Annotated in this window: 143 protein-coding genes, 22 tRNA genes, 21 rRNA genes, 7 pseudogenes and 2 riboswitches; of the genes and pseudogenes, 51 read left to right on the forward strand and 142 right to left on the reverse strand. The window is 45.9% G+C overall.

From position 1 onward, the window contains the following. Positions 1–454 precede the first annotated feature (454 nt). The 18 genes and pseudogenes from P4S59_RS14810 to zntR all read right to left on the reverse strand — a co-directional run bounded on the left by P4S59_RS14810 (position 455) and on the right by zntR (position 23,704). A tRNA-Asp gene (locus P4S59_RS14810) sits at positions 455–531 on the reverse strand. Between the two features lie 46 nt (positions 532–577). After that, positions 578–694, reverse strand: a 5S ribosomal RNA gene (gene rrf, locus P4S59_RS14815). Between the two features lie 93 nt (positions 695–787). Further along, positions 788–3,676, reverse strand: a 23S ribosomal RNA gene (locus P4S59_RS14820). A gap of 265 nt (positions 3,677–3,941) precedes the next feature. Then, a tRNA-Ala gene (locus tag P4S59_RS14825) sits at positions 3,942–4,017 on the reverse strand. Between the two features lie 45 nt (positions 4,018–4,062). After that, a tRNA-Ile gene (locus P4S59_RS14830) sits at positions 4,063–4,139 on the reverse strand. 66 nt (positions 4,140–4,205) lie between these two features. After that, a 16S ribosomal RNA gene (locus P4S59_RS14835) occupies positions 4,206–5,758 on the reverse strand. Between the two features lie 315 nt (positions 5,759–6,073). Beyond that, positions 6,074–6,190, reverse strand: a 5S ribosomal RNA gene (rrf, locus tag P4S59_RS14840). A gap of 93 nt (positions 6,191–6,283) precedes the next feature. Then, a 23S ribosomal RNA gene (locus tag P4S59_RS14845) occupies positions 6,284–9,172 on the reverse strand. 265 nt (positions 9,173–9,437) lie between these two features. Continuing rightward, positions 9,438–9,513 (reverse strand) — tRNA-Ala (locus P4S59_RS14850). Between the two features lie 45 nt (positions 9,514–9,558). Further along, positions 9,559–9,635, reverse strand: a tRNA-Ile gene (locus P4S59_RS14855). 66 nt (positions 9,636–9,701) lie between these two features. Continuing rightward, a 16S ribosomal RNA gene (locus P4S59_RS14860) occupies positions 9,702–11,254 on the reverse strand. Between the two features lie 315 nt (positions 11,255–11,569). Further along, positions 11,570–11,686 (reverse strand): 5S ribosomal RNA (rrf, locus tag P4S59_RS14865). Between the two features lie 93 nt (positions 11,687–11,779). Further along, a 23S ribosomal RNA gene (locus P4S59_RS14870) occupies positions 11,780–14,668 on the reverse strand. 279 nt (positions 14,669–14,947) lie between these two features. Beyond that, positions 14,948–16,500: ribosomal RNA gene (locus tag P4S59_RS14875) — 16S ribosomal RNA — on the reverse strand. Together the 16S, 23S and 5S rRNA genes with 5 tRNA genes alongside form the textbook arrangement of a ribosomal RNA operon. 818 nt (positions 16,501–17,318) lie before the next feature. Beyond that, positions 17,319–19,454: a lysine decarboxylase CadA gene (locus P4S59_RS14880; RefSeq protein ID WP_025502247.1), complete on the reverse strand. Its 2,136-nt coding sequence runs from the start codon at positions 19,452–19,454 to the stop codon at positions 17,319–17,321. A gap of 117 nt (positions 19,455–19,571) precedes the next feature. Then, on the reverse strand, positions 19,572–20,918 hold the full coding sequence (gene cadB / locus P4S59_RS14885) for a cadaverine/lysine antiporter (protein ID WP_010444364.1): 1,347 nt from the start codon (positions 20,916–20,918) through the stop codon (positions 19,572–19,574). Positions 20,919–21,574: 656 nt separating this feature from the next. Next, a pseudogene (gene cadC, locus P4S59_RS14890) lies at positions 21,575–23,142 on the reverse strand (lysine decarboxylation/transport transcriptional activator CadC). Positions 23,143–23,305: 163 nt separating this feature from the next. Further along, on the reverse strand, positions 23,306–23,704 hold the full coding sequence (zntR, locus tag P4S59_RS14895; protein WP_005397290.1) for a Zn(2+)-responsive transcriptional regulator: 399 nt from the start codon (positions 23,702–23,704) through the stop codon (positions 23,306–23,308). A gap of 265 nt (positions 23,705–23,969) precedes the next feature. Here zntR and purH point away from each other — a divergent pair, with 265 nt between their 5' ends. Beyond that, complete coding sequence (gene purH, locus P4S59_RS14900) at positions 23,970–25,562, forward strand: bifunctional phosphoribosylaminoimidazolecarboxamide formyltransferase/IMP cyclohydrolase (protein ID WP_085344624.1); 1,593 nt, start codon at positions 23,970–23,972, stop codon at positions 25,560–25,562. Between the two features lie 154 nt (positions 25,563–25,716). Next, on the forward strand, positions 25,717–27,006 hold the full coding sequence (gene purD / locus P4S59_RS14905) for a phosphoribosylamine--glycine ligase (RefSeq protein ID WP_053808510.1): 1,290 nt from the start codon (positions 25,717–25,719) through the stop codon (positions 27,004–27,006). 82 nt (positions 27,007–27,088) lie between these two features. Here the strand turns inward: purD and P4S59_RS14910 are convergent, their stop codons facing one another. Together P4S59_RS14910 and hupA are read right to left on the reverse strand one after the other, a co-directional pair. Further along, positions 27,089–27,787 carry a DUF1481 domain-containing protein gene (locus P4S59_RS14910; protein ID WP_186437774.1) on the reverse strand — a complete coding sequence of 233 codons (699 nt, stop codon included), beginning with the start codon at positions 27,785–27,787 and terminating at the stop codon, positions 27,089–27,091. A gap of 39 nt (positions 27,788–27,826) precedes the next feature. Continuing rightward, positions 27,827–28,099, reverse strand: a complete 273-nt coding sequence (gene hupA / locus P4S59_RS14915; protein WP_005382524.1) for a nucleoid-associated protein HU-alpha — start codon at positions 28,097–28,099, stop codon at positions 27,827–27,829. A 253-nt stretch (positions 28,100–28,352) separates the two neighbouring features. On the opposite strand from hupA, the gene P4S59_RS14920 reads away from it, so the two are divergent. Continuing rightward, positions 28,353–29,486: a hemolysin family protein gene (locus tag P4S59_RS14920; protein WP_005397285.1), complete on the forward strand. Its 1,134-nt coding sequence runs from the start codon at positions 28,353–28,355 to the stop codon at positions 29,484–29,486. An 80-nt stretch (positions 29,487–29,566) separates the two neighbouring features. On the opposite strand, the gene P4S59_RS14925 is transcribed toward P4S59_RS14920, so the two are convergent. After that, positions 29,567–30,154: a YjaG family protein gene (locus P4S59_RS14925; protein WP_005382520.1), complete on the reverse strand. Its 588-nt coding sequence runs from the start codon at positions 30,152–30,154 to the stop codon at positions 29,567–29,569. Between the two features lie 65 nt (positions 30,155–30,219). Between P4S59_RS14925 and P4S59_RS14930 the strand changes: the two genes are divergently transcribed. Further along, the gene (locus tag P4S59_RS14930) at positions 30,220–31,143 is read left to right on the forward strand and encodes a D-2-hydroxyacid dehydrogenase (RefSeq protein WP_258662124.1); all 924 of its coding nucleotides are present in this window, start codon (positions 30,220–30,222) and stop codon (positions 31,141–31,143) included. Between the two features lie 2 nt (positions 31,144–31,145). Then, positions 31,146–31,718: a uracil-DNA glycosylase family protein gene (locus P4S59_RS14935; protein WP_301948608.1), complete on the forward strand. Its 573-nt coding sequence runs from the start codon at positions 31,146–31,148 to the stop codon at positions 31,716–31,718. A 238-nt stretch (positions 31,719–31,956) separates the two neighbouring features. Here the strand turns inward: P4S59_RS14935 and hemE are convergent, their stop codons facing one another. Together hemE and nudC are read right to left on the reverse strand one after the other, a co-directional pair. Continuing rightward, complete coding sequence (gene hemE, locus P4S59_RS14940) at positions 31,957–33,024, reverse strand: uroporphyrinogen decarboxylase (RefSeq protein WP_005397282.1); 1,068 nt, start codon at positions 33,022–33,024, stop codon at positions 31,957–31,959. Between the two features lie 246 nt (positions 33,025–33,270). After that, the gene (gene nudC / locus P4S59_RS14945; protein ID WP_104971045.1) at positions 33,271–34,068 is read right to left on the reverse strand and encodes an NAD(+) diphosphatase; all 798 of its coding nucleotides are present in this window, start codon (positions 34,066–34,068) and stop codon (positions 33,271–33,273) included. A gap of 177 nt (positions 34,069–34,245) precedes the next feature. Between nudC and P4S59_RS14950 the strand changes: the two genes are divergently transcribed. Next, entirely contained in the window at positions 34,246–34,737 is a 492-nt protein-coding gene (locus P4S59_RS14950; RefSeq protein WP_031780615.1) for an Rsd/AlgQ family anti-sigma factor, read from the forward strand. A 187-nt stretch (positions 34,738–34,924) separates the two neighbouring features. On the opposite strand, the gene rpoC is transcribed toward P4S59_RS14950, so the two are convergent. The 13 genes from rpoC to P4S59_RS15015 form a co-directional block, all read right to left on the reverse strand. Further along, the gene (gene rpoC / locus P4S59_RS14955; RefSeq protein ID WP_005397277.1) at positions 34,925–39,127 is read right to left on the reverse strand and encodes a DNA-directed RNA polymerase subunit beta'; all 4,203 of its coding nucleotides are present in this window, start codon (positions 39,125–39,127) and stop codon (positions 34,925–34,927) included. A gap of 103 nt (positions 39,128–39,230) precedes the next feature. After that, entirely contained in the window at positions 39,231–43,259 is a 4,029-nt protein-coding gene (gene rpoB / locus P4S59_RS14960) for a DNA-directed RNA polymerase subunit beta (protein WP_005397275.1), read from the reverse strand. 251 nt (positions 43,260–43,510) lie between these two features. Beyond that, on the reverse strand, positions 43,511–43,879 hold the full coding sequence (rplL, locus tag P4S59_RS14965; RefSeq protein ID WP_005397273.1) for a 50S ribosomal protein L7/L12: 369 nt from the start codon (positions 43,877–43,879) through the stop codon (positions 43,511–43,513). A 57-nt stretch (positions 43,880–43,936) separates the two neighbouring features. Next, positions 43,937–44,431 carry a 50S ribosomal protein L10 gene (gene rplJ, locus P4S59_RS14970; RefSeq protein WP_005397270.1) on the reverse strand — a complete coding sequence of 165 codons (495 nt, stop codon included), beginning with the start codon at positions 44,429–44,431 and terminating at the stop codon, positions 43,937–43,939. Positions 44,432–44,724: 293 nt separating this feature from the next. Continuing rightward, positions 44,725–45,426, reverse strand: a complete 702-nt coding sequence (gene rplA / locus P4S59_RS14975) for a 50S ribosomal protein L1 (RefSeq protein WP_005384683.1) — start codon at positions 45,424–45,426, stop codon at positions 44,725–44,727. 4 nt (positions 45,427–45,430) lie between these two features. Continuing rightward, positions 45,431–45,859: a 50S ribosomal protein L11 gene (rplK, locus tag P4S59_RS14980; protein ID WP_005384682.1), complete on the reverse strand. Its 429-nt coding sequence runs from the start codon at positions 45,857–45,859 to the stop codon at positions 45,431–45,433. A 164-nt stretch (positions 45,860–46,023) separates the two neighbouring features. Continuing rightward, positions 46,024–46,572 (reverse strand): transcription termination/antitermination protein NusG, encoded by a 549-nt coding sequence (nusG, locus tag P4S59_RS14985; protein ID WP_005384681.1) that lies wholly within the window; start codon positions 46,570–46,572, stop codon positions 46,024–46,026. Positions 46,573–46,585: 13 nt separating this feature from the next. Continuing rightward, positions 46,586–46,966 carry a preprotein translocase subunit SecE gene (secE, locus tag P4S59_RS14990; RefSeq protein WP_005397258.1) on the reverse strand — a complete coding sequence of 127 codons (381 nt, stop codon included), beginning with the start codon at positions 46,964–46,966 and terminating at the stop codon, positions 46,586–46,588. 266 nt (positions 46,967–47,232) lie between these two features. Next, positions 47,233–48,417, reverse strand: coding sequence for an elongation factor Tu (gene tuf, locus P4S59_RS14995; protein WP_012841343.1), 1,185 nt, complete (start codon positions 48,415–48,417; stop codon positions 47,233–47,235). 101 nt (positions 48,418–48,518) lie between these two features. Next, positions 48,519–48,594, reverse strand: a tRNA-Thr gene (locus P4S59_RS15000). Positions 48,595–48,607: 13 nt separating this feature from the next. Continuing rightward, a tRNA-Gly gene (locus tag P4S59_RS15005) sits at positions 48,608–48,682 on the reverse strand. Positions 48,683–48,717: 35 nt separating this feature from the next. Further along, positions 48,718–48,802, reverse strand: a tRNA-Tyr gene (locus P4S59_RS15010). Positions 48,803–48,838: 36 nt separating this feature from the next. Next, positions 48,839–48,914, reverse strand: a tRNA-Thr gene (locus tag P4S59_RS15015). Positions 48,915–49,119: 205 nt separating this feature from the next. Between P4S59_RS15015 and coaA the strand changes: the two genes are divergently transcribed. Next, positions 49,120–50,043 carry a type I pantothenate kinase gene (gene coaA, locus P4S59_RS15020; protein WP_005398335.1) on the forward strand — a complete coding sequence of 308 codons (924 nt, stop codon included), beginning with the start codon at positions 49,120–49,122 and terminating at the stop codon, positions 50,041–50,043. A 7-nt stretch (positions 50,044–50,050) separates the two neighbouring features. Here the strand turns inward: coaA and birA are convergent, their stop codons facing one another. Together birA and murB are read right to left on the reverse strand one after the other, a co-directional pair. Continuing rightward, positions 50,051–51,016, reverse strand: coding sequence for a bifunctional biotin--[acetyl-CoA-carboxylase] ligase/biotin operon repressor BirA (birA, locus tag P4S59_RS15025; protein WP_053809528.1), 966 nt, complete (start codon positions 51,014–51,016; stop codon positions 50,051–50,053). Continuing rightward, positions 51,013–52,056, reverse strand: a complete 1,044-nt coding sequence (murB, locus tag P4S59_RS15030) for a UDP-N-acetylmuramate dehydrogenase (protein WP_006742763.1) — start codon at positions 52,054–52,056, stop codon at positions 51,013–51,015. The genes birA and murB overlap by 4 nt, the downstream gene beginning before the upstream one ends. Positions 52,057–52,157: 101 nt before the next feature. Between murB and P4S59_RS15035 the strand changes: the two genes are divergently transcribed. After that, positions 52,158–52,589: a GNAT family N-acetyltransferase gene (locus P4S59_RS15035; protein WP_191907337.1), complete on the forward strand. Its 432-nt coding sequence runs from the start codon at positions 52,158–52,160 to the stop codon at positions 52,587–52,589. Positions 52,590–52,660: 71 nt separating this feature from the next. Then, positions 52,661–54,001, forward strand: coding sequence for a CDP-diacylglycerol--serine O-phosphatidyltransferase (gene pssA, locus P4S59_RS15040; RefSeq protein ID WP_337168580.1), 1,341 nt, complete (start codon positions 52,661–52,663; stop codon positions 53,999–54,001). A 494-nt stretch (positions 54,002–54,495) separates the two neighbouring features. Here pssA and P4S59_RS15045 read toward each other — a convergent pair. The 11 genes from P4S59_RS15045 to P4S59_RS15095 all read right to left on the reverse strand — a co-directional run bounded on the left by P4S59_RS15045 (position 54,496) and on the right by P4S59_RS15095 (position 65,339). After that, positions 54,496–54,572, reverse strand: a tRNA-Asp gene (locus P4S59_RS15045). 46 nt (positions 54,573–54,618) lie between these two features. Beyond that, positions 54,619–54,735: ribosomal RNA gene (gene rrf, locus P4S59_RS15050) — 5S ribosomal RNA — on the reverse strand. 93 nt (positions 54,736–54,828) lie between these two features. After that, positions 54,829–57,717 (reverse strand): 23S ribosomal RNA (locus tag P4S59_RS15055). A gap of 324 nt (positions 57,718–58,041) precedes the next feature. Continuing rightward, positions 58,042–58,117, reverse strand: a tRNA-Val gene (locus P4S59_RS15060). A 28-nt stretch (positions 58,118–58,145) separates the two neighbouring features. Then, positions 58,146–58,221, reverse strand: a tRNA-Lys gene (locus P4S59_RS15065). Positions 58,222–58,223: 2 nt separating this feature from the next. After that, a tRNA-Glu gene (locus tag P4S59_RS15070) sits at positions 58,224–58,299 on the reverse strand. A gap of 90 nt (positions 58,300–58,389) precedes the next feature. Then, positions 58,390–59,941, reverse strand: a 16S ribosomal RNA gene (locus tag P4S59_RS15075). Positions 59,942–60,256: 315 nt separating this feature from the next. Further along, positions 60,257–60,373 (reverse strand): 5S ribosomal RNA (gene rrf, locus P4S59_RS15080). 93 nt (positions 60,374–60,466) lie between these two features. Continuing rightward, positions 60,467–63,355, reverse strand: a 23S ribosomal RNA gene (locus P4S59_RS15085). A gap of 264 nt (positions 63,356–63,619) precedes the next feature. Beyond that, a tRNA-Glu gene (locus P4S59_RS15090) sits at positions 63,620–63,695 on the reverse strand. Positions 63,696–63,786: 91 nt separating this feature from the next. Then, positions 63,787–65,339, reverse strand: a 16S ribosomal RNA gene (locus tag P4S59_RS15095). Between the two features lie 561 nt (positions 65,340–65,900). On the opposite strand from P4S59_RS15095, the gene P4S59_RS15100 reads away from it, so the two are divergent. Then, complete coding sequence (locus tag P4S59_RS15100; protein ID WP_337168652.1) at positions 65,901–66,338, forward strand: RNA-binding protein; 438 nt, start codon at positions 65,901–65,903, stop codon at positions 66,336–66,338. On the opposite strand, the gene murI is transcribed toward P4S59_RS15100, so the two are convergent. From murI to btuB, 3 genes are read right to left on the reverse strand one after another with little or no spacing between them, the layout of a single operon-like run. Continuing rightward, complete coding sequence (gene murI / locus P4S59_RS15105; RefSeq protein WP_046874611.1) at positions 66,301–67,104, reverse strand: glutamate racemase; 804 nt, start codon at positions 67,102–67,104, stop codon at positions 66,301–66,303. The genes P4S59_RS15100 and murI overlap by 38 nt on opposite strands. 40 nt (positions 67,105–67,144) lie before the next feature. Next, positions 67,145–67,828, reverse strand: coding sequence for an ATPase (locus tag P4S59_RS15110; protein WP_337168581.1), 684 nt, complete (start codon positions 67,826–67,828; stop codon positions 67,145–67,147). Between the two features lie 60 nt (positions 67,829–67,888). Then, positions 67,889–69,724, reverse strand: coding sequence for a TonB-dependent vitamin B12 receptor (gene btuB / locus P4S59_RS15115; protein ID WP_337168582.1), 1,836 nt, complete (start codon positions 69,722–69,724; stop codon positions 67,889–67,891). Between the two features lie 56 nt (positions 69,725–69,780). Beyond that, positions 69,781–69,978, reverse strand: a riboswitch (cobalamin riboswitch). 186 nt (positions 69,979–70,164) lie between these two features. On the opposite strand from btuB, the gene trmA reads away from it, so the two are divergent. After that, on the forward strand, positions 70,165–71,274 hold the full coding sequence (gene trmA / locus P4S59_RS15120; protein WP_337168583.1) for a tRNA (uridine(54)-C5)-methyltransferase TrmA: 1,110 nt from the start codon (positions 70,165–70,167) through the stop codon (positions 71,272–71,274). Positions 71,275–71,495: 221 nt separating this feature from the next. Here the strand turns inward: trmA and P4S59_RS15125 are convergent, their stop codons facing one another. The 4 genes and pseudogenes from P4S59_RS15125 to P4S59_RS15140 form a co-directional block, all read right to left on the reverse strand. Then, positions 71,496–73,502, reverse strand: coding sequence for an ATP-binding protein (locus P4S59_RS15125; protein ID WP_337168584.1), 2,007 nt, complete (start codon positions 73,500–73,502; stop codon positions 71,496–71,498). Positions 73,503–73,629: 127 nt separating this feature from the next. Further along, complete coding sequence (darG, locus tag P4S59_RS15130; RefSeq protein ID WP_337168585.1) at positions 73,630–74,670, reverse strand: type II toxin-antitoxin system antitoxin DNA ADP-ribosyl glycohydrolase DarG; 1,041 nt, start codon at positions 74,668–74,670, stop codon at positions 73,630–73,632. Between the two features lie 13 nt (positions 74,671–74,683). Further along, positions 74,684–75,324: pseudogene (gene darT / locus P4S59_RS15135) on the reverse strand (type II toxin-antitoxin system toxin DNA ADP-ribosyl transferase DarT). Between the two features lie 3 nt (positions 75,325–75,327). Further along, positions 75,328–75,585 carry a helix-turn-helix domain-containing protein gene (locus P4S59_RS15140; RefSeq protein ID WP_019282082.1) on the reverse strand — a complete coding sequence of 86 codons (258 nt, stop codon included), beginning with the start codon at positions 75,583–75,585 and terminating at the stop codon, positions 75,328–75,330. 383 nt (positions 75,586–75,968) lie between these two features. Here P4S59_RS15140 and istA point away from each other — a divergent pair, with 383 nt between their 5' ends. The 3 genes and pseudogenes from istA to P4S59_RS15155 form a co-directional block, all read left to right on the forward strand. Continuing rightward, entirely contained in the window at positions 75,969–77,501 is a 1,533-nt protein-coding gene (gene istA / locus P4S59_RS15145) for an IS21 family transposase (RefSeq protein ID WP_337167981.1), read from the forward strand. Between the two features lie 10 nt (positions 77,502–77,511). Then, positions 77,512–78,252, forward strand: a complete 741-nt coding sequence (gene istB / locus P4S59_RS15150; protein WP_238131037.1) for an IS21-like element ISVch3 family helper ATPase IstB — start codon at positions 77,512–77,514, stop codon at positions 78,250–78,252. Between the two features lie 98 nt (positions 78,253–78,350). Then, positions 78,351–78,691, forward strand: a pseudogene (locus P4S59_RS15155) (integrase); the annotation flags it as partial. A gap of 424 nt (positions 78,692–79,115) precedes the next feature. On the opposite strand, the gene P4S59_RS15160 reads toward P4S59_RS15155, so the two are convergent. From P4S59_RS15160 to P4S59_RS15175, 4 genes are all read right to left on the reverse strand, one after another. After that, entirely contained in the window at positions 79,116–80,411 is a 1,296-nt protein-coding gene (locus tag P4S59_RS15160; RefSeq protein WP_337168587.1) for a hypothetical protein, read from the reverse strand. Positions 80,412–80,416: 5 nt separating this feature from the next. Continuing rightward, positions 80,417–81,508, reverse strand: coding sequence for a nucleoid-associated protein (locus P4S59_RS15165; protein ID WP_337168588.1), 1,092 nt, complete (start codon positions 81,506–81,508; stop codon positions 80,417–80,419). Positions 81,509–81,889: 381 nt separating this feature from the next. Next, complete coding sequence (locus tag P4S59_RS15170) at positions 81,890–82,075, reverse strand: helix-turn-helix transcriptional regulator (RefSeq protein WP_337168589.1); 186 nt, start codon at positions 82,073–82,075, stop codon at positions 81,890–81,892. A 161-nt stretch (positions 82,076–82,236) separates the two neighbouring features. Further along, positions 82,237–82,674 (reverse strand): RNase H family protein, encoded by a 438-nt coding sequence (locus P4S59_RS15175; protein ID WP_337168590.1) that lies wholly within the window; start codon positions 82,672–82,674, stop codon positions 82,237–82,239. A gap of 791 nt (positions 82,675–83,465) precedes the next feature. On the opposite strand from P4S59_RS15175, the gene P4S59_RS15180 reads away from it, so the two are divergent. After that, a complete protein-coding gene (locus P4S59_RS15180; RefSeq protein WP_337168591.1) occupies positions 83,466–84,152 on the forward strand; it encodes an EAL domain-containing protein in 687 nt (228 codons plus the stop codon). Positions 84,153–84,160: 8 nt separating this feature from the next. Further along, the gene (locus tag P4S59_RS15185; protein WP_337168592.1) at positions 84,161–84,853 is read left to right on the forward strand and encodes a helix-turn-helix transcriptional regulator; all 693 of its coding nucleotides are present in this window, start codon (positions 84,161–84,163) and stop codon (positions 84,851–84,853) included. 35 nt (positions 84,854–84,888) lie between these two features. Here the strand turns inward: P4S59_RS15185 and P4S59_RS15190 are convergent, their stop codons facing one another. The 4 genes from P4S59_RS15190 to P4S59_RS15205 form a co-directional block, all read right to left on the reverse strand. Then, positions 84,889–85,332 (reverse strand): GGDEF domain-containing protein, encoded by a 444-nt coding sequence (locus P4S59_RS15190; protein WP_337168593.1) that lies wholly within the window; start codon positions 85,330–85,332, stop codon positions 84,889–84,891. Next, complete coding sequence (locus P4S59_RS15195; RefSeq protein WP_337168594.1) at positions 85,304–85,750, reverse strand: hypothetical protein; 447 nt, start codon at positions 85,748–85,750, stop codon at positions 85,304–85,306. The genes P4S59_RS15190 and P4S59_RS15195 overlap by 29 nt, the downstream gene beginning before the upstream one ends. 668 nt (positions 85,751–86,418) lie before the next feature. Continuing rightward, entirely contained in the window at positions 86,419–87,897 is a 1,479-nt protein-coding gene (locus tag P4S59_RS15200) for a BCCT family transporter (protein ID WP_337168653.1), read from the reverse strand. After that, entirely contained in the window at positions 87,780–88,079 is a 300-nt protein-coding gene (locus P4S59_RS15205) for a hypothetical protein (RefSeq protein ID WP_337168595.1), read from the reverse strand. The genes P4S59_RS15200 and P4S59_RS15205 overlap by 118 nt, the downstream gene beginning before the upstream one ends. A 506-nt stretch (positions 88,080–88,585) precedes the next feature. Between P4S59_RS15205 and radC the strand changes: the two genes are divergently transcribed. The 5 genes from radC to P4S59_RS15230 all read left to right on the forward strand — a co-directional run bounded on the left by radC (position 88,586) and on the right by P4S59_RS15230 (position 91,308). Continuing rightward, the gene (radC, locus tag P4S59_RS15210) at positions 88,586–89,062 is read left to right on the forward strand and encodes a RadC family protein (protein ID WP_337168596.1); all 477 of its coding nucleotides are present in this window, start codon (positions 88,586–88,588) and stop codon (positions 89,060–89,062) included. After that, positions 89,059–89,484 (forward strand): DUF2787 family protein, encoded by a 426-nt coding sequence (locus P4S59_RS15215; protein ID WP_268853814.1) that lies wholly within the window; start codon positions 89,059–89,061, stop codon positions 89,482–89,484. Before radC ends, P4S59_RS15215 begins: the two co-directional genes overlap by 4 nt. Before the next feature lie 26 nt (positions 89,485–89,510). Next, positions 89,511–89,939 (forward strand): DUF2787 family protein, encoded by a 429-nt coding sequence (locus tag P4S59_RS15220; RefSeq protein ID WP_337168597.1) that lies wholly within the window; start codon positions 89,511–89,513, stop codon positions 89,937–89,939. 206 nt (positions 89,940–90,145) lie between these two features. Continuing rightward, a complete protein-coding gene (locus tag P4S59_RS15225; protein WP_301661367.1) occupies positions 90,146–90,706 on the forward strand; it encodes a tyrosine-type recombinase/integrase in 561 nt (186 codons plus the stop codon). Positions 90,707–90,807: 101 nt separating this feature from the next. Beyond that, positions 90,808–91,308 carry a lecithin retinol acyltransferase family protein gene (locus P4S59_RS15230; protein ID WP_337168598.1) on the forward strand — a complete coding sequence of 167 codons (501 nt, stop codon included), beginning with the start codon at positions 90,808–90,810 and terminating at the stop codon, positions 91,306–91,308. Positions 91,309–91,438: 130 nt separating this feature from the next. Here P4S59_RS15230 and P4S59_RS15235 read toward each other — a convergent pair whose 3' ends face one another. The 4 genes from P4S59_RS15235 to P4S59_RS15250 form a co-directional block, all read right to left on the reverse strand. Further along, complete coding sequence (locus P4S59_RS15235) at positions 91,439–91,624, reverse strand: AlpA family transcriptional regulator (RefSeq protein ID WP_337168599.1); 186 nt, start codon at positions 91,622–91,624, stop codon at positions 91,439–91,441. A 162-nt stretch (positions 91,625–91,786) separates the two neighbouring features. After that, positions 91,787–92,017 carry a YagK/YfjJ domain-containing protein gene (locus P4S59_RS15240; protein ID WP_337168600.1) on the reverse strand — a complete coding sequence of 77 codons (231 nt, stop codon included), beginning with the start codon at positions 92,015–92,017 and terminating at the stop codon, positions 91,787–91,789. Between the two features lie 5 nt (positions 92,018–92,022). Further along, positions 92,023–92,145 (reverse strand): YagK/YfjJ domain-containing protein, encoded by a 123-nt coding sequence (locus P4S59_RS15245; protein ID WP_337168654.1) that lies wholly within the window; start codon positions 92,143–92,145, stop codon positions 92,023–92,025. Continuing rightward, positions 92,088–92,477 (reverse strand): YagK/YfjJ domain-containing protein, encoded by a 390-nt coding sequence (locus P4S59_RS15250; protein ID WP_337168601.1) that lies wholly within the window; start codon positions 92,475–92,477, stop codon positions 92,088–92,090. The genes P4S59_RS15245 and P4S59_RS15250 overlap by 58 nt, the downstream gene beginning before the upstream one ends. A 451-nt stretch (positions 92,478–92,928) precedes the next feature. Here P4S59_RS15250 and P4S59_RS15255 point away from each other — a divergent pair, with 451 nt between their 5' ends. Next, positions 92,929–93,822 carry a hypothetical protein gene (locus P4S59_RS15255; protein WP_337168602.1) on the forward strand — a complete coding sequence of 298 codons (894 nt, stop codon included), beginning with the start codon at positions 92,929–92,931 and terminating at the stop codon, positions 93,820–93,822. Positions 93,823–93,906: 84 nt separating this feature from the next. Here P4S59_RS15255 and P4S59_RS15260 read toward each other — a convergent pair whose 3' ends face one another. From P4S59_RS15260 to fabR, 3 genes are all read right to left on the reverse strand, one after another. Continuing rightward, complete coding sequence (locus P4S59_RS15260) at positions 93,907–95,166, reverse strand: tyrosine-type recombinase/integrase (protein ID WP_337168603.1); 1,260 nt, start codon at positions 95,164–95,166, stop codon at positions 93,907–93,909. A 283-nt stretch (positions 95,167–95,449) separates the two neighbouring features. Further along, complete coding sequence (locus tag P4S59_RS15265) at positions 95,450–95,815, reverse strand: YijD family membrane protein (protein ID WP_005378634.1); 366 nt, start codon at positions 95,813–95,815, stop codon at positions 95,450–95,452. Then, entirely contained in the window at positions 95,815–96,456 is a 642-nt protein-coding gene (gene fabR, locus P4S59_RS15270; protein WP_005378632.1) for an HTH-type transcriptional repressor FabR, read from the reverse strand. The genes P4S59_RS15265 and fabR overlap by 1 nt, the downstream gene beginning before the upstream one ends. Positions 96,457–96,719: 263 nt before the next feature. Here fabR and sthA point away from each other — a divergent pair, with 263 nt between their 5' ends. Further along, positions 96,720–98,150: a Si-specific NAD(P)(+) transhydrogenase gene (gene sthA / locus P4S59_RS15275; RefSeq protein WP_005389689.1), complete on the forward strand. Its 1,431-nt coding sequence runs from the start codon at positions 96,720–96,722 to the stop codon at positions 98,148–98,150. A 63-nt stretch (positions 98,151–98,213) separates the two neighbouring features. Here sthA and dinF read toward each other — a convergent pair whose 3' ends face one another. The 3 genes from dinF to lexA form a co-directional block, all read right to left on the reverse strand. Continuing rightward, on the reverse strand, positions 98,214–99,557 hold the full coding sequence (gene dinF, locus P4S59_RS15280) for an MATE family efflux transporter DinF (protein WP_337168604.1): 1,344 nt from the start codon (positions 99,555–99,557) through the stop codon (positions 98,214–98,216). Between the two features lie 55 nt (positions 99,558–99,612). Beyond that, positions 99,613–100,407, reverse strand: coding sequence for a class I SAM-dependent methyltransferase (locus P4S59_RS15285; RefSeq protein WP_005378679.1), 795 nt, complete (start codon positions 100,405–100,407; stop codon positions 99,613–99,615). Between the two features lie 190 nt (positions 100,408–100,597). After that, positions 100,598–101,221: a transcriptional repressor LexA gene (lexA, locus tag P4S59_RS15290; RefSeq protein WP_005393778.1), complete on the reverse strand. Its 624-nt coding sequence runs from the start codon at positions 101,219–101,221 to the stop codon at positions 100,598–100,600. Between the two features lie 368 nt (positions 101,222–101,589). On the opposite strand from lexA, the gene plsB reads away from it, so the two are divergent. Beyond that, the gene (gene plsB / locus P4S59_RS15295; protein WP_047010238.1) at positions 101,590–104,016 is read left to right on the forward strand and encodes a glycerol-3-phosphate 1-O-acyltransferase PlsB; all 2,427 of its coding nucleotides are present in this window, start codon (positions 101,590–101,592) and stop codon (positions 104,014–104,016) included. Between the two features lie 68 nt (positions 104,017–104,084). Here the strand turns inward: plsB and ubiA are convergent, their stop codons facing one another. Then, positions 104,085–104,939 carry a 4-hydroxybenzoate octaprenyltransferase gene (gene ubiA / locus P4S59_RS15300; RefSeq protein WP_005393780.1) on the reverse strand — a complete coding sequence of 285 codons (855 nt, stop codon included), beginning with the start codon at positions 104,937–104,939 and terminating at the stop codon, positions 104,085–104,087. Then, positions 104,940–105,479, reverse strand: a complete 540-nt coding sequence (locus P4S59_RS15305) for a chorismate lyase (protein WP_005393781.1) — start codon at positions 105,477–105,479, stop codon at positions 104,940–104,942. 161 nt (positions 105,480–105,640) lie between these two features. Between P4S59_RS15305 and P4S59_RS15310 the strand changes: the two genes are divergently transcribed. Then, on the forward strand, positions 105,641–106,051 hold the full coding sequence (locus P4S59_RS15310) for a flagellar basal body-associated protein FliL (RefSeq protein ID WP_046874381.1): 411 nt from the start codon (positions 105,641–105,643) through the stop codon (positions 106,049–106,051). 58 nt (positions 106,052–106,109) lie between these two features. Here the strand turns inward: P4S59_RS15310 and glpG are convergent, their stop codons facing one another. From glpG to ftsY, 6 genes and pseudogenes are all read right to left on the reverse strand, one after another. Continuing rightward, a complete protein-coding gene (gene glpG, locus P4S59_RS15315; RefSeq protein ID WP_005393785.1) occupies positions 106,110–106,952 on the reverse strand; it encodes a rhomboid family intramembrane serine protease GlpG in 843 nt (280 codons plus the stop codon). Further along, entirely contained in the window at positions 106,952–107,272 is a 321-nt protein-coding gene (glpE, locus tag P4S59_RS15320) for a thiosulfate sulfurtransferase GlpE (protein WP_005378691.1), read from the reverse strand. The genes glpG and glpE overlap by 1 nt, the downstream gene beginning before the upstream one ends. A 493-nt stretch (positions 107,273–107,765) precedes the next feature. Then, positions 107,766–108,622, reverse strand: a pseudogene (gene rpoH, locus P4S59_RS15325) (RNA polymerase sigma factor RpoH). A gap of 177 nt (positions 108,623–108,799) precedes the next feature. Next, positions 108,800–109,768 (reverse strand): permease-like cell division protein FtsX, encoded by a 969-nt coding sequence (gene ftsX, locus P4S59_RS15330; RefSeq protein ID WP_005378695.1) that lies wholly within the window; start codon positions 109,766–109,768, stop codon positions 108,800–108,802. Beyond that, positions 109,758–110,432, reverse strand: coding sequence for a cell division ATP-binding protein FtsE (gene ftsE, locus P4S59_RS15335; RefSeq protein WP_005393800.1), 675 nt, complete (start codon positions 110,430–110,432; stop codon positions 109,758–109,760). The genes ftsX and ftsE overlap by 11 nt, the downstream gene beginning before the upstream one ends. Before the next feature lie 22 nt (positions 110,433–110,454). Continuing rightward, positions 110,455–111,666 carry a signal recognition particle-docking protein FtsY gene (ftsY, locus tag P4S59_RS15340; RefSeq protein WP_337168605.1) on the reverse strand — a complete coding sequence of 404 codons (1,212 nt, stop codon included), beginning with the start codon at positions 111,664–111,666 and terminating at the stop codon, positions 110,455–110,457. Between the two features lie 230 nt (positions 111,667–111,896). Between ftsY and rsmD the strand changes: the two are divergent. Together rsmD and P4S59_RS15350 are read left to right on the forward strand one after the other, a co-directional pair. After that, a pseudogene (rsmD, locus tag P4S59_RS15345) lies at positions 111,897–112,495 on the forward strand (16S rRNA (guanine(966)-N(2))-methyltransferase RsmD). A gap of 25 nt (positions 112,496–112,520) precedes the next feature. Beyond that, a complete protein-coding gene (locus P4S59_RS15350) occupies positions 112,521–112,787 on the forward strand; it encodes a DUF1145 domain-containing protein (protein WP_005378704.1) in 267 nt (88 codons plus the stop codon). 57 nt (positions 112,788–112,844) lie between these two features. Here P4S59_RS15350 and P4S59_RS15355 read toward each other — a convergent pair whose 3' ends face one another. The 4 genes from P4S59_RS15355 to P4S59_RS15370 form a co-directional block, all read right to left on the reverse strand. Continuing rightward, positions 112,845–113,429, reverse strand: a complete 585-nt coding sequence (locus P4S59_RS15355; RefSeq protein ID WP_005393807.1) for a YhgN family NAAT transporter — start codon at positions 113,427–113,429, stop codon at positions 112,845–112,847. Between the two features lie 107 nt (positions 113,430–113,536). Then, positions 113,537–113,758: a YecH family metal-binding protein gene (locus tag P4S59_RS15360; RefSeq protein WP_005393809.1), complete on the reverse strand. Its 222-nt coding sequence runs from the start codon at positions 113,756–113,758 to the stop codon at positions 113,537–113,539. Positions 113,759–113,827: 69 nt separating this feature from the next. After that, complete coding sequence (locus tag P4S59_RS15365; RefSeq protein ID WP_005393811.1) at positions 113,828–114,448, reverse strand: lysoplasmalogenase; 621 nt, start codon at positions 114,446–114,448, stop codon at positions 113,828–113,830. 1,082 nt (positions 114,449–115,530) lie between these two features. Next, entirely contained in the window at positions 115,531–115,899 is a 369-nt protein-coding gene (locus P4S59_RS15370) for a hypothetical protein (RefSeq protein WP_005393815.1), read from the reverse strand. A 328-nt stretch (positions 115,900–116,227) separates the two neighbouring features. Here P4S59_RS15370 and P4S59_RS15375 point away from each other — a divergent pair, with 328 nt between their 5' ends. After that, positions 116,228–116,557 (forward strand): DUF2500 domain-containing protein, encoded by a 330-nt coding sequence (locus tag P4S59_RS15375; protein WP_012841295.1) that lies wholly within the window; start codon positions 116,228–116,230, stop codon positions 116,555–116,557. On the opposite strand, the gene P4S59_RS15380 is transcribed toward P4S59_RS15375, so the two are convergent. From P4S59_RS15380 to rhtB, 7 genes and pseudogenes are all read right to left on the reverse strand, one after another. Next, positions 116,554–117,567, reverse strand: a complete 1,014-nt coding sequence (locus tag P4S59_RS15380; RefSeq protein ID WP_337168606.1) for an acyltransferase — start codon at positions 117,565–117,567, stop codon at positions 116,554–116,556. The two genes, P4S59_RS15375 and P4S59_RS15380, sit on opposite strands and share 4 nt — an antisense overlap. A gap of 285 nt (positions 117,568–117,852) precedes the next feature. Next, positions 117,853–119,070, reverse strand: coding sequence for an organoarsenical effux MFS transporter ArsJ (arsJ, locus tag P4S59_RS15385; protein WP_337168607.1), 1,218 nt, complete (start codon positions 119,068–119,070; stop codon positions 117,853–117,855). A gap of 256 nt (positions 119,071–119,326) precedes the next feature. Further along, entirely contained in the window at positions 119,327–119,821 is a 495-nt protein-coding gene (locus P4S59_RS15390; RefSeq protein ID WP_202600835.1) for a cyclin-dependent kinase inhibitor 3 family protein, read from the reverse strand. A gap of 12 nt (positions 119,822–119,833) precedes the next feature. Then, positions 119,834–120,835 carry an ArsJ-associated glyceraldehyde-3-phosphate dehydrogenase gene (locus P4S59_RS15395; protein WP_005393824.1) on the reverse strand — a complete coding sequence of 334 codons (1,002 nt, stop codon included), beginning with the start codon at positions 120,833–120,835 and terminating at the stop codon, positions 119,834–119,836. Positions 120,836–120,877: 42 nt separating this feature from the next. Next, on the reverse strand, positions 120,878–121,213 hold the full coding sequence (locus P4S59_RS15400; RefSeq protein ID WP_005393826.1) for a metalloregulator ArsR/SmtB family transcription factor: 336 nt from the start codon (positions 121,211–121,213) through the stop codon (positions 120,878–120,880). A 155-nt stretch (positions 121,214–121,368) separates the two neighbouring features. Continuing rightward, positions 121,369–122,591: pseudogene (locus P4S59_RS15405) on the reverse strand (EAL and HDOD domain-containing protein). 24 nt (positions 122,592–122,615) lie between these two features. Continuing rightward, positions 122,616–123,233, reverse strand: coding sequence for a homoserine/homoserine lactone efflux protein (rhtB, locus tag P4S59_RS15410; RefSeq protein WP_005393828.1), 618 nt, complete (start codon positions 123,231–123,233; stop codon positions 122,616–122,618). 65 nt (positions 123,234–123,298) lie between these two features. Here rhtB and P4S59_RS15415 point away from each other — a divergent pair, with 65 nt between their 5' ends. Continuing rightward, a complete protein-coding gene (locus P4S59_RS15415) occupies positions 123,299–124,306 on the forward strand; it encodes an alpha/beta fold hydrolase (RefSeq protein ID WP_046874389.1) in 1,008 nt (335 codons plus the stop codon). 236 nt (positions 124,307–124,542) lie between these two features. Continuing rightward, complete coding sequence (locus P4S59_RS15420; protein WP_005393831.1) at positions 124,543–125,367, forward strand: Cof-type HAD-IIB family hydrolase; 825 nt, start codon at positions 124,543–124,545, stop codon at positions 125,365–125,367. A 53-nt stretch (positions 125,368–125,420) separates the two neighbouring features. Here the strand turns inward: P4S59_RS15420 and P4S59_RS15425 are convergent, their stop codons facing one another. Continuing rightward, on the reverse strand, positions 125,421–125,891 hold the full coding sequence (locus P4S59_RS15425; RefSeq protein ID WP_337168608.1) for an EVE domain-containing protein: 471 nt from the start codon (positions 125,889–125,891) through the stop codon (positions 125,421–125,423). A 47-nt stretch (positions 125,892–125,938) separates the two neighbouring features. On the opposite strand from P4S59_RS15425, the gene P4S59_RS15430 reads away from it, so the two are divergent. Continuing rightward, on the forward strand, positions 125,939–127,489 hold the full coding sequence (locus P4S59_RS15430; RefSeq protein ID WP_337168609.1) for a COG3650 family protein: 1,551 nt from the start codon (positions 125,939–125,941) through the stop codon (positions 127,487–127,489). Next, on the forward strand, positions 127,489–128,094 hold the full coding sequence (locus P4S59_RS15435) for a tRNA-uridine aminocarboxypropyltransferase (RefSeq protein WP_337168610.1): 606 nt from the start codon (positions 127,489–127,491) through the stop codon (positions 128,092–128,094). The genes P4S59_RS15430 and P4S59_RS15435 overlap by 1 nt, the downstream gene beginning before the upstream one ends. 84 nt (positions 128,095–128,178) lie before the next feature. On the opposite strand, the gene P4S59_RS15440 is transcribed toward P4S59_RS15435, so the two are convergent. The 7 genes from P4S59_RS15440 to lptM form a co-directional block, all read right to left on the reverse strand. Next, positions 128,179–130,665: an EAL domain-containing protein gene (locus P4S59_RS15440; protein ID WP_337168611.1), complete on the reverse strand. Its 2,487-nt coding sequence runs from the start codon at positions 130,663–130,665 to the stop codon at positions 128,179–128,181. Positions 130,666–130,803: 138 nt separating this feature from the next. Beyond that, complete coding sequence (gene yigB / locus P4S59_RS15445; RefSeq protein WP_104969949.1) at positions 130,804–131,520, reverse strand: 5-amino-6-(5-phospho-D-ribitylamino)uracil phosphatase YigB; 717 nt, start codon at positions 131,518–131,520, stop codon at positions 130,804–130,806. A gap of 8 nt (positions 131,521–131,528) precedes the next feature. After that, entirely contained in the window at positions 131,529–132,461 is a 933-nt protein-coding gene (gene xerC, locus P4S59_RS15450) for a tyrosine recombinase XerC (protein ID WP_012841287.1), read from the reverse strand. Next, entirely contained in the window at positions 132,427–133,158 is a 732-nt protein-coding gene (locus tag P4S59_RS15455; RefSeq protein ID WP_006743009.1) for a DUF484 family protein, read from the reverse strand. Before P4S59_RS15455 ends, xerC begins: the two co-directional genes overlap by 35 nt. Further along, positions 133,152–133,982, reverse strand: coding sequence for a diaminopimelate epimerase (dapF, locus tag P4S59_RS15460; RefSeq protein WP_006743008.1), 831 nt, complete (start codon positions 133,980–133,982; stop codon positions 133,152–133,154). Before dapF ends, P4S59_RS15455 begins: the two co-directional genes overlap by 7 nt. 10 nt (positions 133,983–133,992) lie before the next feature. Continuing rightward, positions 133,993–135,246 carry a diaminopimelate decarboxylase gene (lysA, locus tag P4S59_RS15465; protein WP_006743007.1) on the reverse strand — a complete coding sequence of 418 codons (1,254 nt, stop codon included), beginning with the start codon at positions 135,244–135,246 and terminating at the stop codon, positions 133,993–133,995. A gap of 61 nt (positions 135,247–135,307) precedes the next feature. Beyond that, a complete protein-coding gene (gene lptM / locus P4S59_RS24425) occupies positions 135,308–135,424 on the reverse strand; it encodes an LPS translocon maturation chaperone LptM (protein ID WP_005378746.1) in 117 nt (38 codons plus the stop codon). A gap of 74 nt (positions 135,425–135,498) precedes the next feature. On the opposite strand from lptM, the gene cyaY reads away from it, so the two are divergent. After that, positions 135,499–135,813, forward strand: coding sequence for an iron donor protein CyaY (gene cyaY, locus P4S59_RS15475; RefSeq protein ID WP_012841286.1), 315 nt, complete (start codon positions 135,499–135,501; stop codon positions 135,811–135,813). A 66-nt stretch (positions 135,814–135,879) separates the two neighbouring features. On the opposite strand, the gene P4S59_RS15480 is transcribed toward cyaY, so the two are convergent. After that, positions 135,880–138,408, reverse strand: a complete 2,529-nt coding sequence (locus P4S59_RS15480; protein ID WP_337168612.1) for a class I adenylate cyclase — start codon at positions 138,406–138,408, stop codon at positions 135,880–135,882. Positions 138,409–138,754: 346 nt separating this feature from the next. On the opposite strand from P4S59_RS15480, the gene hemC reads away from it, so the two are divergent. Genes hemC through P4S59_RS15500 form a run of 4 tightly spaced genes read left to right on the forward strand, consistent with a single transcriptional unit; the run spans position 138,755 to position 142,834 of the window. After that, a complete protein-coding gene (hemC, locus tag P4S59_RS15485) occupies positions 138,755–139,693 on the forward strand; it encodes a hydroxymethylbilane synthase (RefSeq protein WP_258692728.1) in 939 nt (312 codons plus the stop codon). Between the two features lie 2 nt (positions 139,694–139,695). After that, positions 139,696–140,424 (forward strand): uroporphyrinogen-III synthase, encoded by a 729-nt coding sequence (locus P4S59_RS15490; protein ID WP_053807593.1) that lies wholly within the window; start codon positions 139,696–139,698, stop codon positions 140,422–140,424. 17 nt (positions 140,425–140,441) lie between these two features. Next, on the forward strand, positions 140,442–141,653 hold the full coding sequence (locus tag P4S59_RS15495; protein ID WP_337168613.1) for a uroporphyrinogen-III C-methyltransferase: 1,212 nt from the start codon (positions 140,442–140,444) through the stop codon (positions 141,651–141,653). Then, complete coding sequence (locus P4S59_RS15500; protein ID WP_226422153.1) at positions 141,653–142,834, forward strand: heme biosynthesis protein HemY; 1,182 nt, start codon at positions 141,653–141,655, stop codon at positions 142,832–142,834. The genes P4S59_RS15495 and P4S59_RS15500 overlap by 1 nt, the downstream gene beginning before the upstream one ends. 732 nt (positions 142,835–143,566) lie before the next feature. On the opposite strand, the gene P4S59_RS15505 is transcribed toward P4S59_RS15500, so the two are convergent. The 12 genes from P4S59_RS15505 to trxA (P4S59_RS15560) form a co-directional block, all read right to left on the reverse strand. Next, a tRNA-Ser gene (locus P4S59_RS15505) sits at positions 143,567–143,657 on the reverse strand. Positions 143,658–143,727: 70 nt separating this feature from the next. Further along, a 5S ribosomal RNA gene (gene rrf / locus P4S59_RS15510) occupies positions 143,728–143,844 on the reverse strand. 93 nt (positions 143,845–143,937) lie between these two features. Then, positions 143,938–146,826: ribosomal RNA gene (locus tag P4S59_RS15515) — 23S ribosomal RNA — on the reverse strand. Positions 146,827–147,091: 265 nt separating this feature from the next. After that, positions 147,092–147,167 (reverse strand) — tRNA-Ala (locus P4S59_RS15520). A 45-nt stretch (positions 147,168–147,212) separates the two neighbouring features. After that, positions 147,213–147,289: transfer RNA gene (locus P4S59_RS15525), tRNA-Ile, on the reverse strand. Between the two features lie 66 nt (positions 147,290–147,355). Beyond that, a 16S ribosomal RNA gene (locus P4S59_RS15530) occupies positions 147,356–148,908 on the reverse strand. A 472-nt stretch (positions 148,909–149,380) separates the two neighbouring features. Further along, the gene (gene fre, locus P4S59_RS15535; protein ID WP_005398442.1) at positions 149,381–150,094 is read right to left on the reverse strand and encodes an NAD(P)H-flavin reductase; all 714 of its coding nucleotides are present in this window, start codon (positions 150,092–150,094) and stop codon (positions 149,381–149,383) included. 14 nt (positions 150,095–150,108) lie between these two features. Then, on the reverse strand, positions 150,109–150,378 hold the full coding sequence (locus P4S59_RS15540; RefSeq protein ID WP_012841284.1) for a 2Fe-2S iron-sulfur cluster-binding protein: 270 nt from the start codon (positions 150,376–150,378) through the stop codon (positions 150,109–150,111). Beyond that, on the reverse strand, positions 150,375–152,228 hold the full coding sequence (ubiD, locus tag P4S59_RS15545; protein ID WP_268980005.1) for a 4-hydroxy-3-polyprenylbenzoate decarboxylase: 1,854 nt from the start codon (positions 152,226–152,228) through the stop codon (positions 150,375–150,377). The genes P4S59_RS15540 and ubiD (P4S59_RS15545) overlap by 4 nt, the downstream gene beginning before the upstream one ends. 92 nt (positions 152,229–152,320) lie before the next feature. Further along, positions 152,321–153,313, reverse strand: a complete 993-nt coding sequence (locus P4S59_RS15550; RefSeq protein ID WP_005398448.1) for a hypothetical protein — start codon at positions 153,311–153,313, stop codon at positions 152,321–152,323. Between the two features lie 105 nt (positions 153,314–153,418). Continuing rightward, positions 153,419–154,678, reverse strand: coding sequence for a transcription termination factor Rho (rho, locus tag P4S59_RS15555; RefSeq protein WP_005378757.1), 1,260 nt, complete (start codon positions 154,676–154,678; stop codon positions 153,419–153,421). A gap of 196 nt (positions 154,679–154,874) precedes the next feature. Next, the gene (gene trxA, locus P4S59_RS15560) at positions 154,875–155,201 is read right to left on the reverse strand and encodes a thioredoxin TrxA (protein WP_004745500.1); all 327 of its coding nucleotides are present in this window, start codon (positions 155,199–155,201) and stop codon (positions 154,875–154,877) included. A 111-nt stretch (positions 155,202–155,312) separates the two neighbouring features. Here trxA (P4S59_RS15560) and rhlB (P4S59_RS15565) point away from each other — a divergent pair, with 111 nt between their 5' ends. Both rhlB (P4S59_RS15565) and gppA (P4S59_RS15570) read left to right on the forward strand, forming a co-directional pair. Further along, positions 155,313–156,632 (forward strand): ATP-dependent RNA helicase RhlB, encoded by a 1,320-nt coding sequence (rhlB, locus tag P4S59_RS15565; RefSeq protein ID WP_005397003.1) that lies wholly within the window; start codon positions 155,313–155,315, stop codon positions 156,630–156,632. 19 nt (positions 156,633–156,651) lie between these two features. Continuing rightward, complete coding sequence (gene gppA / locus P4S59_RS15570) at positions 156,652–158,145, forward strand: guanosine-5'-triphosphate,3'-diphosphate diphosphatase (protein ID WP_046874560.1); 1,494 nt, start codon at positions 156,652–156,654, stop codon at positions 158,143–158,145. A gap of 180 nt (positions 158,146–158,325) precedes the next feature. Here gppA (P4S59_RS15570) and P4S59_RS15575 read toward each other — a convergent pair whose 3' ends face one another. The 3 genes from P4S59_RS15575 to recQ all read right to left on the reverse strand — a co-directional run bounded on the left by P4S59_RS15575 (position 158,326) and on the right by recQ (position 161,427). Continuing rightward, positions 158,326–158,994, reverse strand: a complete 669-nt coding sequence (locus tag P4S59_RS15575) for a 7-cyano-7-deazaguanine/7-aminomethyl-7-deazaguanine transporter (RefSeq protein ID WP_005397008.1) — start codon at positions 158,992–158,994, stop codon at positions 158,326–158,328. A gap of 282 nt (positions 158,995–159,276) precedes the next feature. Then, complete coding sequence (locus tag P4S59_RS15580; protein WP_047010220.1) at positions 159,277–159,582, reverse strand: DUF3630 family protein; 306 nt, start codon at positions 159,580–159,582, stop codon at positions 159,277–159,279. Positions 159,583–159,591: 9 nt separating this feature from the next. Continuing rightward, on the reverse strand, positions 159,592–161,427 hold the full coding sequence (recQ, locus tag P4S59_RS15585) for an ATP-dependent DNA helicase RecQ (protein WP_005397012.1): 1,836 nt from the start codon (positions 161,425–161,427) through the stop codon (positions 159,592–159,594). 174 nt (positions 161,428–161,601) lie between these two features. On the opposite strand from recQ, the gene rarD reads away from it, so the two are divergent. The 4 genes and pseudogenes from rarD to ggt all read left to right on the forward strand — a co-directional run bounded on the left by rarD (position 161,602) and on the right by ggt (position 166,027). Then, on the forward strand, positions 161,602–162,519 hold the full coding sequence (rarD, locus tag P4S59_RS15590) for an EamA family transporter RarD (protein ID WP_005397014.1): 918 nt from the start codon (positions 161,602–161,604) through the stop codon (positions 162,517–162,519). Between the two features lie 73 nt (positions 162,520–162,592). After that, entirely contained in the window at positions 162,593–163,390 is a 798-nt protein-coding gene (locus tag P4S59_RS15595; protein WP_006743074.1) for an AraC family transcriptional regulator, read from the forward strand. Between the two features lie 101 nt (positions 163,391–163,491). After that, positions 163,492–164,163 (forward strand): LysE family translocator, encoded by a 672-nt coding sequence (locus P4S59_RS15600; protein WP_337168614.1) that lies wholly within the window; start codon positions 163,492–163,494, stop codon positions 164,161–164,163. A 98-nt stretch (positions 164,164–164,261) separates the two neighbouring features. Further along, a pseudogene (gene ggt, locus P4S59_RS15605) lies at positions 164,262–166,027 on the forward strand (gamma-glutamyltransferase). Between the two features lie 759 nt (positions 166,028–166,786). On the opposite strand, the gene uvrD reads toward ggt, so the two are convergent. Further along, the gene (gene uvrD, locus P4S59_RS15610; protein ID WP_337168615.1) at positions 166,787–168,961 is read right to left on the reverse strand and encodes a DNA helicase II; all 2,175 of its coding nucleotides are present in this window, start codon (positions 168,959–168,961) and stop codon (positions 166,787–166,789) included. Positions 168,962–169,241: 280 nt separating this feature from the next. Between uvrD and P4S59_RS15615 the strand changes: the two genes are divergently transcribed. From P4S59_RS15615 to P4S59_RS15630, 4 genes are all read left to right on the forward strand, one after another. Next, entirely contained in the window at positions 169,242–169,502 is a 261-nt protein-coding gene (locus tag P4S59_RS15615) for a BufA1 family periplasmic bufferin-type metallophore (RefSeq protein WP_031780600.1), read from the forward strand. A gap of 82 nt (positions 169,503–169,584) precedes the next feature. Further along, positions 169,585–170,454: an MNIO family bufferin maturase gene (bufB, locus tag P4S59_RS15620; RefSeq protein ID WP_337168616.1), complete on the forward strand. Its 870-nt coding sequence runs from the start codon at positions 169,585–169,587 to the stop codon at positions 170,452–170,454. Next, the gene (locus P4S59_RS15625) at positions 170,451–171,209 is read left to right on the forward strand and encodes an HvfC/BufC N-terminal domain-containing protein (protein ID WP_337168617.1); all 759 of its coding nucleotides are present in this window, start codon (positions 170,451–170,453) and stop codon (positions 171,207–171,209) included. Before bufB ends, P4S59_RS15625 begins: the two co-directional genes overlap by 4 nt. Before the next feature lie 10 nt (positions 171,210–171,219). After that, positions 171,220–171,675 (forward strand): DoxX family protein, encoded by a 456-nt coding sequence (locus tag P4S59_RS15630; protein WP_012841278.1) that lies wholly within the window; start codon positions 171,220–171,222, stop codon positions 171,673–171,675. Between the two features lie 27 nt (positions 171,676–171,702). On the opposite strand, the gene tsrA is transcribed toward P4S59_RS15630, so the two are convergent. After that, entirely contained in the window at positions 171,703–171,987 is a 285-nt protein-coding gene (gene tsrA / locus P4S59_RS15635) for an H-NS-like global regulator TsrA (RefSeq protein WP_005397034.1), read from the reverse strand. Between the two features lie 91 nt (positions 171,988–172,078). Beyond that, on the reverse strand, positions 172,079–173,239 hold the full coding sequence (locus tag P4S59_RS15640; RefSeq protein ID WP_031780601.1) for a multidrug effflux MFS transporter: 1,161 nt from the start codon (positions 173,237–173,239) through the stop codon (positions 172,079–172,081). A 140-nt stretch (positions 173,240–173,379) separates the two neighbouring features. On the opposite strand from P4S59_RS15640, the gene P4S59_RS15645 reads away from it, so the two are divergent. Next, entirely contained in the window at positions 173,380–174,321 is a 942-nt protein-coding gene (locus P4S59_RS15645; protein ID WP_005397044.1) for a LysR family transcriptional regulator, read from the forward strand. 202 nt (positions 174,322–174,523) lie between these two features. Then, entirely contained in the window at positions 174,524–176,314 is a 1,791-nt protein-coding gene (locus P4S59_RS15650; protein ID WP_337168618.1) for an aminopeptidase P family protein, read from the forward strand. Between the two features lie 105 nt (positions 176,315–176,419). Here P4S59_RS15650 and thiH read toward each other — a convergent pair whose 3' ends face one another. From thiH to trxA (P4S59_RS15760), 22 genes are all read right to left on the reverse strand, one after another. Beyond that, positions 176,420–177,532 carry a 2-iminoacetate synthase ThiH gene (gene thiH, locus P4S59_RS15655; RefSeq protein WP_337168619.1) on the reverse strand — a complete coding sequence of 371 codons (1,113 nt, stop codon included), beginning with the start codon at positions 177,530–177,532 and terminating at the stop codon, positions 176,420–176,422. Between the two features lie 34 nt (positions 177,533–177,566). Then, complete coding sequence (locus P4S59_RS15660) at positions 177,567–178,334, reverse strand: thiazole synthase (protein ID WP_104974679.1); 768 nt, start codon at positions 178,332–178,334, stop codon at positions 177,567–177,569. Positions 178,335–178,339: 5 nt separating this feature from the next. After that, positions 178,340–178,594, reverse strand: a complete 255-nt coding sequence (gene thiS / locus P4S59_RS15665) for a sulfur carrier protein ThiS (protein ID WP_038877425.1) — start codon at positions 178,592–178,594, stop codon at positions 178,340–178,342. 38 nt (positions 178,595–178,632) lie between these two features. Next, positions 178,633–179,406 carry a thiazole biosynthesis adenylyltransferase ThiF gene (thiF, locus tag P4S59_RS15670; RefSeq protein WP_337168620.1) on the reverse strand — a complete coding sequence of 258 codons (774 nt, stop codon included), beginning with the start codon at positions 179,404–179,406 and terminating at the stop codon, positions 178,633–178,635. Continuing rightward, complete coding sequence (locus tag P4S59_RS15675; protein WP_337168621.1) at positions 179,393–180,808, reverse strand: thiamine phosphate synthase; 1,416 nt, start codon at positions 180,806–180,808, stop codon at positions 179,393–179,395. The genes thiF and P4S59_RS15675 overlap by 14 nt, the downstream gene beginning before the upstream one ends. Next, positions 180,808–182,748, reverse strand: coding sequence for a phosphomethylpyrimidine synthase ThiC (thiC, locus tag P4S59_RS15680; RefSeq protein ID WP_337168622.1), 1,941 nt, complete (start codon positions 182,746–182,748; stop codon positions 180,808–180,810). The genes P4S59_RS15675 and thiC overlap by 1 nt, the downstream gene beginning before the upstream one ends. A gap of 164 nt (positions 182,749–182,912) precedes the next feature. Then, positions 182,913–183,011: riboswitch (TPP riboswitch) on the reverse strand. Between the two features lie 60 nt (positions 183,012–183,071). Continuing rightward, positions 183,072–183,455 (reverse strand): fluoride efflux transporter CrcB, encoded by a 384-nt coding sequence (gene crcB, locus P4S59_RS15685; RefSeq protein ID WP_005397071.1) that lies wholly within the window; start codon positions 183,453–183,455, stop codon positions 183,072–183,074. Between the two features lie 123 nt (positions 183,456–183,578). Beyond that, the gene (locus P4S59_RS15690; protein WP_337168623.1) at positions 183,579–184,958 is read right to left on the reverse strand and encodes a multicopper oxidase family protein; all 1,380 of its coding nucleotides are present in this window, start codon (positions 184,956–184,958) and stop codon (positions 183,579–183,581) included. Positions 184,959–185,206: 248 nt separating this feature from the next. After that, positions 185,207–185,283, reverse strand: a tRNA-Trp gene (locus P4S59_RS15695). 61 nt (positions 185,284–185,344) lie between these two features. Next, positions 185,345–185,421: transfer RNA gene (locus P4S59_RS15700), tRNA-Asp, on the reverse strand. A 46-nt stretch (positions 185,422–185,467) separates the two neighbouring features. Beyond that, positions 185,468–185,584: ribosomal RNA gene (gene rrf, locus P4S59_RS15705) — 5S ribosomal RNA — on the reverse strand. Between the two features lie 93 nt (positions 185,585–185,677). Next, positions 185,678–188,567, reverse strand: a 23S ribosomal RNA gene (locus tag P4S59_RS15710). A 322-nt stretch (positions 188,568–188,889) separates the two neighbouring features. Further along, a tRNA-Val gene (locus tag P4S59_RS15715) sits at positions 188,890–188,965 on the reverse strand. A 28-nt stretch (positions 188,966–188,993) separates the two neighbouring features. Further along, a tRNA-Lys gene (locus P4S59_RS15720) sits at positions 188,994–189,069 on the reverse strand. Positions 189,070–189,071: 2 nt separating this feature from the next. Beyond that, positions 189,072–189,147 (reverse strand) — tRNA-Glu (locus P4S59_RS15725). A gap of 90 nt (positions 189,148–189,237) precedes the next feature. Then, positions 189,238–190,789 (reverse strand): 16S ribosomal RNA (locus tag P4S59_RS15730). 472 nt (positions 190,790–191,261) lie between these two features. Next, positions 191,262–191,975: an NAD(P)H-flavin reductase gene (gene fre, locus P4S59_RS15735; protein WP_005398442.1), complete on the reverse strand. Its 714-nt coding sequence runs from the start codon at positions 191,973–191,975 to the stop codon at positions 191,262–191,264. Between the two features lie 14 nt (positions 191,976–191,989). Beyond that, positions 191,990–192,259, reverse strand: coding sequence for a 2Fe-2S iron-sulfur cluster-binding protein (locus P4S59_RS15740; protein ID WP_012841284.1), 270 nt, complete (start codon positions 192,257–192,259; stop codon positions 191,990–191,992). Further along, positions 192,256–194,109: a 4-hydroxy-3-polyprenylbenzoate decarboxylase gene (gene ubiD / locus P4S59_RS15745; protein ID WP_268980005.1), complete on the reverse strand. Its 1,854-nt coding sequence runs from the start codon at positions 194,107–194,109 to the stop codon at positions 192,256–192,258. Before ubiD (P4S59_RS15745) ends, P4S59_RS15740 begins: the two co-directional genes overlap by 4 nt. Positions 194,110–194,201: 92 nt before the next feature. Then, positions 194,202–195,194, reverse strand: a complete 993-nt coding sequence (locus P4S59_RS15750; protein WP_005398448.1) for a hypothetical protein — start codon at positions 195,192–195,194, stop codon at positions 194,202–194,204. Between the two features lie 105 nt (positions 195,195–195,299). After that, on the reverse strand, positions 195,300–196,559 hold the full coding sequence (gene rho / locus P4S59_RS15755; protein ID WP_005378757.1) for a transcription termination factor Rho: 1,260 nt from the start codon (positions 196,557–196,559) through the stop codon (positions 195,300–195,302). Between the two features lie 196 nt (positions 196,560–196,755). Beyond that, a complete protein-coding gene (gene trxA, locus P4S59_RS15760; protein ID WP_004745500.1) occupies positions 196,756–197,082 on the reverse strand; it encodes a thioredoxin TrxA in 327 nt (108 codons plus the stop codon). 111 nt (positions 197,083–197,193) lie between these two features. Between trxA (P4S59_RS15760) and rhlB (P4S59_RS15765) the strand changes: the two genes are divergently transcribed. Together rhlB (P4S59_RS15765) and gppA (P4S59_RS15770) are read left to right on the forward strand one after the other, a co-directional pair. Further along, entirely contained in the window at positions 197,194–198,513 is a 1,320-nt protein-coding gene (gene rhlB / locus P4S59_RS15765) for an ATP-dependent RNA helicase RhlB (protein ID WP_005397003.1), read from the forward strand. A 19-nt stretch (positions 198,514–198,532) separates the two neighbouring features. Next, positions 198,533–200,026 (forward strand): guanosine-5'-triphosphate,3'-diphosphate diphosphatase, encoded by a 1,494-nt coding sequence (gene gppA / locus P4S59_RS15770; protein ID WP_046874560.1) that lies wholly within the window; start codon positions 198,533–198,535, stop codon positions 200,024–200,026. Positions 200,027–200,179: the final 153 nt, after the last annotated feature.

Here is a 200,179-nt window from a genome sequence, read left to right on the forward strand (position 1 = left end):
ACATTCGATGTGAAGCGTACACCTTTAGAATAAAAAGTACCAGGTAATTATTAAAAACTATCGTGACTTAGACGAAGATCCACTGAAAGAAGACCTTTCCTCAGTCAATGTGCTAGGTGAACGACTTACTCAGCAAGCACAGCTATGAGAGCAGCTATACCGCTCACGTTATACGAACGTAGTGGTGGCTTTGTAGGTTGGATAGGGTTAGAGGGAAGAAGTAGCGAATTTGGTAAGTAAGCACAAGGGCTCAAAACTAGCGCTCGAGACTGGGACCCGGTTCAGTAGAAACCGCACAGAGTTGCGCATCAACTCGTCATGGCAGGGCTTAGAAAGTATCGCGAGAGAAGAGCCTGCCTCTCGATGCAAGGTTTCAATATGGAAATGGGGTTAAGGTAAGTCGGGTAACCAAAACGAAAAAAGCCCCAGTCTTTCGACTGAGGCTTAATATAAGTGGCGGAGTGGACGGGACTCGAACCCGCGACCCCCGGCGTGACAGGCCGGTATTCTAACCAACTGAACTACCACTCCGCAGTGGTATCACTCGCTTGTAATCAGCAAGTGTCCAAAATTTAAAGCCTGGCGATGTCCTACTCTCACATGGGGAAGCCCCACACTACCATCGGCGCTATTTCGTTTCACTTCTGAGTTCGGCATGGAAGTCAGGTGGGTCCAAAACGCTATGGTCGCCAAGCAAATTCTTTAATCTGGAAAGCTGTTTCTTAATTCTCGTTCTTACACATTCAATGTTCTTTCATTGAGTCCATCAAAACCCCTTGGGTGTTGTATGGTTAAGCCTCACGGGCAATTAGTACAGGTTAGCTCAACGCCTCACAACGCTTACACACCCTGCCTATCAACGTCGTAGTCTACGACAACCCTTTAGGATACTTAAAGTATCAGGGAGAACTCATCTCAAGGCTCGCTTCCCGCTTAGATGCTTTCAGCGGTTATCGATCCCGAACTTAGCTACCGGGCAATGCGTCTGGCGACACAACCCGAACACCAGAGGTTCGTCCACTCCGGTCCTCTCGTACTAGGAGCAGCCCCTTTCAATTCTCCAACGCCCACGGCAGATAGGGACCGAACTGTCTCACGACGTTCTAAACCCAGCTCGCGTACCACTTTAAATGGCGAACAGCCATACCCTTGGGACCGACTTCAGCCCCAGGATGTGATGAGCCGACATCGAGGTGCCAAACACCGCCGTCGATATGAACTCTTGGGCGGTATCAGCCTGTTATCCCCGGAGTACCTTTTATCCGTTGAGCGATGGCCCTTCCATTCAGAACCACCGGATCACTATGACCTGCTTTCGCACCTGCTCGAATTGTCATTCTCGCAGTCAAGCGGGCTTATGCCATTGCACTAACCTCACGATGTCCAACCGTGATTAGCCCACCTTCGTGCTCCTCCGTTACGCTTTGGGAGGAGACCGCCCCAGTCAAACTACCCACCAGGCACTGTCCGCAACCCCGATAAGGGGTCGACGTTAGAACATCAACACTACAAGGGTGGTATTTCAAGGACGGCTCCACGCAATCTAGCGACTGCGCTTCAAAGCCTCCCACCTATCCTACACATGTAGGGTCAATGTTCAGTGCCAAGCTGTAGTAAAGGTTCACGGGGTCTTTCCGTCTAGCCGCGGGTACACTGCATCTTCACAGCGATTTCAATTTCACTGAGTCTCGGGTGGAGACAGCGTGGCCATCATTACGCCATTCGTGCAGGTCGGAACTTACCCGACAAGGAATTTCGCTACCTTAGGACCGTTATAGTTACGGCCGCCGTTTACCGGGGCTTCGATCAAGAGCTTCGACCGAAGTCTAACCCCATCAATTAACCTTCCGGCACCGGGCAGGCGTCACACCGTATACGTCATCTTACGATTTTGCACAGTGCTGTGTTTTTAATAAACAGTTGCAGCCACCTGGTATCTGCGACTCTCAATAGCTCCATCCGCGAGGGACTTCACCGTCGAGAGCGTACCTTCTCCCGAAGTTACGGTACCATTTTGCCTAGTTCCTTCACCCGAGTTCTCTCAAGCGCCTTGGTATTCTCTACCCGACCACCTGTGTCGGTTTGGGGTACGATTCCTTACAATCTGAAGCTTAGAGGCTTTTCCTGGAAGCATGGCATCAATGACTTCACATCCGTAGATGCTCGACGTCGTGTCTCAGCCTTAAAGAGAGCCGGATTTACCTAACTCTCAAGCCTACGCACTTGAACCTGGACAACCGTCGCCAGGCCCACCTAGCCTTCTCCGTCCCCCCATCGCAATTGTAAGAAGTACGGGAATATTAACCCGTTTCCCATCGACTACGCCTTTCGGCCTCGCCTTAGGGGTCGACTTACCCTGCCCCGATTAACGTTGGACAGGAACCCTTGGTCTTCCGGCGAGGAGGTTTTTCACCCCCTTTATCGTTACTCATGTCAGCATTCGCACTTCTGATACGTCCAGCATGCGTTACCACACACCTTCAACCGCTTACAGAACGCTCCCCTACCCAATACTCAAAGAGTATTGCCGCAGCTTCGGTTTACTACTTAGCCCCGTTACATCTTCCGCGCAGGCCGACTCGACCAGTGAGCTATTACGCTTTCTTTAAATGATGGCTGCTTCTAAGCCAACATCCTGGCTGTCTGAGCCTTCCCACATCGTTTCCCACTTAGTAGTAATTTGGGACCTTAGCTGGCGGTCTGGGTTGTTTCCCTCTCCACGACGGACGTTAGCACCCGCCGTGTGTCTCCCGGATAGTACTTACTGGTATTCGGAGTTTGCAAAGGGTTGGTAAGTCGGGATGACCCCCTAGCCTTAACAGTGCTCTACCCCCAGTAGTATTCGTCCGAGGCGCTACCTAAATAGCTTTCGGGGAGAACCAGCTATCTCCAGGTTTGATTGGCCTTTCACCCCTAGCCACAAGTCATCCGCTAATTTTTCAACATTAGTCGGTTCGGTCCTCCAGTTGATGTTACTCAACCTTCAACCTGCCCATGGCTAGATCACCTGGTTTCGGGTCTATATCCAGAGACTGAACGCCCAGTTAAGACTCGGTTTCCCTACGGCTCCCCTAGATGGTTAACCTTGCCACTGAATATAAGTCGCTGACCCATTATACAAAAGGTACGCAGTCACAGGACAAGCCTGCTCCTACTGCTTGTACGTACACGGTTTCAGGTTCTATTTCACTCCCCTCACAGGGGTTCTTTTCGCCTTTCCCTCACGGTACTGGTTCACTATCGGTCAGTCAGTAGTATTTAGCCTTGGAGGATGGTCCCCCCATATTCAGACAGGATATCACGTGTCCCGCCCTACTCGATTTCACTGAATATGCGTCGTCAGTTACGGGGCTATCACCCTGTATCGCCAAGCTTTCCAGCTTGTTCACCTAACGCCTATAAAGCTTAAGGGCTAGTCCAATTTCGCTCGCCGCTACTTTCGGAATCTCGGTTGATTTCTTTTCCTCGGGGTACTTAGATGTTTCAGTTCCCCCGGTTCGCCTCGTTATGCTATGTATTCACATAACGATACTTACTTATGTAAGTGGGTTTCCCCATTCGGAAATCCCAGACTCAAATGGTTTTTACTACCTAATCTGGGCTTATCGCAAGTTAATACGTCCTTCATCGCCTCTGACTGCCAAGGCATCCACCGTGTACGCTTAGTCACTTAACCATACAACCCGAAGGAGTTTCGAATTGATGTTAAACAACCAAAGTTGTCTCTCATTATTTGAATGAGCGAGAGACATATCGATTTTGCCGGACTCAAATTCCAAGAACACTTGAATGTGTTTTTAGTTGTATTCAAATACATGAATACTTTGAGAACTTTACAAACAACAATAAATTGTTGTTTTGTCAGCTTTCCAAATTGTTAAAGAGCTAGATTTTCTGATGAAAACCATTTTTAAAGATTCTTTTTCAAGAACACTTAAAGATGGTGGAGCTATGCGGGATCGAACCGCAGACCTCCTGCGTGCAAGGCAGGCGCTCTCCCAGCTGAGCTATAGCCCCATCAAGGTGTGTCGATACTGTATGCCAATTTCTTGGGAAGGAAATTGGTGGGTCTGAGTGGACTCGAACCACCGACCTCTCGCTTATCAGGCGAACGCTCTAACCACCTGAGCTACAGACCCAGTATCGTCTCTTTACTTTATAAACCGTATCAATCTGTGTGAACACTCATCGCAATAATCATCGTTTAAGGAGGTGATCCAGCGCCAGGTTCCCCTAGCGCTACCTTGTTACGACTTCACCCCAGTCATGAACCACAAAGTGGTAAGCGTCCCCCCGAAGGTTAAACTACCTACTTCTTTTGCAGCCCACTCCCATGGTGTGACGGGCGGTGTGTACAAGGCCCGGGAACGTATTCACCGTGGCATTCTGATCCACGATTACTAGCGATTCCGACTTCATGGAGTCGAGTTGCAGACTCCAATCCGGACTACGACGCACTTTTTGGGATTCGCTCACTTTCGCAAGTTGGCTGCCCTCTGTATGCGCCATTGTAGCACGTGTGTAGCCCTACTCGTAAGGGCCATGATGACTTGACGTCGTCCCCACCTTCCTCCGGTTTATCACCGGCAGTCTCCCTGGAGTTCCCGACATTACTCGCTGGCAAACAAGGATAAGGGTTGCGCTCGTTGCGGGACTTAACCCAACATTTCACAACACGAGCTGACGACAGCCATGCAGCACCTGTCTCAGAGTTCCCGAAGGCACCAATCCATCTCTGGAAAGTTCTCTGGATGTCAAGAGTAGGTAAGGTTCTTCGCGTTGCATCGAATTAAACCACATGCTCCACCGCTTGTGCGGGCCCCCGTCAATTCATTTGAGTTTTAATCTTGCGACCGTACTCCCCAGGCGGTCTACTTAACGCGTTAGCTCCGAAAGCCACGGCTCAAGGCCACAACCTCCAAGTAGACATCGTTTACGGCGTGGACTACCAGGGTATCTAATCCTGTTTGCTCCCCACGCTTTCGCATCTGAGTGTCAGTATCTGTCCAGGGGGCCGCCTTCGCCACCGGTATTCCTTCAGATCTCTACGCATTTCACCGCTACACCTGAAATTCTACCCCCCTCTACAGTACTCTAGTCTGCCAGTTTCAAATGCTATTCCGAGGTTGAGCCCCGGGCTTTCACATCTGACTTAACAAACCACCTGCATGCGCTTTACGCCCAGTAATTCCGATTAACGCTCGCACCCTCCGTATTACCGCGGCTGCTGGCACGGAGTTAGCCGGTGCTTCTTCTGTCGCTAACGTCAAACAACGCCGCTATTAACGACGCCGCCTTCCTCACGACTGAAAGTACTTTACAACCCGAAGGCCTTCTTCATACACGCGGCATGGCTGCATCAGGCTTGCGCCCATTGTGCAATATTCCCCACTGCTGCCTCCCGTAGGAGTCTGGACCGTGTCTCAGTTCCAGTGTGGCTGATCATCCTCTCAGACCAGCTAGGGATCGTCGCCTTGGTGAGCCCTTACCTCACCAACTAGCTAATCCCACCTAGGCATATCCTGACGCGAGAGGCCCGAAGGTCCCCCTCTTTGGCCCGTAGGCATCATGCGGTATTAGCCATCGTTTCCAATGGTTATCCCCCACATCAGGGCAATTTCCTAGGCATTACTCACCCGTCCGCCGCTCGACGCCGTTATCGTCCCCCGAAGGTTCAGATAACTCGTTTCCGCTCGACTTGCATGTGTTAGGCCTGCCGCCAGCGTTCAATCTGAGCCATGATCAAACTCTTCAATTTAAGATTTTGTTCGGCTCAATGAATACTGAACATTACATAAGTAATGTTTGAATTGACTGTGCTGAATCCGAAGATTCAATGGTCACTTCGTTTCATTGAAACCTAATTTGATACCGAGGTATCTAATTGGATTATCATCAACGAGTGCCCACACAGATTGATAGGTCTATATTGTTAAAGAGCTTGGCTTTCAGTGCCTTAGCACTTAAGCGAGGTGCGTATAATACGCTTTCCACTTTGAAAGTCAACATAAAACTCTAAAAAGATTAGAACTTTATGGTGACTTGCTTAAATCTTAAGCAAGTGCAAAATAAAGCCTGGCGATGTCCTACTCTCACATGGGGAAGCCCCACACTACCATCGGCGCTATTTCGTTTCACTTCTGAGTTCGGCATGGAAGTCAGGTGGGTCCAAAACGCTATGGTCGCCAAGCAAATTCTTTAATCTGGAAAGCTGTTTCTTAATTCTCGTTCTTACACATTCAATGTTCTTTCATTGAGTCCATCAAAACCCCTTGGGTGTTGTATGGTTAAGCCTCACGGGCAATTAGTACAGGTTAGCTCAACGCCTCACAACGCTTACACACCCTGCCTATCAACGTCGTAGTCTACGACAACCCTTTAGGATACTTAAAGTATCAGGGAGAACTCATCTCAAGGCTCGCTTCCCGCTTAGATGCTTTCAGCGGTTATCGATCCCGAACTTAGCTACCGGGCAATGCGTCTGGCGACACAACCCGAACACCAGAGGTTCGTCCACTCCGGTCCTCTCGTACTAGGAGCAGCCCCTTTCAATTCTCCAACGCCCACGGCAGATAGGGACCGAACTGTCTCACGACGTTCTAAACCCAGCTCGCGTACCACTTTAAATGGCGAACAGCCATACCCTTGGGACCGACTTCAGCCCCAGGATGTGATGAGCCGACATCGAGGTGCCAAACACCGCCGTCGATATGAACTCTTGGGCGGTATCAGCCTGTTATCCCCGGAGTACCTTTTATCCGTTGAGCGATGGCCCTTCCATTCAGAACCACCGGATCACTATGACCTGCTTTCGCACCTGCTCGAATTGTCATTCTCGCAGTCAAGCGGGCTTATGCCATTGCACTAACCTCACGATGTCCAACCGTGATTAGCCCACCTTCGTGCTCCTCCGTTACGCTTTGGGAGGAGACCGCCCCAGTCAAACTACCCACCAGGCACTGTCCGCAACCCCGATAAGGGGTCGACGTTAGAACATCAACACTACAAGGGTGGTATTTCAAGGACGGCTCCACGCAATCTAGCGACTGCGCTTCAAAGCCTCCCACCTATCCTACACATGTAGGGTCAATGTTCAGTGCCAAGCTGTAGTAAAGGTTCACGGGGTCTTTCCGTCTAGCCGCGGGTACACTGCATCTTCACAGCGATTTCAATTTCACTGAGTCTCGGGTGGAGACAGCGTGGCCATCATTACGCCATTCGTGCAGGTCGGAACTTACCCGACAAGGAATTTCGCTACCTTAGGACCGTTATAGTTACGGCCGCCGTTTACCGGGGCTTCGATCAAGAGCTTCGACCGAAGTCTAACCCCATCAATTAACCTTCCGGCACCGGGCAGGCGTCACACCGTATACGTCATCTTACGATTTTGCACAGTGCTGTGTTTTTAATAAACAGTTGCAGCCACCTGGTATCTGCGACTCTCAATAGCTCCATCCGCGAGGGACTTCACCGTCGAGAGCGTACCTTCTCCCGAAGTTACGGTACCATTTTGCCTAGTTCCTTCACCCGAGTTCTCTCAAGCGCCTTGGTATTCTCTACCCGACCACCTGTGTCGGTTTGGGGTACGATTCCTTACAATCTGAAGCTTAGAGGCTTTTCCTGGAAGCATGGCATCAATGACTTCACATCCGTAGATGCTCGACGTCGTGTCTCAGCCTTAAAGAGAGCCGGATTTACCTAACTCTCAAGCCTACGCACTTGAACCTGGACAACCGTCGCCAGGCCCACCTAGCCTTCTCCGTCCCCCCATCGCAATTGTAAGAAGTACGGGAATATTAACCCGTTTCCCATCGACTACGCCTTTCGGCCTCGCCTTAGGGGTCGACTTACCCTGCCCCGATTAACGTTGGACAGGAACCCTTGGTCTTCCGGCGAGGAGGTTTTTCACCCCCTTTATCGTTACTCATGTCAGCATTCGCACTTCTGATACGTCCAGCATGCGTTACCACACACCTTCAACCGCTTACAGAACGCTCCCCTACCCAATACTCAAAGAGTATTGCCGCAGCTTCGGTTTACTACTTAGCCCCGTTACATCTTCCGCGCAGGCCGACTCGACCAGTGAGCTATTACGCTTTCTTTAAATGATGGCTGCTTCTAAGCCAACATCCTGGCTGTCTGAGCCTTCCCACATCGTTTCCCACTTAGTAGTAATTTGGGACCTTAGCTGGCGGTCTGGGTTGTTTCCCTCTCCACGACGGACGTTAGCACCCGCCGTGTGTCTCCCGGATAGTACTTACTGGTATTCGGAGTTTGCAAAGGGTTGGTAAGTCGGGATGACCCCCTAGCCTTAACAGTGCTCTACCCCCAGTAGTATTCGTCCGAGGCGCTACCTAAATAGCTTTCGGGGAGAACCAGCTATCTCCAGGTTTGATTGGCCTTTCACCCCTAGCCACAAGTCATCCGCTAATTTTTCAACATTAGTCGGTTCGGTCCTCCAGTTGATGTTACTCAACCTTCAACCTGCCCATGGCTAGATCACCTGGTTTCGGGTCTATATCCAGAGACTGAACGCCCAGTTAAGACTCGGTTTCCCTACGGCTCCCCTAGATGGTTAACCTTGCCACTGAATATAAGTCGCTGACCCATTATACAAAAGGTACGCAGTCACAGGACAAGCCTGCTCCTACTGCTTGTACGTACACGGTTTCAGGTTCTATTTCACTCCCCTCACAGGGGTTCTTTTCGCCTTTCCCTCACGGTACTGGTTCACTATCGGTCAGTCAGTAGTATTTAGCCTTGGAGGATGGTCCCCCCATATTCAGACAGGATATCACGTGTCCCGCCCTACTCGATTTCACTGAATATGCGTCGTCAGTTACGGGGCTATCACCCTGTATCGCCAAGCTTTCCAGCTTGTTCACCTAACGCCTATAAAGCTTAAGGGCTAGTCCAATTTCGCTCGCCGCTACTTTCGGAATCTCGGTTGATTTCTTTTCCTCGGGGTACTTAGATGTTTCAGTTCCCCCGGTTCGCCTCGTTATGCTATGTATTCACATAACGATACTTACTTATGTAAGTGGGTTTCCCCATTCGGAAATCCCAGACTCAAATGGTTTTTACTACCTAATCTGGGCTTATCGCAAGTTAATACGTCCTTCATCGCCTCTGACTGCCAAGGCATCCACCGTGTACGCTTAGTCACTTAACCATACAACCCGAAGGAGTTTCGAATTGATGTTAAACAACCAAAGTTGTCTCTCATTATTTGAATGAGCGAGAGACATATCGATTTTGCCGGACTCAAATTCCAAGAACACTTGAATGTGTTTTTAGTTGTATTCAAATACATGAATACTTTGAGAACTTTACAAACAACAATAAATTGTTGTTTTGTCAGCTTTCCAAATTGTTAAAGAGCTAGATTTTCTGATGAAAACCATTTTTAAAGATTCTTTTTCAAGAACACTTAAAGATGGTGGAGCTATGCGGGATCGAACCGCAGACCTCCTGCGTGCAAGGCAGGCGCTCTCCCAGCTGAGCTATAGCCCCATCAAGGTGTGTCGATACTGTATGCCAATTTCTTGGGAAGGAAATTGGTGGGTCTGAGTGGACTCGAACCACCGACCTCTCGCTTATCAGGCGAACGCTCTAACCACCTGAGCTACAGACCCAGTATCGTCTCTTTACTTTATAAACCGTATCAATCTGTGTGAACACTCATCGCAATAATCATCGTTTAAGGAGGTGATCCAGCGCCAGGTTCCCCTAGCGCTACCTTGTTACGACTTCACCCCAGTCATGAACCACAAAGTGGTAAGCGTCCCCCCGAAGGTTAAACTACCTACTTCTTTTGCAGCCCACTCCCATGGTGTGACGGGCGGTGTGTACAAGGCCCGGGAACGTATTCACCGTGGCATTCTGATCCACGATTACTAGCGATTCCGACTTCATGGAGTCGAGTTGCAGACTCCAATCCGGACTACGACGCACTTTTTGGGATTCGCTCACTTTCGCAAGTTGGCTGCCCTCTGTATGCGCCATTGTAGCACGTGTGTAGCCCTACTCGTAAGGGCCATGATGACTTGACGTCGTCCCCACCTTCCTCCGGTTTATCACCGGCAGTCTCCCTGGAGTTCCCGACATTACTCGCTGGCAAACAAGGATAAGGGTTGCGCTCGTTGCGGGACTTAACCCAACATTTCACAACACGAGCTGACGACAGCCATGCAGCACCTGTCTCAGAGTTCCCGAAGGCACCAATCCATCTCTGGAAAGTTCTCTGGATGTCAAGAGTAGGTAAGGTTCTTCGCGTTGCATCGAATTAAACCACATGCTCCACCGCTTGTGCGGGCCCCCGTCAATTCATTTGAGTTTTAATCTTGCGACCGTACTCCCCAGGCGGTCTACTTAACGCGTTAGCTCCGAAAGCCACGGCTCAAGGCCACAACCTCCAAGTAGACATCGTTTACGGCGTGGACTACCAGGGTATCTAATCCTGTTTGCTCCCCACGCTTTCGCATCTGAGTGTCAGTATCTGTCCAGGGGGCCGCCTTCGCCACCGGTATTCCTTCAGATCTCTACGCATTTCACCGCTACACCTGAAATTCTACCCCCCTCTACAGTACTCTAGTCTGCCAGTTTCAAATGCTATTCCGAGGTTGAGCCCCGGGCTTTCACATCTGACTTAACAAACCACCTGCATGCGCTTTACGCCCAGTAATTCCGATTAACGCTCGCACCCTCCGTATTACCGCGGCTGCTGGCACGGAGTTAGCCGGTGCTTCTTCTGTCGCTAACGTCAAACAACGCCGCTATTAACGACGCCGCCTTCCTCACGACTGAAAGTACTTTACAACCCGAAGGCCTTCTTCATACACGCGGCATGGCTGCATCAGGCTTGCGCCCATTGTGCAATATTCCCCACTGCTGCCTCCCGTAGGAGTCTGGACCGTGTCTCAGTTCCAGTGTGGCTGATCATCCTCTCAGACCAGCTAGGGATCGTCGCCTTGGTGAGCCCTTACCTCACCAACTAGCTAATCCCACCTAGGCATATCCTGACGCGAGAGGCCCGAAGGTCCCCCTCTTTGGCCCGTAGGCATCATGCGGTATTAGCCATCGTTTCCAATGGTTATCCCCCACATCAGGGCAATTTCCTAGGCATTACTCACCCGTCCGCCGCTCGACGCCGTTATCGTCCCCCGAAGGTTCAGATAACTCGTTTCCGCTCGACTTGCATGTGTTAGGCCTGCCGCCAGCGTTCAATCTGAGCCATGATCAAACTCTTCAATTTAAGATTTTGTTCGGCTCAATGAATACTGAACATTACATAAGTAATGTTTGAATTGACTGTGCTGAATCCGAAGATTCAATGGTCACTTCGTTTCATTGAAACCTAATTTGATACCGAGGTATCTAATTGGATTATCATCAACGAGTGCCCACACAGATTGATAGGTCTATATTGTTAAAGAGCTTGGCTTTCAGTGCCTTAGCACTTAAGCGAGGTGCGTATAATACGCTTTCCACTTTGAAAGTCAACATAAAACTCTAAAAAGATTAGAACTTTATGGTGACTTGCTTAAATCTTAAGCAAGTGCAAAATAAAGCCTGGCGATGTCCTACTCTCACATGGGGAAGCCCCACACTACCATCGGCGCTATTTCGTTTCACTTCTGAGTTCGGCATGGAAGTCAGGTGGGTCCAAAACGCTATGGTCGCCAAGCAAATTCTTTAATCTGGAAAGCTGTTTCTTAATTCTCGTTCTTACACATTCAATGTTCTTTCATTGAGTCCATCAAAACCCCTTGGGTGTTGTATGGTTAAGCCTCACGGGCAATTAGTACAGGTTAGCTCAACGCCTCACAACGCTTACACACCCTGCCTATCAACGTCGTAGTCTACGACAACCCTTTAGGATACTTAAAGTATCAGGGAGAACTCATCTCAAGGCTCGCTTCCCGCTTAGATGCTTTCAGCGGTTATCGATCCCGAACTTAGCTACCGGGCAATGCGTCTGGCGACACAACCCGAACACCAGAGGTTCGTCCACTCCGGTCCTCTCGTACTAGGAGCAGCCCCTTTCAATTCTCCAACGCCCACGGCAGATAGGGACCGAACTGTCTCACGACGTTCTAAACCCAGCTCGCGTACCACTTTAAATGGCGAACAGCCATACCCTTGGGACCGACTTCAGCCCCAGGATGTGATGAGCCGACATCGAGGTGCCAAACACCGCCGTCGATATGAACTCTTGGGCGGTATCAGCCTGTTATCCCCGGAGTACCTTTTATCCGTTGAGCGATGGCCCTTCCATTCAGAACCACCGGATCACTATGACCTGCTTTCGCACCTGCTCGAATTGTCATTCTCGCAGTCAAGCGGGCTTATGCCATTGCACTAACCTCACGATGTCCAACCGTGATTAGCCCACCTTCGTGCTCCTCCGTTACGCTTTGGGAGGAGACCGCCCCAGTCAAACTACCCACCAGGCACTGTCCGCAACCCCGATAAGGGGTCGACGTTAGAACATCAACACTACAAGGGTGGTATTTCAAGGACGGCTCCACGCAATCTAGCGACTGCGCTTCAAAGCCTCCCACCTATCCTACACATGTAGGGTCAATGTTCAGTGCCAAGCTGTAGTAAAGGTTCACGGGGTCTTTCCGTCTAGCCGCGGGTACACTGCATCTTCACAGCGATTTCAATTTCACTGAGTCTCGGGTGGAGACAGCGTGGCCATCATTACGCCATTCGTGCAGGTCGGAACTTACCCGACAAGGAATTTCGCTACCTTAGGACCGTTATAGTTACGGCCGCCGTTTACCGGGGCTTCGATCAAGAGCTTCGACCGAAGTCTAACCCCATCAATTAACCTTCCGGCACCGGGCAGGCGTCACACCGTATACGTCATCTTACGATTTTGCACAGTGCTGTGTTTTTAATAAACAGTTGCAGCCACCTGGTATCTGCGACTCTCAATAGCTCCATCCGCGAGGGACTTCACCGTCGAGAGCGTACCTTCTCCCGAAGTTACGGTACCATTTTGCCTAGTTCCTTCACCCGAGTTCTCTCAAGCGCCTTGGTATTCTCTACCCGACCACCTGTGTCGGTTTGGGGTACGATTCCTTACAATCTGAAGCTTAGAGGCTTTTCCTGGAAGCATGGCATCAATGACTTCACATCCGTAGATGCTCGACGTCGTGTCTCAGCCTTAAAGAGAGCCGGATTTACCTAACTCTCAAGCCTACGCACTTGAACCTGGACAACCGTCGCCAGGCCCACCTAGCCTTCTCCGTCCCCCCATCGCAATTGTAAGAAGTACGGGAATATTAACCCGTTTCCCATCGACTACGCCTTTCGGCCTCGCCTTAGGGGTCGACTTACCCTGCCCCGATTAACGTTGGACAGGAACCCTTGGTCTTCCGGCGAGGAGGTTTTTCACCCCCTTTATCGTTACTCATGTCAGCATTCGCACTTCTGATACGTCCAGCATGCGTTACCACACACCTTCAACCGCTTACAGAACGCTCCCCTACCCAATACTCAAAGAGTATTGCCGCAGCTTCGGTTTACTACTTAGCCCCGTTACATCTTCCGCGCAGGCCGACTCGACCAGTGAGCTATTACGCTTTCTTTAAATGATGGCTGCTTCTAAGCCAACATCCTGGCTGTCTGAGCCTTCCCACATCGTTTCCCACTTAGTAGTAATTTGGGACCTTAGCTGGCGGTCTGGGTTGTTTCCCTCTCCACGACGGACGTTAGCACCCGCCGTGTGTCTCCCGGATAGTACTTACTGGTATTCGGAGTTTGCAAAGGGTTGGTAAGTCGGGATGACCCCCTAGCCTTAACAGTGCTCTACCCCCAGTAGTATTCGTCCGAGGCGCTACCTAAATAGCTTTCGGGGAGAACCAGCTATCTCCAGGTTTGATTGGCCTTTCACCCCTAGCCACAAGTCATCCGCTAATTTTTCAACATTAGTCGGTTCGGTCCTCCAGTTGATGTTACTCAACCTTCAACCTGCCCATGGCTAGATCACCTGGTTTCGGGTCTATATCCAGAGACTGAACGCCCAGTTAAGACTCGGTTTCCCTACGGCTCCCCTAGATGGTTAACCTTGCCACTGAATATAAGTCGCTGACCCATTATACAAAAGGTACGCAGTCACAGGACAAGCCTGCTCCTACTGCTTGTACGTACACGGTTTCAGGTTCTATTTCACTCCCCTCACAGGGGTTCTTTTCGCCTTTCCCTCACGGTACTGGTTCACTATCGGTCAGTCAGTAGTATTTAGCCTTGGAGGATGGTCCCCCCATATTCAGACAGGATATCACGTGTCCCGCCCTACTCGATTTCACTGAATATGCGTCGTCAGTTACGGGGCTATCACCCTGTATCGCCAAGCTTTCCAGCTTGTTCACCTAACGCCTATAAAGCTTAAGGGCTAGTCCAATTTCGCTCGCCGCTACTTTCGGAATCTCGGTTGATTTCTTTTCCTCGGGGTACTTAGATGTTTCAGTTCCCCCGGTTCGCCTCGTTATGCTATGTATTCACATAACGATACTTACTTATGTAAGTGGGTTTCCCCATTCGGAAATCCCAGACTCAAATGGTTTTTACTACCTAATCTGGGCTTATCGCAAGTTAATACGTCCTTCATCGCCTCTGACTGCCAAGGCATCCACCGTGTACGCTTAGTCACTTAACCATACAACCCGAAGGAGTTTCGAATTGATGTTAAACAACCAAAGTTGTCTCTCATTATTTGAATGAGCGAGAGACATATCGATTTTGCCGGACTCAAATTCCAAGAACACTTGAATGTGTTTTTAGTTGTATTCAAATACATGAATACTTTGAGAACTTTACAAACAACAATAAATTGTTGTTTTGTCAGCTTTCCAAATTGTTAAAGAGCAATAATAGCTCGAAGCTTTCGCTTCAAAACCATCAATCTGTGTGAACACTCATCGCAATAATCATCGTTTAAGGAGGTGATCCAGCGCCAGGTTCCCCTAGCGCTACCTTGTTACGACTTCACCCCAGTCATGAACCACAAAGTGGTAAGCGTCCCCCCGAAGGTTAAACTACCTACTTCTTTTGCAGCCCACTCCCATGGTGTGACGGGCGGTGTGTACAAGGCCCGGGAACGTATTCACCGTGGCATTCTGATCCACGATTACTAGCGATTCCGACTTCATGGAGTCGAGTTGCAGACTCCAATCCGGACTACGACGCACTTTTTGGGATTCGCTCACTTTCGCAAGTTGGCCGCCCTCTGTATGCGCCATTGTAGCACGTGTGTAGCCCTACTCGTAAGGGCCATGATGACTTGACGTCGTCCCCACCTTCCTCCGGTTTATCACCGGCAGTCTCCCTGGAGTTCCCGACATTACTCGCTGGCAAACAAGGATAAGGGTTGCGCTCGTTGCGGGACTTAACCCAACATTTCACAACACGAGCTGACGACAGCCATGCAGCACCTGTCTCAGAGTTCCCGAAGGCACCAATCCATCTCTGGAAAGTTCTCTGGATGTCAAGAGTAGGTAAGGTTCTTCGCGTTGCATCGAATTAAACCACATGCTCCACCGCTTGTGCGGGCCCCCGTCAATTCATTTGAGTTTTAATCTTGCGACCGTACTCCCCAGGCGGTCTACTTAACGCGTTAGCTCCGAAAGCCACGGCTCAAGGCCACAACCTCCAAGTAGACATCGTTTACGGCGTGGACTACCAGGGTATCTAATCCTGTTTGCTCCCCACGCTTTCGCATCTGAGTGTCAGTATCTGTCCAGGGGGCCGCCTTCGCCACCGGTATTCCTTCAGATCTCTACGCATTTCACCGCTACACCTGAAATTCTACCCCCCTCTACAGTACTCTAGTCTGCCAGTTTCAAATGCTATTCCGAGGTTGAGCCCCGGGCTTTCACATCTGACTTAACAAACCACCTGCATGCGCTTTACGCCCAGTAATTCCGATTAACGCTCGCACCCTCCGTATTACCGCGGCTGCTGGCACGGAGTTAGCCGGTGCTTCTTCTGTCGCTAACGTCAAATAATGCAGCTATTAACTACACTACCTTCCTCACGACTGAAAGTACTTTACAACCCGAAGGCCTTCTTCATACACGCGGCATGGCTGCATCAGGCTTGCGCCCATTGTGCAATATTCCCCACTGCTGCCTCCCGTAGGAGTCTGGACCGTGTCTCAGTTCCAGTGTGGCTGATCATCCTCTCAGACCAGCTAGGGATCGTTGCCTTGGTGAGCCCTTACCTCACCAACTAGCTAATCCCACCTAGGCATATCCTGACGCGAGAGGCCCGAAGGTCCCCCTCTTTGGCCCGTAGGCATCATGCGGTATTAGCCATCGTTTCCAATGGTTATCCCCCACATCAGGGCAATTTCCTAGGCATTACTCACCCGTCCGCCGCTCGACGCCGTTATCGTCCCCCGAAGGTTCAGATAACTCGTTTCCGCTCGACTTGCATGTGTTAGGCCTGCCGCCAGCGTTCAATCTGAGCCATGATCAAACTCTTCAATTTAAGATTTTGTTCGGCTCAATGAATACTGAACATTACATAAAGTAATGTTTGAATTGACTGTGCTGAATCTTTCGATTCAATGGTCACTTCGTTTCATTGAAACCTAATTTGAAACCGAAGTTTCTAATTGGATTATCATCAACGAGTGCCCACACAGATTGATAGGTTTATATTTTTAAAGAGCTTTTCTAACTTATCCAGCAACTTAGTTGCTCGTCGTTAGGGGTGCGTATCTTACTCCGCACCGTGAGAGAGTCAAGCATTTTTTCAAATTTCTTTTTCTCTCACTTCCGACTCGCTGTGTGACTTTCGTCTCACTCCGTGTCGGTGGATGCGCAGTATAGGGGGTTGAGAAATTAGCACAAGCGTTTTTTGCAAAAAAACCTTCAACCGCACAAATAACGAGCATTCTGCATAGATACTCAACGATCTTGTCTAATATTTCGGGTTGCAGAGGATCTTTTCATGAAGAAACACCTGACTTCCGCATTAAAAGATCGCCGATTTCTTTGCTATTTCGGTTGCTGATCTGATCTCTCTTGGTTCTTTTTTCTCTTTCTACCTATATAAAGACGAAAAAAAGAGCAGAACGATGACGAACTGCTCTTTTGGTCTTTGCTTTTTATTTGGGGTACTTCAGGTGAAGTCTTGGAAAAGTGTTTCTTCTATATAGAAGAAAAGATCAGAGCATCCTTGCCCTTCTTTTTACGACAGATTAGTTAGGGGTATATCTAAATGTCGTTATTGTTCGATGACGCATTGAGCTCGTAAGAGTGGAGCATGCTTGCATTCCCAATGGCGTCATCTTCGAGAGGAACTTAGTTCTTCAATACTTTTACGGTGTAGCTACCATCTTTTTGTTGGTATAGACCGTGGATGTCGGTTTCGAAACCTGGGTAATGCGCACCGATCTCACAAAGCATCTCTAGGAAGTCCAGCACAGGGCGAGACTCTTGAGTCACCATTTCACCAGGAAGTACTAGTGGCACACCTGGAGGGTAAGGAAGGATCATGTTCGCACTTACGCGGCCAACCATTTCTTCCAGTTTGATTTCTTCTACGTTACCGCGAAGCTCTTCTTGCCATGCTGCGTGCGGTGTTACTTTCATTTCTGGAAGTACATCGAACGCTTTGTACATTAGCTCTGGTAGGTTGTATTTCTTAGTTAGGTCATGGATTGCTTGTGCTAGTTCTTGAACGCGCATGCCTTCATAGAAGCTTGGGTCTTCGTTGTATAGCGAAGGTAGGAAGCTCTTGATGGTTAGGTTCAAGTCGTAGCCACGTTTAAATTCAGTTAGGCCGCGTAGCAATTGCATTGCTTTTGATTTGTCGATACCGATTGAGAATAGGAACAACAAGTTGTATGGACCTGTTTTCTCTACCACGATGCCGCGCTCGTCTAGGAATTTAGCCACCAGCGAAGCAGGAATACCTGATTCTTCTAGTTCGCCTTCTTTATTCATCCCTGGAGTCAGTAGCGTTACTTTGATTGGATCAAGATACATGTGGTTGTCATCCATGTTCTTGAAGCCGTGCCATGTGTCGCTAGGGTCTAGTTTCCAACATTCAGTGCTATCGATGTTTTCTGGTTGCCATACATCGAAGAACCAGCTGTCACTTTCTGCTTCTAGGCGTTTGATCTCTTTACGGAAGCGGATTGCGCGATCGATAGAGTCTTGCATCAACTTCTTACCAGTGTTGCCGCGCATCATTGCCGCTGCTGTTTCAGTAGAAGCAACAATGCCGTACTGAGGTGAAGTTGAAGTGTGCATCATGAATGCTTCGTTGAAAGACTCTTTATCAAAGTCACCTTTCACGTGAATCATTGAAGCTTGTGAGAACGCTGCCAACAGTTTGTGTGTTGATTGTGTCTCGTAGAACACTTTGCCTGGCATCGCTTCACCACTCATACCGCATTTACCTTCGTAAATTGGGTTGAAGTTAGTGTAAGGCACCCAAGCACTGTCGAAGTGGATGTGTTTACAATCTAGCGACTCTTTGATGAATTGCGTGTTGTACAGCAGGCCATCGTAAGTTGAGTTAGTCACTACTGCGTAACTTGGCGCTGTTGCACCTGGTGTTTTCGCCACTTTCTCTGCAATGACATCACGGCTGAATTCACTTTGTGGAATACCACCAAGAATGCCGTATGCGTTACGAGTTGGGCGGAAGTAGATTGGTGTCACGTCGCTCATCATCATTAGGTGAGTCAGAGACTTGTGACAGTTACGGTCAATCAGTACTGTGCTGCCTGCAGGCGCTGAGTACATACCAACGATTTTGTTCGATGTAGACGTACCGTTAGTTACGATGTAAGAGCTATCCGCATTGAATGTACGTGCAATGTATTCTTCTGCATCTTTATGTGGACCTGAGTGGTCTAGTAGAGAACCTAGCTCAGGCATTGAGATTGATACGTCCGCTTTGAATGTGTTTGGACCGTAAAAATCGTAGAAGATGCTACCAGCAGGACTTTTCTGGAATGCAGTACCACCCATGTGACCTGGAGTACAGAAGGTGTATTTACCTTCTTCTACGTATTTGAATAGCGCTTTAGTGAATGGAGGCATGATTGCATCTTTGTATGCCTCAGTCGCTTGGTTGATTTTGATAGCGATGTCGTCAGCCATACCTAAAGCATACTCAAAGAAGCTCACGTTTAGACGTAGGTCTGTTAGTGAAATGTCTAGAGTAGACTGTTCGTTAGCAAATGCGTGAACAGGTAGTTTTTCGTTGATTTGGCTAATACGTTCACATAGCTCTAGTGAGTATTTATCCCAGTCGAACAGCACACCGCAAATGCGTGGGTTCATCTCAATCATTTTGATCAAGTCTTTATCATCTACTGGGTAAACCACTTCGTAGCCCGCTTTCTCAAGAGCAGCGTGAAGTTGACGAACTGGCTCTTCTTTAAAGAACACACCCATGTGGTTCAAGATAGCGAATATATTCATTTGGACATCTCCAAGGCGAATGAGGGCGCTCTTTGCCATTTACAGGCAATGAGTAAGGTGAGCGCCGCGTGAATTTGAGTTTTATGGGTTGGCACCGTAGTGCCAGCGTTTTGGGGATTAGTTGCTTGCTTGAGCAGCTACGTCTTCGTCAGCATGAAGCTTCATGTACTGAGCTAGACCTGCTTTTTTGCTGTAGAACATCAAGATAACAAGAGACACGATGAAGGTTGCTGTTAGCGTACCGCCCTCTGCACCTGCTAGTGCAATGAAGCAGAACAGACAAGCCACACCAGAGAACAGCATTACGAAGCCGTTGCGTGTTGTCATACCTTCGAAGCGAATCAAGTTAATGCTTGAGTAGAAGTAAGGCAGCATAGTTAGTAGAACTGCGTCAGTTGTTAGCTGGTTGAATAGGTCTGATGCGTGCGCTGTTTTAGAGCTGAAGAACATCAGTACAACCATCAGTGCAGTCATCTTGATTGACGCAAGGATTAGACCTTTCTTAGGCACACCGTTTTTGTCAGTTTCGCCGTAGATTTTAGGGAAGTTGCCGTCGTTTGCTGCGCGTTTACCTGCTTCACCTACAAGCATCATCCAAGAACCTAGCGAAGTGAAACATGCTAGCGCTGTGAATGCTGATACGAATGGTGCTGTCCAGCTACCGAATAGCTCAGTGGTTGCTAGTGCAAATGGCGCACCTGATGCCGCAACTTCTGACGCTGGGAACATGCCGCTGATCATTTGAGTTGATAGGATGTAAATCACACCTGCGATACCAGTACCCAACATAGTTGCTAGTGGTACAGTACGTTTAGGGTTTTCTACCATACCAGTCGATACCGCTGCTGATTCCACACCTACGAATGACCATAGACAGATAAGAACCGCTGTTACTACCGCATGGCTGTCAGTGCCTGCTGATACGTTCCAGTTTTGGCTGTAAAGCGCAGTATCGAAGTGCGTCCAACCAAATGCAGCTGTACCAACAACTGGGATAAGGATAAGAACTAGACCAAGCGTACATAGACGGCTTACCCAGCTACCACCAAGTAGGTTGACGAAAGTGAAGATCCATACCGATGCAATCGTCGCAATACCTGCTGGGATTGGGTTATTAAGCACAGGGAAGAATACTGAAAGGTAAGAAACACCTGTAATGGCAATAGCCAGGTTACCAATCCAGTTCGCGTGGTAATAAAGAACGCCCGTTTGGAAACCAAAGACAGGTGAAACTTCGCCAGCGTAAGCGATAGGACCACCTTCTTGAGGGTTTTTGGTTGCCAGACGAGCGTAAACAAACGCAAGGCTCAGTGCACCGATCAAACAGATCAGCCAACTGAAAATTGAAACAGAGCCTACTGAAGCTAGGCTAGAAGGTAACAGTGCAATACCACTACCCATCATGTTACCGGCTACTACACCCGTACAGGCAATTAGGCCGATTTTTTTCGTATTCGATGACATAACATCTCCAAATCTATTCTACTCAAGTCAACGTGACTCAAACTGAACGGTTATTAGCGAGATGCTATGAAGTAGATACCTGCTCGACCTCGCTAAATTTCGAAGTGAAGACTACGCCCAAAAATCGGGAAAAAAATAAACTTGGCGTTATCAATAAAATGATTAGTTAATCAACATCAAGTTGAGATAAACATGATAAACACAAAAACATAAAACTATATTATTCATGTGGTTATAAGAAAAACATCAAGCCTTCTACCGATAGATAAACTCTCATCAACTCGTTGGTAATCGCGGCAAAAGTTATCAACCTCTATCAACTTCCCCGCCCCGAAGGGTTGATTCCCTGAACCTGTTGATTCCATAAACCTCTCCCTGATCGCGCTTTTTGACCCACATCAATATTCATCTCGCCTCCAAGAAAGCATCAGAATCATTCTCGCCACATAACTCAGCCAGACACTCCATACAATCAATAGAGATAGAGATAGAGATAGAGAAGAAAACCGGATATGTCTTCCCGTTGCAGGCTTGCGTTACTGGCTCCTTCGTAAGTCATTACCCCACCACCCACCCTTTTCACTTTTCGACAGCTACAAAAAAGCCCCTCACCGAAATGAGGGGCTAGTATTAAACTGACGTAGAGTGAGAGAGAATTAAAGCATTCGAACGACAGAAGGATGAACAGCGCGATACATGGCGTAATCAATCGCCTTCATGTTACTTGGGAAGACCAAGTTTTCGCACAGCAGGTACGTCTCAACCGACGTATCAATATAGAAAGCTTCGCTGTAAGGCTCACTGGCCAAATCCAGATCACCATCCAATTCAGCGTGCTTACCACGAATCACATAAGAAAGCACCGAATCACGTAACCTCAAAGCCTGCCCAAGATGCTGCTTGGCTGAAGCCATGTCACCAATAATGGTTTCGTGCAAGGCTAAAGCTTCATAAATTCGCGGTTGAATTGGCCCAACCATCATTTTTACGTTAGTTTCTAGTTCGTCACTCAACTGCTGCACTCGCCCTTTCTTCAACTCCTGTGAAAAATCGAGCACCTTCTGCACGTGGTAAGCAATTAATAACTCTGCCTGAACGTAAGCGTTATCTGGCTCAATTTCTAAAATGTTTTCCATCAAGTTGACGCCTTGGCGAAACTGCTTGGCATCCGAGACATTGAGATAATGGTTAGCTTGAACAAACAGCTCCAAAGCATCTGGGTTAATTGGCATTCCCGCCACCAGCATCGTGGATTTCAGCTTGGCATCCGGTACTTTCAGGACTTGCATCAAGTCTAACGACGCTTGTTGAAGCACTGTCTTTAAATGGCTGCTGGTTAACGCGTATTGACGACTAAACAACACCTTTTCAGATGAGTTATTGCGATATTCCACCTCTAAAAAGCTGCCACCGTCATTTTCACGAACCCGCACCACAACCGATTTGCCCGGCACAATGCCAGAAGTAAACGACGCCTTCTTTAGCATGACTCGGTAATCGCTCACTTGAGCAATGTCAGACATCAACTTTTGGGCAAACCCGTCTGCCAAGTCATAGCTTAACCCTTCGCTCGTGAAGTTATCTTGAAACTTGAATTCGATAAGGTGAGTATCGATGGCTTGAGTAATACGCACTTCCGATTGCTTGTAGGTAAACACGCCCATCACCACAACCAAGACACTGATCCAGATGAAGTTCATGATCCCCAGGCGCCACGGACTGATTTTATTTTTTTCTGAGGGGCCTTTTTCTCTTTAGACATCTCACAGACCGCGCGAGTCAGAGGGCCTGCAGGAAAGGTGACGGCAGGTGCGATAGGTAGAGTATCTTCTTCTGGTTCTTCAACAATAGGAGGAAGAGTTTCTGAATCACAATGACGACTTGCGAGGAATTCCTCGAGTGTCATTGGGGTCACATTCGCCACCAGCTTGTAACCACGTTTCGGCACTGTAATGACGTAGCTGGTATTTTCTTCCCGACCGTCCCGCAGTAATTTACGCAACTCAAAAATGGACTGAGTCACCACTTGATCGGTCACAACCGCCCCCGCCCAAACGTATTGGATCAATTCCTCACGATTGAACACCTCATTCGCATGCTCCGCTAGGAAATGCAGAAGATTAATTAAGCGTGGCTCAACAGTAACTTCCCTATCTTGTCGATACAGCTTATTTTCATCAACGCTTAAAACCCAGTCATTGATTTGAAAATAGACTCCAACCATGTATGAAAACTCTCGTATCTACAGACAGCGCTACGGCAGGAATCAAACAATGGTCAATTCCTACAGGTAACTAAAGGCGAGATTATAGGTGGGAAAACGGCGTGCACCTAGAAAAGCAAGCCGCCAAAAATGCAAACTTAAGTTAAGTGATGCAGAAATGAGACTACTCAAGTGCTGCAAGGATAGAACAATGAGTAGCATCATCGTCCGTATGACCACAGCAAGCATCATTAATCTTCTTCAAAGCTCGGCGAATTTTCGTTAGCTCGTTAATTTTTCCATCAATCAGCTCTAACTTAGCAGAAGTAATAGCTTTAACCTCTGCACAGCTGTGTTCTGTCGCTTCTAGTTTGATTTCTAGTAGCTCTTTAATCTCATCCAAGCTCAGGCCCAGCTCTTTACCTTTAAGGATGAAGTGTACCTGCTTTTGATTCTCTTCATTATAGAGACGATAACCTGATTCACTTCGACCTGCGGGCTTTATCAGCGCGTTTTTCTCATAAAAACGCAGCGTATCTGCCGTCACACCACAACGTTTTGCCAGTTCACCTATCTGAAACATAACTTTCCCTATTAACTATCTCGTTACTTTTAAAGCTAAAGAACCTCTTTTTCACAATTATTTTTGAGATGCCAAACGATTGCGCGAGCTTTTTTGTAATAAATTGGTTAGAATACGCGCCATCAAATGTGGAGACTGTTTTCTAACCAGAAAACATCCGACAAAGGTCTTTACCAAAACTGGCCAATATTTTACCCCAAGAGGTAAAAACAAGTTCATTTTTGGCAAACATCTTTAACTCCGTGAATTTGAGGAAAATGGAAGCATGAATAACGCTCGTCCTATTCGCCGTGCGCTTATCAGCGTATCAGACAAAACAGGTATTGTTGAGTTTGCACAAGCTCTTGCTGAGCGCGGTGTCGATATCCTATCTACTGGTGGTACAGCACGCCTACTTGCCGAACAAGGCATCGCAGTAACAGAAGTCTCTGACTACACAGGTTTCCCAGAAATGATGGACGGCCGCGTTAAAACGCTTCACCCGAAAGTTCACGGTGGTGTGCTTGGTCGTCGTGGTCAAGATGACGACGTGATGGCAAAACATGGCATCAATCCAATCGACATGGTCGTTGTTAACCTATACCCATTCGCAGAAACCGTTGCAAAAGAAGGCTGTACACTAGCTGACGCGGTTGAAAACATCGATATCGGCGGCCCAACGATGGTTCGCTCTGCAGCGAAAAATCACAAAGACGTGACTATCGTTGTGAACGCTCATGATTACGATCGCGTTATCGCTGAAATGGACGCGAACGAGAAATCTCTAACACTAGAGACTCGTTTCGACCTTGCTATCGCAGCATTCGAGCACACTGCTGCTTACGATGGCATGATCGCAAACTACTTCGGCACTATGGTTCCATCTTACGGTGAGAACAAAGAAGGTGATGAAGAGTCTAAATTCCCACGTACTTTCAACCAGCAATTCGAGAAGAAGCAAGACATGCGCTACGGTGAGAACAGCCACCAAGCAGCCGCATTCTACGTTGAAGCCAATCCACAAGAAGCATCTGTTTCTACTGCTCGCCAAATCCAAGGTAAAGCCCTCTCTTACAACAACATTGCAGACACTGATGCAGCACTTGAGTGTGTGAAAGAGTTCAACGAGCCTGCATGTGTAATCGTAAAACACGCCAACCCATGTGGCGTTGCGCTAGGTAAAGACATCCTCGAAGCGTACAACCGCGCTTACCAAACTGACCCAACGTCAGCGTTCGGCGGCATCATTGCATTCAACCAAGAGCTAGATGCAAAAACGGCTAGCGCTATCGTTGAGCGTCAATTCGTTGAAGTGATTATCGCACCTTCTGTTTCTGCTGAAGCGATTGAAATCGTTGCAGCGAAGAAGAACGTACGTCTACTAGAGTGTGGCGAGTGGTCAACGAAGACAACGGGCTTTGACGTAAAACGCGTCAACGGTGGTCTACTGGTTCAAGACCGCGACCAAGGCATGGTAAGCCTAGACGATCTTAAAGTCGTGTCTAAACGTCAGCCGACAGAAGAAGAGCTAAAAGACGCCCTATTCTGCTGGAAAGTAGCGAAATACGTGAAATCTAACGCGATCGTTTACGCGAAAGGCGACATGACTATCGGTGTAGGCGCAGGCCAAATGAGCCGCGTTTACTCAGCGAAAATTGCCGGCATCAAAGCCGCAGATGAAGGCTTAGAAGTTGCCGGTAGCGTAATGGCATCTGACGCTTTCTTCCCATTCCGCGACGGTATCGATGCCGCAGCAGAAGCCGGCATTAAGTGCGTAATTCAGCCAGGTGGCTCTATGCGTGACGACGAAGTTATCGCAGCAGCCGATGAGCACGGCATGGCGATGATCTTCACGGGTATGCGTCACTTCCGCCACTAATTTCCTCATCGTATTTGGCACTGTGGCATTGTTAACTGCTTTCGGCCACCCCGGTTACGTAGCTGGCTATGTTTCCGGGATGGGCTCAATTGTTGCCTAGCCACATCATCAAATACTTTGAGTAAACAGTATTTATAAGATTAAGGATTTTCATATGCGAGTTTTAATCATTGGTTCAGGCGGTCGTGAACATGCGCTAGGCTGGAAAGCAGCGCAAAACCCAAATGTTGAGACTATTTTCATTGCTCCAGGCAACGCAGGTACGGCACTAGAGCCAAAACTAGAGAACGTAAACATCGATGTAGAAGACATCGCTGGCCTTGTTGCTTTCGCCAAAGAGAAGGTAATTGAACTGACTATCGTTGGCCCAGAAGCACCATTGGTTATTGGTGTGGTGGATGCGTTCCGCGAAGCGGGCTTACCAATCTTTGGCCCTACCCAAGCCGCAGCGCAGCTTGAAGGCTCTAAAGCGTTTACTAAAGACTTCCTTGCTCGTCACCAAATCCCAACCGGTGCTTACGCAAACTTCACAGAAATTGAACCAGCGCTTGCTTACGTGCGTGAGCAAGGTGCGCCGATTGTGGTGAAAGCCGACGGCCTTGCGGCTGGTAAAGGCGTGATTGTGGCAATGACTCTAGAAGAAGCCGAAGACGCAATCAAAGACATGCTAGCAGGCAACGCATTTGGTGACGCAGGCAGCCGCGTGGTTATCGAAGAGTTCCTCGATGGTGAAGAAGCAAGCTTCATCGTGATGGTGGATGGTGAGAACGTTCTGCCAATGGCCACCAGCCAAGATCACAAACGCGTAGGTGACAAAGATACAGGTCCTAACACTGGTGGCATGGGCGCGTACTCGCCAGCTCCTGTGGTCACACCAGAAATTCACAACCGCATCATGGAAGAAGTCATTTACCCAACGGTACGTGGCATGGCGTCTGAAGGTAACCCATACACAGGTTTCCTATACGCGGGTCTGATGATCGACAAAGATGGTACGCCTAAAGTGATCGAGTACAACTGCCGCTTCGGTGATCCAGAGACACAACCAATCATGATGCGTATGGAATCGGATCTGGTTGATCTTTGCTTGGCTGCGATTGACCAAAAACTGGATCAAGTGGAATCAAAATGGGATCCACGTGCGTCGATTGGTATCGTACTCGCAGCCGGTGGTTACCCAGCAGCGTACAACAAAGGCGATGTGATCTCTGGTCTGCCACAAGTTGAAATTGAAGGCGAGAAAGTCTTCCACGCGGGTACAGACAATAAAGATGGCAACATCGTAACAAACGGCGGTCGTGTTCTTTGTGCAACCGCACTTGGCAATAGCGTATCAGAAGCGCAGCAACGCGCTTACGAGCTTGCAAAACAGATCAGTTGGGACGGCATGTTCCATCGCAGTGACATCGGCTACCGTGCGATTGCACGTGAGCAAGAAAAATAAAAACAACTTAAGTTGGCTAAAAAACAAAAGGCGCATTCAGCGCCTTTTTTATTACTCTGTCAGTTAGTAAGTCTCACCAAGCTTACTCAGCGAGTAATGCTGGTCGTGCTACACAATCAAAGTCATCATCATTGAGCATCAACAGTTCATCAACCGTTGCTTTATTTCGTGACTGCTTGCCGACAAAAGCCACGTAACTGTCTACAGATGAGAGACGCTCGATAATAAATTTTGGCAACGTCTGATTAAACTCGAGTGTCGAGAACGCTTTACCTTTGCAGGTTTCAAACGATTGGCCATTCCAATAACCTTGAATGAGGCTCTGACTGTTACGAGACTGCGCCTTAACCGACGCCACTACATCATTCGCTTCTGTCTTGTAACGTTCTAATTGTTCATGCTGAAGTGGTAAGACTTTACGATTAACGCGATATTGTTGGTAAACCGCTTCGCCATCTTTATTAAAACGGATGTGGATTTGAAAAGGCACCAACTCTTGCTTGGTATCAACTTGCTCACCTTTTCGAATCAACTCTCGAAGCTCACCTTCATCCCAACGGTAGTCACTTTGAAACCAGCCATTATCCCCCATCGTTACGTAATCAGCAGCCGTACTCACGCGAGTGAGTTTCTCGGTCATCCAGTACAAGCTACTTGCGTCTCCAGCAACTTTGCCGCCAGAGAAGTGAGTGAATTGTTCTAAATTAGGAGTTTCAACCGACGAACAGCCAAAAAGGGTAAAGCTAGATAAGAGAAGTGAAGCGAGTAGATGTTTTTTCATGAAGTTGCACCGAGGCAGGATACCTCGGTGCATTCTAACTTAGTTTACTGATTCTTTCAGCGCTTTACCTGCTACGAATGCAGGTACGTTAGCTGCTGCGATTTGAATCTCGTCACCAGTCTTAGGGTTACGACCAGTACGTGCAGCGCGGTGGTTTACTTTGAATGTACCAAAACCAATTAGTTGAACTTGGTCACCCTCTTTAAGTGCACCAGTTACACCATCAAGAGTCGCTTCAAGAGCAGCTTTTGCTTGTGCTTTTGATAGGTCTGCTTTCTCTGCGATAAAGTCGATTAATTGGGTCTTGTTCATTAGGTTTCCCTTCTCATAGGTTATCGAATTCGTCTCACTCTAAAACATAAATGCCCCATCTGGCAAAGGTTTGTAAGCGATCTTTCGATTTTCTGACGTACTTTTAGCCATAATATGAGTAATAACTCACAATTTGTTACCACATACCCCCTGAAAACCCTTGCTTTCCAAGGTATTTGGACCAATTTATAAGGCACTTTTGCGGTTATAATAGCTGCAAATAACCACTATCAAACTACATTCAAGGGCAACTATGCTGCTGTTATCCATTTATATCTCTATTGCAATCGGCATTTCGTTTATCTGTTCGGTGCTGGAGGCGGTACTGCTGAGTATCAGTCCGAGCTACATTGCGCAGCTCAATCAACAGGGGCATCCCGCAGCTGGGCAACTGGCTAAGCTAAAATCAGATATCGACCGGCCATTGGCATCCATTCTAACTCTAAATACCATCGCTCATACCATCGGCGCGGCCACTGCTGGTGCACAAGCTGCGGTGGTATTTGGTAGCGAAGCATTAGGTATCTTTTCGGCAGTGCTCACACTGGCGATCTTGGTGCTTTCAGAAATCGTACCGAAAACAATTGGCGCAACTTACTGGCGTCAATTGGCGCCAACCGCGGCAGTCGCATTACGTTGGATGGTATGGGCGCTAACGCCATTCGTATGGTTTTCAGAGCAAATCACCAAGCGTCTTGCTCGTAACCACGAAGCTCCGAAAATGCGTGATGAACTGTCTGCAATGGCGATTCTGGCACGTGAAAGCGGTGAATTTGCCGAGGGTGAATCAAAAATCTTAAGCAACCTGCTGGGCATCCAAGATGTACCTGTAACGCAGGTTATGACGCCACGTCCTGTGGTATTCCGTATCGATGCCACGATGACCATCAATGAGTTCCTAGAAAAACACAAGGATACGCCTTTCTCACGCCCATTGGTTTATAGCGAGCAGAAAGACAACATCATTGGTTTTGTGCACCGCCTTGAGTTGTTCAAACTCCAACAATCAGGTTGTGGACAGAAACAACTGGGAGCAATCATGCGCCCGATTCAAGTGGTGCTAAACAACACGACTTTACCGAAAGTGTTTGACCAAATGATGACTCATCGCCTACAGCTAGCCCTTGTCGTTGACGAATACGGTACTGTGCAAGGCTTGGTGACGTTGGAGGATATTTTTGAACACCTCGTGGGTGAAGAAATCATCGATGAAGCGGATAAAAGTACCGACATGCAGGAGCTGGCTTACCAACGTTGGGAAAGTTGGAAAGAGATGCACGGCGTAATCGAAAGCCGCGATGACGATGAAGAAGAGGAAGAACTGGAGAAGCATCACAAGGAGCCAGAAACTCAAGAAGCGACAAAACCAGGCTCTAAAGAATCGTAATCAGCATTGGGCATAACAGCTCAAACGCCGCAAACAAAAAGGCATCCATTTAGGATGCCTTTTTTCTATCTATTCAACGATTAAAGTGCGATACCGATATTGCTCACGCCTTCTTCACGTAACTCTTCACGTAAATCTTTAATCAAGCTGATGTCACGCTCTACCGCTTCACGCAGTGGACGGAAAATAGCCCACTGCACGTCCCATTCTTCACATACGGCTTCATTTTCTTTCTGGTTGTCGTTGGTTATTGGCTCTGCACCTTGCGCTTGCTCTAGATCAGCAACGGTTTGTACCGACTGTTGGCTCACTTTAAGCATTGAATCGAAAAGGTAGTCGCGGTCCAATAGACCATGCAGTAACGTAGACAAACCCTGACACGCGTCCATCGCTGGGTAAACGCCGTAAAAATCGAACTCATCCGCACTTGGGAACAACTCTTCTAACTTCTCTAATTGACGTTCGAAGTTAATTTTCGCGTTCTTAACTGTCAAAATTTCCCATACACTATCAAGAATCGCTCGGTAAGCACGCGGGTCAGCAAATTCTGTGTTCTCACAAAACATCGCATAGTTTGGATACATGCGTTCACATAGACACGCCATAAAGGTAATTTGTTGCCAAGGTTCTAGTTTTTCTAAACGAACCTGAAGAGGATTCTTAAGCATAGTCACTCAATCATTGAAGAAAAAAACAGCGAAAGTGTACTTGATTCATCACAGGGAAAAAGTTAATGCCGCATTCAAATCAGATTTTCCTGCTCTCAGAGCATCGTGACACCTACGAAACGTTATTGACGGAGAGAAAGCTACCAGATCTGAGCATCACTGATAAGCCAGAGGAAGCTCAAATAGTTCTTGCCGATCCGCCATTACTATCCAATAGATTAGACGAGTTTTCACAGCTTGGGTGGGTACAATCGACATTCGCCGGCGTCAATGCACTAATGCTACCTAACCTTCGTCAGGACTACACCCTGACCAATGTTCGAGGCATCTTTGGCCCACTGATTGCCGAATATGTGCTGGGGTACAGTATTGCCCATTACCGCCACTTCAACCGATACCACCAGCAACAACAAAACAAACGATGGCAGCCTCACCTCTATACATCATTACAAAGTAAAACCATGGTGATTCTCGGTACTGGTAGCATTGGGTGTTATTTGGGCAATGCCGCTAAAGCAATGGGAATAAAAACCATCGGTATGAACCGCACAGGTATTCCGACCTCAGGTGGTGAATTTAATCAGACCTTTCATATCAGTGAACTAAGTAAGGCATTTGAACAAGCCGACATTGTTGTGAATACCCTACCAAGTACACCGGAGACGCAACAGTTACTTAATCGTCAAACGCTCAGCCAACTAAATCAGGCGTTATTGTTTAACGTAGGTCGTGGCGACGTACTGGATGAGGCAGGGTTGCTCTTCGCTCTGAAAAACCGTTGGGTAGAACACGCCTTCTTAGATGTATTTGAGCAAGAACCGTTATCGGTAGAACATCCGTTTTGGAAACTACCGCAAGTCACCATCACTCCACACATTGCTGCGCTGAGTTTTCCCGAGCAAGTCATCGAGATTTTTGCTGACAACTATCTACGCTGGCGTGATGGGTTTTCATTAAATTATCAAGTGGACTTCGAAAAGGGTTACTAAGAATGTCGTTAGACGAGCTATTGCAGCAAGTGAGGGCCTGCCAGATCTGCGCGGATAATTTACCTTTGGGCGCAAACCCTGTCGTACAAGCAGCAAAAGGGGCACGCATCCTAATCATCGGTCAGGCCCCAGGCACACGTGTACACAAAACTTCGATACCTTGGAATGACCCAAGTGGTGATCGATTACGCCAATGGCTCGATATCGACAAAGACGTTTTCTACGACCCAAATAAAATTGCCATTGTCCCAATGGGATTCTGTTATCCAGGCAAAGGGAACTCTGGTGATTTACCGCCTCGTAAAGAATGTGCGCCCACTTGGCATAGAAAGATTCTTGAGCAGCTGCCCAATATAGAGCTCACTCTATTAATTGGTCAGTACTCGCAGCAGTACTATCTCACCAACAAACCAAAGACGCTCACGCAAACCGTTCAGCAATGGCAAGATTGGGAACCGGACTTTATCCCGCTCCCTCACCCATCTCCACGCAATACATTGTGGTTAAAGAAGAATCCTTGGTTTGAATCAGACGTCGTGCCGTACCTTAAAAAACGCGTTCACTCGATGCTTTAGGTTACCCATGATCTAATTGCTTTTTTATCTGTACAAGAAAATGAGCACACAAACACAAACCGCTAAGATATTGTTTATAATAAAATTAAAAAATAAGCGTACAGACTAAATAGCAATTAGATCATAGTAGGCCAAATACTACTAGAGCTGTACAGCCTTGAGTCTCAGATAGAAAACTGAATTTTAGGTAAAAAAATACCGGCACTGAATGCCGGCATTTGATTTCAAAAAATCTAACTTACTTGTGGTATGGCTTAGATAACTCGTGTACCGCATCCACAAACACGCCTGCGTTTTCTGGCGGTACATCCAAGTGGATACCGTGACCCAGGTTGAACACATGACCAGTCCCCGTATCACCAAATCCTTCTAGGATATCCGCTACTTCTTCACGGATGCGCTCTGGCGAAGCGTAAAGCATGGATGGGTCCATGTTACCTTGCAGCGCCACTTTATCACCGATACGTGCTTTCGCGTCTGCAATGTTGATTGTCCAGTCTAGACCAACTGCATCACAGCCCGTTGCTGCGATTTGCTCAAGCCACATGCCGCCATTCTTAGTGAATAATGTTACTGGTACACGACGACCATCGTTTTCACGAATCAGACCATCAACGATCTTGTGCATGTATTGTAGCGAGAACAGATTGTAGTCACGAGGCGTCAGTACGCCACCCCATGTGTCAAATACCATTACCGACTGCGCGCCTGCTTTAATTTGCGCGTTTAGGTACTCGATAACGCTGTCTGCCAGCTTATCTAGAAGTAAGTGCAGAGTTTGTGGTTCCGCGTACATCATTTTCTTGATCTTGGTGAAGGCTTTAGAACTGCCACCTTCGATCATGTACGTAGCAAGAGTCCACGGGCTACCAGAGAAGCCAATTAACGGCACTTCACCCTTAAGGTCTTTACGGATCTGACGTACTGCGTTCATTACATATTGCAGTTCACCTTCTGGATCTGGCAAACCAATTTTTTCCACGTCAGCTTTGCATGTAATTGGGTTATCAAAAACAGGTCCTTCACCCGCAGCAAAACGCAAACCAAGCCCCATGGCATCTGGAATCGTTAAGATGTCCGAGAATAAGATCGCAGCATCAAGAGGAAAACGGCGTAATGGTTGAAGTGTCACTTCGGATGCTAATTCTGCATTTCGACACAAAGACATGAAATCACCCGCTTCTGCACGAGTCGCTTTGTATTCTGGTAGGTAACGACCTGCCTGGCGCATCATCCATACTGGCGTGTAATCTACCGGCTCTTTTAAAAGCGCACGCAGATAACGATCATTTTTTAATTCAGTCATTCCGTAATTCCAACTGTTAGGCTTTCTGTGAAAGGGGGTATTCTATCACTGATTTAAGTCCAATAGCTGTGTGCTTTGCAACCTGGATCAAGTTATTAACTTTTAAATCAATGCTTAATTTGCACCCAATCGGTATCAGTGTTAAAAATTTGTTCGCTAGCGAAAACTACAATTATAAACTGAGTACTTAGTACTCAGCATCTCATAACGACATCTTACTTACCCCCTCCCTCTCGGAGGGTTTTTTTATCTATTTATCAGATAATTAGAGTCTATATCTTTCAGCGTTTGTTCGATAAGTGCTCTTGCAATCGTTCCTTTAGGCGCAACAGGCGGCATCTCATCGATACCAAACCATTGTGCATCAGACAACTCAGTGTAGTCTGGACTTAACTCTCCCGATTCATAGTCAGCTAAAAACCCCATCATCATGCTCGATGGGAAAGCCCAAGGCTGGCTGCCAAAGTAACGAATATTTTTAACGAGAATTCCTGTTTCTTCATGAATTTCTCGAGCCACACACTCTTCTAATGTCTCACCAACTTCTAAGAAGCCAGCAATAACGGTATACATACCATTTCGATGCCTTGGATGTTGAGCCAATAAGATCTGGTTCTCTTTACGCACAGCAACGATAATACACGGAAATATTCGAGGATAATGGAGAGTACGGCATTCGCCACACTGCATAGCTAACTGGTTATTATTAAGAAAGTTTCTTCCACCGCACTGTGGGCAAAAACGCAGACTTTGCGTCATGTGCCCATACTGGACCGCTTTACTTAACAACATAAATAATGGCTCAGGAAAATGCAGGCAGTCGCGCAGTGAGACTAATGGTAGATCATGCTCCAGATCAGACAAATTAAGCCACATGACGGGCGAACCTGAATACTCACCAATGGGCCTTGCACTCACTTCAGGCAGTGATAACTGCTCTGCAGACCCGAAAGGCACAGCACCATCCACCAGCCAAATTTCACTTCCTGCAACAACACACCAGTATGCATTTATCGCGCGGTTAACATCACCTTTTCTTAACATTACACCATCCCTTTGCTTGAAGTTCGTTCATTTTACTGGCAATCTAATTTCATACTAGAGTTTGTCGTTAAGTAAATTCGCACTCTAAATTCTAGTAAGGACAAGAGTTTGTAATAACTTTACTAACTTTGCTTTGCAAAGGATACGTTCGCCAACAGGCGATCAGATCATGAGGGCATGGTCATGCTAAAAAAATTCAAACAAACACAAGACCAGTGGGGTGGCTCAAGTGATGTCATTGATCACTGGTTAGAGACAAGACAATCCCTGATTGTTGAATATTGTAAGCTTGCAGCACTGCAACCTTGTTCGAAAACCAATGTTATTGAACTCCCATCTCCTTCCGAATTGCAGGATTTCTGTCAGCATCTCGTTGATTACATCTCCGAGGGCCATTTTAAAATCTATGACATGGTTATGGATCGCTGGAAAGCGACTGGCTTTGTCGTGACCAATGAAATCAATCAAACTTATGGTCAAATAGTCCTGACAACTGAACCACTATTGAACTTTAACGATAAGTACTCAGAAGTTACTGAAGATGATGAATTAGATGATTTCGATTCTGATATGTGTCTCATTGGCGAAATTCTTGAGACTCGATTTGAAGTCGAGGACTATCTGATACAGCAGATCGCAGAAAGTCTGTCTATGCCCCCAGGGGCTTAGTGTTTGCGAACATTCAGAGACTGAAGGATAGAAAAGACTGACGATCATCGTCGGTCTTTTTTGTTTCTAGCCTTAGCACTATTACCTTCTCTAAGAACCCTCTCGAAGAAAAAGGCAGGATAAAAACTAAAAAGGCACCCGAAGGTGCCTTTTTTCTTAAGCTTCTAACGATTACTCGTTAAATGGCTTACTCTTCAGAAGAGAAACCAGCGTTTAGAAGTGCCGCTAGGTTGTCCGTTGCTTGCTCAGCAGAAGGACCATCTTGCGCTTCAGAACGTTTAGCTTGACGCTCTTGGTGGTATGCGAAACCAGTACCAGCTGGGATCAGACGACCAACAATTACGTTCTCTTTCAGACCACGTAGGTCGTCACGCTTACCAGAAACTGCTGCTTCTGTTAGTACGCGAGTTGTCTCCTGGAACGATGCCGCAGAGATGAACGACTCAGTCGCTAGAGATGCTTTAGTGATACCTAGTAGTTCACGTTCGAAACGTGCAGGCTCTTTGCCTTCAGCTTCTAGGTTACGGTTAGCAATCTTAACTTGTGAGTACTCAATCTGCTCACCAGGTAGGAACTCAGAGTCACCAGAGTGAGTAATAGTACACTTACGTAGCATCTGACGAACGATAGTTTCAATGTGCTTATCGTTAATCTTAACGCCTTGTAGACGGTAAACTTCCTGTACTTCGTTAGCAATGTACTGCGTTACCGCGTGTACGCCACGTAGACGTAGGATGTCGTGTGGAGACTCTGGACCATCTGCGATCACGTCACCACGTTCAACTTTTTCACCTTCGAATACGTTCAACTGACGATGCTTAGGAATCATCTCTTCGTAAGCTTCACCGCTTTCACGTGTGATCACTAAGCGACGTTTACCTTTGGTCTCTTTACCGAAGCTCACAGTACCTGTGTGCTCAGCAAGGATTGCAGGCTCTTTCGGCTTACGTGCTTCAAATAGGTCAGCAACTCGTGGAAGACCACCGGTGATATCTTTGTTACCGCCAGACTTCTGAGGAATACGTGCTAGTGTCGCACCAACACCTACTGCTGCGCCATCTTCGATGTTTACAATCGCTTTACCAGGTAGGAAGTAGTGAGCTGGCATATCAGTACCAGGGATCATTACATCGTTACCTTGCTCGTCAACAAGTTTGATAGCTGGACGCATATCTTTACCTGCTGAAGGGCGAGCTGCTGGGTCAGTTACTTCGCTTGAAGATAGACCAGTTAGGTCATCAGTTTGACGAGATACTGTTACGCCGTCGATCATATCTACGAACTGGATGCGACCTGCTACCTCAGTAATGATAGGTAGTGTGTGCGCTTCCCAGTTTGCAACTGTTTCGCCAGCTTGAACTGTATCGCCATCGCCTTTGCTTAGTAGCGTACCGTAAGGCAGTTTGTGTTTCTCTTTCGTACGACCAAACTCATCAATAATAGTTAACTCTGTCGCACGAGAAGTGATAACGATCTTACCGTCATCTGCCAGTACAGATTTAGCGTTGTGTAGCTTGATAGAACCGTTGTTCTTAACTTGAACACTGTTCTCTGCCGCTGCTGTCGATGCCGCACCACCGATGTGGAACGTACGCATGGTAAGCTGTGTACCTGGTTCACCGATAGACTGAGCAGCGATAACACCTACTGCTTCACCTTGGTTCACTAGGTGACCACGTGCTAGGTCACGACCGTAACACTGTGCACAACAACCGAAGTCAGAATCACACGTTACTACAGAGCGCACTTTCATGCTGTCTACTGAGTTCTCTTCCATGATTTGACACCACTTCTCATCGATCAGGGTGTTACGTGGAATAAGAACGTCTTCAGTGCCAGGTTTTAGTACGTCTTCAGCAACAACGCGACCAAGAGCAAGCTCAGAAAGTGCAACTTTAACATCACCACCCTCGATGTGAGGCATCATGTCAACACCCTCGTGAGTGCCACAGTCATGTTCAGTTACAACAACGTCTTGAGCAACGTCTACTAGACGACGAGTTAGGTAACCCGAGTTCGCTGTTTTCAGTGCCGTATCCGCAAGACCCTTACGAGCACCGTGCGTTGAGATAAAGTACTGAAGTACGTTTAGACCTTCTTTAAAGTTCGCTGTGATCGGCGTTTCGATGATTGAACCATCTGGACGCGCCATCAGACCACGCATACCCGCAAGCTGACGAATCTGTGCTGCAGAACCACGAGCGCCCGAGTCCGCCATCATGTAGATGCTGTTGAATGACTCTTGCTGTTCCTCTTCACCATCACGGTTAACTACCGTTTCAGATGAAAGGTTTTCCATCATTGCTTTCGCAACACGGTCGTTGGTCGATGCCCAGATATCGATAACTTTGTTGTAGCGTTCGCCCGCAGTAACAAGACCTGATTGGTACTGTTCCTGGATTTCACGTACTTCTTCTTCCGCTTCAGCGATTTCAGTGTACTTAGCTGCTGGTACAACCATATCGTCGATACCAACAGATACACCAGAAAGTGCCGCGTATGCGAAACCTGTGTACATGATTTGGTCAGCGAAGATTACCGTGTCTTTCAGACCTAGTTTACGGTACGCCTCGTTAAGTAGGTTAGAGATTTGCTTCTTACCTAGCTTTTGGTTAACGATGCTGTACGGTAGACCAGCTGGCACGATTTGCCATAGCATTGCACGACCAACAGTGGTATCTACCATCTTAGTTTCAGTAGTGCTGTTGCCGTCTTCGTCTACAACGGTTTCTGTAATACGTACTTTAACGCGTGCATGAAGCTCAGCTTGTTTAGTGCGGTATGCTTTCTCAGCCTCTTCTGGGCCAGAAAGGTACATGCCTTCACCTTTCACGTTGATCTTTTCACGAGTCATGTAGTACAGACCCAATACAACGTCCTGAGAAGGTACGATGATCGGATCACCTGACGCTGGCGACAGAATGTTGTTTGTCGACATCATCAGAGTACGAGCTTCAAGCTGTGCCTCTAGAGTTAGAGGTACGTGAACCGCCATTTGGTCACCATCGAAGTCCGCGTTGTACGCCGCACATACAAGTGGGTGTAGCTGAATCGCTTTACCTTCGATTAGTACTGGTTCGAACGCCTGGATACCGAGACGGTGAAGTGTCGGTGCACGGTTCAATAGTACTGGGTGTTCACGGATTACTTCGTCTAGGATATCCCAAACGACCGCTTCTTCACGCTCTACCATTTTCTTAGCAGCTTTGATTGTAGTCGCAAGACCACGAGTCTCTAGCTTGCTGTAGATGAATGGTTTGAATAGCTCAAGTGCCATCTTCTTAGGAAGACCACACTGGTGCAGACGAAGGTATGGACCTACTGTGATTACAGAACGGCCAGAGTAGTCTACACGTTTACCTAGAAGGTTCTGACGGAAACGACCTTGTTTACCCTTGATCATATCAGCAAGAGATTTCAGAGGACGCTTGTTAGAACCTGTGATCGCACGACCACGACGACCGTTATCTAGTAGCGCATCAACAGACTCTTGCAGCATACGTTTTTCGTTACGTACGATGATGTCCGGAGCAGCTAGCTCTAGAAGACGCTTCAAACGGTTGTTACGGTTGATCACACGACGGTATAGATCGTTAAGATCAGAAGTCGCAAAGCGACCGCCATCTAGAGGTACTAGAGGACGTAGATCTGGCGGAAGTACTGGAAGTACTGTTAGGATCATCCACTCTGGGTTGTTACCCGATGCGATGAACGCTTCTACCAGCTTAAGACGCTTAGTTACTTTCTTACGCTTAGTTTCAGAGTTTGTTGTCTCTAACTCTTCACGCATTTGTTCTGCTTCAGCGTGCATATCCATAGAACCTAGTAGGTCCTTGATAGCTTCCGCACCCATCTTAGCAGTGAACTCGTCGCCCCACTCTTCTAGACGATCTAGATACTCTTCTTCCGTAAGCATCTGACCTTTTTCTAGATCAGTCATACCTGGTTCTGTTACTACGTACATTTCGAAGTAAAGAACACGTTCGATATCACGTAGAGGGATATCCATCAGTAGACCGATACGAGACGGTAGCGATTTTAGGAACCAGATGTGAGCTACTGGTGAAGCCAGTTCAATGTGGCCCATACGGTCACGACGAACTTTAGTTTGTGTAACTTCTACACCACACTTCTCACAGATAACACCACGGTGCTTCAGGCGCTTGTACTTACCACAAAGACATTCGTAGTCTTTAACTGGACCAAAGATACGCGCACAGAACAGACCATCGCGTTCAGGTTTGAACGTACGATAGTTGATCGTTTCAGGTTTTTTAACTTCACCAAAAGACCATGAACGGATCATGTCTGGTGAAGATAGACCGATTTTGATTGCATCAAATTCTTCGGTCTTATGCTGTGCTTTTAGAAAGTTTAATAAGTCTTTCACAATCAGCTCCTGTAAGGAGTTAAAAGGAGCTCACTCGCTAAAGTGAGCACCTTCTTCCAAATAATCGCTTTGATTCTCTCGACTTTCATCAAGAGAGAAAGGATTACTCTTCGTCTTCTAGCTCGATGTTGATACCTAGCGAGCGGATCTCTTTCAACAGTACGTTGAACGATTCTGGCATGCCAGGTTCCATGCTGTGGTTACCGTCTACGATGTTTTTGTACATCTTAGTACGGCCGTTAACGTCATCCGACTTAACCGTTAGCATTTCTTGTAGCGTGTAAGCAGCACCGTATGCTTCTAGTGCCCATACTTCCATCTCACCGAAACGCTGACCACCGAACTGAGCTTTACCACCTAGTGGCTGCTGAGTTACTAGGCTGTACGAACCAGTTGAACGAGCGTGCATCTTGTCATCAACAAGGTGGTTCAGTTTCAGCATGTACATGTAACCAACAGTTACAGGACGCTCAAACGCATCACCTGTGCGACCATCAAATAGCGTTAGCTGACCTGATGTTGGTAGATCTGCTAGCTCAAGAAGTGCTTTGATTGACTCTTCTGGAGCACCATCAAATACAGGAGTCGCGATTGGTAGACCGCCACGCAAGTTCTTGATCAGAGTACGTACTTCATCATCAGATAGAGAAGCAATGTCTACTTTCTGGCGAGTGTCGCCTAGGTCGTAAACTTTTTGTAGGAACTCACGGAATTTCGCTAGTTCTTGCTGCTCTTTAACCATCTGGTTGATCTTGTCACCGATACCTTTCGCTGCCAGACCTAAGTGCACTTCTAGGATCTGACCGATGTTCATACGCGAAGGTACACCCAGTGGGTTAAGTACGATGTCTACAGGCTGACCTTTTTCATCGTATGGCATGTCTTCAACAGGGTTGATCTTAGAGATTACACCCTTGTTACCGTGACGACCCGCCATCTTATCACCAGGCTGAATGCGACGTTTAACCGCTAGGTAAACCTTAACGATCTTCAGTACGCCAGGTGCTAAATCATCACCTTGAGTGATCTTACGACGTTTAGTTTCGAACTTCTTATCGAAGTCAGCTTTTAGCTCGTCCCACTGCTCAGCAAGTTGCTCAAGCTGAGTTTGTAGTGCGTCATCTTCTAGCGTTAGCTCTAGCCACTTCTTACGATCAGTCGTGTCTAATTTCGCTTCAGAGTAACCGCCTTCAATCAATACAGCTTTAACACGGTTTAGAAGGCCACCCTCAAGAATCTGGAATTCTTCAGTTAGGTCTTTCTTCGCTTCTTTAAGCTGCATCTGTTCGATTTCAAGCGCACGCTTGTCTTTCTCTACGCCATCGCGAGTGAAGACTTGAACGTCGATGATCGTACCTGATACAGAGTTAGGTACACGTAGTGAAGTATCTTTAACATCAGATGCTTTTTCACCGAAGATAGCACGTAGTAGCTTCTCTTCAGGCGTTAGCTGAGTTTCACCTTTAGGTGTTACTTTACCAACTAGGATGTCGCCACCCTTAACTTCAGCACCGATGTAAACGATACCTGACTCGTCTAGTTTAGACAGAGCAGATTCACCTACGTTTGGAATATCAGCTGTAATCTCTTCAGAGCCCAGCTTAGTATCACGCGCCACACAAGTAAGTTCTTGAATGTGGATTGTCGTGAAGCGGTCTTCTTGAACTACGCGCTCAGATACTAAGATCGAGTCTTCGAAGTTGTAACCGTTCCAAGGCATGAACGCGATACGCATGTTTTGACCAAGCGCTAGCTCACCTAGGTCTGTCGAAGGACCATCAGCAAGCACGTCACCGCGTGATACAGGTTCACCTGGCATCACACATGGGCGTTGGTTAATACATGTGTTCTGGTTAGAACGTGTGTATTTAGTCAGGTTGTAGATATCGATACCAGCTTCACCTGGTACTAGCTCTTCTTCGTTTACTTTAACAACGATACGAGAAGCATCTACTGACTGGATTACACCACCACGTTTCGCAACTGCAGTTACACCTGAGTCAACGGCTACGTTACGTTCAATACCAGTACCAACAAGCGGTTTGTCAGCTTTCAGTGTCGGAACTGCCTGACGTTGCATGTTCGCACCCATCAATGCACGGTTCGCATCATCGTGTTCTAGGAACGGGATAAGCGATGCAGCGATAGATACAACCTGGTTTGTCGCAACGTCCATGTACTGAGCGTGCTCACGAGGGTGTAGACCAGATTCACCTTTCTGACGAGCTGTGATCAGCTCATCTGCAAAAGTACCATCTTCGTTTAGCTTAGCGTTCGCCTGAGCGATAACAAATTGGCCTTCTTCGATTGCAGACAGGTAATCTACTTCGTCTGTTACTACGCCATCTACAACGCGACGGTATGGTGTCTCTAGGAAACCGTACTCGTTACAACGCGCAAACGCAGATAGAGAGTTGATCAGACCGATGTTTGGACCTTCAGGCGTTTCGATAGGACATAGACGACCGTAGTGCGTTACGTGTACGTCACGTACTTCGAAGCCAGCACGTTCACGAGTTAGACCGCCAGGACCCAATGCAGAAATACGACGCTTGTGCGTTACTTCTGATAGCGGGTTGTTTTGGTCCATGAACTGTGAAAGCTGTGAAGAGCCAAAGAATTCTTTAACTGCCGCAGAAATTGGCTTCGCGTTGATCAAGTCTTGAGGCATGATTGCGTCAAGATCGCCTAGGCTTAGACGCTCTTTAACTGCACGCTCAACACGTACTAGACCTACACGGAACTGGTTCTCAGCCATTTCGCCTACAGAACGGATACGACGGTTGCCTAGGTGGTCGATATCGTCCACTTCGCCCTTACCGTTACGGATCGCGATCAGCTTCTTCATCACTTCGATGATATCAGTTTCATCAAGTGTGCCTTGCTCTTGAGCATCTTCACGACCGATAGAGCTGTTGAACTTCATACGACCAACAGTCGATAGATCGTAACGCTCTTCAGAGAAGAATAGGCTTTCGAATAGAGCTTCTGCAGCTTCTTTTGTTGGCGGCTCACCAGGGCGCATCATGCGGTAGATTTCTACCAATGCAGAAATACGATCAACCGTGCTGTCGATACGTAGTGTTTCTGACATGAATGGACCGTGGTCTAGATCGTTCGTAAATAGAACTTCTAGCGCTTTGTGGCCAGCCTGAGATAGGTTCGCTAGTGCTTCCAGGCTGATTTCCTGGTTAGCGTTAACAATGATCTCGCCAGTTGCTTCATTGATGTAATCTTTTGATGCAACTTTACCTACGATGTACTCAACTGGTACTTCGATGTGATCAACACCATCTTTTTCTAGTTGGCGGATATGACGAGCTGTTACGCGACGACCTTGCTCAACGTAAACTTTACCATTCGCTTCGATGTCGAACGACGCAGTTTCACCACGTAGACGATCTGGAACCAACTCCATCAATAGAGTTTGGTCTTTCACTTCGAAGTTCACTTTCTCGAAGAAGAGATCTAGGATTTCTTCTGTCGACTTACCTAGTGCACGAAGGATGATCGATGCTGGTAGCTTACGACGGCGGTCGATACGAACGTACAAGTTATCCTTAGGATCAAACTCGAAATCAAGCCATGAACCACGGTAAGGAATAACACGTGCGTTGTATAAAACTTTACCTGAAGAGTGGGTCTTACCCTTATCGCTGTCGAAGAACACGCCTGGGCTTCGGTGCAGCTGGGATACGATAACCCTCTCGGTACCGTTAATTACGAAGGTACCATTGTCTGTCATGAGTGGAATTTCACCCATGTAGACTTCTTGTTCTTTAATGTCTTTTACAGTACCTGCTGGCGCGTCTTTATCAAAGATAACTAGGCGTAGTTTTACACGTAGTGGCTTTGAGTAAGTTACACCGCGGATTTGACATTCTTTAACGTCAAAAACTGGCTCACCAAGACGGTAGCTAACGTATTGCAGCTCAGAATTGCCGTTGTAGCTCTGAATCGGGAATACAGAACGGAAAGCGGCTTCAAGACCGTATTGACCTTCAGGATCCTGTTCGATGAATTTGTCGAACGAATCGAGCTGGATCGATAGCAGGTATGGAATGTCCAAAACTTGTGGACGAGTACCAAAGTCCTTACGGATGCGCTTTTTCTCGGTATAAGAGTAAACCATGGGGTTCCTCAGCTCGCTGATAAGTGACCCAAACTGTCCGCCCGCTCCTAGTTACTTAAGGGGGTAAGGGACAGTGACTAATATAGCTGTTTACTGTAGTGACATTTCATTTCGTAAGAATGAAATGTTTTTTGCATGGATATCAGGCGCTTAAACAGCGGGAAAATTCGCCTATACCCTACAGCGCAAAAAGGCCGGTGGTTAAAAAACCACCAGCCAATTAGCCGTTAGGCTAAGAAACTATGCAATAATTACTTAACAGCAACAGTTGCACCAGCTTCTTCTAGCTGAGCTTTAAGAGCTTCAGCTTCTGCTTTCTCAACACCTTCTTTAAGAGGTGCTGGAGCGCCGTCTACAAGAGCTTTAGCTTCTTTAAGACCTAGGCCAGTTGCGCCACGTACTGCTTTGATTACAGCAACTTTGTTACCGCCAGCAGCTTCTAGGATTACGTCGAATTCAGTTTGCTCAGCAGCAGCTTCGCCGCCAGCAGCGCCGCCAGCTACAACAGCAGCAGCAGCAGAAACACCGAATTTCTCTTCCATTGCTTCGATTAGTTCAACAACTTGCATTACAGACATTTCTGCAACTGCGTCTAGGATTTGCTCGTTAGTAATAGACATAACAATTCTCTTTTAAGTCAACAATAAGTTTATTAAGCAACCAGTAAAAAGCAAGGCTTATGCCGCTGCTTCTTGTTTTTGATCGCGGATAGCTGCGATAGTACGCGCCAGCTTGCCAGCCGAAGCTTCTTTCATGCACATCATTAGGCGTGCAATTGCTTCGTCGTAAGTTGGTAGTGTTGCTAGTACTTCAGCGTCAGTTAAAGCGCCTTCATAAGCAGCAGCTTTGATCTCGAAATCTTTGTTCTCTTTAGCGAAGTCTTTGAAAAGACGCGCTGCAGCACCTGGGTGCTCATTAGAGAATGCGATTAGTGTAGGACCAGTGAAAGTGTCAGTTAGACACTCGTACTCAGTACCTTCAACCGCACGACGAGCAAGAGTGTTACGAACAACTCTCATGTAAACGCCAGCTTCACGAGCTTGTTTACGTAGAGAAGTCATCGCGCCAACTTGAACGCCACGAGAATCAGCTACAACTGCAGAAAGTGCACCACTGGCAGCTTCGTTGACTTCAGCAACAATTGCTTTTTTGTCTTGAAGGTTTAAAGCCATCTTGGATTTACTCCTGGTTGTCGTTACACCACTCACTATCATCACGACAGTGAGAGCTATTGAGGTGCTTCCCCAGAAGAAAGTTAACTATATTACATAGAGCTTTCTGTCAGTTCGGGCACCATCTACGTAGGATAATTAAGTTTGCTTTTACACAAACACCTACGGTCTTGGACGGAGACTGGGTCTTAATTCATTTCGAACTAGGAGACAGTTCAAAGAACCAAAGTTCAGCCCCAACCACAAATATTAGGCGCAAAATTATACACTAATTTTGCGCCTAAGCAAATAAATTATGCTTGAGTGTTCAGGCTAGCCTGATCAACAGCAACACCAGCACCCATAGTAGTAGAGATGCTTACTTTCTTCAGGAAAGTACCTTTCGCTGAAGATGGCTTAGCTTTCTTCAGAGCAACTAGAAGTGCTTCTAGGTTCTCTTTGATCTGCTCAGCAGAGAAGTTTGCTTTACCGATAGTAGTGTGGATGATGCCGTTTTTGTCGTTACGGTAACGAACCTGACCAGCTTTAGCGTTTTTAACCGCTTCAGCAACGTTAGGAGTTACAGTACCAACTTTAGGGTTTGGCATAAGACCGCGAGGACCTAGGATAGTACCTAGTTGACCTACAACGCGCATTGCATCTGGAGAAGCAACAACTACGTCAAAGTTCATTTCGCCTTTCTTAACTTGCTCAGCAAGATCTTCCATACCTACGATGTCTGCGCCAGCTTCTTTAGCTGCTTCAGCGTTAGCACCTTGAGTGAACACTGCAACGCGGATTTCGCGGCCAGTACCGTGAGGTAGTACAGTTGCACCACGTACGTTCTGGTCAGATTTACGAGCATCAATGCCTAGGTTAACAGCAACGTCTACAGACTCAACGAATTTCGCAGTCGCTAGTTCTTGAAGAAGAGCTACAGCTTCGTTGATTTCGTATTCTTTAGTTACGTCAACTTTTTCGCGGATTACGCGCATGCGCTTAGTTAGTTTTGCCATCTTATTAACCCTCTACCACTAGGCCCATTGAACGAGCAGTACCAGCGATAGAACGCTTCATCGCTTCGATGTCAGCACCAGTCATATCAGCAGCTTTAGTTTCTGCGATTTCTTGGATTTGAGCGTCAGTTACAGTACCAACTTTTTCAGTGTTTGGACGACCTGAACCAGACTTAACGCCAGCAGCTTTCTTAAGAAGAACAGCAGCAGGTGGAGTCTTAGTTACGAACGTGAAAGAACGGTCGCTGTATACTGTGATAACTACTGGAGTTGGTAGACCTTTCTCAATAGATTCTGTTTTTGCGTTGAACGCTTTACAGAATTCCATGATGTTCACACCGTGTTGACCTAGTGCAGGACCTACTGGTGGACTAGGGTTAGCCATACCAGCAGCAACTTGTAGCTTGATGTAAGCTTCAACTTTCTTAGCCATGATAATTCCTAAGTTTGGGTACAAACGCTAATCGCGGATCAGCTCCCCGTTTGTGTAAGAAACTTTTTACTTCACTTGAAGTAAAAAGGCGCGAAATTATAGTCATAATCCGCGCCTTATACAACCCTAAAAAGGTGATTTTTTATACTCTTTAACGAAGAGTCTTAGTCCAGCTTTTCAACCTGACCAAATTCAAGCTCAACTGGTGTCGCACGACCAAAGATCGAGACAGACACTTTCAGGCGGCTCTTCTCGTAATCCACTTCTTCAACAGTACCGTTGAAGTCAGCAAATGGACCTTCGTTAACACGTACCACTTCACCCGCTTCGTACATTGTACGTGGACGAGGCGCTTCACTCGCTTTCTCAAGACGATTAAGAATCGCGTCAGCCTCTTTATCCGTGATAGGTGCCGGACGGTCTGAGGTACCACCAATGAAGCCCATGACACGCGGCACACTGCGTACTAGGTGCCATGATTCATCGTTCATAATCATCTGAACAAGGACGTAACCTGGGAAGAACTTACGCTCAGATTTGCGACGCTGACCCGCGCGCATTTCTACTACTTCTTCAGTAGGAACCAGTACTTCACCGAATAGCTCTTCCATGCCGTGCATTTTGATATGCTCGCGCAGAGATTGAGCTACACGACCTTCAAATCCAGAGAAGGCTTGAACCACATACCAGCGTTTTTTTGGAGCTTCACTCATGAATAAAAACCCTCTATACCCCAGTTGCTAGAGCTACTAGACGAACCATAATTCCGTCAATACCCCATAGCACTAGAGCCATTACAATACTTACAGCTAAAACGATCAGTGTTGTTTGCATGGTTTCTTGGCGAGTAGGCCAAACAACTTTACGTACTTCCATACGCGATTCTTTTGCAAAACTGATCGCTGCTTTACCTTTAGTCGTTGTTGCTGCAACGCCTAAGGCAGCTGCAATAAGAACAACAACGCCTGCAGCACGAACCACTACAGACATTTCACCATACAGGTAATTACCCACAACAGCGGCAGCTGCCAATACGAAAGCGGCTAACCACTTAAACGTATCTGCTGCGTTTGAGCTATCAGGAGTTTCAGCATTATTTGCTTTCATAAAACCAACCTGTTACAAGTCTTAATATAGACGACAACAACCCCGCTGTTGCAGGGCAAACTCCATATCGCTGAAAAAATCAGCGTACTCTTCTTAAGATTAAGCATCTTTGCTTAATCTTGCTCTGCGCCCAACCCACTTCTGAACAAGAAAACAGCAAAAATAATGTTGAGTGCAGAAAAAGGGCATCAAATGATGCCCTTTTTGCTACTGGTTCGTCAAATCTAATTCAAGATTTTCCGAAAGCATCGCTAATTCGCTATGAATTAGTCGAAGATCTTAGCAACAACACCAGCACCTACTGTACGGCCACCTTCACGGATCGCGAAACGTAGACCTTCGTCCATTGCGATTGGTGCGATTAGCTCAACAGTCATCTGTACGTTGTCACCTGGCATTACCATTTCTACGCCTTCTGGTAGCTGGATGTCACCAGTTACGTCAGTTGTACGGAAGTAGAACTGTGGACGGTAGCCTTTGAAGAATGGAGTGTGACGACCACCTTCATCTTTAGACAGTACGTATACTTCTGATTCGAACTTAGTGTGTGGAGTGATTGAACCAGGCTTCGCTAGTACTTGACCACGTTCAACTTCGTCACGCTTAGTACCACGTAGAAGTGCACCAACGTTCTCACCTGCACGGCCTTCGTCTAGAAGCTTACGGAACATCTCAACACCAGTACATGTAGTAGTAGTAGTGTCTTTGATACCTACGATAGCAACTTCGTCACCTACAGTTAGGATACCACGCTCGATACGGCCAGTTACTACTGTACCACGACCTTGGATTGAGAATACGTCTTCGATAGGCATTAGGAATGGCTGATCTACCGCACGCTCTGGCTCAGGGATGTAAGTATCTAGAGCTTCAGCTAGTTCAACGATTTTCGCTTCCCACTGCTCTTCGCCGTTTAGTGCGCCTAGTGCAGAACCTTGGATAACTGGTAGGTCATCACCTGGGAAATCGTATTCAGATAGAAGTTCACGAACTTCCATTTCTACTAGTTCTAGTAGCTCTTCATCGTCAACCATGTCACATTTGTTCATGAATACGATGATGTATGGGATACCAACCTGACGGCCTAGTAGGATGTGCTCACGAGTTTGTGGCATTGGGCCATCTGTCGCAGCAACAACTAGGATACCACCGTCCATCTGTGCAGCACCAGTGATCATGTTTTTAACGTAGTCCGCGTGTCCTGGACAGTCAACGTGTGCGTAGTGACGAGTTGGAGTGTCGTACTCAACGTGAGAAGTTGCGATTGTGATACCGCGCTCACGCTCTTCTGGAGCGTTATCGATAGATGCGAAGTCTTTAGCTACACCGCCGTAAACTTTAGCAAGAGTAGTACAGATAGCTGCAGTTAGAGTTGTTTTACCGTGGTCAACGTGGCCGATAGTACCAACGTTAACGTGCGGTTTCGTACGTTCAAATTTTTCTTTAGACATGAGTGGTCCCTCTAGGTACGGATTTAGGTGGCCCAAATTGACCACGCAACCAAAAAAGATAATTGGTAAATCTAATATCAAAAGGAAATAAACTTGAGAGCTGGTGCTGATAGGCAGACTCGAACTGCCGACCTCATCCTTACCAAGGATGCGCTCTACCACCTGAGCTATATCAGCACTCAAATTAGAGTGGAGCGGGCAGCGGGAATCGAACCCGCATCATCAGCTTGGAAGGCTGAGGTAATAGCCATTATACGATGCCCGCAACACGTAACTCTGAGAGCTATTTCCTAAAGAATATGGTGGAGGGGGACGGATTCGAACCATCGAAGGCAGTGCCGGCAGATTTACAGTCTGCTCCCTTTGGCCACTCGGGAACCCCTCCAAATTTTCAAGCCATTCAGACTACTAAAGGAAAGAATGGTGCCGACTACCGGAATCGAACTGGTGACCTACTGATTACAAGTCAGTTGCTCTACCTACTGAGCTAAGTCGGCATAAGTGGTGCGCATTTTATTGAATGATTTTCAAGGTTGCAATAGTAATTTTAAAAAAAATCATAAAATTCGATTTTTTAGATTCGTTTGCTGTAAATTCGTACAAACTTGGCTTTTTTAAAGTAAACTTCGACCTTTGTCGTTTGCTTTGAAGTTCGCTTGATGTATGTTCTTGCTTCTACTAAACCAAGGATAAAAGAGACCCATGAGTCCATTTTTGTCATTTGACCGTGCAAACTGGGCCGAGTTAAGAAACTCTGTACCGATGACACTTTCTGAAGACGACTTGACTGCGCTTCAGGGCATTAATGAAAACCTAACCATGGAGGAAGCGGTAGAAATCTACCTTCCTTTGTCTCGTCTTTTGAATCTGTACGTCCAAGCCCGTCAAAGCCGCAACTCTGTATTACAACAATTCTTGAATACGGAAGAACATGCCCCTCCTTTTGTGATTGGTATCGCCGGCAGTGTCGCTGTAGGCAAAAGTACGACAGCTCGTATTCTGACCGCATTGCTTTCTCGTTGGGAGAATCATCCCAAAGTGTCCTTGGTCACTACAGATGGCTTTCTATATCCGAAAAAGGTACTAGAAGAACGCGGTATCATGCATCGTAAAGGGTTTCCTGAGTCCTATGATATCAAACGTTTAGTTGAGTTTATGTCTGACGTTAAAGCGGGTAAGCCGGATCTTGAAGTACCTATTTACTCCCACATCACGTATGACATTACGGACGAACTAAGAAAAGTTGATAGACCGGATGTTCTTATCATTGAAGGTTTAAACGTTCTACAAAGTGGAATGGATTATCCGCATGATCCACATCGCGTCTTTGTCTCTGATTTTTTGGATTTTTCGATCTATGTCGATGCTGAAACAGAGACAATTGAACAGTGGTATGTGGAACGATTTTTAAAGTTTCGCCAAGGGGCTTTTACTAAACCCGGTTCTTATTTTAGTCACTACACGCAACTGTCAGTCGATGAAGCAAAGCAAAAAGCGAAACAAATTTGGCATGATATTAATGGGCTCAACTTGGAGCTAAATATTCTTCCCACCCGAGAAAGAGCCCATTTGATTCTACACAAAGGCGTCAACCACTTGGTTGATAAGGTGTCTTTACGAAAGTAATTGAACGTCAATCGCTTTTACGCAACGAGATTTCCCCACCAATGTAAGTCTCTAGCCCTTGCGAGGTTTCGAGTAATATCCCGCCTTGATGATCGATGCCGCGTACGACGCCGTGCACCTCTCTAGGTCCGATGAGCAGCTTGACTTGACGATTGAGAAAGTTATCTAATCGATTCCAACGTTCGACAAAGCTGGTAAGCCCTTTTAGTTCATACTCGATAAGTGCGGAATTCCAATGCTTGATAAGCGTCGTCGCTAGGACATTTCTATCGATCACGAGACTCTCGTTTACCTGATTCAATGTTGTCCATGGTTGATCAATCTCAGGTTGCTCATCAGGCATTCCAATATTGAGCCCCATCCCAATCACAAGATGAGCAGCACCACCGGCCTGCCCTGACATCTCCACTAAGATTCCTGCCAGTTTTTTATCTTGATAATACAGGTCATTTGGCCACTTGAGTTTAACGCCTTGTATGCCCATTTCTTCTAGTGCTTCCACTGCGGCAATACCAATAACAAGGCTTAAGCCCATTGCCGCGGCCATTCCCGCATCTAATCGCCAGTACATGGATAGGTATAAGTTAGAGCCAAATGGAGAGATCCATTGTCTACCGCGGCGACCACGTCCTTGTGCTTGATACTCAGCTATACAAACACGGCCCTTTTCTGACTCTGCAACTCTATCAAGCAAATACTGGTTGGTTGAGTTAATCACAGGAACAAGCTCAACAAGTGACTCCGCACTAGCAGTAAGGAGAGCTTCATCTAGCAACTGCAATGGTGATGCCAACTGGTAACCGCGCCCTTGCACTCGATAAATATCAATGCCCCACTCACTAAGACCTTTAATATGCTTAGCTATTGCCGCTCTGGATACATTCAGGGCTTCGCCCAGCGCCTCTCCAGAATGAAACTCGCCGTTACTTAATGACTTTAAGATATGAAGTTTCGTAGAGTGATCTTTTCTCATCTTAACGCCTCGATCTGAGCCAGGTTGGTTTCCCCGGTACGGTTCAGAAATCGAACTTCATGCTCAAGTTCTATTTGGTATTTATCCCACACTGCCTGCTTCACTAGGGAAGCAAGTGCGACAACATCATCGGCACTGCAGTTGTCCATGTTGGTCAAAACCAAGGCTTGCATAGGGTTGACCTGTGCACCATGCACAGACTTCCCCTTTAATCCGCACTGATCAATCAGCCAACCAGCCGCGACTTTCATTCCGCCAGGAGTTGGATAGGCCACGATATTAGTATGTTGCTTCATGAGCCGATCATAATGATCTTGAGTGATCACTGGGTTTTTAAAGAAACTTCCTGCGTTACCTACCTTAACTGGATCCGGCAGTTTCTCCGTTCGCACTTGGCAAACTCGCTCGAAGATTGTTGCTGGGCTAAGTTGTTCTTCCGGAATATCTTTTAAAGGACCATATTGATTAATCGGTTGCCATTGCTTAGCCAACTTAAGCCCTAGTGCAGTAATAAAGCACTTTTCATGCAAAGCGTGTTTAAAAATGGAGTCTCGGTAGCCAAAGTTACAGTCTCTGGCGCTCATTCTTCTATTTTCAAATGTAGTTAGATCAAGAACATCCACGTAGTCACAAATGTCTTTTAGCTCTAGTCCATAGGCTCCAATGTTTTGAATAGGAGCCGAGCCTGCACAGCCAGGGATCAGGGCTAGGTTTTCTAACCCACCAATTCCCTGACTCACACACCAGGAAACCAAATCAGGCCAGTCTTCACCACCTGCAATATGCAATAGGTATTGGTCATCCGTTTCCGTCACATTTTTACCCATGAGTCGATTAACGATCACTAACCCGTCAAAATGCTCAGTGAAAAGAACATTACTTCCTTTACCTAAAAAAAGTTTCGGTAAATGGGTGAATCTCGGGTCTTGAAATAGTTGGATAACCTCCTCGAGCGACTCGATGGTCGCTAAATAGGAACACGACTGTTCAATCCCAAAAGTATGGTAAGCCTTAAGGCTTGCATTTGTTTTAATTTGCATAGTAGGTTTGCAACGTCAGATAAGATTCTCTTAAACTGTCGACATTCTACATTAGTTATCTTTTAACCGCAGTGACAATACCTGACTCATTAATCATAGAAGTGTTAAATCCTATCAAGCTCCCTCTCATTAAGAGGTTGTACAAAGCGCATTACCCTTCGGGTCGAGCCAAAAAGGATGAACTGATCATTACAGCGAGCCATAAAGGTGAAATCGTTGCGTTACTACGCTTAAAAACCGTAGATAGATCTCGATTGCTGACGGGAATGCTGGTCATTCCAACACTTAGGGGAACTGGCATTGGAAAAGAACTACTAACTCATTGTAAAAATAATGTTTTCACTGATGGCGATTATTGCTTCGCGTTTACACATCTCGAATCCTATTATTCCAAGCATGGATTCAAAACCATTGATTGCTCTGAGCTACCACACCCGCTAAAAATGGCATTTCAACGCTATGTAGATAGCGGTAAAGATCTCATTCCAATGCAATTCATCTCTTCAATGACATCAAAACGCGCGCTTTTGTAGCCAGGTAAATCATATCTTTGATAAAATGGCAGGTTCGCAATATTGCACTAAACTAAGGTACTCATACCGATATGATAGTAAGTAGGAATCCATTCGAACAGTTGCCAAGTCTCGCTGTCAATCCGGAAGACTTTGATGTTCTGTATTCAGCAGAATCATTCAGGACTCATCTTTTGGATGCAATCAGCAAAGCAACGTCGCGAATTTACCTAGTCGCTCTATATCTGGAAGATGATGAAGCTGGACGTGAAATTCTCACTGCGCTTTATGAAGCGAAACAGCGCAATCCTGGGTTGGACATCAATATCTGTGTCGACTGGCATCGAGCGCAGCGTGGCCTGATTGGTGCGGAAACATCTGAGGGTAATTCTGCGCTTTACAAAGCGTATGCCAATAAGTACCAACACCCGATCCCTGTCTATGGTATACCTGTGCGTGGCAGAGAGGTTTTTGGGGTACTGCATTTAAAAGGCTTCATTGTCGATGATACTGTCATCTACAGTGGAGCAAGCTTAAATAATGTTTATCTGCACTATCACGAACGCTATCGCTTTGATCGTTACCATGTGATTCGACATGAGTCTCTAGCTAATTCAATGGTGCAATTCATTCAGGAAGAGATGATTGATCACCCTGCTGTCAATGATCTTGCTGGAAAAGATAAGCCAGAAACCAAAGAAATTAAGTCGGCGATTCGTCAACTGAGAGCTTCACTTGCTCAAGCTAATTATAAGTTTGAAGACCAACCACCAACAGAGGAAAGTGTAAAAATCACCCCACTAGTTGGTCTAGGCAAACGCCGCAATCTGCTCAATCAACAGATTGTAAAGTTACTAGCGGCCGCCCAAAACGAAATCTTTATCTGTACGCCTTACTTTAACTTCCCTAAAGCGCTGCATCGTGAAGTGAAGCGAGCCATGAAACGCGGTGTGAAAGTAACTATTGTTGTGGGCGACAAGACAGCAAACGACTTTTATATTGCCCCTGAGGAAGACTTTAAAACCATTGGCGGACTTCCATATCTGTATGAAGTAAACCTACGCCGCTTTGCGAAAGCAAATGAAGCGAATATCGCTGCGCGTAAACTGTCAATTCACCTCTGGAAGCATGACAATAATAGCTTCCATCTCAAAGGGATTTGGGTTGATAAACGCTATATGCTACTGACGGGGAATAACTTAAATCCTCGGGCTTGGTCACTTGATCTAGAAAATGGGCTTCTCATCCAAGACAATTATGCGAAACTCACTGATAAGTTCGAAGATGAGGTTTCGCGTATCCTTGAGCATACCCATCTTATCTGTACTTATAAACAGTTAGAAAAAGTGGAAGATTATCCGATAGGGGTGCAGCGGTTAGTAAGAAAAATAACCCGCCTAAAAGCAGATGGGGTTTTAAAACGCATCCTGTAAGCATAATTAACTTCAAAGCTCAGCATTTTCCTGCTGGGCTTTTTTATTATTCCTAGCTCCAACAGCTTAATACTCTATTAGACCTCTATATTAGTAGACTTCAGTAAATAAGCTTGCGAGACGCAACGTAACCCCAAACGCAACAACCTAGAATCTAGAAAGGCAATACATGCGTAAGTGGCTAGTGCTTAATAACTCAGTCTTCCGATCTTACTCTTTCTTACACTACGCTAGTGAATAAGCTTTCTAACACGTAATAAAGGGGAGCTTTAATGAGTCAGCACAGGGGCTCAAAACTAGCGCTCGAGACTGGGACCCTGTTCAGCAGAAACCGCAGTAACTACGCACCACCTCACTCATGACAGGGCTTAGAAAGCATAGCGAGAGGGAAACCTGCCTCTCGATGCAAGGTTTCAATATGGAAATGAGGTTAAGGTAAGTCGGGTAACCAAAACGAAAAAAGCCCCAGTCGAAAGACTGGGGCTTAATATAAGTGGCGGAGTGGACGGGACTCGAACCCGCGACCCCCGGCGTGACAGGCCGGTATTCTAACCAACTGAACTACCACTCCGCAGTGGTATCACTCGCTTGTAATCAGCAAGTGTCCAAAATTTAAAGCCTGGCGATGTCCTACTCTCACATGGGGAAGCCCCACACTACCATCGGCGCTATTTCGTTTCACTTCTGAGTTCGGCATGGAAGTCAGGTGGGTCCAAAACGCTATGGTCGCCAAGCAAATTCTTTAATCTGGAAAGCTGTTTCTTAATTCTCGTTCTTACACATTCAATGTTCTTTCATTGAGTCCATCAAAACCCCTTGGGTGTTGTATGGTTAAGCCTCACGGGCAATTAGTACAGGTTAGCTCAACGCCTCACAACGCTTACACACCCTGCCTATCAACGTCGTAGTCTACGACAACCCTTTAGGATACTTAAAGTATCAGGGAGAACTCATCTCAAGGCTCGCTTCCCGCTTAGATGCTTTCAGCGGTTATCGATCCCGAACTTAGCTACCGGGCAATGCGTCTGGCGACACAACCCGAACACCAGAGGTTCGTCCACTCCGGTCCTCTCGTACTAGGAGCAGCCCCTTTCAATTCTCCAACGCCCACGGCAGATAGGGACCGAACTGTCTCACGACGTTCTAAACCCAGCTCGCGTACCACTTTAAATGGCGAACAGCCATACCCTTGGGACCGACTTCAGCCCCAGGATGTGATGAGCCGACATCGAGGTGCCAAACACCGCCGTCGATATGAACTCTTGGGCGGTATCAGCCTGTTATCCCCGGAGTACCTTTTATCCGTTGAGCGATGGCCCTTCCATTCAGAACCACCGGATCACTATGACCTGCTTTCGCACCTGCTCGAATTGTCATTCTCGCAGTCAAGCGGGCTTATGCCATTGCACTAACCTCACGATGTCCAACCGTGATTAGCCCACCTTCGTGCTCCTCCGTTACGCTTTGGGAGGAGACCGCCCCAGTCAAACTACCCACCAGGCACTGTCCGCAACCCCGATAAGGGGTCGACGTTAGAACATCAACACTACAAGGGTGGTATTTCAAGGACGGCTCCACGCAATCTAGCGACTGCGCTTCAAAGCCTCCCACCTATCCTACACATGTAGGGTCAATGTTCAGTGCCAAGCTGTAGTAAAGGTTCACGGGGTCTTTCCGTCTAGCCGCGGGTACACTGCATCTTCACAGCGATTTCAATTTCACTGAGTCTCGGGTGGAGACAGCGTGGCCATCATTACGCCATTCGTGCAGGTCGGAACTTACCCGACAAGGAATTTCGCTACCTTAGGACCGTTATAGTTACGGCCGCCGTTTACCGGGGCTTCGATCAAGAGCTTCGACCGAAGTCTAACCCCATCAATTAACCTTCCGGCACCGGGCAGGCGTCACACCGTATACGTCATCTTACGATTTTGCACAGTGCTGTGTTTTTAATAAACAGTTGCAGCCACCTGGTATCTGCGACTCTCAATAGCTCCATCCGCGAGGGACTTCACCGTCGAGAGCGTACCTTCTCCCGAAGTTACGGTACCATTTTGCCTAGTTCCTTCACCCGAGTTCTCTCAAGCGCCTTGGTATTCTCTACCCGACCACCTGTGTCGGTTTGGGGTACGATTCCTTACAATCTGAAGCTTAGAGGCTTTTCCTGGAAGCATGGCATCAATGACTTCACATCCGTAGATGCTCGACGTCGTGTCTCAGCCTTAAAGAGAGCCGGATTTACCTAACTCTCAAGCCTACGCACTTGAACCTGGACAACCGTCGCCAGGCCCACCTAGCCTTCTCCGTCCCCCCATCGCAATTGTAAGAAGTACGGGAATATTAACCCGTTTCCCATCGACTACGCCTTTCGGCCTCGCCTTAGGGGTCGACTTACCCTGCCCCGATTAACGTTGGACAGGAACCCTTGGTCTTCCGGCGAGGAGGTTTTTCACCCCCTTTATCGTTACTCATGTCAGCATTCGCACTTCTGATACGTCCAGCATGCGTTACCACACACCTTCAACCGCTTACAGAACGCTCCCCTACCCAATACTCAAAGAGTATTGCCGCAGCTTCGGTTTACTACTTAGCCCCGTTACATCTTCCGCGCAGGCCGACTCGACCAGTGAGCTATTACGCTTTCTTTAAATGATGGCTGCTTCTAAGCCAACATCCTGGCTGTCTGAGCCTTCCCACATCGTTTCCCACTTAGTAGTAATTTGGGACCTTAGCTGGCGGTCTGGGTTGTTTCCCTCTCCACGACGGACGTTAGCACCCGCCGTGTGTCTCCCGGATAGTACTTACTGGTATTCGGAGTTTGCAAAGGGTTGGTAAGTCGGGATGACCCCCTAGCCTTAACAGTGCTCTACCCCCAGTAGTATTCGTCCGAGGCGCTACCTAAATAGCTTTCGGGGAGAACCAGCTATCTCCAGGTTTGATTGGCCTTTCACCCCTAGCCACAAGTCATCCGCTAATTTTTCAACATTAGTCGGTTCGGTCCTCCAGTTGATGTTACTCAACCTTCAACCTGCCCATGGCTAGATCACCTGGTTTCGGGTCTATATCCAGAGACTGAACGCCCAGTTAAGACTCGGTTTCCCTACGGCTCCCCTAGATGGTTAACCTTGCCACTGAATATAAGTCGCTGACCCATTATACAAAAGGTACGCAGTCACAGGACAAGCCTGCTCCTACTGCTTGTACGTACACGGTTTCAGGTTCTATTTCACTCCCCTCACAGGGGTTCTTTTCGCCTTTCCCTCACGGTACTGGTTCACTATCGGTCAGTCAGTAGTATTTAGCCTTGGAGGATGGTCCCCCCATATTCAGACAGGATATCACGTGTCCCGCCCTACTCGATTTCACTGAATATGCGTCGTCAGTTACGGGGCTATCACCCTGTATCGCCAAGCTTTCCAGCTTGTTCACCTAACGCCTATAAAGCTTAAGGGCTAGTCCAATTTCGCTCGCCGCTACTTTCGGAATCTCGGTTGATTTCTTTTCCTCGGGGTACTTAGATGTTTCAGTTCCCCCGGTTCGCCTCGTTATGCTATGTATTCACATAACGATACTTACTTATGTAAGTGGGTTTCCCCATTCGGAAATCCCAGACTCAAATGGTTTTTACTACCTAATCTGGGCTTATCGCAAGTTAATACGTCCTTCATCGCCTCTGACTGCCAAGGCATCCACCGTGTACGCTTAGTCACTTAACCATACAACCCGAAGGAGTTTCGAATTGATGTTAAACAACCAAAGTTGTCTCTCATTATTTGAATGAGCGAGAGACATATCGATTTTGCCGGACTCAAATTCCAAGAACACTTGAATGTGTTTTTAGTTGTATTCAAATACATGAATACTTTGAGAACTTTACAAACAACAATAAATTGTTGTTTTGTCAGCTTTCCAAATTGTTAAAGAGCTATGTTTCTTCACAAGGAAGTTACATTTTCTAAAGACTTTCAGAGTCAAAAATGCCAACCAGTATCAATTGCTTGTTCTGGTTTGGACGTTTTATTCCAAAAATACTTAGAGAATGGTGGGCGATACCGGGCTCGAACCAGTGACCCCCTGCTTGTAAGGCAGGTGCTCTCCCAACTGAGCTAATCGCCCACATTATTTTGATTTCCGTGGAAGGAAATGGTGGGTCGTGCAGGATTCGAACCTGCGACCAATTGATTAAAAGTCAACTGCTCTACCAACTGAGCTAACGACCCAATGGTATCCCGTAGGGGAGTCGAACCCCTGTTACCGCCGTGAAAGGGCGGTGTCCTAGGCCTCTAGACGAACGGGACACTAAGTTGAACATCTTGGGGGATGTTCTATCTCTTAAACTTCATAAACCGTATCAATCTGTGTGAACACTCATCGCAATAATCATCGTTTAAGGAGGTGATCCAGCGCCAGGTTCCCCTAGCGCTACCTTGTTACGACTTCACCCCAGTCATGAACCACAAAGTGGTAAGCGTCCCCCCGAAGGTTAAACTACCTACTTCTTTTGCAGCCCACTCCCATGGTGTGACGGGCGGTGTGTACAAGGCCCGGGAACGTATTCACCGTGGCATTCTGATCCACGATTACTAGCGATTCCGACTTCATGGAGTCGAGTTGCAGACTCCAATCCGGACTACGACGCACTTTTTGGGATTCGCTCACTTTCGCAAGTTGGCTGCCCTCTGTATGCGCCATTGTAGCACGTGTGTAGCCCTACTCGTAAGGGCCATGATGACTTGACGTCGTCCCCACCTTCCTCCGGTTTATCACCGGCAGTCTCCCTGGAGTTCCCGACATTACTCGCTGGCAAACAAGGATAAGGGTTGCGCTCGTTGCGGGACTTAACCCAACATTTCACAACACGAGCTGACGACAGCCATGCAGCACCTGTCTCAGAGTTCCCGAAGGCACCAATCCATCTCTGGAAAGTTCTCTGGATGTCAAGAGTAGGTAAGGTTCTTCGCGTTGCATCGAATTAAACCACATGCTCCACCGCTTGTGCGGGCCCCCGTCAATTCATTTGAGTTTTAATCTTGCGACCGTACTCCCCAGGCGGTCTACTTAACGCGTTAGCTCCGAAAGCCACGGCTCAAGGCCACAACCTCCAAGTAGACATCGTTTACGGCGTGGACTACCAGGGTATCTAATCCTGTTTGCTCCCCACGCTTTCGCATCTGAGTGTCAGTATCTGTCCAGGGGGCCGCCTTCGCCACCGGTATTCCTTCAGATCTCTACGCATTTCACCGCTACACCTGAAATTCTACCCCCTCTACAGTACTCTAGTCTGCCAGTTTCAAATGCTATTCCGAGGTTGAGCCCCGGGCTTTCACATCTGACTTAACAAACCACCTGCATGCGCTTTACGCCCAGTAATTCCGATTAACGCTCGCACCCTCCGTATTACCGCGGCTGCTGGCACGGAGTTAGCCGGTGCTTCTTCTGTCGCTAACGTCAAACAACGCCGCTATTAACGACGCCGCCTTCCTCACGACTGAAAGTACTTTACAACCCGAAGGCCTTCTTCATACACGCGGCATGGCTGCATCAGGCTTGCGCCCATTGTGCAATATTCCCCACTGCTGCCTCCCGTAGGAGTCTGGACCGTGTCTCAGTTCCAGTGTGGCTGATCATCCTCTCAGACCAGCTAGGGATCGTCGCCTTGGTGAGCCCTTACCTCACCAACTAGCTAATCCCACCTAGGCATATCCTGACGCGAGAGGCCCGAAGGTCCCCCTCTTTGGCCCGTAGGCATCATGCGGTATTAGCCATCGTTTCCAATGGTTATCCCCCACATCAGGGCAATTTCCTAGGCATTACTCACCCGTCCGCCGCTCGACGCCGTTATCGTCCCCCGAAGGTTCAGATAACTCGTTTCCGCTCGACTTGCATGTGTTAGGCCTGCCGCCAGCGTTCAATCTGAGCCATGATCAAACTCTTCAATTTAAGATTTTGTTCGGCTCAATGAATACTGAACATTACATAAGTAATGTTTGAATTGACTGTGCTGAATCCGAAGATTCAATGGTCACTTCGTTTCATTGAAACCTAATTTGATACCGAGGTATCTAATTGGATTATCATCAACGAGTGCCCACACAGATTGATAGGTCTATATTGTTAAAGAGCTTGGCTTTCAGTGCCTTAGCACTTAAGCGAGGTGCGTATAATACGCTTTCCACTTTGAAAGTCAACATAAAACTCTAAAAAGATTAGAACTTTATGGTGACTTGCTTAAATCTTAAGCAAGTGCAAAATAAAGCCTGGCGATGTCCTACTCTCACATGGGGAAGCCCCACACTACCATCGGCGCTATTTCGTTTCACTTCTGAGTTCGGCATGGAAGTCAGGTGGGTCCAAAACGCTATGGTCGCCAAGCAAATTCTTTAATCTGGAAAGCTGTTTCTTAATTCTCGTTCTTACACATTCAATGTTCTTTCATTGAGTCCATCAAAACCCCTTGGGTGTTGTATGGTTAAGCCTCACGGGCAATTAGTACAGGTTAGCTCAACGCCTCACAACGCTTACACACCCTGCCTATCAACGTCGTAGTCTACGACAACCCTTTAGGATACTTAAAGTATCAGGGAGAACTCATCTCAAGGCTCGCTTCCCGCTTAGATGCTTTCAGCGGTTATCGATCCCGAACTTAGCTACCGGGCAATGCGTCTGGCGACACAACCCGAACACCAGAGGTTCGTCCACTCCGGTCCTCTCGTACTAGGAGCAGCCCCTTTCAATTCTCCAACGCCCACGGCAGATAGGGACCGAACTGTCTCACGACGTTCTAAACCCAGCTCGCGTACCACTTTAAATGGCGAACAGCCATACCCTTGGGACCGACTTCAGCCCCAGGATGTGATGAGCCGACATCGAGGTGCCAAACACCGCCGTCGATATGAACTCTTGGGCGGTATCAGCCTGTTATCCCCGGAGTACCTTTTATCCGTTGAGCGATGGCCCTTCCATTCAGAACCACCGGATCACTATGACCTGCTTTCGCACCTGCTCGAATTGTCATTCTCGCAGTCAAGCGGGCTTATGCCATTGCACTAACCTCACGATGTCCAACCGTGATTAGCCCACCTTCGTGCTCCTCCGTTACGCTTTGGGAGGAGACCGCCCCAGTCAAACTACCCACCAGGCACTGTCCGCAACCCCGATAAGGGGTCGACGTTAGAACATCAACACTACAAGGGTGGTATTTCAAGGACGGCTCCACGCAATCTAGCGACTGCGCTTCAAAGCCTCCCACCTATCCTACACATGTAGGGTCAATGTTCAGTGCCAAGCTGTAGTAAAGGTTCACGGGGTCTTTCCGTCTAGCCGCGGGTACACTGCATCTTCACAGCGATTTCAATTTCACTGAGTCTCGGGTGGAGACAGCGTGGCCATCATTACGCCATTCGTGCAGGTCGGAACTTACCCGACAAGGAATTTCGCTACCTTAGGACCGTTATAGTTACGGCCGCCGTTTACCGGGGCTTCGATCAAGAGCTTCGACCGAAGTCTAACCCCATCAATTAACCTTCCGGCACCGGGCAGGCGTCACACCGTATACGTCATCTTACGATTTTGCACAGTGCTGTGTTTTTAATAAACAGTTGCAGCCACCTGGTATCTGCGACTCTCAATAGCTCCATCCGCGAGGGACTTCACCGTCGAGAGCGTACCTTCTCCCGAAGTTACGGTACCATTTTGCCTAGTTCCTTCACCCGAGTTCTCTCAAGCGCCTTGGTATTCTCTACCCGACCACCTGTGTCGGTTTGGGGTACGATTCCTTACAATCTGAAGCTTAGAGGCTTTTCCTGGAAGCATGGCATCAATGACTTCACATCCGTAGATGCTCGACGTCGTGTCTCAGCCTTAAAGAGAGCCGGATTTACCTAACTCTCAAGCCTACGCACTTGAACCTGGACAACCGTCGCCAGGCCCACCTAGCCTTCTCCGTCCCCCCATCGCAATTGTAAGAAGTACGGGAATATTAACCCGTTTCCCATCGACTACGCCTTTCGGCCTCGCCTTAGGGGTCGACTTACCCTGCCCCGATTAACGTTGGACAGGAACCCTTGGTCTTCCGGCGAGGAGGTTTTTCACCCCCTTTATCGTTACTCATGTCAGCATTCGCACTTCTGATACGTCCAGCATGCGTTACCACACACCTTCAACCGCTTACAGAACGCTCCCCTACCCAATACTCAAAGAGTATTGCCGCAGCTTCGGTTTACTACTTAGCCCCGTTACATCTTCCGCGCAGGCCGACTCGACCAGTGAGCTATTACGCTTTCTTTAAATGATGGCTGCTTCTAAGCCAACATCCTGGCTGTCTGAGCCTTCCCACATCGTTTCCCACTTAGTAGTAATTTGGGACCTTAGCTGGCGGTCTGGGTTGTTTCCCTCTCCACGACGGACGTTAGCACCCGCCGTGTGTCTCCCGGATAGTACTTACTGGTATTCGGAGTTTGCAAAGGGTTGGTAAGTCGGGATGACCCCCTAGCCTTAACAGTGCTCTACCCCCAGTAGTATTCGTCCGAGGCGCTACCTAAATAGCTTTCGGGGAGAACCAGCTATCTCCAGGTTTGATTGGCCTTTCACCCCTAGCCACAAGTCATCCGCTAATTTTTCAACATTAGTCGGTTCGGTCCTCCAGTTGATGTTACTCAACCTTCAACCTGCCCATGGCTAGATCACCTGGTTTCGGGTCTATATCCAGAGACTGAACGCCCAGTTAAGACTCGGTTTCCCTACGGCTCCCCTAGATGGTTAACCTTGCCACTGAATATAAGTCGCTGACCCATTATACAAAAGGTACGCAGTCACAGGACAAGCCTGCTCCTACTGCTTGTACGTACACGGTTTCAGGTTCTATTTCACTCCCCTCACAGGGGTTCTTTTCGCCTTTCCCTCACGGTACTGGTTCACTATCGGTCAGTCAGTAGTATTTAGCCTTGGAGGATGGTCCCCCCATATTCAGACAGGATATCACGTGTCCCGCCCTACTCGATTTCACTGAATATGCGTCGTCAGTTACGGGGCTATCACCCTGTATCGCCAAGCTTTCCAGCTTGTTCACCTAACGCCTATAAAGCTTAAGGGCTAGTCCAATTTCGCTCGCCGCTACTTTCGGAATCTCGGTTGATTTCTTTTCCTCGGGGTACTTAGATGTTTCAGTTCCCCCGGTTCGCCTCGTTATGCTATGTATTCACATAACGATACTTACTTATGTAAGTGGGTTTCCCCATTCGGAAATCCCAGACTCAAATGGTTTTTACTACCTAATCTGGGCTTATCGCAAGTTAATACGTCCTTCATCGCCTCTGACTGCCAAGGCATCCACCGTGTACGCTTAGTCACTTAACCATACAACCCGAAGGAGTTTCGAATTGATGTTAAACAACCAAAGTTGTCTCTCATTATTTGAATGAGCGAGAGACATTCGATTTTGCCGGACTCAAATTCCAAGAACACTTGAATGTGTTTTTAGTTGTATTCATAAATGAATACTTTGAGAACTTTACAAACAACAATAAATTGTTGTTTTGTCAGCTTTCCAAATTGTTAAAGAGCTAATCACTTCAAAGAAGTAACCATTTTTAAGAACACTTAATTAAATGCGCTTAAAGATGGTATCCCGTAGGGGAGTCGAACCCCTGTTACCGCCGTGAAAGGGCGGTGTCCTAGGCCTCTAGACGAACGGGACACTAAGTTGAACATCTTGGGGGATGTTCTTATCTCTTAAACTTCATAAACCGTATCAATCTGTGTGAACACTCATCGCAATAATCATCGTATAAGGAGGTGATCCAGCGCCAGGTTCCCCTAGCGCTACCTTGTTACGACTTCACCCCAGTCATGAACCACAAAGTGGTAAGCGTCCCCCCGAAGGTTAAACTACCTACTTCTTTTGCAGCCCACTCCCATGGTGTGACGGGCGGTGTGTACAAGGCCCGGGAACGTATTCACCGTGGCATTCTGATCCACGATTACTAGCGATTCCGACTTCATGGAGTCGAGTTGCAGACTCCAATCCGGACTACGACGCACTTTTTGGGATTCGCTCACTCTCGCAAGTTGGCCGCCCTCTGTATGCGCCATTGTAGCACGTGTGTAGCCCTACTCGTAAGGGCCATGATGACTTGACGTCGTCCCCACCTTCCTCCGGTTTATCACCGGCAGTCTCCCTGGAGTTCCCGACATTACTCGCTGGCAAACAAGGATAAGGGTTGCGCTCGTTGCGGGACTTAACCCAACATTTCACAACACGAGCTGACGACAGCCATGCAGCACCTGTCTCAGAGTTCCCGAAGGCACCAATCCATCTCTGGAAAGTTCTCTGGATGTCAAGAGTAGGTAAGGTTCTTCGCGTTGCATCGAATTAAACCACATGCTCCACCGCTTGTGCGGGCCCCCGTCAATTCATTTGAGTTTTAATCTTGCGACCGTACTCCCCAGGCGGTCTACTTAACGCGTTAGCTCCGAAAGCCACGGCTCAAGGCCACAACCTCCAAGTAGACATCGTTTACGGCGTGGACTACCAGGGTATCTAATCCTGTTTGCTCCCCACGCTTTCGCATCTGAGTGTCAGTATCTGTCCAGGGGGCCGCCTTCGCCACCGGTATTCCTTCAGATCTCTACGCATTTCACCGCTACACCTGAAATTCTACCCCCCTCTACAGTACTCTAGTCTGCCAGTTTCAAATGCTATTCCGAGGTTGAGCCCCGGGCTTTCACATCTGACTTAACAAACCACCTGCATGCGCTTTACGCCCAGTAATTCCGATTAACGCTCGCACCCTCCGTATTACCGCGGCTGCTGGCACGGAGTTAGCCGGTGCTTCTTCTGCAGCTAACGTCAAACGAGGCCGCTATTAACGACGCCGCCTTCCTCACTGCTGAAAATACTTTACAACCCGAAGGCCTTCTTCATACACGCGGCATGGCTGCATCAGGCTTGCGCCCATTGTGCAATATTCCCCACTGCTGCCTCCCGTAGGAGTCTGGACCGTGTCTCAGTTCCAGTGTGGCTGATCATCCTCTCAGACCAGCTAGGGATCGTCGCCTTGGTGAGCCCTTACCTCACCAACTAGCTAATCCCACCTAGGCATATCCTGACGCGAGAGGCCCGAAGGTCCCCCTCTTTGGCCCGTAGGCATCATGCGGTATTAGCCATCGTTTCCAATGGTTATCCCCCACATCAGGGCAATTTCCTAGGCATTACTCACCCGTCCGCCGCTCGACGCCGTTATCGTTCCCCGAAGGTTCAGATAACTCGTTTCCGCTCGACTTGCATGTGTTAGGCCTGCCGCCAGCGTTCAATCTGAGCCATGATCAAACTCTTCAATTTAAGATTTTGTTCGGCTCAATGAATACTGAACATTACATAACGTAATGTTTGAATTGACTGTGCTGAATCCGAAGATTCAATGGTCACTTCGTTTCATTGAAACCTAATTTGAAGCCGAAGCTTCTAATTGGATTATCATCAACGAGTGCCCACACAGATTGATAGGTTTATATTTTTAAAGAGCTTTTCTAACTTATCTAGCAACTTAGTTGCTCGTCGTTAGGGGTGCGTATCTTACTCCGCACCGTGAGAGAGTCAAGCATTTTTTCAAATTTCTTTTTCTCTTCGCTGTGTGACTTTCGTCTCACTCCGTGTCGGTGGATGCGCAGTATAGGGAGTTGAGAAATTAGTACAAGCGTTTTTTGCAAAAAAACTTTCAACAGGTCATTAGTTAGCCAAAAGCGTGATATTTGCATATTTCTTCGTCACATTTGAGACATATCACAGCAATTGGTTGGAAAAACACCAACCATATACGTAAGATTCATGTGTCTATTCTGTTAATGGACAATCGATCTCTTTATCACTATGTGTAGTAATTAAAATGACGTCTAAAAAAATCTGATTTTATGTGCTGGGCTGGCCGTCGTTGGGGGAATCGTCTTCTCTCAAGTCACCATCCCACCAGCCTTGAGTTTTCTCATTGGTGTTATCGCTACTGCTTTTTTATTTTCATTTTCTAGCCAGACACCTTCTATTCAATCAACGGACTCGGATCCATCGACTAAAACTCTGTATGTCGGCAACCTTCCTTATAAGGCCAATGAGAGTCACGTTCGCGATTTGTTTGCTGAATATGGACAGGTCTATGCAGTACGCTTAATGAAAGATAAGCGCACTGGAAAAAGAAGAGGGTTTGGTTTTGTCGTGATGGCAGCGGCAGATGCCAAGCCAGCTATCGCTAAACTTAATGAAAAGGAATATATGGAGAGAACGCTAAAAGTGAGAATTGCGAACGATCCTAAACACCCGGATGGTGGTAAACCAGAACAGGATTAAAACCTAGCTTCTTTAAACAAATGTTCAGTGCATCTTCCTGCCAAGGAGTTGCACTGGCATAAATCGACTTACTTCCCTCTTCCGTATCCTCAATTTCATCACTTAATAGTAATGCTTTTACTCGACGTGCAATGGCTGCACCCGAATCAATTAAAGTAACGTCCCCACCCAAAGCTTGATGAATTTCCTCTTTGATTAAAGGGAAGTGAGTACAACCGAGCACCGCAACGTCTACTTTATCGCGAAGCGGAAGCAGGATTTTTGTCAGTTCGTCTAGAGAAACGCTGTTGCCTCGCAACTTCTCTTCGGCCATATCCACCAAGCGAGTTGATCCCAACAGCTCAACCGGTTTGCCTTGCGCAAAGTCTCGTATTAACTCGTGAGTATATTGGCGTGTTACTGTCGCCGGAGTGGCGATCAGCCCTACCCCTTTTGATGCCAAAAGCGATGCGGGTTTAATCGCAGGGACAACACCAACAACGGGAATCGATAGATTTTCACGTAAGGAAGGAAGCACTATGGTGCTTGCCGTATTACAAGCAATGACAACAATGTCGACTTGGTGTTCTTCGACTAATGAAGAGACCAGTTGGTTAACTCGTGAAATGAGTACCGCCTGATCGAGTTCACCATAAGGGTAAGCCTGATTATCGAATAAGTATAAGTAGTCAAGATGCGGCAATAGGCGATGTATCTCTTGGAATACAGAAAGACCACCAACACCGGAGTCAAAAACTAGGACTTTTTTCTTACTTGCTACTCGCACGAGCCTTACCTAAAGAACAGAAACGTTGCGATCATACTGCTTAGATTTGTTTTGGCAATGCTTTAGCATGGTATCTTTGATGGCTGAATCTATCTCCAGATTCTACATCTCGCTTCGTCAGCTCGATATGCCCTTGAAAAGACGGCGAAGACGTGACCAGTGTGTGAAATTCACCATTTTCCCCACAGGGATCAATTTGACTTGGTAATGACTCTATTAGGACTTTGTCATACCAGAGACCACACCATTCTGGAGGGAGAACACTTCCGTCGATGGTGATCAACATCGTTTGAATACCACGCTCTATGATTTCCATCGCTAGTTTTTCGCTGCTCTCCCCTAATAGAGGAAAGACGCATTCCCAGCCAGCAGGTTCAATATAGCTGCGTCGGTACTCGGCAATGCCATTGCAAAACATATCGCCAAATGCGACAGCTTCTATATTCAGACCACTACTTTGTAATGCATTAACGATGGTCGATTGATAAATGTCGTTACTCGGAAAAACTTCAGGCAGTTCGATAGTAATGAGCGGAAGCGCAAGTAAGTCGGCTTGCATTTTTACAACCTCAAGCGGAGTTGCTTGGAAAGGGACTTCTTTCCCTACGTAAGTCGTGTACAAACCGACAACTTGATAATTTGGATTCTCGTTAAGGCGCTCAAGCGTTAATGTCGAATCTTTGCCACTGGACCAACTGATCACCACTTGCTTAGGTTTCGTCATTCGATTTTCCATCACAAAAATATTAAAAACCGCCCGAAGGCGGTTTGTGTTCATTCACGATTAGAATTCGTAGCCAACGTTTAGATAGTACGCTCGCTCCGCAGCAGGGTAACCTTTTGCCATCTCATACTCTTCATCAAATAGATTATCGATACGAGCGCTAATAGAGGTCGACTCACTCGGATAGTAAGTCACAGCCGTATCAACCAACGAGTAAGAAGAAAGCGTGATATCTTGTGAAGGCCAAGTGCTGTAATCCACATCTGGACGCTTACCGACGTACTGATAGCTAACCGACCAGTCCACTTTATCGAAGCTCACTAAAGCGTTCCACTTATACATTTCTTTAGCGCGGCGCTGCAACTGATGCCCTTTATCGTCTTCAGCATCTTTGTAATCTGCACTCAACTGGTGCTGCACAATCCCTGTATCAAACTCAGCAACAAGCTCCACACCTTGGATATGTGTTTCACCATCGACATTCAAATATTTGTATGTGGTTGGATGGTAATCGATAAGATTCGTGATTTTATAGTCATAACCCGTAACGGACCAAAAAACGCCTTGGACATCACCGCTGAATGCTAGCTCCCAAGCATCTGACTCTTCCGGCTTCAGATCTTTCTCACCGTATGTTGGGTCATACTGTTGATATAGGTTTGGAGCCTTAAACGCAGTACCAAAAGAAGCTTTAACCCCAAACTCTGGCACAAACTGGTAACCAGCCGCTAAGCTGTAAGTGAACTCACTACCGTATTCTTCGTTATCATCCAAGCGAGCACTGCCCTCAAGCATTGCTTTATCAATACTAGTGGTTGCCATACCAAACAGAGCGCCATTGGTACGATCAAACGTTTTATTCGCACTCTTGTCTTTGTAAGATTCGTTGCGCCAATCAATACCACCAGCAAACGTCGTATTGTTGTTTAACAAGTAACTGTTGGTCCACTGGACATTTTGCTGTTCAAGTTCATCTTCAGTACCTGAGTGTTTGCCTTTTGCTTGCTCATAGTTCCAAGACTTCTGTTTCTGTGCCGTTGCTTGTAGTTCTGACATCACGTTACCAGACTGATACTTACCGCCCAGAGTGGCAGAAAGGTCGTCTTTTTCTGCTTCGTAATAACCGCGACTGCCGTAGCTGCTGTCATATTGATAAACATTTTCGTAAGCACGTAGGTTACCAAATACAGACCACTGGTCATTGAAGTTATGCACGTAACCTAGCAGACCATTCTTTGTATCAAAGCCATGGCGATCGCCGTCATTAACTCCCGGTACAGGACGAACGTTATAGCCATCATCACTTTCACTACCAAGCGCGATATTCAGTTGGCCGCTCGCTGTGACTTTAATGCCAGATGCCACACTCAATTCTTGGTAATCTAAGCTACCTAAACCAGCGCTTAACTTCGTTCCTTCTTCGTCAGCACGCGCAATGGTGATGATATTGATCACGCCACCAATCGCTTCTGAACCATAAAGTGACGCACGCGCACCACGCACGTACTCAATCCGTTGAACGTAAGTAAGTGGGATTTGGTTAAAGTCCACAGCGCCCTTCGCTGCACGCGCAAAACGTACGCCATCAACCAGTACTAGAACTTGGTCGGAACTGGTACCACGAACAAATAAAGACGCTAACTGACCACGACCACCATTTTGTGAAACTTGAATCCCCGTAAGACGGCGCAACACATCTGGTAGGGTTTTCGCTTGAATGCGATCAATGTCTTGTCGAGTAACCACTTCGACATCTGCCAACGTACGGCTTTCGGCTTGCTCAAAACGGTTTGCAGTCACAACGATGGTTTCGTCAGTGGAGGTTTCTTGGGCCTGTAGATAAGAGACAGGTGAAAGCAGCGATGCCAAAGTGATCGCCAGTGCGGATTTTCTCATTGTATTGTCCTAAATCGCGTAATTCCTTCCGAGCCCTGTCATCATGACAGTCCAGTGCTGTGGCTCAGTTGTTGGCAGGTATTCGGACTCAAGAGCAAGGGTGTACCGCCTACTTGCTCGACTTCCCACATAAACTAATGCAGTGTCTGATGAGCGTTCGTTCTCTTTTACCGCTGCGCGTCAGTTCTGGATTCACACCAGATTCCCATTTCAGCCATCTAGATTGCTAGATAACACCAACTTGAGGCAAATATTATTCAGCTATTGATTATTTGTCCAGCCAATATTGCCCTTATAAGTTGTAACGTTTTGATTGATTTTGCTTTCTACTCTGTCTGTACGCACTATCTTTAAATCAATTCCAGTACAAAACTGGACATCCTATTGAGATTGAATAAAATCTGCGCTCTTAAATTGAATGCACCATAAAAGGTAAGATCATGGCTACTCTTGATGTAAATCCACAACGCTACCAAGAACAACTGGCTGAAAAAGTCGAACGTCTCACGGATATGTTCGCGCCATACAACATGCCAGAACTGGAAGTGTTTGAATCACCAGAGCAGCACTACCGCATGCGTGCTGAGTTCCGTGTTTGGCATGAAGGCGAAGATCTTTACTACATCATGTTCAACCAAGAAACTCGTGAGAAATACCGTGTTGACCAATTTCCTGCAGCAAGCCGTCTGATCAACGACCTGATGCCGCTATTGGTTGAAGCGATGAAAGACAATGACTCGCTACGTCGTAAACTGTTCCAGGTGGATTTCCTATCGACGCTAAGCGGTGAGATTCTGGTTTCACTCCTTTACCATCGCCAACTTGATGAAGAGTGGATTGAAAACGCGAAAGCCCTTAAACAGCGTTTAAATGATGAAGGCTTCAACCTAAACATCATTGGTCGTGCTCGTAAGATGAAGATTGTCCTAGACCGCGACTACGTTATCGAGAAGCTCGATGTAAATGGTCAGAGCTACATCTACCAACAAGTTGAGAACAGCTTCACTCAGCCGAACGGCAAAGTCGCAGAGAAGATGCTGGAATGGGCTGTCGACTGTACTCAAGAGAGCACTGGCGACCTACTAGAACTTTACTGTGGTAACGGTAACTTCTCGCTGGCCTTGGCACAGAATTTCGACCGCGTCCTGGCAACTGAGCTAGCTAAACCATCGGTGGTATCTGCACAGTACAACATCGCTGCCAATAAGATTGATAACGTACAAATCTTACGTCTATCAGCAGAGGAATTTACTCAAGCGATCGAAGGTAAGCGTGAATTCCGTCGTCTACAAGATGCAGGTGTGGATCTGAAGAGCTACAACTGCAACACGATTTTTGTCGATCCACCACGTGCTGGGATGGATGCCGATACTTGTAAAATGGTGCAAGGTTACGAGCGCATCATGTACATCTCTTGTAACCCTGAGACTCTAAAAGAGAACTTGGACATTCTATGCGAAACACACAACGTGACGCGTTTTGCTCTGTTTGACCAATTCCCTTATACCCACCACATGGAAGCGGGTGTAATGCTAGAGCGCATTAAATAATGGATCTAACGGATTATATATTCAATAAAAATCAATCTGGGTACGGCGTGGGGTACGGGAAGATTTTAACTCTCTGTATCCCCCTAACTATTAAACATAAGGTTTTAATGGACTTAAGGGAATGTACAGATATAACCAGTACTGAATGCATACTTACTAATAGCAAAAAATATAAAAAGAGGCAGCTACATGCTGCCTCTTATCTAAATGAAAAACCACTATCAACAAACCTGCTGAAGATCGGCAACTAGCTCACTTGATCCCATATGTTCAAACGTATCTCGTTTCGTTTTAAGGTTTTCAAGCAAGTAGGAGTTTGTTAACTCAAACTCAGATTTGATAGAAGACCAAGTCTTCACATATCCTTTGATTCGCTCTTCTTTGAATACGATGCCAGGTTCGTTATGAACTTCACACGACTTGAGCGCTCTCGGAATCCCCATATCATCATTCGAAACCTTTCTTCCTACTAGAATCAATTCGAATCGCATATTAGGTCCACTAAAACCTGGATGACGGGCTATAATCCCTGCGTAGTCTTCAAGTTGCCTTAAGTGTTTTGTGTTCAACGATACACTCGGTTTCTTAATCTCTATAATCGTACACTTGAAATAGGGCTTACCAAAACTATCAAACTGCTTTGTCTTCCTAGCCAAAAATAGATCCACTTGACGTCTCACACCTTCAATAGTAAGACCATCATCTAAGTCTTGCTGTTCGAAGTCATCTTCTGCTAGTACATCGATTTCTTTAATATGCTGCCGAAGATTATGGGCTGTTTTTTGAAAATCGTCTTCTTCTGCACCTATCATTGAGTATTGTTCACCGAAAAGCCAAGTATTAGCTTCAATAATCCCTTGTAAGTGCGGAGTTTCTAAAACATCCTTGTAATTGTTAATCATAAGCTCTTCTAACTTTCTAACAACAGTCTCCCTACGTTGCAATACTTCAATCGTACTGACAATGTTCTCCAACGTTGTCTTATTTAGTTGCTCAGCTAACTGATGGAGACGATGTTCGTCCAGCTCTACAACACTTTCTAGCACTTCCAATAGACTGTCATTCTCATTAGAAACAAGCAATTTATCTAATAATGAGATCATGACTTTAGCTTGTTTCGCACCTAGATTATTAAATATTGAAGGCTCAACTAGCCAAATTTCCTTGATGACAGTTCGAACATTAGTGTGTCGCCACTCAGCATCATGCTCACTCAGGTTTTTGTAGGTAGGGAAATAGCCTTGTTGTTCATATCTATCTAACTGACTTTCAACCTGCTGCCTTAAAAATCCAGTATAGATATCTCGAGATATATCGAAAATCTTTGTTTTGAGGGACTTAAAAATTGGAGAGCTTGGAGTAGCAAGTGGAACATCCAGCTCATCAAAACTTAAAGATCCGCCGTTTTTATCAAATCGGTCAACCCAAGGCGATTGAATATAAACGCTCAAATAAAACTGGCTTTTTCTATTAAATGAGTTGTTTTCACTATACGTAACCCTACCATCTGAATTTACAAAGTAGTTCTTTGAATTTTCAGTTCCCGGTTTGGTTTTCCACCTAAAAAAGTTAACCGTAAATGGAATTTCATCTATATCGATAGACTCGGAACGACTTTCATTAATCGGAACAGATACCTCAGTGTTGTTGAGATACAGCTTCAATTTGTCATTTAAGGCGAGTCGCCACCCGAATTCATTTTGCAATATACACAATAATGTTTCATCGTCAGGAAGGTTGGTCGTAAAATTTGTCAACTCAACACATGTTCCCCGACCATTTGCAACAACACTATGCTTTTGTTGTTCAGGCAGTAGGCTCAGCATCGAATAATGTTGTAAATCATCACTGCTGATAGAGATCTTTGTATCCTTACAGCCAAATCGAGAATACCAATCGGCATTCGCACATAAAAGATGAAACGCCAATCGGCCTCGGCCATGTGCACCTTGCGTATCATCATCACCAACTTTTTGGGAATCATTGAAACACGAAAAATGTTCTAATTTTTTATCAGGATCAATCCCTAAACCATTATCAATAATCTGTACGGATGTAGTCCCAAGGAACTCTTCACTGGTACTAATTCTGACCTCAGTTGCTTTAGCATCAAAACCATTGGCGATTAGTTCTATAACGGCTCTCTCTGGGGTTAACTTCCATCGATTAAAGTGCTTCTTGATGCCTGCATGGTTTATATTCGTTGTTTCGATCTGTTCCTTTTGCATTAAACAGTCCCTGGTCTTATTAACGAAACAGAAGGTTGCTGTTTCATATGTTTTTTGTAAAAAATAAGATTCAACTTAGATTTAAGTATGTAGAGCCTCTTGGACAAGAGGCTCTACATACGTTCAATTACACGCTCAACCAGTGCTGCCTATCAAGTACTTTTTCAGCAATAGTAATTTGCCTTGGGGTAAATTGCTGCTTTCTTACGTTCCAAGAATGAACACCTTTGATAACTTCTTCTGTATTTTTTGCTTGTTCATACCGATTCAGCCAGTGCACTGTAGCAAGAAGCTCTAAGCCCTGTGGTGATTCAAAGCCTTGTACCAATCGAGATACCTTTTCAAATCTCTCTCGCGTATCAGGATGTTGATCCAAGAATTCTTGTGCTTCTTTTACCGCTCCAGGAACCAACTGAAGTACTTTCTCCGGAGCATCACCGCCATCTGAATAACCAGAAACAAAATGCCCTTCAATTGCATTAAGAACATGGCGTAGGTTTTTTGCATAAGGCCCATAGTGCGCCTTCTGATAGGACAAACGTAAAGGCTCTCCTGCTTCCTGCATAAAATACAATAACTTATGAACCTCAAGTAACGAGACTGATGGATCAAGTAAACCTTTCAGGTAGCGCTGAATCAACTCAATCAATACAGCCCTACCTGGAGTCATCTTTGGTACTTCTTTTTGCTTTGCCATTCTATCATTCTGCGGCGCGCCCGATGGCTCATAAAGTAGAACTTGAACATCTTTCAGCGGCTGCATTGCAACTTCGATTTTTTCACGAACCACCGTCCAATCAAGCCCACCTAAGCCTGCTCCCAAAGGTGGTATTGCAATAGACTTAATACCTAGTCTTTGAATGTCGTTAACAAGGGCTGACAAGCCAGAGTCAATATCTTCAATTCGGCTTGCGCCTCGCCAATGACGCTTCGTGGGGAAATTAATGATAAAACGAGGATTTGCTAACTGCCCAGTTTCAAATATAAACATTTTCCCAGGCTGAACATCTTTGCTTTTACAAGCTGCTGCATAGACTTTGAAGTTTTCAGGCCATGCTTTTTTAAATTGCAGAGCAATACCACGCCCCATTACGCCAACACAGTTAACTGTATTTACGATTGCTTCTGCATCAGCACGCAGAATGTCACCACGAGTAATTTCGATCATATCTACGGCCCCCTCAATAATACCAATCACGATTAATTGTAACAGGTGGCCGGTGTGCTGCCATTTGCAACGTGTTGACTACCTGATGATAAACATTGTCTGCATTGACCACAATCGCCTCGACTAAATGCCAGGGAAAGCTATGCTCAATAAGAAACTCGGCCTGTTTTCCATCCTTGCAACTTTGCCATTGTGTAGCGTTAATAGCTGGCCAATTTAGTTCATGTAATAAAGCTAAGTCGTTCCTATCTTCAAAAAGTACGACCCCGCATTTGAAAGAGTAAATGCCCAACGATGTCCTTGCTGCTGTGCCCATTGTACGGTTGCATGAAGATCAGCTTGTAGGTGAATTATTGGCCCCTGTCCACCTTTGTAAGCCAGTTCATCACTGTCTGCTCGATAAATCACATACAACATGATGGAGCGTGGACAGAAATAAAATGGTACACATTGTCCAACATGTAAACCAGGATGACTATCCAACGTTAACTCGTTGAGTCGACGCTGTTTAATAGTGTTCATACCTATCGTGGTTCCCACCGCATTTTGTGCAATGATCTGGGCATCACATAACAATCCATTTGCATTAAGAATAGACGCTAACCTATCAACATGAACAATATGATAAATCTTGGGCTGTAATGGTACTGTCATTTATCATCCTTTTCTTGTAGGCAAGTTTAACTTCCTTGAATTATCACCCAATTGATTGTGTAGTGATGACTGTTCAAAGAGTTCACCAACTTGACAGTTAAATAAAATGCACAGTTTATCTATGGCTTCTAAGTCCACTTTTTGTGCAGTTTCTTTATACAGTAATGTCACGGTGTTACGGCTTAAGCCTGTTTCACGAATGACATCTGAAATTTTTAGTTTCCTCTCCCCCATCATACGGGCAAGGTTGCATTTAATCATGTCTTCCTATCCATTTCAGCAGACTTTCTTTGATACTGCATCCTATCAAAAAATAACGATCAAGATTAAAAATTTCATTTCAAATTAACTTTTTAATCTTAAAATCTAAAAACTGATCACAGCTTGAGTCCCACTCACACATCCATCTCAACTTGCGTATTTCGGAGCATTCCGAACAGCCATTTCGGTATGACCCGAACACCTATTTCGGTTTAATCCGAACGTACATTCCGCGATTATCCGAACACTTTTAAGCGAACTCCGAAATCAGCGTTCGGAATAGCGAAAACCGCGTTCGGAATGCCCGAAATCCTTCCTTTTTCTCTTTTAAATCAATAGCTCGCTATTCTTTACTTCTTAAACAAGAACGTAAGGAAGCGACAATGGCTAAAAAGAGAACTCCAATGAACAAAATCAAAGAGATATTACGCCTTAAGTACGAGTGTGGGTTGTCCTACCGTAGTATTGCTAGTTGTCTCAATGTCAGCCTTGCAACAGTCTCAGAGCTTGTCGCTCGCTTTAAGCAAAGTCAGATAGGCTGGCCTCTCCCAGAAGGTTGCAGTGATACGGACCTTACCAAAGCCCTATATCATTCGAAGCAAGCCAGTCGAGACAAGGTTATGCCAGACTTCGCTCAGTACGCTGTCGAACTCAAACGTAAAGGCATGACAAAGATGTTATTGTGGCAGGAGTACCATGAGCAATATCAAGAGCAAGCTTACGCTTACACTCAGTTCTGCGAGCACTTCACTCGTTGGTTCAAAACCCAAAAGCGCAGTATGCGTCAGCTCCATGTTGCAGGTGATAAGCTGTTTATCGATTACTGTGGGCCTCGGCTTCAAGTGGTCAACCCTGATACAGGTGAAGTGCGCGAAGCAGAAGTGTTCGTAGCAAGCTTAGGCGCGTCCAACTACACCTATGTGGAAGCCTTCCCCAGCCAAGGGAAGTCTTACTGGTTAGAGGCGCATGCCAATGCCTTCGAGCACTTCGGTGGCGTCCCCCATCTCTTGGTTCCCGATAATCTACGCAGCGCGGTCAGCAAACCTAACCGTTATGAACCGAGGCTTAATGAAAGCTATCAAAAACTGGCAAATCATTATCAAACTGCCGTGATGCCAGCTCGCCCCTACAAACCGAAAGACAAAGCCAAAGCAGAAAATGCCGTCCTCCTAGTGGAACGTTGGATCATGATGCGACTTCGCCATCAAACCTTCCATACCTTTAAAGAGCTGAACCTCGCCATCCGTGAGCTTATGAATGACTTAAACGAACGTGAGATGAAGCAGTATGGTGCGAGCCGCAAAGCACTGTTCGACAAACTCGATAAACCCGCGTTAAAGCCCCTTCCTAAACAGCGATATCTCTATACCGAAACCAAGCGAGCCAAAGTTGGGCCTGATTATCACATCGAATATCGCCGTCACTACTACTCGGTTCCCCATCAACTGGTTGGCCACCATGTCGAGCTGGAAGCCTCCAACCGTCTGGTGCAGATCTACCACCAAGGTAACTTGATCGCTCAACATCCACGCAGCCAAAGGGAACGTGGAAACAGCACTCAACCAGAGCACATGCCGAGTAACCATCAACATCAAAAGTGGTCGCCTGGACGCTTGCTCAACTGGGGAGCCAATATCGGCCCAGCCACCCGAGAAGTCGTCAATAAGATGCTGAACGCCAAACCTCATCCAGAGCAGGCCTATCGTTCCTGTCTTGGGCTGCTCAATCTGAGTAAAACCTATGGCGAGTCGCGCCTAGAACAAGCCTGTAAAGATGCATTGATGCTGACAAAACCCAATTACACCTTCGTCAACAATCTACTCAAGAACAATCGTGAGGGGCACCTGAGTAAAGATAAAGCGAATACGCCGAACCTTGTTCACAGCAATGTTCGTGGCCCGAACTGTTATCACTAGGAGAAAGGATATGAACGCACTGAATGACCAACTCAAAACCCTGCGCTTAAGTCATGCGGCGAAAGCGTTAGAGCAGCAACAAGAGCAACTGACCACCTACGCAGAGCTGGACTTCGAGGAGAGGTTAAGCCTACTTCTGGAAAGTGAAATCTTGAATCGCAATCAAACCAAAATCCAACGCCTGAAACGACAAGCCAAGCTGAGAGTGGATGCTCAGCCGAGCCAACTTATTTACAAGGAGGGACGAAACCTCAACCGCAAGCAGATGAGCGAACTGCTAACGGGTGGCTATCTGCACAAGCACCAGAACATCTTGATCACAGGCCCAACAGGCGCAGGTAAAACGTATCTTGGTTGCGCACTGGCAACCAGCGCCTGCGACCAACAGCAAACGGTCAGATACTACCGATTAACTCGCTTGCTCGATGACCTGACCGCAGGTCGTCTGGATGGTAGTTATCAAAAACAACTTCAGTCGCTGGCTAAGAAAGGCTTACTACTCCTCGACGACTGGGGGATGGAAAAACTGACTCAAGAGCATGCTGGTCACTTGTTAGAAGTACTTGAAGATCGTTACCAAAACAGCAGCACAATCGTCATCAGCCAGTTACCAGTAAAAGAATGGTACAACATGATCGGCAACGCCACTGTCGCTGACGCTCTAATGGATCGTCTAGTTCACAATAGTCATCGAATAGAACTGGGAGGAGAATCAATGAGAAAACTGGCGCAATCCGAACACTTAGAGTAAAAATAGGGAAAGAGAAAAAGTGCTGGTTAAGGTGTTCGGAATAAACCGAAACAAGCGTTCGCAATCACCGAAATACGCACTCAACTCAAAAATCTTCAGTGTTTCCTAGTCGCCGAACCAGTAAAAATCCATATATGGGTCCTGATACGCTAAATCGCGCGATAACCAAACTATTTGGACATGAACCTGGTAAAAAGAAACAACCGACGAATCTTATGGGTGATCTGCCTCATTTTACCGTACACAATCTTCGTCGTACGTGTCGAACCTTACTGGCACAGCAAGGCCCCCCGGCTATGTGGCCGAGAGATTCTTGAATCACAAATTAAAAGGTGTTGAGGGGATTTATGACCAACATGATTATTTTGAAGATCGTAAAAAGGCACTGGATAAACTGGCCTTGCGAGTTTCTAAAATTGTGGCTTGTGATAAACGTTAAACGTGAGCAAGTAGTTAACCAAAATGAGGAGTGTATGCCATTACTCATACATGGATTAGCGTGAACTCAATCTGTCAGAGTCCACACTACGATGTAATCAGATCTCACAGATTACTCTATCAAACTTCTACCCATTCCAAGCTGACAGCTTCAGATTAACCAAAACTTAGGGACAGCTTATCTAGAAAATCAGTTGCAGACCATTCATCTTGATCATACGCAGGTCGCAGCAGTGGGCATGGATACAAGAGAATATCGAAAGCGGGGAATTATATTACTAGACCTTGATGGACATCACTTACGAATATTTGCTTAATGTCATTCGCCTCAAAGGTTAGCCTGAGCCCTTATACCACTCCGTTCATACTACCCAGCTTTCTCATACTTTTGCTATTGGAGCCACACTCACAGTAATAACCTTGGATTATAATGTCGTTAGCTTAGATTTAGTCCAGTGAAAAGCTGTTTTAGACATTTCAGCACCCCAATCCCAAGCAGCCTTAGTCACTTCTGGGTGGTCGGTTTTGAACACCAATATGAACATAATAAATGCTAACGCTAGCCCAAATCCAAGCATCCAGTTGGACATAGTATCTATAAAGTCAACTCTACCCTTGGCTTTAACTAATTGAGCATTAAGCTTTTCCTGTGCATCCATTGCATGAGATTTCACTTCTTCAGCTTCAGTTCTAGACTTCACATAGTGACCTAACGCTCTGTCAAAAGTGTCCTTAAAGTGGCCTAAGTTCTCATGAAGAAGCTCATTAGACTTTGCTATCAGGATTTTTGTCATTACAACACCAACAACAATAGCAACTATCCCTAGGAAGTTGTTTGTCCGTGCAAGTGCACCGATAGCAACCATGACTCCCGGCAATGCGAATGCTTTAGTTTGCGATGACGTAACCAAATCCTGTAGTTTACCAACAAAGCTTAAGTGCTGCTCATCAATCTCTCGAAGCTGGCTATCTACAGTGAATCTATTGACATAGATTTCGTAGTTCTCACAATACCTATCATGGAACTTCTTGGTATTTGATAGAAAAACCTCAAATGGGTTATTCCCATCTTCCATTGAAGACATGATTTCAGCAAATGAGACCAACATGACACTTTGCCTATCTTTGGTCTGGGCATCCTCTAAATGCCAACTTCCATGTAAACGCTCGTATCTCGCTTCGTCACAGTCTAGTTCCAATTGTTCAATTATGTGGAGATCAACAAATGGACTAATCTGATATGGTTTAGTCTTCCCTTCTTTGTGATGGACGAAGAACACCAATACTTTATTATCTTGAATATGGTCAGCCATATCAGATAACAACTTCACCCACTTAGTAACCTGAACAACCTTTTTCAATAAGGAGTCATCTGTATCCGATTCAGATAGTTTCCTATCAAGAATACAAAACTTAGAGGGTACGCTCTTTTTACGAACGCACACTCGCATGAAGTTGTCTAAGGTCGGATAGAAGTACCCCTCGAAACCTTCCTGCCAGTGCTCACTGCCAGTTTCAAATTCAAGGCATAATTTTCCACCTTCAGCCTTTAGGTCACATGAGCTGTTAACCTCTTTGAGGGCCTTCTCTAAATGCTTAAAGTCTTTGCATTCAGCAATGTTCTCATCAAGCTCATAAGCATAAAGCTGTATGTCTTTGTCGTAATCTGTTTGCTCGCCATCCTTGATAAACGAGCTAAACAAATGGCTTGAGTCATACATCAGACTTAATCCTTGTCTGGCAATGCTTCCAATAACTCACGATGCTGTTCTTCATCTTGTACTTCTATATATATCGTTCGTGTTCCCGCATCGTACCTAATGCTCTTGTCCGCATCATCAACAGTACCCAAAGCACTTCTTTTGATGCGATAAAAGTAATCCTGTCCTTTCTGGCCCTCAATGTTAGTCGCTTTCTGCAATTGACCGCGTGTTACATCGAAGATTTCACTGATTTTATAATCATTCTCATTGATGAACATTACAAAGTCATCAGCAGTTGTCCCATCATTACCGTCTGGTAGATTCGCAATTACTTTTCTAGCGACACTATTTACGCTGATTTGCTTACCTTTCTTATCCGTAATCAATAGCTCAACTTCATCTCGAAGCTTACGAATATGAGCAGTCCTTAGACCCAACTCTTTACCAAACTGTTCAATTGCATCAAAAATACTGGATACACTTACAGTATTATCTATCATTTCATTCGTGCCAAGAGCTTCTTGGAAAAATTGTCCTTTTGAACGACCTGAGATAAATCGTAGGTAAGCTTTATCTTGGTGCTCCTCAATATGGTCAGGATAGACTGAATCAAATAGCGTCAAATCATACAACACAGCTTGTCGCAAGGTATCAACATCAATAGACTTAAATCTTGTAGGTACAAGACCCGCACCAAAATCAAACACGTCTTTCTTGTCTACCATAACAACTAGTAGACGACCTAAGTCTTCTTCTTCCCCTTCATTGCAGTAATGAATAAAGACCATATGACCAACTTGTGTGTTACCACGCCCATCTTCATTCAGTGATGATTTTAGCCGTTCCATCATGTTTTGGGTGGTGTCCTCAAAAGCATTCTCAGTATCGGCATTGAAATTAGTCAATATTGTTGGTATCGAATTTCTACCAGTATCCACACTTAAGAAGCCATAAGTCTTAGTCTTACGTCTAAACTTCGTTTCTATCTCTTGAACAAAGTTAAGTGCATGCTCATTGCCTCCATCCCAGACATCTCCAAACTCATAGCCAAAACGACCATCTTGTTTACTAACCTCTGCGGCAATAGCGTTAAGTACAACTAGCGGTGCTGCCATATTCCTTCCTGATGGTGAAGTAACAAAAACTGTACGGATATTATCATGCTGGATTTATATAAAACTAGGTGTTTATCAGGTAATTGATGACCTATCTTTCGCTATCTGCCGAGAGTATAGCTATCGTGATATTGACACAGACATACTCAAAGAGCGGGTGCTCTGTCTTCACGACCAAGTACTGTGTTTTATACACCCAGCAGTTCTAAAGACGTTGAAAAGTTATAAATCTCCACGAGGCTGTTTTGGTGGAAAACCTAACATGATCGTGTCGAGGCACCATGATCTTGGTCTGCAAACATAACTTACTCTCTAGCCATGGCTAGATTTATAAATTTTTAAAATTATTACAAACCCAAATCTCTTGCTTTACTATCAAGATCAATAGTCTATTTGCTCAATTTTGCTCATCATCCAATCTTCTACCTCACTTTCCAGCCAAGCCTTGCGCTTACCTGATACAGTGAAATTTTTTGGAAACTCTCCAACTTTCATTAGCTCATAAATAGTGCTTTTACATAGTGTTGTTTTGGTTATCACTTGCTCTAAGTTAAGAAAATTCAACATTTTAAAACCTTGTTATGTAGTTCAACTCATAACAAAGGCCGCTACGTTATTTTTTACTTTTCCTACTCGCCTACTCTAAGGCTACAGCTAATAGTTCCTGTAAAGAGCAACACACAAAGATGAATCACTTGCTGGAACTACCAGCAAGTGATTCATTGTCCTTACAACTGACGTTTCGTCGCCAGGAGAGCGTATCTATAAGCTGCATCTTTTCCTGCTGAACAGGCAGCGACTTTTCTCACCTCAACACGCTTCTCCGCGCTTCTTTCATCCACCAGCCGCCAGAGCTCTGCATTAGCTATCGATTCTTTATTTGCTTTACGCCAATCTCGTCGCTTCCAGCCATCTAACCACTCATTAAAGCCTTTGACGCAATAATCGCTGCTTGAATAGATAATATCGCCATCTCTCGCATGCTTTAACCCAAAAGCAAGCGCTGACAGCTCTAGGTAAGCTTGGTCTGTGACATAGCCAACAGGATCCCAATCTTCATTATCAATACATCCATCAGCATCGAGTGCTATGTACGCAATACCACCAACAAGACGACCTCTTTGTTTTCTCACCATGGCCGCTTCTACATAAATTTCTATACTCATTGTCATACTCTCCAGAGACTAAAAAGCCGATACACTCTCTGATTCGGCTTTATTGTTAATAACTTGCTTTACAGCGATTGCTACATAACAACGGCAAGTCAGTTATTTTTTACTTGTCTCTGGGCACGCTTACTTTCTACCCTCCAATTCCTAACAAGCCTGATTTAAAACACTTTCAGATATATTTCATCAGTACGCATACCCAAACAGATAGCTTAAGGATCTCTTATGCGTACCCAAAAGACTGACCATGACTACCCCTTTGAGACTTCAGAACTCAATGAACTGCTAGAGCTCCAGCTTCTCGATAGAAAAATTACTATAGCTCTGAGAAAAAGTAATCTTATTTATAAGCTCTCAAAATAGTATCGAGATTTCCTACCTTGAGATAACAACTGTACTGCACTAGGAAATAATGGTGAGATTATATTAAAAATAATAAACTTAACTCTATTTACATTTTACTAAACCAATGAATTTTTATTATTTTTAAATATATTTAATATGAAAACCAATCAAAATAATAAAAAATCATTTATAAATTAAATCATAGTGATTATAAAATTAGAAACGTCACTATAAGTGATTATATTAATTACCTATAGCCCTTCCTCTATATACTTTAATATCAATCACCCAATTAAAAAAACCTCATACATCTTAGTCAACAAATTGACAACATTACTTAAATTATAACTATATCTTCTATGTTTATAAATATAAAAATATTAAGTTTAACGATTTCACTTTTTATATTATAAATTTAAACATATAATAATAAGGACAATGACATGGATACTTTAAGTCATCAAATCAGCATAGAAAACAACGGTACATATGCATCTTTTGAATTTTTATTACAACCTATCTATAAGCCATCCAACTTTGAAATAGTTTTCTATGAAGTACTTTCAAGAGTCACAAGTGAATCCGGTGAAATATTTAACAACGAATCGTTCTTCACTTCTATTTCAAATGATTTTATTAAGAAAATTTCAGTTCGACAAATAAACTACTTTTCAAAAATGGAACTAGATGTTCCTTTCTTTATAAATTTAACTTTATCTTGCTTAATTGACGATGAATTCATTGAAACAATTATTAACTTTAAATGTTGGAAAATTGGAATTGAAATAACAGAGATTGATTGCCCTATTAATGACAATTTATTGAAAAATATAAAGAAACTTCAAGACAATGACGCTGTAATATCTCTGGATGATTATAAGATCAATGACTATTTAGCAAGCTCTACATTTGGAATTATACCTTGGGACTATATTAAAATAGATAAAGAGTTTCTTTTCTTAAACACTGACAACTCCATGGAGGTACAATCAGTTTTATTTACTCTTTCTCCTTTTTGCAATAATGGAATAATTTTTGAAGGTGTTGAGACAAGTTATCAGTTTGATTTTATGAAAAAATACGATGTCTATTTACAAGGATTCTTTTTGTTTCCACCAGAAAGACGTTAGGCTTAAATATGATAAATAAAAAAACTTTTGTAATAAAAGGGGTTCTAAAAGGGCGTATATACACTAATAGTGATCATATAATAAGAGTCCACTGCTATGGTATAGTTTCTCAAAAGGGAACGCTCAAAAAAATATCGCCAGGTGACACTTTACTAATAAACAAAAACACAATCATAATATTCTTCTTTTATTCTATTAGCAATCATTTTTTGATAGAGGTATTTAATGTTAAAAATAAAAATATATGTAACTTTGATAAATTATATAAAATAGTAAGCGCCATTATAGACGTAGAAGAAAGTTCTTTACCAAGTAGGAGTTTATTAATTTCGTTATTAAATGAAAATCTAATAGAGAAAAAGTATAGTGATTATTGTGAAAATCACTTATTAATTAATGTCAAGAAAATAATAATGTCTGACATAAAAAAGAAGTGGACAGTGGCGGATTTATGCCGGAAAATAAACATGTCAGAATCAAGCTTACTTCGAAAACTAAAGAGTTATAATTTAACCTACAGCCATATTTTAACAATGACAAGAATTGAGTTGGCGGCAAAACTTCTAAAGACCACTAATTATCAAGTATCACGTATATCAGATTGTGTTGGATTTAACAGTGTAGCTTATTTTTCTAAGAAATTCAAAGATACTTATGGCATAACCCCCCGTGAGTTTAGAGCTTATTTGAAAGGAAAGTAATATTAAATCTGGTAAAATAGATTAAGCAATATCGATTAAAACCCAACTCTATTCTTACCAGACTTTTTTGCTGAGTAAAGTTTTTCATCTGCCCTATCTATTACATCAATATATGTTAAATCGCTTACTTCAGGCGTAGCAACACCCGCTGAAAATGTTATTTCTAAGTTAAAATCAACATTGTAATCTCGATGTAAACCTACCTTCTTACGCAATCTATTTATAATATCAAAAACTTGCTCTACGTTCTTTCCCCTAAAACATACCAGTATCTCTTCTCCACCATATCGATAAACTTTATCAGTTCTTCTAATTGATTCCTTTATTTTTTTTGAAATTTCTTTTAATACTTCATCTCCAAATGTATGCCCGTAATTATCATTTATCATCTTAAAATTGTCTATATCTATTAATGCTATAGAATAAATTTCCTTATCATTCAAAAATTTTTCATGATACCTTTCTAAATCTTTTTCCATTGCAGATTCTATTTAATAAATCAGTTAGATCATCAATATATGCTAATGAATGTGATATATCTTTTCTAAAAAGGATTACATTTCTATCAACATCCTGCATTAAAGATATCATTTCTAAATAATCTTCCTTATTAATTTTTAACTTCCCAATCATATTCCTTATAAAACAAATTAAATCTTCTAGGCTTTCTTTTATTTCTAGTAATGTTTCATTATCAATCCTATTAATACCCTCCTCTAGTAGTTTAGAAAAATCCAAGTTAGATATTATTATTTCAAAACTACTATTACTATAATCTTTTGAATCAAAAAAGTTAATTAAATAGAATATATTTAATCTTGCTTGCTGATGTGTAATTATTGCATCATTTAGTTTTACATAAAAATCTCTAACTTCTGTTGTTTTAATGTTGCTCATTTCTTTTTATCTAAATATTTTTGTTTGTTTAAACAGCCACAAGAAGGACAAATATATATTTTCTTATAAAAAATCCTTTCAAACCATTTACGATGATATCTATATACTGGGTAACTTTTGCAAAAAACACATCTTTTATAAGCCATATAACACAAATCCAATAACAACATCAAATATAAAATCTCACCAACCGCGTGAAACATCAACCAGAAAATGTCATTTTTATAGAATGTGAAGGAATATTTATAAACAACACAAGGTAGGATATTAGGTGCTTTTATTTATACTAACTTAGAAGTAATTTAAACAATTAAAGAATGGTAGAAATATTAATTACCATCCAAAATTACTAGGTATAACTTCATTACTAGACCGTCCAGAGTGATGCTAATCGACACAACCTAAATAACATAAAGTATCGTGTAATGACAAATATACAAGAAGTCTCACATCATATGAATATTATAAAATAAATTAGGCACTTCAAAAATAACCCAGAAAGTGAAAGCACATTCTCTAGGAAACACTAAAGACTTTTTATCTCGACGACTCTCACACAACTTAGCTTCAATATAATATAAAAATTTGTTAATTTCCTCGTAGGAAAGAATAAAAAACGGCATACTGTAGCATGCCGTTTTATTCAAATACTTAACTGTTAATATTGGTTATTTTGATTTCTTGTTAGAAACCGCTTTTGGACGAGGTTCATCCATCAGGCCTTTTACTAGGGAAACCGTTGCAACAAGCAGAACAATCGTAAATGGTAGGCCTGTGGTCACGGCCATTGCTTGAGCTGCCGCTAAGCCACCACCAAGCATCAATGCAATCGCAACTAAGCCTTCAAACGTACACCAGAACACGCGTTGAGGCGTTGGCGCATCGACCTTACCGCCCGCAGCAATCGTATCAATAACCAGTGAACCAGAGTCTGAAGAGGTGATGAAGAATACCACCACCAAAATAATACCGACGAAAGATGTAATTTCAGCTAGCGGCATCACATCTAACATGGCAAATAGTTTTAACGGTAATTCCGCCTTGAACACAGCTTCATAACCATCGCTCACGTATTGGCTTATAGCGTTACCACCAAAAGCGGTCATCCATAACACACAAACAGAGGAAGGGATAAGGATAACGCAAATAATGAACTCACGAACTGAACGACCACGAGATACACGCGCAATGAACATACCAACAAATGGTGACCAAGAAATCCACCACGCCCAGTAGAATGCCGTCCAACCTTGAGAATAGTTTACGTCTTCTCGTCCAAATGGCATTGATAGGGCAGGAATATTAGTCACATATGACACTATATTTTCGAAGAAACCCGTTAAAATCGCAATCGTCGGGCCGACAACAATAACGAAAAGCAGTAAAAGCGCAGCAAGACCCATGTTGATCTCAGATAAGATTTTCACGCCTTTGTCTAGTCCCGCAACAACTGAGATTAAAGCGAGTGCGGTGATGCCAATAATCAATAGTACCTGCGTAGTATTCGTCATTGGAACATCAAACAGGAAGTTCAAACCCGTTGCGGCTTGAGACGCACCGTAACCTAGGGACGTTGCCAGACCAAAAACTGTCGCTACAACGGCAAGAATGTCGATAATGTGACCAGTCCAACCCCATACACGCTCACCAAACAGTGGGTAAAAAATGGATCGCATGGTAAGTGGCAAGCCTTTATTAAACGAGAAAATCGCCAAACCAAGAGCCAATAGCGCATAGATTGACCACGGATGAAGCGCCCAGTGGTAAATCGTCGCCGCCATGCCTAGTGCAGATGCAGCACTTGCATCGCCTTCTGCACCACCTAGAGGGGCCCAATCAGTACGAACACCGTTCTCAACGTTCACGCCACCAATAGCAGAACTAAAATGAGACATAGGTTCTGATACACCAAAGAACACCAGACCGATACCCATACCTGCTGCAAAGAGCATTGCCAGCCAGCCCGCATAGGAATAATCCGGTATCGCTTCTGTACCGCCGATTCGTACACGACCTAACGGTGTAAAAATCAACCCAACACAGACAATGACAAACATATTACCAGAAGCGAGAAAAACCAATCCAAATGGTGTAACAAACCCGCTCTTAGATCTGCGAAAAACGGCTCTACCTGTTCTCGAAATAATAGTGTTACTACAACAAACAATACGATTGCTAAGCCAGAAATTGCAAAAACACGGTTATGAATATCAAGGCCAAATGGGCCTACTTTTAACGCGACATTATCCTGACCAATTTGATAGTCAGTGTCTATCGCGTTTACCTTTCCATCGGGGCGTTGAATGCCACCGTTATTATCGGTGCTCACGGATAATCTCCTTAAAAATACGTGACCAAATTTAATTACTTTTGTCGAAGTTTGAGTGATGAAACACCCTTACTACTTACTACTTACTACTTACTACCAAGTGCGTGTTAAATATTCATACTAAACAACTCTTAGTACTATTGATATGCTTTGAATAACACCGGATAGTTTTTCTGATAAGAAATTCCGCTATTAACAGGAAACCGGTAAAGCATAATAAAATTGATAAACAGAGTTCCTACTTCGTTTGCCTTATCCCTACTGAACAGACAACACTTCTTCACCTCTATACGCTTTATGCACTTCATTAATCCACAGTCGTTCGGGCTTTCAGCAGCATTTACTCTATTACTATTACTATATATTAATAGCAAGCAAATTATTTTTATCAGCCTCTTAACACGCTGACATCACCCGCTAGAAAATCCCTAACAAGCCTGATTTAAAACCCTTTCAGATATATTTCATCAGTACGCATAACCAAACAGATAGCTTAAGGAGCTTTTATGCGTACCCAAAAAACTGAACATGACTACCCTTTTGAGACTTCAGAACTCAATGAGCTGCTAGAGCATGCAGCCGAAGCTCTAGCTACGAAATACAAACGTGAAGGCACGTTCACTAACCCAACCAATGTCAAAGAGTATTTAAAACTCAAATTAGGAGCACATGACCGCGAAGTGTTTGCCGTGATGTTTCTTGATAACCAACATCAATTGATCAGTTTTGAAGAGTTGTTCTTTGGCACGATTGACGCCGCTTCGATTTATCCACGTGAAGTATTGAAGACAGCACTAAACCACAACGCTGCCGCGGTGATTTTTGCCCACAACCATCCTTCCGGCATTGCTGAACCTAGCCAAGCCGACAAACGCATTACTCAGCGACTTATCGACGCTCTAAAGCTCGTGGATATCCGTGTCTTAGACCACATCGTGGTTGGTGAAGACTGTGTCTCATTTGCTGAGAAGGGATTGATATGAGTGAGTTTATTGTTCCCGGACTTAGTGATGAGCTCGTTACTCCAATGCATTGCTTTCTTGATGCCCTCTTATTGGGCAGCACCATTCCTAATACAGTTGAGCGTTTGGCGTTAAACATTCGCTCTCAAGAAACTGACCAACGATTTCAGCCCATTGAAATTCAACTAGAACGCACATCCAGTGATTCGCCCTGGCAGCTTCGCTTTATCGCCGCCTTTGACGTTGTCGTCACAGGCTCGCCACAAAAAGAGTTATCGCTGTATTTCAACTTCGCGGGTTGTTGGTTCTATCACCCTGAAATTAAGCAGTGCAGCTTACAACGGCCAGAAGTACAAACCTTACTCGCCAGTTGGCTTAAAGCAGTCACTCGCTCGCTCATCGCACACTCTGCAATCTCAATCGACATTACCCCCATTCGCTAATCTCCATTTCCCTCAAAGAGGTCACTATGAATCAAGCTGCTAACCTGGCTATGTGCGCATGCAAGCGAGCCAAGCCTTCACACCAACTCAAAGACTTAATCAAACATTCTATTCATGATGTTAATTACCGAGGACGGCTAACTATCCGATTTAAGGACACCAGTTACCACCCGAAAGATGGAGGGTTTCATCCTGTCTCTATCACTATCGATATTAAAGACAGCCATATTGCCATTAGTGAGATAACGGACCGCGTTTATGTGGGCGACGAAATACCGGAACTGGTTCCCGACCTTACTTTTGATTTTGCTAACAACGTCGCTTTCGCGCGCTTTAGCGGCTGGCTGGGCATGCACCTACAAGAAACCACGGAGCTGTATGAAATGTGGGAGTGTAACTTTCTAGCTTATGTAGCAATGGACGCTTACAACCAAATTCAGATTAAGTGTGGCTAACAACCAAAGCCAATCCACTTACTACCCCAGAACACTCCCCTTCCGTTACCAAGCATTCAACAACACCCGCATAGAGCTGCACCGATACCTGCTTCCCATATTGTTAAAACGGGAAGCTTCAATCCCTTACTGCACAAGGGTTTCTTGATATCGTCGGCTCTGTGCTTCCCAAAACACACTTCTACAGACAAAAAAGGAAGCAGATTATGGCTGAGGTCCAAGCAATCAAAAATGATGACACCATACGCCTGATTGGTCATTTACTGAGTATTCGTTGCCATCCACAAATGGCCGATGTATGGCATATCGGATTAAACCTAGCACTGAGGATTTCTGATTTGTTATCGATTCGCTTTGAAGACATTCATGGTGACCGACTTATTATTCGTGAAAGTAAAACTGGCAAACTGGCAAACATTCAACTCAATACCAAAGCGCAGCAGCATATTGCTAGATTAAGGGAGCAACATCCCGGCCACATCTATTTGTTTCAATCCCACCGATGCCAACAGTTGAAAAACAAACCACCCCAGCCAATAACGCGACGTGCTGTTTCCATGGCGTTTCAACAAGTAGGCCAAGAGCTAAATATTGCGTTAGGCACTCACTCGATGAGAAAGACGCGAGGCTACTTTCTTTACCAATCTACAAAGGATATAGGCCGTGTTATGAAAATGCTTCGTCACACATCTGAGGGCGTCACCCTTCGCTATATCGGCATCACTCAAGATGAAGTCGATAAAGACTTTGTTTCTCTTGAACTTTAAACCGGGTCATTTAGTGAGGGGGCGGGACCGCCAATCCCTTATAAACATTAAGCTCAGAGCCTTTTTGAGTTTCGCAATTATTACATTTGAGAGCAAATAACATGAACCCATATCACGCAATAGGAAGCTTTCTAGTTGGCAGTTTATCGAAAAGTTTAATCCAAAACTTATTCTGGAAAACCAATCAACCAATCAGAGGTAGCATTGTATATTGCGATCTCGCATTTGGTACTGCTGAGCATTCGGGTGTCTACGTGGGAAATGGACGTATCATCCACCGTAATGGCAAAGGTCTTATCGAAGCTGTATCAATTCATCAATTCCTAGCAGATACCACAGCCCTTTCCATTTACGTGAGTTGCAATGCTCACGGCCATTCCATTGGCAGCGAGTTTACCGCTCAAATTGCAGAAGCCATGCTAGGTGTGCAAACAGACTATTCTCTGTTAAATGAAAACTGTCATCAGTTCTGTAGCTACTGTCTAAGTGGTGACATCTTCTCAAACACCTTCACATTGAGTCAGCTTAAACGTGACGCTCGTACATACCTTCAAGCCAGTCAGTGGCGTGTATGGGATTTAAGGCATCGTCATAAAGGATAAGCAAATCATCTTTCTCAGCCAAACAAGTCCGCTTGCTGTATTCCATAGCAGGCATTTTTTGTCATCGGTCTTTCAGCGCATAAAAAAGGCTAGGTCTCCCTAGCCTCATTACATATCAACTCAAAATTACCTAACATTCACTGCGCTCTGCTAAGCGAGCTTCCATCCACTCATTTACCTCAGATTCCAACCATGCCACAGCTCTACCACCAAGAGGTACGCTTTTAGGGAATGAACCCTCAACCATAAAATTGTAAATGCTTGAACGCCCTAGACCTGTCATGTTAATCACTTCTTTTAATCTGATAAATCTCACTGGGAAATCTCCTATGTTATTCTTCCTCGTAGGATTCCGTGTGATGTGATTATTTAATGGATTCTCTAACCAACCCCATGATTAAGCTAAAGGCACAACAAGTACGACGATTGGTACATGATTCCTAATAGGAGTTTAAGGCTTTCGTCTCGCAGAGCTCATTTATGGTTCTCTCTTGATCCTGCTACATCCAAATGAGCGTATCCCTTCTCCAAAATTCTTTGTCTCTCTTTTGGCCAAATAACACATTCGGAAAAGTAAGGCGTCATAGTTACTCTTTGTGTCATACCTATTTTGTACAACTCTGAATTTATTATTATTAGGGAAATGAACTAAGCCTCTCATATCACAATATGAATACCCTAGAGCGTCAGACCACGCTTCTTGAACCAATACCGCTAAGCTTTTTTGGGCTCAGGGCTGGTAGAATAGTGCCCTAAAGATCGGAAGTTTTCATTACTCATTAGAATAAACATATGATAGTGATCATTATTGCTGCTATCCCTTTCTCTGCACCATATATTAAAAGCCTTATTTCCTTTCTTAACATGATGAACTCTAGTTTTTTCCTTTTTTTCTCTTCTAAAGTAAAATTAATCTTCCTCTGAAATAGCCTTCTAAATTTTGTTATATATGAAATATCTCTATCCTGCTCAAGATCTTGAGGAAACCGTAGAACAACACTAAAAGCAATAATCCTATTGTGTTCAGTTGTGACATAGTCAAGAAGTTCTTTCGACTTTATCAGATAAGGCTCGTAGTATTCTCTTTTTGGATTAAGTTTTATATCGTAAAAGAACTCTCCCTGATAAATTTTCGGCTCCCTTACTCTTATCCTTTTCTCTTTCTTCATTCTTATACCTATTAGATTATCTATCTCATAGGTTAGGTATATTGGTAATAATTTATTATTTGTTAATATGACTCAAGAATAAAAAAATATAAAACATATATAACTATATACCGACGGTTTACCAGCGACACTAAACTATATCAGGCCAGAGGCTTCGGTGCTTTATTAAGCCATAAGCTGCTCGGATACTCTGTCTAATTATTTCCACAGATAGTACAAGACAGTGTCACCTTTGAACCTCGCCAGACTCAATAAAAAGCATCGCATATCCATACATAGCATCACAAACTAATAGACCTCCTCCCTTTAAAAACAAGACTTACTACAAAAAAATCGTCAACAAACCATTGTAAAAACAACCTTAAATCACGATAATAACCAATTAAAAACACATAGAAAACTCAATAATAACTCTGTGTAATCTTAACATTTACATAACAAGGAATGAGTAATGGATAGCAAGTTATCAGTTGAACCACCCAAGGCCAAAAGTGACAGGGAAGCAAATTTATATGTTTCTTTATTAATTAAAAAGAAGAAATTGTACAGACGTAACACTAAAAATTTCATTAACTTACATATAGAACAAAAGAACAATCTTATAAAAAAAGCATTCAATGAATTAACAGAAAACGATGCTAAACAATTGGCAAATGAATTAATAAAAGAATATAAAGAAAACGACTTATTAGAAATAATAACACGTATCTTTGACAAAAAAGACAGCCGAAAAATAAATTGGCTATGGGGATTTCTTATCTATAACTCTAGGTATATAGAGAAAGAATTTCTCGACAATACTAAAAGTGACACCAGTGTATTCGATGTATTAGCTGCAGATAAAGAAAGTAAATATAATCAGGTAATCAATTACATCGACAAATTAAACATCAACCCTCATAATTCAATTAATTTTTACAACGACTTAATAAAAGAGTGGAACTTTATCAGTAAAGACAATTCACTCAAGAAGTTCTTAGAAAGAGATCAAGATAGATTAAATGAAAAATCTATGGAATTAGTAAGATTTATAAATAAAAATCATAGGTTATATCCTGAAATCAAAGTATTCCAAGATATTGAAAACACTGCTCCTTATGAAACCTGCTTAGCAGTGTACGACCTTATTAATGATGAGATAATTAAGGAAAACCTATTATTAAAATTTAGTAAGGCATGGAGTCAGTATAAATACAGAACCAAAAATAGTGGTAAAAAGCAATACACTTTTATTCTTCCACCTGACACCAAAAAGAAACTAGATAGAATAGTTGATCTTTCTGATAAAAACATAGGCGACACTCTAACTGATATCATTGAGAAAGCCTACCGAGAGCTTAGTTAGATATATCCGTTTTACAACTAAAGAGATGCAGTTCCTCGAATCATTAGAAAGAGGCTGCATCTTCCTTACAAGTTGGACTAAAAATCAAGCCGATTTCGTCGGTGATAAAGGAACAATATTCTCAACTGTCAAAGTCTGAAGCTTGTCGCCCCACGCCTGTAAAACGGCTAGTTGCTCATCAAGATAATCATGGTGATTATAAACTCGAAGCATACCCGGTAACTGGTGACCGACTGTCTTTTCAATCGCCACGATATCTAACCCCATTTCACTACAACGGCTGATAAAGGTACGACGCAAATCGTGGGGTGAAAAACGCTCTAGATCGGCTGGTAAGTTACGTTTGATCAATGCCCGTACTGCCGCAGGCTCTTGAGCTTTATCTACAGTGAGCTGAGGCCAAACCAACTTCCATTTACTTGGGACACTTTCACGTTGCTCTTGCAACAACTCAACAAGATAATCACTGAGCGGTACTTTGCGACTGTCCGGACTTTTAGTATGTCGCTCTGCTGAACTGGCTGGTAGAGTCCAAACCTTGTTTTCTAGATCTAACTCACCCCAACACATTTCTAGGACAGCACTGATACGTTGACCGCATCCCAACAAGAAACGTATTAAACGCACGTTAGAAGGAGCTGTACGCCACTCCCCTAAGCTAATTAGCAATATCTTCAACTCAGAAAAGCTAAGGTTTCGTTTTGTTACTTTAGATCCCCCTCCAACATCCTTTGCTTTAAGTTGTGGGGCCGGATGAAAACCAAGCATATTGAGAGCTAAGGCATGGTTAATCACTTGATTGATGATTTTATGGCAAGCACCGATAGCACCAGCCATACGGTTACCGTCTTTATCAACCTTCGCATCAAAAACCTTATTGAGATCATATATGCTTAAATCCGCCAATTTAACATTGCCGATAATTGGCTTTATATCTCGATTGTAAATGGTTCTCGACTGATCTCCTCGTAATTGCTTAGAAAGACGCTTCTCATCAAAACTTTCAAATGCATCGTTAAAGGTCTTTGCCTCATCTTGTGCACGTTTTTCTTTATCAAGTTCAACTTTTGGATTCTTATTGTTCTCCAACCAACTCCGATAACGACCAGCTTCCACTCTTGCCTGCTCTAATGTCATACCCCGCTCAGGTTTTGACTGCACATATCGCCCCATAGAGATTTTTTCGTGTTTCTTTCCAATCTGAAACCGAAATGTCCATGTCATTGTACCCGTAGGACGAACGCGTATATTAAGCCCTTCAATTTTTTTATCTGGGATTAAGTACTCTTTATCTTGTGGCTTCAGAGCTTGTAGCGTGGCATTGCTGTTTATTCGTTTTGTCATTATAAGCAACTCTCTAAAATTCTGGGTACGGCTCAGGGTACGGCAATGATGAGGTTTTTATTGTACCCATAAAGACTTTAATGGACAACGAATCTAAACAAACCAACATAAGACATTGATTTATATAACAACAACAAACATTGGCGGACGTTAATGGAATTATGTCACCATACACCCACCATATGGAAGCGGGCGTGCTATTGGAACGCAAAGCGTAACCCACCGCGTCAAATACAAAAAAAGCGAGCTCAATGGCTCGCTTTTTTAATTTGATTCGTTTTGCTTATTCCGCAGAAGTCTTCTTGCTGACAAAACCTAGCTTCTTACCAATCCATGCGAGTAAGATCATTGAAACCATGATCGCAAAGAAGTTTGAGCCTGCTTCTGGGTATTGCGCTTTAATAAACGCAGAGTGACCAAACGCACCTACGAAGAAACACGCCAAGCCAACTAATGGGATATCTTCTGATACCGGGTTATTTAGGTACTCTTGGTAAAGAGCTTGTACAGCCAGTACGAGTGCAATCAATGGGAAGATTGAAAACGATACTTCACTCATGGTCAACCATGACAATAAAGCATCACCACACATACCTGCAACCAGTGCCAAAATCAGCGTTTTCTTTTCAGATTTATTTCCATTCGACATTATTCTATCCCGCCTTTTAATCGGTTACGTTCACGTTCTTTGCGATACCAATAGGCCCCTTTGGCTATCATTCGCAATTGCATGATCAATCGCTCGGCGAGTTCATCGCGCTCACGTCGATCTAAATCTAAAGCTTCAGCCCCCGAACTGAAAACCAAAGTCACAGACGCTTCTGCTTGAGTATACGCCTCTTCTCTGGTCACGCCGGTGCTCATTAAATACTCGGTTAATTCTGCCGCAAAATGCTGGATTTCTCGAGCAACAGCGGTACGAAATTCAGCAGAAGTGCCGGAGCGCTCACGCAACAACAAACGAAAAACGTTCGGACTACTTTCAATGAATTCCATAAAGGTTTCGACCGAGGTACGAATTACGCTACCTTCTTTCACAATACGTTGACGCGCCTGACGCATCAGTTGACGTAGTAGCAAACCGCCTTCATCGACCATAGTTAAGCCTAGCTCATCCATATCTTTGAAGTGGCGGTAAAAAGAAGTCGGTGCAATCCCTGCCTCTCGGGCGACTTCTCGCAAGCTAAGGCTGGAAAAGCTGCGATCCGCACTTAATTGACTAAATGCCGCATCGATCAATGATCGACGTGTCTTCTCTTTTTGCTGTGCGCGGATTCCCATCGATTTCATTCTTAACTTGCTCTTTTTCTGTAGGGTACAAGAGCCTCAATATAACGCAATTTGCTCCTACGGAGAAAGATATGTTGCTTCGCTCGCTCTGAGCGCGGAGAACGTTACTATTGGCATGCATCTAATTGCAATGTTCTCGATGCAATTTATAGACATACAACATACCAAATCATCCTTTTGTTCGATTCTGCGTGATCACCTCCACTCTCTAACAGGCATTACGTGTACCAATAGAGTAAATGAGTTAAAATCGCGCTAAAGCAATGTTAAGCAAATATAACAAGGAAGGCATCATGGCGCATGTTAATCACTATGACGTGATCGTAATCGGTAGTGGCCCTGGCGGAGAAGGGGCTGCAATGGGATTAACCAAAGCGGGACTGAATGTTGCCATTGTCGAGAAAGAAAGCAGTGTCGGCGGCGGTTGTACTCACTGGGGTACTATTCCATCTAAAGCACTGCGTCATGCCGTTAGCCGCATCATCGAATTTAATAGCAACCCGCTATTTTGTCGAAACAACACCAGCGTTCATGCAACATTTTCTGACATTTTAGGTCATGCTAAATCGGTCATTGATAAGCAAACTCGACTTCGTCAGGGCTTTTATGACCGTAACTCATGCACACTTTTGTTCGGAACCGCGCGATTTATCGATAACTACTCAATTGCAGTAATGCAAAGCGACGGCACAGAAGAAATCTATTCTGCGGATAAGTTTGTCATCGCGACTGGTTCTCGTCCGTATCAGCCTAACGACGTTGATTTCTTGCATGAGCGCATCTACGACAGTGATTCCATTTTGAGCCTGAAACACGACCCTCGCCATATCATCATTTACGGTGCAGGCGTTATCGGTTGTGAATACGCTTCTATCTTCCGCGGACTTGGAGTGAAAACCGACCTTATCAATACCCGAGACCGCTTGTTGGAGTTTTTGGATAACGAAGTGTCAGATGCGCTGTCTTACCACTTCTGGAACAGCGGTGTGGTAATTCGTAATGATGAGACCTATGAAAAAATCGAAGGCACAGAAGATGGCGTGATTATTCACCTACAATCTGGCAAGAAGATGAAGGCGGACTGTTTGTTGTATGCGAATGGTCGAACAGGTAACACCGATAAGTTGAATTTGGGTGCAGTGGGTCTGGAAGCGGATTCTCGCGGACAACTAAAAGTAAACCGTAACTACCAAACCGATATTGAGCACATTTACGCTGTAGGCGATGTCATCGGTTACCCTAGCCTTGCAAGCGCCGCTTATGACCAAGGGCGATTTGTCGCACAAGCCATTACGAAAGGTCAGGCAGAAAACTATCTGATTGATGATATTCCAACAGGTATCTACACCATCCCAGAGATTAGCTCTGTGGGTAAAACCGAGCAAGAGCTAACAGCTGCGAAAGTACCGTATGAAGTAGGACGCTCTTCGTTCAAGCATCTAGCTCGTGCACAGATCGCAGGGAAAGACATCGGCAGCTTGAAGATATTGTTCCATCGTGAAACCAAAGAAATTTTAGGGATTCACTGCTTTGGCGAACGTGCCGCGGAAATTATCCACATCGGTCAAGCCATTATGGAGCAAAAAGGCTCAGCGAATACCATCGAGTATTTCGTCAATACCACCTTCAACTATCCGACGATGGCCGAAGCGTATCGTGTCGCTGCGTTGAATGGTTTGAACCGCTTGTTCTAATCTATGCTTCTTGATAGCAAACAGAAAAACAGCAGGCTTGGACCTGCTGTTTTTATATCAACATTATGCGAGGAAGGTATCCTTGTGCCATTGGTAGAGAAAGATAACCCCTAAACCAATACCCCGCATCAACATAAAGCTCGTCATTGCAAACCACAGCGCGTGATTTTCCCACTCGGCGAACAAGTAAAAGACAACGAAGAAACTGCTGGTCGCGACAAACATACTATTGCGCATGTCTTTGCCTTTGGTTGCACCGACAAAAATGCCATCCAATAGAAAGCACCACATCGACGCAAGTGGCATCACCACCAGCCAAGGTAGATACACCGCTGCTTGCTGTTGTACCGTCTCAATTGAAGTGATCATGGCGATCAACTGCGATCCCGCCAAACCAAAGAACGCGGTCAGTCCTAAGCAAATAACCAAACTCCAAAAGAAAGTGCCGACAAGCGATGCACTCAATTGTTGCCTATCTTTGGCACCAATCGCCTTCCCGACCATGGCCTCCATTGCATAAGCAAAGCCATCCATGCCATACGAGATAATCATCAGGAAGCTCATCAGAACCGCATTTGCAGCGACAACCTCATCACCAAAGCTCGCGCCTTGGAACGTCATAAAGCTAAAAGCCGCTTGCAGACACAAAGAACGTAAGAAAATATCGCGATTCAATTTCACGAATCGCCCTAAACCGTGTTGAGTGCTGGCTAGCAACTTTTGAGGTGATGGTAATTGCCTCTCTCGCCAGGTTTTCCAGACACACATGAGACCAAAACCCATGCCTGAGTAGTCAGCAATCACCGATGCAAGCGCAGCGCCTTCTACTTTCCACCCCAAACCAATCACAAACAACAAATCGAGGGCAATATTCGTCACGTTGGTGATGATCACCATCCACATTGGTGCTTTGGAATTTTGCGTCCCGAGCAGCCACCCCAACAACACAAAGTTCATTAGCGCAGCGGGGGCACTCCACACACGGATAGAGAAGTATTGCATGCCGTAGTGTTTTACCTCTGCGCTGGCGTCACTCAAGCCAAAGATCAAATCAGCTATCGGGGTATGGGCAATAAGGAAGACTAACGCAAACAGCAGCGCCATGAGTGAGCCTTGCATAAACACCAAGGCAAGTTGCTTTCGGTCTTCACCGCCATAGGACTGCGCCGCCAACCCAGTAGTCGACATACGCAAAAGACCAAGCAGCCAAAACGTCACGCTGATCATGGTGCTGCCCAACGCAACACCACCCAAATACCAAGCGTGGTCTAGATGACCAATCACCGCAGCATCGACCAAACCGAGCAATGGAACAGTAATATTCGACAGCACCATAGGTATCGCTAAAGCTAAGACTTGGCGATGAACTTTTGGGTTAGATAAAGGAGAGAAGATTGAATTTGTCACAGGCACCTCATCAGTAAGATCGACGAGTGTACCTGAGCGCTTAACGACTAGCCAATTACCACTTGATGTGAACGAGGACTGGCGTGAGGCGATGCTTCAACATTGGAATCTTATTAAGCCAACGCTGCCAAGCTTTCCAACGAGAACAGAATCTATCGAATGGCGAGAAAGCTTTCACCCATTGTGCCCATGGTAACCATTGCAATATCTGTGCTGCAGGCGCTTCAAAGCCATGAGCATAACGATCAGAGCCAAGCTTTTGTCCCCATTTGGTTTCCGTTAAATCTCCTGCCAACACCATACACAGTTCAGCAGAGACAAAATGTCGACCCAAGGTTTGAATAAATTTCGCGACTTGGCGCTCTGTGCAATCGAGCAGTGCCATTTCACATAAAATGAGTACTGGTGCTTGCTCTGGAATGGCTAACGTCTCTAGCCACGACATTTCATCCACACTGCCACAGCGATGTTCATAACGTTCATTTTTGTGGAACAAGCGCTGACGCCATACCAAATTTTCCGTCACGTCTAGCTCTATCCAATGGCAGCGCCCATTATCCAAACGATAAAAGCGGGTATCTAGCCCAGCTCCGACATTGATTATCCAAGCATCGGGATACTGCTGTAAGAAATGACTAACCTGCTGGTCACAAAGCTGAGTCAGCGTCACGTGCAGCAATTGCTTCTGCGCAATATCACCACTCAAACAATCCGGCGCCATCTTACAGCTCAAACACGCTTTAGCAGCTATCGGATCGTACACCAAGCCATTGTCGACCATGCTTTCACGGCTACGCAATAACAGTGGTTTTAATAAATGGTTAGGAACTTGATGTTTAGACTGAGACATGGGCATTTCCTGCGCCAGAGAGAAAACATAGACATTGAAATAAATGATAATGAATATCAATTACATTATCAAGCTTATAAATTGCTCAAAACAAACAAGGTCAGGATGATAAGCAAGCTTTTAGAGGAAGTAGAACAAAGAGAAGAGAAAAGACAAAACAGCCCAGAAGAACTGGGCTGCTTAAACACACTTACATCCAATCGGTATTGCGAATAATACCAACGGCTAAGCCTTCAATCGTAAGGTGCTGAGACGTTAAGTCCACTTGGATTGGGGCAAACTCTTCATTCTCAGCATGCAGTAATATGGTTGAACCTTTGCGCTCCAAACGCTTCACAGTCACATCATCATCAACACGCGCAACGACAACTTGACCATCTCTCACGTCTTGGGTCTTATGCACCGCGAGCAAATCACCATCCATAATCCCGATGTCTTTCATACTTTCGCCATTTACACGAAGTAAGAAATCCGCTTGCGGTTTGAACATCGCAGGATCGACTTGGTAATGCGCTTCTACGTGTTCCTGAGCCAATATGGGCTCACCCGCAGCAACTTGACCAATCAAAGGCAAGCCCTGTTCGTCATTAGCGGCAGAGTCATCAAGTAGGATACGAATCCCACGCGATGCACCTGGAATAATTTCAATTGCTTGCTTACGAGCAAGCGCTTTTAGGTGTTCCTCTGCGGCATTCGCAGAGCGGAAGCCAAGCTCACGCGCAATCTCTGCACGAGTTGGTGGCATTCCGGTGTCATCGATTTTACTTTTGATCAAATCGAAGACTTGTTGTTGGCGTGGCGTTAACGGCTTCATGTCTCACCTGTCTTTTTATACAGTTAACTGTGAGTATATCCAGTAAATGCTCAAATGAAAACCCAATTGGTTGTTTTTTAATTTATTTGTGGAGTGCACTTTGTTTGCTGCCCAAGTTCATTATTCATGCGTTTAAAACACCGCCTTTTCAGTTAATCAAAGTAAAGCAACAACTTAGGAGTTCGACTAATTTACAGCCAATAAAATTAAAAGGTTTGACCAGTTTCTGGTATCCTTGCTGCGCTTAAATTTTATCGCCTAGGCTTATTTCTTTTGCCGTACTCATTTCTTTTTCTATAGAAGACATGCAAAGCGGACACTGAAATAAGGTTAGGCCTGTTTGAATACCTATTGAGGCTGTGAACTTTATGTCTTCTGGACAATCATTTTCACGTTCATTACTAAAACTACCTTTATCGGTACTGGTAAAGGGCACCACAATCCCGTCGAACCCGATTGAAGATCTGAATATCGACCTCGCTAAGCCGATTGTATATGCCCTACCGTTCCGCTCGAACGTGGATTTGCTGACACTGCAAAAACAAGCCATGAGCCTTGGTCTACCCGACCCGCTCAGTCCGCTGGAAATCAATGGCAAAACGCTGAACCGTTTCGTCTTTATCGCTGCGCGTCCAACTGTGATGAACAACGATAATGATGTCCCAACCGACTCTGTCTCTCTGTTCACAGACTTGCTGGAACTGCATAAACTGGACAGTGAATTGGACGTTCAAATGATCCCTGCAACCGTGCTTTGGGGTCGTAAACCAGGTAAAGAAGAAAACCAAAAGCCTTACCTTCAGCCAATGAATGGCCCGCAAAAGGCGAAAGCGGTAATGGCGGCAGGACGCGACTGCTTGGTTCGCTTTAGTCCCGTGGTATCTCTGCGTTATATGGCAGACTCTCACGGTACCGACAGCGCAATTGCGCACAAATTGGCTCGCGTGGCGCGTATCCACTTCTCTCGCCAAAAACTTGCTGCTTCAGGCCCAAACCTGCCACAACGCCAAGTGTTGTTTGCTCGTTTACTAAAATCTCCAGCTATTGAACTGGCGATCGCTGACGAAGCCAAGAGCAAAAACATCTCGATTGATAAGGCACGTAAAGAAGCACATGACATCATGGATGAAATCGCCGCCGACTTCTCCTATGGTCTAGTGAAAAACGGCGACCGCATACTGAGTTGGCTATGGACAAAGCTGTACCAAGGGTTGCACATCAATAACGCCTCGACTGTGCGTCGTTTAGCGCAAGACGGCCACGAAATTGTGTACGTTCCGTGTCACCGTAGTCACATGGACTACCTACTGTTGTCTTACGTTCTATACCATGAAGGTATGGTGCCTCCGCACATTGCGGCAGGCATTAACCTGAACTTCTTCCCGGCAGGTCCTCTTTTCCGTCGCGGTGGGGCGTTCTTTATTCGTCGTAGCTTTAAAGGTAACAAACTGTACTCAACCATTTTCCGCGAGTATCTAGCTGAGCTGTTTGCCAAAGGCTATTCAGTCGAGTACTTCAGTGAGGGTGGTCGTTCACGTACAGGTCGCTTACTGCAAGCGAAAACGGGTATGCTGGCTATGACCATCCAAGCAATGCTACGTGGTCTAAACCGCCCAGTAACACTAGTGCCGGTCTACATCGGTTACGAGCACGTAATGGAAGTGGGCACTTACGCGAAAGAGCTACGTGGCAAACGCAAAGAGAAAGAAAACGCAGGGCTTGTACTACGTACTCTGCGTAAACTGCGTAACTTTGGTTTGGGCTATGTGAACTTCGGTGAACCAATTCAGCTCAACCAATACTTGAACGAGCATGCTCCTGAGTGGACGAAAGACATCGACAGCATGGGTGGTAACAAACCACAGTGGATGAATCCTGTGGTGAACGACCTTGCTAATAAGATGATGACGCACATCAATGATGCGGCGGCGGCAAACGCGTTGACCTTGTGTGCAACCGCACTGCTTGCTTCTCGTCAACGTGCACTTTCTCGTGACTCGCTGATCAACCAGATTGAGTGTTACTTAAAGCTACTCAAAAACAACCCGTACTCAAGCACCTCCACTATCCCTACCGAAAGTGCCGAGGAGTTGGTCGATCATGCGATTTCACTTGATAAGTTCGTGATTGAAACCGATAGCATGGGGGACATCATTTCGCTGGATCGTAGCCAATCGATCCTGATGACCTACTACCGCAACAACATCATCCACTTGTTTGCTCTGCCATCATTAATTGCTCAGATGATCATTCGTCAGCGCAACCTTTCGGTAGAAAAGATTCAAGCGAATGTCGCGCAAATCTACCCATTCTTGAAGAAAGAGTTGTTCTTAAGCTATCAAGAAGACGAGTTGGATGAATTGGTCGTTAAAACACTGCATGAGTTTGCCGATCAGAAAATGATTAGCCTCGATGGTGATAAGCTGGAGATCAATCAGTCGAACAACCAGCCTTTGGTTCTGCTAGGTCGTACAATCACGGAAACACTGCAGCGCTACTCTATCGCGATGAACTTGCTTGTTGCTTACCCAGAGCTCGGTAAATCGGACCTAGAACAGAAGAGCCAAGATATTGCTCAACGTTTAGGACGCTTACACGGTATTAATGCGCCAGAATTCTTCGATAAAGGTGTGTTTACCGCTATGTTCAATACACTCAAACAGCAAAAATACCTCGATAACGATGGTAACTGTGACACGAAGAAAACGCAGCAATTTGCACGATTACTATTCACTCTGCTTTATCCAGAAGTGAAACTGACGATCGAAGAGAGTATTCATCAACTTCAGTCGTAACCGTTTTACCTTCTTCCAAAATAAGAAAAAAGGCATCCAATCGGATGCCTTTTTTCTTATTTCTTCGCTTACCAAAATGCGACCAATAACCCTATCGCTATCACCATGCCAACATAGTTGTTGTTGAGGAAAGCCTTAAAGCACAACTCCCGCTCGCGGTGACGAATTAAGTGCTGCTGATAAACAAACAACGACGCTGCAATCAAAAGGGTCCAGTAGTAACTTTGCCCCAATTGGTAGAACTGCCCTAACCAAACCAACATCGCGAGCGTAATCAGTTGCAATACCCCAATGATGAGTTTGTCATGACGACCAAACAAAATTGCCGTCGATTTAATGCCAATCTTTAAATCATCATCGCGATCGACCATCGCATACTGAGTATCATAAGCAATGGTCCATAAAGCGTTAATCAGAAACACAAACCAAACTATCAGTGGTAGCTCCCCGGTTTGTGCAGCCCACGCCATTGGAATTGCCCAGCTAAACGCCAAGCCTAAAAAGAGCTGTGGAATATGAGTGTAACGCTTCATAAATGGATAAATGAACGCTAACACGATGCCAGCGAAGGATAGCTGAATCGTCAACGGGTTCATGGTCAGCACTAACAAGAATGAGCTGATACCCAAAACCAAAAATAATCCAATCGCTTCTTTTGCTGTCACTTTCCCTGATGGCAGTGGGCGTTGCTTGGTACGTTTTACATGGCCGTCGACTTTGCGGTCAGCAAAATCATTAATCACGCACCCCGCGCTACGCATTAGGAATACACCCAATACAAACACGATAAACACATCCCAACTCGGCATCCCTTGGGCTGAGATAATTAGCGCCCAAATCGTTGGCCACATCAGTAACAGTGAACCAATCGGGCGATCCATGCGCATCAGTTGCCAATATGCTTTGGCTTTTTCTGCGGACATTTACACTGTCTCCTTAGCGTAAACTGGTGAATTAGATAAGAATAACTCGGCGACCAGCATCGGTTTGTGATTCATCCACAACCTTGAGCGTCGCGCTAACAAACGTCCTTCTGGTACGGCTACCCATCCCATTTGCAAAGAGTCTCGCTCAACGTTGTCTGCGCTGAACACTGTTAGCCCTAATGGGATATCCCCTTGTTGAGCCAAATCATACTGCTGATCAACTAAGGTTGAGCGAGGAATTAATGTCCGTCCGATAACCCAGTTATCATTGTCACCACACAAAATTACCTCTCGCAGTAAGCAATCTTGTTCGGACAATAACTGGCTTTCGTCCTGTTTTAACGTCGCCGCAGTGACGATCTGATTTTGTAGCAATTCTACCGTTAATGCTTGGCAGTGTTGCTTTAAACGACGTGACAAAGACCCTTGCTCTTCAAGCCAGTGCTTGGCAAATTCATTTGGAAATTCGAATTCTTCGGGGTTTTGCCACTCTACTTCCAATAAAGAAGCAAGATAGAGTGATGTTGGCTGATTCATACTAGTATTCAATTGGAGGCTTTATGCGTACAATAAAGCAACAACTTACCGTCCATAGTAATGTATGTAACCGTAAGTTCCGTTATTTGTTATAGACGGCCCATTGTATCAAGACTGAAGCGATTCGAATATCGCGATCCAGAGAAAGAAAAGTTAGAAATATGTACAAACGTTATATAGCCCAAATTATTTTTGCGTTAACCATACTGTTCGCCGCACCAAGTTGGGCTGAAACGGAAGAAGCTGGACCTAAGTTGGCATACTTTACCCTTGAGCCTGATCTGACTACTAACTTTTACACCAAAGGCAAAAAGTTAGGTTATGTGCAAGTGCGCATCGACATCATGGTAATGAGCCAACAAGATTTATCGATTGTTGAGCATCACCAACCTTTGATTCGCGATGCAGTGATTGAATTACTGGGTAAGCAAACAGAAGATACTATTAAGTCCCTTTCTGGCCGAGAAGATCTGCGCAAAACCTTAGTGACGACCCTCAACGAAACACTTTTGCCCGAAACAGGTAAAACCATCATTGCCGATTTGTTGTTTACAAAATACCTTTACCAATAAACCCAAATCGTTTTGAACATAAAAAAGACCGCTCTTGAGCGGTCTTTTCATTTCAGCTTTAGGCTTGCTGTTGGTATTTCATCTTGCCTGAATCAAACAGCGCAATCGCCATCCCCGACAGTAAACCCACTAAGTGAGCGGTGTTTGCAATCGCCATGAACGGCTGCACAAAACCAAGAACTAACCATACCAACATAAAAACGATGATTGGCTTGGGTAGCGTAAGGCCTAAATGTGGCAAGCGGTAACCCAATATCCACAAATAGCCAAGCAGTGCATAGACCACGCCAGACAAGCCACCGAAGTTTGCCCCTTCAACATAGAATTGGCCAGCCCCAGAAAGCGCTGCTGATACTACAAAGAGTTGCAATAGCTTACCGGAACCGAGACGACGTTCGATGTCGCCACCCAACTGCCACCACCATAGTAAGTTGAACACGATGTGAGTCACTGAAAAGTGCAGTAACGCATGGCTTAGCCATCGCCACACTTGCCATTGTTGCCCCTCAAAGGCCGGGAAGTGCAACAACTTAAACACGCCATTGCCAAAGCCAAACATTTGTAACAAGTAGATGATGGTACACACCGTCATGATCAGCAAAGTCATTGGGCCTGCTTTTGCTTTGACCATGCTCATGATACTCGGGCTAGAATAATGAAATGTGCTCTTGCGAGTATCGGCAACGTCCCACGAGGCGGCGCTGTATTTTGAATCAGACGGGTTAGCAAGGAACTGCTTAAGTTCGGCTTCCGCTTCTATTTCATGCTGGCTATCAGTCAGCCACAGCGCAAATTGCCCATCCCCTTCTGGCATCATTTCGATGTCAATTTGGCGAGAGGCCATATAATCAATAAAGGCTTGCGCCATACGTGGATTATTTAACGTTACCAATCTCTTCATTAACTTCTCACTATCGGTAGTTCTGCTCGGTGCCAGGCTTCAAAGCCACCATCCACACTGTACACCTGTTCAAAGCCTTGGTTAACTAAATATTGTGCGGCACCTTGGCTACTAATGCCGTGGTAACACATCACCAGAATAGGTTGTTCGAACTCCACTTCATCCATAAACGCAACGATCGTATCGTTAGTTAAATGATACGCGGACTCCGCATGCGCAACGGCAAACGATTGAGGGTCACGGATATCTACAAGCTTTGCATCACCCTGCTCGAGCAGCGCTTGCGCACCTTGTACATCGATATGCTTAAACTGATCCATTTACTTTCTCATTCTCTTATGAATATACCCAAGCAACCTCGAACCTAACGTGCTAATCAGCACCCGTGGTACAGCATAAAATCTATATTTGAAGCCGCTTGGGTATACTGCCGCTATTGTAACCTATCCAACGGCAAACTTAGACACATGGATAATCAGGGCTTTCAAAAGTGTACACATTCCAACCATTTGTGGATAAAGCTGTGAATTGCGTTGATAAAGTGTATTTGGATCTTTTGATCCACAATATGTAGTGATGATCCTGATCTAACTGTGTGTATATCTATAACTATCCCCAGATGGAAAAGTGCTTGAATCCCTTATTTTGTCCGGGTTTCGAACAGTTGATAAATAATTACTTCACAGAGTTATACACAGGTAGCACATAAAATCCGGATCGCAAACGCTATCGATTTTCGATCGACAATAAAAAAGCCGAGATCACATGATCTCGGCTTTCTATGAAAATCTTACTTTCAATTAGCAGTAGAACTTAAAATTCACCCACAGCCAATTTTAGTTTCTTCATTGCGTTTTTTCTAGCTGACGAATACGCTCGGCAGAAACACCAAACTCATCAGCTAAGTCTTGCAATGTTGCTTTCTCATCATCTAACCAACGAGAACGCACGATGCGCTGACTACGCTCATCCAAACTCGCTAATGCATGACCCAAGCGATTGTTGGTGTGCATTTCCCAGTTTGCAGCTTCGATGTTGTCAGCCACATCAGACGATTTGTCTTCTAGGTACAGCATCGGCGCTGTGTAAGCGTTTGAGCTGTCGTCTTCATCAGTTGGCATATCAAAGGTTGAATCCACCGCCGCTAAGCGTGATTCCATCTCGCGAACTTCAGAAGGCTCAACACCTAACTCACGCGCAACGGTTTCGACTTCACCGTTGTTAAACCAACCCAAGCGCTTTTTCGACTTACGCAAGTTGAAGAACAACTTACGTTGCGCTTTAGTGGTCGCAATTTTCACGATACGCCAGTTACGTAGCACGTATTCGTGGATCTCTGCTTTGATCCAGTGGACAGCAAAAGACACCAAGCGAACCCCTACCTCTGGGTTAAAACGCTTAACGGCTTTCATTAGACCGATGTTACCCTCTTGCACAAGGTCCGCCATTGGCAAACCGTAGCCAGAGTAACCACGAGCAACGTGAACAACGAATCGTAGGTGCGAAAGAATTAGACCTTTTGCAGCCTCAATCTCACCTTTGTAGTGTAATCGTTCTGCCAGCTCACGCTCTTCGTCTGCAGTCAGCATTGGGTAGCTGTTTACTGAGCGAATATAGCTATCAAGGCTATCTTGCGTGACTAGAGCCATCGGATACGCTTCTTTTGTCATTCAATTCCTCATCAATCTCTGATCTGGAGCATTACATTGCAAATTTAGCTTCGATATCTTGAACTCAAAATGAACAAGTTTCAAGAAGGGGAAGCAATTATCCATAAACATTCGGTCTAAACAAGGGATCCAGATTAGCTAGTGCAAATAAAATCCAAGTAGTAAGACCTTCATCACTTAAACTGGTTCAATTTCTTTTAAATGTCGTTGCGCAGAAAAGCGCGCCGCAATGCATCCCAAAAGACTACCAATGATGATTAATAGCAAAGATTCATCCCAGCTTAGACCAATCAGGCGAAACTGACTGTCGTACAACGCAGCAAGATCTTCCACCGCACTATTCATAACAATGGTCACTAAAGCCGTTACCAACCACGCGATGGTGGCACCTAATACGCCAAACCACATACCCGTGTACAAATAAGGGCGCAGAATAAAACTGTCCGTCGCACCGATCAGTTTCATGGTTTGAATCTCTTCTTTATTCGCCAGCACATTAAATCGCAACGTGTTGCCAACGATTAAAAATACCGCACCGAGCATCAACACTGTCAGAGTAATGACAATAATACTCGCGAGAGTTTTGATCGCATCAAGACGCGCCAGCCAGTCTTCGTCAAGTCTCACATCGGTCACATCTTGTTGCTCTCGAACGTCTTTGGCTAATGACTGAATATCACTTTTTAGCTCCGAGTCTGGCGTAATCACCAACACACCGGGTAGCGCATAGCCACTTAAAAGGCTGATAGCCTGATCGAATCCTGCATATTGGCTCAAATCAGACAAACCTTGCTGTGGAGAAATATATTCTACTTCTTTTACCAAAGGCCAAGTTTCAATTTGATCTTTGAGAACCATCACACGTGCATCCGGCATGCCTTCTACTAAGTAAGCACTAACTTGCGAGGGAGATGCCACATCTTCCGCGGCACCCGCGACGTTTTTCCCCAGTAGATACAAACAAGCTGGCATAGCGAGAGCCATTGAAATCACGGCTAGGGTCAGGATATTACCTAAAGGTCGTTGCCATAAGGCGCTAAAAGAGGATTTTGCTTGTTTTGCGTGGACAGAGAAAAAACCATCGGTATTTGCACGCTTGGCACTGCGGCCTTTCCCCTTCTTTTGGGAGTGCTTGTTACCTGCCATAGTCTTCTACCTCACTTAGGAAGCCCTGGTTTAATTCAAAATGACGATACTGTGGGCGAGTATTTACTAACCCCACATCGTGCGTGGCGAGTAAGATGGTCACTCCCGCACGATTAAATTCTTCGAATAGACGCAACACACGGTTGGATAATTCTGGGTCAAGGTTACCTGTCGGCTCATCAGCCACCAGCAACGTTGGTCGATTGACTACGGCACGAGCAATACCGACGCGTTGTTGCTCACCACCAGAAAGTTGACTAGGTAGGCAACGAGCTTTATCGAGTAAGCCCGTTTTATCTAACGCCGCAGAAACACGGCGTTTGATTTCGTTTTCAGAAATCGATTCGATACGCATTGGCAGAGCGACATTGTCGTACACACTGCGATCCATCAATAGGCGATGATCTTGAAAAACAATACCAATATTGCGGCGCAAAAAAGGGATGTCTTTGCTTGGAATACGCGTGATATCGTGACCATTAAAATGGATTTTTCCATCGGTTGGGCGCTCTATCGCGCAGATCAATTTCAGCAAGGTACTTTTACCAGCCCCGGAATGCCCGCCTAAAAACGCCATTTCACCGCGCCTCAGGTGAAAATCGACTTTTTGCAGTGCTTGTCGACCACCTCGGTAAGCTTTGCTCACTTGCTGAAATTTGATCACCGTTGATTTCCTCTAACTCTTTTTATTCTTCACGACTAAACAGTGCGTCAATAAACTCTTGAGTTTCAAATGGACGCAAGTCTTCGATACCTTCACCCACACCAATGTAACGAATTGGAATACCAAACTGATCGGCAATAGCGAAAATTACGCCGCCTTTCGCTGTACCATCCAGCTTAGTCAAGGTAATCCCGGTTAGAGGGGCAACATCACTGAAAAGTTTCGCTTGGCTGATGGCATTTTGCCCTGTACCTGCGTCTAGCGTCAGCATGATCTCGTGTGGTGCAGAGTCATCAATTTTCTTCATCACACGTACAATCTTACGCAGCTCTTCCATTAGGTTCGCTTTGTTCTGTAAACGACCCGCGGTATCGGCAATCACAACATCCACACCACGTGCTTTTGCCGCTTCAATCGCATCATAGATAACAGAAGCACTGTCTGCGCCAGTATGCTGGGCAATCACAGGAACGTTGTTACGCTCACCCCATACTTGTAGCTGCTCAACCGCTGCGGCACGGAAAGTATCGCCCGCTGCAAGCATCACTTTTTTGCCTTGAGTTTGGAACTGCTTGGCAAGCTTACCGATGGTCGTGGTTTTACCCACGCCATTTACACCAACCATTAAGATGACGTAAGGCGTTTTGTTGCTGTCGATTTCTAGTGGCTGTTCGACTTTAGAAAGAATCTCAGCCATTTCTTCTTTCAACAAACCATAAAGGGCTTCGCCGTCTTTCAGATCGCCACGTGTGGCTTTTTCTGTCAGGTTGTTGATAATTTTTGTTGTGGTATTCATGCCCACATCAGCAATAAGCAGTTGCTCTTCTAGCTCTTCAAATAAGTCTTCATCGATTTTCTTACCGCTGAACAGACCGAAGAAGCCAGCGCCGATGTTTGCTTTTGTGCGGCTTAGGCTGCGTTTGAGGCGAGCAAAAAAGCTCTCTGTTGGCTTTTCTTGTTCTTGAACGCGAGGTGCAGCAGGCACTTGAGGCTCTTCTGCTTCTGCTTCTGCTTCTGCTTCTGCTTCTGCTGGGGCAGCCTCCGCTTTTTTCGATTCTTCTTCAAGTTCTAGCGTTGCTTCCGCTTGCTCAGCAGCCGCGTCGGTTTGCTGCTCTTCAGAAGGCGCATCCACTGCTTCTTCTTTTACTGTTTCTTCAGTTTTTGGTTTTGGGCTTTGTTCTTCGTCACCAAAACCTAGCCACGAAAGTAATCCGCGCTTCTTTTTTTCCGTCATCTGGGGCTATCCTAGATTGTTCTTTTATCTATTAATGACTCTTTTTTGACAAGATTATTATCTGTCTAAAAAAGGCTAATGACAAAGTTGTGAAAACTTTCCGATTAGGTAATTCTAATCTTATTAGTGTTACACTCTGTCATCTTGAATATTCTGGGCTGTATCCAAGCTCCAAGCTCACGGCTTGGGCGATTAGATATAGTATCACTTTATTAGCGGTCAAAAAATCTATGGTAAGACGTCGCCAGCAAAACTCATCACAAAAAAGCCAACAACAGGCTTTGTTCGCATTATTAGTGGCTTATGGAGAGGCAGAAAACTTCCTGTACACGATGCTGAAGGCTTACGCCCAACGACCGATCGCGTCAAAGAAACGCTATTTAACTGGCTGGCTCAAGATGTGCCGCAAGCAAAATGTCTCGACTTATTTGCCGGCTCCGGCGGCTTAGGCTTTGAGTCGGCTTCGCGCCAAGCAGAGCAAGTGACCATGGTCGAGCTGAACCCACAAGCTTTCCAACAGTTACAGAAGAATGTTGCCTCTCTTAACGCGAACAACATCCAAGTGGTAAATACCGACGCACTGAGCTTTTTAGAACAGCCGGGTACTGCTCACCATGTGGTGTTTATTGACCCACCGTTTCGCAAAGGTCTATTGGATGAGACCGTGGCTCTGCTAGAACAAAATGGCTGGCTCGCGGAAGATGCGATGATTTATATTGAAACAGAAAAAGAACTCAATATTGCCGACTTACCAGAAAACTGGCAGTTACATCGAGAAAAAACAGCAGGCCAAGTGAGCTATCGTCTGTATGAACGTACCTCCGCATAACGCCTCGATTTAAAAGGACACTTAAATGAAAGCATTAATTATGCTGGCCAAAGCGGCTATCGCCTTTGTTTGGTTAGTATTGATCCTCAATATCTTTATGCCGTTTCCCGGCAATGCCGCGATTGCGCTGTACATCATGACCGCTTTTTTGTTCATCATGCACGGTTTGCAAATGGCCATCTTCATTGGCGCATTTGGCGACAAAATTAAAATGAGCAGTTGGGAAAAATATTCTATCCTGATCTTTGGTATTTTTGCCCTGCTCGATATTCGTCGTAAACACATGATGTAATCGCCCAAATACTAAAAAGCCGCTCACAAGAGCGGCTTTTTTATTACGTTTATTCCATCACCCAAGATAGCTCTTAACACCATCCAAAAACATTTGAGTAGAGATCATCACCAGCAACAAGCCCATTAAACGCTCTACCGCTTTTAAGCCACGCTCGCCCAACAAACGATTAAAGAAGCCATAAAACATTAGAATAAAAAATGTTGCGCCCCACGCAATCACAACTGATGCGGACATTTCCAACATTTTTTCTGGATGCTGTGAAGATAGCAAAAGCAATGCTGCAATCACTGAAGGGCCCGCGATCATAGGAATGGCCATCGGAACAATAAAGGGCTCCTCGCCTGCCGCCAGTCCAGTGATGCTGCCAGCACTCGGAAAGATCATCTTAATCGCGATAATGAAGAGAATAATGCCACCTGAAATGCTGAGCGTTTCTGGCTGGACATGCAAAAAACTTAAGATGCTTTGTCCTGCAAACAGAAACAACATCAAGATTAGTAAGGCAAACAGTAGTTCACGAATCAATACCTTACGGCGACGCTTAGGATCGATGTGCTTGAGAATAGACAACACAATCGGCAAATTACCGAGAGGGTCCATGATTAGAAACAGCATGGTCGCTGCAGAAAGAATGTCCATATTCTGGCCTCACCTAAAAAATGGCGGCCAGTGTATAGCAAACTGACAACGTGAGTACATGGCTGAGGGCGAAAACAGCATATTCACCCTCGCATCATAGCCGCCGCTTAGTGATTGCAGACACGCGCCATATTGACCACAAACTTACCTTCAAGCTCACGGATTTTGTCGCGCTTGAGCAAAAATGCTAGCAATGCATCTAAGTCTAGATCATTCAGTTTACAGGTGTGAAAGCGAACGGTGTTGCCAAAGTGCTGTGCCAGCGCTTCGCGATCCATTGGCGTTTCTCGAAGTAGGTTTAGCAGCTCGTGGGCATGGATTTCACTCATTATTGACTCCAGTCATCAAGAACAATACGTCCAGTTTACTGAAATCTTCGGGAGCTGCTTTGACTTAAATTAGTAAATGATAGAGGCAACAATGAGGGCGTGGGCAAAGAAGTAGCTACCACTTACCCACAAATAGGCGTGTTTCATCGGTTTTCGGTAACCGTGTATCGCATACGCCAACGCCGAATAGATCAAAACTAGGGTTCCGCTGAAACCGATAGCATTGGCATAGCTCGGGGCCTGCAACCAAACTTCACCCGCCGCCCAAGCAAGCTGAACCAACATCATCCCCATGATCACAACAGGAAACACCAGAGAGTCAAGTTGAGGTAGCAACAAAAAGAACGCCACGATACTCGCTGCGAGCAGTAGGGCCAACAGCCACCAGACAATCTCACCATTAAGCTGCACCCAAAATGACTTGCTGTAGCACACCTGAGCAAGCAAATACGCAGCAAAGTAAATTAGCTTGCGAGTTTTAAACGAGTGCAGCGTATCTGCCACCATAGACACAATAAGCCCACCCGCAATCCAGTAGGTATATGTTGCGGATGCGCCTTGAGTTAACACCAACACAAGAAGAAGTAGCAGAGTAAAGATTTTAAACACGAGGGATTGTGTCGGGTTAGCTTGTTTTGCTCCCAACACGGAATACACACCTGATAGCCCTATCGCCAGCCAACTCCACATGCCGTATACACCTTTTACTTAAACTCGCCGCTAGTCTAGGTAGACCAGTTTTGATGTAAAGACACAATCTGCGAAAGTTGGATCTCGCTAGCGATTCGAAACATTTTGTAACCCTCAGTCTGCACAACAATTAAGTCGATAAGCCTTAGTGACGGCCATAAATATGGGACAGAGCCCTATCCCATGAGCCAAGTTCATCAAATCACACGGCACAATAACCCGCGCTTAGTCAGGCCATTTAACTAAAAAGCAGCCCAATGGCCTTGGTAACCCATCACGTCAAAAACTGATGACCAAACCATCAGACTGTATACATCACAGGCAACAAGAATAAATAACAGACACAAAACAGAAAATCGTCTTGGTAGCGAGCTAAGATAGTAGAAACCACCGATGAACAGATTAGAACAACATGAAAAATCAAACTTAACTCAATAACAAAAGCATCAAATAACGAACATAAACTAATGATAAATAAAGCAAAATTATCAACAACCATCGAAAACACCGACTTCATAAACCATCAAATCACTAAACACTTTTTAAGCCCATATTTTCTCATTAGATAAGAAAATTCCCCTTCCACACCTCAACTCAATGATGCACCTCAATAGCACATCTTTTTATTTTCTCAATTTTTGAGAAACACAGACAAAATCGGCAATCAACATACCAACCGAAACAAAAAACAATTTCCAAGCCAACAACAAACCAAGATTGACACTTTAAAATCATATACTTAAATAAAATATGAACAACAATCACACAATACGAGCATTTTAAATACAACACAAAAAACACAGTTTCATTAGTCAAAAACACGTAAAAAAAGACAAGTTAAGTGTATTTTTTGAAAAGATTATCGAGCATATGTTGATCAAACCCCAAAAACAGTGCTATATTAAATTCATCGAGTTCATCAAAGATTAAGGGGTAGTGTTATGATTTCATCTTCTCAAAAACAAGGGCTGGTAATGATTGCAGTGGTTGTGGGTTTAATGACACTGCCAATGATGTACTAACCTACTGATTAAAAATAAAAAAGGACGCAAATGCGTCCTTTTTTATTTATCTGTGCTTTTCTACTGTATGTGTTTGGACAAGATATCCCAATGCATGTAGTAGAAACCAAGAGCGGCGAGCGTAATCAACGTCATTAGCAAAATTGCTGCACGCCAAATAAAACGAGAGCTTCTTGGCGTTAGCTCTTTTTCACAAGCGTCACATGCCGCCATAAAGCCTTTCCGATCATCCAGCTTATAATCGTCTTCGTGAACCACTTTATTACGCACAGTAGCGATAAAACGAAGCTTCGCTATCACGTCATGTGGTAAACGTTCTTCACAACTATTAATAAGTTGGTGTAACCCTTTCCCTTCTGCATGGTACTGAGTACGCAAAAGTTTTTCGATCGTTCGGGTACGCATGACTACTTTTTCAATATCTGACATCGTAACCCTCCTTACCAGACCCTTCCCGTGTTCGTTATTTTTATTCTTCTATAAATTTAGAGCTTTTTCGAGCCGTTAAGTGCAATTTTACTTTCAATTTGTGCCCTTGAGCGCATATAGCCAGACAAGTGAAAGCTGCTTAGTTCAGCTTTAGTGACGTAGCTTGCAGATGAAGCAACGATTTCATCGCGCCCCCATTGAGGTAAACCGTGAAGTGCGCCGAATAAAATTCATGTCCCTTTCATTAGATTATGAATAAGTTATCTCAACTCATCGTTTCATCAATGAGTTCTGTAGAATAGAGCTCAATGAAACATCGGAGGTTAACATGCCAATCTCACTTATTGTCGCCCTGTTCGCCCTTATTGCTTTGGGCGCATGGGTATTTTTTCGTTTCTATAGCAAGCACTATGTGGGCGAAGACGCTCCAGAACAAAGTGCACAGGTAACTATTTTAGATAAGCAAGCTATCGACGTCCCAGATGCACCACCAGGCCAAGACGACCAAGAATATTGGATTTATGTCCAACGCGGTTCTATTGGCCCTAAACGAGAGTTCCAAATTGGAGTGCACTACTACCATGCACTCAACCCTGGAGATAAAGGAACGCTAACCTATCGTGGTAACAAATTCCTTCACTTCGCCATCAAACGTTAAGGCAGTAACCAACGAGTCTTGGCAGAGCGAGAAAAGAGATAGCTCATCGCCAAGGCTCCAGCTCCACTGATAATGATCCAGACTGGAATCACCCATGCGGGATGTCCGGTGTACCAACCAAACGCTTTCATCGGCCATAAGAAAATTGGGTGAAGTAAGTAAATCCCCAAGCTGTGCTGACTGATCACACTCACCACTTTTTGTACTTTTGGTGACAAGCCTTCCCCAAAGTAACGACCGATCATGAAAATCATCGAAGCCGCTAGAATGACATTCAGTGTTTTGTAAGAAAGCCAGCGTCCAACCGTGTACTTCTCTGCCTCTAAACTGTTCGTCACGACCATAGTAAATGTCACAGTCAACGCGACGAGGCCAAACCCTGTAAATAAGGTCACCATAGAGCGGTTCAAAGGCACTTTTTGAAATAGAACATAACCCAGAGGAAGGTAACCCATGTAGAGCCACATTTGGTTACTCCACGGACCATCAATCTTGAACAAAAATAGCGTGCTGGTGAAAAGCCAAAATGCGAGATAGGTATACAACACATTGTCATCAACGTTGCGTACCATCCATTGGAACAACGGAATCACAAAATACAGCGGTATAAAGTAATAGAAAAAACCGAGGTGGTAATACGTTGCGTGGAATGGGCTATTGCTTAACACCTCTTTTACGGTTTCAAAGTCAAACCCTTGAGCCGTCCAGCCAGAGAGGTATGCATAAAACATCGACCAAATAAGAAATGGGACTAGGACTTTGCCTAAACGCCTTTTGATATAATACTTACCGTCAAATGGTCGAGTGTCACTGAGCATCAGCGCTCCGGTTATCAGAATGAAAACTGGCACCGCCCAGCGGGTAACGCTATTAACGCCTACCGCCGTCAACCATTGGTCAAACGGAATCACTCCTAACTCATTTCGATAAGGGGCCAAGACGTGAATGGCGATCACTGCCACCGCAGCAAAGCAGCGCAATAAATCAAAAAACAGAACCCTTTCTCTCATACCTTTCCCTACTTTGAGTCGCTTATCGTTTATAGCATAGGGTAAATCTCAGCCAGTGAAATGGTTAACAATCTGTTTTTGCTTATTTTTAACGCAACAATGACCTACAACGGGGATTTCATCGCCACTCTAATCCGTTGGCGGGAACAAAAACCAAACATCAGCATGAACTCACGAGACCGAACCCACACCACTTGATTACGCCGCGTGATGTACAAGAAACAAAAAATGGCTCCAAGTTGGAGCCATTTTGTACGATCTACAGATAAAAACACCGGGCAAAATTTACGCTGTGGCAACGTTAGCTTTTGGCAACTTAATCGAAATCAACGTCGTCAGCGCCAAGAAAGCAAAGGAGACCCATAAGCACGCCGCAAGACCAGCCTCTTGGTAGATCCAACCCGATAATACCGTGCCAATCAAACGTCCCATCGCATTGGCCATGTAATAGAAGCCAACATCCAGAGACACACCATCGCCTTTGGCATAGCTCACAATCAGATACGAGTGAAGTGAAGAGTTAATGGCAAACACAGCACCAAAAATCATTAACCCCACAACAATTACCAACTCAGGCTGCCAGCCGATTTGCACACCATAAGCAATACCGCCCGTAATTAACGCAAGAGTTCCTGCCCATACTAATGCTGCACTACCATCAGGCACGCGACCTTGCGCTTTGCCAGTAATACGCGGCGCAAAGCCTTGCACAAACCCATAAGCAATGACCCATGCGGCTAAAAAGCCACCAACCCACAAGTGATCCCAGCCAAACACACTGCCGAGATAAATAGGCAGAGCGACCACAAACCACACATCACGCGCCCCAAACAAGAACATACGTGCCGCAGATAAAATATTTATAGATTCGGACTTGGAGAAAATTTGGCGAAACTTAGGTTTGCTCTTTGCTTTACCCATGTCAGCTTCTAGCCAGATCATGCTGCAAACAAACACCAATGCCAGCACACTCGCCATAATAAACATCGAGTTTTGGAAACCCACCCAAGACAACAACAAGCCACCGACAAAGAAACCCGCTCCTTTGAGCGCGTTCTTCGAGCCCGTCAAAATAGCCACCCATTTGTAAAGTGCGCCTTGCTGCTCGTCTGGTACTAATGTTTTAATCGCACTCTTGGCACTCATCTTGTTGAGATCTTTGGCAATCCCCGACAAAGCTTGCGCCGCCATCACCCAAGGAATCGTCAGCCATGCGTTGGGTACTGCCAGCATCAACAACGCAAACACTTGCATCGCTAAACCAATGTTCATGGTTTTGTTCAGGCCTAACCTTGCGCCCAACCACCCACCAATCATATTGGTCACCACACCAAAAAATTCATAGAAAAGGAACAGTGAGGCAATAGCTAACGTGGAATAACCCAAGTCGTGAAAATAGAGCACCACCAGCATACGCAGCGCTCCGTCGGTCACGGTAAAGTTCCAATAGTTAAACGTCACTAACATGTACTGACGAATACTTTTGCTCAATTGAGAAATCATATTGACCTCTTATGTACAGCGATAGAAGCATTTAGATCATCATGTGCCAAATGCTTATTAACCTGTACACCAACCATAAGGCGATACAACCTTAGTTCGAATTCACAAACACACCGAAATTTAAAAATGGACAAAGATAACCAATAAAAACAAAAGCTTAAATTAAAATCTTTAGTTTTACTGCTGACCTATTTTCCATTATATAAACTGGAAAATAGCTTTTGGATCATGATGTTCCAAAAGCTATTTAAGCTGATCAAGCGTCTTTCGCCACGCGTTCGATGTACTCAAGCTGCACCGGTTTTGTAAACGCACCAGGGCGAAGAGCTTGCACTTCTCGCACGATATCTTCTAACTGCCATTTCTTCTCTAGCAACAAGTGAGCCGCAAACAAACCTGTGCGACCCGAGCCACCCATGCAGTGCATCGCGACTTTGCCACCTTGAGCAAGAATCGCATGCAGTTCCGGACTGGCTTGGTGCCACTTCGCCGCAAATTCTTCACTTGGTGCGCAGTCATCTTCAATCTCGATCTGGAACCATTTCATGCCCAGCTGCTGAGTGGTGTCACCCAAAGCCGCAACGTCTTTCGCTGCTAACTCGCTATCGTCCAATGCAGTAACGACCGCTTGAACCCCCTGCTCCTTCAACTGTTCCAACGACGCTTTCAACTCGACGCCTTTGGTACCCGGGCACGGTGTTAGGACTAATGCACCAGAATCCAAATCTAATTGCCATGTAGGATGAGACATTATGAACTCCTGTTATGCCAGACCAACGTTACGAACCAATTCTGCGGTGCGCGTTGCGTAACCCATTTCATTGTCGTACCACGCGTAAATCTTTACCATTCGTGAGCCAACCACCATGGTGGATTGTGCATCAACGATGGTTGAGCGTTGGTCGCCTTTGTAATCGATCGACACTAACGGACGTTCCTCAAAGCCAAGAATGCCTTTTAACTCCCCTTCCGACGCCTCTTTCAGCAAAGCGTTCACTTCTTCTGCTGTGGTATCGCGTTTTACATCGAAGATGATGTCGGTCAATGACGCATTCGCCAATGGTACACGTACCGCGTGGCCGTTAATCTTGCCTTTTAAGTCTGGGAAAATTTCCACAATTGCTGTCGCACTACCGGTAGTGGTCGGGATAAGACTCATGCCGCACGCACGAGCACGACGCAGGTCTTTATGTGGCGCATCCAAAATGGTTTGCGTATTGGTCAAATCGTGAATTGTCGTGAAAGAGGATTGCTCAATGCCCAACTTCTCATGAATGACTTTCACCACAGGCGCTATACAGTTTGTTGTACATGAAGCGGCTGTCACGATACGATGTTTTTCAGGGTCGAAAATATGATCGTTCACGCCAACAACAATGTTCGCAATGCCTTCTTCTTTCACTGGCGCACTCACCACCACGCGCTTCACACCTTGATCGAGGTATTGGTCTAGATACGAGGTTTTGCGGTGTACACCTGTCGCTTCAATCACAACATCGCAGCCAGACCAGTTCACGGCATCGATGTCACGTTGCTGAGTCGTGGCGATGCGCTTGCCATTGATGACGAGTTCATTGCCTTCAACCTGCACTTCATGGTGCCAACGACCTTGCACTGAATCGAACTCTAATAAGTGGCCAAGCGTCGCTGCATCACCTGCGACATCGTTGATTTGCACAAACTCTAACTCTGGCCAGTCGAATGCCGCTCGCAGTGCTAAACGACCAATTCGGCCAAAGCCATTAATGCCTACTTTAATTGTCATAGTTTTACCCTTTAATCTTCTACCTTGAATCTCTGTTTGCTATTAACAGCAAGCCTCACGACTTTTATCGTGCAAGCGTGTGATGTCGTCTTGGTACTCTTGCTTTAAACAGTTTGATGCCACTAAGTCTTCAATCAGCTTACGCATCCAACCTGGTAATTGCTGCGATAACTCGTAGTACACCCATTGCCCTCGGCGTTTATCCACCAAGATGCCACTAGAGCGTAACTGAGCAAGATGACGAGAAACTTTCGGCTGGCTCTCTTGTAGAGCAAACGCCAAATCGCCAACGCAAGTTTCACCTTCACGGGCCACGAGCATTAAACAACGTACGCGTGTTTCATCGGATAACAGCTTAAAAAACTGATGTGGAAGCATAATGAACATACCTATATATGGATATGCGTATATGTTTATTTAATTAAGATATATCGTCAAGAGGAAACGGCCCATCGTCATAAAAGTTTCACATCGAAACAGCTAATAAAGATTGAGAGAAGAACGGTTAGAGAGAATAAAGATACGGCAGAAATTTACGCGGTTGCGACGTTTTGACTCCAGCGAACCGCTTCGCCTAACGAGAGCTTGACCTCTTCCAAAGACAATCCCAACTGCGTCGTGATTTTTTCAACGCCTGACCAGTCGGCACGCTCGTAACACTCTTCGAGAGAAATCAGCGCACCATAAACCCCCTTGCGATGTAATAAGGCTTGTTGTACAGATTCGCTAAGTGGCAATTGCTTGACTAAAGATTCCACCGACAAATCAAGCATCGCATCTAAAATAGATAATAAGCCGACCATAAACCCTTGTTCGTTGAGGTAGGAAAATGGCTGATAACGCGACATTAATTGGCAGAACTGCGCTCGTTGTAATGAAAGGTGATACAGCTCTCGAGGCTTGTTACTAGAGATATACGACGCCACGACCAAGGAGACAAACTGCTTAAGATTATCCTGACCAAGGTAGATCAAGGCCTGACGAAACGAGCTGATTTCGACAGCGAGGTTTGGCGCTTGCGTATTTACAAAGCGCAATAATTTGTACGACAACGCGACATCTTGCGTAATGATGGTTTCAATACGAGTAAAGTCTGGCTCTGGTGAGCAGACTTCACGAAAAAGCTGTAGCGCTAACACTTGCTCAGGGCTCACGTATTTTGTTTTCGAAACTAATGGCTTACTAAAAAAGTAGCCTTGGAAAAACTTAAAGCCAGCCGCTTTGGCTTGCTCAAACTCTTCTGCGGTTTCAACACGTTCCGCCAAAAAGTGATACTTGACGCGTTTAGCAAGGTGAGCTTTGACCAACGCACACGCTTTTTCCAGCCCCATTGCCATGATATCGAGTTTAACGATGTGCACGTAAGGTAAGAAGCGACGCCACTCCGGCGTTAAGGTGAAATCATCCAGCGCGATCAAATAACCTTCTCGATACAACTCGCGAATCGCATCGAGAAGATCATCGGTCGGCTGGCAAGTTTCAGGACTTCGACGACGATTTTGTTTTTTGGCAAGCTGCGCGGTAAGCGGCGCACCAAGCTTTGATGAGGAAAATTGATAAAGCATCGCGAAGAAGCAATCACTGGGTTAGTGCCCAGTGATAGGAAATTCTCGACAATTAATCGGTATGTTGCTCGGTTTGACTCAATATGCGAAGGGTATGCGTTACTCTCCCCATCTCGAAACAACAATTCATAACCCAGCGTCTGTCTTTTGCGGTTAAAGATCGGCTGGCGAGCAACATACGTTGTATTCATGCTAAAGAAGGACCTATAAATGGCTTATGACTTTGCAGCTGCTAATAATGCACCACAACCCATAAACATTGAACCGAAGACTTTGTTTATTTTCCCCATGATTTTATCGGAGCGAATAAAACGTCCCATTTGCGCCGCCAAGGTGGTGTAACCCAACATCACGCACGCGTCGATCACAACAGTCGTAACACCAAGCACCAACAGTTGCGTCAGTTGGTCTTGTGCCGGGTCAATAAACTGTGGAAACAACGCCACCAGAAAAACAATCGATTTAGGGTTCGTCAGGTTAATCAAAATAGCTTTGTACAAGAGTGCCATGCCAGACATGTCTTTGTGGCTCTCAGCCGCCACCAAGCTGGAAGTGTCTCGCCATTTCTGGATACCCAACCAAACCAAATAAGCCGCGCCAACCCATTTAATGACAGAAAATGCCGTTGCCGATTGTGCGACTAGCGCACCAATTCCTGCCCCAACTAACGCAATGTGAATAGCCAAACCAATTTGGAGACCGATCACAGCCCCCAAAGATTTGCGAGTACCGTAACTCAAACCATTGCTGATTGAGTTCACCGTGCCAGACCCCGGAGCCAAACTAAAAACGATTGCAGTTACTACATAAGCTAACCAGACGTGGGTATCCATTGCATTTCCTCACTAATTCTTCGATGATACATCGCGTAAACAACGTATCTTCAGGTAATCGACTAATGGCTACTAACCATTCACCTTTGACTTATACTCAAGAGTCATTATTTGAGCAAGCAATTGGTGGTCCGATCGCGGCACTTTGGCAAACTCGCCAAGAAGGCTTTGTTAAAGGAACTGAGAAAAAGAACATCTACTGGTGCAAACTGACCAATCCAGAACATAAAAAAGCCGTGCTCATCGTTAATGGGCGCATTGAATCTTCCTGGAAATACCAAGAACTGTTTTACGATCTCTATCGCCAAGGCTTCGACGTCTATTCCTTTGACCACCGCGGACAAGGTTTATCAGATCGTCTATTGTCTGACTCAGATATGGGTCACGTCTATGACTTTACTGATTATATTGACGATATGGACATGGTCGTAAACAAACACGACCTTAGCGACTATCAGCAATGTTTCATCATTGCCCACTCCATGGGCGGCGCAATCGCTACACGTTATCTGCAAACTCACCCAGAGCATCCCTTTACTGGTTTGATTCTCAGTGCGCCTATGTTTGGTATTAATCTGCCATGGTACTTATCGCCAATAGCGATTCCTGTGACACAAATTATGTCAGCGGTATCCACTTTGCCACGTTATGCGCCAGGACATCAGGCCTACTTTCCTAAACCCTTTGAAGATAACCCGCTCAGCCAAAGCTATGGTCGCTACCAATGGTTCCGAAATCTCTATACGGAAAAACCGGAACTGCAAGTCGGTGGACCGAGCACACGATGGGTATGGCAAGGGCTAATGGCAGCAAAACAATGCTTTTTATTGACTCGCCAAGTCAAAGTACCTGTGCTCCTGATTCAAGCTGGGAACGATCGTATTGTCAGCAATCTGGCGCAAAAACGTTTTATCGATAAATTGCGTAAAACCAACCCATATGCGGAGCTACTTTCTATCGAAGGCGCACAGCATGAGATCTTATTCGAGACCGACCAGTATCGTAATCAAGCACTCGATGCGATCTTCCGCTTTATGAATGACCCGAAATCATCGCCAAACGAAAAAACATAATAAGAACTCTAGGCGACCATTTCACGGCCATGATTAAAGAGGAAATGTCTGCACATTGATTTACCCTCTTTTTCATCCTCATTTTGACGTACACTGCTTGGGTCTGGCTGCGTTGAACCATGCAGGTGCAACCGACCAAAGTTCCCCCGCATTCGGAACAGCATGATCTAGTCAGTCTGCTGTACTCCGTTTGCAATCACCTGTTCCACACTATCCAAACCGTTTACGAGGACTTCATGAGCACATCGCTACCTTGCAAAGAGATCACTAAAATCGTTGCCTCTGATCTGGATGGCACGTTACTCGCACCAAACCATCAGCTCAGTGCTTACTCAAAAGAGACGCTAAAAGCGCTGCATGAAAAGGGTTACACCTTTGTCTTTGCAACAGGCCGTCACCACGTAGACGTTGCGAGCATCCGTCGTCAGGTCGGTATTCCGGCTTACATGATCACCTCGAACGGTGCCCGTGTGCATGACCAGGAAGATCAGCTGATGTACAGCGAGAATGTCCCTGCAGAACTGGTTCAAGGCGTGATCGACACGATCAAGCACGATCAAGAAATACTTATCCACATGTATCAAAATGACAGTTGGTTGATGAACAAAGACGACGAAACATTGCGTGATTTCCATGACGAATTCACATACGTCTTATTCGATGAAGACCAAGCGCCAACTGACGGTATTGCGAAAATCTTCTTCACTCACCCAGCACAAGACCACGAACGCTTGGTGGTGTTTGAAAACAAACTACGTGAACAATTTGGCGATAAGCTGAATATTGCGTTTTCAACACCATGGTGCTTGGAAGTAATGAGTGCAGGTGTGTCTAAAGGCCATGCTCTTGAAGCGGTAGCGAAAAAACTCGGCCTCACGTTAGAAAATTGCGTGGCATTTGGTGATGGCATGAATGACGTAGAAATGCTGTCGATGGCAGGTAAAGGATTGGTCATGGGTACATCACACGAGAAAGTGATGAAAGCATTGCCAAATAACGAAGTGATTGGCAGCAATGCAGAAGATGCGGTTGCACACTACCTACAAGATCACTTGCTGTAAGCAGCAATACTCCAAACAATAACAAAGGGCTGCACATTCGCAGCCCTTTTCTTTTATCGCTGACTTGGCAACTTCTCTTTGCCAAGGATCTCTTCCCACTCTTCTTCTGTCACTGGCATGATCGACAAGCGATTTCCACGTTTCACCAATGGCATGTTCTCAAGTTCTGGCATCGCTTTCATCACCGATAACGGAATCACTCGCGCCGTTTTACGCACGAATTCGACATCCACCATAATCCAACGCGGGTTGTCTGGGTCTGACTTTGGATCGTAATAATCACTTTCAGGATCGAACTGGAAATGATCGGGATAGGCTTCTCTCACGACTTTAGCAATACCGGCAACACCAACATTCTTGCAAGAAGAGTGATAAATCAGGACGAAATCGCCCACCTTCACTTGGTCACGCATCATATTGCGCGCCTGATAATTACGAACTCCCTCCCAACATGAAACCTTTTGGGTTCGAAGCGTGTCAATAGAAAAGGTATCTGGTTCAGTTTTAAATAACCAATATGCCATAATGCCATCCGATGCCGATTGAGTAACAATAATGAGGAAGATATAACATGAAGGCTTTGAAAAACCCAGTGGCGCTTGCCACTCTGCTGGTTCTGCAAGCATGTAGTTCGCAGCCGCCACAATCTGGCGCTGCCGACCCAAATTCTCCACCAGCCACCTTAGATAAGCCTGACACCATTCAACCTCAAACCTTTATGCTACGTGGAAAAGTGATCGTCGGTCACGAGAGTCAATACATCATGCCTTGTGGCAGCGACAAGCAATATTGGTTACAACTGTCACCACAGCAAATGCAACGAGCAATTCAGTTAAATAACGAGCCTTACCAGACCATGTATGGCGAGGTTATCGGCCATCTCAACCCACCGGGCATCGATGGGTTCTCTGCCGATTTCGATGCTAACTTTGTCATGGAACAAGTGAACTTCCTCACAACGGAAAATCCAAACCGTTGTCAGCAACCAAACAAACCAACTCGCGTGTTTGGTAATGAGCCTTCTTGGTCGGCAAGCTTTGAGGCTAATGGACTGACATTCCAGCAAATCGGCAAACAAACCAAAAAATTAGCGATTAAGAGCAGTCAACTTCAACCTCGCCAGCGCACATATCAACTACAAGATGGTGAACTTCGCCTAACAGAAAACCTCTGCTCAGATACGATGAGTGATTCTTTGTATGGCTGGAAAGCGACGCTAAAACATGATGGCGACACTTATCAAGGTTGTGGTACGGCTGCAAACGTGGACGCTACGCTTAGCTGGGCCAATACCTATGTCGCGACTTCAACCCAATCACAAGGTTTTGAGGTGCAAATGACCTTAAACCCAGACCACAGCGCCACAACAAAATACAGTTACGCCAATGGGCAGGCACCGTTAATCGAGCGTGGGTACTGGCAACAATTAAGTCCGTCTCAGGTTCAAGTCGTCATGACGCATCATCAACAACAAAGACTGATGTCAGAGCGACTGTTTACGCGAGAAGGCAATCAGCTCAAAGCGACCAAAGAAAAAGTCGGTAACTTGGTATACCCAATCGCCGATGGTGGTTTGGTGCTTTACCCTGCCACCGTTCGTGATGAGGGCATGATGCAACCAGCCGAGAAACGCGCCAACAAGCCCATCAGCAGTGCAGACGTACCTTCTAGTGCGGAGTTTGACTCCAAAGTAGATGCCGCCGTGCGCAACTACTTCTTCATTCACCAAACTAACCCCAACAACAACCAATACCGTTGGCTAACTTACGACCTCAACGGCGATGGTAACGAAGAGCTATTAGTACAGCTGGATTGGTGTGGTTCCGGTGGCTGTACATTGCTGATATTTGAACATCACGAAAAAGAGTGGCGCTTCAATAGCCGCATCACACTGGTACAAAGCCCGATTATGCTCGGCCAACAAACCTCCCATGGTTGGCGAGATCTGATTTTTAATGTCAGCGGTGGCGGAGCTAAAGCGGCTCAACACGTGATGCAATACACTGGGGTTAGCTATCCACTCAACCCAAGCATGGCACCAACGGCAACGCCAAACCAAATCAGTGGCGTGCGTCTGTTCTCGGATGGGGTTAGCCCTGTGCGCGAAGGAGTTCGTCTGTAATGTCGCAACCGTGTCCAAATTGTGGTTTTCAATTCAACTGTATGTGCTCACTGGTGCCGAAACTTACCAGCGAGCACAACATCTTGCTGTTGATGCATCCGAATGAACTGACGCGTGATACTAATACCGGCCAGCTACTAGAGCAATGCCAACTCAATATTGAGCGAGTAATCTGGGACCGAAAACAACCACCAGCAGACTTGCTCGCTCGATTAGCTGATCCGTCGCTGTATCCAGTGCTTCTATTCCCAAGTGAAGAAAGCGTCACACTCGAACATGTGGCGCTCCAAAGCCAGCAACAAACCAAAACTCCGCTGTTTATTATTTTGGATGCCACCTGGCAAGAGGCACGCAAGATGATCAACAAGAGCCGTTGGTTAGAAAGTATCCCTACTATGGGACTTTCCGCACTCGCCGATTCTCAATATCAACTGCGACGTAATCAGCAACAAGGCAACTTGTGCACCTTTGAGGTTGCTGCACATTTACTCGGACAACTAGGCGAGCAAAATAACCAGCAAAAAATGCTCACATTCTTTGCTCACTACCTTGTACTGTTCCAAGCCGAGAAAAGTGGCCATGCTCTCAAGCAATCACTGAGCTAACTCAACTAAAACCGAATTGCTCAAAATAAAAAAACGCAGCCAAGGCTGCGTTTTTTTATTGGAATGGTTTCACGTGAAACAGCATTAAAATAATCGGGTCGGCTCACCCAGATAATAGCCTTGCAGATAGTCGACGCCCATATCCTGCGCGATTTTGCACACCTCTCGATTGTGGACAAACTCCGCCACCGTCTCCGCGTTAAACACCTGACATAAACGCACCAACTGAGAAGCTATTTTGCGCTGCTTTAAGTCTTTATCGATATCACGGATCAAGCTGCCATCGAGCTTTATGACTTCCGGCTCCAGCTTTAGGATTTCATCAATATTGGAATAACCTGAGCCAAAATCATCAACAATGATACGCGCTCCTAAGCTTCTGAAATGACTGCATACTTCGATCATTCGACCGTAGTCTTTGATTTGCTCAGATTCCAACACTTCCAAACCAATTCGCCTAGGGTCATTGAGCTGACAAATTTCATGCTCTAAAAGCATTAAAGTTTTATCACTAAGCAAATCTTGCGGCGACAAGTTAATAGAAAAGTCACCTTGCTTATCTCGCATGTAATGTAACGTAGAATGGATCATGTGCCGACTCAATCGAGTATAAAGATGCGTATCGGAAATAATAGGCAGGAAGCGCCCTGGCGCAATCACCGTTCCATCCTCCTCCAAAATGCGAACCAAACATTCTTGGCTTGCCAATTTATGGCTATCCGCATGCACTATCGGCTGGCTATAGGTGATGATGTTCTGTTTGAGAATGGCTTTACTGACGCAACTCAACCATCCAAGTTGCTCCTTACGCACATCCTCACTGACTTCGATGTCTTTCGCATTGCAGATATGGGTATTACTGCGCACACCGGAACGCCTCGCTTCAATGCCTTTAAGCAATAGCTCATCTGCAGAAGCTGATGGAAAATCTCGACGACTCACTAAGCCACCGCACAGCGAGATAGAAAGATAATCTATTTCGCGCAGACCAATTGGCTCAAAATTAGTTTGCTCTACCGCGTCGGCAAAACGAGTAAAGTGCTGTTTGATGGTTTCGCTGCTTTGGTCAGCTTTAAATATGAACGCCCACTCACCAACCCCAATACTATAAAGCTGCAAAGCCGTTGGCATGCCAAAACGCTTTCGCAGTCGATTCGTAAAATGCATTGAGAGGTCTTTAAGTAGCTGATCCCCTACTCTATAACCGTATTTTTCATTGATATGGCTGAAGTTAAGTAGCTTTAGAGTCAGCAAGTGCTCATCCAAATCGATGCTACTCAGCCGCTCTTGCAGCGCGACTCGGTTTTGTAATCCAGTGCGACTATCTCGCCGATAGCTTTCTTGTAACTTGCGCGTTTGGCGATCGAGTTGATACCCCATATGCGCGTTCATATGGTTGAGGTCGCCAATCGCATTTCGAATCAAGCTAAACAATGGTGAAATAGAGGAGCTAACGGGCGACTTAGGCAAGTTCAATGTTTGCACTTCGTCTCCCTCTCGCATCGCTAAATACGTCAGACTGTGATGAAGAATTTCTGGCTGTCCAATACCGCCATGCAGTTCCCCCATACAATAACTACCAAACGTCGTCGCGATATCTTTGAAGGCTTGGACTTCGTCGCTGCTGTCAATAAAGTCTAACCGTGACGCGCAGTTAAAAATCATCACGACTTCAGGTTGGTGCATGGCTAACTCAACCACACCATGTCGCACCTGTTCGAGCGTTAATGAGGGGTGGTTATAGCAAAATTGTACTTCGTCACCAAGACACCAAGGCCTGTCGAAACTCATACTGCCATCAGCGTGCAGCTCCGTTACCGTGCAAACTTCCTTGCGCCCCAAACTTTCTCGATACAAAGGAAAGCTGAGCAACTGACTCAGCGTCACATCATGGCCATCCGCCAAATAACGCTTGTATACGTCCAACGCTTTCTGTTCACCTAAGCAATACAAGCGCGTTCCTTTTGCATGGGTGACTTTATGTGGCATGCCAATCGGGTTCCATTCCGAATACGCATCCGTCCATAGCTTCAAGGTATCGCTGTGCAAAGCTACGGCGACCACGGCATTATCGTAAACTCGGTTTTGATATAGCACCCAACAGCCATCATCAATACTCTGCGCCAAACCTCCAGAGATCACGACTTCTTCACTAGCGAAGGTTTGAAACAAGGGATAGTCACGTCGTTCAATTTGCACAGCAAAGCTGAGGATCACTTGCGAATTGTGCTGCAACAGAAGCGAGCGTTTGAGCTCTCCACCATCAATATCGGGGGAGTAAGAGTAGGTTTGTACAGCAGAAGTAAGCGTGGTTTGTTCGAACTCAGCCACACTGATCAGGCAACCAGAGGTAAATATCTCCCCTTCCAGAATGACATTACGCGTACTATGCCCCACGACATGAGCATTCGGCAGCAACAATAAAACAGCGTCCGCAAGTGTGGTCGTAAAGTCGCGTGATTGAGTCGACAATATTTGCACCAAATATTGTTTACTTGAAGAGAACTGAGAAGTGACTAAAAAGTCATTTAACTGACTGACATCATAAACCAGTTTTGAAAAAGCTCGCATGCGCCTACCACTGCCGTAACACTATCTTCACCACGACGTGTGGCGTTACTCTTTTTACTTAATAGTGAATAATTTACGTGGCTTTACGCTGCTTTTCTAGACACAAAATGAGATTAGAATGGATTAATGCGAAAGCAATTAAAAAAGTGTGAGTAACGGCTGCAAACTATTGATTTCAATATCAGGTAAAGTACGTGTTTTTGAATGGTTAATGACATTTTTATTCATATCATTGAACCAACAAGCCGCAAAACCAGCCGACTTTGCACCATGCACATCCGTGGTTAGGTGATCACCGACATGCAGAATATTCTCTGCTGGAATATCCAAGAACCGTTTCGCCTTAGTAAACATATCGGTGGCGGGTTTCGCTAACCCATCTGGCCCCGCTTTGAGTACACATTGAAAATACGGCGTTAAGCCAATTTTATCTACATCGACGTTGCCGTTTGTGATCGCCACGAGCGGAACTCGCTCTCCCAATTGTGTCAAAACATCTAAGCTTGATTGGGGCACTTCAAACTGACTGCGCCAATCCAAAGCGAGCTGCACACCCTCTTCAGCTGCGGCTTGAGCTTGCGCTTCATCATAGCCAACTGAAAGAAAACCATGCTTTAGCTGCACTAAACGCCAAAGCGTCACATCGCTTCTGAGATCCGGTCTCTGCTGGAGCACATGTTTTTTTACCTGCATCCAATCAGCCTTATCCATGTGCGCCACGGCAGGATGCGTTTGCTGCAACCAAGCTAGCAACTCACGCTCCATGCGGATAATCACCGGGTAATTGTCATACAGCGTGTCATCAAGATCGAAGGTCATGGCCTTAATAGGCTCGATACGGCGATAAAATTTCATACTTCGGCTCACTCCCCGTTCTTTTTACGTGCGCGTGGGTGGGCTTGGTCGTAGGCTTGCGCTAAATGTTGGAAATCCAAGTGCGTGTAGATTTGGGTCGTCGAAATGTTCTCGTGTCCTAAAAGCTCTTGCACCGCACGTAAGTTATTGCTGGATTCGAGCATATGTGTCGCAAACGAGTGACGCAATTTATGCGGACTAATATGGCTCGCCACAGACTGTTTCTGTCCCCATTCTGCCATACGTTTTTGCACGCTACGGTGCGAAATACGCGTTCCGAGTTTAGACACAAACAAGGCGGGTTCACCTGGCGCAGCAAGATCGCCCCTGACTTTCAGCCACTTGGCAACCCATTCAGTTGCCATGCCAGAGAATGGTACTTTACGTTCTTTATCGCCTTTACCGATAACACGAAGCTCGCCACTGCGCAGTTGTACATCACGTACATCCACACTCACCAACTCAGCCAAACGCAAGCCTGCACCGTACATCAGCTCCATCATGGCGCGATCACGCACAGCCAACGGGTCGTCTTCGTTGACCTCAAGCAGTTGGCTCACTTCATCAACATCGAGGTTTTTCGGCAACGGGCGCTTTTTACGTGGCGCTGAAACCCCTTTGGCAGGGTTAGCTGACATCTCGCCACGCAGAATAAGGAAATCGAAAAAGCTACGCAGCGATGAGAGGCGCGTCGCCAAACTGCTGGCTTTCATGCCTTCCCGCATGCCCTTACCTGCTAATTGGCGTACCCAGCCTGCATCCACTTGAGACCAATCTTTAAGTCCCATTTCAGCCAAGTGCTGCGCCATGGTTTCTAGCTGCTGTTTGTAATTGCGTTGAGTATGTAGGCTGAGCCCCTTTTCGCTTCGTAAGAATTCATAGAAGCGCTCAAGAGGCTTTTGCAGACTATTTGGCAGAGGAGTGTTGGGAGTTGTCGTCATCGTAACTTTGCCATACCAATGTTTGAGCGAGATGTGCCACTACTAATGATAGGTGACGCAAAAACAAGGTATCCATATCTGGCTGAAAATGGCCGCCATCTTCACTAGAAAAAGCAAGCACGCCCAGTGTTTGCTGTTTCACGAGCGGCAGTACCACATAGGACCCCATTTCCGGCACATCCATATTGCCAAACAAAGCTTCACGATCCACTTTGCGAAGACGTCCTAGGTACGCGTCTTTGCCATTTAAGTGAGTGGTCGCAAAACGTTGATAACTTTCCTTACTCAATTGAATCGATGCGTCGCATTGACTAAACAATCGAACAAACGCACGTAAGCCCAGTGCTTTAGCTTTCTCTTCAATAGAATGAATGACTTGTTTAAAGTCACCACACTTTAGAATCTGCCCCTGCAAATCCATAAATTCATAAAAGGTGCGATCGTTGTTCGCCGCAAGCGACATCAGTGTGGTGATCTCTTCCTCTAACTCTTCAATGCGCTGACGTTGGCGATTCATTTGTATGTGCACCAAAGACACCGCACCCAAGTCTGAGTGTGGGAAAGATAGACGATCCACAAGCTCCGGACGCTGCACAAAAAAATCGGGATGATCTTTGAGGTACTCGGCCACCACTTCAGCCGTTAAGGCATCTGCTTCTACTTGAGACAAACCGTTTCCTTTTTCTTCTACTAGCAAGACAATTGACCATCAAATACATGCGTTGTAGGTCCGGTCATAAACAACGGCTTACCCGGACCTTGCCACGCAATTCGCAGTTCACCACCTGGTAGAGAAACCTTAACGTTTTCATCCAGCAGACCCTGAAGAATCCCTACCGCTACCGCCGCGCATGCGCCACTACCACAAGCTTGTGTTTCACCTGCGCCTCGCTCGTAAACTCGAAGACGAATATGGTCACGACTCACCACCTGCATAAAGCCAGCGTTGACGCGCTCTGGGAAACGCTCGTGCGACTCAAGCAGCGGGCCTAATGTATCGACATCAGCAGTATCCACGTCATCGACCACCGTCACCACATGCGGGTTACCCATGCTTACCGCGCCACAGAACAACGTTTTTTCACCAGCGCGCATGATGTAGGTTTTCTCTTTTTGCTTGGCTTTGAAAGGAATTTTGTTCGGCTCAAACTCTGGAACGCCCATGTTGACCGTCACTTCTCCATCATCTTCGATGTTGAGAATCATCTTTCCTTTTTTGGTGCTTACGCTGATGCTGTATTTATTGGTCAACCCTTTTAAGCGAACAAAACGCGCGAAGCAGCGCGCGCCATTCCCGCACTGCTCGACTTCACTACCATCGGCATTGAAAATCCGATAATGGAAATCAGTTTCCGGGTCGTAAGGGGCTTCTACCACGAGCAATTGGTCAAAACCAACGCCGGTATGACGATCCGCCAAACGGCGGATCAGGTCTTGCGAGAAAAACACGTTCTGGGTAATACAGTCGACGACCATGAAGTCGTTGCCCAAACCGTGCATTTTGGAAAAGTGGAAATGCATTTGTTGTGTGTTACTCCGGTAGAATCTGTTCCAGCTGCCACAAACTGGTCAGCTCCTCACGCTGGCGAACTAAGTGGCTTTGTTTACCATCCACCATTACTTCTGCCGCTCGGGTACGAGTATTGTAGTTCGAAGACATCACAAAACCATAGGCACCTGCTGAACGAACCGCGAGTAGATCACCTTCTTGCAAAACGAGTGCGCGATCTTTACCCAAGAAGTCGCCGGTTTCACAAATAGGGCCAACCAAATCGTAAGTCTGTGCTTCACCCGTGCGCGGCGAAACTGGCACGATATCTTGCCATGCTTGGTATAGTGCAGGACGCATCAAGTCGTTCATTGCCGCATCGATGATGGCAAAGTTCTTGTGCTCAGTATGTTTTAAAAACTCAACACGCGTTAGCAAGATACCTGCATTCGCAGCAATTGCTCGGCCCGGCTCAAAAATCAGCTCCAAGTCTTGGTGATTTTCAAGACGACCAAGTAACGCTTTGGCGTAATCTGAAGGCTGAGGTGGTAACTCATCACGATAGACCACACCCAAACCGCCGCCGACATCAAGGTGACGAATGTTAATGCCTTGCGCTTTTAAATCATCAATCAGGGCTAATAAACGGTCTGTCGCGTCGATAAATGGGTCGATATTGGTGAGCTGAGAACCAATGTGGCAGTCGATGCCTTGCACATTCAAGTTCGGCAGGCTTTGCGCGAATTTATAAACATCTGGCGCACGATCAAATGCAATGCCGAATTTATTGTCGCGAAGACCAGTCGAAATGTAAGGGTGTGTTTTCGCGTCGACATCTGGATTGATACGCAGAGAAATTGGCGCAATCACACCAAGCTCACCCGCAACCTTATTCAAACGTTCTAGCTCAGGCTCAGATTCAACGTTGAAACATTTGATACCTAGCTCAAGAGCACGCTTCATTTCTGCAGGTGTTTTCCCAACACCAGAGAAGACGACTTTCTTCGGATCACCGCCTGCGGCAATCACACGCTCAAGTTCACCACCTGATACGATATCAAAGCCCGAACCCAAACGCGCCAGTGCGTTCAATACGCCTAGGTTTGAGTTCGCTTTCACCGCGTAGCAAACTAGATGAGGATGTTGACCCACAGCACTATCAAACGCCTTCCAGTGGCGCTCTAGCGTGGCTCGAGAATATACGTAAAGAGGAGTGCCATATTGCTCTGCAAGAGCTTGAAGTGGGACGTCTTCGGCCCAAAGCTGGCCATCATCCTGATAGTTGAAGTAATCCAAAATTCGCTTCCCTTATTTTATTCGACTGCTGAACCCTAATTTCACCCTAAGGCGCGGTTATTTATTGTGATTGCTCATTCTGCTGAGTGTCATCTGGAATGTATAGTGAGCCAGACTGGCCACATCCCGCTAACGTCGCGGCAACCATCACAAACAACACAGTAACTAATTTTTTCATTTCGCATATCGTGATTATTGAATCAATGCCCCCTATAATCGCACCACACTCAGGAAAAGCAATAGGATAGACGGATGAACGATACTGAATTTCATCAACTGGTGGATGCGCAGATGCAAATCATCGAAGAATCCATCGATGATTCAGGCGCAGACATTGATTACGAAGTCACTGGCAACGTAATGACATTGGAATTTGAAGACCGCAGCCAAATCATCATTAACCGCCAAGAGCCGATGCATGAGATCTGGCTAGCGTCCAAATCTGGTGGTTTCCACTTCAAGCTTATTGAAGATAAATGGACCTGCTCAAAAACGGGCATGGAGCTATTTGAAATGGTGAAGCAAGAGTGTGAAAAGCACGCGGGCGAAGCCATTGATTGGGCATAATGCTGGTCAATCGTCACCAAAAAAAGAGCACCGAAGTGCTCTTTTTGTTTATTGATACGGGTTTAATTACGCGTTTACCGCTTTCGTCGGACGATGCGGCGAGCAACCATCATTACGATAAGGGATGATATAAGTATTGCCCTCTTCAGGATGGATAATCTGGTAGTACTGCGGCAGGTTAAAATTGATAAATTTCGACGCAACACGACTGTCGTCTTTTACTGATGTGTAAAAGCTGTTCACGGACGAAATCATCTCGTCTTTAGAGCCACTAAACTGGTGATACACTTCAACTTGGTTTGACTCATCCAACACATAAATATTGAAGCCATCTTCATTATCTTCAAAGAAGAACTGCACCAGACCTTCACTAGCAAAACCATCCACCGCTTCTGGCATTTGATACTCTTGCTCACGATCGAGCATTAATAGCGGCGAGCCTTTAAGTTTGTTAGTAGAAATGCTGCGATAGAAATCAATGGAGTTTTCTAACTTCTGCACCGACACACCACGACGTTCAAAGAACAGCCCGTAAGTTTGGTTACCAAGGCGCATCGCTTTAAAGCGGCGACGTTTTTCTTGCTCTACTGGCTTCAAGCGTAAGTCGATACATTCCGCTAAAAGCTGGTAGACCATATTACGCATAACACCACGCATGTTCTTCGCATAACAGAACACATCCACCGATTCTGGTGGCAACGCGTCTTGGTGCATTTTGCCCAGAATAGTTTTCAGTGCGTCCAGCATCGCCGTTTCCCCTTTGAAATGCAGCGTACGCACTTCATGCCAGGAGTTACGGTAAACCAAGTCGACACTGCCGACTAAGTTTTTATGTTCCGGACCAAAACTGAAGATATCGGTATTTTTCACATCCACTTTCAGTGAACGGCCCGAAAGCTCTGACGTAGGATCATTTTCAAAGTTGATGAACATCGCTAGCTGGCTGATCTCACATGGGCTCGCTAATGCCTGCATCGTCGGACGGCGCTTACGCAGCGCAAAGGTATTTCGTAAGTCGCTCACCATTTGGTAGAACTTATCGATATCCAGTTGCGCTTCACGCACCACCGCGTGCAAACGAGTCGACTCGGTGATTAAACCATTAAAGAATGCCCAAGAGACTAACTTGCTCAAGTATTCATGATGTTCTAAGTATGGCTGCCCCAAAATGCGGTGCGCGATCAGAGGTTGTTTATAGAGATACCAACCAGACTTGTTCACACCACCATCTTTTACTTCGATGAAGCTTAAATCCGGTTCATGCAAATCAGGGGAAATCTGCGGGTTGAGCAACGTCACTTTGCCCGGCAATACTTCAAAAGCGGCGTAAAGCTTACGAGCCAAAATACTGATGTCTTGCGGGCTGATAGCGGAGGTAATGTCGTTGCGACGCGCAAATTGAATCAAATTACGGTAGCTCTGCATCAACGCATCCAGCAACGCATGATGCACCACTTTTACCTGTTCAACTTTCCAGTTGCGGCGATCATCGAGCTCAGCAACAACGCTGGCATCCCAATCCCATTTTGCAATCATGTCGCTCAGCGCTTCACGGCGCCAAGCCACTGAACCAACATCCGGTTCACGCGACAACTTTTCATGGGTTTTGAGATAGAAGCAACGGCGCACCAAATCCAAACGAGTGTCGTCTTGGATTCGCTCTAAATAGCGAGTCACTTTTTCCAGCATTAAGTAGTACGCATCCATACCGTAGAGATCTGGCTCATGGGCAAAGAAACGACGTTTGGTGTCGATGCTTAGCAGCTGCGTATGAGGGTATTCCCACGAATAAGCTTCAAGCAGAATGGCTTTTAATACCGATTTGTAGGGAGAATCGATACTTTTGTATAGCTGCCACAAGTTCGAGCCGAAGTACTCTTCAGCAGGAATGCGGTTCAATTTACCAAAGTCGATCCATTCACTACAGTCAATGTAACCTTCACTGCACAATTGAGAAACGTACTCGTCGTAACACTCTTCCATTTCTGGCGGCACTATTTGCCATAATAAACGCTGTCCAGCAATACGCACCGCGCTACGATAGAATTCATCAAGCAAAAGTAAGTGCTGAGATGAGCCACAGTTATCACCCGTCATCTCTTCAGAATGGTTGCTTCTAAAGCGTTCTTCATCCATTAAGAAGAAGTTCGCCTCCACCCCTTGGCTTTGTGCCCAGTCGGTGATCAGCAAGCATTTATTGGTCAGCAATTCTCGCTCGTCACAATCCATATCTGGCGAAATACACACCCAAATATCTAAATCACTAGAAGTACTTTGACCAATTGATGAGGTACTGCCCATGGTGTATAAGCCCAAGATAGCCGGCTTCTCTGCTGTCTTAAGTGGCTGACCAATCGCAAGTTGAATGTCATCAATAAATTGCTGCTGAATGCTATTTAGCGCCAGCCCATGTACACCAAACGGGACATCTGCATCGTAATAGCCAGGAATCACAGGATGGTTGTAGTTCAACAAGGCAGGAATCAAGTGGAAGACTTGCTGGCTTTGCGAATCCATAAGCGCCAGCGCGCGATCAACTCGCTGCTGATTCAAATTATCTAGTCGCTGAATGATTTTTTGGGTGTAAGCCTGCAAGGGGAATTCCTTGGTTGAACAATCACGAAAATCTGCTGACGTTTTAAACCAAAATGGCCTAAAAACGTGATCAATTTAACACTTTTATTGGTGCGGGTAAAGTTTCACGCCCACGCACCACTCAGGATGCAAAACCATACTTTAGTCACAAAATTAATCGCGCGGTAGTGTCGCTCTTATTACCTATTACTAATAATAGTCCTTAGTCTAATTGAGAATCCAGTCACACTATTTTCATAACGTCATGTAATTCCATTCATAGCTCTCAGAGATAACGAACTAACAGTAAGCATTTCTTGATGAGAATGGTAGGATAAACCCAAATCCAAACAGCATTGAGAAGATCATGACACAATCCACACCTATTCGCATTGCAACTCGAAAAAGCCCTCTTGCTTTATGGCAAGCTTACTTTGTCAAAGACGCCCTTCAAGCCGCTCACCCTGGTTTGGAAGTCGAGTTAGTAACCATGGTGACCAAAGGTGACGTGATTTTAGATACACCGCTAGCAAAAGTTGGCGGCAAAGGCTTATTCGTAAAAGAGCTTGAAGTCGCAATGCTAGAAGGCCGTGCAGACCTTGCCGTTCACTCAATGAAGGACGTGCCCGTCGATTTCCCGGAAGGTCTTGGCCTCGTGACCATTTGTGAACGTGAAGACCCTCGTGATGCTTTCGTTTCCAATACCTATAGCAACATTGATGAACTCCCTCAAGGTGCAGTGGTTGGTACTTGCAGTTTGCGCCGTCAATGCCAACTGAAAGAATATCGTCCAGATATCATCATTAAAGAGCTTCGCGGTAATGTGGGCACTCGTCTTGGTAAACTAGATGCGGGTGAATACGATGCGATCATTCTTGCTGCAGCAGGCCTTAAACGATTGAAGCTTGAAGAGCGCATTCGTAGCTTTATCGAGCCAGAGCAATCATTACCTGCGGTTGGCCAAGGTGCTGTCGGTATTGAGTGCCGCCTTGACGATGAAAGGCTGCTTAAGCTACTTGAGCCACTTAACCACCAAGACACTGTAGACCGCGTTTTGTGTGAGCGCGCAATGAACCTGACGCTAGAAGGCGGCTGTCAGGTACCTATCGGCAGCTACGCCCTGCTAGATGGCGATAACATTTGGCTACGCGCATTAGTTGGCGAACCAGATGGCAGCGAAATTGTTCGTGGTGAAATCCATGGCCATCGTAAAGACGGCGAAACGTTAGGAGTGCAGTTAGCCAATGAACTACTGGATAACGGCGCTCGTGAAATCCTAACTAAGCTGTACGCAGATCACGAATAATCATGGCAGTGTTGGTCACTCGGCCGGGAGAGCAAGGCAGCGCGCTTTGCTCTCTGCTCGAAAGGCACGGCATTTCCGCATATCACCATCCTCTGATCGACATTGTCGCCGATCTCACGGACACGCACCTCTCTAAACACCTGCATCAAGCTCAAATTGTTATCGCTGTTAGTCGACATGCCGTGCAATGTGCACAGCAAATCATAGCCAGCAACGAGACATCATGGCCGAAACAAGCCATTTACCTTGCCGTTGGTCAAAAAACAGCACACTATTTAAGCAAATGTACCCAACAGAAAGTACACTATCCCCAAGTCAGTGATAGTGAACATTTATTGCGACTGCCAGAGCTCAATAATGTGGCCCAACAACAGGTTCTTATCCTTCGTGGGAACGGTGGAAGAGAGCTGATCAAAGATGCATTGGTGAGACGTGGCGCAAAAGTTCACTATAGTGAGACTTACAAGAGAGAATTCATCCCATTCGATCCAGTAAGCTGTGTCTCACTATGGAAAACCCTACAAATTGACCAGATCATCGTCACCAGTGGTGAGCAACTGGATTATTTGTGCAGCCAATTGACGTCAGAGCAATTGACTTGGCTTAATCAACAAGAGTTGTATATCCCCAGTCAGCGTATCGCTGACATCGCACTTCAAAGGGGGTTCACTCGGGTGAGATGCACGGGAAGCGCATCCAACCAAGAATTACTGGCGGCTCTCCAGCCCTAGCTACACAGGATATAGGCATGACAAGTAAAAATAACGACCAAAAAAATAACGATAAAAACCTTTCCGAAGAAACCTCATCGGCACCGATAGCCGAAAAAAGCACATCGCAGCAGGATGCGGCCCCTAAAAAAGAACAGCCAAAAGTGGCCGAGCCCCCAAAAACAGCCGAGCCAGCCAAAGTCGAATTTGAAGAAAAACAAGGCAAGCGCGGAGTTAAACTAGGCACAGTCGCTATCATCTTATCGATTATTTTTGGCGGTGGCCTCGCATACAAGCTACATCAGCAGCAAGCCGATTACCAAGCGCAGATCGCCCAACTAAAAAGTCAGCTAGAAAGCACTCAAGCTTCCATGAAGCAAGAGCTCAGCCGGGTACAAGAAGAAACCATCGAGAAAGCAACGACCGTGACACACAAAGCGGAAGTGTTACTGGGACAGCAACAGAAGAGCATTGAAAGCTTACAGCTTGCCGTTGCCGATGTGAAAGGTCGCCGACCAAACGACTGGCTACTTGCTGAAGCCGATTACCTCGTCAAATTAGCAGGTCGTAAACTGTTCTTAGAGCATGACGTAGAAAGCGCAACTCAACTAATGGAAAGTGCTGATCAACGCATTGCAGCACTGAATGACCCTAGCCTCGTCAAACTACGTAAAGCAATGGCGAACGATATCACCAAACTTCGTACTATCCAGCTGATTGACCGTGATGGATTGGTACTACGCTTAACTGCTCTGCAACAGCAAGTAGACAAGCTACCTCTCGCCAATGCACTACTCCCAGAAGCAGAAGTCGTAGAGAACACTGAAGTGTCGGAAGATATTGCAAACTGGCAAGATAACTTAATGACCTCTCTGAAAGACTTTTCAGAAAACTTCATTACCTTCCGCACGCGCGATGGTAACGTCATTCCACTGCTTTCTCCTGAGCAACACTTTTACCTAAAAGAAAACATCAAAGCCAAATTGGAGACCGCAATAAAAGCGGTGTACCAAGAGCAAGGTGAAATTTACACCACGTCTCTAAAAACGGCCGACAAATGGGCATTAGCTTTCTTCAACCAAGACGATAATTCCGTTAAAGAGTTCAACAAAACTGTTAACCAGTTAAGCCAGCAAAACATTCAAGTGGAATACCCAACGAAACTGCAAAGTCAGTCTCAACTATCAGATGTCATCCGTGAGCGCCTACGTCGCGAAGTCACAACGATGACAGGTATGGAGGATAAGTAATGTTTCGTCTTATTTTCCTATTTGTTGTACTAGGTGCAGGACTATTTGTTGGCACTCAATTTTCTGGTCAGCAAGGCTATGTACTCATTTCCATCGCTGAGAAAACGATCGAGATGAGCGTAACGACATTGGTCGTATTCGTTATCGCAGCACTCGCAGGTCTTTTTCTACTTGAGTACCTAATTAAAAAGCTAGTTTACGCAAGTTCTACAACATGGAACTACTTCAGTGTGCGCAAAATGCGCCATTCCCGTCGATACACCAATGAAGGCATTATTAAACTCCTTGAAGGAGACTGGAAAGGTGCCGAGAAAAAAGTGACTCGTTGGGCGAATCATCACGATATGCCGCTACTTTGTTACTTAGTCGCGTCTGAAGCTGCACAAGGTCAAGGTGATAAAGCAAAACGTGATCACTACCTAGAGCTAGCAAGCCAGCAAGAGAATGCTCATCTTGCAGTAGAGCTAACTCGTGCTAAACAGTTTATTCGCGATAACGAGTTCGAGGCTGCTTTCGATACTTTGCAATCGTTAAAAGGTCAGTATGCGAGTAATTCGATTGTATTGAACTTGCTGAAAACAACGTACATGCAGCTAAAATTGTGGCAACCTCTTATTGACCTCTTGCCACAACTCACCAAAGCAAGACTCATCACGGAAGAAGAACACGCAGAGCTGATTCAAAAGGCGCAATGCGGCTTACTCCATGAAGTGGCACAGCAGCAAGGTAGCGAAGGGCTTATCTCTCATTGGAATAGCCTTGCACGCAAAGTAAAACAAGACACACACCTAGTCGCCTGTTTTGCTCGTGAGTTGATAGCCCGGAAAGCAGATGCTGAAGCCTTTACTGTGCTAAAAGAAGCATTGAAAAAACAACCGGCTCCTGAGCTTTATCAACTACTGCCAGATCTAAACCTGCCAGATATCCACCCTGTCGTGGTTTTCTTAGAGGGAGTAGTGAAGAAAGAGCCAGATAACGCCGCAGCGCATAGCGCATTAGCGCACTTCTATTTCCGTCAAGAGAAGTGGCAAGAAGCCCAAGACCACTTTGAGATCGCCTTAAAGCTTCGCTCTGACGTCTCTGATTATGCATTCCTAGCAGATACACTAGAGAAGCAGAATCTAACTAAAGCCGCTCACGAAGTCTCTCGTAAAGCTCTCACGCTCGTCCAGAACGACTAAGTAGCAGTCATCTAACCAAGCCGGCAGTTTACTGTCGGCTTTTTTATTGCCTGTCACTCATCAACACTCCACAAACCTGCAATATCCACTAGAGCTAATGCCCTGCAATCGCCTGAACTTCATTGGGAAGCCCTAGCAAAGCTTCCTTAATTCGTTCCAAGCAGCACTCCATTAAGCCCAATAAAATCCTCTAAAAAATAGCTTGCACACTTTCTTCAAGGCGAACAACCAAATATAAGTTTCTAGGAAGGAGCTCTACTAACAAAATACAGGTAACTTGAAATAGTGCAGGAAGCAAAAATAGGTACATAAGCTCCGATACTCTCCATTCTCTTCAATGAAGGACTGTCTCCTATACAATACTTAGACCGTGTTTATTGTACCAACTAGAGCAAGATAGCGAATAGCTATTAGGTAACACGAAGAGCGCTAACGCACGTAATATAGAGTAAAGGCAAGTCTCTTGTTAACAGAAACACTTCACCCTTAGAGGTAGGAATGCCAATACTCAGACTTGATGGCTCTCGTTAGAAGATAAAGTTATGAACTTCTGTCGCTGCACAACCTGTGGATAGCGAGAACGCGCTTAAAGCAAGGCTTCTCAAGTGACATAGTGCAGGGATACCTAGTCCGGGGATACGATCAGCTAAGGGATTGATTCCAGTCCCTAACGAATCTCCAAGCGTCAGAAACGAAGAAAGCCTCGCTATTTCTAGCGAGGCTTCTGAATAGTGGCGGAGAGATAGGGATTTGAACCCTAGATACGCTATTAACGTATGCCGGTTTTCAAGACCGGTGCTTTCAACCACTCAGCCATCTCTCCACAAATTGTCATCAACAGATTAGTACACCGATGATGTTGTTACTTGTCTATGCAAATAACGATATTTAAAGCCTGGCGATGTCCTACTCTCACATGGGGAAGCCCCACACTACCATCGGCGCTATTTCGTTTCACTTCTGAGTTCGGCATGGAAGTCAGGTGGGTCCAAAACGCTATGGTCGCCAAGCAAATTCTTTAATTCGGAAAGCTGTTTCTTAATTCTCGTTCTTACACATTCAATGTTCTTTCATTGAGTCCATCAAAACCCCTTGGGTGTTGTATGGTTAAGCCTCACGGGCAATTAGTACAGGTTAGCTCAACGCCTCACAACGCTTACACACCCTGCCTATCAACGTCGTAGTCTACGACAACCCTTTAGGATACTTAAAGTATCAGGGAGAACTCATCTCAAGGCTCGCTTCCCGCTTAGATGCTTTCAGCGGTTATCGATCCCGAACTTAGCTACCGGGCAATGCGTCTGGCGACACAACCCGAACACCAGAGGTTCGTCCACTCCGGTCCTCTCGTACTAGGAGCAGCCCCTTTCAATTCTCCAACGCCCACGGCAGATAGGGACCGAACTGTCTCACGACGTTCTAAACCCAGCTCGCGTACCACTTTAAATGGCGAACAGCCATACCCTTGGGACCGACTTCAGCCCCAGGATGTGATGAGCCGACATCGAGGTGCCAAACACCGCCGTCGATATGAACTCTTGGGCGGTATCAGCCTGTTATCCCCGGAGTACCTTTTATCCGTTGAGCGATGGCCCTTCCATTCAGAACCACCGGATCACTATGACCTGCTTTCGCACCTGCTCGAATTGTCATTCTCGCAGTCAAGCGGGCTTATGCCATTGCACTAACCTCACGATGTCCAACCGTGATTAGCCCACCTTCGTGCTCCTCCGTTACGCTTTGGGAGGAGACCGCCCCAGTCAAACTACCCACCAGGCACTGTCCGCAACCCCGATAAGGGGTCGACGTTAGAACATCAACACTACAAGGGTGGTATTTCAAGGACGGCTCCACGCAATCTAGCGACTGCGCTTCAAAGCCTCCCACCTATCCTACACATGTAGGGTCAATGTTCAGTGCCAAGCTGTAGTAAAGGTTCACGGGGTCTTTCCGTCTAGCCGCGGGTACACTGCATCTTCACAGCGATTTCAATTTCACTGAGTCTCGGGTGGAGACAGCGTGGCCATCATTACGCCATTCGTGCAGGTCGGAACTTACCCGACAAGGAATTTCGCTACCTTAGGACCGTTATAGTTACGGCCGCCGTTTACCGGGGCTTCGATCAAGAGCTTCGACCGAAGTCTAACCCCATCAATTAACCTTCCGGCACCGGGCAGGCGTCACACCGTATACGTCATCTTACGATTTTGCACAGTGCTGTGTTTTTAATAAACAGTTGCAGCCACCTGGTATCTGCGACTCTCAATAGCTCCATCCGCGAGGGACTTCACCGTCGAGAGCGTACCTTCTCCCGAAGTTACGGTACCATTTTGCCTAGTTCCTTCACCCGAGTTCTCTCAAGCGCCTTGGTATTCTCTACCCGACCACCTGTGTCGGTTTGGGGTACGATTCCTTACAATCTGAAGCTTAGAGGCTTTTCCTGGAAGCATGGCATCAATGACTTCACATCCGTAGATGCTCGACGTCGTGTCTCAGCCTTAAAGAGAGCCGGATTTACCTAACTCTCAAGCCTACGCACTTGAACCTGGACAACCGTCGCCAGGCCCACCTAGCCTTCTCCGTCCCCCCATCGCAATTGTAAGAAGTACGGGAATATTAACCCGTTTCCCATCGACTACGCCTTTCGGCCTCGCCTTAGGGGTCGACTTACCCTGCCCCGATTAACGTTGGACAGGAACCCTTGGTCTTCCGGCGAGGAGGTTTTTCACCCCCTTTATCGTTACTCATGTCAGCATTCGCACTTCTGATACGTCCAGCATGCGTTACCACACACCTTCAACCGCTTACAGAACGCTCCCCTACCCAATACTCAAAGAGTATTGCCGCAGCTTCGGTTTACTACTTAGCCCCGTTACATCTTCCGCGCAGGCCGACTCGACCAGTGAGCTATTACGCTTTCTTTAAATGATGGCTGCTTCTAAGCCAACATCCTGGCTGTCTGAGCCTTCCCACATCGTTTCCCACTTAGTAGTAATTTGGGACCTTAGCTGGCGGTCTGGGTTGTTTCCCTCTCCACGACGGACGTTAGCACCCGCCGTGTGTCTCCCGGATAGTACTTACTGGTATTCGGAGTTTGCAAAGGGTTGGTAAGTCGGGATGACCCCCTAGCCTTAACAGTGCTCTACCCCCAGTAGTATTCGTCCGAGGCGCTACCTAAATAGCTTTCGGGGAGAACCAGCTATCTCCAGGTTTGATTGGCCTTTCACCCCTAGCCACAAGTCATCCGCTAATTTTTCAACATTAGTCGGTTCGGTCCTCCAGTTGATGTTACTCAACCTTCAACCTGCCCATGGCTAGATCACCTGGTTTCGGGTCTATATCCAGAGACTGAACGCCCAGTTAAGACTCGGTTTCCCTACGGCTCCCCTAGATGGTTAACCTTGCCACTGAATATAAGTCGCTGACCCATTATACAAAAGGTACGCAGTCACAGGACAAGCCTGCTCCTACTGCTTGTACGTACACGGTTTCAGGTTCTATTTCACTCCCCTCACAGGGGTTCTTTTCGCCTTTCCCTCACGGTACTGGTTCACTATCGGTCAGTCAGTAGTATTTAGCCTTGGAGGATGGTCCCCCCATATTCAGACAGGATATCACGTGTCCCGCCCTACTCGATTTCACTGAATATGCGTCGTCAGTTACGGGGCTATCACCCTGTATCGCCAAGCTTTCCAGCTTGTTCACCTAACGCCTATAAAGCTTAAGGGCTAGTCCAATTTCGCTCGCCGCTACTTTCGGAATCTCGGTTGATTTCTTTTCCTCGGGGTACTTAGATGTTTCAGTTCCCCCGGTTCGCCTCGTTATGCTATGTATTCACATAACGATACTTACTTATGTAAGTGGGTTTCCCCATTCGGAAATCCCAGACTCAAATGGTTTTTACTACCTAATCTGGGCTTATCGCAAGTTAATACGTCCTTCATCGCCTCTGACTGCCAAGGCATCCACCGTGTACGCTTAGTCACTTAACCATACAACCCGAAGGAGTTTCGAATTGATGTTAAACAACCAAAGTTGTCTCTCATTATTTGAATGAGCGAGAGACATATCGATTTTGCCGGACTCAAATTCCAAGAACACTTGAATGTGTTTTTAGTTGTATTCAAATACATGAATACTTTGAGAACTTTACAAACAACAATAAATTGTTGTTTTGTCAGCTTTCCAAATTGTTAAAGAGCTAGATTTTCTGATGAAAACCATTTTTAAAGATTCTTTTTCAAGAACACTTAAAGATGGTGGAGCTATGCGGGATCGAACCGCAGACCTCCTGCGTGCAAGGCAGGCGCTCTCCCAGCTGAGCTATAGCCCCATCAAGGTGTGTCGATACTGTATGCCAATTTCTTGGGAAGGAAATTGGTGGGTCTGAGTGGACTCGAACCACCGACCTCTCGCTTATCAGGCGAACGCTCTAACCACCTGAGCTACAGACCCAGTATCGTCTCTTTACTTTATAAACCGTATCAATCTGTGTGAACACTCATCGCAATAATCATCGTTTAAGGAGGTGATCCAGCGCCAGGTTCCCCTAGCGCTACCTTGTTACGACTTCACCCCAGTCATGAACCACAAAGTGGTAAGCGTCCCCCCGAAGGTTAAACTACCTACTTCTTTTGCAGCCCACTCCCATGGTGTGACGGGCGGTGTGTACAAGGCCCGGGAACGTATTCACCGTGGCATTCTGATCCACGATTACTAGCGATTCCGACTTCATGGAGTCGAGTTGCAGACTCCAATCCGGACTACGACGCACTTTTTGGGATTCGCTCACTTTCGCAAGTTGGCCGCCCTCTGTATGCGCCATTGTAGCACGTGTGTAGCCCTACTCGTAAGGGCCATGATGACTTGACGTCGTCCCCACCTTCCTCCGGTTTATCACCGGCAGTCTCCCTGGAGTTCCCGACATTACTCGCTGGCAAACAAGGATAAGGGTTGCGCTCGTTGCGGGACTTAACCCAACATTTCACAACACGAGCTGACGACAGCCATGCAGCACCTGTCTCAGAGTTCCCGAAGGCACCAATCCATCTCTGGAAAGTTCTCTGGATGTCAAGAGTAGGTAAGGTTCTTCGCGTTGCATCGAATTAAACCACATGCTCCACCGCTTGTGCGGGCCCCCGTCAATTCATTTGAGTTTTAATCTTGCGACCGTACTCCCCAGGCGGTCTACTTAACGCGTTAGCTCCGAAAGCCACGGCTCAAGGCCACAACCTCCAAGTAGACATCGTTTACGGCGTGGACTACCAGGGTATCTAATCCTGTTTGCTCCCCACGCTTTCGCATCTGAGTGTCAGTATCTGTCCAGGGGGCCGCCTTCGCCACCGGTATTCCTTCAGATCTCTACGCATTTCACCGCTACACCTGAAATTCTACCCCCCTCTACAGTACTCTAGTCTGCCAGTTTCAAATGCTATTCCGAGGTTGAGCCCCGGGCTTTCACATCTGACTTAACAAACCACCTGCATGCGCTTTACGCCCAGTAATTCCGATTAACGCTCGCACCCTCCGTATTACCGCGGCTGCTGGCACGGAGTTAGCCGGTGCTTCTTCTGTCGCTAACGTCAAACAACGCCGCTATTAACGACGCCGCCTTCCTCACGACTGAAAGTACTTTACAACCCGAAGGCCTTCTTCATACACGCGGCATGGCTGCATCAGGCTTGCGCCCATTGTGCAATATTCCCCACTGCTGCCTCCCGTAGGAGTCTGGACCGTGTCTCAGTTCCAGTGTGGCTGATCATCCTCTCAGACCAGCTAGGGATCGTCGCCTTGGTGAGCCCTTACCTCACCAACTAGCTAATCCCACCTAGGCATATCCTGACGCGAGAGGCCCGAAGGTCCCCCTCTTTGGCCCGTAGGCATCATGCGGTATTAGCCATCGTTTCCAATGGTTATCCCCCACATCAGGGCAATTTCCTAGGCATTACTCACCCGTCCGCCGCTCGACGCCGTTATCGTTCCCCGAAGGTTCAGATAACTCGTTTCCGCTCGACTTGCATGTGTTAGGCCTGCCGCCAGCGTTCAATCTGAGCCATGATCAAACTCTTCAATTTAAGATTTTGTTCGGCTCAATGAATACTGAACATTACATAAAGTAATGTTTGAATTGACTGTGCTGAATCCGAAGATTCAATGGTCACTTCGTTTCATTGAAACCTAAATTGTTTCCGAAGAAACTATTTGGATTATCATCAACGAGTGCCCACACAGATTGATAGGTCTATATTGTTAAAGAGCTTGCTTTGCGAGAAGCTTTTCTCTCAAAGCGGAGGTGCATTCTAGCGATTTAATTGACAGTGTCAAACACTTTTTCAATTTTATTTTCGTAGAAGCTTTTTACCTCTCCGACTCTGCTGAAGCCTTATCGCGTCTGCCGTGTCGGTGGATGCGCATTATAGGGAACTCAGATCCGTTCGCAACCCTTTTTTGGAAAAAAATGGAAAAAACTGACTGTTCGATGACTATTTCATCAAAAAAGCAAAAAAGAGGGTAAAAAACCCTCTTTTTCAGCCTCAAAAGTCGTATTTAAATGAATGCGTACGCGTCTGCGAACATACGTTCGCTCTTCGCTTTCTTGTTCTGAGTGAACTGTTCACGTGCTGCTCCAGCCATTTCGAAACGACCTGCAATATAGATATCGTAGTTTTCTAAGCTTTCGAAATCTTCACTCACCGCTTGTAGCACGTTACCAACCTTACCTTGCCAATCAGCAGGTGCTTCTTCTACTACTGGAACAAAGTGAACGTTAGTAAACTTATCGGCGATCTCGACCAGTTCTTCTTTTGCATAAAGTTGGCAGTTATCACGCGCCCCCCAATATAGATAGATAGGGTTGGTTTTATTCTGCGCTACGCAGTGATCCAGAATCGAGCGCACGTAACTAAAACCTGTACCACCAGCAATTAATAATAGTGGACGTTCACTTTCTTCTTGAACCCAAGCATCACCATGCGGGGCATCAATTTCAATCTGACCATCAGTTTCAAGCGCCGCTTGCATTGCTTCGACAACTTCTTGAGCGTAAGCGTTGTGTTCCGCCGCACCGATGTGCAGTTCAAGTTCACCTTCATGACGGCAAGGGCTGCTCGCGATAGAGAAAGGACGTTTGTCTTTTTCACCCATCACTACCATCAGGTACTGACCCGCTTTAAAAGGCACTGGTGATTCTGGGTGAAGAAGGATTTGGTAAGTATTACAAGCTAACGGCTGAATAGACTTTACTTTACATTGGATGGTCATGGTGTTCCTCTCGCTTACTCATCAAAAGTAAGCACTAAATTACTTTCTGTATAGGCTTGGCAAGGGAATATCCAACCTTGCTGTTGCTCTTTTTCGGTTAGCATCGGTTCGAGGTGGTAATTCACCTCGCCCGTTAGCTTTTTACACATGCACATGGCGCAAGCGCCAACTTGGCAACGGTGAGGGAAGCGAATATTGTTGTTGAGCGCAGCTTCCAACACCGTCTCCCCTTCTTTTACTGGAAACGTAACGTCCATTGGTAGAAGGTGGACTTGATGACTCATAGAATACCTAACTGGTCCCAAATCTCATCGACTTTAGCCACAAGTTTAGGATCTTTTTTGATAGGCGTACCCCACTCGCGCGTGACTTCAGATTCGAACTTGTTGGTCGCATCCAATCCTAATTTGGATGAACTCTCAGTATTACCACGCACTTGAGTTGTGTCTCTATCTGGGTCCATTCGAGTTGTCACAGCCCAAATGATGTCATTCCAATCTCGTGCATTGACGTCATCGTCGCACAAGATAATGAATTTGTTATCCGCGTACTGAGCAAAGAAACCCCATAAATATTCCATCAATTCTTGAGATTGACCGGCTTGGTCTTTCTTCATGGTCACAACAGCAAATTGGTTGTTTGCTGTGGCTGGTAGATAGACATCAACAATCTCAGGACGTTGCTGTTTTAATGCATCCAGATCCGCTTCGTTAATCGCTTTATTGTCACGCTCAGTAACCTTGGTTCGTGTCGCGAGTTCAGCATCCCATTTAATGGTCGCATCTAAACCCATCTTGGAGCCAAGACCGACCACAGGTGAAGCAAAGTCGAGCGAGTCGATTGGCGTGTTATCTATCATCAAGGTATCACGTACTGGGTCCATATGCTCTGACATGGCTTTCACGACATCATTCCAATCTCGTGCATTTACCGATTCATCGCACACAATAACAAACTTGGTGTACATGAATTGACGTAAGAAAGACCACACGCCCATCATTACGCGCTTGGCATGTCCTGGGTACTGCTTCTTCATGGTGACGACTGCCATTCGGTACGAACAACCTTCTGGCGGTAGATAGAAGTCTTCAATTTCTGGGAACTGCTTTTGCAGAATCGGCACAAAGACTTCGTTTAATGCCACACCCAATACAGCTGGTTCATCTGGCGGACGGCCTGTGTAGGTACTGTGGTAGATTGGGTCTTTACGCATGGTAATGTGCGTAATGGTAAACACGTGGTGCTTTTCTTTTTCGTTGTAGTAGCCAGTGTGATCGCCATAAGGACCTTCATCAGCAAACTCGTTCGGGTCGATATAGCCTTCCATCACGATTTCAGCGCTCGCTGGCACTTCCAAATCATTACTAACTGACTTCACGACTTCAGTTTTGCTGCCACGTAGTAAACCTGCAAATGCGTATTCCGATAACGTATCTGGCACTGGCGTTACTGCGCCAAGAATGGTTGCGGGGTCTGCACCAAACGCAACCGAAACTGGGAAAGGTTTACCTGGATTGGTTTCCATCCAATCACGTAGGTCAAGCGCACCACCACGATGAGCTAACCAACGCATTATGATTTTGTTCTTGGCGATTTTCTGTTGGCGGTAAATACCTAGGTTCTGACGTTTCTTGTTTGGACCTTTGGTCACGGTTAAGCCCCACGTAAGCAGTGGTGCAACGTCTTCCGCCCAGCAACTCATTACCGGGATTTTGTCCAAGTCGACTTCATCACCTTGCCACACAATCTCTTGGCACGATGCTTTTCTTAAGCGCTTGGCTGGCATGTTCAATACTTGCTTGAACACTGGCAATTTTTCCAATGCGTCTTTGAAGCCTTTTGGTGGCTCAGGTTCTTTCAAATAAGCCAGCAGCTTACCGACTTCTCTTAATTCTTTAACATCTTCACGTCCCATACCAATCGCGACACGCTCTGGTGTACCAAATAGGTTGGTCAAAACAGGTACGTCGTAGCCAATTGGGTTCTCAAACAACAGCGCAGGTCCACCAGCACGCAAGGTGCGGTCACTGATTTCTGTCATTTCGTAAGCGGGGTCGACGGGGTGAGCAATGCGTTTAAGTCGACCTTTCTGTTCTAGGTGGTCGATAAATTCGCGTAAATCCTTAAAACTCATAGGCCTTCATGACTGGCTGATTAAACTGTCCGCAGTATAACAAATAGGAGGACGCTAAGATCCTCCTATTTTGTGTGGGTATGTGAGCCAGATTACTTTAATACTTGCTCTATCTGCCGGGTCTTCACTTGATGGTTGTTAGAGACTAACTCTTCCAACCAGGTTTGATGCCCTTGCTGCGCCAGCTCTCGAGCGACCATGGTAGCTTCTTCCGATAGTGCCATTTTGCTCACTAGAAACTGTTTCACTTGCGGAGATAAAGGGTTGGATTTTGTGAGTAGACTAATGGCTTCTGGTTTGAGTGACGGATTGACGGTGGAGTTCATCAATTGCTGAATTGAAAAAACGTCCCCAACCGTAGCTAAACGCTCGAGTTCGGACTGGCTGTTGTAATCCGCTCTCATCCGCCAGAGTAAGTTGTACACTTCCTCATCTTGACTTACTTGCGCTAATCTCACGATCACGGCTGTCGATGGTAGCCAACTGGTCACATTCGCTTTGGTTAACTGAGTGGTTAATGCGGCAAGCGCATGCGGTGATAAGCTGTCCAACTCTCGAATCAAAAGTGCTTCACGCGCTTGAGCTTGTTGAGATTGCCCTGTAAGCCATTGCTTTAAGTCGAGCTCTTTCCGCTCAGCTTGTAGTACAAAGTCCAAGGTACTTTGGTCTTGCTTCCAACGCTTAATCAAGCGGCTCGCAATGGCAGGAAAGTTAAAGGCAGGCACACTAAACTCATACCCGTCCCCTCGCTCTAGAACCTGATAAGTAGGAGTCATACGGATCTGAGACTCAACAAACAGAGCCATTCTAGGCGTGAGAATCACATCTTGCTTCTCAAGCTTTTCCAATAACCGAAAACGCACGACCTCTTGTTGAGGTAAAGCTAGTCGATCAAGGGCAAATTTAAGCGAGTCGACCTCATCCCTGACAACGTAATCAAGCAGTTCAGAGACTTTAGCCTGTATTTGAGTATCCTGAAGCCACTGTTCTACTACAGACTCCTGCATTTCCTTGGCAGATAACGTCGCGGGTAGTGTGATAAGTGACAAGCTCAGGAGTAATGACGACAACATTCCTTGTTGCATGTTAACCTCCCGATAACATTTCTCCTCATTCTGATGCTTCCATCGGGAGAAAGCAACAAAAAAGCCACCGTTAACGGTGGCTTTTTTAGAATAAGGACTCAGCTATTACTGACGACGCATCGCATCGAAGAACTCATCGTTGGTCTTCGTCATCGCTAGCTTATCAATGAGGAACTCCATTGCGTCGATTTCGCCCATTGGGTGAACGATCTTACGCAGAATCCACATTTTCTGTAGTTCATCAGTCTTCGTCAGCAGCTCTTCACGACGTGTACCTGAACGGTTGAAGTCAATCGCAGGGAATACACGCTTCTCAGCAATCTTACGGTTCAAGTGCAGTTCCATGTTACCTGTACCCTTGAACTCTTCGTAGATAACTTCATCCATCTTAGAACCAGTATCAACTAGTGCTGTTGCGATGATAGTTAGGCTACCACCCTCTTCAACGTTACGTGCCGCACCGAAGAAACGCTTAGGACGGTGTAGTGCGTTTGCATCCACACCACCTGTCAGTACTTTACCTGATGAAGGTACTACGGTGTTGTAAGCACGAGCGAGACGAGTGATAGAGTCAAGCAAGATAACCACGTCTTTCTTGTGTTCAACAAGACGTTTTGCTTTCTCGATTACCATTTCCGCTACTTGTACGTGACGAGATGCTGGCTCATCGAAAGTCGACGCGACTACTTCACCTTTAACTAGACGCTGCATCTCTGTTACTTCTTCTGGACGTTCGTCGATAAGAAGTACCATCAACTCACACTCTGGGTGGTTGTATGCGATGCTTTGAGCAATATTTTGCAGAAGCATTGTCTTACCCGCTTTTGGCGGAGCAACAATCAGACCACGTTGGCCTTTACCGATAGGCGATGCCAAATCTAAAACACGTGCTGTGATGTCTTCTGTAGAACCGTTACCACGCTCCATTACCATGCGTTCATTTGCATGTAGAGGGGTAAGGTTTTCAAATAGGATCTTGTTACGAGCGTTGTCTGGTTTGTCGTCGTTAACGGTATTGACTTTTAGAAGGGCAAAGTAACGTTCACCGTCTTTTGGTGGACGAATTTTACCAGCGATAGAGTCACCAGTACGTAGGTTAAAGCGACGAATCTGACTTGGTGATACGTAGATATCGTCCGGACCCGCAAGGTATGAACTATCTGCACTGCGTAGGAAACCAAAGCCGTCTTGCAGAATTTCCAGAACCCCATCGCCAAAGATGTCTTCGCCGCCTTTAGCGTGCGCTTTTAAAATCGCGAAGATGATGTCTTGTTTTCTTAAGCGAGCTAGGTTCTCTAATCCTAAGCTTTCGCCCAGTTTTACAAGGTCAGACACAGGTCTGTTCTTCAGTTCGGTAAGGTTCATGGTGGTGGATTCTTGTTTAGTCAAAATAAGATCTGTTTTCTAGTTAAGATGGATTTGGTCTCAGGATCGACCAAGAAGAGAAATTTGTTCAATTAACGCGCGATAAGTTAGCACTAATTAGTATTCTAGTCCAGAGTTAGAAAAACAAAACCGTGCGTTGTTACTTTGCACGGTTTTATCTGTAATCACTTGGTGATTATAAGTTTGCGTCCAAAAACTCTTTTAGTTGAGTTTTAGACAGAGCACCAACTTTCGTTGCCGCTACGTTGCCGTCTTTGAATAGCAGTAGCGTTGGAATGCCGCGAATACCAAACTTAGGTGGTGTACCTGCGTTATGGTCGATGTTTAGTTTACCGATAGTGAGTTTGCCTTCGTACTCGTCTGCGATTTCATCCAGAATAGGAGCGATCATTTTACAAGGACCACACCATTCTGCCCAGAAATCCACTAGAACCGGGCCTGCAGCGTTGATTACATCGTTTTCAAAACCGTCATCAGTTAGCTGCAAAATCTTATCACTCATCTTCCACTCCAATGTGTTTTTCGAAACTGGTTGGATGATAACCAGTAATTAGATGCCCTATTGGAATGTATTTACTTTCGTATTGCAAGCTTTAGCTGATATTCTATAGCCATGAAAAAGACGCATATCACAGAGCAAAAGTTCGCCGATTTGGGCTTAAAGCCCCAAGTTATTGAAGGATTGGACAAAAAAGGGTTCGAATTTTGTACCCCTATCCAAGCCTTGGCGTTGCCGGTCCTGCTCACCGGCCAAGACATCGCAGGCCAGGCCCAAACGGGTACTGGTAAAACGCTCGCGTTTCTTACTGCTACATTCAACCACCTTCTGACGACACCGGAGCATGAAGGTCGTAAACCTACGCAGCCACGCGCAATCATTATGGCGCCAACACGTGAGCTTGCTATTCAGATTTACAATGATGCAGAAGCATTAACTGAGAGCACTGGTCTAAAAACCGCTTTGGCTTACGGTGGTGAAAGCTACGATAAGCAATTGAATAAGCTGCAAGATGGTGTCGATATTCTGATTGGTACGACAGGTCGTATCATCGATTTCTACAAACAGCGCGTATTCAACCTTAACAACATTCAAGCCGTTGTTCTGGATGAAGCCGACCGCATGTTCGATCTTGGCTTTATTAAAGACATTCGCTTCTTGTTCCGTCGTATGCCTGAACCAAAAGAGCGTTTGAACATGCTGTTCTCAGCGACGCTTTCTTACCGTGTTCAAGAACTGGCATTTGAGCACATGAACACCCCTGAGCATGTTGTGGTAGAGCCAGAACAGAAAACTGGTCACCGCATTCAGGAAGAACTTTTCTACCCTTCTAACGAAGATAAAATGGCCCTCCTTCAAACTTTGATTGAAGAAGAATGGCCAGATCGCGCCATCATTTTTGCGAACACGAAACACAAGTGTGAATCGGTTTGGGGTCACTTGGCCGCCGATGGACACCGTGTCGGTCTTCTTACTGGTGATGTACCGCAGAAGAAACGTGAAAAGATTCTTGAGCAATTCACCAAAGGCGATGTCGACATTCTTGTTGCAACTGACGTTGCTGCGCGTGGTCTGCATATTCCTCAAGTGACGCACGTTTTCAACTACGACCTTCCTGACGACTGTGAAGATTACGTTCACCGTATTGGCCGTACCGGTCGTGCTGGTGCAAGCGGCCACTCGATCAGTTTTGCTTGTGAAGAGTACGCAATTAACCTGCCTGCAATCGAAGAATACATTGAGCACACTATCCCAGTTTCAGAATACGATTCGTCAGCGCTGATCCAAGATCTGCCAGCGCCAATTCGTATGCGTGCGCCACGCAACCAACAGCGTCGTACGAATACTGGCGGAACTCGTTCAGGTTCAGGTAACCGCAAGCCGCAAGGACGTCGTCCACGCCAACCACGTCAGTCGGCACCAAAACAATCGTAAAAGGAAACTGAGTTCGTTTATGAGTCAAGCAGGATCATCGCCGCTATACGCCGCCATCGACCTCGGGTCGAACAGTTTTCACATGCTCGTTGTGCGTCATATCGATGGCAGCGTTCAAACAATGGCTAAAATTAAGCGCAAGGTTCGTCTAGCCGCGGGCCTAGATGAACATAATTCTCTTAGTATGGAAGCTATGCAGCGAGGATGGGACTGCTTAAGTCTATTTGCGGAACGCTTGCAGGACATTCCTAAACAAAACATTCGTATTGTAGGCACAGCCACTTTACGTACCGCCACGAATGTAGATGTGTTTCTGGAGAAAGCGAACCAGATTCTTGGTCAACCAATCGACGTTATCTCCGGTGAAGAAGAAGCGGCCACTATCTATAAAGGTGTCGCACACACTTCTGGAGGCAGCGGTCGCCGTCTTGTTGTCGATATCGGTGGCGCAAGTACCGAGCTCATCATCGGTGAAGGTTTCGAAGCCAAAGCACTGACCAGTTTAAAAATGGGTTGTGTGACTTGGCTGGAAAACTTCTTTAAAGATCGCCAGTTGAATGCGCGTAACTTTGACGCAGCAATTGAAGGCGCGAAGCAGACAATCCAGCCAATTCTAGAGCGCTATACTGAAATCGGTTGGGATGTGTGCGTTGGCGCATCCGGCACCGTTCAGGCATTGCAAGAGATAATGCTAGCGCAAGGTATGGACGAAGTAATCACTCACTCCAAATTGAAACGCCTGCAGAAGCAAGCCATGTTAGCCGATCATTTAGAAGAGCTCGACATTGAAGGCTTAACGCTTGAACGTGCGTTAGTGTTCCCTAGCGGCCTATCTATTTTGATTGCCGTTTTTGAATTACTGGAAATCGACGCGATGACACTCGCTGGCGGCGCACTACGTGAAGGCTTAGTCTACGAGATGGTTGAAGAGCTACGTCAAGAAGACATCCGTGCTCGCACAATTGCCAGCGTACAAAATCGTTATCAGCTCGATCACCAATACGGTGAACAAGTTGCGACACTGGCAAGCAAACTGTTGGAGCAAGCCGGCGGCGATGAGTGGATTACTGAACCTCAAGGCAAGATATTGCTTGAAACCGCCGCAAAGCTGCATGAAATCGGCTTAACGATCGATTTCAAAAAAGGCGGTGAGCACAGTGCTTACCTACTCCAGAATTTGGATTTACCTGGCTACACTCGCGCGCAGAAGTTCTTTATTGGTGAGATTGCCCGTCGTTATCGAGAACAACTCACCTCACTGCCTGAGCAACACGCGTTATCAGGCTCAAGTGCCAAGCGCGTACTGCGGTTGTTGCGCTTAGCGGTGTTGTTGACTCACCGTCGCAACCAAAACTTAGAGCCAAACGTCGTATTAACGGCTGAAGGTGACAACCTAACATTAAACATTGATGCGCAGTGGCTAGCGGCCAACCCGTTGACCGCCGCTGAGCTAGAAATCGAATCCAACCGTCAAACTGATATCGGTTGGCCATTAACGATTACCTCTGATTAATGGTTGTTATCCCATGACAAAGGCTCCTTTTGGAGCCTTTTTAATACCCGTTATTATCCTATGTACAACTCATAGAGTTTTGAGACACCGATGATCTAAATACTCATTTCGCTGTACATTTGCTTTAGAAACAACAAAGCCGCTATTAAAAGCGGCCTTGTTGCTATTAACTGATGAAAACTATGCCGTCGTAGTGACTTTAAAGTTAGGGTTCACTGCCGTTAGCTTCTTAATTAAGTAATTCAGTAGTACGCCGTACATAGGCACAAACAGACCAAGACTAATCACCAACTTAAAGCCGTAGTCCACCAGCGCGATTTCCGTCCAATGTTCCGCCATAAATGGATCTGGACTTTGGTAGAACGCAATCGCGAAGAAGGCGATGGTATCCAGTGCATTACCAAAAAGCGTTGAACACGTTGGGGCCACCCACCACTGTTTCATTTGGCGTAGGCGGTTGAACACGTGCACATCCATAATCTGACCAAGTAGATACGCCATGAAGCTAGCAATCGCGATACGAGCAACGAATAAGTTAAATTCCCCTAGGTGACCAAAACCTTGGAACTGCCCCTCGAAGAACACCACCGATAAGAAGTAAGAGACAGCCAAAGCAGGCAACATTACTAAGAAAATGATCTTACGCGCCAACTGAGCACCGAAAATACGTACGGTTAAATCCGTCGCAAGGAAAATAAATGGGAAGGTGAATGCACCCCAGGTGGTATGTAAGCCAAAGATAGTAAACGGTAGCTGAACTAGGTAATTGCTGGATGCAATAATGACTAGGTGGAATAAAACCAGATAGATAAGGGCGTTGCGCTGCTGCGCAGGGGTAAAGTTACTCATGCGATACCTTTTTAGTTTGGTTTGGGGGCGAGGGAACCCAAATCGAGCGTTTTCTACAGAGAAAAGCACTCTTACCAACAATGTAAAAAATGACGATTAAACTAGCTTAACTCATTCAGAGTAAAGCGGTGGGCGATTATACATTAACCAATTTTACTCACAAGCGGTGTTTTATACGCAAACGTTTCTTCGCGAACATCACGTCAAAACCAAGGGCTTTGATGCAAAAATAAGAAAGGGTGTTTCATGTGAAACACCCTTTAAAGAATAGATAACTTGAATTTAGAAGCCGCGTTGGAACAATCCGGCTAAATAGTCGAGCTCTTCCCTACTCTCTTCTATTGTTAGCGCTTCAAACCAAATCGCTTCGCTGTAGTGCTCCGCTTTCATAAATAAGCGGCAGCCTTCAAAATCGATCAACCAAGAGTGAATATCCGCATCCCACTGTTTTTCTACCACAGACGCAGATAATAATTTAACCAAACGCTCACCCAATGCCGGAAAAGTATCGAGGTCGAAGCTTGGAGCGGTAATAATAAGACGCCCTTCTTCAACAATGTAATCAGCGAGACCAAATTCCTTGTGCATATAGATTCCTTATCCGTGGTGAGTAATGTGTTCTTGGATCAAATCCAAGAATGGATCGGCGTATTTTTCTAGTTTACGTTGACCAACGCCACTAACCGCTAACATTTCGCCGTATGACGTTGGCAGCATTTCTGCCATATCAATCAAGGTCGCATCACTGAATACCACATATGGTGGTAAACCATCTTCATCGGCGATCGACTTACGTAGCTTACGTAGTTTGGCAAACAACTTCTTATCGTAGTTTTTGCTGGTCAGTTTATCCGACTTCGCGGCACGTGCAGCGGTATCTAAACGTGGAACTGCAAGTTCTAAAGACACATCACCACGTAGTAATGGACGTGCTTCTTCGGTTAATTGCAACGTCGAGTTACGAGTGATGTTTTGAAATAGCAGCCCTTTATGAATTAACTGGCGGAAGATACTCACCCAGTAATCATGGCTGTGATCACGACCAATGCCGTAAGTCGAAATTTTATCGTGGCCGTGTTCGCGCACACGAATGTTTTGCATTCCACGCAGCACCTCAACCACATACGTCATACCAAAACTTTGGTTGACGCGGTAAACACACGACAACGCTTTGCGCGCTTCTTCGGTCGCATCAAAGTGTTTTGGTGGGTCCAGGCAGATATCGCAGTTACCACACGGCTTTTCGCGATACTCTCCAAAATAGTTGAGCAGTACCTGACGACGACAGGTTTGCGCTTCCGCAAAAGCACTCATCGCATTGAGTTTGTGGCTTTCTACCTGCTTCTGCGGTCCATCATCTTTTTCATCCAACATACGACGCAACCAACTGATGTCTGCTGGGTCATACAACATCATCGCTTCGGCAGGCAGGCCATCTCGCCCTGCTCGACCGGTTTCCTGATAATAGGACTCGATGTTACGTGGAATATCAAAATGCACAACAAAGCGCACGTTTGGCTTATTGATACCCATGCCGAATGCAACCGTCGCAACGACGATTTGAATGTCATCACGTTGAAAAGCTTCCTGAACGTAAGCTCGCTCTTCAGTATCCATCCCTGCATGATAACCAGCTGCGCGGATATGGTTGTTGCATAGCTTCTCGGTCACCATTTCAACTTTCTTACGACTGCCGCAGTAAATAATGCCGCAGCTTCCCTTTTGGGTGGCTAGATAGCGAATGATTTGAGAAACCGGTTTGTGCTTTTCCACCAAGGTATAACGAATGTTGGGACGATCAAAGCTTCCTAGATACACCTGAGGCTCATGTAAGCGTAAGCGTTCTAGAATATCACGACGCGTCGCATCATCGGCGGTGGCAGTGAGTGCCATAAAAGGTACATGTGAAAAGTGTTGCTTTAACTGACCTAGCGCCGCGTATTCTGGGCGAAAATCATGTCCCCACTGAGAGATACAATGTGCTTCATCCACGGCGATCATAGATAAGGGTAAGTTTTCTAAACGCTCAATAAAGTCACGCATTAACACGCGCTCTGGCGAAACATACACTAGCTTAAGCTGACCAGAGTGCATGCGATTATACACACTCAGCAGCTCTTCTCGATTCATGGTCGAGTTCACACACTCCGCAGCTACGCCATTGGCTTTCAGTTGATCAACTTGGTCTTTCATCAATGAAATCAGCGGTGAAATCACCAAGGTAATCCCTGAGCGCACTAACGCCGGAATTTGGTAACAGAGAGATTTACCACCACCCGTCGGCATGATGACTAAGCTGTCTTTGCCTTCAATAGCGGCTTCAATAACTTCTTGCTGACCATCACGAAACGTCTGGTAACCGAATACTTCCTCCAACACACGTTGAGGCGTTACAGGCGTATCTGATTGTTCGGCTAGCAAGGTTGAGGTCATGAATAATCTCAGATTGAGTGATCGTAGAAATGCTTTTGCATGCCCAGGCACACAAAGTGAGGGCACATTGTAATGGGGTTTCGTGGTGAATAAAACCGCAAATTGCTAGGTGTTTCGCATCACGACTCGTATACTGATTTTCTGCTCTATAAACACACAATTAGGTGACACCTCATGACACCAGAAGACGAACAACAACGCGCTCGGCAAGGTATCTTGCTGGCGATTGGTGCCTATACCATGTGGGGCATTGCGCCGATGTATTTTAAATCCATCGCACAAGTATCCCCTTTGGAGATTCTGAGCCACCGGGTGATTTGGTCTTTCTTTTTGCTTGCCGCACTCCTTCACTTTGGCCGTCACTGGCGCTCGGTTTACTACATCGCGAAAGACAAAACGAAGATCGCTTACCTGATCGCAAGTTCTGTATTAATTGGCGGAAACTGGCTGATTTTCATCTGGGCGGTCAATTCCAATCATATGCTTGACGCGAGCTTAGGCTATTACATTAACCCATTAATCAATGTCTTGCTCGGCATGGTCTTTTTGGGAGAGCGACTTCGTAAGTTGCAATGGTTTGCTGTCGTATTAGCGGGCTGTGGTGTACTGGTCCAATTGATTGTATTCGGCTCCGTGCCCGTTGTTGCGATGGCGTTAGCAATGAGTTTCGGCTTCTATGGCCTCTTAAGGAAGAAAGTCAGTGTCGATGCAAAAACAGGATTGTTTATCGAAACATTACTCCTTCTGCCTGTCGCCGCCGTGTATCTGCTGTTTATTGCAGAAACCCCAACGTCGAATATGCTCACTAACCCGTTAGCATTAAATAGCTTGTTGATTGCAGCAGGGGTGATTACCACACTGCCCCTACTTTGTTTTACGGGTGCGGCAACAAGGCTCAAATTATCAACATTGGGCTTTTTCCAGTACATTGGCCCAAGCTTGATGTTCTTACTTGCAGTACTGATGTATGGCGAACCCTTTAGCATGGATAAAGCGATTACCTTTGCCTTTATTTGGGGAGCGCTAGTCGTATTTAGCTTTGATGGACTGCGCAACAACCGTCGCTCACGCCGAATCGTTCAGCCACAGTGATCGTTTTTTACAAGACAAGTTAGAAATTGCCAGATAAGCTTGGTCATAATGTGACCAAGCTTTTTTGTATGTAATGGAACAGATTCAATACTACGCAACCGACCATGATCAGCTGAGCCTGATCGAGGCGAAATACCAGAAGTTTGCCTTCCAAAGGCACTATCATCTGGACTTTCACCTCGGTCTGATCACGCATGGCACGCAAAAGTTCCAATATCAAGGCTGTAGCCATCAAGTGGGTCATGGGCAAATCGTAATTATGCCGCCAGATGAACTGCACGACGGGCACTCTAAGCTCGAAAGTGGCTATGAAGTGAATGTATTTGCGATCGAGCCGCACCTACTCAGCGATCTTGCCGATCTTAGTCAAAATGGTCAAATAATCCGCTTTAATGAATTGATCATCTCCGATCCACAGATATTTTCACAACTTAGTAACTTGCATGCTCTTCTTCGCCGCGAGAACCTCAGCCAACTCACCAAAGATTGCCTTCCTTTTGAAGGATTTAATCAACTTTTTGATCGCTACGGATCACTCGCGAGGCAAAAAGTGGTTCCGCTTGGAAAACAGTCTTTGCATACCTTAAAAGATTACTTAATGGCGAATCTCGACCAAACAGTTCGTTTAGATGCACTATCAGAGCTCTGTCAACTGAGCCCCACGCAATTTCAACGCCATTTCAAAGCGCAAACAGGTATGACTCCCTACGCTTGGTTTGCTCGCTTGCGATTAGAGCAAGGAATGAAACTACTCCAAGCAGGATGGTGTGGTACGGACGTCGCCTATCAAGTGGGTTTTTATGATCAGGCCCACTTTAGTAAAGCGTTTAAACAAACCTATGGCGTCTCGCCTTCACAAGTGGCACGCTAATATCTCATACGCTGTGGTATTCAGTACTGCTAGTTTTTTACAAGCACTAGCGAATAAGAATCACGACAATAGCTCATATCCACTATGTTTTGAGATGTGTTATGAATGAATCGACTATCCTTTTAACGCTTGCCAGTATCCACTTCATTGCCTTAATGAGCCCAGGTCCGGATTTTGCGCTTGTGGTACAAAATGCCACCCGTCATGGCCGTCAAACTGGCTTATACATTGCGCTTGGCTTATCAGTCGGTATTTTGCTGCATTCTTTATTCAGCATAACGGGGGTGAGCTATTTAGTTCACCAGCATCCTCTGCTCTACTCCGTCTTACAATTGCTTGGGGGCAGCTATCTGTTGTATTTGGGTATCGGTGCACTGCGCGGCGTGATCGCGACGATCAAAAAACCACTTTCTGATCAGCCAAGCAAAAACAGTAACCTTGTGATCGGTAATAAACGTCAGGCGTTTACCAAGGGGTTCGCAACCAATATTCTCAACCCCAAAGCCTTAGTATTTTTTGTGAGTTTAATGTCGAGCCTTGTCCCAGTGGGCATGTCGGTGACAGGAAAAGGAATTGCTCTGGTGATTTTGTTTGGTTTGTCGCTACTCTGGTTTTCTAGCCTTGCATGGATGCTGTCAACGCAGCGCTTGCAAACAAGATTACAGCAAGCCGGCATTTATATAGATGGTTTATGTGGTGTGGTATTTACCCTAGTTGGCAGCAGTATTTTAGTGCAAACCTTCCGCTCCTTTCTCGATAACTCTCTGATTTAAAAGCGTCGCACACTCGACATTTCTTTAATAGGAAACTCGACGACTATCTCCGTGGCTGCCAAGCTGAATAACCTTAGTTGGCAACATGGAGAGTCATCATGCAATGGACATTTAACCGACTCGTACTCTCGGGTCTTTTTCTTACTTCCCCTTTCACCTTCACTGGACAAGCCTTCGCTAACCAAGCTGCAGATTCGGTCGCACCAGAGCACAGCACTGGCATTGAGCAAAAGCAGCTGGTCAAAGCTAAAGATTATATGGTTACCGCTGCTAACCCACTGGCGACCCAAGCGGGTGCAGACGTACTTGAGCAAGGCGGGAATGCGATAGATGCCATGGTCGCGGTGCAATTGATGCTTGGCTTAGTTGAACCCCAGTCATCAGGTATTGGTGGCGGTGCGTTCTTAGTGTATTGGGATACCGAAAAGCAAAAACTGACCACTTACGACGGGCGTGAAACCGCCCCCTCGCCGTAACGCCAAAGCTATTTTTAGATGAGAACGGTCAGCCATTGCAATTCTACGATGCCGTGGTTGGTGGACGCTCTGTCGCAACACCAGGCACCGTGAAACTATTGTGGGATACTCACCAGAAATACGGCAAGCTGGAATGGAAAAAGATCATTCACCCTGTTATCTCGCTTGCGGAGCAAGGATTCAAAGTCAGTCCTCGCCTAGCAAGCTTGATAGAAAAAGACGCCGAGCGTTTATCACGCTTTCCAGTCACAAAAGCCTATTTCTTTAACTCGGATGGCTCGCCAAAAACCGAAGGTACGCTATTAAAAAACCCTGAATACGCACAAACGCTGAGTGCTATTGCTAAGCAAGGCGCCCAAGCCTTCTACCATGGGGACATAGCCAGAGACATTATCGAGACGGTACAAAACGCGCCGGGTAACCCCGGTGTATTAGCCCAACCCGACTTTGATACCTACCAAATCAGACAACGTGAGCCGGTTTGTGCAGCATACCAAAGCTATGACATTTGCGGCATGGGACCACCAAGCTCTGGCGCGCTCACCATTGGTCAGATTTTGGCGATCACTGAACAGTACGATCTCAAAGGCTGGGGGGCTAACAGCATTAAATCTTGGCAAGTACTCGCCGATGCATCGCGTCTAGCGTTTGCTGACCGTGGTAAATACATGGCAGACCAAGATTACGTGCCGATGCCAACTCAAGGCTTGCTTGATAAAAGCTACCTCCAGCAGCGAGCAGAGCTGATCCAAGTCGGCAAAGCACTAAGCAAAGTTGAAGCGGGCAATCCTCCGTGGTCGCACGCAATGAACTTAAGCATGGACGAGTCCATTGAACTCCCTTCCACCAGCCATTTCAATATCGTCGATAAGCAAGGCAATGTGGTTTCCATGACGACCACCATTGAGAATGCGTTTGGCTCGCGCTTAATGGTGCGTGGCTTCTTGCTCAATAATGAACTGACCGATTTTTCTTTCCGTACTCATAACGACGGAATCCCAATCGCCAACCGCATAGAACCAGGCAAGCGTCCACGATCTTCAATGGCCCCGACCATTATGATGAAAGATAACAAACCTTACATGGCAATAGGCTCTCCGGGTGGCAGTCGAATCATCGGTTACGTGGCGCAAACCATCATTGCCCACACGCAATGGGATATGAATATCCAACAAGCAATCAATCAACCACGATTACTCGACCGTTTTGGCACCTTAGATATTGAGCGAGGTACCGCTGCAGAAGGCTTACAGCCAGAGCTGGAGAAGATGGGCTTTAAAACCAATGTTCGTGATTTGAATTCTGGACTGCATGCGATACGCATCACAAAAGATGGACTAGAAGGTGCCGCAGATCCTCGTCGAGAAGGAGCAGCAATCGGCAAATAGGCCTGTTTTGCTCGACTCCTTGTGCGAGATCTCTCACAAGGAGTGGAGCAAACCTCTCTTTTTTAATGGTAAAACAGCCCACAAACAAACATAAGCCATTGAATAATATAAATATGTTTATTTTTCAAACGCTTTTGATTGAGAAAAATGTGGGCTTCGACCATTGTTGAGAATCGTGAAGAGCGTAATATGAATCTTGTCGGAAGGATGCTGACACGGAACAGGAAACACCACGGATTTGGTGAACTTCAGGAAGAAGAAACGGGTATTCAGGATGAATAGTCGGGCATGGATTGCAAAACTGGACATTGAACGGAATCAATAGCAACTAGGACGGTTGCTACTAAGGACGGGAAATGGACACCTCTGGACGAGGAAAGGACTAAACATCAGGATGATGTCATGGACACCGCTCAGGGAACAAGTGATGAGAGCTAACGAGGATGGTTAGCAGACCAGGATAAGGTCAAGGACACCGCTAGGAAGGCGACGAAAGGATTAAGCTGAAGGAATGCAGCACGCTATCAAGGATTTGATGCATGGAGCACTTTTAGTAGCTGGATTGCTGCGAGTAAGACTATAACCCCGACGGGCGTAAGCCCTCGGGGTTTTTCTTTGTCTAAAGATAAGCGATTTAGACCAAGAGCCTTTTCGAATAGCGTCATTTAGCTCCCTATCTTTCAGCATTTTGTTGATTCCAAACAGCCAAAACAGAAAGAGCCACCGAAGCAGCTCTTATGTTCATTTTTTCACAAAGCCCTACAGCTTCTCCAGTCTCGCGTAAGCGGTGACTAACCATTTAATGCCTTCACCGTTGAAAGCAATCTGCACTCGGCTTTGTGGGCCACTGCCCTCAAAGTTGATGATCGTTCCTTCACCAAATTTCGGATGCATCACACGAGAACCTAGTGAAAAACCAGTCTCATTGAAGTTTTCTTTTACTGCGGTTTGGCTAAAACGTCCACTACTTGAAGGGCGACTCACTTGCGCCTTCATGCGCACTTCATCCAAACACGTTTCTGGTAATTCACGAATAAAGCGCGATGGTTTGTGGTATTTGTCCTGACCATATAGGCGACGCATTTCCGCGTAAGTAATGTAGAGCTTTTGCATCGCGCGCGTCATGCCCACATAACACAGACGGCGCTCTTCTTCCAAACGCCCTGCCTCTTCAGCGGACATCTGGCTTGGGAACATACCTTCTTCCACACCGACCATGAATACCAATGGGAATTCCAAACCTTTCGCACTGTGCAGCGTCATCAGTTGGACTGCATCTTCAAATTCGTCCGCCTGACCTTCACCCGCTTCTAGAGCCGCATGTGTTAAAAATGCTGTCAGCAGAGACATTTCTTCCGCTTCTTCTGGTTTTTCGAATTGGCGAGTGGCGGTAACCAGCTCCTCCAAGTTTTCTATGCGAGCTTTAGACTTTTCGCCCTTCTCTTGCTCATACATCGCAAACAAACCCGAGTACTTGATCACGTGGTCCGTTTGCTCGTGCAATGGCATTTCTAGTGTATCGTCTTCCAGCGCGGTGATTAATTCGACAAAACGACTTAACGCACCAGCTGCTCGACCCGGTAATACTCGCTCATCGAGCATTGCCAGACTGGCTTCCCACATAGTGCACCCTCTATCACGAGCTGCACGACGGATAGTCTCTAGCGTCTTATCGCCCAGACCACGTGTTGGGGTATTCACGACACGTTCAAACGCGGCATCATCGTTGCGATTCGCCATCAAACGCAAGTAGCTCAACGCATCTCTGATTTCTTGACGCTCGAAGAATCGCATGCCTCCGTAAATACGGTACGGTAAGCCTGCCTGAATTAATGCTTCTTCCAAAACACGAGATTGCGCGTTGTTACGATACAGCATCGCAGCATCATTCAATGCGCCGCCATTCTCTTGCCACTCTTTGATTTTATTGACCGCAAAGCGCGCTTCATCAAGCTCGTTATAAGCGCTGTAAACCGAGATCGGCTCGCCCACATTGCCATCCGTCCACAGCTCTTTACCCATGCGTTCAGTGTTGTTCGCAATCAAGGTATTGGACGCTTCAAGAATCGTCTTGGTCGAACGATAGTTTTGTTCGAGACGAATGGTGTTCACGCTCGGAAACTCCAGCGTGAACTTCTCAATGTTCTCGACTTTTGCACCGCGCCAACCATAAATTGACTGGTCGTCGTCACCAACAATCATCACGTGACAATCTGGGCCAGCCATCATGCGTAGCCAAGCGTATTGAATGTTGTTGGTGTCTTGGAATTCGTCAACCAAGATATGCTTAAAGCGTGCTTGGTAGTGTTCACGCACAAACTTGTTGTCACGCAGTAGCTCATGCGCGCGCAGCAAAATTTCCGCAAAGTCCACTAAGCCAGCACGATCACACGCTTCTTGGTAAGCGGTATACAGCTGCAAATAAGTTTTGGTCACTGGATCGTGATAAGCGTCGATATGCGATGGGCGTAATCCTTCGTCCTTCTTACCATTAATCCACCATGAAACTTGGCGTGCAGGCCACTGCTTTTCATCCAAGTTTTGTGCTTTGATCAAACGCTTTAACAAGCGCTGCTGATCATCGCTGTCTATGATTTGGAAATCTTCCGGTAGCTTGGCATCAAGATAGTGTGCACGCAAAATGCGGTGACAAATACCGTGGAAAGTCCCATTCCACATGCCAGATGCACTGCCCATCATCAACTCTTCAATACGACCACGCATTTCTGCTGCCGCTTTATTAGTGAAGGTGACCGACATGATCGAGAAAGGAGAAGCTTGCTCGACTGACATAAGCCAAGCGATACGGTGAACAAGAACGCGAGTCTTACCACTCCCTGCACCAGCAAGGACAAGTAAGTTTTCTAGAGGAGCTGCAACGGCTTCACGCTGTTTATCGTTTAGACCGTCGAGTAATAGAGATGGATCCATCATGATGAGCTACTGGTTATTTATACATAAAAACCGATTATAACCTAAACAGCTGGGTGCTGTTTAGACAAAACTTGATAAAAAATTCGCTGTTTTTTTAATCTTTCATTCAAAGAGTTAACGAAGGTAATCACTCCAAAACCATTCGCGAGAGTTATTTTTATGAAAGTTTTTCTGCCTCATCTCTATCTTTTAATTTAAGCAAGTGGATAAAGGTTGTACGCCAAACGGCGAATCGACTTGCCGAATGAAAGTAAAAGGAAATCACTCAGAGGAAATTATGATGAAAAAATCGAATCTTGCTGTTACTGCTGCTGTTACTGGCCTTCTTGCTCTTGGTGGCACCATGCTCACCGCAGCCCCTGCTGTCGCAGCAGAAAAAGAAAAGTGTTATGGCGTGGCGAAAGCCGGTAAAAATGACTGCGCAACGAAAAACAGCTCTTGCGCGGGCACCTCTAAAGAAGACAACCAAAAAGATGCTTTTGTTGTCGTTCCTAAAGGATTGTGTGACAAATTGGCTGGCGGTAGCACCAGCGGCTCATAACTCAACATCACAAGTTTCTGTGGGGCGCGTTGCACTTTAACCAACGCCCCCAGTTACTCGCCAATCAGAAAAGGAGTTTCACGTGAAACATCACTCTTTCCATCCTCTTGCTGGCGTCGGATTACGCTCCCCTCATCTCGATTATTTTAGCCAACACAAACCTGAGCTGTCGTGGTTAGAAATCCACAGCGAGAACTACTTTCAGCCCAACTCAGTAGAGCACCATCAACTGCAAGCATTACGCGAGCACTACCACATCAGCTGCCACGGTATTGGTTTGTCACTGGGCTCGGTGGAGCGTGTGAATACGAAACATTTAGCACAACTAAAAGCATTGATAAATACAATTGACCCGCTCTTCGTCTCTGACCATTTAAGCTGGAGTGAAAATGGTGGTCACTACTTCAATGATCTACTTCCCTTGCCTTACACGGAAGAAGCGCTGCAAGTATTCACTCGTAACGTGCTTGAAGTGCAAGAATACCTACAACGTGAAATCTTAATTGAGAACCCATCTAGTTATGTGAAGTTTCACCATTCAACCATCAGCGAATGGGATTTTCTTACCGAAGTGCAAAAGCGCACCGACTGTCGTTTATTACTCGACTTAAATAACGTATATGTTTCCGCCTTCAATCACGGTTTTGATTGCGACACATACCTAGATGCGATTCCAGCCGACAAAGTCGACGAGATTCATTTGGCAGGTTTTACTATTAAGCCGTTGGATAAAGGTGAGATTTGGATTGATACTCATAGCCGTCCCGTCAGTGATGAAGTATGGCAGCTGTTCGTTAGTTGGACACAAAAACACGGCCCTCGCCATACGCTGATTGAATGGGATTTGGATATTCCTGCACCAGAAATCCTCCTTGGCGAAGCAGAAAAAGCATCCTCACTATTGCAGCAAAACCATTTGATTGACCAAAAGAGCAAAAGGAAAGCGTCATGAATCTTGCGACCTTGCAGAGTCAATTTGCTAAAGCCCTACATTATCAAGCGCTCGGTGAAGAATGCGACATTGTGAGTGACAAATTTACCGCAGATGAACGCATACAGATTTACCGCAATAACTTTATCATCAGCTTGAGTGAGGTATTGGCAGCGACCTACCCAATGGTTGAAGCCTTAGTTGGAAAAGAGTGCTTCGATCAAATTGCTCGCCAACACGTACTTTCTCACCCCTTAGCTGAAGGTAATGTCGTACATTATGGTGCTGGCTTTCAAGATACGATTATGCAGTTTAGTCAGGTCATGACCCAAGCCCCGTACACTCCTGAAGTCGCAAGGTTTGAATGGCATATGGACTTAGCTCGACAAATACAGAATGAGAAAGTCGAAAAACCAAATCGAATCCCTTTATCTGCACTTGCCCAAGTGACGGAAGAACAACAACCTCAATTGGTGTTTCATTTTCGCACTGGCAGTCGCAGCTTTGACTCAAACTACACCGTATTTGATCTCTTTCATGCGATTCAACACCAAGAGTTTGAACAGCTCAATATCAATCAATTACAGCGAGGAGTCATCTCTATTCAAGCCAATGGAGAAGCTCAATGTCACGCACTCGATACCGATGTTTTTCAACTGCTGCAATGTGTAGAGCAGAAGCAGAGTTTGAGCGAAATATCCGAAGCTTTGCTCGTTCACCTTAATAGCATCATGGCACTCGATCTCGTTGACGGCTTTACATTGAAATCAATCTAAGGAGCACTCTATGACGAATACGGTTAAAAACTTAGTCAATCGGTACGACGACTTGATCAATACCTTACAAGCTGGCTTTGTCCCTTTACTACTTCTCTTTTGTCGCTTGTGGGTTGCATGGGTGTTCTTCAATTCAGGGTTAATCAAAGTTTCTTCTTGGGATAGCACGCTGTATCTATTCGAATTGGAATACCAAGTGCCACTTTTGCCTTGGGAGTTAGCGGCCTACATGGGAACGGCTGCCGAGTTAATTCTGCCAGTATTTTTAGCGTTGGGATTAATTACCCGCCCGATGGCTGCGATTCTGTTTGTGTTCAATATCATCGCGGTCATCTCTTACCCGGTATTGTGGGAAAAAGGGTTCTATGACCATCAATTGTGGGGATTCATGATTTTAGTGGTCATCGTATGGGGACCAGGAGTTATCTCTATTGACCATGTTATAAAGAACAAGCTGACGCGATAAAAAAATCCCCGCAGTGGCGGGGACTTTTTATTGTTTATTTAAGTAAGCAAGAAGCTCATCAGCTGAGATGCCCTGTTGAGCAAGATCTTTTGCCAACAGCTCAACTTGTTCACCTTTGCGCGACTCAATCACTTGCTGGAATTGGTACACGATATCACGCAAAATTGGCAGAGGTACTTGTTTAGCCGCACTACGAATACGCTCGGAGCTTTGATTACCCAGCTCATTAAGCAACTTGCCAAACATCACCTTTTCTGGTGAATCTTCCATTTGCTCTAGAATACGAGCCATTTCATACGTGGTTAACGACATTACTTTTTGAGTTCCGTTATGGTGTCAGGAAAAGTCTGAACGACAAATATACACGCCTTACTTACATTGGAAAATACTAAATTACACTGTTTTACGCTTTCGCAAAGCTTGAATGCCAGTTCTTACCTGCTTTTGTAAACAGAACCACCAACGCAGGCAATAGAACCCACATATGAATTGCGATCAGTGTTTGAGGCTCCAAAGATAAACGCTGCAACGTACCAACCAACAAACCAGAGCCACTCATTTGGAACAACCCAAGCAGTGCCGCAGCCGTACCCGCTTTGTCACCAAACGGTTCCAATGCTTTCCCTGCTGCTGCACCCAGAATGAATGCAAAACCCACTGACGACATGAAAATAGGTAGCATAAAAGAAAGCGCGGTATTCTGACCATTCATCACTAGCATGATCACACCTGCGAGGCCCAGAGTTGAGATCCCGGTGACCAAGGTGTTGTGCGTGCCAACGCGCTCCATAAACTTAGGCGCCAACATACATGCCGCAATGTTTATCACCGCATTCACACCAAACCAGAAAGTGAATTCATTCATCGACAGCCCCATCCCCGTCATCAATACCGACGGTGCTGAGGTAACGTAAGCAAGAATAACCGCCATAGCCATCAAGCATAATGACGCATGGAAAACAAAAGATGGTGTGCTAAGCACTGCCCAATAACGGCTGAGCTTAAACACGGCTTGCTTTTCCGTTGATGGGTTAGTCTCTTTCATCATGAAAAACATCAATGAACCGGACACAACGGCAAAGCCCGCCATAAAGCTGAAGTTAGCTCGCCAATCAAATTGCTGAGTTAACCAACTACCTAGAATTGGAGCTAATGCCGGAATAAAACAAATCGCGCCGTTAAGATAGCTTATCATTTTGCCGCTTTTTTCCGGGCCAAAGATATCGCGAACTGTTGCAAAGGCTGCTACCGATGTCGCACACGCACCTAAGCCTTGTAGCAGTCGGGAAACCAACATCCATTCAATATTTTGAGCACTCCACGCCAATAAAGCGCTCATCGCATAGATAGTGATACCGCCCAATGCAACAGTTCGACGTCCGAGTTTATCTGCCAAAGGGCCAGCAAACAGTTGCCCTACACCCATCGCAAATAAGAACCAAGTGATCGTGTCTTGTGCTAGCGCATTATCGACCTGAAAAGTGGAAGCAATAAGAGGTAAAGCAGGTAGATAAATATCAATCGCAAGAGGACTGAAAAGAACCAAAAGGGTCAATAACGCCATCTGTTTTTTACTATTAGAAAACTGGCTAGGCACACAACACTCCGAATTGGATAAAGAACTTTGGATAGAGCTTAATCATCTGATGATATGAATGGAAATGATGTATAATCATGAGCATTATTCCTTAGAGGAAATTCACCGTGAACGTCGAAAAACTGGCTCGTATCGATTTAAATCTATTGGTCTGTTTTAAAGTTTTGATAGAAGAGTTAAATGTCACCCGAGCCGCCCACCGACTGTGCTTGAGTCAGTCTGCCGTGAGCAAATCACTGGCTAAACTGCGCATCCAATTTGATGACCCGCTTTTCACCCGAAACTCGCATGGATTAACACCAACACCGCGCGCTTTGTTTCTTAAGCCGAAACTGGATCTGTTGATAAACCAGTTAGAAGTACTGACTCAACCAGAAGAGTTCTCTCCACAAAGTAGCGAATACCGTTTTCAAATAGCAGCGGTTGAAAGTGTTTACCCTCTGATTCTACCCCATTTCTTACCGGCGATTTTTCAGCAGGCCCCTGGGGTAACGATCAGCACTCACCCTTGGTCCGATAATACTTTTAAAATGCTGCAACGTGGCGAGCTAGACTTAGGCTTAACTGGAAAAGATATCGATATTAATGATGCCAAGCTGACTCTGCTGCCACCCGATGACATATGCGAACTGGAAATTTATCGAGATCACCAGATGTGTATTATTCGCAAAAATCACCCAGCATTAAAACAGCCTTGGAACCTCGAAGCGTATCTCGCCCTGCGTCACGTACAAGTGCGTTGTGACGGCAACGACCGTTGGCTGTTAGATTATCGCCTTGCCGATATTGGAGCCGACCGCGATATTGCCGTCACCGTTCCCGACTTTAATAGTGCCGCAAGTTTATGTTCCTACACTGACTTTATTTTTACCGCCCCAAGCCATTTTGTGCAGCTCGCTGCTAAACAGCTTGATTTGGTCGTACTACCACTCCCGCTAGAATTTCCACCTATGGCTTACACTTTATTCTGGCACCGAGACAGAGAAAACGACCCTGCATTGGGTTGGCTACGTGCGATGATCACACAAAAAACCGATCACCTTAGATAAAAATACCGCTCTCAATTTGCGCTTAGCGGGTAAAATGAGTAGCTTAACTGTCGTAGTCCTTTTTGGCTCATCTATGGCCTAGTTGTACTCCGACTCAACCTAAGTCATTGCAAACTTGCGTTGATCATAAACTGCATGAAGCAGAAGGAAACAGCTCCCACACCTGAGCATGAAGGAGCGGTAATTTGAAGGAATAAAACAGATGCACAACGAAACCCTCAGCCGCGTGAATGCGATTCGCGAATGGCTTATACAACATAATATTGATGCCCTACTGGTTCCGCACGAGGACGAGTACTTGGGCGAATACGTCCCAGCGCACAACGAGCGTTTACATTGGCTAACAGGCTTTACTGGTTCTGCTGGTGCTGCGGTAATCACCAAAGACAAAGCCGCTATCTTTGTTGATGGCCGCTATACCGTTCAAGTCACCAAACAAGTCCCTGGTGACCTATTTGAATATCGTCACCTTATTGAAGAGCCAGCTTTAGATTGGGTTCTAGACAACCTGCCAACAAAAGCATCTGTCGCAATTGACCCTCGTATGCACAGCTCAGCTTGGCTAGACATGGCACAAGCTAAACTGGCTGGAAAGCTTGAGCTAAATATTCTGACCAACAACCCAATTGATGAGTTGTGGCATGACCGCCCAGCGCCTGTTGTCTCTGATGTTCGCCTGATGCCAACAGAAGCCGTCGGTCAACCAAGTGAGAGTAAGCGTCAAGAGATCGCCCAACTGGTAAAAAAAGCGGGTGCAGATAGCGCTGTGATCACAGCATTAGATTCTATTTGTTGGCTGCTGAATGTACGTGGTTTGGATGTATCACGCCTACCAGTTCTGCTTTCTCACGCGATTCTGCATGCCGACTCAACCGTTGAATACTTCCTCGATCCTGCTCGTCTACCTGCTGATTTTGACGCTCACGTAGGCACCGGTGTGACCGTTCACCACCCAGAAGCACTTCAATCTCGCCTTGAAGCCATGACAGGTAAAAAGGTATTAGTTGACCCGGCAATCAGTAACGCTTGGTTTAAGCTAGTACTACAAAACTCTGGTGCGTCCGTGATTGCAGCAGCAGACCCATGTCTGATGCCAAAAGCGGCGAAGAACTCGGTTGAAATTGCGGGTATGAAGGCGTGTCATATCCGTGATGGCGTGGCAATGAGCAAGTTCCTATGTTGGTTAGATGCGGAAGTTGCTGCTGGTAACCTGCATGACGAAGCGACATTAGCAGACAAACTGGAAGCATTTCGTAGCGAAGACCCTACGCTAATGGATCTCAGCTTCGATACCATTTCAGCCGCGGGCGGCAACGCGGCCATGTGTCACTACAATCACGAGAACCAACCTGAACCTGGTAAGTTAGAACTGAACACGCTTTACCTTGTGGACTCAGGCGGTCAGTACCTCGATGGCACTACCGACATCACGCGTACTATCGCGATTGGTCAACCTTCTGCAGAAATGAAGAAGCAATTTACGTTGGCGCTGAAAGGTCATATTGGCGTTGCTCGAGCTCGTTTCCCGAAAGGCACACGTGGTTATCAAATCGATACTCTAGCTCGTCAGCACCTATGGGCGGAAGGTTACGATTACGATCACGGTACTGGTCACGGTGTTGGTCACTTCCTAAGTGTTCATGAAGGTCCAGCGAGCATTTCGAAAAAGCAAATCGACGTGCCTCTAACAGAAGGTATGGTGCTATCCAACGAGCCAGGTTACTACCGTGCAGATGCGTTTGGTATCCGTATTGAAAACCTAGAGCTTGTTGTTGAAACACCAACTAACGGTGACTTCCCTGTTCTGTCATTTGAGTCACTAACACGCTGCCCAATCGACAAACGCAACATCAATGTTGATATGTTAACTCGTCCAGAACTTGCTTGGCTGAATGATTACCACCAGAAAGTATGGGATGAGATCAGCCCGCTAGTCGAAGGTGATGTTAAAGAGTGGCTTCGTCAAGCAACGCTACCTGTAGCACACAGCTAGAAGCTAGAAGCTAGAAAAATAGAGGGTTGATGTTTTGCATCAACCCTCTTTCTTTTCCTATGTTTCACGTGAAACATAACGATGACCAGTTGCTTTATTTGTTGCTTAACCAGAATACGCCGAGTGCCAGTCTCGCCATACTGGGTCAAAGCCTTTGGCTCGAATCATATCTTCCACAGAACCAGCACTTCGCTCATCACTGATCTCAAACTGCTCGAGTTCAACATCATCCATCGCATAACCACCCGGCTGAGTATTCGATGCAGCAGACATACTGGTGATGCCTAACGGCAATGCGTTGTCTCTAAACTTCGGTGACTCACGCGTCGATAACGACAACTCCACTTCTGGATTCAACAAACGATAAGCGCAAATCAACTGAACAAGTTGCTTATCCGTCATGACTGATTTTGGTTGGAGCGCGCCCTCACAAGGACGCAAACGCGGGAAAGAAATTGAGTAACGAGTCTGCCAATACGTGCGCTCAAGATAGTCCAAGTGCGCTGCCACATAAAAACAATCTGTACGCCACTCTTCCAATCCTATCAAAGCGCCAATACCGATCTTATCGATGCCCGCTTTTGCAAGACGATCGGGTGTATCCAATCGGTATTCGAAATCCATCTTATTGCCACGTAAATGGTGCTCAGCATAAGTCGAAGGATGATACGTTTCTTGATAAACCATAACCGCATCCAAACCCAATGTCTTGAGCTCTGCGTATTCGTCTTGATCTAGCGGCTGCACTTCCATCGCCAAATAATTAAAGCGTTGCTTAATCATAGGCACCATTTCGCGGAAGTATTTCATGCCCACTTTGGTTTCGTGTTCGCCAGTCACCAGCAATACGCTATCGAACTTCATGCGTTTAATGGCTTCAACTTCTGCAGCCACTTCGTCCCTATTCAAGGTACGACGCTTGATTCTGTTCTCCATCGAGAAGCCACAATAAGTACAAGCATTGGCGCACAAGTTAGAAAGGTACAGTGGAATGTAAAGCGACATGGTATTGCCAAACCGCTTGCGAGTTGCCGAGTATGACAACTGCGCCATTTGCTCTAAGTATGCTTCAGCCGCGGGTGAAATTAGCGCTTTAAAGTCTTCCAAATCACGCTTGGGTTTATTCAATGCTCGCTCGACATCTTGTGCTGTTTTCGCATAGATCGACATCGAAATGTCATCCCAATTAAGCTGCTTAAATTGCTCAACGAAGCTCATGTTTTCCTCGCTTAATAGCTAAATCAATCTAGGACTAAAGCTCATCTAGGAATGACGTCAGTGGACTCGACGCAACCGCATGAGAAACCTTACCCGCAAGTCCGGCTTCATAAGCCATACGCCCCGACTCTACCGCCAACTTAAATGCTTTCGCCATCGCAACGGGATCGCTCGAAGCTGCAATCGCAGTATTGACGAGCACGGCATCCGCGCCCATTTCCATCGCACGCGCGGCATGTGAAGGAGCACCAATACCCGCATCAACAACGACAGGAACATTAGCTTGGTCGATAATGATCTCTAGGAAGTCGTGAGAAACTATCCCTTTGTTGGAACCAATCGGCGCACCCAATGGCATGACTGCGGCACAGCCTACCTCTTCCAATCGTTTACACAGAACCGGGTCAGCATGACAATAAGGAAGGACAATGAAGCCTTCACGAACCAGTTGCTCAGCGGCTGCAAGTGTCTCAATTGGATCGGGCATCAAGTACTTCGGGTCTGGATGAATTTCCAGTTTTAACCAGTTAGTACCTAATGCTTCTCGCGCCAGTTGTGCCGCAAACACAGCATCTTTAGCATTCTTTGCACCTGAAGTGTTCGGCAATAAGTTCACCCCAGCTTGTACTAACGGCAGCAAAATATCGTCTTGTTGGTCGTTCACATCCACACGCTTCAACGCCATGGTCGCAAGTTGACAACCCGACACTTGAATCGCTTCTGCCATTAGTCGGCTGTTGGCAAACTTCCCTGTTCCTGTGAACAGTCTAGATTCGAATTGTTTATCACCAATTTTAAGCATCGACTTTAACCCCCTGCGATCGCTTGAAACAAAGAGATGCTATCTCCCTGTGAAAGAACTGTGCTAGCCCACTCACTGCGCGGCACAACATTGTTATTAATTGCAAAAACACAGCCCATTTCAGGCAACGCAAATTGACTAATGATTTGCTGTAGATTCGACTTACTGGCGACTTGATGTGACTGGTCATTGATGACAATAGTGATCATATCTAAGTCAGCAGCGGTCATTTGTGTTGCTTGTTGTTCTGATAACGTCATTGCTTCCAACTCTCTTAATTCTGTCCATTACTCGTAAGCTAAACCTGAGCACACACTTGGCACTGTTTGTCTTTGCTTATCGCCATGGTTTGCCATTGCATTTTCAATCCATCAAACAGATGTAACTTAGCAGTCTCAACATGAAACTTTCCCGTCGCCAGTTTTTGAATTGCCGCTATCGCTTGGTAGTTGCCAAGTGTGCCCACCACCGGACCGACGACACCGCTCTCACTGCACTTTTGCGTTTGCGGTAATTCGTCGAACGGATACAAACAGCGGTAACAGGCTTTACTCTGCGCTTCTTGTTCACTTGGTGTTTGGTAATCAAAGACAGCGAATTGTCCTTGCCAACCAATTGCCGCTGCTGAAATGAGTGGCGTATTTTGCTCGAAACAAACTTGGTTAATGAGCTGGCGCGTTGGCATGTTATCGGTGCAGTCGAGCACCACATCCGCTAGCATCACCTCAAGCTGCAGCTGTGCTTTGTCTAATCGCTTATTGAGAGCACGAACTTGGACCATAGAATTAAGTTCAGTGAGTTGCTTTACAGTCGCTTCTGTTTTCGCAACTTGGAGGTCTTGTTCACGATAAATGATCTGACGCTGTAGGTTACTGCTATCAACTTCATCGTCATCGACCACAACCAATTTACCAACACCCGCTGATGCCAAGTACAAACTCGCTGCGCTCCCTAACCCACCACAACCGATGATCAGCACATGCGATTTGCTCAAACGCTCTTGCCCACCTTCAGCAATTTCAGGCAGAGCGACTTGGCGTTGATAGCGAAGGAACTGCTTATCCGTGAGCATGCTCGCCTCTCTTGGTATGCGCCAATTCACTATTCTGATCAGTAAACGTTAGCTGTCTTTCCTTCATCAGTTGTGCAAAAAACTCGATAACGGACTGAGGTGATTCTGCCAAGGTAATAGCTCGCACAACTGCCAAACTAGAAACACCTGTTTGCCAAACTTGGTCTGCATTAGATTGGTCAATGCCACCAATCGCGACCGTCGGAAAGCCAAGTACATAGTCACTACCTGCTTTGTCTTTTGCAGGACGGAAAACCGACTCTGTGTTTCCATAAGGAATGCTATCAATCAGTTTTTGATACAGTGCCAAGCGCACCAAACCTTGTGGTTTCGATGGCATCTGTTTTGTGGTGGTTGGGAAAATATGCCCTAGCGCGATGTAGCTAGGATGAATTTGTACGATACGCAGTAACTCATAATAACCATGAGTAGAAAGACCAAGACGAATACCCGCTTTAGCTAGCTGAGCCAAATTCGACTCTTCTATGTCTTCTTGTCCTAGGTGAACGCCATAAGCGTCATGCTTGATTGCCAACTGCCAATAGTCATTGATGAACACTTGTGCTTGATATTGACGACCTAGCTCAATTGCTCGAATGATCTGTTGTTCCAAATCGGCTTGTTGTGGGTTCTTGATTCGTAGTTGAATAGTGTTGATGCCTAAAGGCAGTAGACGCTCAATCCAAGCAACGTCATCAACGACTGGGTAGAGCCCTAGACTTTGCTTAGTTAGAGTTGGAAAGCTAACGCTCTCACCTTGTGCAGACCAACCAACTTGAATACCTAGTCGGTTATCCTCCAGTACAGGTGTGGGGAAATCATCAAATTGGTCAGCCCACTGAGTAGTTCGCTCTCCGTCGAAGTTGTCATTCAACAGTGTTTCACGTGAAACATTCGCTTGTTGAGTTAGCATTCCTCGAGCAAGTGTTAACGCGTCTTCGATAGGAAAATCGAGTACTGTCAGCGTCACTATCCAAGCAAGGTGATGTTCGGGATAGAACATTGCGTTGAATTTGGACTTAACGGAAAGCGCTCTCACTTCGTCGTTAAAGGGGTGACGCCAGATATCAAGCTGATGCACTTTCTCCTTTTTATCGGAAACCTGAGTATCAGCAATACCAATGTAAATCGCTTTCGACGGTTGCTTTGCGCACGCTTCTACCGATAAAGAAGAGTGGTAATAGAGCGTAAATGAACACTCGCGATAAGAGTCATCACCATCAATAAGATCAGTCGTTATATGTGTAGTCTGTTGGTCGCGAACAAGCTGAATAGATTGAGTTGGGCTCACACCCAACTCAATGTCTTCGATGCTAAAACCCTGTTCTCTCGCCAACAACAAACATTGTTGAACTAAACCTGTTAGCTCAATCAATGATGACGGAATAAGGATTTTGCTCATTAGTCACTTACCTCGGCATGTGCTGCTGGGTGGTATAGCTCGGAGCCTGACTCTCTAAATTCTTGCGATTTCTGACGCATCCCCTCAAGAGGATCATCCAGCATTTTGATTGAGATAGCTTGGTCCGCAGCAACTTGCTCAGTGTCTTTCGCATACTCTCGTACCTCTTGCGAGATCTTCATCGAGCAGAACTTTGGACCGCACATCGAGCAGAAGTGAGCAACTTTTCCAGACTCTTGAGGCAAGGTTTCATCATGGAAAGCACGCGCGGTATCTGGGTCGAGTGACAAGTTAAATTGGTCTTCCCAGCGGAACTCGAAGCGAGCTTTAGAAAGCGCGTTATCACGAACTTGTGCACCAGGGTGTCCCTTCGCTAAATCAGCGGCGTGCGCAGCAAGCTTGTAAGTGATCATGCCTACCTTCACGTCTTCTTTGTTTGGTAAGCCAAGATGCTCTTTAGGTGTTACGTAACAAAGCATCGCACAGCCATACCAGCCAATCATGGCAGCGCCAATACCTGACGTAATATGGTCGTAACCAGGAGCGACGTCTGTCGTCAGTGGACCAAGGGTGTAGAACGGAGCTTCATGGCAGTGCTCTAGCTGCTCTTCCATGTTCTCTTTGATCATGTGCATTGGAACATGGCCAGGACCTTCGATAATCACCTGTACGTCGTATTCCCACGCAACCTTAGTCAACTCACCAAGAGTACGAAGCTCCGCAAATTGCGCTTCGTCATTAGCATCGGCAACCGAACCAGGGCGCAGACCATCACCGAGAGAAAGTGCCACATCATACTTGGAACAGATTTCACAGATCTCTCGGAAGTGGGTGTATAAGAAGCTTTCTTGGTGATGCGCTAAACACCATTTCGCGATGATAGAACCACCACGAGAGACGATGCCAGTAACACGCTTTGCAGTCATTGGCACATAGCGAAGTAGTAAACCGGCATGGATAGTGAAGTAATCAACGCCCTGTTCTGCTTGCTCAATCAGAGTATCGCGCATCACTTCCCAGTTAAGGTTTTCGGCAACTCCATTCACTTTCTCAAGCGCTTGATACATAGGTACAGTACCGATCGGAACCGGGCTGTTACGCAGAATCCACTCGCGAGTTTCGTGGATGTTACGTCCAGTAGAGAGATCCATAACGGTATCCCCACCCCAGCGTGTCGCCCAAACGAGCTTCTCAACTTCTTCCTCAATCGAAGACGTCACCGATGAGTTACCGATATTGGCGTTCACTTTGACCAAAAAGTTACGTCCAATGATCATTGGTTCGGATTCTGGGTGGTTGATATTGGAAGGGATAATCGCGCGACCTTCGGCGACTTCTTTACGCACAAACTCGGCGGTAATGCCTTTTGGAAGATTCGCTCCAAAGCTTTGACCAGGATGCTGTTGATTCAGTACATCATCACGGTACTTGGCACGACCCATGTTTTCACGCAGCGCGATGAATTCCATTTCTGGGGTAATAATGCCTTTGCGAGCATAGTGCAGCTGAGTGACGCACTGCCCATCCTTAGCGCGTCGAATACGTGGCAGGTTACCGTAACGCAGGTCGTCTAACGTCTCATCCTCTAAACGTTCTTTAGTGTATACCGAGCTTACTTCATCAAGTAACTCTGTGTCACCGCGCTCTTCAATCCAGCTTTCTCTTAGCTTTGGTAGGCCACTATAAAGGTCAATATCGTAGTTCGGATCAGTATAAACACCTGACGTATCGTAGACTCGGACGGCTTCATTTGGCTCGAAAATAGGCGCTTCTTTTGTGCCACCAATCAGACTATCTGCTAGCGCTATTTCACGCATAGGTACACGAACATCTGGACGTGAACCTTCTACATATACTTTTGTGGAATTTGGGTACGGCTGTACCGAGAGTGTTTCAATGAACTGTTTTGCTTCCAGTCTCGCTTGTTTGCGACTCGACATAGCATTTTTCCTTGCTTTGTTATACTAGATAAAAAGTAATTGGATAAAAATGCTTGGCGGATAGATGCGACAAGAGGAGTCAAATTAAGGCTAAATAAAGCTTAAGTAATTTGCCTATAACAACATTCGACTATTTGATAGGTCAACCAGAAAGAACTCCGGTATAAATATCTTCTCTTGTTCCCTTCGCAGATTCTAATCTGATCAGGTTCAACGGATCCCGAATTAACGGTCTCAGCCTTATGGCACTCCGACAAGTGATATCAGTATATAAAAACGGCCTGGTTAAACCAAGCCGACCTGTTTAATTTTTAACTACTTTGCTAGCTGCGCATCAATAATTGGAAACCGATCCACGCAGCAGAGATGCTCAGCACCACATTTAATAAAATATTTAACCCCATCTTAAAAAATGCACCTTGCTGCATAAGTAAAACATTATCCATAGAAAAGGTGGAAAACGTCGTCAGTGCCCCTAAAAAGCCCAAACCAATCACTTGTCGCCAAGGTTCTGTTGCCAGCAGTTCATTGTCGAACGCAGCAATCAACAAGCCCATTATAAATGAACCGACTACATTAACGGTTAACGTACCGTATGGAAAACCACGCCCCAATAAAATGACACACAGTTCAGATATCAAGTAACGAGAACACGCACCGAAAGCACCACCTAGTGCAATAAAACCAAGAATGGAAAACTGCCCCATAATTCCCCCAACACTATTGATGACGATATTGTAACCAAAACTAAAGCAATATTGATGGTGAAATTTTAGAATTCGACAACGTATTGCATTTAAAACACGCTGAGATTAAAAAAGTTACAGGAGTCACTTTACTTCAATATACCCCATCAAACCGGTTTTCATATGCTCAATAACATGGCAGTGATACATCCAACGTCCAGGGTTGTTAGCAACAAAGGCAGCTTTGGCACTGCCATTTTTTCCAAGTAAAACCGTATCGGTATGGAACGGTTCGTCGAGTTTCTTTCCATCTAACTCAAGAACAGTAAATGTATGCCCATGAAGATGAATAGGATGATGATATTGAGTAACGTTCTTCAAATTGAAGATATAGGTTTTTCCAAGCTCCAATGTTGAAAGTGGCGCAGGGATATTATCTATGCTCATTCCCTCCCAAGCCCGTTTGTTCATCAGCCAGAATTTAGGTATCGCTTTGCCCGGTTTATCGACAGGAGTGATCGCCCCCTCCCATTCAAGCACATAATCGATTTGCTCCGCATTTTCCAAATCAAGATCAGGCACAGGGTTGAGAGGCAATAAAGGCAGTTTCTTGTTGCTTGGCAGGTCAGAATCAACAACTTCAAACTCACACAAAGAGAATGGGAAGCGCCCTTTCATTTGACGCACATAAACACGCTCTCCAGCCTTCGGAGCAATCAATCCGATATCCAATCTCATTCCCGGGCCAATTTTGTGTTGAGTGAGCCTATAAGGCGTTTTAACTGGATTGCCATCGATGGCAATAACCCAAGCCTCTGTGCCTTCAATCGCGATCGGATAGGTAATGGTGTTATCGACATTAGCAATTCTTAATCGCGTAGTCGCGTTCTGCTTCAGCGTATAAACAGGCTCATGAATACCATTGACGCTACTCCACTCTCCTGGCGTTCCCATACGTGCACTCAAGCGCGGCACCATTAGATTCTTCCACTGTCCTTGCTTGTCTAAATGCCAATGCTTGAGGACGACTTCATGCTCTTCATCAAACTGAACAGGCTCAGCCTCTTCAACAATTATTAGCCCAACCAACCCCATACCAAGCTGCTTAACACTGTTCATGTGTGGGTGATACCAAAACGTACCTGCATCTGGCGGGGTAAACTCATACGTAAAAGTCTCTCCGGGCATGATAGGAGCCTGGCTTAAAAACGGAACTCCATCCATTTCAATAGGAATCCTCAAGCCATGCCAATGAATCGTCGTCGGCTCTGATAGCTTATTGATGAAGTTGATTGTTACCTTTTCCCCTTGTCGGCAACGAATTATCGGTGCAGGTATACGCCCATTAAAAGCTAATACCTCAGTATTGAAACCGGGCACTAGTTCAGCCGTAGAAGGCTCTGCAGTGATATCGTATATATGTTGCCCCTTATTAGTACTCCGAGATAGAGAACATGCAGGAAGAACGGTAAGCGCGGAGATTGCTAAGGATGATTGAAGGAAGCGTCGACGAGATATATCCATACATAGTTACCCATTAATCCAGATCGGTTGAGTGTAACTAAATATAAATAATGATTCTCAATTATTACTAACATTTCGGAGCACTTGGTTATAACGACTAGTCTAATAGGTTGGTGAGTTCGAGTAGCTAATAAATACTTACAAAGAGCAGCAGGCAGCAAAAAGTCATATAGGTGGGATGAGAGGACACATGCATAGTGGCAAGCAGATACAAAAAAGGCTCTGACCTAAGTCAGAGCCTTGATATATGGCAGGGGTGGAGAGATTCGAACTCCCAACACGCGGATTTGGAATCCGCTGCTCTGCCAATTGGAGCTACACCCCTGTAGAATTCTTATATTCTAGATTTGACAAAACCTCGCATGGGCGAGGTTGTCGATATTAAGTGGCGGAGTGGACGGGACTCGAACCCGCGACCCCCGGCGTGACAGGCCGGTATTCTAACCAACTGAACTACCACTCCGCAGTGGTATCACTCGCTTGTAATCGGCAAGTGTCCAAAATTTAAAGCCTGGCGATGTCCTACTCTCACATGGGGAAGCCCCACACTACCATCGGCGCTATTTCGTTTCACTTCTGAGTTCGGCATGGAAGTCAGGTGGGTCCAAAACGCTATGGTCGCCAAGCAAATTCTTTAATTCGGAAAGCTGTTTCTTAATTCTCGTTCTTACACATTCAATGTTCTTTCATTGAGTCCATCAAAACCCCTTGGGTGTTGTATGGTTAAGCCTCACGGGCAATTAGTACAGGTTAGCTCAACGCCTCACAACGCTTACACACCCTGCCTATCAACGTCGTAGTCTACGACAACCCTTTAGGATACTTAAAGTATCAGGGAGAACTCATCTCAAGGCTCGCTTCCCGCTTAGATGCTTTCAGCGGTTATCGATCCCGAACTTAGCTACCGGGCAATGCGTCTGGCGACACAACCCGAACACCAGAGGTTCGTCCACTCCGGTCCTCTCGTACTAGGAGCAGCCCCTTTCAATTCTCCAACGCCCACGGCAGATAGGGACCGAACTGTCTCACGACGTTCTAAACCCAGCTCGCGTACCACTTTAAATGGCGAACAGCCATACCCTTGGGACCGACTTCAGCCCCAGGATGTGATGAGCCGACATCGAGGTGCCAAACACCGCCGTCGATATGAACTCTTGGGCGGTATCAGCCTGTTATCCCCGGAGTACCTTTTATCCGTTGAGCGATGGCCCTTCCATTCAGAACCACCGGATCACTATGACCTGCTTTCGCACCTGCTCGAATTGTCATTCTCGCAGTCAAGCGGGCTTATGCCATTGCACTAACCTCACGATGTCCAACCGTGATTAGCCCACCTTCGTGCTCCTCCGTTACGCTTTGGGAGGAGACCGCCCCAGTCAAACTACCCACCAGGCACTGTCCGCAACCCCGATAAGGGGTCGACGTTAGAACATCAACACTACAAGGGTGGTATTTCAAGGACGGCTCCACGCAATCTAGCGACTGCGCTTCAAAGCCTCCCACCTATCCTACACATGTAGGGTCAATGTTCAGTGCCAAGCTGTAGTAAAGGTTCACGGGGTCTTTCCGTCTAGCCGCGGGTACACTGCATCTTCACAGCGATTTCAATTTCACTGAGTCTCGGGTGGAGACAGCGTGGCCATCATTACGCCATTCGTGCAGGTCGGAACTTACCCGACAAGGAATTTCGCTACCTTAGGACCGTTATAGTTACGGCCGCCGTTTACCGGGGCTTCGATCAAGAGCTTCGACCGAAGTCTAACCCCATCAATTAACCTTCCGGCACCGGGCAGGCGTCACACCGTATACGTCATCTTACGATTTTGCACAGTGCTGTGTTTTTAATAAACAGTTGCAGCCACCTGGTATCTGCGACTCTCAATAGCTCCATCCGCGAGGGACTTCACCGTCGAGAGCGTACCTTCTCCCGAAGTTACGGTACCATTTTGCCTAGTTCCTTCACCCGAGTTCTCTCAAGCGCCTTGGTATTCTCTACCCGACCACCTGTGTCGGTTTGGGGTACGATTCCTTACAATCTGAAGCTTAGAGGCTTTTCCTGGAAGCATGGCATCAATGACTTCACATCCGTAGATGCTCGACGTCGTGTCTCAGCCTTAAAGAGAGCCGGATTTACCTAACTCTCAAGCCTACGCACTTGAACCTGGACAACCGTCGCCAGGCCCACCTAGCCTTCTCCGTCCCCCCATCGCAATTGTAAGAAGTACGGGAATATTAACCCGTTTCCCATCGACTACGCCTTTCGGCCTCGCCTTAGGGGTCGACTTACCCTGCCCCGATTAACGTTGGACAGGAACCCTTGGTCTTCCGGCGAGGAGGTTTTTCACCCCCTTTATCGTTACTCATGTCAGCATTCGCACTTCTGATACGTCCAGCATGCGTTACCACACACCTTCAACCGCTTACAGAACGCTCCCCTACCCAATATACAAAAGTATATTGCCGCAGCTTCGGTTTACTACTTAGCCCCGTTACATCTTCCGCGCAGGCCGACTCGACCAGTGAGCTATTACGCTTTCTTTAAATGATGGCTGCTTCTAAGCCAACATCCTGGCTGTCTGAGCCTTCCCACATCGTTTCCCACTTAGTAGTAATTTGGGACCTTAGCTGGCGGTCTGGGTTGTTTCCCTCTCCACGACGGACGTTAGCACCCGCCGTGTGTCTCCCGGATAGTACTTACTGGTATTCGGAGTTTGCAAAGGGTTGGTAAGTCGGGATGACCCCTAGCCTTAACAGTGCTCTACCCCCAGTAGTATTCGTCCGAGGCGCTACCTAAATAGCTTTCGGGGAGAACCAGCTATCTCCAGGTTTGATTGGCCTTTCACCCCTAGCCACAAGTCATCCGCTAATTTTTCAACATTAGTCGGTTCGGTCCTCCAGTTGATGTTACTCAACCTTCAACCTGCCCATGGCTAGATCACCTGGTTTCGGGTCTATATCCAGAGACTGAACGCCCAGTTAAGACTCGGTTTCCCTACGGCTCCCCTAGATGGTTAACCTTGCCACTGAATATAAGTCGCTGACCCATTATACAAAAGGTACGCAGTCACAGGACAAAGCCTGCTCCTACTGCTTGTACGTACACGGTTTCAGGTTCTATTTCACTCCCCTCACAGGGGTTCTTTTCGCCTTTCCCTCACGGTACTGGTTCACTATCGGTCAGTCAGTAGTATTTAGCCTTGGAGGATGGTCCCCCCATATTCAGACAGGATATCACGTGTCCCGCCCTACTCGATTTCACTGAATATGCGTCGTCAGTTACGGGGCTATCACCCTGTATCGCCAAGCTTTCCAGCTTGTTCACCTGACGCCTATAAAGCTTAAGGGCTAGTCCAATTTCGCTCGCCGCTACTTTCGGAATCTCGGTTGATTTCTTTTCCTCGGGGTACTTAGATGTTTCAGTTCCCCCGGTTCGCCTCGTTATGCTATGTATTCACATAACGATACTTACTTATGTAAGTGGGTTTCCCCATTCGGAAATCCCAGACTCAAGTGGTTTTTACTACCTAATCTGGGCTTATCGCAAGTTAATACGTCCTTCATCGCCTCTGACTGCCAAGGCATCCACCGTGTACGCTTAGTCACTTAACCATACAACCCGAAGGAGTTTCGAATTGAAGTTAAACAACCAAAGTTGTCTCTCATTATTTGAATGAGCGAGAGACATATCGATTTTGCCGGACTCAAATTCCAAGAACACTTGAATGTGTTTTTAGTTGTATTCATAAATGAATACTTTGAGAACTTTACAAACAACAATAAATTGTTGTTTTGTCAGCTTTCCAAATTGTTAAAGAGCTATGTTTCTTCACAAGGAAGTTACATTTTCTAAAGACTTTCAGAGTCAAAAATGCCAACCAGTATCAATTGCTTGTTCTGGTTTGGACGTTTTATTCCAAAAATACTTAGAGAATGGTGGGCGATACCGGGCTCGAACCAGTGACCCCCTGCTTGTAAGGCAGGTGCTCTCCCAACTGAGCTAATCGCCCACATTATTTTGATTTCCGTGGAAGGAAATGGTGGGTCGTGCAGGATTCGAACCTGCGACCAATTGATTAAAAGTCAACTGCTCTACCAACTGAGCTAACGACCCAATGGTATCCCGTAGGGGAGTCGAACCCCTGTTACCGCCGTGAAAGGGCGGTGTCCTAGGCCTCTAGACGAACGGGACACTAAGTTGAACATCTTGGGGGATGTTCTATCTCTTAAACTTCATAAACCGTATCAATCTGTGTGAACACTCATCGCAATAATCATCGTTTAAGGAGGTGATCCAGCGCCAGGTTCCCCTAGCGCTACCTTGTTACGACTTCACCCCAGTCATGAACCACAAAGTGGTAAGCGTCCCCCCGAAGGTTAAACTACCTACTTCTTTTGCAGCCCACTCCCATGGTGTGACGGGCGGTGTGTACAAGGCCCGGGAACGTATTCACCGTGGCATTCTGATCCACGATTACTAGCGATTCCGACTTCATGGAGTCGAGTTGCAGACTCCAATCCGGACTACGACGCACTTTTTGGGATTCGCTCACTTTCGCAAGTTGGCCGCCCTCTGTATGCGCCATTGTAGCACGTGTGTAGCCCTACTCGTAAGGGCCATGATGACTTGACGTCGTCCCCACCTTCCTCCGGTTTATCACCGGCAGTCTCCCTGGAGTTCCCGACATTACTCGCTGGCAAACAAGGATAAGGGTTGCGCTCGTTGCGGGACTTAACCCAACATTTCACAACACGAGCTGACGACAGCCATGCAGCACCTGTCTCAGAGTTCCCGAAGGCACCAATCCATCTCTGGAAAGTTCTCTGGATGTCAAGAGTAGGTAAGGTTCTTCGCGTTGCATCGAATTAAACCACATGCTCCACCGCTTGTGCGGGCCCCCGTCAATTCATTTGAGTTTTAATCTTGCGACCGTACTCCCCAGGCGGTCTACTTAACGCGTTAGCTCCGAAAGCCACGGCTCAAGGCCACAACCTCCAAGTAGACATCGTTTACGGCGTGGACTACCAGGGTATCTAATCCTGTTTGCTCCCCACGCTTTCGCATCTGAGTGTCAGTATCTGTCCAGGGGGCCGCCTTCGCCACCGGTATTCCTTCAGATCTCTACGCATTTCACCGCTACACCTGAAATTCTACCCCCTCTACAGTACTCTAGTCTGCCAGTTTCAAATGCTATTCCGAGGTTGAGCCCCGGGCTTTCACATCTGACTTAACAAACCACCTGCATGCGCTTTACGCCCAGTAATTCCGATTAACGCTCGCACCCTCCGTATTACCGCGGCTGCTGGCACGGAGTTAGCCGGTGCTTCTTCTGTCGCTAACGTCAAACAACGCCGCTATTAACGACGCCGCCTTCCTCACGACTGAAAGTACTTTACAACCCGAAGGCCTTCTTCATACACGCGGCATGGCTGCATCAGGCTTGCGCCCATTGTGCAATATTCCCCACTGCTGCCTCCCGTAGGAGTCTGGACCGTGTCTCAGTTCCAGTGTGGCTGATCATCCTCTCAGACCAGCTAGGGATCGTCGCCTTGGTGAGCCCTTACCTCACCAACTAGCTAATCCCACCTAGGCATATCCTGACGCGAGAGGCCCGAAGGTCCCCCTCTTTGGCCCGTAGGCATCATGCGGTATTAGCCATCGTTTCCAATGGTTATCCCCCACATCAGGGCAATTTCCTAGGCATTACTCACCCGTCCGCCGCTCGACGCCGTTATCGTTCCCCGAAGGTTCAGATAACTCGTTTCCGCTCGACTTGCATGTGTTAGGCCTGCCGCCAGCGTTCAATCTGAGCCATGATCAAACTCTTCAATTTAAGATTTTGTTCGGCTCAATGAATACTGAACATTACATAAAGTAATGTTTGAATTGACTGTGCTGAATCCGAAGATTCAATGGTCACTTCGTTTCATTGAAACCTAAATTGTTTCCGAAGAAACTATTTGGATTATCATCAACGAGTGCCCACACAGATTGATAGGTCTATATTGTTAAAGAGCTTGCTTTGCGAGAAGCTTTTCTCTCAAAGCGGAGGTGCATTCTAGCGATTTAATTGACAGTGTCAAACACTTTTTCAATTTTATTTTCGTAGAAGCTTTTTACCTCTCCGACTCTGCTGAAGCCTTATCGCGTCTGCCGTGTCGGTGGATGCGCATTATAGGGAACTCAGATCCGTTCGCAACCCTTTTTTGGAAAAAAATGGAAAAAACTGACTGTTCGATGACTATTTCATCAAAAAAGCAAAAAAGAGGGTAAAAAACCCTCTTTTTCAGCCTCAAAAGTCGTATTTAAATGAATGCGTACGCGTCTGCGAACATACGTTCGCTCTTCGCTTTCTTGTTCTGAGTGAACTGTTCACGTGCTGCTCCAGCCATTTCGAAACGACCTGCAATATAGATATCGTAGTTTTCTAAGCTTTCGAAATCTTCACTCACCGCTTGTAGCACGTTACCAACCTTACCTTGCCAATCAGCAGGTGCTTCTTCTACTACTGGAACAAAGTGAACGTTAGTAAACTTATCGGCGATCTCGACCAGTTCTTCTTTTGCATAAAGTTGGCAGTTATCACGCGCCCCCCAATATAGATAGATAGGGTTGGTTTTATTCTGCGCTACGCAGTGATCCAGAATCGAGCGCACGTAACTAAAACCTGTACCACCAGCAATTAATAATAGTGGACGTTCACTTTCTTCTTGAACCCAAGCATCACCATGCGGGGCATCAATTTCAATCTGACCATCAGTTTCAAGCGCCGCTTGCATTGCTTCGACAACTTCTTGAGCGTAAGCGTTGTGTTCCGCCGCACCGATGTGCAGTTCAAGTTCACCTTCATGACGGCAAGGGCTGCTCGCGATAGAGAAAGGACGTTTGTCTTTTTCACCCATCACTACCATCAGGTACTGACCCGCTTTAAAAGGCACTGGTGATTCTGGGTGAAGAAGGATTTGGTAAGTATTACAAGCTAACGGCTGAATAGACTTTACTTTACATTGGATGGTCATGGTGTTCCTCTCGCTTACTCATCAAAAGTAAGCACTAAATTACTTTCTGTATAGGCTTGGCAAGGGAATATCCAACCTTGCTGTTGCTCTTTTTCGGTTAGCATCGGTTCGAGGTGGTAATTCACCTCGCCCGTTAGCTTTTTACACATGCACATGGCGCAAGCGCCAACTTGGCAACGGTGAGGGAAGCGAATATTGTTGTTGAGCGCAGCTTCCAACACCGTCTCCCCTTCTTTTACTGGAAACGTAACGTCCATTGGTAGAAGGTGGACTTGATGACTCATAGAATACCTAACTGGTCCCAAATCTCATCGACTTTAGCCACAAGTTTAGGATCTTTTTTGATAGGCGTACCCCACTCGCGCGTGACTTCAGATTCGAACTTGTTGGTCGCATCCAATCCTAATTTGGATGAACTCTCAGTATTACCACGCACTTGAGTTGTGTCTCTATCTGGGTCCATTCGAGTTGTCACAGCCCAAATGATGTCATTCCAATCTCGTGCATTGACGTCATCGTCGCACAAGATAATGAATTTGTTATCCGCGTACTGAGCAAAGAAACCCCATAAATATTCCATCAATTCTTGAGATTGACCGGCTTGGTCTTTCTTCATGGTCACAACAGCAAATTGGTTGTTTGCTGTGGCTGGTAGATAGACATCAACAATCTCAGGACGTTGCTGTTTTAATGCATCCAGATCCGCTTCGTTAATCGCTTTATTGTCACGCTCAGTAACCTTGGTTCGTGTCGCGAGTTCAGCATCCCATTTAATGGTCGCATCTAAACCCATCTTGGAGCCAAGACCGACCACAGGTGAAGCAAAGTCGAGCGAGTCGATTGGCGTGTTATCTATCATCAAGGTATCACGTACTGGGTCCATATGCTCTGACATGGCTTTCACGACATCATTCCAATCTCGTGCATTTACCGATTCATCGCACACAATAACAAACTTGGTGTACATGAATTGACGTAAGAAAGACCACACGCCCATCATTACGCGCTTGGCATGTCCTGGGTACTGCTTCTTCATGGTGACGACTGCCATTCGGTACGAACAACCTTCTGGCGGTAGATAGAAGTCTTCAATTTCTGGGAACTGCTTTTGCAGAATCGGCACAAAGACTTCGTTTAATGCCACACCCAATACAGCTGGTTCATCTGGCGGACGGCCTGTGTAGGTACTGTGGTAGATTGGGTCTTTACGCATGGTAATGTGCGTAATGGTAAACACGTGGTGCTTTTCTTTTTCGTTGTAGTAGCCAGTGTGATCGCCATAAGGACCTTCATCAGCAAACTCGTTCGGGTCGATATAGCCTTCCATCACGATTTCAGCGCTCGCTGGCACTTCCAAATCATTACTAACTGACTTCACGACTTCAGTTTTGCTGCCACGTAGTAAACCTGCAAATGCGTATTCCGATAACGTATCTGGCACTGGCGTTACTGCGCCAAGAATGGTTGCGGGGTCTGCACCAAACGCAACCGAAACTGGGAAAGGTTTACCTGGATTGGTTTCCATCCAATCACGTAGGTCAAGCGCACCACCACGATGAGCTAACCAACGCATTATGATTTTGTTCTTGGCGATTTTCTGTTGGCGGTAAATACCTAGGTTCTGACGTTTCTTGTTTGGACCTTTGGTCACGGTTAAGCCCCACGTAAGCAGTGGTGCAACGTCTTCCGCCCAGCAACTCATTACCGGGATTTTGTCCAAGTCGACTTCATCACCTTGCCACACAATCTCTTGGCACGATGCTTTTCTTAAGCGCTTGGCTGGCATGTTCAATACTTGCTTGAACACTGGCAATTTTTCCAATGCGTCTTTGAAGCCTTTTGGTGGCTCAGGTTCTTTCAAATAAGCCAGCAGCTTACCGACTTCTCTTAATTCTTTAACATCTTCACGTCCCATACCAATCGCGACACGCTCTGGTGTACCAAATAGGTTGGTCAAAACAGGTACGTCGTAGCCAATTGGGTTCTCAAACAACAGCGCAGGTCCACCAGCACGCAAGGTGCGGTCACTGATTTCTGTCATTTCGTAAGCGGGGTCGACGGGGTGAGCAATGCGTTTAAGTCGACCTTTCTGTTCTAGGTGGTCGATAAATTCGCGTAAATCCTTAAAACTCATAGGCCTTCATGACTGGCTGATTAAACTGTCCGCAGTATAACAAATAGGAGGACGCTAAGATCCTCCTATTTTGTGTGGGTATGTGAGCCAGATTACTTTAATACTTGCTCTATCTGCCGGGTCTTCACTTGATGGTTGTTAGAGACTAACTCTTCCAACCAGGTTTGATGCCCTTGCTGCGCCAGCTCTCGAGCGACCATGGTAGCTTCTTCCGATAGTGCCATTTTGCTCACTAGAAACTGTTTCACTTGCGGAGATAAAGGGTTGGATTTTGTGAGTAGACTAATGGCTTCTGGTTTGAGTGACGGATTGACGGTGGAGTTCATCAATTGCTGAATTGAAAAAACGTCCCCAACCGTAGCTAAACGCTCGAGTTCGGACTGGCTGTTGTAATCCGCTCTCATCCGCCAGAGTAAGTTGTACACTTCCTCATCTTGACTTACTTGCGCTAATCTCACGATCACGGCTGTCGATGGTAGCCAACTGGTCACATTCGCTTTGGTTAACTGAGTGGTTAATGCGGCAAGCGCATGCGGTGATAAGCTGTCCAACTCTCGAATCAAAAGTGCTTCACGCGCTTGAGCTTGTTGAGATTGCCCTGTAAGCCATTGCTTTAAGTCGAGCTCTTTCCGCTCAGCTTGTAGTACAAAGTCCAAGGTACTTTGGTCTTGCTTCCAACGCTTAATCAAGCGGCTCGCAATGGCAGGAAAGTTAAAGGCAGGCACACTAAACTCATACCCGTCCCCTCGCTCTAGAACCTGATAAGTAGGAGTCATACGGATCTGAGACTCAACAAACAGAGCCATTCTAGGCGTGAGAATCACATCTTGCTTCTCAAGCTTTTCCAATAACCGAAAACGCACGACCTCTTGTTGAGGTAAAGCTAGTCGATCAAGGGCAAATTTAAGCGAGTCGACCTCATCCCTGACAACGTAATCAAGCAGTTCAGAGACTTTAGCCTGTATTTGAGTATCCTGAAGCCACTGTTCTACTACAGACTCCTGCATTTCCTTGGCAGATAACGTCGCGGGTAGTGTGATAAGTGACAAGCTCAGGAGTAATGACGACAACATTCCTTGTTGCATGTTAACCTCCCGATAACATTTCTCCTCATTCTGATGCTTCCATCGGGAGAAAGCAACAAAAAAGCCACCGTTAACGGTGGCTTTTTTAGAATAAGGACTCAGCTATTACTGACGACGCATCGCATCGAAGAACTCATCGTTGGTCTTCGTCATCGCTAGCTTATCAATGAGGAACTCCATTGCGTCGATTTCGCCCATTGGGTGAACGATCTTACGCAGAATCCACATTTTCTGTAGTTCATCAGTCTTCGTCAGCAGCTCTTCACGACGTGTACCTGAACGGTTGAAGTCAATCGCAGGGAATACACGCTTCTCAGCAATCTTACGGTTCAAGTGCAGTTCCATGTTACCTGTACCCTTGAACTCTTCGTAGATAACTTCATCCATCTTAGAACCAGTATCAACTAGTGCTGTTGCGATGATAGTTAGGCTACCACCCTCTTCAACGTTACGTGCCGCACCGAAGAAACGCTTAGGACGGTGTAGTGCGTTTGCATCCACACCACCTGTCAGTACTTTACCTGATGAAGGTACTACGGTGTTGTAAGCACGAGCGAGACGAGTGATAGAGTCAAGCAAGATAACCACGTCTTTCTTGTGTTCAACAAGACGTTTTGCTTTCTCGATTACCATTTCCGCTACTTGTACGTGACGAGATGCTGGCTCATCGAAAGTCGACGCGACTACTTCACCTTTAACTAGACGCTGCATCTCTGTTACTTCTTCTGGACGTTCGTCGATAAGAAGTACCATCAACTCACACTCTGGGTGGTTGTATGCGATGCTTTGAGCAATATTTTGCAGAAGCATTGTCTTACCCGCTTTTGGCGGAGCAACAATCAGACCACGTTGGCCTTTACCGATAGGCGATGCCAAATCTAAAACACGTGCTGTGATGTCTTCTGTAGAACCGTTACCACGCTCCATTACCATGCGTTCATTTGCATGTAGAGGGGTAAGGTTTTCAAATAGGATCTTGTTACGAGCGTTGTCTGGTTTGTCGTCGTTAACGGTATTGACTTTTAGAAGGGCAAAGTAACGTTCACCGTCTTTTGGTGGACGAATTTTACCAGCGATAGAGTCACCAGTACGTAGGTTAAAGCGACGAATCTGACTTGGTGATACGTAGATATCGTCCGGACCCGCAAGGTATGAACTATCTGCACTGCGTAGGAAACCAAAGCCGTCTTGCAGAATTTCCAGAACCCCATCGCCAAAGATGTCTTCGCCGCCTTTAGCGTGCGCTTTTAAAATCGCGAAGATGATGTCTTGTTTTCTTAAGCGAGCTAGGTTCTCTAATCCTAAGCTTTCGCCCAGTTTTACAAGGTCAGACACAGGTCTGTTCTTCAGTTCGGTAAGGTTCATGGTGGTGGATTCTTGTTTAGTCAAAATAAGATCTGTTTTCTAGTTAAGATGGATTTGGTCTCAGGATCGACCAAGAAGAGAAATTTGTTCAATTAACGCGCGATAAGTTAGCACTAATTAGTATTCTAGTCCAGAGTTAGAAAAACAAAACCGTGCGTTGTTACTTTGCACGGTTTTATCTGTAATCACTTGGTGATTATAAGTTTGCGTCCAAAAACTCTTTTAGTTGAGTTTTAGACAGAGCACCAACTTTCGTTGCCGCTACGTTGCCGTCTTTGAATAGCAGTAGCGTTGGAATGCCGCGAATACCAAACTTAGGTGGTGTACCTGCGTTATGGTCGATGTTTAGTTTACCGATAGTGAGTTTGCCTTCGTACTCGTCTGCGATTTCATCCAGAATAGGAGCGATCATTTTACAAGGACCACACCATTCTGCCCAGAAATCCACTAGAACCGGGCCTGCAGCGTTGATTACATCGTTTTCAAAACCGTCATCAGTTAGCTGCAAAATCTTATCACTCATCTTCCACTCCAATGTGTTTTTCGAAACTGGTTGGATGATAACCAGTAATTAGATGCCCTATTGGAATGTATTTACTTTCGTATTGCAAGCTTTAGCTGATATTCTATAGCCATGAAAAAGACGCATATCACAGAGCAAAAGTTCGCCGATTTGGGCTTAAAGCCCCAAGTTATTGAAGGATTGGACAAAAAAGGGTTCGAATTTTGTACCCCTATCCAAGCCTTGGCGTTGCCGGTCCTGCTCACCGGCCAAGACATCGCAGGCCAGGCCCAAACGGGTACTGGTAAAACGCTCGCGTTTCTTACTGCTACATTCAACCACCTTCTGACGACACCGGAGCATGAAGGTCGTAAACCTACGCAGCCACGCGCAATCATTATGGCGCCAACACGTGAGCTTGCTATTCAGATTTACAATGATGCAGAAGCATTAACTGAGAGCACTGGTCTAAAAACCGCTTTGGCTTACGGTGGTGAAAGCTACGATAAGCAATTGAATAAGCTGCAAGATGGTGTCGATATTCTGATTGGTACGACAGGTCGTATCATCGATTTCTACAAACAGCGCGTATTCAACCTTAACAACATTCAAGCCGTTGTTCTGGATGAAGCCGACCGCATGTTCGATCTTGGCTTTATTAAAGACATTCGCTTCTTGTTCCGTCGTATGCCTGAACCAAAAGAGCGTTTGAACATGCTGTTCTCAGCGACGCTTTCTTACCGTGTTCAAGAACTGGCATTTGAGCACATGAACACCCCTGAGCATGTTGTGGTAGAGCCAGAACAGAAAACTGGTCACCGCATTCAGGAAGAACTTTTCTACCCTTCTAACGAAGATAAAATGGCCCTCCTTCAAACTTTGATTGAAGAAGAATGGCCAGATCGCGCCATCATTTTTGCGAACACGAAACACAAGTGTGAATCGGTTTGGGGTCACTTGGCCGCCGATGGACACCGTGTCGGTCTTCTTACTGGTGATGTACCGCAGAAGAAACGTGAAAAGATTCTTGAGCAATTCACCAAAGGCGATGTCGACATTCTTGTTGCAACTGACGTTGCTGCGCGTGGTCTGCATATTCCTCAAGTGACGCACGTTTTCAACTACGACCTTCCTGACGACTGTGAAGATTACGTTCACCGTATTGGCCGTACCGGTCGTGCTGGTGCAAGCGGCCACTCGATCAGTTTTGCTTGTGAAGAGTACGCAATTAACCTGCCTGCAATCGAAGAATACATTGAGCACACTATCCCAGTTTCAGAATACGATTCGTCAGCGCTGATCCAAGATCTGCCAGCGCCAATTCGTATGCGTGCGCCACGCAACCAACAGCGTCGTACGAATACTGGCGGAACTCGTTCAGGTTCAGGTAACCGCAAGCCGCAAGGACGTCGTCCACGCCAACCACGTCAGTCGGCACCAAAACAATCGTAAAAGGAAACTGAGTTCGTTTATGAGTCAAGCAGGATCATCGCCGCTATACGCCGCCATCGACCTCGGGTCGAACAGTTTTCACATGCTCGTTGTGCGTCATATCGATGGCAGCGTTCAAACAATGGCTAAAATTAAGCGCAAGGTTCGTCTAGCCGCGGGCCTAGATGAACATAATTCTCTTAGTATGGAAGCTATGCAGCGAGGATGGGACTGCTTAAGTCTATTTGCGGAACGCTTGCAGGACATTCCTAAACAAAACATTCGTATTGTAGGCACAGCCACTTTACGTACCGCCACGAATGTAGATGTGTTTCTGGAGAAAGCGAACCAGATTCTTGGTCAACCAATCGACGTTATCTCCGGTGAAGAAGAAGCGGCCACTATCTATAAAGGTGTCGCACACACTTCTGGAGGCAGCGGTCGCCGTCTTGTTGTCGATATCGGTGGCGCAAGTACCGAGCTCATCATCGGTGAAGGTTTCGAAGCCAAAGCACTGACCAGTTTAAAAATGGGTTGTGTGACTTGGCTGGAAAACTTCTTTAAAGATCGCCAGTTGAATGCGCGTAACTTTGACGCAGCAATTGAAGGCGCGAAGCAGACAATCCAGCCAATTCTAGAGCGCTATACTGAAATCGGTTGGGATGTGTGCGTTGGCGCATCCGGCACCGTTCAGGCATTGCAAGAGATAATGCTAGCGCAAGGTATGGACGAAGTAATCACTCACTCCAAATTGAAACGCCTGCAGAAGCAAGCCATGTTAGCCGATCATTTAGAAGAGCTCGACATTGAAGGCTTAACGCTTGAACGTGCGTTAGTGTTCCCTAGCGGCCTATCTATTTTGATTGCCGTTTTTGAATTACTGGAAATCGACGCGATGACACTCGCTGGCGGCGCACTACGTGAAGGCTTAGTCTACGAGATGGTTGAAGAGCTACGTCAAGAAGACATCCGTGCTCGCACAATTGCCAGCGTACAAAATCGTTATCAGCTCGATCACCAATACGGTGAACAAGTTGCGACACTGGCAAGCAAACTGTTGGAGCAAGCCGGCGGCGATGAGTGGATTACTGAACCTCAAGGCAAGATATTGCTTGAAACCGCCGCAAAGCTGCATGAAATCGGCTTAACGATCGATTTCAAAAAAGGCGGTGAGCACAGTGCTTACCTACTCCAGAATTTGGATTTACCTGGCTACACTCGCGCGCAGAAGTTCTTTATTGGTGAGATTGCCCGTCGTTATCGAGAACAACTCACCTCACTGCCTGAGCAACACGCGTTATCAGGCTCAAGTGCCAAGCGCGTACTGCGGTTGTTGCGCTTAGCGGTGTTGTTGACTCACCGTCGCAACCAAAACTTAGAGCCAAACGTCGTATTAACGGCTGAAGGTGACAACCTAACATTAAACATTGATGCGCAGTGGCTAGCGGCCAACCCGTTGACCGCCGCTGAGCTAGAAATCGAATCCAACCGTCAAACTGATATCGGTTGGCCATTAACGATTACCTCTGATTAATGGTTGTTATCCCATGACAAAGGCTCCTTTTGGAGCCTTTTTAATACCCGTTATTATCCTATGTACAACTCATAGAGTTTTGAGACACCGATGATCTAAATACTCATTTCGCTGTACATTTGCTTTAGAAACAACAAAGCCGCTATTAAAAGC

Source organism: Vibrio sp. M60_M70 (genome assembly GCF_037162085.1).
In the GTDB taxonomy this organism is placed as follows: domain Bacteria; phylum Pseudomonadota; class Gammaproteobacteria; order Enterobacterales; family Vibrionaceae; genus Vibrio; species Vibrio diabolicus.

What these genes read in the sequence shown, in the direction of transcription:
- rho (WP_005378757.1), bottom strand. Translation starts at nt 154,678, where the DNA reads ATGAACCTTACCGAACTGAAGAACAGACCTGTGTCTGACCTTGTAAAA.
- P4S59_RS15360 (WP_005393809.1), bottom strand. Translation starts at nt 113,758, where the DNA reads ATGAGTGAAATCCATGCCCACGAGCTGCTAAACCTACTTCGAGAAACG.
- rhtB (WP_005393828.1), bottom strand. Translation starts at nt 123,233, where the DNA reads ATGGATACCCACGTCTGGTTAGCTTATGTAGTAACTGCAATCGTTTTT.
- ftsX (WP_005378695.1), bottom strand. Translation starts at nt 109,768, where the DNA reads ATGGCAGGTAACAAGCACTCCCAAAAGAAGGGGAAAGGCCGCAGTGCC.
- P4S59_RS14880 (WP_025502247.1), bottom strand. Translation starts at nt 19,454, where the DNA reads ATGAATATATTCGCTATCTTGAACCACATGGGTGTGTTCTTTAAAGAA.
- rplJ (WP_005397270.1), bottom strand. Translation starts at nt 44,431, where the DNA reads ATGGCTTTAAACCTTCAAGACAAAAAAGCAATTGTTGCTGAAGTCAAC.
- P4S59_RS14935 (WP_301948608.1), top strand. Translation starts at nt 31,146, where the DNA reads ATGTCGTTAGACGAGCTATTGCAGCAAGTGAGGGCCTGCCAGATCTGC.
- pssA (WP_337168580.1), top strand. Translation starts at nt 52,661, where the DNA reads ATGATAGTAAGTAGGAATCCATTCGAACAGTTGCCAAGTCTCGCTGTC.
- trxA (WP_004745500.1), bottom strand. Translation starts at nt 155,201, where the DNA reads ATGAGTGATAAGATTTTGCAGCTAACTGATGACGGTTTTGAAAACGAT.
- uvrD (WP_337168615.1), bottom strand. Translation starts at nt 168,961, where the DNA reads ATGATGGATCCATCTCTATTACTCGACGGTCTAAACGATAAACAGCGT.
- cadB (WP_010444364.1), bottom strand. Translation starts at nt 20,918, where the DNA reads ATGTCATCGAATACGAAAAAAATCGGCCTAATTGCCTGTACGGGTGTA.
- P4S59_RS15740 (WP_012841284.1), bottom strand. Translation starts at nt 192,259, where the DNA reads ATGAGTCATCAAGTCCACCTTCTACCAATGGACGTTACGTTTCCAGTA.
- P4S59_RS15580 (WP_047010220.1), bottom strand. Translation starts at nt 159,582, where the DNA reads ATGCACAAGGAATTTGGTCTCGCTGATTACATTGTTGAAGAAGGGCGT.
- lptM (WP_005378746.1), bottom strand. Translation starts at nt 135,424, where the DNA reads ATGAAAAAATTAGTTACTGTGTTGTTTGTGATGGTTGCCGCGACGTTA.
- rho (WP_005378757.1), bottom strand. Translation starts at nt 196,559, where the DNA reads ATGAACCTTACCGAACTGAAGAACAGACCTGTGTCTGACCTTGTAAAA.
- yigB (WP_104969949.1), bottom strand. Translation starts at nt 131,520, where the DNA reads ATGAAATTTTATCGCCGTATCGAGCCTATTAAGGCCATGACCTTCGAT.
- P4S59_RS15180 (WP_337168591.1), top strand. Translation starts at nt 83,466, where the DNA reads ATGGATACTTTAAGTCATCAAATCAGCATAGAAAACAACGGTACATAT.
- P4S59_RS15675 (WP_337168621.1), bottom strand. Translation starts at nt 180,808, where the DNA reads ATGAGCAAAATCCTTATTCCGTCATCATTGATTGAGCTAACAGGTTTA.
- rplL (WP_005397273.1), bottom strand. Translation starts at nt 43,879, where the DNA reads ATGTCTATTACTAACGAGCAAATCCTAGACGCAGTTGCAGAAATGTCT.
- glpE (WP_005378691.1), bottom strand. Translation starts at nt 107,272, where the DNA reads ATGGATCAGTTTAAGCATATCGATGTACAAGGTGCGCAAGCGCTGCTC.
- P4S59_RS15430 (WP_337168609.1), top strand. Translation starts at nt 125,939, where the DNA reads ATGAAGGCTTTGAAAAACCCAGTGGCGCTTGCCACTCTGCTGGTTCTG.
- fre (WP_005398442.1), bottom strand. Translation starts at nt 150,094, where the DNA reads ATGACCATCCAATGTAAAGTAAAGTCTATTCAGCCGTTAGCTTGTAAT.
- P4S59_RS15225 (WP_301661367.1), top strand. Translation starts at nt 90,146, where the DNA reads ATGGCTGAGGTCCAAGCAATCAAAAATGATGACACCATACGCCTGATT.
- lexA (WP_005393778.1), bottom strand. Translation starts at nt 101,221, where the DNA reads ATGAAGCCGTTAACGCCACGCCAACAACAAGTCTTCGATTTGATCAAA.
- P4S59_RS15425 (WP_337168608.1), bottom strand. Translation starts at nt 125,891, where the DNA reads ATGGCATATTGGTTATTTAAAACTGAACCAGATACCTTTTCTATTGAC.
- P4S59_RS15550 (WP_005398448.1), bottom strand. Translation starts at nt 153,313, where the DNA reads ATGCAACAAGGAATGTTGTCGTCATTACTCCTGAGCTTGTCACTTATC.
- P4S59_RS15440 (WP_337168611.1), bottom strand. Translation starts at nt 130,665, where the DNA reads ATGCGAGCTTTTTCAAAACTGGTTTATGATGTCAGTCAGTTAAATGAC.
- radC (WP_337168596.1), top strand. Translation starts at nt 88,586, where the DNA reads ATGCGTACCCAAAAAACTGAACATGACTACCCTTTTGAGACTTCAGAA.
- birA (WP_053809528.1), bottom strand. Translation starts at nt 51,016, where the DNA reads ATGAGAAAAGATCACTCTACGAAACTTCATATCTTAAAGTCATTAAGT.
- dapF (WP_006743008.1), bottom strand. Translation starts at nt 133,982, where the DNA reads ATGCATTTCCACTTTTCCAAAATGCACGGTTTGGGCAACGACTTCATG.
- nusG (WP_005384681.1), bottom strand. Translation starts at nt 46,572, where the DNA reads ATGAGTGAAGCTCCAAAAAAACGCTGGTATGTGGTTCAAGCCTTCTCT.
- coaA (WP_005398335.1), top strand. Translation starts at nt 49,120, where the DNA reads ATGAGTCCATTTTTGTCATTTGACCGTGCAAACTGGGCCGAGTTAAGA.
- P4S59_RS15595 (WP_006743074.1), top strand. Translation starts at nt 162,593, where the DNA reads ATGGAACAGATTCAATACTACGCAACCGACCATGATCAGCTGAGCCTG.
- P4S59_RS15260 (WP_337168603.1), bottom strand. Translation starts at nt 95,166, where the DNA reads ATGACAAAACGAATAAACAGCAATGCCACGCTACAAGCTCTGAAGCCA.
- nudC (WP_104971045.1), bottom strand. Translation starts at nt 34,068, where the DNA reads ATGTTAAGAAAAGGTGATGTTAACCGCGCGATAAATGCATACTGGTGT.
- P4S59_RS15625 (WP_337168617.1), top strand. Translation starts at nt 170,451, where the DNA reads ATGAATCTTGCGACCTTGCAGAGTCAATTTGCTAAAGCCCTACATTAT.
- secE (WP_005397258.1), bottom strand. Translation starts at nt 46,966, where the DNA reads ATGAAAGCAAATAATGCTGAAACTCCTGATAGCTCAAACGCAGCAGAT.
- istB (WP_238131037.1), top strand. Translation starts at nt 77,512, where the DNA reads ATGAACGCACTGAATGACCAACTCAAAACCCTGCGCTTAAGTCATGCG.
- ubiD (WP_268980005.1), bottom strand. Translation starts at nt 152,228, where the DNA reads ATGAGTTTTAAGGATTTACGCGAATTTATCGACCACCTAGAACAGAAA.
- P4S59_RS15165 (WP_337168588.1), bottom strand. Translation starts at nt 81,508, where the DNA reads ATGGCAGCACCGCTAGTTGTACTTAACGCTATTGCCGCAGAGGTTAGT.
- P4S59_RS15140 (WP_019282082.1), bottom strand. Translation starts at nt 75,585, where the DNA reads ATGATTAAATGCAACCTTGCCCGTATGATGGGGGAGAGGAAACTAAAA.
- P4S59_RS15650 (WP_337168618.1), top strand. Translation starts at nt 174,524, where the DNA reads ATGCACAACGAAACCCTCAGCCGCGTGAATGCGATTCGCGAATGGCTT.
- hemE (WP_005397282.1), bottom strand. Translation starts at nt 33,024, where the DNA reads ATGACTGAATTAAAAAATGATCGTTATCTGCGTGCGCTTTTAAAAGAG.
- P4S59_RS15305 (WP_005393781.1), bottom strand. Translation starts at nt 105,479, where the DNA reads ATGAATCAGCCAACATCACTCTATCTTGCTTCTTTATTGGAAGTAGAG.
- P4S59_RS15750 (WP_005398448.1), bottom strand. Translation starts at nt 195,194, where the DNA reads ATGCAACAAGGAATGTTGTCGTCATTACTCCTGAGCTTGTCACTTATC.
- rhlB (WP_005397003.1), top strand. Translation starts at nt 155,313, where the DNA reads ATGAAAAAGACGCATATCACAGAGCAAAAGTTCGCCGATTTGGGCTTA.
- ftsY (WP_337168605.1), bottom strand. Translation starts at nt 111,666, where the DNA reads ATGACGGAAAAAAAGAAGCGCGGATTACTTTCGTGGCTAGGTTTTGGT.
- P4S59_RS15265 (WP_005378634.1), bottom strand. Translation starts at nt 95,815, where the DNA reads ATGTCGAATGGAAATAAATCTGAAAAGAAAACGCTGATTTTGGCACTG.
- rhlB (WP_005397003.1), top strand. Translation starts at nt 197,194, where the DNA reads ATGAAAAAGACGCATATCACAGAGCAAAAGTTCGCCGATTTGGGCTTA.
- P4S59_RS15170 (WP_337168589.1), bottom strand. Translation starts at nt 82,075, where the DNA reads ATGTTGAATTTTCTTAACTTAGAGCAAGTGATAACCAAAACAACACTA.
- murB (WP_006742763.1), bottom strand. Translation starts at nt 52,056, where the DNA reads ATGCAAATTAAAACAAATGCAAGCCTTAAGGCTTACCATACTTTTGGG.
- P4S59_RS15310 (WP_046874381.1), top strand. Translation starts at nt 105,641, where the DNA reads ATGTACAAACGTTATATAGCCCAAATTATTTTTGCGTTAACCATACTG.
- P4S59_RS15160 (WP_337168587.1), bottom strand. Translation starts at nt 80,411, where the DNA reads ATGTATGACTCAAGCCATTTGTTTAGCTCGTTTATCAAGGATGGCGAG.
- rpoB (WP_005397275.1), bottom strand. Translation starts at nt 43,259, where the DNA reads ATGGTTTACTCTTATACCGAGAAAAAGCGCATCCGTAAGGACTTTGGT.
- P4S59_RS15640 (WP_031780601.1), bottom strand. Translation starts at nt 173,239, where the DNA reads ATGGCGTTATTGACCCTTTTGGTTCTTTTCAGTCCTCTTGCGATTGAT.
- P4S59_RS15495 (WP_337168613.1), top strand. Translation starts at nt 140,442, where the DNA reads ATGACAAGTAAAAATAACGACCAAAAAAATAACGATAAAAACCTTTCC.
- btuB (WP_337168582.1), bottom strand. Translation starts at nt 69,724, where the DNA reads ATGAGAAAATCCGCACTGGCGATCACTTTGGCATCGCTGCTTTCACCT.
- thiH (WP_337168619.1), bottom strand. Translation starts at nt 177,532, where the DNA reads ATGAGCTTCGTTGAGCAATTTAAGCAGCTTAATTGGGATGACATTTCG.
- P4S59_RS15185 (WP_337168592.1), top strand. Translation starts at nt 84,161, where the DNA reads ATGATAAATAAAAAAACTTTTGTAATAAAAGGGGTTCTAAAAGGGCGT.
- purH (WP_085344624.1), top strand. Translation starts at nt 23,970, where the DNA reads ATGAATAACGCTCGTCCTATTCGCCGTGCGCTTATCAGCGTATCAGAC.
- P4S59_RS15490 (WP_053807593.1), top strand. Translation starts at nt 139,696, where the DNA reads ATGGCAGTGTTGGTCACTCGGCCGGGAGAGCAAGGCAGCGCGCTTTGC.
- recQ (WP_005397012.1), bottom strand. Translation starts at nt 161,427, where the DNA reads ATGACCTCAACCTTGCTAGCCGAACAATCAGATACGCCTGTAACGCCT.
- fabR (WP_005378632.1), bottom strand. Translation starts at nt 96,456, where the DNA reads ATGAAATCGATGGGAATCCGCGCACAGCAAAAAGAGAAGACACGTCGA.
- P4S59_RS15220 (WP_337168597.1), top strand. Translation starts at nt 89,511, where the DNA reads ATGAATCAAGCTGCTAACCTGGCTATGTGCGCATGCAAGCGAGCCAAG.
- rarD (WP_005397014.1), top strand. Translation starts at nt 161,602, where the DNA reads ATGACACCAGAAGACGAACAACAACGCGCTCGGCAAGGTATCTTGCTG.
- fre (WP_005398442.1), bottom strand. Translation starts at nt 191,975, where the DNA reads ATGACCATCCAATGTAAAGTAAAGTCTATTCAGCCGTTAGCTTGTAAT.
- P4S59_RS14930 (WP_258662124.1), top strand. Translation starts at nt 30,220, where the DNA reads ATGCCGCATTCAAATCAGATTTTCCTGCTCTCAGAGCATCGTGACACC.
- P4S59_RS15230 (WP_337168598.1), top strand. Translation starts at nt 90,808, where the DNA reads ATGAACCCATATCACGCAATAGGAAGCTTTCTAGTTGGCAGTTTATCG.
- hemC (WP_258692728.1), top strand. Translation starts at nt 138,755, where the DNA reads ATGACACAATCCACACCTATTCGCATTGCAACTCGAAAAAGCCCTCTT.
- thiC (WP_337168622.1), bottom strand. Translation starts at nt 182,748, where the DNA reads ATGTCGAGTCGCAAACAAGCGAGACTGGAAGCAAAACAGTTCATTGAA.
- hupA (WP_005382524.1), bottom strand. Translation starts at nt 28,099, where the DNA reads ATGAACAAGACCCAATTAATCGACTTTATCGCAGAGAAAGCAGACCTA.
- thiS (WP_038877425.1), bottom strand. Translation starts at nt 178,594, where the DNA reads ATGACGTTATCAGAACAACAAGCAACACAAATGACCGCTGCTGACTTA.
- P4S59_RS15190 (WP_337168593.1), bottom strand. Translation starts at nt 85,332, where the DNA reads ATGGAAAAAGATTTAGAAAGGTATCATGAAAAATTTTTGAATGATAAG.
- P4S59_RS15660 (WP_104974679.1), bottom strand. Translation starts at nt 178,334, where the DNA reads ATGCTTAAAATTGGTGATAAACAATTCGAATCTAGACTGTTCACAGGA.
- P4S59_RS15500 (WP_226422153.1), top strand. Translation starts at nt 141,653, where the DNA reads ATGTTTCGTCTTATTTTCCTATTTGTTGTACTAGGTGCAGGACTATTT.
- ubiA (WP_005393780.1), bottom strand. Translation starts at nt 104,939, where the DNA reads ATGTCCGCAGAAAAAGCCAAAGCATATTGGCAACTGATGCGCATGGAT.
- ubiD (WP_268980005.1), bottom strand. Translation starts at nt 194,109, where the DNA reads ATGAGTTTTAAGGATTTACGCGAATTTATCGACCACCTAGAACAGAAA.
- gppA (WP_046874560.1), top strand. Translation starts at nt 198,533, where the DNA reads ATGAGTCAAGCAGGATCATCGCCGCTATACGCCGCCATCGACCTCGGG.
- P4S59_RS14950 (WP_031780615.1), top strand. Translation starts at nt 34,246, where the DNA reads ATGGTCATGCTAAAAAAATTCAAACAAACACAAGACCAGTGGGGTGGC.
- P4S59_RS15380 (WP_337168606.1), bottom strand. Translation starts at nt 117,567, where the DNA reads ATGAGAGAAAGGGTTCTGTTTTTTGATTTATTGCGCTGCTTTGCTGCG.
- P4S59_RS15250 (WP_337168601.1), bottom strand. Translation starts at nt 92,477, where the DNA reads ATGAAGAAAGAGAAAAGGATAAGAGTAAGGGAGCCGAAAATTTATCAG.
- P4S59_RS15125 (WP_337168584.1), bottom strand. Translation starts at nt 73,502, where the DNA reads ATGCAAAAGGAACAGATCGAAACAACGAATATAAACCATGCAGGCATC.
- P4S59_RS15615 (WP_031780600.1), top strand. Translation starts at nt 169,242, where the DNA reads ATGAAAAAATCGAATCTTGCTGTTACTGCTGCTGTTACTGGCCTTCTT.
- P4S59_RS15395 (WP_005393824.1), bottom strand. Translation starts at nt 120,835, where the DNA reads ATGACAATTAAAGTAGGCATTAATGGCTTTGGCCGAATTGGTCGTTTA.
- P4S59_RS15690 (WP_337168623.1), bottom strand. Translation starts at nt 184,958, where the DNA reads ATGGATATATCTCGTCGACGCTTCCTTCAATCATCCTTAGCAATCTCC.
- tuf (WP_012841343.1), bottom strand. Translation starts at nt 48,417, where the DNA reads ATGTCTAAAGAAAAATTTGAACGTACGAAACCGCACGTTAACGTTGGT.
- P4S59_RS15195 (WP_337168594.1), bottom strand. Translation starts at nt 85,750, where the DNA reads ATGAGCAACATTAAAACAACAGAAGTTAGAGATTTTTATGTAAAACTA.
- P4S59_RS15255 (WP_337168602.1), top strand. Translation starts at nt 92,929, where the DNA reads ATGGATAGCAAGTTATCAGTTGAACCACCCAAGGCCAAAAGTGACAGG.
- glpG (WP_005393785.1), bottom strand. Translation starts at nt 106,952, where the DNA reads ATGAAGAGATTGGTAACGTTAAATAATCCACGTATGGCGCAAGCCTTT.
- P4S59_RS15630 (WP_012841278.1), top strand. Translation starts at nt 171,220, where the DNA reads ATGACGAATACGGTTAAAAACTTAGTCAATCGGTACGACGACTTGATC.
- sthA (WP_005389689.1), top strand. Translation starts at nt 96,720, where the DNA reads ATGTTAAGCAAATATAACAAGGAAGGCATCATGGCGCATGTTAATCAC.
- P4S59_RS15350 (WP_005378704.1), top strand. Translation starts at nt 112,521, where the DNA reads ATGAAAGCATTAATTATGCTGGCCAAAGCGGCTATCGCCTTTGTTTGG.
- trxA (WP_004745500.1), bottom strand. Translation starts at nt 197,082, where the DNA reads ATGAGTGATAAGATTTTGCAGCTAACTGATGACGGTTTTGAAAACGAT.
- thiF (WP_337168620.1), bottom strand. Translation starts at nt 179,406, where the DNA reads ATGCTCACGGATAAGCAGTTCCTTCGCTATCAACGCCAAGTCGCTCTG.
- P4S59_RS15540 (WP_012841284.1), bottom strand. Translation starts at nt 150,378, where the DNA reads ATGAGTCATCAAGTCCACCTTCTACCAATGGACGTTACGTTTCCAGTA.
- P4S59_RS15375 (WP_012841295.1), top strand. Translation starts at nt 116,228, where the DNA reads ATGCCAATCTCACTTATTGTCGCCCTGTTCGCCCTTATTGCTTTGGGC.
- P4S59_RS15600 (WP_337168614.1), top strand. Translation starts at nt 163,492, where the DNA reads ATGAATGAATCGACTATCCTTTTAACGCTTGCCAGTATCCACTTCATT.
- crcB (WP_005397071.1), bottom strand. Translation starts at nt 183,455, where the DNA reads ATGGGGCAGTTTTCCATTCTTGGTTTTATTGCACTAGGTGGTGCTTTC.
- purD (WP_053808510.1), top strand. Translation starts at nt 25,717, where the DNA reads ATGCGAGTTTTAATCATTGGTTCAGGCGGTCGTGAACATGCGCTAGGC.
- P4S59_RS14925 (WP_005382520.1), bottom strand. Translation starts at nt 30,154, where the DNA reads ATGCTTAAGAATCCTCTTCAGGTTCGTTTAGAAAAACTAGAACCTTGG.
- zntR (WP_005397290.1), bottom strand. Translation starts at nt 23,704, where the DNA reads ATGTTTCAGATAGGTGAACTGGCAAAACGTTGTGGTGTGACGGCAGAT.
- P4S59_RS15390 (WP_202600835.1), bottom strand. Translation starts at nt 119,821, where the DNA reads ATGTCTCATCCTACATGGCAATTAGATTTGGATTCTGGTGCATTAGTC.
- P4S59_RS15370 (WP_005393815.1), bottom strand. Translation starts at nt 115,899, where the DNA reads ATGTCAGATATTGAAAAAGTAGTCATGCGTACCCGAACGATCGAAAAA.
- P4S59_RS15420 (WP_005393831.1), top strand. Translation starts at nt 124,543, where the DNA reads ATGAGCACATCGCTACCTTGCAAAGAGATCACTAAAATCGTTGCCTCT.
- P4S59_RS15400 (WP_005393826.1), bottom strand. Translation starts at nt 121,213, where the DNA reads ATGCTTCCACATCAGTTTTTTAAGCTGTTATCCGATGAAACACGCGTA.
- darG (WP_337168585.1), bottom strand. Translation starts at nt 74,670, where the DNA reads ATGATCGAAATTACTCGTGGTGACATTCTGCGTGCTGATGCAGAAGCA.
- P4S59_RS15415 (WP_046874389.1), top strand. Translation starts at nt 123,299, where the DNA reads ATGGCTACTAACCATTCACCTTTGACTTATACTCAAGAGTCATTATTT.
- P4S59_RS15110 (WP_337168581.1), bottom strand. Translation starts at nt 67,828, where the DNA reads ATGACGAAACCTAAGCAAGTGGTGATCAGTTGGTCCAGTGGCAAAGAT.
- trmA (WP_337168583.1), top strand. Translation starts at nt 70,165, where the DNA reads ATGGCTACTCTTGATGTAAATCCACAACGCTACCAAGAACAACTGGCT.
- plsB (WP_047010238.1), top strand. Translation starts at nt 101,590, where the DNA reads ATGTCTTCTGGACAATCATTTTCACGTTCATTACTAAAACTACCTTTA.
- P4S59_RS15575 (WP_005397008.1), bottom strand. Translation starts at nt 158,994, where the DNA reads ATGAGTAACTTTACCCCTGCGCAGCAGCGCAACGCCCTTATCTATCTG.
- rplK (WP_005384682.1), bottom strand. Translation starts at nt 45,859, where the DNA reads ATGGCTAAGAAAGTTGAAGCTTACATCAAGCTACAAGTTGCTGCTGGT.
- xerC (WP_012841287.1), bottom strand. Translation starts at nt 132,461, where the DNA reads ATGACGACAACTCCCAACACTCCTCTGCCAAATAGTCTGCAAAAGCCT.
- P4S59_RS15365 (WP_005393811.1), bottom strand. Translation starts at nt 114,448, where the DNA reads ATGTGGAGTTGGCTGGCGATAGGGCTATCAGGTGTGTATTCCGTGTTG.
- P4S59_RS15285 (WP_005378679.1), bottom strand. Translation starts at nt 100,407, where the DNA reads ATGTCTCAGTCTAAACATCAAGTTCCTAACCATTTATTAAAACCACTG.
- istA (WP_337167981.1), top strand. Translation starts at nt 75,969, where the DNA reads ATGGCTAAAAAGAGAACTCCAATGAACAAAATCAAAGAGATATTACGC.
- P4S59_RS15355 (WP_005393807.1), bottom strand. Translation starts at nt 113,429, where the DNA reads ATGGACATTCTTTCTGCAGCGACCATGCTGTTTCTAATCATGGACCCT.
- P4S59_RS15215 (WP_268853814.1), top strand. Translation starts at nt 89,059, where the DNA reads ATGAGTGAGTTTATTGTTCCCGGACTTAGTGATGAGCTCGTTACTCCA.
- P4S59_RS14920 (WP_005397285.1), top strand. Translation starts at nt 28,353, where the DNA reads ATGCTGCTGTTATCCATTTATATCTCTATTGCAATCGGCATTTCGTTT.
- gppA (WP_046874560.1), top strand. Translation starts at nt 156,652, where the DNA reads ATGAGTCAAGCAGGATCATCGCCGCTATACGCCGCCATCGACCTCGGG.
- P4S59_RS15175 (WP_337168590.1), bottom strand. Translation starts at nt 82,674, where the DNA reads ATGAGTATAGAAATTTATGTAGAAGCGGCCATGGTGAGAAAACAAAGA.
- P4S59_RS14910 (WP_186437774.1), bottom strand. Translation starts at nt 27,787, where the DNA reads ATGAAAAAACATCTACTCGCTTCACTTCTCTTATCTAGCTTTACCCTT.
- arsJ (WP_337168607.1), bottom strand. Translation starts at nt 119,070, where the DNA reads ATGATTTCTCAATTGAGCAAAAGTATTCGTCAGTACATGTTAGTGACG.
- tsrA (WP_005397034.1), bottom strand. Translation starts at nt 171,987, where the DNA reads ATGTCGTTAACCACGTATGAAATGGCTCGTATTCTAGAGCAAATGGAA.
- P4S59_RS15435 (WP_337168610.1), top strand. Translation starts at nt 127,489, where the DNA reads ATGTCGCAACCGTGTCCAAATTGTGGTTTTCAATTCAACTGTATGTGC.
- rplA (WP_005384683.1), bottom strand. Translation starts at nt 45,426, where the DNA reads ATGGCAAAACTAACTAAGCGCATGCGCGTAATCCGCGAAAAAGTTGAC.
- cyaY (WP_012841286.1), top strand. Translation starts at nt 135,499, where the DNA reads ATGAACGATACTGAATTTCATCAACTGGTGGATGCGCAGATGCAAATC.